The following is a 230,686-nucleotide window of genomic DNA, read 5'->3' on the forward strand; positions in this document are numbered from 1 at the left end:
GCTCCGGCAGGCCATGGTCCACTACCGCGCCCTGTTCGAGGAGTTGCTCGAGGCCCCCGGCACCTCGACCCCGGACCCCTCGGTCAACGGCGACCGGCACTCCCGGCGGACCGAGACCGCCGACCGGGACGCCACGATTCCCGCCGACCGAGACGCCCGGCACCCGGACTCCACCCAGCCCGAGACCATCGACGACGCCGAGCGAGCCCCGCGACGCGACCCCCAAGGACGGTGACCCGAATGAACGACCGATTCAGCACGGACAAGGACCGGCTGGTCCACAAGGCGGACGAGGACGACCTGAACACGCCGCGCCACGGCGAGGAGGTCGCCCCCGAGTTCCGGGAGCCGCACCACGGTGACGCCGGCCGCACGGAGGCCTCGTCCCTCGACCCGGACACCGGGACGCGCGACCCGCTGATCAGTGACCGCGACGACGTCCTCGTCGTCGAATCGAGCGACGACCGGCACACCGCCGTCGAATCGGACACCTCGTTCGACGACGACCGGCGCGACGTGGCGAACGACGGCGTGCCGGGTGACTTCGACGGTGACGGCAGGAACGACAGCCCGTTCGCCCACGCGCAGCCCTCCGCCACCACCCCGGGTACGCCGGTGACCGGCGCGTACGACTCCCCGGTCGCCTCCGATCTCCCCGGAAGCACCGCGGACCGGCCGGACGACGTGCTCGACGAGAGCACGGGCTTCACCGACGCCGAGCGGACCGACCAGACGCCCGCCACCACCGCGCCCACCACGGCCGGAGCCCTGTTCGACCAGGACGCCGACGACGTACGGCGGCGCTGGCAGGAGGTCCAGGCCGGTTTCGTGGACGATCCGCGTGACGCGGTGGAACGGGCCGACTCCCTCCTCGACGAGGTCACGGGTTCCCTCAGGAACGCGCTGGAGACCCGGGCCACCGAGCTCCAGGGGCGTTGGAAGAACACCGAGAAGAACGACACCGAAGATCTCCGGACCGCTCTGCGTGATTACCGCGCGACCTTGGAGCAGCTCCTGAACATCTCCGCCGGGACGAGGTGACCCATGCTCGCAATCGCCGCCGCCGTCGTTTTCGGCCTTGGATTCCTGCTCGATCTGATCAACACCAGACTCGGCCCGATCAGCGGGACAGGCTTCCTGCTTCTCGGACTCCTGCTCCTGGCGCTGCACCAGGCCGGGATCGGCTCGGCCGGTCCGCGGACCGGCGGGGGTGGAGGCGGCTGGCGCCGTAGGCGCTAGACCCTCCGCTCACCGGCTGCCCCGCACCGGGGAAAGTCTGCTCCGAGAATCGGGAACACGGTCGCCGAAGGAGCCGAAGGAAAGGGCCCCGTCCACATGGACGGGGCCCTTTCGACTGTCCTGATCTTCGTCGGCTGCGGGGGAAGCCCCCCGACGGCCTCCAGGGCATGCGGAAACCGGCGTCGAGGGCGCTGGGACGCGCCTCGCGCCGGCGAAGGAAGGGAGGTGCGGGAAAAGCCGGTGGGCGGCGTACGTGGCCACGTACGCCGCCCACCGGCTTTCCAGGGCCTCCGAGCACCTCCCCGGAGAAAATCAGACCTTGAAGGACATCGTGATGAACGTGCCCGAGGCCCCGGTCTCGAACTTGATGTCGGAGCTGACCATCCGGGCCACCCACAACCCCATGCCGCTGGTCGCCTGCGGGCCGGGAGGCGTCTCGCCCGGAGCGGGTCCCGGGTCCCACTGGCCCTCGTCGTGGATCTCCACGAGGAGGGTCCGGCCGACCGTCCACATCCGCAACACCGCCTTGGCGGTGGTGTGACCGTGGATGACCGCGTTGGTGGCGACCTCGTTCAGTGCCACCAGGAAGTCGGAGAGGTTCTCCTGGGACATGCCACTCCGCACGGCCTGGGCGGCGGCGAAGTCGCGGACGTCGGGGAGATCGGGAAGGCAGAAGGCGAGTTCGGCGACGGCGGCGCCTGCGGGGATCATCCGGGAACGGCCGCCACTCGCCGTGAAACGAGCGGGACGAACACCGTCCTCGTTCACCCGAGATCCGCCTCCCCTGTTCCCGTTCGCCGTTGTCCTCAGCATCCGGGATCCATTCAAACGCACCTTACGCCACGTCCGTTGTCGCCGACTGGGGTGCCCTGCAACGGGCGGTCTATTCAGCATTCGGCGACAAGTTCCTCACGGAGCTGGTCAAGCACCTTCCGCAGGATACGGGACACGTGCATCTGGGAGATCCCGAATTCCGCCGCTATCTCGGCCTGGGTCATGTTGCCGAAGAAACGCAGCAGGAGGATGTTCTTCTCGCGCTCCGGCAACTTGTCGATCAGCGGCTTGACCGCCTCGCGGTCCACGAGCGTGCCCAGAGCGTCGTCCTCGTCGGGGATCACGTCGCCCAGCGCGCCCGCGTCGTCGTCGGCGCCGAGGGGGGCGTCCAGTGAGAGCGCGCTGTAGGCGGCGGAGGCGTCGAGGGTGAGCAGGACGTCCTCTTCCGAGATCTTCATCTTCGTGGCCAGCTCGGCGACCGTGGGGGCTCGGCCGAGGTCCTGGCTGAGGTCCGCGACCAGGCGGTTCAGCTCGGCCCTGCGCTCCTGGTAGACGCGGGGAACGCGGATGGCCCAGGTGCGGTCGCGGAAGTGGCGCTTGACCTCACCGGTCATGGTGACCACGGCGTAGCCGCGGAAGGGGTGCCCGAGGGTCGGGTCGAAGCCGTTGATGGCCTTCATGAGCCCCACGTACGCGGCCTGCAGGAGGTCCTCCATCGGCTCGCCGCGGTAGCGGTAACGGCGGGCGATCTCCATGGCGAGGTGGCGGTGCATCTCGACGATGCGCTCACGCAGGCGCTCGGCGCGGTATTCGGAGATCTCAGGCAGGGACATCTCGGCGAGGAGGTCCTCAGCGGTCATGTCGGTGATTTCGAGTGCCTGAACAGACATTGCTGCTCCCTGGTATTACTGTCGGGCGAGCCGACCACGGAAGCAACATCCGGGCAGACGGCATCGCCTCGACCAATTTTCGAGGCGAGGCCCTCTGCTGGACCTCTGGGTTCCAGTATTCCCCCGAATCCTGGAGTATTACTCGCCCCCAGGTAACAGTAAGGTTGCTAATCGAATGGCACGAGGAGGCCCTGAGTGACGGTGTCGGAGAACGGCGAGAGATCGGCAGCCCTGACTCTCACGTCGGCGCTGGTCAGTGGGATCAACGTGATCCGGGTGACGGGTCTGCTTGACGCGACGACGAGGGATCAGTTCGCCGACTACCTGGCGGCGGAGACCGGCGAGCACGGTCTCGACATGGCGCTGGATCTGAGCGGTGTGACCTTCATGGACTCGCGCGCGCTGGGACTCATCGTCCACCACTGGCAGGTCAGCACCACCGCGGGCGCCAAGTTCGCCCTCATCGGGGTGGAGTACGCGAAGACCAAGGTGATGTGGATCACAGGGCTGGCCCAGCGGCTGCCCCTGTACGACACGATCGACGAGGCGATCGCCGCCTTTGGATAGCCCCGTTTTCCGCACGTGCCGCCTCGTCGCGGGTCGGCCATGTCCGAGGAGGCGGGGCGGGTTACCGCCCGGGTTCGGGCAGGGGCACGTGCGGAAGGCGGAGCCGACCGGTGACGGCCCCCCGGTGCTCTCCTGACGATCCCGGGCCGGCCGCCGGCCGCCGGCCGCCGGCCGCCGGAAACCGCCCCCCACCGGGACCTCAGCCCTCTCTCTTCTTCGTCTCGCGGTTGCGCTGGTGCTCCTCGACCAGCAGCTTGGCCAGGTCCGCGACCTTCACCTGGTGGTGCTGCGAGATGCGGCGCAACTCGTCGAAGGCGGCCTCGGCCGAGCAGCCGCTGGACTTCATGATGATGCCCTTGGCCTGGTCGATGATCGCCCGGCCCGCGAGGGCCTCCTGCATCTGGGCCGCGTCGGTGCGTACCTCGTCGTAGTCCCACATGTTGGCGAGGGCCACACCCACCTGTTCGGCGAGCATGTCGGCGAGCGGAGGGACGTTCCTGGCCGCGAAGACGCCGGGACGCACCCCGTACATGCCGAGGACCAGGACGGCGTGCTCGATGACGATGGGCATCGCCAGGACCGAGCGGACGCCGCAGCGCACGGCCATGCCGGCGTAGGCGGGCCAGCGGGGCTCGTGCAGGACGTCCTGGACGATCACGTGGCGCCCGGTGGCGCGGGCCTCGGACGAGGGCCCCTCGCCGATCTCCCCCTCGCTGTCGAGCAGGACGATGAGCTCGCTGTGGGAAGCTGAGACGACCATCCGTTCCTGTCGCCAGAGCTCGGCGGAGCCGCCCGCGCAACCGGGCACGCCGCCTGCGAGAGTGGCTGTGAGACCGCGTAGCACGCTCTCACTCGACGTTTCCTCGCTCACCCTGCCGAGGGCGGCGAGGTCCCGGGCGAGAACGGGGGTGACCATGTCCATCTCGCGACTCCCCTCCCCTGTGTCGCTAACTTAACCACTATCCGACCGCGCATCGATTCGGCCCACCGGGTGGCGTACCGTCTACGACGGGACCAGCCCACTCCGGCCCCTGACGAGGACGAGCATTGACCGACGCCATTGGCCTTCAGACCCTGGAGCAGGCGCTGAACGCGCTGACCACCAGGATCTCCTCCCTGCGCGAGGCGAAGTCCGCCTACCCCGCCGACCCCCGGTCCACACTCGACGCGGCGCTGGCGGAGCTCGACACCGCCCGTGAGCTGCTGGACGCCTCGGTGCGCGAGCTGCGCAAGGCGCCCAAACGGTCGGGAGAGCGGGAGAGCGGGTCACAGCGGGAGCTCAAGCTGTTGCGGCAGGTGTTCCGCACCTTCCCCATCCCCGTGGTGGTGCTGGATGCCTCCGGGGTGGTGCGGCGGATCAGCGCCGAAACCTCCCGGATGCTCGGCAGCCCGGCGGGATACCTGATCGGCCGCTCGTTCCCGCTGTTCGTCGACGTCTCCCGGCGGGCGGCGTTCCGCTCGCACCTGACGGCGGTCCAGCAGGGCGGCCAGACCGCGACCCTCCAGACGCGGCTCGCCCACCAGGGCCGCGCGCACACGGTTCAGCTCGCCGTCACCCGGCTGACGATGCCGGGAGAGCCGCAGGAGATGGTCGCGGTCATGATCTTGCCGCTGGAGGCGCAGGTGGCGGGCCCGCCGCACGGCCCGGCCGACCGCTCGGACGCCACCCTGGTGATGGCCGCGGCGCGCCGGCAGGAGCTGCTGTCCAGGATGACCCGCCTGCTGCTCGACGAGGAGAGCCTGCGCCAGCCGGTGACCGTCACCAGGGCCGCCCGGCTGCTCGCCGCCGAGTGGGCCGACTGGGTGATCGCCGACGTGGTCCGCGACGGCATGCCCAAACGTGCCTGCGTGCTGGGCCCGAGCGACAAGCCGGTGGCCCAGCTGCTCCGCCTCGCCGAGGGGATGAACCCGCTGACCGCTCCGGCCGTCGCGCACGTGCTGACCGGCGGCTCCGGCGTGGTGCACGAGATGCTGGAGGACGACAGGCTGCTCGGTGACGTTCCCGGTGGCCCGCCGCTGCTGCGGGTGATGGGCGCCGCCTCGGTGCTGATCGTGCCGATCGGCGGCGAGAGCGGCGTGCTGGGAGCCCTCACCCTGGTGCGGCTGCGCGACCGCGAACCGTTCTCGCTCGCCGATCTGGGGCTGATGGAGGAGATCGGCGCCCACCTGGGGCTCGCGCTGCGCGCGCGGCGCAGCTTCCAGACCCGTTCCCGGGCGGCCGACGCGCTGCGGACCAGCGTGGTGCCCAGGAGCCTGCCGGACATCCCGGGATTCGAGGCCGCGGCCATCTACAACGCGGGTTCCAGCCCGGTCGGCGCCGAGTTCTACGACGTCTTCCGCGTCGGCGACGGATGGGGTTTCGCCCTCGGAGGGGCCGCGGGCAAGGGTGAGGAGGCCGCGTCGGTCAGCGCCATGGTCCGCAACGGCCTGCGCGTGCTCAGCGTCTGGGAGACCGACCCCGGCGAGGTGATGCGCAAGCTGAACCAGGCCCTGAACGCCCAGCACAACGGCATGTTCGTGATGGCGGTGACCGGGTTCATCAAGGCGCGCAGGATCAGGCTGGCCAGCGCGGGGCACCACCCGGCCGCGCTGCTGCTGCCCGACGGCGGGGTCCGGTTCACCGCGGGGGGTGGCGTTCCGCTGGGCATCGCTCCCGAGGCGGAGATGTTCACCGAGGAGCTCACCCTGGCCTCGGGCCAGACCCTGGTCTTCTACTCCGACGGCCTGGTCGCCTCGCAGAACGAGCTGGGTGAGTCCTACGGCGAGATCAGGCTGGCGGACGTGCTGGCGCGCTGCGTGGCGCAGTCCCCCGCCGAGATCGTCAAGACGGTGGAGGAGGACCGGCACGCGTTCTCCGGCGGGAGAGTCTGGGATGAGATCGTGATCCTCGCTCTTCGCGTCGTATGAGCCGGATAACCGGTCGAATTCGGTGCTGACAGCCGGGCGAACACCTCGACATCCCCTTGACCAGGAAGAACGCGGGAGCCGATCACACGTCCTGAGCTCCAGGGCCGAGGAGTCGCGGCAGCGCGGGACGTGTCGGGAGGCCCGGCTTCGCCTCAGGGGTTTGGCTTCTGCGCGGATCGGGGTATGGTTGACCTCATACAGACGTGTGCCTAAGACGCAGGCACCCCTGAAGGAATCACAGGCTTTTTATGCCTATCTCCTCCCAGAGGTGTGCCGTGAACATTGCATTCGTCTCCTCCGAGGCCCTCTCCTCCACCCAGGACGAGTCCGATCTCGCCGCCCAGCGCGCTCACCTGATGGCAGTGGCCCGTGAGCTCGGCCGCGAGCACAAGGTCACGATCTACACCCGTAGGAACTCCGACTCGGAGAAGGCCAGGGTTCGCGTGTCGCAGGGCGTCACGCTGGAGAACCTGACCGCCGGCCCCGCGCAGGACCTTCCGGAAGACAGCGTCCTGCCCTACCTGTCCGACCTCGGCGACCAGCTGATGCACCGCTGGGGACAGGACCGCCCGGACGTCATCCACGCGCACTCCTGGACCGGCGGGCTCGCCGCGATCGCCGGAGCGAACGGCCTCAACGTCCCGTTCACCCAGACCTTCAGCAGCGAGAACTCCCGCGACGCCAAGAAGGTCCGGCTGCAGCGGGCCATCGGGCGCCGGGCCAGCGCGGTGATCGCCGGGTGCGGTGACGAGGAGAGCTCGCTGATCCGGCTGGGCGTGCCGCGCCGCAACATCTCGGTCATCCCGTGCGGCGTCGACGTCGAGCGGTTCCGCCGCCAGGGTCCGGCCGCCACGCGCGGCACCCGCCCCCGCCTGCTGCACGTGGGTCCGCTCACGGCCGACAAGGGCGTGCACACCGCGCTCCGCGCGCTGGAGGGCATTCCCGAGGCCGAGCTGATCATCGCCGGTGGTCCCGCGTCCGTGGACCTGGAGCACGACGCCGAGGCGCACCGCATGATGCTGCTGGCCAAGGAGATCGGCGTCGACGACCGGATCACCGTTCTCGGGCACGTCCCGCACGCCTCGATCGCCAAGCTGATGCGCAGCGCCGACGTGGTGCTCTCCCTTCCCAGGGAGGCTCCGGCGGGCGTCGTGGCGCTGGAGGCCATGGCCTGCGGCGTCCCCGTCATCGCCTCGGCCGTGGGCGCCCACCTCGACTCCGTGGTGGACGGGGTGACCGGCCTGCTGGTGCCCGCCGACCGCCCGGCGCAGACCTCCCGTCTGACCCGCGAGCTGCTCGCCGACCCGACCCGCCGCACCGCGCTCGGCTTCGCCGGTGCCGACCGCGCCCGGTCCCGCTACTCGTGGGAGCGGATCAGCCAGGAGCTCGTCCACGTCTACGAGACCGCGCTCTCCGGCTCCGCCCGCTGACCGCGTCCGCCGCGCCGGCCGGGCACCGCGGGCCACACGGAACACGCTCCGAGACCGGGGATCCCTTCGAAGGGGTCCCCGGTCTTCGCGTGTCGGGCCCGTGTGCACAAGCGTGACCTACAGGGTGCCCTCGGTGGCGTTCGACGTGTCGTGTCGCGCTCGCGTGCACGGACATGACGGCTCACGGCGAGTACGTGCGACGTCTACGACCGGGCCACGCGACGGTGCAGGACGACGCCGAGGCCGCTGGCGGCCAGCAGGACGACCCCGGCCAGGACCAGGATCACCGCACCGCCCACGGCGCCGTCCGTCCAGTCCCAGACCGCCTCGGGGACCGCGAGCGTCAGCCCGGCCACGCCACTGACGATCAGCACCCAGGCGCGCCACCGCCGGTACAGGGCCAGGCAGGCGAGCGCGATCGCCGCGGTCAGCCAGTATCCCCAGGCGCCTCCGTCCCACAGGACGGGCCACTGACCGCCGAAGAGCGCGATCGCCGCCCCCATGCCCAGGCCGAGGTCGCGCGGGACGAGCACCCCGGCCAGGGCGGCCGTCAGGATGAGCAGGCCCAGCGCGACATAGGCCAGGCCCCAGCCCGCGCCCTCCCGCCCGGCGAGGACGTCCAGCAGGCCGGTCACCGTGACCAGGGCGAAACCGCCGCAGGCCAGCAGGCCGATCGCGGTGGGCAGCAGCGCGTAGGCCGTCGCCGCGACCACCAGCCCGGCCACCCCGGCGACGAGTCCCTCGTGGCGGTCGACCACCACCCCCGCGCACAGGGCCGCCGTGGCCGAGCCCAGCGCGGCGAGCGTGGCCGCGACCCTGCCCTGCACGGCGGCCGTCCTGCCGGTCGCCGACCGCGCCGCCGCGCCGAGCCCCACGGCCACCGCGAGCAGGAGGACCGTGACCACGGCGAGGACCGCGATCCTCGCCGGCTGGGTCATCCGGTCCCAGCCCAGGCCGACGAAGGCCGCGGCACCGGCCAGGACGAGTGCGCCGCCGACGTACGCGAGGATCTCGCTCCACCTGACCCGGTCGCCGGCCCCCGGCTCACGCAACGCCTCGCCGACGGCGCGGGCGACCGGCTCCACCTGCTCGGGGCGGAGCTCGCCGGACTCCACCAGGCCGGCCAGTGCTCGCCGTACGGCGTCAACGTCGTTCATGTGCGGAATCGTGGCACACCCTGACCCGGACGGCACCCCCCGAACCAGTGGGACGTATGCGAAAACGAAATACCCCTGTTACTGGAGTGCGATTGTTGCTTTGATGTCCCCATGTCGATTCGTGGCACGTTCCTGGGCGTCCTGGCCGCCGCCCTCGCCCTCTCCTCGCTGCCCGCGACGGGGGCGGCCGCGCGGACGGACCCGTCCACCCCGCGCGGGTGGGGCAGCCCGATCCTGGTGGAGAACTTCAACGGCACCCGCGTGGACGACCGCAAGTGGGTCGTCTACCACTCCCCCGGCGCCGAGACCAACCCGCGCACCGGACGGGCCTCGACCGTGGGCGGCGGCGTCCTGCGGCTCAAGGGCGGCTTCTACGGCGGCAGGGACCTGTCGGGGGGCATCGCGACCCGCGGCGCCCAGCGGTACGGGCGCTGGGAGGTGCGGCTGCGCGCCGAACGCGGCGCGGGCTACACCCCCGTGGCGCTGCTCTGGCCGTCCGACCAGGACGGCGGAGAGTACGCGGAGGTCGACTTCGCGGAGATCATCGATCCGAGCCGCAGGTCGGGCGGGATCTTCGTGCATCGCGGCGAGCGGCCGCAGGCCCAACGGCAGATGAGGGCCGACTTCACCCGGTGGCACACGGTCGCGGTCGACTGGCTGCCCGGACGGCTGACGTTCTGGCTGGACGGCAGGAAGGTGTGGGACTACCGGGGGCCGAACGTGCCGAGGAGCCGCTCCATGCACCTGACGCTCCAGAACGACGTGACGTGCAACCAGTGGTCGCCGTGCCGTAACGGCTCCACTCCTCCGACGGTCAGCATGTACGTGGACTGGGTGAAGATCTACCGGGCCCCTGTCTGACGGGACCCGGGGCTCAGAGCAGGTGGGCCGCCTTGAGTGCGAGGTGGACCAGCAGGCGGTCCTCACCGTCGGCGAGGTTCCTGCCGGTGAGCCGCTCCGCCTTGGCGAGCCGGTAGTAGAGCGTCTGGCGGTGCACGCCGAGCGCGCCGGCGGTCTCCTGGACGTGACCGGCGCGGTCGAGGTAGCTTTCCACGGTCCTGGCCAGCTCCGGGTCCTCGGCCAGCCCGGCGACCTCTTCCGCGAGCTCCCGCAGCCCCGCCGGTGACATGCGGGCGAGCAGCCGGTAGACGCCCAGTTTTGGCCAGGTGGCGACGGGCGCGAGCGCGGGCACCCGTCCGGCGACGCCCAGCGCGTGCACGGCCTCCCGCCAGCTTCGCCAGGCCTGAGCGGGCTCGTCCCTGGATGCACCGACGCCCACCACCGTTCCGTACATGCCCTGGATCCGGTCGGCCAGTTCCCCCGCCTGGCCCGCCGGGGCCAGGAGGGCGACCAGTGGCTCGCCCCGTACGGGAAACGCGGGGTCGGCGAGCACGGCGCGCGGGAGCGTCCAGAGGGCGGCGACCCGGTCCGGGGAGACGCGGGCGGCGATCGCCGCCACCGGGCCGCGCACGTCGTCCAGCCGTGTCAGTGCCCGGGAGCGTTCCTCGGCGTCGGAGGAGAACAGCTCCCGTAGGTTCGCACCCAGGTCCTGACGGCTGCGGGCCTCCTGGGCGAGGACGGTGGCGGCCCTGGAGACCAGGTCGCCGACCGAGGCGAGGGCCTCGTCACCGAGTGTGCCGTCGTCGAGGAGCCACAGGTAGCCGTAGGTCACCTCGTGGTGCCGCAACGGCACGCACACCCGCGCGAGGACTCCCAGGTCGGCGTCGGCGGGGATGCGTACGGGGCCGCGTGCCCCGGCGATGCCGTACCCCTCGAAGTAGGCGCGTACCTGGTCCGTCGCACGGCGTCGCAGAATGGACTCCTGGCGCACCACGTCGATGTCGCCGCTCTGCGCGGCGTAGGCCAGGAGCTGGAAGGCCCGGTCCTCCAGGGTGGCCGAGGCGCCGAGCCTGGTGGCGATCTCGTCTACCGTCTCCTGCAACACCCCACCATTGTCATACATGTGTATGAAAGCCCCGCCCGTCGATCGTGGCAGATGCACATGATGGCCGGGCGAGCGGAGGTTTTAGGCTGGAAACATGTTCGGTTCTCTCCTTCTCGGCGCGTCCCGGTCGCCGCTGGTACGGCGCGCGGTCTCCGGCGTACCGCTGACCCGCAAGGTCGTCGATCGTTTCGTCGCGGGCGAGACGCCTCGGGAGGCGGTCGAGGCGATCCGCGGGCTCGCCGCCTCCGGACTCGCCGTCACCGTCGACCACCTTGGCGAGGAGACGAGAGACTCCGCCGCCGCCGCCCAGACGGCCGGCGCGTACGTCACGCTGCTCGGCGCGCTGGGCGGGCTGGGGCTCGGTGACCGGGCCGAGGTGTCGGTGAAGCTCTCCGCGGTCGGCCAGGCGCTCGGCGCCGACGGCGACAAGATCGCCCTGGAGAACGCGCGGCGGATCTGCGAGGCGGCCGGCGACTGCGGGGCGAACGTCACCCTCGACATGGAGGACCACACCACGGTCGACTCCACGCTGGAGACCCTGCGGGCCCTGCGCCTGGACTTTCCCTCCACCGGTGTCGCCGTGCAGTCCTACCTTTTCCGCACCGAGGCCGACTGCCGCGACCTCGCGCACGAGGGATCGCGGGTGCGCCTGGTCAAGGGCGCCTACGCCGAGCCCGCCTCGGTGGCGCATCAGAGCAAGAACGAGGTCGACAAGGCCTACGTGCGCTGCCTGCGGATCCTCATGTCGGGGGCGGGCTACCCGATGGTGGCGACGCACGACGACCGGCTGATCTCGATCACCGAGACGCTCGCCGACCGGTTCTCCAAATCCCGCGGCGACTACGAGTACCAGATGCTCTACGGGATCAGGACCGACAAGCAGCTCGCCCTCGCCGGAGCGGGTCACACCGTGCGTGTCTACATCCCTTACGGAGACGACTGGTACGGCTACTTCATGCGCCGCCTGGCCGAGCGTCCGGCGAACATCGCCTTCTTCCTTCGTGCCCTTGGAGGCAACTAATGGATGCCATCTCCACCGTTCCCGCCCCGGTCAACGAGCCGGTGCTCGGCTACGCGCCCGGCAGCGCCGAGCGTACGGCGCTGGAGAACCGCGTCAAGGAGCTCGCCGGCGCCCAGCTGGACCTGACGATGACGATCGGCGGCGAGCAGCGGATGGGCGGCGGCGCCCCGATCGACGTGGTCCAGCCGCACAACCACGCCTCCGTGCTGGGCCGCATGGCGGACGCGAACGCCGACGACGTGCGCGCGGCGATCGACGCCTCGCTCGCGGCGGCGCCCGCGTGGCGGGCCCTGCCGTTCGACGAGCGTGCCGCGATCTTCCTGCGGGCCGCCGACCTGCTGGCCGGCCCCTACCGGCAGACGCTGAACGGCGCGACGATCCTGGGCCAGTCCAAGTCCGCGCAGCAGGCGGAGATCGACGCGGCCTGCGAGCTGATCGACTTCCTGCGCTTCAACGTGGACTTCGCGCGGCGGCTCCTCGCCGACCAGCCGGTCTCCTCGCCCGGCGTGTGGAACCGGATGGAGTACCGGCCGCTGGAGGGCTTCGTCCTGGCGATCACGCCGTTCAACTTCACCGCCATCGCGGCGAACCTGCCGTCGGCTCCCGCCCTGATGGGCAACGTCGTCGTCTGGAAGCCCTCCCCCACCCAGCAGTTCTCCGCGCACTTCACCATGCGCCTGCTTGAGGAGGCGGGGCTGCCGCCGGGTGTCATCAACATGGTGACCGGCAACGGCTCGGCCGTCTCCGAGGTCGCGACGACCCACCCCGAGCTGGCGGCCATCCACTTCACCGGCTCCACGCCCACCTTCCAGCACCTGTGGTCCACGGTCGGCGCGAACATCGCCTCCTACCGGTCCTATCCGCGCCTGGTCGGCGAGACCGGTGGCAAGGACTTCGTGCTCGCCCACCCCTCGGCCGACCCCGCGGCGCTCACCACGGCGCTGATCCGCGGCGCGTTCGAGTACCAGGGGCAGAAGTGCTCGGCCGCCTCCCGCGCGTACGTGCCGCGCTCGGTCTGGTCGGTGATCCGCGACGAGCTCGTGGGCACCGCCGAGTCGCTCACCGTCGGCGACGTGGCCGCGGACCTGTCGACCTTCATGGGCGCGGTCATCGACGAGCGGGCGTTCGCCAAGCACAGGGCCGCGATCGACCGGGCCCGCTCGCTCGACTCGATCAACGTGCTGACCGGGTCGTACGACGACTCGACCGGCTACTTCGTGAGGCCGACCATCCTGGAGTCGGCCGACCCCACCGACGAGATCTTCGTCAAGGAGTACTTCGGGCCGATCCTCGGTGTGCACGTCTACGACGACGCGGACTTCGACACGGTCCTGGACCAGATGGAGGGCGTCTCCCCGTACGCGCTGACCGGTTCGATCATGGCCCAGGACCGCTACGCGATCGCCTCGGCCTCGGAGCGGTTGCGCTTCGCGGCGGGCAACCTCTACATCAACGACAAGCCGACCGGCGCGGTCGTCGGCCAGCAGCCCTTCGGCGGAGGCCGGGCGTCGGGCACGAACGACAAGGCCGGGTCGATCCTCAACCTGACCCGCTGGGTGAGCGCCAGGACCGTCAAGGAGACCTTCGCCCCGCCGACCGACCACCGCTACCCGCACCAGGGCTGACCTTCCCCGGACGGTCGGCAGGAGCCCGACCTGACGACGGCTTCGACATGAGGCCGAGGGGTAAGGAAGGTCTGGGAGACAAGGGGCGAAGGCGCCTTGGGATACGGCCGATCCTTCGGTAAAGCGGATGATCGTGTCGCGGGGATGTAGGAGATGGAAGGGGCCGCGAGGTGAGTGAGCGCGTGTCGGCGGTGGCGTGGCGGTGAAGCCCTCTCCCGGCCCCGAACGGATGCTGGTGGAGTTGCTACGGGCCAGTCACCTGGCGGCTCTGGAGCAGATTCCGGGCCTGGTCGCGGAGCACGCCGTGTCCGCGGGCCTGGCCGAGGTGCTGATCTACCTGGCGGATCTGCAGTGCAACGTGCTTCGTCTGTTGACCGGTGAGGGGGCGAGCACGGAGGTCGGCGAGTTGCGCATCGACGCGACCCTGGCCGGGCGGGCCTTCCAGGAGGTGCGGATCCTGGTCGGCGTCGGCGAGGGCACCGAAAGGGACACTGACGAGGACACTGACGAGGACACCGACGGGCCGCAACGGTGGTGGGTGCCGCTGTTGAACGGCGTCGAACGCATGGGGGTGCTGCGCGTCGGCGTCGAGGCCGCCGCCGACGCGCAGATCCAGGACAACATGCGGGACCTGGCGTCGCTGGTGGCGCTGTTGCTGATCGACAAGCGTCCCTACAGTGACTCCTACGCCCGGCTGGTGCGTACCCGGCCGATGCACGTGGCCGCGGAGATGCAGTGGACGTTGATGCCGCCGCTGACCTTCGCCGATCAGCGGGTGACCATCGCCGCGGCGCTGGAGCCGGCCTACGAGGTCGGCGGGGACGCCTTCGACTACGCGCTGGCCGGCGAGGTGGCGTATCTGGGGATCTTCGACGCGATGGGACACGATGTCTCGGCGGGGCTGAGTGCCAACCTGGCGGTGGCCACCTGCCGTAACAGCCGCCGTCAGGGCACCGGCCTGGCGGCGACCAGCGAGGCCGTCGAGCAGGTCCTGATCACCGAGTTCGGTCAGGCCACCCGTTTCGTCACCGCGATCCTGGGTGATCTGAACACCCGCACCGGGGTGTTGTCCTGGGTCAACCGAGGTCATCATCCGCCGGTGGTGATCCGCGGCGGCCACTGGGTCGCCACGTTGGAATGCCCTCCGGCCACCCCGATGGGCCTGAACCTGGGCACGGAGATCGTGACGTGCCGTGAACAGCTGGAGCCCGGAGACCGGGTGGTGTTCTACAGCGACGGCATCACCGAGGCCCGCAACGCCGTCGGCGAGGAGTTCGGTCTGGACCGGTTCGTCGACTTCATCATCCGCCGCACCTCCGACGGCCTGCCCGTGCCCGAGACGCTGCGCCGCCTGATACGCGGCGTGCTGAACTACCACGACGGTCGCCTGCAGGACGACGTCACGGTACTGCTGGTGGAATGGCACGGCGACGCCCACGAGCGGCTGCACCTGTGAAAAGGAGAGCTCTTCCCCGGCCGTCGGACCACCGCCACCCGCACATGGGTCGATGTCGCACGGTCCGGTCTGCATCGGCCCGATCTCAAGAAGCGCGACTGTCTTCGAACAGGCCGCGAAAACGGTGACGCCTGGGTTTCGCATCCGAAACCCAGGCGTCACTCGTTTCCCGCTACGGCGGGGGCATCGCCCCCACCGCGGTGAGCCGTCCGTGTCCGGTCCGTACTCGACCGCAGGACGTGACTACACCGGGCAGGCGAGCGTGCTGGTGGCGCAGCAGCCGATGCTGATGAAGTGCTCCGTCCGCGGCTCGCGGCCGCCGACCAGCTCGTCCAGGTTGATCTCCCCTGCGGGGTGGACCAGGTCGGCGGTACGGGCCTGCGGGTTCTTCCACTGACGGATCAGCTCGTTCTCGGACATCACTTGTCTCCTTCGTCGAGATTCGTTGTGCGTGGGACACGGGGACCGGCCCGGCACGAGGCCGGGCCGGACGCCCTTGGTGACCGTTGGTGGCCGTGTCCGATGGTCCGTCGCGAACCACGTGGCAGAGGTCCGCGGTGCGGCGTTCGGTCACGACCTCGGGTCGGTTCCCGGCCTCCTAGCAGAGGTCCACGGTGCAGCACTTGTGCGAGATCACCGGAGGCCAGGTCTCCTGTGGCATGCCACCGATGACGCGTGCGAGGTGCTCGTCAAGGTCGATCTCGCCCGCGGGGTGGACCAGGCCGGCGGTACGGGCCTGCGGGTCCTTCCACTGACGGATCAGCTCGTCGCCGGACATCTCACGCCTCCTTCGCGCACGCGGCCGCGGGTCAGCAGTAGTAGCCGGTGGCGCAGCAGCCCCAGGAGGCGAGCCCCTCGGTGGCGGGCTCGCGGCCGCCGACCAGCTCGTCCAGACTGATCTCCCCGGCGGGGTGGACCAGGTCGGCGGAGCGGACCTGCGGGTTCTTCCACTGACGGATCAGCTCGTTGTCGGACATCTCACAACTCCTTGGTGTAGGCCGCAGGGATCAGCAGAAGATGCCGGTGGGGCAGCAGCCGTAGGAGATGGCGTACTCGGTCCGCGGCTCGCGGCCGCCGACCACCCGGGCGTCGTCCAGGGCGATCTCCCCGGCCGGGTGAGCCAGGTCGGCGGAGCGGACCTGCGGGTTCTTCCACTGACGGATCAGCTCGTTCTCGGACATGACGTCACTCCTTCATGGGATTCGATGTTCTGGAAAGCTCCGGCCGAACCGGCGCGGAGACGGGCCGAGGCCCCTTCGTGGTGAAGCGGGTCAGAAGTCTCCGCCGCACCAGATGCCGGTGGGGCAGCAGCCGTAGGAGATGATGTACTCGGTCCGCGGCTCGCGGCCGCCGACCACCCGGGCGTCGTCCAGGGCGATCTCCCCGGCCGGGTGAGCCAGGTCGGCGGAGCGGACCTGCGGGTTCTTCCACTGACGGATCAGCTCGTTCTCGGACATGACGTACTCTCCTTCTGGATCGAGATTTCGTGGTTCGGAATCGGTCCATGGGGCGCGTCGGCGGAACCCGGCGCGCCTCACGCGTTCAGTGCCCCCGCTCGCTGCCGGGGCGCCGCGTCGTGCGCGAACAGCTCTCGGTAGGTCCCCTCTCGTGCGACGAGGTCCTCGTGCGTGCCCCGCTCGACGATGCGACCACGGTCGAGCACGAGGATCTTGTGGGCGTCGCGGATCGCGCTCAGGCGGTGCGAGATGACGATCCGCGTGACCTCGAGCCGGGACAGCGCCGCGTCGACGCGGCGTTCTGTCTCGGGGTCGAGGTGGCTGGTGGCCTCGTCCAGGATGAGCAGGCGAGGCTTGTGGACGAGGGCGCGGGCCAGGGCGACCCGTTGGCGCTGCCCGGCCGACAGCGCGGCGCCGGCCTCTCCGACGAGGGTGCCGTACCCCATGGGCATGGCCTCCACGTCGTCGTGCAGTCCGGCGATGCGGGCGGCGCGCACCACCTCCTCCTCGGTGGCGTCCTCCCGTCCGAGGGTGAGGTTGTCCATGATCGTGCCGTTGAAGAGGTTGAGGTCCTGCAGCACGGCCCCGCAGCGGGAGCGCAGGTCGTGGACGTCGAGCTCGTCGAGTTCGTGCCCGTCGTGGCGCACCGTACCGGCGGTGGGGCGCAGCAGGCCGAGGACCAGCAGGGCGATGGTGCTCTTGCCGGAGCCGGTGCGGCCGACGATGCCGAGCTTGGCGCCGGGCGGGACGGTGAAGGTGAGGTCCTTGAGCACCGGCGGGGCGTCCGCCTGATAGTGGAAGACCAGTTCCTCGACCTCGATGCCACTGGCGGTGTTCTCGGGAAGACGCACGGGGCCGGTGGCCTCCTCGTCCGCGTCGACGATGTCGTAGACCCGCTCGATCTGGCTGCGCAGCATCGGGTAGCTCTGGCCCGCGCTGGCCAGTCCCTGAAGGGGGGCGAGCACGGCGAGGGCGACGGTGCTGGCGGCGAGCGCGGTGCCGATCGTCATGCCACCGTTCAGTACGAGCGCGAGCCCGGTCAGCAGCAGGAGCAGCGGGGCGGCGACGGTGAGGGCCTGGTGGAAGGCCTCCAGGCCGGCGGTGATCCGGCCGCGGACGACCAGGGCACCGCGATACGTCTCGAACAGCCGCACCCAGTGCTGCTCCGCCCGTCCCTCGACGCCGTTCGCCTTGACCGGGACCACGGCCTCCAGGGTTTCGGTGAGGTAGCTCTGCTCCTCGGCCTTCGCCGACAGCTCCCGCTGGTAGACGGCCGCGACCCGCGGGGAGACCCGTAGCACCAGCAGCACGTGGGCGGCGCCCAGGGTGAGGACGACGGGCACGTAGCCGGGGGCGAGGACGGCCAGGCCGATCAGGTAGCCCACCAGGAGCGCGGCGTCCAGCACGAGTATCAGCAGCCGTTGCGTGACGGTCTCTCGGGTGGTGGAGACGCTGCCGAGCCGGGCGAGCAGGTCTCCCCTGCGGCGCTGGATGAAGAACGACAGCGGCAGCCGCAGCATGTGGCGGATGAGCTGCCGTCCCAGCGTCGCCTCGGCGCGGACGCGCAGGGTGAGCACCGCCATCTCCCTCAGCAGGGTCGTCAGCCCGGCCAGGACGGTGGTGCCGAGCACCACCCCGGCGAAGAGCGGCAGGATGTCCGTCCGCTGGTCGGGAGCGAAGGTGTCGACGACCTGCTGGGTGGCGAGCGGCAGCACCAGGGCCAGCAGCTTCAGCACGGTCGCGCAGGCCAGCACGGCGGCGAGCAGGCTCCGGCTGCCCGGCATCGCCACGAAGTCCCGCAGGTAGCGGAGCATCAGCCACTCCCGCATGGGAGTGCGCCGCCGGACGAACTCGGGGCCGGGCGAGAGGTGGATCAGCACGCCGCCGAAGCGCCGGTCGAAGTCCTTCCTGCTCTGCCACTGGCGTCCGCCGCCCGGGTCGGCCAGGCGGACGCGCCGCGCGCCGACCTGTTCCACGACGACGAAGTGGTGGTCGGCGAGGTAGGCGATGACCGGCCGGTCGATGGGACCGAGGCTCTTCATCCGCTCGGTCCGCGCGTGCAGGCCCATGCGGGGGGCGGCGGCGATCAGGTGGGCGGCGGACACGCCGTCGCGTCCGATACCGAGCATTTCCCGGCATTCGGCGACCCGGGTGTCCCTGCCGTGGAAGCTGGCGATCATGGCCAGGCAGGCCGCGGCGCATTCGGTGGAGGTGAGCTGGTGTCGCAGCGGGACCCTGCTCATCGGCGCTCACCTCCGATGGGCGCGTCGAGCAGAAGCACGGACGGGACGTGCTCGGGCCGGGCGAGCCTGAGCAGGCCGTAGCCGATGCCGGCCAGCCCGTTCATCAGGCCGGGGGTGGGGGCGGCGCCGGGCGCGCCCCAGCGGGGGCCGCGGCGGGCCAGGTCGTCGAGGAGGTGGGCCGTGCGTGCCGTCAGCAGCTCGGCCGCCTCCGGCCGGTGGCGCAGCTGGATGAGCAGTTCGAGGTTGCCCAGCTCGCCATGGCAGAGGCTGTGGTTGGCCATCGGCCCGCGCTCCAGTTCGGCGGCGAGCGCGCGGTCGAGGTCCCGGTCGAGGTGCTCGGTCACCGGGCCGCCGACGCGCGACAGGCCGATGCCGGGTGCTCCGTGGCACCAGGCGTGGAGCATGTCGTCGCCGCCCTGTCCCTGCCGGTAGTCGGGCCAGCCCCGCAGGTCCGGCCGGTAGTGCTCGCTCTCGTAGGCGAAGGCGGCCAGGGCGGTGTCACGGGCGCGCGGGTCGCCGCCCGCCTCGGCGTAGCGGCGCAGCGCCCAGCCGATGCCGCCGGCCCCGTGGGAGAAGCCGGTCAGCGGCCGGTCGTCGCTCATGGGCGTGTGCCAGGCCACTCCGGCTCCGACGGGGGCCGCGGTGTCCAGCAGGCGTTCGGCGCACGCCTCCGCGGTGCGCCAGGCCGCGGGTGACCCGGTGGCCCGGTGGATCGCGAGCATCGTGGCCAGGGTCCCCGCGGCGCCGACGATGACGTCCAGTGCCTCGTCCTGGGCGGCCGCCTTCGCGCACAGCTCCACCAGGTCCTCGACCGGCCGCGCCAGCCCCGTGTCGTCCAGCAGGGCGGCCAGGTGGACCAGGGTGTACGCGACTCCGCCGAGGCCGGTGAAGGCGCCCATGACGCCTTCCTCCGGTGGGTCCTCGGCCAGCCCCGCGAGAGGGAGGGCCGCGCGTCGCGCCAGGTCGGCGTACCGTTCCTCACCGGTGACGGCGGCGCACTGCGCCAAGAACAGTGCCACGCCGGTGTAGCCGCCGTACAGGTCCCAGCTCAGCGGCCGCGGCATCCAGTACTTCTCCTCGACCAGCTCCAGCCCGAGCCAGTTGACGCGACCGCCGGGTTCCGAGGCACAGGTGTGGCGGTCGACGAGGTCGGCGACGTCCCGGGCGGCGGCGATCAGCCGGGCCTCGTCCGGCCTGTCGGCGGAGAGGGGGGCGAAGGCGGAGACGGAGGACGTCGTGCCGACGGCGAGGGCGGCGAGCCCGGAGCGGTCCCGGGTGACCATGGCGGCCCGGATGACCCACTCCTGACGGGCGCGATCGACACGGCCCATGCCGAGAACCTTGCGGACGGCGCGGCTCAGGCTGGCCTCGGGCAGGATGTCCGGGATGCGGACACCGCCCGAGGTCCACAGGTCGCGGCTGCCCGGCCGGGTGGTGAAGATCGGGATGTCGCCTGCCCAGAGGTCCTCCGCCTCATAGGCGATCAACCGCTCGCGGGTGCGGTCGCCGCGGGTGATCGCCCACAGGTGGTCGAGCACGCGGTCACGGTCGAGGCCGTGGCGGAGCACGTCCGGGTGGGTGGACTCCATCATCAGCTTGGCGTACGTGCGGGTCGCCCGCGGGACGACGCGAACCTCGTCGTCGGAGAACGTGGTCATCAGCCGGACCAGTGCGGGGGCGTCGGCCACGATGGCCTCGTAGCCGCGGCCGAACCCGGCCAGCAGGTCGTCGAGGTGGTCGGCGGGGTCGGCCGCGTCCTCGCCCAGGCGCGGGCGGTTGCGCACGCCGGGAAAGACCAGGTGTTCGCGGACCAGCCGCATCTCGTCGGTGCCCTGTCCGGTCCAGGTCGGCGTCTTCATCGGCAGCATGACGTCCTTGTCGCCGCCCATGCCGGACAGGTCGATCACGCCGTTCTCGCCCACCATCAGCTCGGGCAGCAGACCGCTGCGGCTCACCGACGACTCCAGGGCGAGCGCCGCGGGGTCCCCCATGAGGCGCTCGATCCCCGCCCCGGGCACCAGCGGGTGCAGCAGGGCCTCCAGGTCGACCAGCACGGGCTGGTCGCCGCAGGCGATCAGGTTCTCGCAGTGGAAATCGGCGCCGTCGAGAGCGTGCAGCATCGCGAGCAGCGCCCCGAGCCGGTGGTAGTAACGGGCGACCTCCTGGCGGTCCTGGCACGGCAGATGGGGCGCGAACTCCACCCAGCCGTACGGGCCGCGGTCCAGCACGGCCAGGCGGATGAGGTCCAAGCCCGCGACGCGCTCGTTGAGCCAGGCCAGGGCGTCGTTGAAGTGCCGGTGAACGGCCTGCGGGCGCGGCTTGTAGACCACCTGCGCACCCGTTTCGAAGGTCAGGACACTCACCGCGCGGCCGCCCTGGTGGGTGTCGCCGCCGCCCTCGACCGCCGTCAGCGGGCCGGGATCGACGCCGCCCAGCAGCGTCCGCACGATGCCGGGACGGTCCTCGGTGTAGCGGGCGAGCATCTCGCCCCGGCCGGCCGCGAACCGGTCGGCCGTCTGGGCGAGCAGCCTGGCCAGCACCGGGTACTCCTCGCACAGCGCGGCGAGCGCCTCGGGATGACGCCCGAACCATCGGACGAAGTCCGCGAACCGTTCCTCAGGCGTCGCCCCCTCAAGCCGCCGCGAGACGCGCATGACGTTGAGCTCCAGAACCAGCGTCCGCGACGCGAGCGCCGCGAGCCGCTGCCGGAGCTCGACGCCCCAGGCCGCGAGCAGGGCGTCCGCCCGAACGGCGGGGCCGCACGCGTTCAGCGCGTCGTCCAGGCGCCGCAGCGCGCCTTCGGCGAACGGCGTCATGATCGCCGCGAATCCCTCGTCGACGGGTATCCCGTCCGCGCGGGCGCCGGACTCGGCAGGCGCCGCGGCGATCGCCTCCTCGGCCTGTACGGCCCAGTCCGGGCGGGCGACACGGCCGGCCAGCACGGCGGGCTCCTCGTCCAGCAGCGAGGTCAGCTCGTCGACGGTGAGCCCGGCCGCGGCCAGCCGCCGGTCGAACTGTCCGCTCTCCAGCAGCCCGTGAGCGTTCCGCCACTCCCGTAGCCGCCAGCGCGCGGTCTCGCCGGCCGACTCCGGCGACCGGCCGGCGGGGATGTCTCCGCCGGTCCGGTCCAGCCGCTCGGCCAGCGTCAGTCCGCCGGCCCACCATGCCGCGCCGAGCTCGGGCGCCGCCCCCAGGGTGATTCCGTCTCCGCTCATGGCTGGCACTCTGCCGACGCGCGGCGTCCGCCACATGCGGGAGCCGCCCCCATATTCGCGCGGGCCCGCCGGGGGTGATGGGGGCATCGGTCACATCAGGTGGGGCGCATCGGCATTCGCGCGGGCTCGGACCGGGCGCTTGAGAGGACGTCAGGTGGAGCGGCGGCGGCGTTCGCGCGCTCGTACCGGGGCCACCTGAGGAGACGTCAGGTGGGGCGCAGCAACTCGGCCGCGTGCTCGTACAGGGCGGCCCGGTCGGGCAGGCCCGTTTTCTGCAGCAGGCTCGCGACGTGCTTCTCCACGGTGCGCGGCGAGATGAACAGCCGCTTGCCGATGTCGACGTTGCCACGCCGTTCGGCGAGCAGGGTGAGCACCTGATACTCCCGCACGCTGACGCCCTGGGCGCGCAGCCCGCTCGGCACCTGTTCCCGTCCGGTGCGGCGCTGCGCCACGGCCGCGCCGGCCCCGCGCAGCATCGCCCGGCAGGCCCCGGTGACCGCGGGGATGCCCGCCTGGTGGAAGTACTCCTCGGCGGTGCGCAGCCAGACCAGCGGCTCGCCCCAGCCGTCCGCCAGGGCGCCCTCGGCGACCAGCCGGAGCCCCAGGTGGTGGGCGAGGGGAAAGGGCCGGGCGGCCTCGGTGGCCCTGCCGAACGCGGCGAGCGCCCCCTCGGGGTCGCCCTGGCGGCCCAGCAGCACGGACCTGGCCAGGTGGAGGAAGGTGCGGTTCCAGGCCAGTTCGGCGGCCGAGGTGCTCTCCGCGGCGTCGCATTCGGTGGCGCCCGCCCGGTCGGCGAGTACGTCCATGAGCACGCGGAGTCCGTACCTGCCGGTGAGGTAGTAGATGGTGGGGTTGTCGTCCTCCCACTCCCGGGCCCTGATCAGCATCTCGCCGCAGAGGTCGCGGTCCTCCTCAAGGAGCGCGCACATCGCCTGGCACAGGCCGTAGACCACCGGCATGTGCAGGCTGCTTTCACCGCCCCACTCGCGGAACCGCTCCAGCACGCCCTCCATTTCCGCGCGTTTGGCCTGGTGGGCCGCGAGCGTGGCCTGGGCGAGCAGGAGATACTGGGTGTAGGCGGTGTGGCCGAGCCGGATGGTGGACTCGACGCACGGGACGGCGAGCCCGTGGGCCTCACCGTACTCGCCGCGCAGCACGCCCGTCATGACCAGGGACGCCTGGGTGGAGTGGACCAGACTGATCGCGCCCGCCTGTGCCGCCGCCCTGCCGACCTCCTCCAGCGGCTCCCGCTCGCCGGTGCGCAGGGCGTGGTTCACGGCCAGGCGCAACATCGCCCGCAGCTTCCACAGCTTCAGGCCGTGGGCGTCGGCGATGGACACCACCCGCGTCAGGCACCGGTCGGGCTCGTCGAACCCACGGGCCCTGGAGAACATCGCCATCCGCTCCCACGCCTGGCAGGCCACCTCGGGGAGCGGGACGCGTTCGGCGACCTCCACGGCTCGCCGTACGAGGGCCTCGGCCGCGGCCATCCGCTGCGGGCTCTGCTGGAGGACCCCGTGGTCGGGAACGATGAGCTGGGCCTCGATCACGTCGACGGCCGCCGTACGGGCCTCGTCCGGGTTGATCTGGAGGAGCCTGCGGAGCGCCGCGACGTGCGCCAGTCCGTCGGCGGTCCCGCCGATCTCGGCGGCGACCCAGGCCAGCTTGGTGCGCAGGTCCATCTCGTGCGGGATGGTCATCGCCAGGTCGCCGCTGATCGGGAGGTCCTTGGCGAGGGCGAAGGCGCGGTCGGCCTGCCCGCTCTCGGTCAGCGCGTGCAACAACCCCTGCAGGACGCGCGCCCGCAGGTCGGCGGGGGCGGATCCGAGCAGGGCGTAGGCGCGTTCGAGCAGCGTGACGGCGAGGTCGGCGGCACCGTCGTCCAGCAGGCGGCGGCCGGCGCCGGCGAGCAGGTCGGCCGCGCCCAGGGTGTCCCCGGCGGTCAGGCGCAGGGTGGCCGCGATCTGGCACCACTCGCCGGGCAGCCCGGGGTACAGCCGCTCCAGCGCGTCGGCGGCGCGGCGCGCGATCGACACCCGCTCGGCGGGGATGAGCGAGGAGCGCAGGGCTTCGGCCATCAGCGCGTGACGGAAGGCGTACCAGTCGCCGGCGGAGTCGTCCGGCGTGATGAGCCGCGCCCCCGTACCCGCGCGCAGGAACTCCATCACCTCGCGGTCGGCCAGGCCGGTGGCCTCCTGGATCATCGGGATCGGGAAGCGGGAGCCGAAGACCGCCGCCATGTGCAGCGACTCCCGGGCGGAGGAGCTCAGCTGGGCGGCGCGCAGCATGATGCTGCGCACCAGCGTGGTCGGCACGTCGATCGCGGGGTCGCCGTTCAGCCGCCACCGCCGCCCGTCGCGCTCCAGGGCGCCGACGTTCACCATGGCGGCGAGCAGTTCCTCGACGACGAACGGGACGCCCGCCGTATCGCGTTCCAGCCGGGTGAGAAGCTGCCGGGGCAGGTCGTCGGGCGAGGCCTCCAGGCAGGCGGCGGTGAGCCGGGCGAGTTGTTCCGGCGGCAGGGGCGCGAGCTCGACGAGGGTCGCGGTCCGCCGCTGGGCGCAGGCCTCGGCGACGGACCGTGCCGGTCCCGCGTGGCTGCGCAGGTTGGCCAGCAGGAAGGCGGGCACCCCGGCGAGGTTGTCGGCCAGGTACTCGACGACGGCGAGTGTGTCGGCGTCCGCGTCGTGCAGGTCCTCCAGGACGAGCAGGCAGCCACCGTCTCGCCCGATGACGGCGAGCAGCCGCAGGACCGCCTCCGCCAGCACCATCACCGACTCCAGATGGTCGGTGCCCCCCGCCCGGCGCCACTCCGGGACCAGCTTGGTGAGCGCCGGCAGGTAGGGCACCAGGGCCGGATCGTCCGGCGGCTCCTTGGTCCTGGTGTAGGAGAGCAGCGCCTCGCACAGCGGTTTGAACGGGATGTCCGCGCTGATGCCCCCGCCCCGTCCCCGCAACGCGATCATCCCTGTGTCGAACGCCTGGTACGCGCATTCCGCGGAAAGGCGGGACTTGCCTATTCCGGGATCGCCGAGCAGGAAAACCGCGCCACCCCGGCCGTCTCGCGCGGCGGCGAGGCGCCGGTCGAGTTGCTCGATTTCCCTTTCGCGTCCGACCAAAATGGGGGAGGTATATGACATGACGACAGGTTAACTGCCGCCATGTCACTAAAAATGCCTTTTAGCGAGCACTCAGGGAAACGGGAATGACGGTGTCGTCTCCGCTCGCGGCCATCACCGCGTGCGCCGCGGTGTCCGGCGAGCCGAACGCGATCGTCGTCCCCGCCGTCAGGCCGGCCAGCACGAGCGCACGGGTCACGGGGGACACGCCGGCCAGTCTGATCATGATCGATCCGGCCGGCGCGCCCAGCCGCTCCTGCCACGACGCGGCCGGCTCCTCGGCGGTCGAACGGTTCTCAGCGTCCTTCTCAGGGTCCATGGATCTCTCCTTCATCAGTGGGCCGCAACAGCAGCACCGACGGTGTCATCTCGGGAAGGGCCAGCCTGAGCAGACCGTGGCCGATGCCGGCCAGGCCGTCCAGCAGACCAGGGGTCGGCGCGTGGCGGGGAGTACCGCACCGCGCTCCGTAGGTGTCCAGCGAGGCCAGCAGCCTGCCGGCGTGGCGGTGCAGTGACCGCTGCGCCACGGGGTCGCCTCGCCGGGCGAGGGCGCTCAGCGTCTCCAGACGTCCCGCCTCGCCGTGACACAGACCGTGTCCCCCCAGCGGGACGTCGGAGATCGGGAACGCCGCCGGATCGCCGGGAAGGGCGGCGTCGGACAGGGCCAGGCGCACTCCCGCCCGGCCGTGGCACCAGGTGTCCTCCGCTGCCGCCGCCCGCGCGGCGGCATGGATGAGCAGACGAGCGCCGTCCACACTCTGCCCCTGCCTGGCGAGCGCCCACCCCACGCCCGCGGCGCCGAAGGCGAAACCCGGCGGCAGATCCGCCACAGAGGGCGCCGCGGCCGCCAGGCGTTCCGCGCACCCGGCCGCCACGCGGTCGGCCCCGGCCGTTCCCGTGCTGTGCCGGACGGCGAGCATCGCGGCCAGGCACCCGGCCAGGCCGTCGTGGACGTCCAGCGGCGACTCGTCGACGACCGCCGCGCCGGCCGCCTCCACCGCGGGCTCCACCCAGCTCGCCACCTCGGCGTCGCCGAGCAGGACCCCGAGCTGTGACAGGCCGTACGCGATGCCGCCGAGACCGCCGAATCCACCGCAGCCCACGGCTCGCAGCAGAGCCTCGTTCCCGGCGATCCGCTCCAGCAGCCGCGGCAGAGGCCGAACCGCCATCCAGGCGAAGTCCATGTAGCGGGAGATTCCGGTGGCTCGACTCGCCTGTGCCAGGAACAGCGCGACGCCGAGGTACCCGCTGGACAACCCTGCGCCCAACGGCATGATCGTCCACCGGCCGTCCTCCACCGGCTCCAGGCCCAGCCAGTTGACGGTACGGCCTTCGCGGTGCGCGGTCGCGCACAGGCGATCCGCGATGCCCCGCGCGGCGGCCACGAGCGCCGCACGATGGGGCACCGTGGCCGGCAGCGGCGCCTCGGACGGCTCGCCGGGATCATGCCGCCCGCCCGCGACCCGGGTCGCCATCGACGCCTCGATGATCCATTCCTGGTTCTCCCGGTCGGCGGCGCCCAGCCGGGCCAGCTTGGCGGCCACGACGTCCAGCCCGCTCTCCCGCGAACACCACGGCAGCGTCCTGCCCCCGCCACCGCGAATCTCCCGCTCGCCGGGGGACGTGCTGAAGTACGGGATGTCCCCCGCCCACAGGTCGGCCCGCTCGAACGGCACCGCGGCCGACCGCGCGGGGTCGCCGACCGACACGGCGTCCAGCAGGTCGAACACCTCGTCCCTGTCGGCGTCGGACCGCATCACGTCCGGATGCGTCGACTCGATCAACAGCTCGCCGTAGAAGCGGGTGGGCCGGAGCAGCACGCGGACCTCGACCTGGCCGAACCTCGCCAGCGGCCCGTGCAGCAGCTCGTCGCGTCCCGCCGCGACGGCGTCGTAGGCACGCCGGAAACCGGCCAGCAGATTCGGCAGGTGGTCGGCGGGGTCGGCGTCCACCCCGTTCAGGGTGGGACGATTGACCGCTCCGGCGAAACGGGTGACACCGCGCACCAGCCGCATCGTGTCCGTCCCCTCCTCCTCCCACCGGGGGGACAGGAACGGGTACACCCCGCCCTTGTCCCCGCCCAGGCCGGAGACGTCCAGCGCGCCCTGCTCGCCGACCATCATCTTCGGCAGCAGCGCGGTGCGCTGGACGGAGTCCCGCAGGGCGTGCAGCGCCGGGTCGGCGGACGCCTCCGCGGGCAGCGCCGCGTGGAACAGTGTCTCGACGTCGACCAGCACCGGCCGGTCCGCGCAGGCGACGAGGTTCTCGTAGTGCACGTCGATGGCGTTCAACGCGTACAGCAGGGCGAGCAGCGCACCGGCGCGCGTGTAGAACCGCTCCACCTCGGCCGCGTCCGCGCACGGCTCGGCCGGCACGAACTCGACCCAGCCGTAGCCCTCCCGCCGCACCACGCGCGGAACGCGCAGGCCGAGACCGGGGACTCGTTCGTTGAGCCAGTCGAGCACCTCGGCGAAGTGCGGGTACGCATGGACCGATCGCGGCCGGTAGACGACCTTCGCGCCGCCGGCCAGGGTCACCACGGTGACGGCGCGTCCCCCGAGATGGCTGTCGCCGACGGCGGAGAACTCCACCGGGCTCCCGGGGTCACTTCCCAGCAGTTCCCTCAGGTGCTCACGATCCGCTGCGAAGCGCGTCAGAAGTTCCAGCCCCGCCTCCACCGCCTGGTCGGCGGCCTGGCGCAGCAGGCGGGCGAGGACGGGATACTCCCCGAGCAGTTCGGCGAGCCCTTTTTCACCGCTCACCCGGCCCACGAAATCGGCGAACCGCTCGGTAGGCGTGTCTCCTGACAGCTCTCCCCTCGTCCTCCGCGCGTTCAGCTCGAACACCAGGACCCGGGAGGCGACCCGCGTGAGCCGGGCCGTCAGATCCTTCGCGAACCGTTCCCCGACCGAGGCGCCCCAGACCCCGCCCTCCAGTCGTGCCGTGCCGGCGGCCAGCCGCTCCACCGCCCGCCGGACGAACGGGAGCACCGCGTCCGACAGAGTCACCTCCCGGCCCGCCGGAACGCCGGACATGTCCACAACGGCCTCCGGCGCGCCTGCTCCGGCGACGGGACGCTCCACGCCGGGGGCGGCGAGGCGAGCCGCGTCGGAGGCGGTGGCCCGATTGGAGGGACGTGCCGCCGTCCGGGCTCGGGGCGGCACGGCGACGAACGGGCTCGCGGAGTTCACAGCCGTCAAGTATGACGACCACACTGAACCGCGATATGGGGGCAATGCCCCCATATTTCCGCGAACCCTCCATCCGCCGCCTCCGCACCGGGGACTCCACCCGGTCGACCACCGCTACCCAACCGCACGAAAGATGGCCCGGATCTTGGCCGGCATTCCAGCCAAAGAGACACCATGGACTCCATGGAGATCATCCCGATCAGCGAAGCGAAGGACCGGCTGACCGAGCTGGCCGACCGGGCCGCTCGCGAGCACGATCACTTCACGCTCACCCGGAACGGGCGACCCCATGTCGTCATCGTTTCCGTGGCCGAGTGGGAGTCCCTGCAGGAGACACTGGAGATTCTCGCCGACCCTGAAATGCGGGCCGACCTGGTCGAGGCCGCTGCCGCCGAGGCACGCGGCGACGTGACCACCGAGGAGGAGATGGCCGCCGTCATGGCCGCCCGCCTTGGCAAGGCGAGCGCGTGAGCGACCGATACACCGTCCTGCTGGATCCGCCTGCCCGCCGCGCACTCGCCTCGGGCCTGCCCGAGACCGTGGCGTCCGCAGCCTGGGAATTGATCACCGGCGCCATCGCACGCGAGCCCTGGCGTGTCGGCAAACCCCTCCAAGAGCCGCACGAAGGGCTGCATGTCGCTCGACGTGGAACGTATTGCGTGGTCTACCGCATCGACGAGGACAAGCGCACCGTGACGATCCAGACGATCAAACACCGCCGAGACGCCTACCGTCCATAAAGACGGACCGACCGCCGCCGGTACCGGTTGACCACCGGACGGCGGGTCACGGCCACACATGGGCCGATATCAGATCCATCAGTGAAAACGGGAACACCATGTTGGTGTCAACGAAGACCCGCGCCATCGGCGCACTCCCAGGACGGTCAGTTCGGAAGCATGTGCACGACTTCGCCGCCCAGCGGTGATGCCCGGGGCTCCGGTCGGAGACCCGGGCATCACCGTTCTGAGCCGCCTGTCACCGGAACCGGGGCCGTCACGTCGTGACGGACGGCCCCGGTTCCACGGCGCGGCCACGCAGGTCAGGGCCGCGTGGCGGCCGCGCCCGTTTCCTGCTCGCTCAGGGAGTGGGGGTCGGGGTCGGGGTTCCCTCCGTCACGGTGGGGGTCGGCTCTGGCGTGGGGGCGGGCGGCGGCTCCTCCGTGGGAGGCGGGGTCTCGGTGGGAGGCAGCGGGGACTCCGTCGGCGGGAACGGGGTATCCGTGGGAGGCGGGGTGGGAGGCAGCGGGGTTTCCACGGGCGGTGTGGGGGTCGCGACCGGCGGCGTGGGGCAGATGGCGGGCTTGTGCCACCTGCTGCCCGGCCGCCACTCGTTGATGGACCACCAGCCGCCACCGCGCCAGAACTTCTTGTGAGGCCGCGTCAGGCCGAAGACGTAGGCGGCCGTCGCCGTCTCGCCAGAGGTCGTCGCGGTCACCGAGACCCAGTCGCCCTGCCTGAGCACGTTGTCCCGTCGTCCCGAGAGGGACTTGGTGGTGTCGGCGATCGTGTACACCCGCTCGAAGCCGTCCTGGCTCTTGACGGTGATCGAGTCTTCCGCCAGAGCGGTCGCCTCGCCGGTCTGGGCGAACACGGTGAAGCCGCAGCCGTCCTTCGCCGGGAGGACGAACTCGCCGTGCAGCGTGCCGGGGAACGCCACCGGGGGTACCCGGGGCGGTGTCGTGGTGGTGGGAGTCGGTGTCGGCGTCGGTGTCTCGGTCGAGGGCGGGGGAATCGGTGTCGGGCTCAGCGGGGGTGTCTCGCTCACCGTCACACTGGGGGTCGGCGTCGGTGATTCCGTCGGTGCGGGCGGCGGCGATGCCGCTGACGCCGGGGAGGCCCCGACGCCGCCCGACGCCACCAGCACGACGGCGGTGGCGATGACCATCGGGCGGGGGATGCGCCGTGGTGGTCCGCCCGGTCCGCTCGACGACACCGCGTTGGGCCTGTCGGGATTTGTTAGCGTCACCTTGTCCTCCATCTGGTTTGATCCGGAACCAGCGGGGGCGTCGAAGTCGAAGGGGTGCTCTCACGCCCGCCGCCGAGACCGAGGACCACCGCCCGGTCGTGGTCCTCCGTCGAGGGGCGCGGGGAAGACTTCCCGCTTCCGGAGCAGCCATGCCGACGAAACAGGCGACGGGCCGTCGAAACCGAAACTTTCGCCAGCTCACCGCCACATTTCGCGAATTACAACAAATTTCCCTCAGGGCCTACAAACGTGCCTCGGGCCGTCTCGCGTGCCCTTCTCTGATCATCGCGAAGTGTGTGAACCGGGACGCGTCTCGGCGAGGACGGTTCAGGAGTAGGCGGCGACCATGCCGACGACGAGACCGGCGAGTGAGACGAGCGTGAGGACACAGCCGAGGACCACCGCGGCGCGCCTGCCGCGACGCACCTTGAGAACGTAGAGGAACACGTACGGCAGGAAGCCCAGCACGCCGACGCCGAGAAACGGCATGGTCAGCGCGGCGAGGACGCCCGAGGTGCCGGTCCGGACGGCACGGTCGCCCTCGGGGGTGAGCTGGGCGCGCCTGACGTCTCCCGCGGTGGAGTCGGGTGAGGCGTCGACCGGGATGGCGTCTCCGCCGCCGTCGGGCGCGAAGCTGCCCTTGCAGTCGTAACGGCCCCGGCCCAGTTCCTCGCACGAGACGACCGTGAGCGTGCCGGGAACGCCGACGGAGCCCGTCGCGAGCTTGAGGCCGGGCACCGCGAACACGAAGGGCAGCACACCCAGACCCGTCCAGAGGATCAACAGGATGGTCATGCCGATCTTCCCCGGTGTTCTTCCCGGACCGGGGGTCGGCACCGGCTGGAAGGCGTTCGCCACGTCCTCGAAGGCGTTACTCATGGGGGCAGGATGCGACACGCCACTTGCGAACCACCTGTTGGTGACTTGGGGTCAACGCTCACGATGCCGCCCCTGATCGAGGGCCTCAGGAGATGCCCCCGGCCGCCCTGGCCTCGGCCTCGGCGGCGTCCAGCTTCGCGGCCTCCTCGGGAGTGGGCGCGGTGCCGCCGAGGTGGCGGGGCTGCCACCAGACGCCCCGCGGGATCTCCGGGTAGCTCCGCTGCGCCGCATCGAGCATCTCGGACATGCGTTCGCGCAGGTCGGCGGTGACCTTGTCGTAGTCGTCACCGCGCTGGGGATGCATGGGCTCGCCGACCCGGATCGTGATCGGCACGTGCCGCTGGAGCAGTTTCCTGGGGTGGTCCTTGGTCCACAGCCGCTGGGTGCCCCACAGGGAGACGGGGATCATCGGCACCTTGGCGGCGACGGCCATCCGGACCGCGCCGTTCTTGATCTCCTTGACCGTGAAGGATCTGCTGATCGTGGCCTCGGCGAACACGCCGACGACCTCGCCGCTCCTGAGCGCCTTCAGCGCCGCGCCGAACGCGGCGGCCCCGGCCGCGCGGTCGACCGGGATGTGGTGCATGCCGCGCATCAGCGGCCCCGAGATCCGGTGGTCGAAGACCTCCTTCTTCGCCATGAAACGCACCAGGCGCCCGGCGGGCCGCGCGGCCCAGCCGGCGAAGATGAAGTCGAGATAGCTGATGTGATTGCTGACCAGCACGGCTCCGCCGGTCTTCGGGATGCGGTCGGCGCCCTCAACGCTGATCTTGAGGTCCAGCGCTCGGAACAAGGTCAACGCCGCCCCGATGACCGGGGGGTACACGATCTCAGCCATGGCTGAACCGTACCTCAGCCACCCCCTCCCCCCGACCTCCACGTCCTCCCCGGGCGCGCTCGTGCGGGGAGGGACCTCAGTGCCCCCGGAACGCCTCCTCCAGCCACCACGCCCCCCGTGCCCGGCTGACCCGGGCGTGGATCATCAGGGGCCGGTCGCGGGCCCCCTCCAGCCACCGGGCCACCGCGGTGAGATCGGCCCGGTCCCGTACGGTCACCGCCTCGCAGCCGAAGCCCCTGGCGACGGCGGCGATGTCGGCGGGCGGGAAGGTCACGGTGTCCAGGGGGTGCCCGTCCGGGCCGAAGTGGTGCACCTCCGCGCCGTAACCGTCGTCGTCGTACACGACGATCACCATCGGAAGGCCGAGCCGTACGACCGTCTCCAGTTCGGCGACGCCCATCAGGGCGCCCCCGTCGCCCAGCGCGGCCACCGGGAGCCGGTCAGGCTGGGCGAGGGCCGCGCCGATCGCGGTGGCGAGGCCGAGTCCGATCGACTGGAACGCCTGCGTGAAGCAGAATCCCCGCTCGTCAGGGACATCGAGGAACATCGACGGATATCCCATGAAATTTCCGGAGTCGATGGAGACGACGCGTTCCTCGGGAAGCAGGTCGTCCAGCTCGATGGTGAGCGTCCGTGGGTCGATCCTGCCGTCGCCGCTCTCGTCGACGTAGGGCACGTCCCGCCAGCGGTTCTCCCCCGCGATCCGCGCGGCCAGCTCCGTCGATCGGTAACCGGCTCCGTCACCGTCCGGGACGCTCTCACCGAGCAGGCGGACGGCGGCGCGCGCGGTGCGGGCGACGTCGCCGACCACCCCGAGATGGATGGGCCGGTGGGCGCCGAGCGCGGCGTCGTCCAGGTCGACCTGGACGACGGTGGTGTCGCGGCCGATCAGCGTGCCGTGGCGCATGGTCCACATGTTGAGCGCGCATCCCCAGCCCACGAGCACGTCGGCGTCGCGGATGAGCTCGGCCGTGAGCGGCGAGGCGAAGCCACCGCTCACGTCCAGGTCCCACGGACTGCCCCTGAACAGTCCCCTCGCCACGGCGGAGGTGGCGAGCAGTGCCCCGGTCCGCCCGGCGAGCTCCTCGATCTCGCGCCGGGCCCCGCGTGCGCCCCGCCCCGCGACGAAGACGGGACGGCGCGCCGCCGCGAGGATCTCCACCAGCCGGGCGACCTCTTCGTCTCCCGGCTCCGGTGCCGGGGTGCCCTCCCCGGCCTCCGGTGATCGAACCCTCTCTTCTGCCCCCGTCGGGACGATCCGCTCGGCTCCCCCTGCCTCGATGTCCGCGCCGTCCGCGAGGGCCGCCGCGACCTGCGCGCCCGCGGCGGGGACGGTCAGCCCCTGGACCTGCAACGGAAGGTTGAGCAGGACCGTACGACGCCCGTCGCGAGCGGTGCGGAACGCCTCGGCCGTGTCGGCGGCGGCGGTCTCCGCCGACCCGATCCGCAGCGGTACGGCACCCACGGCCTCCGCCAGCGCGGTCTGGTCGACGAAGAAGTTCGAGCGGGGCTCGCTCACCTCTCCGGCCAGCACGACGAGCGGGGTGCGGCTCTTGGCGGCCTCGGCGATGCCGGTCATCGCGTTGGTGAGTCCCGGCCCCTGGTGGACGCTGAGCACGGCGACCCCGCCGCTGAGGCGGGCGTAGGCGTCGGCCATGGTCGCCGCACCGCCCTCGTGGCGTGCGGCGACGTAGCGCACGCCGTGCGCGACCAGCGCGTTGGTCACGTGGAAGTTGCCGCTGCCCACCACCCCGAAGGCGGTGTCCACTCCGAGTGAGGCGAGGGTCCGTCCCACGACCTCGGCGACGTTCACCTCTCGACCAGGGCCAGCACGCGCAGCGGGCTGCCCGAGCCTCCGACGATGGGCAGCGGTGGCGCGACGACCACGGCGCCGGTCACCGGGAGCCGGTCGAGGTTGCGCAGCTGGGTCAGTCCGTACTTCCCCGCACCGAGCAGGAACGAGTGACACGGGAAGGCGGGGTCGAAGCCGTGCGCGGCGCCCGCGTCGGTGCCCACGGTCTCCACGCCCAGCCCGGCGATCGAGGTCTCCTCGGCCAGCCACCGGGCGCACTCGACCGAGACACCCGGCGTGTGCGGGCCCGTCTCGTTCGCGTTCAGGAAGCGCTCCTGGTCGTGGGAGTAGGCGTCCCAGCCGGTGCGGTAGAGCAGCCATCCCCCCTCGGGCAGCGGCCCGTTGACCTGCTCCCACTCCTTGACGTGCGCGATCTCCAGCAGGAAGTCGGGATCCTCGGCCGCCTCCGCGGCGAAGTCGAGCACCACGGCCGGGGCGATCAGCCGCTCGACCGGCACCCGCGAGACGTCCTCGCCGTCCTTGCCGGTGACCCAGTGAACGGGCGCGTCGAAATGGGTGCCGGTGTGCTCGCCGGTCACGATGTCGTTCCAGTACCACGCGGGGCCACGATCGTCGTAGTGGCTGATCTCCTTGAGCGTGAACGGGACGGTGTTGCCGAACGGCTCCGGCAGCCTCAGGATCGGCGTCTCCGACGACAGCGGCGCCGTCAGGTCGATCACCTCGATCCCGCCGCTCCGGATGCTCTCCACCAGGTTCCGCAACACCGACATGACGCCTCCAGGAGGGATGAGATCTGGGCAGATCCTCCTACACCGCCACCTCGGACCGCCAGCTTCGCGTACGCGCGCCGGACCTCCGGGATGCGTACCGGTCTGCTCGCCGCTTCGGGATTCGAGCCCGGGCGGGAGCGGGCCTCCACGGCCGGTGCTTGCCATCGCCTGCGAACAAGGCGAGGTTGGGAGTTGTGAAAAAGCTCATCAACGATGTCGAGTCAGTCGTTCCCGATGCGCTGCGCGGCCTCGCGGCGGCCCATCCCGGGCTCCGGGTGGACGTGGACAACCAGATCGTGTTCCGGGCCTCGGGGCCCCGCCCCGGCAAGGTGGGCCTGGTGTCCGGCGGTGGTTCGGGGCACGAACCACTGCACGCCGGATTCGTGGGGTACGGCATGCTCGACGCGGCCTGCGCCGGTGAGATCTTCACCTCTCCCGTACCCGACCAGATGATCGAGGCCACCACGGCGGTGGACGGCGGGGCGGGAGTCCTGCACATCGTGAAGAACTACACGGGCGACGTGCTGAACTTCCGGATGGCGGCCGAGCTGAGCGGCGAGGAGGGGGTGCGGGTGGAGAGCGTGCTGGTCGACGACGACGTGGCCGTACGCGACTCCCTCTACACGGCGGGGCGCAGGGGCACCGGCGCCACCCTGTTCGTCGAGAAGATCGCCGGGGCGCTCGCCGAGACCGGCGCGCCGCTGCCCGAGGTCGCGCGGGTGGCCAGGGAGGTCAACGCCCGCAGCCGTTCCTTCGGGGTCGCGCTGAGCCCCTGCACCACGCCCGCGGCGGGCAGGCCCACCTTCGACCTCTCCGACACCGAGATCGAGCTGGGCATCGGTATCCACGGCGAGCCCGGCCGGATGCGCTCGGCCATGCGCCCGGCCCGCGAACTGGTCCACCTCGCGATGGACGCGATCCACGAGGATCTGCCGATCTCCGGCGACACCCTCGTCATGGTGAACGGCATGGGCGGCACGCCGCTGATCGAGCTGTACATCGCCTACGCGGCCGTCGTGGAACACCTGGCGGAGAAGGGGGCGCGGGCGGCGCGCAACCTCGTCGGCAACTACGTGACGAGCCTCGACATGCAGGGGTTCTCGATCACGGTCTGCCGGTTGAACGAGGAGCTCACCCGGCTCTGGGACGCCCCCGTCGAGACCTCCGCCCTGCGCTGGGGCCGCTGATGACCGCTGACCGGGGGCCTGACCCGGACGCCGACACGGGCCCCGACACACCCACCGGAACAGAGGCCGACACGGATAGGGGGACGGACACCGGGGCACACACCGATACGAACACTGACACGATCACCGACACGAACCGAGCCGAGATGAGCACCGCGATGGACACCGCCTTTTTCGCCGCCTGGATCGAGGAGATCGCCAGGGTCGTCGCCGCGGGGAAGGAGTGGCTGACCGGTCTGGACGCCGCGATCGGCGACGCCGACCACGGGGCCAATCTCGACCGGGGGTTCACCGCGGTCACCGGGGCGCTCGCGGCCAAAGAACCCGATACCCCGGGATCGCTGCTGGTGCTGGTGGGCAACACCTTGATCCGCAAGGTCGGCGGGGCGTCCGGCCCCCTGTACGGCACGGCGTTCCGCGAGGCGGGCAGGACGCTGGGCGACACCCCCGAGGTGTCCGTCGCGCACCTCCACACCGCCCTGGAGGCCGGGCTCGCCGGGGTGCGGAAGCTGGGCTCGGCCGCCGAGGGCGACAAGACCATGGTGGACGCCCTCGCCCCGGCCGTACGGGCACTGGAGCAGGCGGTACGGGACGGCAAGGACCCGGCGGAGGCGATCGGCGCCGCGTCGGAGGCGGCACGCACCGGAGCCGAGGCGACGATCCCGATGCAGGCACGCAAGGGGCGGGCGAGCTATCTCGGGCCGCGCAGCGTGGGCCACCAGGACCCCGGCGCCGCCTCCACCGCGCTCGTCGTCTCCGCCCTGCACACGGTGGCGACGTCGTGGTAGGCATCGTCCTCATCTCGCACAGCGGCCCGCTGGCGGCCGAGGTGGCACTGCTCGCCTCGCAGATCGGCGGCGCGAACGTGCCGCTCGCCGCCGCGGGCGGCAGCGAGGACGGCGGTCTCGGGACCAGTCCCGACCTGGTGGCGGCGGCGATCGAGGAGGTGGACCGGGGGGACGGGGTGCTCCTCATCCCCGACCTGGGAAGCTCGGTGCTCACCGCCCGGCTCTTCGCCGACGAGCGCGTGGTGATCGCCGACGTGCCGTTCGTCGAGGGGACCATCTCGGCCGTCGTGTCGGCGGGCATCGGCTCCTCGCTGGACGTCGTGCTCGCGGCGGCCGAGGAGGCGCGGACCATCCGCAAGCTCTGACGCGGAAAACCCCGCCCTCCGCGGGGGAGAGCGGGGTCCGGCGTACCCGCGAGGCCGGACGGTGCGGGCCGAGGCTCCGGCGCATGACGCGGAGGTGCGGCGCGAGCCGAGGCCCGGCGTACACGCGGAGGTACGGCGCCGAAGCTCCGGCGCATGGCGCGCGGAGGCGAGGTCAGCGCGTGGCGAGCAGGCCCTCCAGCAGGCCGAGGACGGCCTGGATCGGAGGGGGCGTGGTCCCGAACTCCACGTCGGTCCCGCTGACGGAGTCCATCACGCTGACCGAGCTCTGCGGCAGACCCCAGCGTTCACCGCCGTCGTGACCCACGCCGACCTCGATACCGGCGAAGGTGACGTACTCCCAGTTCTTGAGGTCCCTCCTGAGCGCCTCGTGACCGCGTGCCGTGGCCCACTCGGCGACGGCCACGAGGATGCCGCCGAGCGTGTTCTCGCGCTCCTTCAGGTCTCCGGACTGGAGTTCCTCGATCTGACGGTCCAGCTCGGCGCGCTGGGCGAGGAGTGCGTTGAGGTCGCTCATGGGGGGCCTTTCGGGGAGGTGAGAGGTATGCGAGCGGGAGCGCCGGGCTCTTTTAGGAAGGTCGCGTGCGAAAGAACCGGGCCCGCACCTGGGCAGAACCCCGCCGCGATCCACGAGCTGCTGGAGGCTGCGCCGATCATCGGAGAGGACATTGCCGTCATGCGTCACATAATGGTGCCGTATGAGCCCACTCGGCGTCGATCTATCCGGTGGAATCCTCATGCTCAGAGACCTCGGGCATCGAGGTATACCCCTCGCGGCGACGTCGCGCCGATCAGGGTACGGCGTCCCGGGCGCGGGCGGTGAGGTCGAGATACTCCTCACGGCCCAGCGTACGGGCCTCGAAGCCGAGTCCGTACCGCGTGGCGAAGCGGTGCGCCTCCTCCGGCGGCCACGGTCCGGGCAGGTGGCGTACGGGCCTTCCCACACCGTCCATCACGAAGAGTCCGGACAGCCTCTCGTGAGAGTAGACCATCAGGCCGCCGACACAGCGGGATTCAGGCCCGATCTCCATGTCGTCGGGGACCATCCGCGAACCGAGCCGGACGCGCAGCGTCGTCCCGCCCCGGACCGAGAGGTACGGTCCGCCGGGCGGCCCGAGCGCGGCGCCGCGCCGGGTGCGCCAGGTGTGCCACGCCTGGCGCGCGGGTTTGAAGACGACGACCAGGGGGGCGAAGAAGACCGCCAGCCACTTGGCGTCCAGCAGGTCCAGCATCATCCCGCCCAGCGCGGACACCCCCCGCCACGCGAGCCAGCCACCCGCCGTGACGACGTAGGCCATCACGAACAACCCGGCCACCCCCGCGCCGGCCGCGACGGCCTTCTTGGCCCTGGACATCCGTGGGACCTCCAGGCCGGCGAGACGCGTCCATCCGGGAGCCCGCCTGCTCAGCGCGGCGCGCACCACACTCGACGATGTCTTCAGGGCGTCGTGCACGGGGAGTTTCCGCCCGGCCGCGAAGACGGCCACCTCGTGGACCGGCCAGTCGCCGGGAAGGTCGGCGAGCACCAGCCCGTCGGCGTCGAGCACGGCGAGCCCGGTGAGAGAGCGCCGCTCCTCCTTGCCGGAGACGATCACCCGGCGCTCGTACCGGTAGTGGTACAGGGAGGCGGGCGCGAGCCGCAGCGAGCGTCCGGCCGCCGGATCCTTCGCGACCAGCGTCGGGCCGTCCCAGCTGAGCGCGGTCGCCGGACAGGGGGTGCCCTCCAGCGCACCCTCGCGCGGCCTGATCTCGCCGGACACCTCGTCGTACGGCCGGAGCCTGAGCGCCACCTCCCCGGGAGAGTGGTCGCCACGCACCGGAAGCCCCGCGTGCTCCGTGGTGTGCCACCGCGGCGCCCGGTTCTCAAGGTCGGCGCGCCCCTCGAACTCCGTGGCGTAGCCCCGGTACTCGAAGGTCAACCCGGTGTCCTCGGCGAACTCCTCCACCAGGTGGCGATGTCTGGCTCCCGGGGAGTCGAGCACGACCCTTCCAGCGGTGTCGCGGACCGTGATCCCGTAGACGACCCCGCTCTCGCGGGGAAGGCGGTACAGGACCAGGTCGGCCGCGCGTTCCTCGCCGGTGAGCGGCAACCGGATCGGATAGCGGCCCGGCACGTCGACGACGAGACAGCCGTCGTCCACCCTCATCTCACACCCGCCTCCGGCGAGCACCCGCGTCGCGCCTATCGCTACCCCCGTCTCCCCCGCCCCGAAAATTCTCCTTTTTCCAGAAGCGACGGATAAAGCGAACATAAAGTTCCCGAACGGAGAGACGTCACCGGGCCGGAAAGCGCCTACTTGTAGCGGAAGTAGACGAAGAGGCGGCCGTGGTTCTTGGCGTCCTTGTCGATGCGGTGGTAGAGGGCCTTGATCTCCTTCTGTTCCAGGAAGCGCAGGACCTTCTTCTTCAGCTGGCCCGAGCCCTTGCCGGGGATGATCTCGACCTCGGTGGCCTTCTTCCTGATGGCCTCGTCGATGATGCCCCGCAGCGCCTTGTCGATCTCTCCACCCTTGTTGTAGAGGGGATGTAGATCAAGCTTGAGCTTCAACCGAGCCTCCCGTGTGTCAGGTGCGGCCAGTTTACGCGCGACGGAACATCCTCCTCGGGGTGGTCGTGTCCTCCCCCGGCCACGGGACACGCGGGCTTGGGGACACGAGGCACGCAGGCACGGAGGCGGCCGAACTGCGGAGGTATGCGAACACCGCCGAGTCTGCAAGCAAATTTGACCAATTCCGGGGATTATTGTGTCAATTTAATGATCTAGGCAAACAAATGACCTCTAGTTAGGCTCCCTGTCATGATCGGCCGCCCCTGCCGGGTGGCCGAGCACGTGTCACCCGACGGGGAGGGTCGGCGCCCTCCCCGGCATGCCGTGCCCCAGGCATGCCAGGTGGCCTCCCCTCCCTGCCGCGTGATCTGTTCATGCGTGCCTACAGGGAGGTCTCGTTGACCAGAAGGCCCTACTCACCGAGGATCAGACGCGTGGCGGTGCTCGCCGCCGGCGTCGGGCTCGTCGCGGCGATGGCGCCGCCGGCGAGCGCGGATCCCACCCCCACCCCCACGCCGTCCGCCAAATGGACGGCGACTCCCCTGACCGGGGGTGAGCCGATCCAGGGCGCGAAGTCCCCCACCGGCAAACTCGCCCAAAGTGATGAGGGGCTACTGAAGTCGACCTCGGCCGCCACGGTCAGCGTGATGGTCAAGCTCGACTACGACTCTTTCGCCGCCTATCAGGGTGGCCTCGCGGGACTTCCCGCGACGAGTCCAGCGAAGACCGGAAAGGCTCTTGACATCAAGAGCAACGACGCGAAGAAATACCAGCGACACATCGAGGACGTCGAGAACACCTTCCTCACCGAACTCGCCAGGAACGTGCCAGGCGCCAAGGCGGGCCAGAAGCTGCGGACCGTCTACGGCGGTATCGCGCTGCGCATTCCCGCCAACAAGGCGGCCTCGCTGCTGAAGCTGCCCGGCGTGGCGGCCGTCCAGGAGGACAAGCCCGAGCAGCTGCTCACCGACTCCAGCCCCGCGTTCATCGGAGCGCCCACGATCTACAACAAGCTGGGCGGCAGCTCCTCCTCGGGCAAGGGCGTCATCGTCGGCATCCTGGACTCCGGCGCCTGGCCCGAGCACCCCCAGTTCGCCGACCCCGGCACGTTGCCCGCCGCACCGGCGACCAAGGACGGCACGCCGCGCACCTGTAACTTCGGCGACAACCCGCTCACCCCGGCGGCCGACCCGTTCGTCTGCAACCGGAAGCTCATCGGTGGCGCCCCGTTCCTGGAGACCTACAACGCGAACGTCGGCGGTGAGACCTTCCCCGACAGCGCCCGCGACTCCAACGGCCACGGCACCCACACCGCGACGACCTCGGCGGGCGGGCCGGTGGCCGACGCGAACCCGCTCGGCATCAGCCGGGGCCCGATCCACGGCATCGCCCCGGCGGCGCACGTGTCGGTTTACAAGGTCTGCGGTGAGGCCGGCTGCTATCCCTCCGACTCCGCCCAGGCGGTCGGCCGGGCCATCCTCGACGGCGTCCGCGTGATCAACTTCTCGATCTCCGGCGGCACCTCCCCCTACAGCGACCCGGTGGAGCTGGCCTTCCTCGACGCGTACTCGGCGGGCGTCCTCGTCTCGGCCTCGGCGGGCAACGCCGGCCCCGGCGCGGCGACCGTCAACCACGTCAGCCCGTGGGTGACCACGGTGGCGGCCTCCACGCAGACCAGGACCTTCCAGTCGACGATCACGCTGTCGGGTTCCGGCGGCGCGACGGCCACGGTGAAGGGCGCCTCCATCACCCCGGGCATCGCCTCCGCGCTGCCGGTGGTGCGGGCCTCGGCCCCGCCGTACTCCAACGCGCTCTGCACCACGCCCGCACCTCCGGGTCTGTTCACCGGGAAGATCGTCCTTTGTGAGCGCGGCCCCGACCGTGTCCTTAAGGGCTTCAGCGTCCGGCAGGGCGGCGCGGCCGGCATGATCCTGTACAACTCCTCCCCGCTCGACGTGATGACGGACAACCACTGGCTCCCCACCGTCCACATCGACAAGCCCGAGGGGGACGCACTGCTGGCGTTCCTGTCGGCCAACCCCGGCGCGACGGCCTCGTTCACCCAGGGCACCAAGACCACCTGGCAGGGCGACGCGATCACCACCTTCTCCTCGCGCGGCCCCGGTGGCGACTTCCTCAAGCCGGACGTCACCGCTCCCGGCCTGCACATCCTGGCCGGGCAGACACCGGTGCTGGAGAGTCCGGCCGGTGGCCCGCAGGGCAACCTCTACCAGGCCATCTCGGGCACCTCGATGTCGTCGCCGCACGTCGCGGGCTCCGCGGCCCTGCTCTTCGCGCTGCATCCGACCTGGACTCCCGGCCAGGTGAAGTCCGCGCTGGAGACGACGGCGAAGACCTCGGTCACCAAGCAGGACCGCGTCACCCCGGCCGACCCGTTCGACACCGGCGGCGGGCGCGTCGACCTGACCAAGGCCGGCGACCCCGGCCTGACCCTGGACGAGACGGGCGAGAACTTCGCCGCCTCGGCCGACGACCCGCTGAACCGCATCGACCTGAACCTGCCGTCGGTGAACGCCCCGATCATGCCGGGTCTCATCACCGCCAAGCGGACGTTCACCAACGTCACGAACTCGACGCTCACCTTCACCGCGACGGGCACGACGGTGAACGGCGCGAACATCACGGTGCTGCCGCCGCTGTTCAGCGTGAAGGCGGGCAAGAGCGTCAAGCTCAGCGTGGTGATCACCGCGCCGGACCTGCCGGAGGGCCAGTACTTCGGCCAGGTGAACCTCAAGCAGGTGGGCGGCTCGCGCAACCTGCACCTGCCGGTCGCGTTCGTCCGCAAGCAGGGCGCCATCCCGGTGGAGCAGACCTGCGCACCGGCCACCATCCCGCGCAACACCGGCGAGTCCGCCTGCACGGTGACCGTGCGGAACGACACCCTTGAGAACGCCGAGGTCACGGCGCTCAGCACGCTGGACGGAAAGCTGCGGCTGAACTCGGTGACCGGCGCCACCAAGATCGGTACCCAGATCGCGACGACGAAGACCACCCTCGCGGCCAGGCAGCCGGACAGGCCGGGCATCGCCCCGGGCACCGGTCCCGCCCCGTACCTGCCGCTCGACGCCTTCGGCATCGCGCCGGTACCGATCGGCGACGAGCAGGCGATCAACTTCACCGTGCCCTCGTTCCGGTACGCGGGCCAGACCTACAACAGGATCGGCATCGTCTCCAACGGCTACACGATCGCCGGGGGAAGCTCGGGCTCGGCCGACGTCTCGTTCGAGCCGCAGACCCTGCCCGACCCCACGACCCCGAACAACGTGCTCGCCACCTACTGGACCGACCTGGACGGCACCGGCGCGCCCGGCATCTACGCCGGCACGCTGACCGACGGCGTCAACGACTGGCTCGTCATCGAATGGCGGGTCAACCTCTACGGCACGAGCAACCTCAAGGTCTTCCAGCAGTGGATCGGCCTGAACGGGACCGAGGACATCACCTACACCTACGACCCGGGCAACCTGCCCGGTGATCCTCCCGCCGGCTACGGCCTGACCGTGGGCGCCGAGAACGCCGACGGCACCGCGGGCGGCCAGATCACCGGCCCGCCGGCCACGGATCTCCGGGTGTCCAGCACGCCCGGCGCCCCCGGCGGCAGCCTGAGCTACACGATGAAAATCAAGGGCGTCAGCGCCGGGATCGGGACGGTGACGACGGGCACGTCGACACCGCAGGTCAAGGGGCTGACGATCGAGGTGGACAAGATAACCGTGCAGTAGCGAGAACGTGATGGGCCCGGCGTGTCGCGCCGGGCCCATCCGGGCTTCCTGGGAGGGTCGCGGCGGGCCGGGCTCACGGATCCAGGCTCGGAAAGGGCGGGTCGAGCTCACGAATCCAGGCTCGGGAAAACGGTCCCTCCGGGCGATACGGGCTCAGCGGGCCTCGCCTCGGGAACCCGGTCCCGAGGGCTCGAACTCAGGGGTCGAACCCTCGAAACCCGGGGTTCGGAGACCTCCGGCTCAGCGGTGGAGGTAGTCGACCAGGTGGGCCTTCTCGGTCTCCAGCGTCTCGATGGCGCTCTTGACCACGTCACCGATGCTCACGATCCCCGCCAGCCGGCCCGCGCTCACGACCGGCACGTGCCGGATACGGTGCGTGGTCATGGTATGGCGGAGTCCGTCGACGTTGTCGTCCGGCGAGCAGGTACGGACCTCGGCCGTCATGATGGAGGACACCGGGTCCTCCAGCACGGCGGCGCCCCGGTCGTGCAGTCGCCGCACCACGTCGCGCTCGGAGACGATGCCCGCGATGGACGAGCCGTCCTCGGACACCACCACGGCGCCGATGTTCTTCTCGGCCAGAACGGCCAGGAACGCGGCGACCGTCGAGTCCGGGCGGACGGTCGCCACCTCCGTGCCCTTGCCTTGAAGAATCGTACCGATCAGCATTGGCATCACCTCGGTTCAGCCTGGCGCGAGTATTCCTACCTTTGCCCTCTTGTGCCACACGCTAAGCACGCAGGAGAGCAAAGTATCGACTGTCAGGTGACGGGCAGCAACCGCACCGCGTCGAGGGCGAGGGTGAGCTCCACGATGTCGAGCGGGCGGGCGAGCGAGCGGCCGGTGAGCTGCTCGATTCGGCGGATGCGGTTGAAAACCGTGTTGCGGTGGCAGTACAGCCGCCCGGCGGCGCGCATGGCCGAGCCCTCGCATCGCAGCCACGCCTCCAGGGTCCCGAGGAGTACCTCCCTGTCGGCCGGGTCGAGAGCGAGGATGGGCCGTAATACGGCACCGCTGAGGTGACCCGCGAGTTCGGGCTGGCTGACCACCAGCGCGGCGGGCAGTCTGTCCTCCAGTCTGGCGATCTCCGGGCCTTCGCCCACGCAGGTCCGCAGGGCCAGTTCGGCGAGCCGCCTGGCGCGGCCCAGTTCGGCCAGTCCCTCGACGACCGGGCTGATCCCGGCGCATCCGGTGACGTACGGGCGAAGCTCTCCGGCGAGGTCGTCCATGTCCGCGTCGCGCAGCAACACGACCGACACCTCGTAGTCGGGGCGCATCCGCCACAGCAGCCGCATCACGCCCAAGGTGGTCGGCCGCGGGGTGTCGTTGCCGTGGTCGTGGCGGCCGGGCGGCCTGGTGATGACGACGGCGTACCGGCCCAGTTCGGGCAGGTCGAGCGCGGCGGCGGCGCTGCGGACGAGGCCGGCGTCGGCCCGGTCCTCAAGGAGCGCGTCGAGCAGGGCCTGGACCCTCTCGGCTGTGCGGCCGAACAACTCGGACTCCCGTCTTCGGTATGCCTCGGCGGCGGCGATCGCCTGCCGGTCGGTGGCGTGCCACACCTTCGTGGCGCTGCGGATCAGGACAGGCAGGCTGTCCGACTCCTCCTCGGTGACCACGTCGATGAGACCGTCCCACATCACCTGCGCGGAGAGCCGGTAGCTGCGCAGCAGGGAGTCCATGGGCAGTCCCTGCTCAGCCCTGCGCCGGGCGGTCCTCTCCGCCTGCGGCACGTCGCACCGTTCGGAGCGGGGCAGCAGGATGGCGCCGATACCGTCCCGCATCGCCTCGTAGACGCTCTGCCAGTGGTCGTCGGTGGGAACCATCCGCCGGTACGCCTCGTCGGTGTCACGGATCTTGGCGACGAGCTCGTCGGTGAGCTCGGGAAGTCTCAGCAACAGCCTGCGGGCGGCCAGGCGCATGACCCTGCGTACTTCGTCGTCCGTAACCGGCCGGGTCCCCATCTGGGGATCGTGACAGCAAAACACCTCGCCGAACAAGGTTCTGTTCTGTTTCGTGACCCGGGGTTGTGCACACGCACAACCGGGACCCGTCCCGCATGGGCGTCCGCCCCGACTTCACCCCGCCCTCTGGACGCCGGTGAAGCGTCTCGGTTGGGTGCGTTCATCGGCTGTCAGGAGGCACACATGGACGTGCACGCCCCTCGCCCTCCCGGGGACTCCGGGCTGGCCGTCAGGGATCTGGCGGTGGGCTACGGCCCGGTCCCGGCCCTGCGGGGTGTCTCGCTGAGCGTCCCGCGCGGTTCGGTCGTCGCGGTGCTCGGCGGCAACGGCGCGGGGAAGTCGACCCTGCTGCGCGCCGTTTCCGGCACCCTCGGCTTCCACCGGGGCGGCATCACCGCGGGCGAGGTCGGGTTCGGCGGCACACGGCTGTCCGGCGCCGCCACCTCGGCCATCGTGGCGGGGGGCGTCGTCCAGGTACCCGAGGGGCGCAAGGTCTTCGCGCGGATGACGGTCGAGGAGAACCTGCGGGCCGGCGCCCTCGGCGCACCCGACCGGCGGTCGGCGGCCGCGGCGAGGGAGAGGGTGCTCACGCTCTTCCCCGTGCTCGCCAGGCGCGCCGGACAACGCGCGGGCCTGCTGTCCGGCGGGGAGCAGCAGATGCTCGCCATCGGCCGCGCGCTGATGGCCAGGCCCAGGATGCTGCTGCTCGACGAGCCCACCCTCGGTCTCGCGCCGCTGATGGCCGCCAGGATCGCCGAGACCGTCCGCGAGATCAACGCCGACGGCACCACCGTGCTCCTGGTGGAGCAGAACGCCGCGATGGCCCTGTCCCTGGCCTCGTACGCCTACGTGCTGGAGGTCGGCGAGGTGGTGCTGTCGGGGCCGGCCGCGGAACTCGCCGCGAGCGACGAGGTGCGCCGTCGCTACCTTGGCATCGAGGACACCTCCCCGGTCGCGGCACGTGGGACGCGGAAGGCGGCTCGGCCCGCGCTGGCGAGGTGGTCGGTGTGAGCGACACATACCAACCGGATGGTACGGACCCTTCCATTCCCCGGCTCGACGTGCGTGACGTGACCGTGCGGTTCGCCGGGCTCACCGCGCTGGACGCGGTCGGCTTCACCGTCGAGCCCGGCAGCCTCCACGCGGTGATCGGGCCCAACGGGGCGGGAAAGTCGACCTTCTTCAACGTCCTGTCGGGCGTCTGCCGGGCCGCCTCGGGCAGCGTGCGGTTCGGCGACGCGGAACTGACCTCCCTGGCCCCGCACCGTGTCGCCGCCCTGGGCGTGGCGCGCACCTTCCAGAACATCGCCCTGTCGCCACGCCTGTCGGTAAGGGACAACCTCATGCTCGGCCGCCACCGGCTGACCCGCGCCGGGTTCCTCTCGGCCGGGTTGCGACTGCCGGCGGCCCGGCGCGAGGCGGCCGCGCACGGCGAACGGGTGACCGAGGTCGCCGCGTTCGTCGGGCTCTCCGAACGGCTGGCCACGCCCGCCGGACTGCTGCCGTACGGCGTGCAGAAGCGCGTGGAGCTGGCACGGGCCCTGTGCATGGAACCCCGGCTGCTGCTGCTGGACGAGCCGGTCGCCGGCATGAACGGCGGCGAGCGCCGCGACATGGCCGAGTTGATCGTCGCGGTACGGGAGAGCCTCGGCATCTCGATCCTGCTGGTCGAGCACGACATGGGGATCGTCATGCGGCTCGCCGACGCGGTGACGGTCCTGGACTTCGGCAGGCGCATCGCGGACGGGTCTCCCCGCGAGGTGCAGAACGATCCGGAGGTGGTCCGCGCCTACCTGGGCGCGGCGGTGGAAAGCACCGTGGTCGAAAGCGCGACCGCGGTGCTTCCCACCGCCGAGGACACCACCGAGAGAAACACGACCGTCGAGAACGCGAGCGCGGAGAACACGACGGGCAAGGACACGAACGCTGGAAGCGCGGCGGGCGGGGACGGGGAGGTCGCTCCGTGATCACTTTTCTCGAACTCCTGGTGAACGGGATCTCCGTCGGAGCCGTGTACGCGTTGATCGCCCTGGGCTTCGTCATCATCTTCAAGGCGACCGAGGTGGTGAACTTCGCGCACGCCTCGCTACTGCTGGTCGGCGGCTTCATCGTGGCCGGAACGCACCCGTCGGTGGGCTTCTGGACCGCCCTGCTGCTGGGCGTCGCCGGTGCGGCCGTCGTGGGCGCCCTCATCGAGTTCCTGGTCATCCGCAGGGCGAACACCGCCTCGCACAGCGTGCTGGCGATCGTGACGATCGGTGTCGACATCGTGCTGACGACCGAGCTGACCAGGCGGATCGGCACCGACGTGCTCGCCATGGGCGACCCTTGGCGCGACCGGGTGCTGCACCTGGGTGACGTCAGCGTCGCCCAGACCCGGGTGGTCGCACTGGCCGTCGCGGCGGCCCTGATCACCGCGTTCCTGCTGGCGTTCAAGCACACGAACTGGGGCATCGCCATGCGCGCCACCGCGGAGGACGCGGAGACCGCCGCGCTGATGGGCGTGCGGCGCGGGCGGGTCTCGATGGGAGCCTGGGCGGTCGCCGGGGCGCTCGCCGCCGTCGCGGCGCTCTTCCTGTGCGTCTTCCCGACCCCGGGGCTGGACCGCGGCACCGCCTTCGCGGCGATGAAGGCGTTCCCCGCGGCGATCCTGGGCGGCCTCGACTCCACCACGGGAGCGCTGGCCGGAGGACTGATCATCGGTGTCACCGAGGCCATGATGAGCGGCTACCAGAACGACCTCGCCTTCCTCGGCCGGGGCATCGGCGACGTCGCGCCGTTCCTCGTGATGATCGTGGTCCTGCTCATCCGCCCCGCGGGACTGTTCGGGACGAGGGAGCCGGCACGTGTCTAGGAAGATCATCCTTTCCTGCGCCGCACTGGTCGTGGTGGCGGTCGCCGTACCGTTCTACCTGGAGGGCTTCTGGCTGCAGACCGGGCTCTTCGCGATGTCGGCGGCGATCGGGGCGATCGGTGTCAACCTGCTGACCGGTGCCACCGGCCAGCTGTCCATGGGACACGCCTTCTTCCTCGCGGTCGGCGCGTACGCCTACGTCTACCTCGCCTCCGAGCCGGAGGGCGGCGCACACGCCCTCGGCGGCCTCGGCCTGCCCACGCCCGTGGCGGCGTTGCTCGCGGTGCTCGCGGCGGGCGTCGCGGGCGGCGTGTTCAGCCCCATCGCGGGACGCCTGAAAGGCGCCTACCTCGGCATCGCCACCCTCGCGCTGATCTTCGTCGGCCAGCACGTGCTCTTCAACGCCGAACCCGTGACGGGCGGGTACAACGGGCGCCCGGTACCACCGATGGAGCTGTTCGGGTTCGTGTTCGCCGACACCCCCGAACTGGTGGTCGCGCGAGTGCCCTTCGGTTCGCTGGAGCGGCTGTGGTTCCTGGGCCTGGTCCTGCTGACCGGCGCGGCGCTGTTCGCCCGAGGGGTACTGCGCGGCCGTCCTGGGAGGGCCATGAACACCATCCGCGACCATGAGATCGCGGCCGGGGTGATGGGCGTGCCCGTGGCCCGCTACCGCGCCGGGGTGTTCGTGCTCTCGTCGATGTACGGGGGGCTGGCCGGGGTCCTGCTCGCGCTGATCTTCCAGCGCACCGTGCCCGACTACTTCGGCCTGCTGCTCTCCCTCGACTACCTTGCGATGATCGTCATCGGTGGACTCGGCTCCGTCGCGGGCGCGGTGATCGGCGCGTTCTTCGTCTCGATGCTCCCCCAGCTGCTCAGCCGCTACAGCGACGCCCTGCCGCTGGTGGCCGAGCCGGGCTCCGGCGGAGTCTCGCCCGCGGAGGCGGCCCGCGTCCTGTACGGCGCCGCCGTCGTCGTCATCGTCCTCTTCCTGCCCGGCGGGCTGCTCGGCCTCGCCGGACGCCTGCGCCCGGCCGCCGGTCGGCGGCTCGCCCCCGCCCCCGCTTCCCCCGTCCCCGCTTCCTCCGCTCCCACTTCCCCGGCTCCCGCGGCGACGAAGGCCCCGCCATCGCCGCCGCCATCCCCCGACTCCCCCGACACAAGGAACTGATGACATGGGAATCCCAAGAACCCCGGTCCGAGGCGTCGCGGCGCTCGCCGCCCTGGCCGCCCTGTCCCTGACCGTCACCGCGTGCGCCAGTGAGAAGGCCACCGGGGGCGGCGGGGAGGCCTCCGCCCCCTCCGCCGTCGGGGGGGACGGTGTGAAGACGGGACCCGGCGTCACCGCCGACAAGATCACGATCGGCCTGATGACCGACCTCACCGGCCCGTACGCCTCGTTCGGCAAGAGCCTGACCCAGGCGCAGCAGCTGTACTTCGAGCAGGCGAACGCGGCCGGGGGCGTGTGCGGACGGCAGTTGGAGGCCCTGGTGCGCGACCACGGCTACGACGCGCAGAAGGCGGTCGCGGCCTACACCGAGATCGCCCCGAAGGTGGTGGCGCTCGCCCACGTCGTCGGCTCGCCCATGGTCAACGCGCTCAAGCAGCGCATCGAGACCGACCAGATGCTCACCCTCCCGCAGGCCTGGGCGACCGGGCTGCTCGGCAGCAGGGCCATCCAGGTCACCGGGACGACCTACGACATCGACATGATCAACGGGGTTGACTTCCTGACCAGGGAGAAGGGCCTCAAGTCCGGGGACAGAATCGGGCACCTGTACTTCGAGGGCGACTACGGTGAGAGCGCCCTCAACGGCTCCAAGTACGCCTCGGAGAAGCTCGGCCTCACGCTCGTGGAACAGAAGATCAAGGCCACCGACCAGGACATGAGCGCCCAGGTCGCCGCGTTCAAGGCGGAGGGCGTCAAGGCCGTCCTCGTCTCCGTCGGTCCGAGGCAGACCGCCTCGCTCGTCGGTGTCTCGCTCGCCAAGGGCATGGACGTGCCGTTCGTCGGCAGCAACTCGGCCTACTCCCCGCAACTGCTGCCCACTCCGGCCGGGCCCGCCCTGCTGAAGGACTTCTACTACATGACCGCCGGCACGCCGATCAGCTCAGAACTGCCCGCCCTGAAGAAGCTGGCCGCCGACTATACGGCGAAATATCCGGACACGGCCATCGACAGCGGCGTTCCTGCGGGTTACTCGGCGGCGGCGATCGTCGTCGACGCGCTCAAGAAGGCCTGCGAGGGCAAGGACCTGACCCGGGCGGCGGTGGTCGCCGCGCACCGCGGCCAGTCGGCCTGGGGCGAGGAGTTCGGCACGATCATGGACTTCACCACCTTCGACAGGCCCGCCTCGCTGCTGTCGTACGTGGCCAAGCCGGACAAGGCGGCCCTGGGCGGCGCGGTCGTCTTCGAGGAGGCCACGACGTCCGACCTGGCCAGGGAGTACCGGGTCCCGGTGGGCTGACCCACGGTCCCCTGTGCTCCCCCGTGTCCTCCGAGCGGCCCGGTACGCGCCGGGTGTGCGGGCCGCACCGCTCCGGGCTAGCGTGGGGGCGACCAGAGACCTCCGCTCCCGGGAACACGATGACCCAGAAGCTCAACACCGGCAGCCACGACCTGCCGGTCTCCGAGGCCCTCGCCGCGTTCATGAACACCGGCTGGGCCGACACGCACCGCGACGACCTGGCCCCGCTGCCGCAGGCCGCCTACACCGCCAAGCGGCGCGCCGCACTCGCCGCCCGCTTTCCCGGCGAGCGGCTGGTCGTCCCGTCCGGCACGCTCAAGGTCCGCAGCAACGACAGCGACTACCGGTTCCGGGCGCACAGCGCCTTCGCCTACCTCACCGGCGACCAGGAGCCCGACGACGTGCTGGTCGTCGAGCCCTCAGGGGAGGCCACGCTGTTCCTGCGCCCCCGCTCACCGAGATCGGCGCCGGGCGAGGCCGGGCAGGAGTTCTACCGCGACCGCCGCTACGGCGAGTTCTGGGTGGGCCGCCGCCCCGACCTGGCCGAGGCCGAAGCCCTGCACCAGATCGCCTGCGAGCCGATCGACAGGCTGGACAACGTGCTCGGCGGACCGGCGCGGGTGCTGCGCGGGGTGGACGCGTCCGTCGACGCGCGGGTCTCCCCCGGCGACGGCGACGAGGAGCTGGAGACGTTCCTGTCCGAGATGCGACTGATCAAGGACGAGTGGGAGGTCGCCGAGCTGCAGTTCTCGATCGACGCCACCACGCGCGGGTTCGAGGACGTGGTGCGGGCCCTGCCGGCCGCGCTGGGACACCGGCGCGGCGAACGCTATCTGGAGGGAGTCTTCGGCCTCCGCGCCCGCCTGGAGGGCAACGCGGTCGGCTACGACAGCATCGTGGCCTCCGGCGCCAACGCGTGCGTCCTGCACTGGATCCGCAACGACGGGCGGCTGGACGCGAACGAACTGCTGCTCCTCGACGCGGGTGTGGAGACCGACCACCTCTACACCGCCGACATCACCAGGACCCTCCCGCTTTCCGGGCGCTTCAGCCCGGTCCAGCGTCAGGTCTACGAGCTGGTGTACGAGGCCCAGGAGGCGGCGATCGCCACCCTGCGCCCCGGTGTGAGCTTTCGCGACTTCCACCGCGCGGCCATGAGGGTCATCGCGGAGGGACTGCACGACTGGGGTGTGCTGAAGATCGGCGCGGACGAGGCGATGGAGCCCGGTAGCGGCCTGTACCGCCGCTACACGCTGTGCAGCAGCGGTCACATGCTCGGCATGGACGTGCACGACTGCGCCAGGGCACGCTCGGAGGTCTACCTGGACGGTGTGCTGGAGGAGGGACAGGTGCTGACCGTCGAGCCCGGCCTCTACCTTCAACCGGACGACCTCACGCTTCCGCCGGAGCTTCGCGGTATCGGCGTGCGCATCGAGGACGACCTGATCATCACCTCCGACGGCGCCCGCCTCATGTCGGCCGGGCTGCCCCGCCACCCCGACGAGGTGGAGAGATGGATGGAGGATTCAGGCGTCACGAGTTGAGCGGCCGAGGGCGGCAGCCGGCGGCAGGGGGAAGGCCGCCGTGCCCTCGACCTCGGGCAGGGCGGCGATCTCTTCGCGGATCCGCCGCCCGCGCCATCCGCTCACCTGCGTTCCGTCACCTGCCCCATCGGCGGCGTGGCCGGTCCCGGCTGGTCACCGGGGTGGGGATCGCCGGTGGAAACCACAGGGGTTCCCTCACCTCGCCGCACAGCCACCACGAGCGAACGACGCCTTCTGAGGTAGATTCTGATCTATGACCGCGAAGCAAGCCCCGCCCGGCGAGCGGAGTGGTCGACTGGGGGGTGAACCCGTCGGAGTCGTGGTCACACGCGCGGTGAACGAAAGTGGTGAGCGGCCGGTGAAAGATCAGGAGCCTCGCTGGCTGTCCTCCGTCGAGCAGCGGGCATGGCGTGCCCACCTCGCCGCGCACAAGCTCCTGGAGCATCGCCTCGACCGTGAGTTCCAGCCCTTCGGGCTCTCGTTCAACGACTACGAGATCCTGGTGAACCTCTCGGAGACCCCCGGTCACCGCATGCGGATGAGCGATCTGGCGGAGGCCACGATCCAGTCCCGCAGCCGCCTGTCACACCAGATCTCCCGAATGGAGGCCGCCGGTCTGGTCACCAGGGAGACCTGCGCCGACGACAGGCGCGGCACCTTCGCCGTCCTCACCGAGCACGGCTGGGCCACCATCCAGAAGGTCGCGCCCCACCACGTGGCCGGCGTGCGCCGTCACTTCATCGACCTGCTCACCGACGACCAGCTGGTCGAGCTGGAAGCGGCGTACACGCCGGTGGTCAAACACCTCAAAAGCATCCGCTGACGCGAAACCGATACCGGTCGTTCCTCGTTAGTAGACCGGAAGGTCGTTACGATCCGCCCATGTCTGCTCGCCGGATCCTCATCACCGCGGTGATCGCCGCGTTATCCCTGGTCACCGCATGCAGTGGCGGCGGTGCCTCCGACGGCACGACAGCCCTTCCCAGCGGGGCGGATCTGGTCAAGAAGTCCGCGGAGGCGACACGCTCCGTGAAGTCCGCCACCTTCTCCCTGGAGACCGAGGGCACCCCGCCCGTACCGGTCAAGAAGGCCTCCGGTCGTCTCAGCGGGACCGGCGACGCGGACGGCACCCTCCAGATCGACGTACTGGGCAGTCTCCAGGAGATCAACTTCGTGCTGATCGGGGAGACCGTCCACTTCAAGGGCGTGACCGGTGGCTTCCAGCAGATGTCGCGGAGCCAGCTGGCGGCGATCTACGACCCGTCCGCCATCCTCAACCCGGAGAAGGGCGTCGTACAGCTACTGACCAACGCACTCGACGCGAAGACCCAGGCGGCGGAGAAGCTGGACGGCGTCGACACCTACCGGGTCTCGGCGACGCTCTCCCAGCAGGTGCTCGCCACGATGGTGCCCGGTCTCACGCAGAATGTCGACGCGGTGCTCTGGATCGACAAGGCCACCAACCGGCTTCTCAAGGCGGACCTGCCACTGACCGACGGCAAGGTGATCGTGGCCTTCGGCGACTACGACGTGCCGGTCCAGATCACCGCTCCGGCGGAGTGACGGTGACCCGCACGGTGATTCGCACGGTGACCCGCAGATGACCCACGCCGTCTCGGGCGACGCCCTCCCCACCCGGCGGCGAACCGCCCTCGGCGTCGGCGGCACCGCGGTGCTGCTCGCGGCCCTGGACGCCTACGTCGTGGTGACCGTCCTCGTCGACATCGCGAGGGACGTCGACGTTCCCCTCAACCACCTGGAGCGGGCCACCCCGATCGTCACCGGTTTCCTGCTCGGCTACATCGCGGCCATGCCGCTGCTCGGCCAGCTCTCCGACCGGTACGGCAGGCGCCCGCTCATCCACCTGTGCCTGGCGGGCTTCGCAGCGGGTTCGGTGATCACCGCACTGGGCGAGACCGTGCCCTGGCTCGTCGCGGGGCGGACCCTGCAGGGGGTCGCGGGCGGCGCGCTGCTGCCCATCACCATGGCCCTGATCGGGGACCTGTGGGAGGAGGACGAGCGTCCGGTGGCACTCGGCGCGGTGGGGTCGGCCCAGGAACTCGGCAGCGTGCTGGGTCCCCTGTACGGCGCTGCCCTCGCCGCCCTCGTCCCCGCCGGGCTCCAGATCGGCGGCGTGCAACTCGGCGGCTGGCGGTCGATCTTCTGGCTGAACGTCCCGCTGGTGGCCCTGGCGGCGGTGGCCGTGCAGCGGTCGGTGCCGCCGCCCTCCCGCGACAGGGAACCCGGGGCGGGAAAGCGCGTCGACGTGGTGGGCGGGCTGCTGCTCGCGCTCTCGCTCGGCCTGCTCGTGGCCGGTCTCTACAACCCCGACCCCGGCCGGTCGGTCCTCCCCCCGTGGGGCATGCCCATGATCGTCGCCGGGGTCGTGTCCGGCGCGGCGTTCGTCGCCTGGGAGTGGCGCTCCGCGACCCGGCTGATCGACATGACGGGGGTGCGGCGCGGCCCGTTCTTCGCCACGCTCGGGGTGAGCTTCCTGACCGGCGCCGCGCTGCTGGTCACCCTGGTCGACGTGCAGCTGTCGGCGCAGACACTGCTGGGGCTCGACAGCCTGGACGGCGCCCTGGTGCTGTCGCGCTTCCTCGTCGCGCTCTCGGTCGCCGCGCTGGTGGGCGGCGTGATGGCCCGCCGCTACGGCGAGCGCGCGGTGACGGTGCTCGGGCTCGCGGTGGCCACGGCCGGGTACGCGCGCATCGGCCAGTGGCCCCTGGACCTGGCCTCGGCCGGATACCGCACGGACGTCGACCTCGTCGTCGCCGGCCTGGGTCTCGGCCTGGTGATCGCACCGGTCTCCTCCGCGGTGCTGCGGGCCGTGCCCGCCGTCCAGCACGGGGTGGCCTCGGCGGCGGTGGTCGTGGCCCGGATGATGGGCATGCTGCTCGGCGTCGCCGCGCTGTCCGCGTGGGGCTTCCACCGCTTCCAGTCACTCACCGCCGACCTGGACACGCCGCTGCCCTTCGGGGTGGACCCCGTCGTGTACGCCGGGCGGCTCGCCGAGTACCAGGAAAAGGTGAAGGAGGCGCTGCACATCGAGTACAGCGAGATCTTCCTGATCACGGCCGTCCTGTGCGGGGTGGGCGCGCTGGTCGCGCTGCTCCTGCCCCGCGGGTCCCGGCGGGCCGACCGAGCCTGACCCGGACACCTCGCCAGGAAACGGGGCGGGCCGGAACCAACCCCGCGGGGGCGGTCAGGCGAAGTAGCGCAGCCACACGTACACCCACGCCATGAGCGTGCTCAGCACCGTCACCACGATCCCGTACTTGGTGAACTGCCAGAAGCTGATCGGGTGTCCCGTCCGCGCCGCGATGCCGATCGCGACCACGTTCGCGCTGGCCGCGACCGCCGTACCGTTGCCGCCGAAGTCGGCGCCCAGCGCGAACGCCCACCACAGCGCCTGCCCGGTCGCCGGGTCGGGGGCCTGCGCCACCATCCCCTCGACGACCGGTGCCATCGTCGCGACGTAGGGGATGTTGTCGAAGAACGCCCCCAGCACGCTGGAGCCGAACAGCAGCGACGTCGCCGCGAGGAAGTAGTCGTCACCGACCACGTTGATGGCCCACGTCCCGATCGTCGCGATCACACCGGTCTGGACCAGACCCGCGACCATCACGAACAGTCCCATGAAGAACACCAGCGTCGGCCACTCGACCTCCGCCAGCACCTCCGAGACCGACAGGCGCGATATCAGGAGCATCACCCCCGCTCCCACGAGGGCGACGATGGACGGCTCGATGTGCACCACCGCGTGCATCCCGAACCCCACCACCACCACGGCGAGCACCGCCAGGCACCGCACGAGCAGACGTGGATCGGTGATCGCCCGCTTCTCCTGCAGGGCCATCACCGCGGAGACGTGCTCGGGGTTGTACTGGAAGGAGCTCCTGAACAACACCTTGGTCAGCAGGACGAACGCGGCGAAGATGACGACCACGATGGGCGCCATGTGCACCAGGAAGTCATTGAACGTGAGCCCCGCCCGGCTGCCGATGATGATGTTGGGCGGGTCCCCGATGAGGGTGGCCGCGCCACCGATGTTGGAGGCGAGCACCTCCGCGATCAGGTAGGGCTGCGCCGGGATCCGCAGCCGGTCGCACACGACCACCGTGACCGGCGCCACCAGCATGATCGTGGTGACGTTGTCGAGGAAGGGCGAGGCGATCGCTGTGATCACCATCAGCATGACCATCAGCCGGTACGGATCGCCCTTGGACCGCTTGGCGGCCCAGATCGCCAGGTAGTCGAAGATCCCCGTCTGCTTGATGATCCCTACGATGATCATCATTCCGAGCAGCAGGAAGATGACGTTCCAGTCGATGCCCTCGTGCTCGGAGAAGAAGACCTCCGATCCCGGTATCAGCCCCAGGACCGCCATCACACCGGCGGCGATGAGGACCACCTTGACCTTGTTGGCCTTCTCGGTGGCGATGAAGAAGAACGCGATTAGAAAGATCGACAGGGCGAGCAGCGCGCTCAAGACTCACCCAGACCGAAGACCGCCAGGCTGGTGAGGAGCCGCTCCAGCGTGATCGCCCCGATCAGTGAGGCGTCTCGATCGACCACGGCCACGATCGGGCTGCGCGTCCTGGCCATCAGCGCGGCCACCTCGAGCAGGTTCGCCGTCGTGGAGACGGTCACCGGCCTGGCGGCATCGCGCGGCAGGCAGTCACCGACCGTGCGATTGCCCAGCTCCTGCCAGAACTGGTCCGCGTAGTCCTCGTCGATGGTCCTGGCGAGGGCGGGATCCTCCTGGTAGGAACCGGGCACGGCGAGCCGCAGCACCTGGGTGCCGGGGAGCACCACCTTGGGCCGCGAGAGGTCGTCCACGATGATGAGCCCCGGCAGGCGGCCGATCACCATGATCCTGACCGCCTTCGCGACGGAGTCACCCCTGGTGACCGTCGGAATGGTCACCGCGATGTCGCGCGCTTGCATGGCACCTTCCCGTCGGAGGAGGTGGCGTACCGCGGGCGGTGTGCTCACGAGGCCCCTCCTGTGCTCCCTGTGACCCCTGCGGCCTTCGTGGCCCTGGCGATGTCGGCCATCCGTCGTTCGAGGGCGGCGAGCCTGTCGTCCACCGACCGGCTGTGCAGGACCTGCGCGATCTGGTCGGCCTCGTCCTGCTCCAGCGCGATGGCCTGCGCCGGCTCGTCGCCCGCGCCGTACACCAGAAGCCGCCGCGGTCCGTCGCCCTCCACCATGACCGCGAGTCGCTGGCCGTCTCGGGTGGCGAAGTGAAACAGGGTTCCCGTACCGGGTACGGTCGTGCGGGTGATGTCCATATCGGCGATCACTTCCTTCCACTCGTGGTCGCCGTCACGACGCGAGTCGTTCCGCCCAGCGGATCAGGTCCTCGCGGCGCCGCACCTCGACGCGGGTGATCGCCACCAGTGCCACCTCGACGCCCCAGTGGCGGGCCTCGTCACCGGCCGCGCAGACGAGGTCGACCCGCTTGGACAGCCGGGACAGGTCGCGCCGCCCGACGTAGTCGCGGACCTCCGCCTCGACGGCGGCGAGTTTGGCGGCGTCCGGTGAGCCCGGGTAGGAGGCGCACGCCACGGGATCGGCGATGAAGGCTCGGGCGGCCGCGTTCACCGTGATCGTGACACCGTCGCGGGTGACGGCGTCCAGCCAGAGAATGCCGACATCGCTCGTACCCATAGCCCTCTCCCGTCTGCCGGTGCTCGCCGCCCTTTCATCCCATCGGTCCCACCTCTTCTCCGCCATTGGGGTCGGCACCCATCTGAGCAGGGGTGAAACATGTAGGGACGGCACAGGGGTATGGGAGACACCCCGGATGGACAGGCCCGTGCCGCAACGAGGAAGCTGGTCAGATGAGCGAACGCACCCACCGTCAAGCAGGGGCGCGCAGTCCGGGGCGCATCCTGTTCAGGCGGCTGTTCGCGATCAACGGGCTGGTCTTCACCGTCGGTACGCTGGTGCTCGCCCTCTCACCGGCCACCGTCTCCTCCCCGGTGCTCCTGACCGAGATCCCGGTGCTGACGGTCGGCCTGGCGGTGATCCTGACGGCGAACGCCCTGCTCCTGCGCACCAGTCTGGCACCGCTCGACGCGCTCACCGCCCTCATGCAGCGGGTGGACCTGCTGCACCCCCATAATCGGCTGCCCAGCGGCGGCAATCGTGACCTCGCCCACCTGATCGACACCTTCAACGCGATGCTGGACCGGCTGGAGGCCGAACGCAGCGCCAGCAGCGCCCACGCCCTCGCGGCTCAGGAGGGCGAGCGACGCCGCATCGCCCGCGAGCTGCACGACGAGATCGGCCAGAGCCTGACCGTGGTCCTGCTGAGCCTCAAACACGCCGCCAACCGAGCGCCCGAAGATCTGCGAGAGGACCTGCACGCGGTGCAGGAGAGCGTCCGCGCGAGCCTGGACGAGGTGGGGCAGGTCGCCCGCCGCCTGCGTCCCGGCGTCCTGGAAGACCTCGGCCTGCAGAGCGCCCTCAGCGCGCTGAGCAGCGACTTCTCCCAGAGCACCGGCGTTCCCGTGACACGCAGGGTCGAGGCGGACCTGCCCTCGCTGAGCGAGGACGTCGAGCTGGTCCTCTACCGCATCGCCCAGGAGGGCCTGACCAACGCGGCCAGGCACGCCAAGGCGTCCAGTGTCGAGCTGTCGCTCACCGTCCGGCCCGGCGTCCTGGAACTGCGCATCACCGACGACGGCCGCGGCGGCGTACGCCAGGACGGGGCGGGGATCCGCGGAATGCGGGAGCGCGCCCTGCTCATCGGCGCCCAGCTGACCGTGACCTCTCCGCAGGACGGCGGCACCGACGTCCGCCTCACCGTACCGGTCGCCGACACCGAACGGAGAGCCTCATGAGCACTGTGACCCCCGGGACCCCCGTGACCCCCGTGAGCGTCTCGAGCCCCACCAGGATCCTGCTCGCCGACGACCACGCCCTGGTGCGCCGCGGACTGCGGCTCATCCTGGACGCCGAGCCCGACCTCACGGTGGTGGCCGAGGCCGCCAACGGCGCCGAAGCGGTGGAGGCGGCCACTCCCGAGGGGGTCGACCTCGCCATCCTCGACATCGCGATGCCTCGCATGACCGGCCTGCAGGCGGCCCGCGAGATCTCACGGCGCGCCCCCGGCATCCGGCTGCTGATCCTGTCGATGTACGACAACGAGCAGTACTTCTTCGAGGCGCTCAAGGCGGGAGCCTCGGGCTACGTGCTGAAGTCGGTGGCCGACCGCGACCTGCTGGAGGCGTGCAGGGCGGCGATGCGCGGCGAGCCGTTCCTCTACCCGGGTGCCGTCACCGCCCTGATCCGGCACTACCTGCAGCGCGACAGGATGGGACAGAGCATGCCCGACAGCATCCTCACCCCACGCGAGGAGGAGATCGTCAAGCTGATCGCCGAGGGCAACTCCGCCAAGCAGGTCGCCGAGACCCTCTTCATCAGCGTGAAGACCGTCGACCGGCATCGCGCCAACATCCTGCAGAAGCTCGGCATGCGCGACCGGCTCGACCTCACCCGCTACGCCATCCGCGCCGGCCTGATCGAACCCTGACCCGCCACCCCCGCGGGCCTGATCGACACGAACAGCACGAACCTCGGCGGCGGGGAGGGTGCCACCCGCCTTCGATCGATCAGTCCTCTCCGCTTCGGCCAGACGAGAATCGCCGTCACACCGGAAACCTGGCTCACCCTCCTCGACCACGTACACGCCGATGATCTCGCTCCGCGGAAGCTGGGCGCCCCCGCCCTTTTCGCTGACCATCTCCTCATCGGCTTCGGCGGCGACCGCGTCACGATCCAGGACAGCGACACCCCGCCCACAACCACCGTCACCTACACACTCGGCGAATGGCACACGTTCCTCGACGGGGTGACCCACGACGACGAGTTCACCCTCCCCTGGCTCCTCGGCACCCCGATCGGCGCCTGACCCTCGGGAAACGACGAACGGCCCGGCGTGGGCCGGGCCGTTCGCGGTGAGGCTCTTACTTCTTCTGCCCCTGGCGCTTCTCGCGGATCTTCATGGTGACCTCGATGGGCGACCCGGCGAAGCCGAACTCCTCGCGGATCCGACGCTCGATGAAGCGGCGGTAGGTCTCCTCCAGGAAGCCCGAGGTGAACAGCACGAACTTCGGCGGCTCCGTCGACGCCTGCGTGGCGAAGAGGATCTTGGGCTGCTTGCCGCTGCGGACCGGGGGCGGGGTCGCCGCGACCAGGTCGGTCAGGAAGGCGTTGAGCCTGGCGGTGGGCACCCGGGTCGACCAGGAGTCGAGCGCCTTCTCGATCGCGGGGACGATCCGGTCGACGTGCCAGCCGTTCTTCGCGGAGATGTTGATCCGCAGCGCCCACGGCACGCGGACGAGCTGGCGGTCGATCTCCTTCTCCAGGTAGTAGCGGCGGTCCTCGTCCAGCAGGTCCCACTTGTTGAACGCCACGACCATGCACCGGCCGGACTCGATCACCAGGGAGATGATCCGCAGGTCCTGCTCGGTCAGCACCTCGCTCGCGTCGATGAGCACGACCGCGATCTCCGAGCGCTCCAGGGCCCCCCGGGTGCGCATGCTCGCGTAGAAGTCGGCGCCCTTGAGCTCACGATCGCGCCGCCTGATTCCGGCGGTGTCGACGAAGCGCCAGGTCTTGCCGCCGAGTTCGATCAGCTCGTCCACCGGGTCGCGGGTGGTGCCCGCCATCGGGTCGACGAGCACCCGCTCGGCACCCGCCAGCTTGTTCAGCAGCGAGGACTTGCCCACGTTGGGCTTGCCGACCAGGGCGACCCTGCGCGGACCGCGCTCGGGACCGAAGCGCTGCTCGGGCGTCTCGGGCAGCTTGTCGAGGATCACGTCCAGCAGGTCACCGCTGGAGCGGCCGTGCAGGGCCGAGACCGGCTGCGGCTCGCCCAGGCCGAGGGACCACAGCCCGGCGGCCTCCAGCTCCATCTGCTGGTTGTCGACCTTGTTGGCGGCGAGGATGACCGGCTTGCCCGATCCGCGCAGCACGTGGCCGACGATCTCGTCCGCGTCGGTCACGCCCACGACGGCGTCGACCACGAACAGGATCACATCGGCCAGCTCGGCCGCGACCTGGGCCTGCTCCGCGATCTTCAGCGCCATACCGGTCGCGTCGGGGTCCCAGCCTCCGGTGTCGACCACCGTGAACCGGCGCCCCCGCCATGTGGCGTCGTAGGTGACCCGGTCGCGTGTCACCCCCGGCACGTCCTCCACGACCGCCTCCCGGCGGCCGATGATCCGGTTGACCAGGGTGGACTTGCCCACGTTGGGGCGGCCCACCACGGCCACGACCGGCTGCGGGGAGGTGTCGGGCCCCGCCTCCCGCTGCGAGCTGTCATCGGTCCCTGAATCGGCGAGCTCCGCGTCGATCCAGCCGTTGTCGTCGTCGTATTCCCCGGTCACGCTTTTTCCTTAATCACACGCAGTATTTCGGCGATGACCTCTTCGAGGTTCAGCGCCGTGGTGTCGAGCTCGACGGCGTCGGCCGCCTTCGCCAGCGGGTCTGCCTTCCTGGTCGAGTCGAGGGTGTCGCGGCGGGCCATCGCGGCCCGCTGGGCGTCCACCGTGGTGCCGCTCAATTCCGCCGTGCGGCGCAGGGCCCTGGCGTCCGCGCTCGCGGTCAGGTAGATCTTGACCGCGGCGTCGGGCGCCACCACCGTGCCGATGTCACGGCCCTCGACGACGATGCCGCCCTCGCCGATGATCTCACGCTGCTCGGCCACCAGACGGCGCCGCACCTCGGGCACCGCGCTCACCGCCGAGACGGCCGCGGTCACCTCCGCGGTGCGGATCGGTGCGAGGGCGTCGACGCCGTCGACCGCGATCACCGGCGCGTCCGGGTCGGTGCCCAGCGTGAGAACCGGGTCGAGCGCCCTGGCGGCGATCGCCTCGGGATCGGCGAGGTCGACGCCCCGCTGGAGCATCCACCAGGTGATCGCCCTGTACATCGCGCCGGTATCGAGATAACGCAGCCCCAGGGCTCGCGCCACTCCTCGCGACGCGCTCGACTTGCCCGATCCCGAAGGACCATCCATGGCGACGACCAGTCCGGTCACGACGCGCCTCTCCCTTACAGCCCGCTTCAATTGTCCGTACGAGGCTACCGGGATGCGGGAAGGAACCGCGCATCGAACAGGGGCGCCCGCTCCGGAGATGAGCGGGCCTTACGGGACAGGCTCGCTCAGGACGCGGGATGCGCGAGGCCCACCCGGACATGAGCGGGTCTCACGCGAGATCCCCCGGAGGGCGGGGCGGGTTCGGCGGCGGGCTCCGCCGAACCCTTGACGGATCGTCGTGCGAACACCGCGTGATCACACAGGGGCGAGGATCACGGCAGGTGCCAGCCGTTGGCGCGCAGCGCCTCGGCCAGCGCCGTCACCGCCTCAGGCTGCACCCACAGGTCGGCGGCGCCCAGCGGCAGGCCGGGGGCGTGCTCAAGCCTGACGTCCTCGATGTTGACGCCCGCCTCCTTGGCCACCTGGAACAGCCGGGCGAGCTCGCCGGGACGGTCGCCGATGATGACCTGGACGACCGCGTAGGTGCGCGCGGGACCACCGTGCTTGCCGGGAATCCTGCCCGTACCCGTGACGCCCCGGTGCAGCAGATCGGTGACCCGGGTCATCGCGCCGGAATCGGCGGAGACCGCCGAGGCACGCAGAGAGGCCGCCGCGGCGGCGAGGTCGGCCGCGACAGCCTCCAGCACCTCGGCCACCGGCAGCGCGTTACCCGACAGGATCCCGGTCCAGAGCCTCGGGTCGCTCGCCGCGACGCGGGTGACGTCGCGCACCCCGGGGCCGGCCAGGCCGAGCGCGGTGACCGGCGCCTCCGCGAGGCGGGCGGCCACCGCCGAGGCGGCCACGTGGGGGGCGTGCGAGACGACCGCGACGGCCCTGTCGTGCTCCGCGGCGGCGATCCTGACCGCCTCGCCCCCGCACAGCTTGACCAGCCCGTGCAGGGCCTCCACGGCGTCCGGTGAGGTCTCCTCGGTCGGGCACAGCGCCCACGGGCGCCCGAGGAACAGGTCCGCGCGCGCCGCGGCGGGGCCGGAACGCTCACGTCCGGCGAGCGGGTGCCCGGCGACATAGGTCGTCAGGTCGCAGCCGAGGCTCGCGGCCTCCCTGATCGGGAGCGCCTTGACGCTCGCCACATCGGTGTAGAAACGGGCCGCTCCGGCGCTCTGCAGGGCGGCGAGCTGCCCGGCGACCGCCTGCGGCGGGACCGCGATGATCGCGATGTCCACGGTCACGCCCTCGGCCCACTCGACACCGGCGCCCAGCTCCCGCGCCAACCGCAGGGATCCCGCGTCGCGATCGGCCAGATGGACGGCCACGCCCTGCTCGCGCAGGGCCAGGGCGATCGAGGTGCCGATCAGGCCCGTACCGACGACCAGGACGCTTTCAAGGCCGCTCACGCGCGTTCCTCCGAGGTGACTCCTCCGCTCCCTGAAGGGAGCGGCTTCTCGCTTCCCTCAGTCGAGGTAGGCGACGGCCAAGCCCTGACCGTTCCAAACACAGGAACGGTAACAGGGAGGCGACTCACCTGCCGGGTAAACCTGGCAGTCCCCTCGCCAAGAACGACGGTGACGCACGAGGAATTCACTGGGCGATGTCCACGCGCAGGGCGACCGCGCCACGAAGGTAGACGTGCTGGATGTCCTGGCGGGGCCGGTCGACGTCGACGTGCGCCATCAGCCGCACCACGCGGGGCAGCGCGCCGGGAACGTCGATCTCGGAGGCGCAGATCAGCGGAACGTCGTGAAAACCGAGCTTGCGGGCGGCCAGAGCGGGAAACTCCGCGGTGAGATCGGGCGTGGCCGTGAAGATCACGCTGATCACGTCATCGGTGGTGAGCCTGTTGCGCCCCATCACCTCCGTCACCAACTCGGTGACGCCGGAGAGGATCTCGTCCCGGTCGTTGGCACCGACCTGGATCGCTCCTCGGATCGCCCGCATCATCGCCGCACCTCCACTTCACCGCGCCGGATCACCCTCAGGGTGATCCGGCGCGTCTCAATACATGTTTCAGGAAGGCTACAACCCGACGGCGGCGTAGAGCTCTCCGACTTCCGTGAGGGTCAGTGCCCGGACGGTGCCCGGCTTGAGGCGGCCGAGCTTGACCGGGCCGAACTCGATGCGTGCCAGGTCGATGACCGGGTGCCCGACCTCCTCCAGCATGCGCCGGACGATGTGCTTGCGCCCCTCGTGCAGCACGATCTCGACCAGGGCCTGCTGACCGTGCTCCTGAACCAGGGCGAAGGAGTCGGCCTTGGCCAGGCCGTCCTCCAGCTCGATGCCCTTCTTCAGGCGGCGGCCGAGGTCGCGCTCGATCCGGCCGGGAACCTTCGCCCAGTACTTCTTCTGGACACCGTAGCTCGGATGGGTGAGCCTGTTGGCCAGTTCTCCGTCGTTGGTGAGCAGGATGAGCCCCTCGGTCTCGGTGTCGAGGCGGCCCACGTGGAACAACCGCTCGGTGCGGTCGGCCACGAAGTCGGCCAGCGAGGGGCGGCCGTCCGGGTCGGACATGGTGCTGACGACGCCGATCGGCTTGTTGATCGCGAGGTAGACCAGGTCGGGCATGGTCGGCAGGCGCTTGCCGTCGACGTGGATGACCTGCCTGGTGGGATCGACCCGGGCGCCGAAGCGGCGGACCACCTGACCGTCGACCGTCACCCGGCCCTCGCCGATCATGTCCTCGCAGGCCCGGCGGCTGGCGACGCCCGCCTGGGCGAGCACCTTCTGCAGCCGGATGCCGTCGGGGACCTCGGTGGTGTCGCGCTCGTCGGTGTAGTCGCGGTCGTAGAAGTCGGAGTCGCGCTTGGGCTGGCGAGAGGTCTTGAACCGGTCGTTCGCGATCGTCCCCGGCCTGAGCGGCGCCTTCGCCTTGGGCGCGCGGCTGGCGGCCCGGTCCGAGGGTGCACGGCGCTCGCCGTACGCCTCGGCGCGGTTGCCGCCGATGGTCTGGATCTCGTCCCGGCGCCCGGTCCTGCCGAAGCGGCCACGGGAACCACCACCGGCGGGCGCGTCACCGCGACCACGGTCGGAGCCGGGCCTGCCACGCGAGCCGTCGCGCTCCGCGCGGAAGCCACCGCGGTCGTCACGGCGCGGGCCGTCGGAACGGTAACCGCCCTGGGAACCGCCGGAGGGCCGCTCGTACCGGCTCCGCGAACCGTCACGCTCCGCGCGGAAACCACCACGATCATCGCGGCGCGGAGCGTCGGAACGGTAACCACTCTGCGAACCGCCGCGGTCGTCGCGGCGGGGACCGTCGGAACGGTAACCGCCCTGGGAACCGCCCGAGGGCCGCTCGTACCGGCTCCGCGAACCGTCACGCTCCGCGCGGAAACCACCACGATCGTCACGACGCGGACCGTCGGAACGGTAACCGCCCTGCGAACCACCGAAGGACGAACCACCACGGTCATCACGGCGCGGGCCGTCGGAACGGTAACCACCGGAGGACGAGCCGCCACGATCGTCGCGACGCGGACCGTCTGAACGGTAGCCACCGGAGGGCGAGCCACCGCGATCGTCACGGCGCGGGCCTTCGGAGCGGTAACCGCCCCGCGAACCCCCCTGGGAGCCGCCGGAGGGCCGCTCGTACCGGCTCCGCGAACCGTCACGCTCCGCGCGGAAACCACCACGATCATCGCGGCGCGGAGCGTCGGAACGGTAACCACTCTGCGAACCGCCGCGGTCGTCGCGGCGCGGACCGTCGGAACGGTAACCGCCCTGGGAGCCTCCACGGGAGGAGCCGGAGGAGGATCCGCCTCGGGAGGACCCGCCCCTGAATCCACCGGACTGCGAGCCCCCACGGGGATTGCCACCGCGCGGGGCTCCGCCACGGCCTTGACCGCGTCCATCACCGGACGGGGTACTGCGCCTGTCGTTCACTACTTCTGCTCCTCTAGGGATTCCATGTCGTCGGGCAGGAAGGGCGCCAGTTCGGGAAGCTCACCGAGCTCCCGCAGGCCCATCCGCTCGAGAAAATACGAACTTGTCCGGTAGAGCACGGCTTGGCTCTCCGGTTCGGTGCCGGCCTCCTCGACCAGCCCTCTCGTCATCAGCGTGCGCATGACGCCGTCGCTGTTGACACCGCGGATGGCCGCCACCCGGGCCCGGCTCACCGGCTGCCGGTAGGCGACCACGGCCAGGGTCTCCAGAGCGGCCTGGGTGAGGCGCGTCTGCTGGCCGTCACGGACGAACCGCTCCACGAGCGGCGCGCACTCGGCCCGCGTGTAGAACCGCCAGCCGCCCGCGACCTCTCTCAGGTCAAAACCCCTCCCGGAAGCGGTGTATTCCGCCGAAAGCTCACGAATCGCCCGGCTGATCTCGTGGACGGGCCGCTCCAGAACCTGGGCGAGAGTCACCTCCGCGACGGGCTCGTCGACCACCAGCAGGATGGCCTCCAGCCCGGCGCGCAGGTCCGGCTCGGCACTCGGGCCGACCTCGGCCCGCGAACCGGGCTCTGCGCTCGGACCCGCCCCGGCATTCGAACCGGGCTCGCCGAACGGTCCGGCCTCAGCGCGCGAACCGGGCTCGGCTCGCGCCTCGGGGTCGGCGTACGGTCCGGCCCCGGCACGCGGACCGGCCTCGGGTGCCAGGTCAGTCATCGGCGGGCTCTTCCTTCTGGCTGTTCAGGGTCTCGTCGTAGTCGTCGGCCACGGCGACGTCGCCGTCGTCACTGCCGGTCCAGGTCACGTGCAACTCCCCGAGAGGCTCCACCTGCTCGAAGGAGACGGCGGCCTCCCGGTAGAGCTCCAGGACGGCCAGGAAACGCGCGACGACCTCGAAGGTGCCGGCGCAGTCGGAGGTGAGGGCCCGGAAAGTCGCCCGGCGCAACCGCCGCAGCCGCTCGACAAGGATAACCGCCTGCTCGCGGACATTGGCGAGCGGTTGGTAGATGTGGGCCACCGAGACCGACGGGGGCGCCTTGGGGGCGAAGGCCCGCCGGGCGATCTCCGCGAGGCGGTCGGGGCCGATGCCGAGGATCAACTCCGGCAGCAGGCTCGCGAACTCGGCCTCCATCGGCACCGTACGGGGGAAGCGCAGCGCCTCCTCGGCCATCCGGCCGGAGAAGACCTTCACGACCTCCTTGTAGGCCCGGTACTGCAGAAGGCGGGCGAACAGCAGGTCACGGGCCTCCAGGAGGGCGAGGTCCTCCTCGTCGTCGACCTCACCCGAGGGCAGCAGCCTCGCGGCCTTGAGATCGAGCAGGGTCGCCGCGACGAGCAGGAAGTGACTCGTCTGGTCCAGGTCCCACTCCGGGCCCCTCGCCCGAATGTAGGAGATGAACTCGTCGGTGACCTGGCTGAGCGAGACCTCGGTGATGTCCAGCTTGTGCTTGGAGATCAGGCCGAGCAGGAGGTCGAAGGGCCCCTCGAAGACCTCCAGATGCACCTTGAAGGTGCCATCGTCGGTCTTCGGCGGCTCGGTCATCCCTCCATTGTCCCGCACCCGGAGGCGAGATCACTGCTCCAGCGCGGCCCACCTGGCCAGGACTTCCCTCGCCAGCTCGCGGTAGGCGCTGGCGCCGAGCGAGGAGGAGTCGAAACTGGTGATGGGCTCACCGGCCACGGTGGCGTCGGGGAAGCGAACCGTCCGGTTGATCACCGTGTGGTAGACCTTGTCGTCGAACGCCTCGACGACCCGGGCCAGCACCTCGCGGCCGTGCAGGGTGCGCGCGTCGTACATGGTGGCGAGCAGGCCCTCGATGACCAGCTCGTCGTTGATGCGCTCCTGGACCTTGATGATGGTGTCCATGAGCAGCGCGACACCGCGCAACGCGAAGAACTCGCACTCCAGCGGCACCATGACGCCGTGCGCGCAGGCGAGCGCGTTGATCGTGAGCAGGCCCAGCGAGGGCTGGCAGTCGATCAGGCACACGTCGTACTCGGGCAGGAGGGGTTTGATCACCCTGCCGAGCACCTGCTCACGGGCGACCTCCGTGACGAGCTGGACCTCGGCGGCCGACAGGTCGATGTTGCTGGGCAGCAGGTCCATGCCCTCGACGCCGGTCTCCAGCAGCACGTCCCTTGCGGTGATCTGCCGCTCCATGAGGAGGTTGTAGACCGTCAGGTCGAGCTGGAGGGGGTTGATCCCGAGGCCGACCGAGAGGGCGCCCTGCGGGTCGAAGTCGACCAGCAGGACCTTGAGCCCGGCCTCCGCCAGCGCGGCGCCCAGGTTGATGGTGGTGGTCGTCTTGCCGACGCCGCCCTTCTGGTTGACCATGGCGACGACCCTCGCCGGCCCGTGCACCGTGCGCGGGGGCGGGTCGGGGAAGACCGGCCGGGGACGTCCGGTCGGGCCGAGGACTCCCCCACTGCGAGGGGTCCCGGCGGTCTTGGTGTCGCCCCAGGGATTCTCGGGGTTTGCCGGGGTCGCTCCCCGGATAGAACCGTCGGCGGTCACAGTCACCAGTCGAACCTCCCTGACGGCCTCTAACCGGACCGTCCGGACGGACACTATGGCGTCAACACGTATGCGGCAAGGCGGCACGCCCGGACATAAGCAAGGTCAATCCCGCGTGCGCGAATGCGCCGCGGCATAGACCTCGCGGAGCTTGTCGACCGTGACCTGCGTGTAGACCTGGGTGGTGGTCACCGAGGCGTGGCCGAGTAGTTCCTGAACCACCCTAACGTCCACACCCCCGTCAAGGAGGTGAGTTGCGAACGAATGTCGCAACATATGTGGCGACACTCCTTCGAGCCCGCCACGCTCGGCGGCGCCCTGAAGGACCTCCCAGGCGCCCTGGCGGGTGAGCCGCCCGCCCCTGGCGTTGAGGAAGAGCCCCGAGGTGCCCCGGCCGTGTGAGGCGATACGGGGCCGCGCGCGGGTGAGGTAGGCGCGCAGCGCCTCCTCCGCGAAGCCTCCCAGCGGCACCAGTCGGGTGCGTCCGCCCTTGCCGCGCAGGCACACCCGCCGGGCCTCGGCACCCAACTCGACGTCGTCGACGGCGAGCCCCACGGCCTCGGAGATACGCGCGCCGGTGCCGTACAGCAGTTCGAGCAGCGCCCGGTTACGCAGCGTGAGCGGGGCTCCGTCCGGTCCCGAGGCGGCGATCAGGCGCTCGACGTCGCGGACGCTGATCGCCTTGGGAAGCCGCCTGAGCTGGCGCGGCGAGCGCACCTCGTGGGCCGGGTCGTGCCGGCAGACTCCCCGGCTCAGCGCGAAGCGGTGCAGGCCGCGCACCGCGGAGACGGCCCGCGCCGCCGAGGCGGCGACGAGGGCCTGGTGCTCGCCGTCGCCTTCCCCGAGCGCCGCCACGAAGGCGGCGACATCACCCTCGGCGATCTGGCCGAAGGTGACGTGGCCGCGCTGCTTGAGATGTTCCACATATCGCAGGAGGTCACGGCGATAGGAGGCCAGGGTGTTGGCGGCCAGGCCCCGCTCCACGGCCAGGTGGGCGAGGTAACTGGAGAGGACGGCCTCCGTCTCGCTCAGAATGTCCTCCTGTCATGCCTCCGGTGCGTCGGCGGGCCGCAGTGAGGCGAATCCATCCGCCGAAGCGGCGTATGCGGCGAGAATACCGGTCACGGCTTGGGAATTGTGGATCATTCCCGCCATGGCACGCCGAACCGCGTCGGACAGGGGAATCCACACCACCGGCATGTCGGCCTCCTCATGCCGGTGGACGAAGTCGAGCTCCCCTTCGGGAATGGGGCTGACGTCCCTGGCGAGGAAGATCCGGGTGCGCTCGTCGCTCATTCCCGGCGAGACGAAGGTGTCGACCAGCGTGTGCCAGGTGTCCGCCCGGTAGCCCGCCTCCTCGGCGAGCTCGCGGGCCGCCCCGACCCGCAGGGGCTCGCCCTCGACGTCGCGCAGCCCCGCGGGCAGCTCCCACAGCAGCCGCCGTACGGGGTGGCGGTACTGGCGGATCAGCAGGACCCGGTCCCTGTCGTCGAGGGCCACGACGGCCACGGAGCCCGGGTGGAGGACGTAGTCGCGGTTGACGACCTCTCCGTCCGGCATCACGACCGCGTCGGTGACCCCGGTGATGACACGGGCACGGAAGTGCTCGGTGGAGGAGACGACCTTCCATTCCTCGGAGGCGTCCACGATCTCCAGATCGTCCCGCCCCTCCCCCACTTCCCGGTCCGTCGAGATGTCCTGTCTCCCGTCGACCTCGTGAGCCTTCCGGTCTTCCCCCGCACCCGCTCGCGAATCGCTCACTTTCCCCGCCCCGCCTTGGCGGCGGTGCCGCGGATGTCGGCGTACGTGAGGGCGGCACCGATCAGGCCCTTGAACAGCGGGTGCGCCCGGGTCGGCCGGGAACGGAACTCCGGGTGCGCCTGGGTGCCGATGAAGAAGGGATGGATGTCGGCGGGCAGCTCGGCGTACTCCACCAGGCGTCCGTCGGGCGAGAGGCCGGAGAAGACCATGCCGGCCTTCTCCAGCTGCTCGCGGTAGGAGTTGTTGACCTCGTAGCGGTGGCGGTGGCGCTCGTCCACCTTCGCCATGCCGTACAGCCGGCGGGCGAGCGTGTCCTCCCCGAGCCTGGCCGGGTAGAGGCCCAGCCTCATGGTGCCGCCCATGTCGCGCTCGCCGGAGACGACGTCCTCCTGGTCGGCCATGGTGGAGATGACCGGGTGGGTGGTCTCCGTGTCGAACTCGGTGCTTCCCGCGTCCTCGATGTCCGCCAGGTTGCGGGCGGCCTCGATGACCATGCACTGCATGCCGAGGCAGATGCCGAGCAGCGGGATCTTGTTCTCCCTGACGTGCCGGATCGCGCCGACCTTGCCCTCGATCCCGCGTACGCCGAAGCCGCCGGGGACCAGGACTCCGTCGACGCCGTCGAGCTCGCGGGCCGCGCCCTCGGGGGTCTCGCAGTCGTCGCTCTTCACCCAGCGGATGTTGACGCGGGCGTCGTTGGCGAAGCCGCCCGCGCGCAGCGCCTCGGTGACCGACAGGTAGGCGTCGGGCAGGTCGATGTACTTGCCGACGAGTGCGATCGTGACCTCGTTGGCCGGGCGGTGCACCCGGCGCAGGAGCTGCTCCCACTCCTTCCAGTCGACGTCCCTGAAGGGCAGGCCCAGGCGGCGCACCACGTAGGCGTCCAGGCCCTCGGAGTGCAGGACCTTGGGGATGTCGTAGATGCTGGCGGCGTCGATGGCGGAGACGACCGCGTCCTCGTCCACGTCGCACATCAGGCTGATCTTGCGCTTGAGCGAGTTGGTGATCGGCCGGTCGGAACGGCACACGATCGCGTCGGGCTGGATGCCGATGCTGCGCAGCGCGGCGACCGAGTGCTGGGTCGGCTTGGTCTTCAGCTCGCCGCTCGGCCCGATGTACGGCAGCAGCGAGACATGGAGGAAGAACACGTTGTCACGGCCGACCTCGTGGCGGACCTGACGGACGGCCTCCAGGAAGGGCAGCGACTCGATGTCGCCCACGGTGCCGCCGACCTCGGTGATGACCACGTCCACGTCGGGCCCGGCCATCGACCGGATGCGGTCCTTGATCTCGTTGGTGATGTGCGGGATGACCTGCACGGTGTCGCCGAGATACTCGCCGCGGCGCTCCTTGGCGATGACGTTGGAGTAGACCTGGCCGGTGGTCACGTTGGCCGAGCCGTGCAGCTCGGTATCGAGGAAGCGCTCGTAGTGGCCGACGTCGAGGTCGGTCTCCGCGCCGTCGTCGGTGACGAACACCTCACCGTGCTGGAACGGGTTCATGGTGCCGGGGTCGACGTTGAGGTAGGGGTCGAGTTTCTGCATGGTGACCCGCAGGCCGCGCAGCTTGAGAAGGCGCCCGAGGCTGGAGGCCGTCAGTCCCTTCCCGAGACTGGAGGCGACGCCGCCGGTGACGAACAGATGCTTGGTGTGTGCGGCGCTGCGCAAGAAGGCTCCCGTGGTCGTTACAGATCGTCGGCTCACCCTTGTGAATGGCCTACAGGTCCACGGGCTCTCAGAATATCAAACGGTGCAGGCGAACTGCCCGAACAACCCCCCACCCGCATTTTTCTCAAACCCAACCAAGCGGTAATTTGATCCGTTATGTCACTTCATGGTGTGGTAAGGCGGGCCATGGGCAGCCTCGTGCACCGACTCTGGGCGGCGGTTCGCGCGGCCGGCACCATCACCCCCGTCAGCCCCGCCGGATACCGCTTCAGGCGCCTCGGCGAGGGCGCCTGCCTGTCGTTCCCGCCCGGAGCCATCTTCGGCGAGGCCTGGATCGAGATCGGCGACCACACCCTGATCGGCGAGCGGGTCTCCATCTCCGCGGGGATGGGTCCCGGGGTGGACCTGGGCCCGGACTCGATCGTACGGATCGGCGGAAGCTGCTCCATCGGCAGGGGCAGCCACATCGTGGGCCACCAGTCGATCGACATCGGCGACGACGTCTTCACCGGCCCGTACGTCTACATCACCGACCAGAACCACGTCTACGACGACCCCGAGGCACCGATCGGCCGCCAGTGGCCGCGCAACAACCCGGTGTCCATCGGGTCGGGGTCGTGGCTGGGCACCGGCGCGATCATCCTGCCCGGCACCCGGATCGGCAGGCAGAGCGTGGTGGCGGGCGGGGCGGTGGTGCGTGGGGAGTTCCCCGACCACAGCGTGATCGCGGGCATCCCCGCCAAGGTGGTGCGCCACTACGTGCCCGGCCAGGGCTGGCTGCCGCCCCACCTGGACGCCGTGGAGACCGCGGAAACAGTGGACGCCGTGGAAACGGCGAGGACCGTGGAGGTCACGGAGGTCACGGAGGGCAGGGAGGGCAGGGAGGGCACAGAGGGCACGGAGGTCATGGACCTCGGGGCCTCGGGGGCGGCGGAGGGCATCGACACCGAGACCGGAGTGATACCCCGCGAGGGGACGGATCGGGATCGATCGACGGCCGGTAACCGTTGAAGGGGGAGAGAGACACTACGGAGGTGCGATGCTCGCGGCACTGACGGGCCTTGGACTCTCCACGGCGGCGGGGCTCAACGCCTACATCCCGCTGCTGGTGGTCGGCCTGCTCGCCAACTTCACCGACCAGGTACGGCTGCCGCAGGAGTTCGCCTGGCTGTCCAACGGCTGGGTGCTCGGGATCATCGGTGTGCTGCTCCTGGCGGAGTTCGTGCTCGACAAGGTCCCGGTGGTCGACAGCGTCAACGACATGATCCAGACCGTCGTCCGCCCCGCCTCGGGCGGCGTGGTCTTCAGCGCCACCGAGGCGGCAGCCCGGCTGGACGGCTCGACCTGGATGAGCCACAACCCCTGGCTCAGTTGGGTCCTGGGGATCGCGATCGCCCTGGCCGTGCACACCATGAAGGCGGTCACCAGGCCCGTGGTGAACACCACCACGGCCGGGGTGGGCGCCCCCGTGGCCAGCACGGTCGAGGACGCCGGATCACTGGGCATCGCCCTGGTGGCGATCTTCCTACCGGTCCTGGTCATCGTGATGGTGGCGGGACTGGCGCTGTTCGCCTGGTGGGCGACCCGCAGGATACGACGACGGCGGCGAACGGCCGTCCCGAGCCCACGATGAGACCGCGGCCCCGCGCCCGCGTCACGGGCCACACCGGACATCACGCCGCGATCCCCACCAGAGACGGTGCCATGGTGCCCTTCACGGTTGACGCCACGCCCTCCGCCGGGCCCGCGGCACCCCCGTCCGCGCCGACCGGCTCCGTGGGGTTCGAGCACCGCGCGAGGATCGCGGCGCGGGCTATGCTCGAAACATCCCGTCCAGTCCCCGCAGGGAGGTGGCTCCGATCGGCGATTTCCTCATCGTCCTGATGGTGATCCTGCTGTTCTTCCTTCTCCTGGGAGCGGCCGGGATCTACCTGCTGGTCAAGATCGGCAAGAAGGCCACGAAGAAGGCGAGGAGCGTCTCCACCCGGGTCGCCAGTCACGTGGCGGCGATGGGCACCGGCGACGCCGCGGAGACCGAGCGAATGCGCCTCGACCTGCGACGCGAGGTCTCCCTCACCCGCCAGGCCGTCGACCACGCGCTGCGCGACGGCTGGGGCCTGGGCGACCTGCCCCACCTCGTGGCCGAGATCGCGGTGCACGCCGAGCAACTCGACGCCCAGCTCGCCCACTACGCTCAGGAACGCCGGGTCTCGCCCTACATCGACCACACGGCGCTGGACCGCCTGCGCGAGCACCACGCCAAGCTGACCACCTCCTGCGCCAGGATCAGGGCCGACCTGCGCAACGACCAGATGGCGCACTCGGCCGGGAGCATCGACGCGATCCAGGGCCGCACCGACCTGGAGATCGAGGCGCGCCGCCGCGCCCCCGACCCCCTGGAACAGATCGACGAGCTCTACAACCGCACGATGGTCAACCGCGCCCACCCCGACGACTCCCGCTGACCATTCCGGCTGCCTGTGAGCGTGCTTCGGTAAGCGCGCTCACAGGCGACTTCCGGCGTGCGCGGGAGCGTTCGCCGTTTCCGGGGTTCCCGTTTCGCCCCTCACTGCGGCTCTCTCCGTGAGGGGACCACCACCGGGCAGATCGCCGGCGAAACCCGTCTCCCCTTGTGGTCACCGCATCTCGAACGACCCACTCGCCGCACACGGCGAGTGACAAAATAACTCCGCCAGGTAATGCTCTCGGGTGTCACCGAAGGGGTTCTGATGACAGCTGTTTTCCCCGAGTGGTTCTACCCGGGGCCGACAGGCGGGTGGACCGCCGACATGCTCGATCACCTTCCCTCCGACGCGCCCCGGCATGTCGAACTGATCGACGGGTCGCTCATCATGAGGCCTCCGCAAACCGTCTTCCATATGTTCGCCGTCAATCTGATGACCGACCAGCAACGCGGCATACGACCACCGGCTCATCTCATGATCGTTCGCGAGATGACCGTGACCCTGGGGACGAGACAGCGGCCCGAGCCCGACATCATGGTGGTGGCGAGCTCCGCCCTGACCAGCCTGAGAACGACCTCGTTCAAGCCTGAGGACGTGCACCTGGTGGTCGAGGTGGTCTCCCCCGAGTCGCTGGAGCGAGACCGCACCACCAAGCCGATCAAATACTCCGGCGCGGGGATCAGGCACCTGTGGCGCGTGGAGCAGGAGGACGACAAACCCGTCGTCTACACCTTCGAGCTGGAACCCTCCGTCAAGGCCTATGTCCCCACGGGTATTCACCGGGAGCGGTTGAAGACGGACATCGGCTTCGACGTCGACATCGATCTCGACCTCGGAAGGTTCATCGGCTCGGAAGGCTCGTGAATCAGGAGACTCCCGCCTCGCGCATGTCGCGCACCTCGCGCTTGAGCTCCTTGATCTCGTCGCGGAGCCGGGCGGCGACCTCGAACTGCAGGTCGGTGGCGGCCTGGTGCATCTGCTCGGTGAGCGACTCCATCAGCGCCTCCAGCTGAGCCCTGGGCATCTCTCCGGCGATCGCCCTGGCGTGCTGGCCGGCCTGCTTGACCGCGAAGCCCGGGACGGGGGCCTTGCCGCGCGACTGCTGACGGCCGCTGCCGCCGAGGAGCTGGGCGGTGTCGGCGTCCTCTCGGTTGAGCGAGTCGAGGATGTCGGCAATCTTCTTGCGGAGCGGCTGCGGGTCGATGCCGTTGGCCTCGTTGTAGGCGATCTGCTTGGCCCGGCGGCGGTTGGTCTCGTCGATCGCCCGCTCCATGGAGGGGGTGACCCGGTCGGCGTACATGTGCACCTGGCCGGAGACGTTTCTGGCCGCGCGGCCGATGGTCTGGATCAGGGAGGTCTCCGAGCGCAGGAAGCCCTCCTTGTCGGCGTCGAGGATGGCCACCAGCGAGACCTCGGGCAGGTCGAGGCCCTCGCGGAGCAGGTTGATGCCGACCAGCACGTCGAACTCGCCCATCCGCAGCTCGCGCAGCAGCTCGATACGGCGCAGGGTGTCGACCTCGCTGTGCAGGTAGCGGACCCGGATGCCGAGCTCCAGCAGGTAGTCGGTGAGGTCTTCCGACATCTTCTTGGTCAGCGTGGTGACCAGGACCCGCTCGTCCTTCTCCGTGCGGGTGCGGATCTCGTGGACCAGGTCGTCGATCTGCGACTTGGTCGGCTTCACGATCACCTCGGGGTCGATCAGCCCGGTCGGCCGGATGACCTGCTCGACCACGTCGCCCTTGGAACGGCCCAGCTCATAGGAGCCGGGAGTGGCCGACAGGTAGACCGTCTGTCCGATCCGCTCCAGGAACTCCTCCCACTTCAGCGGGCGGTTGTCCATCGCGGAGGGCAGGCGGAAGCCGTGGTCGACGAGCGTGCGCTTACGGGAGGCGTCTCCCTCGTACATCGCGCCGATCTGCGGGACGGTCTGGTGGGACTCGTCCAGGACCAGCATGAAGTCTTCGGGGAAGTAGTCGAGCAGGGTGTTGGGTGCGCTGCCCGGGGTGCGCCCGTCCATGTGGCGCGAGTAGTTCTCGATGCCGGAGCAGGTGCCGATCTGGCGCATCATCTCCAGGTCGTAGGTGGTGCGCATGCGCAGCCGCTGGGCCTCCAGGAGCTTGCCCTGGCGCTCCATCGTCTCCAGGGTCTCGGCGAGCTCGGCCTCGATGCCCCGGATCGCGCTCTCCATCCGCTCGGCGCCCGCGACGTAGTGGGAGGCGGGGAAGATGTAGAGCTCGGTGTCCTCGGTGATGACCTCGCCGGTGAGCGGGTGCATGGTCGCGAGCTTCTCGATCTCGTCGCCGAACATCTCGATCCGGACGGCGAGCTCCTCGTACTTGGGGATGATCTCGACGGTGTCGCCGCGCACCCGGAAGGTGCCCCGGGTGAAGGCCATGTCGTTGCGGGTGTACTGCATGTCGACCAGGCGGCGCAGCAGGGTGTCGCGGTCGATCTCCTGGCCGACCTTGAGCCTCACCATGCGGTCGACGTACTCCTGCGGGGTGCCCAGGCCGTAGATGCAGGAGACGGAGGCCACCACGACCGTGTCGCGGCGGGTCAGCAGCGAGTTGGTCGCCGAGTGGCGCAGCCGCTCGACCTCCTCGTTGATCGAGGAGTCCTTCTCGATGTAGGTGTCGCTCTGCGGGACGTACGCCTCGGGCTGGTAGTAGTCGTAGTAGGAGACGAAGTATTCGACCGCGTTGTTGGGCATCATCTCGCGCAGCTCGTTGGCGAACTGGGCGGCGAGCGTCTTGTTGGGCTGGATGACCAGGGTGGGCCGCTGGAGGCGCTCGATCAGCCAGGCGACGGTGGCGGTCTTGCCCGTGCCCGTGGCACCCAGCAGGACGTTGTCCCTGTCACCGGCCTTGACGCGCCGTTCGAGCTCGGCGATCGCGGCGGGCTGATCGCCCGAGGGGGTCATGTCGGTGACGACCTCGAAGGGTGCCACCTTGCGCTGCAAATCTGTTACCGGCCTCACCTGTCCCACTGTAGGCGGCGTGACCGACAATTCTTCCTCACAGGTCCACGTACGAGTGGGCAGGTGTCAACCGCGTGGCAAGCGATCCGCAAGTGGGGTCCCCTTTACTGTCCCGCGTGCCAACGATCACAAAGCGTGATATATCGAGCTCTCGACGTATCCCGAACCTGGAGGTGTGATGTCCCGCCCAAGAGAAGCCATGCAGTACGCGAGAGCCGCGGCGCAAGCCATAGGACAGGGGGGCGACGTACGCCAGATGGTCGGGCAGGCCGTGGGGCAGTACGCCGGCCAGTCCGCGGGGCAGTACGCCGGGCAGGTGGCAGAGCAGGTCACCGGACAGGGGCAGGCCAGGGGCACCAGGTCCGCCGGTGACGGGAGCTTCTCCCTCGACCCCTCCGACTTCATGGCCGCCCGTGATCAGGGTTCCTCCATGGGCACGATCATCGAGGCCCGCAGCGCCGCCCTCAACGAGGCCGGGGAGATCGTCAACCAGAGCTTCAGCGGCAGGGGCCCCGCCGGGGAGCCGGTCCACGTCATCTCCCCCGTGGTCATCCCCAAGAGCACCACCGCCAGGGTGGTCGTCCCGCTCGTCGTGCTGGCCGGGCTCGGTCTGGTCGGGCTCGTCGCCACCGGGCTGCCCGACGCCTTCCGCGTGCTGTTCGGCCCGCACTACTGGGCCGTGCTGGTGCTGGCCGCGGCGTTCCTGTGGTGGCGCAGGAGCGTGGTCATGGTGCCCGAGGGGTGCAAGGCCCTGATCACGAAGTTCGGCAAGCTCGTGACCATCGCCGAGCCCGGCCGGGTGACGCTGTTCAACCCGTGGAAGCGGGTCAGCTACATCGTCAACACCACCCGCGAGTATCCCTTCAACGCCCCCATCCGCGAGGCTCCCACCCAGCAGGGCGTCAAGGCGAGCGTCGACCTGTTCCTGCAGTTCCGGATCGAGAATCCCGCCGAGTTCATCTTCGTGCTCGGCTCGGTGAGCGGTTTCCAGGCCAAGCTGCAGAACGCCGTCAGCGAGGTCACCCGTTCCCTCATCTACGCCCAGCGCGCCGAGGAGATCTACGACCTGGTGGGCGAGAGCACCATGGGCATGCTGGACAACCTCAACCAGCAGTTCATGCCCGCCGTGCGGCTCACCGACGTCAACATCACGCACGCCGAGCCCTCCAGCCAAGAGTACCGGATGGACCTCGCCGCCCCCGAGATGATCAGGGTGGCGAAGGAGGCGTACACCTACGAGTACGAGCTGCAGCTGCGCAAGGAGCAGAACGAGGGCGACCTGATCAGGGAGCTCGCCGGGCTGCAGGAGCAGCTGTCGGCCATCCACGCCGAGATCGCCGGGCACCAGGCCAGGATCGACACCGCGTTGGAGCGTGCCTCCCACCAGGCCAAGGCCCAGGGCGGCCAGCGGCTGGTGGAGGCGGAGTCCATCGCGAAGGCGAACGCGGCGCTGCTGGAGGCCCAGGCGCTGGACATCCGCTCGCTGAGCGCCGCCGAGGCGCCGGAGATCCTCGACTACCGCTTCCAGCAGGACCTGCTCGACAAGCTGGAGTCCGTCGCCTCGCACCTGCCCCGCCTGGTGCAGGTCGGCGACACCGTCGACATCGACCTGCTCACCCTCGCCAGGCAGCTGGTCGGCAACCCCGAGGCCCAGCTGTTCTCCCAGGCGGACATGGCCGCGATCAGGGCACGGATGATCGAGATCGGCGACCGTGTCGAGAGGCGCGGGGCGGAGATCAGCTCCCTTCTCAACCCGCCCGCCGACACCACCGTCCCCATTCCCGTCCCCGTCGCGGGACGCGTCGCGCAGGAAGATGAGGTCTGATGAGCGGCAGAGAGTTCTCCAAGATCAAGGAATCCCTCGCCTCCTGGTCGGAGATCCGCCAGCTGCTGCGCGGCGGCGAGTCCGGCCAGCTGGTCCCCGTGGTGATCCCCAAGGACCGCCGCGGCTTCGCCTGGGTGACGCTCCTCTTCTTCTCCCTGTACCTCGCCGGTACGGCGGCGTTCGCCGGAGGGGCACTCTCCTTCCTGGCCGCGATCGGAGCGGTGTTCTCGCTGATCGCGGCGCTGGTGTGGCTGTGGCGCCGGGCGATCATCGAGATCGAGGAGGGCACCACGGGCGTGCGCAGCCGGTGGGGCGCCATCGTCGGCACGCTGCCCCCCGGGCGCCACTACCTGTGGCTGCCGTGGGACCGGGTGGACGCGGTGGTCGACACCTCCACCGAGATTCCCTACTCCGCGCCGATCGTGGCCTGCCCGACGGCGGAGAACGTCCCGCTCAAGTCGATCGAGTTCTTCCTGAAGTTCCGCATCGTCGACCCGGTGGCCTTCGTCCGTACGATCGGCGCCGGCAACTTCGACCTGGTGCTCAGCAGCGCCGTACAGGACGCCATCCGCCAGCGCAGCCGCCGGGTGAACACCGAGCGCGCCTACGACCTGCGCGGCTCCGACGTCGGCGACATGCAGGAGCTCCTCACCCGCCAGCTCGGCCGGTACGGCGTGCGCATCACCGGCGCCAACATCCCCGACGTGCAGCTGCCCGACCAGTACCAGCAGCACCTCGCCACCCGCGAGAAGGTCGCCAAGGAGCTGTCGGCGTTCGAGCGCGAGTGGGAGCTCACCCGCAAGCGCAGGATCGACACCCTCCTGATGGAGATCGAACGTTCCAAAAAGACGCGGGACGCGCGTATCGTCGAGGTCAGAGCCGCCGCCAACACCGCGCGTAAGGACGTCGCCCGCATGCTGGAGGAGCACGAGACCGAGGCGCAGCGGGTGCGCTGGGAGATCGAGGCGAAGGGCCGGGCCGAGCTCACCTCCGCCGAGAACGAGGCGAAGGGGCTGCGCAGGCTCGCCGACTCCTACCGCGACAACCGCGCGGTGCTCCAGTACGAGCTGGCCCGCCGCAGGCTCGACGTGGGCGCCAAACTCGCCGACAGCGCCCCGCGCCCCGTCGTCGTCCGCACCTCCGGCGCCTCCGGCGACCCCTCCGTCCTGTCCACCATGCTTCTGGCCCAGATCCTGCCCGAGCTGAGCAGCGGCAACGGCCAGACCAAGCCACAGAGTCAAACCCCCTGATGAGAAATTCTCCAGACCCCAGGAGTCCAGATGGTGTTCCGTAAGCTGATGGCCGCGTTCGGCGCCGGTGTCGAGGTCGACACCGTGCTGCAGAACTCGCACGTGCGGCCCGGCGAGGTCCTGCGCGGGCAGGTCAACTTCCGCGGAGGCGGCTCCGACTACAAGGTGGAGGGCATCTTCATCGACTTCACCGCCGTGGTCGAGGTCGAGAGCGGCGACAACGAGTACAAGTCGACGTACAGCTTCCTGCGCCAGCAGATCACCGGGCCGTTCCACCTCGCCGCGGGCGCCCCGCAGTCGGCCCCCTTCCAGATCCAGGTCCCCTGGGAGACCCCGATCAGCGCCGTCGGCGGCCACCCGCTGCACGGTATGAAGCTCGGCGTCTCCACCGAGCTCGCCCTCGCCGGCGCGCTCGACAAGGGGGACCTCGACCCGCTGTTCGTCAACCCGCTGCCCGCCCAGGACCACCTGCTCGGCGCGCTGGACCGGATGGGCTTCCGCTTCAAGAAGGCCGACCTGGAGCGGGGCACCCTGCACGGCTCGCGGATGCCGTTCTTCCAGGAGATCGAGTACTACGCCGGCGGCGAGTACCACCGTCACTTCAACGAGCTTGAGCTCACCTTCATCTCCGGCCCCCAGTCGATGGACGTCATCCTGGAGGCCGACAAGCGCGGCGGCTTCCTGTCCTCCAGCCACGATACCTACAGCCGCTTCACCGTCCACTACAACGACCACCCCGGCCAGGTCGAACAGTCCCTGCGCGCCGGCCTGCAGGCCATGGCCCAGCGGCGCGGCTGGTTCTAGCCTCCTTCGCGCACGTGCGGGTGTGCCCCGGTCCGCCGGAGCACACCCGTTTCGCATGTTCGTACGGAACGCGTGGGGGCGTTTCGTACGGAGCGCGGGAAGCGCCGAGCCGCGACGTCGTCCCACCTGGCGTAGGGTTCCCGCCAAAGCCCGGCCGACGGCCGGGGCCGGGACGAAGGGCGGTCGGGTGGGCGCGGGTGACGGCGACGAGACGGTGGCCGCCGCACGGGCGGGCGACGAGTCCGCGTTCACCGCGCTCGTCGAGCGTCACCGGGGTGAGCTGCGCGTGCACTGCTACCGGATGCTGGGCTCGTTCGACGAGGCGGAGGACCTGGTGCAGGAGACGTTCCTGCGCGCCTGGAAGAGCCTCGGCGGTTTCGAGGGGCGCTCGACGCTTCGGACCTGGCTGTACCGGATCGCGACGAACGCGTGCCTCGACGCCCTCGACGGCCGGGCCCACCGGGTGCTCCCCCGCCACCTGGCCGGGCCGTCGGATCCGAGCGCCGCACTCTCGCCCCCGGCCGACATCGCGTGGCTGCAGCCGTACCCCGACCGGCTCTGGGAGCCGGTCGCGCCCAGCGAGGCCGAGCCGGACTCCGTGGCCGTCACCCGGGAGACGATCGAGCTGGCGTTCCTCGCCGCGCTCCAGCACCTGCCGCCCCGGCAGCGGGCGGCGCTGATCCTGCGCGACGTGCTCGACTGGCCCGCCAAGCGGGTCGCGGCGCTGTTGGAGGGCAGTGTGGCCTCGGTGAACAGCGCGCTGCAACGGGCCAGGGCGACGCTCAAGGAGCACCTGCCGGAACGCCGCCTGGACTGGGCGCCGTCGGCCGAGCCCACCGAGCGGGAGCGGGCGGTGCTGCGACGCTACATGGACGCGATGGAACGCGCCGACCTCACCGCGATCGCCGACCTGCTCGCCGAGGACGTACGGACGGAGATGCCGCCGTGGCCCACGTGGTTCAGGGGTCGTGACGCGGTCGTGGCGGCACTGGCGGCGAGCTGGGACGAAGGCTCGCCCGAATACGTGGGCCGGTTCCGGATGCTCCCCGTCCGGGCCAACCGGCAACCGGCCGTGGCGACCTACGTACGAGGTCTCGGCGAGCCCGCCCACCGCGCCTTCGGGATCTCCGTACTGCGGATCGAGGACGACTGGATCGCGGAGATCGTCGCCTTCCACGACCTCGGCCTGTTCGCGACGTTCGCCCTGCCCACGACGCTCTCTCCAGAACACCGATGAGTTTTCGCGCGATCCACCGTCTCAGAACGGGTCAACCAAAACCGATCCTGACGGAGGCACCTCATGGGCAAGACGCTGTATTCGGTCACCATGTCGCTGGACGGCTTCATCACCGGTCCTGGCGGTGACATGTCCTGGCTGACCGAGCACCTCGGCCCCAACCCGACGGTCGACAGGCTCATCGGTGAGATCGGCGCGCTTCTCATCGGCAACCGCACCTTCGGCGGCGACGACCCCCACCGGGGTACGGACAGCGAGGGCAAGGCGTTCGGCGGAGGGTGGAGCGGACCCCAGTTCGTGCTCACCCACCACATCCCGGACACGCCGGTACCGGGGATCACCTTCGTCGACGACCTCGGCGGTGGCGTCACCGCGGCCAAGGCCGCCGCGGGTGAGAAGTACGTCAACATCCTCGGCGCCGACATCGCCCGGCAGTGCCTTGAAGCGGGGATGCTGGACGAGATCCTCGTGTTCGTCGCGCCCGTCCTGCTGGGCGACGGTGTCCGGCTGTTCGACCACCCTGGCGGGACCAACATCAGGCTGGAGCGTATCGAGCTGACCCACGTGCCGCACGCGACGAGCATCCGGTTCCGCGTCGTCGGCTGAGCCGTCCCCGGTGGCGGGACGTTCGGTAATCACCCCACCGACGTCCTGCCACCTCGGAGGCACCGTCGCCGGAGCAGGAACCGCAGGATGGGCAAGGTGAGCGAACCGAGGCGGACGGCGACGCAATCATCGCAGCGGGCGCCCTCTTCCATCCCCTGCACATCACCCGGAAATAACAGACCGCGATCAGTCGACGATCAGCCCGTACCCTGATCATCGAATCCAAGGGAAAGAACTTCGGTGTGGACGATTCCCCTCCCTTCTTCGAAGGCCCATTCGACAGCGACGAGGCTGCTGACGCCATCGCGGAACTGGAGTGCGAAGACGACGTCGCCGCGACGATGGCCGAGTCACTTGACATGTTCCTGCGCGAGAACGAGGAGTACACCGAAGAGGGAGCGGTGGATGAGGCGCTGGCGTTCACGTGTCTGATCGCCGCCCGGATCTCCGGCATCGCCCCCGACGAGGCCGCCCATCACTGGCTGGACCGCACTCCCTTCGTCGTCTCCAACGAGCTACACCGACTGGCCGTCGCCGCGTTCGCTCTGGCCACCCGTTCGCGGGACAACTGGCTCGGCGAAGTCCGGACCGGGGACTGGCAGGTGTTCCTGGAGCACCTGGAGCCCTACCGTAAGGCTCTCCACGGGGAGCCACAGGACCCGCCCGCCCCGTTCGTGCCGGACTTCTCCGGTCAGAAGAGGCGGTGGTTGCAGGCGTACTGGAGCATCGGCGACCGAAGTCTGCCGCACGACGCCACCTACACGGACGTGGCGGAACGCCTCGTCCTGGCCGTCAACGAGGCATCGGCCTGGCTCGCGTGGTGGCGTCCCGCCGGACTGCAGAAGCTCACTGTTTTCGGGGAGCTCACGCCGGGCGCGTACACGGAGCGAATCTCTCGCGGCCGTACCACGGCCGAAGCCTGGATCGGCTTCGGCCACTCTCACGAGGGTTTCGGAGAATCCGTCACCCAGCAGGTCTTCGACGATGTCCACCAGGCTCTGGCCGCCACAGGTCGCCACCTCGGCCTCGACCTCGTCCCTTCGCTCCCCACTCTGGCCGAGTGACTCCACGTCCTCGTCCACCGGCCGGGATAAGCCACAAATCAACCAATAAAATGGCGACATATGCCCTAATGTCGGTGACTATGAAGATCCGCATGATCATGGCGATGGCCGTCGCCTTCATTCTGCTTTTCCCCGGTACGGCCACCGCCTTCGCATATCCGGTCGAGGACGCCCCGCTCCTGACCGGCAACCCCCTTTACTCCGCCGGCAAGCTCCCCGCCGCGAGTTGCGCGAGGAAACCCGCCAAGGGCAAGAGCCTCGCCTCAGTGAAGAGGCACGTCAAAGCGCTCATCACCTGCATGAACGACACCTGGCGCCCTCACCTGAAGAAGGCCCACTTCTCGTTCGTGCCACCCAGGCTGGAGATAACCGGGGCTCCTCTGCACACGAAGTACGAACGCTACTGTTTCGGGGCCAAGATGGATCCCGCCAAGTCGGAGGCCGTCACCTGCTTCGGAGGCGACTTCTCCGTGCACATTCGCCCTGACTGGATCAAAGCATCCGACGATCTTCCGATCCTCGCGGAGCTGAGCTCCGTCTACGGCGAGTACGTGCAGAGCATGGTCGACATCAGGGAGGGCTACAACGCCTTGCACGCCGACGGCGACGACGAGATCCAGGAGCAGCTCCGCCGCTACAGCCTCCAGGCGAAGTGCCTGGGCGGAGTGACCGCGAGGAGTGTGTGGTCCGCCCTCGGCTACCCCGCCAAGGACGCCCGTCGCCTGCTGGACCTCGCCAAGGCCGAGGCCGACCCCAAGGGCAAGGCCCGTTACTTCGGCAAGAGCGCCAATCTCGTCCACTGGACCAAGCGGGGCTATTCCACCGCCAACCCCGGATCCTGCAAGACCTGGACCGCTCCCTCCGCCAAGGTCTCGTAGCCGACTTCCTGGACTCTCTGGGGTTCCGAGGTTTCCGCCATCACGGCGGCGTCCCCAGAACGACGGCTGACAGACGGCGGCGTGGGTCGATGGGCGGGCGGTCATTCGAGGTGACCGCCCGCGAGGTCTTACGGTTTTACGGCCAGGCCACCGTAGGCCCACGCGTGGCCGCCGCCGGGAATCGGTTCTTGGTATTCGTCCTCGTCCGGTCGCCAGGTGACCACTTCGACGAGCCCTGGAGCCGCCATCGTCCAGCCTTGGAAGAATTCCGTCACCTGCGCGTGGCTTCGCGGAACCATGGGCGCCGCACCTTTGTCGAAGGGCTTGGTGAACTGCTCTTCCGGTCCCTTCGGTGCGAAGTCGAGCGTGACGTGCGACAACAGCAGTTGGCTGCCCGAGGGGACGGCGGCCTTGTATCGCTCGACCAGCTCGTGGGGCTTTTCTTCCTCGGTGATGAAGTGCAGGACACCGGCCAAGATGAGCGCCACCGGCCGGGTGAAGTCGATGACTTCGGTGACCTCGGGATGCGACAGGATCCCATCCGGATCCCGCAGATCCGCCTCGATCACCGTGGTCATACCTTCTTCGCTGCTCGCCAGCAGAGCGCGCCCATGCACCAGGACGATGGGATCGTTGTCCACATACGCCACGCGAGCTGCTGGATTGACCTGCTGGGCGATCTCATGGGTGTTCCCCTGCGTGGGGATGCCGGTGCCGATGTCCAGAAACTGGGTGATTTTGGCGTCGGCGGCCAGATGGCGTACGCCTCGGCCGAGAAACGCCCGATGGGCGCGTACCCCTTCCCGCGTGCCGGGCGAGAGTTTGACGAGCTGCTCCCCCACCTCGCGGTCGGCGGCGAAGTGGTCTTTGCCGCCCAGGAGATAGTCATATACGCGTGCCGGATGAGGGATCGTCGGGTCGATTCGTGCGCCGGGCGCATTGGCATCGGCCGCCTGCGCACTTAATCGGTTGATGGAATCGGCCATTGATGCTCCTCGAAGATGTGCCTGTATCGACGCGGCCGTCGATACAGAACGCGACATCGCACACTGTAGCCCGTTACCAGCCAGTTCGCCGCTTATGCGGATCAGCTGATGGCCTGCGTCGATGCTCATGACTAATGGGTGGGGCGACCCGATGAACCTATCTCTGGCGCATACAGCTCATATCCACATCAAGCTCTCAAAAAATGCCATCCTCCGCAATTCGATTGAACCATTTCATTGTTCGCGAGGTACGGCGCGTGACCATTGAAACGGTTTCGTCTCCGGTGAAGGCGTGCTCTCGCCGCCGGGCCGGGGTTCACCCCGTCAGACCGTCGCAGGTGATCGACGGGGTGGCCGCCGTGCCGTGAGCGATGAAGCCGAAGGTGGTCGAGGCTCCCGCCGCGAGGGAACCGTTGTAGTCGACGTTGCGGACGGTCACGTTGGAGCCGGATACGGTGTGCTCGCCGCTCCACAGGCTGCTGATGCTCTGCCCGCCCGGCCAGGTCCACCGCACGGTCCACCCGTTGATCGGCGCGCTGCCCGCGCTCACCGTCACCGTCGACTGGAAGCCACCCGGCCAGACGTTGTTCGTCCGCATCGTCGCCGAGCACTCGCCGGTCCGGGGGGTCGGTGTGGATTTCGGGGTCGGGGTGGGGTTCGGGCTCGCGGCGTTGAGCGCGTCCAGGACGGCGTTGTAGGCCGGCTTCTTGTCGCTGCCGCTGAACAGCAGCGGGGTGTCACTCGAACGCCAGGAGTCCTGGTCGCGCACACCCCACACGGTGATACCGGTGCAGCGCGCCACGGCCAGACAGCCGTTGACCACGTTGGCATAGGTCTGAGCGGGGGCACCCTGGATGTCCAACTCGGTGATCTGCACGTCCACACCCAGGGCGGCGAAGCTGGAGATGGTGGTGCGGAAATTGCTGTTGTACGGGCTGCCGCTGTTGAAGTGGGCCTGCAGGCCGACGCAGTCGATCGGCACACCGCGCGCCTTGAAGTCGCGGACCATGTTGTAGACGGCCTGGGTCTTGGCCCAGCTCCAGTTGTCGATGTTGTAGTCGTTGTAGCAGAGCTTGGCGGCCGGGTCGGCGGCGCGCGCGGTGCGGAAGGCGACCTCGATCCAGTCGTTGCCGGTGCGCTGGAAGTTGGAGTCGCGCCGGCCGCCGGAGTTGCCGTCGGCGAAGGCCTCGTTCACCACATCCCAGGCGTAGATCTTGCCCTTGTAGTGGTTCATCACACCGTTGATGTGGTCGATCATCGCCTGACGAAGGCTGCTACCAGAGAGCGACTGCATCCAGACCGGCTGGCCGGGGTGCCAGAGCAGGGTGTGCCCGCGCACCCGCTTGCCGTTCTGCACCGCCCAGTCGTGGATGCGATCGCCACCGGTGAAGGTGAACTGGCCCCGCCTCGGCTCGGTGGCGTCGATCTTCATCTCGTTCTCGGCCGTGATCATGTCGAACTCACGGTTCGCGATCGTGGTGTACGCCAAGTCGCCGAGCTTGCCGGCACTGATCGCGGTGCCGAAGTAGCGACCGCTCTGCTGGGCCGCAGCGGCCAGCGTGGACGCGGCGGCATCGGCCGGGAGCGGCATCGTCTGCGCGGAGACGATGCCGAGGATTCCGACAGCTGTGGCCAGCAGCGCACGTCGCAGGCCACGGGAACGTCCGCGGGTTCGGGAAGGGGGTAACGCGTGCGAACTCATGCCTGAGCCTCCATGGCTGGACCGACGATGCGGAAGGTCGCGGGAGCGTTCGCGTGTACGGTGTCTCGGCCCCGGTCGCCGTGTCCATCGGCGACCGGGGCCGAATTCTCACTCTCGCTCCCTTGGGGATCAGCGGTCGGCGGTGCGGGTAAGCGGGTCAGAAGTTCTTGGTGCGGACCGTCCAGGGGGCCCTCGCCGCCAATCCCGAAGGGCTGAGGATGTAGGCGCGTGCCGTGGCGTTGTCGTTGAGGGTCATGTCCAGGAACTGGACCACCGCGGTCATGCCCTCGTTCATCTGCGCGCCGGTGATGAACCCGACGTGACCGGCCTGCGGATGCTCGGCCAGCACGGAAGGGACCCGTGCGAGGTCGTAGTTGGCCCGGCTGTTGTCGTAGGCGATGTCGGAGGGTCCGCCGTGCATGAACATCGCCGGGGTGTGCAGCTTGGACAGTTCCGAACGCGGATACCCGAACGAGCCGTCCGCGAAGAGTCCACTGTCCAGCGAGACGACACTCTTGACCCGCTGGTCCTGGGCGGCGATCAGCGCCTCCAGTCCTCCGCAGGAGTGGCCGGCCGTGGCGACCTTGGACAGGTCGAGGCGCTGGTAGAGCGGTGAGCCGGTACGGGCGTTCTCCCGTTCGGCCCAGCCGATGCCGTCGGTCAGCAGCGACGGGATCGGAGACCCGCTCGCCACCCCGTTCGGCGAGTTGTCGACCGACGCGGTGTTCACCACGACGATTCCGCGGGCCGCGATGAACGTCAGCGCTCGGACAACCTCGCTCCCGTTGGTGTGGGCGCACGCCCCGTTACCGAAGAGCAGCACGGGCATGGCATGCCCGAGGGCCGCCGGATTCGTCGGTCTGTACACGGTGTAGCGGTTGGTGCCGTACGCCCCCTCCCGCGTGACCGGGAAGTTGTTCTCGATGAGCGGCCGGTTGGAAGGATCGGGAGTCGGCGTGGGGGTCGGCGTCGGTGTGGGGGTCGGTGTGGGGGTCGGCGTCGGAGAGGGAGAAGGAGCGGGCGTCGGGGTGGGCGAGACGATGACCCCGGTACAGGGCACGCCGTTCAAGGCGAAACTGGACGGCACCGGGTTGGAGCCGTTCCAGCTTCCGTTGAACCCGAAGCTCGTGCTGCCTCCACTGGGGATGCTGCCGTTGTAGGGGGCGTTCGTCACCGTGACCTGCGCCCCGGACTGGGCAACGGTGCCGTTCCACAGCTGGGTGATGGTCTGCCCTGCGGGGAACGACCAGGTCAGCCTCCAGCCATTGATCGGGGCTCCGAGGTTGTCGACGTTCACACTCGCGCCGAAGCCGCCCTGCCACTGGTTGGTGATCGTGTAACCGACCCGGCATCCGGCCGCCGACGCCGACGCGATGTGCGCACCGGCCACACCGGCGCCGACCATCAGCAACGCTGCGGCAACGGCTGCCGACGGCCTTAACCGCAGACGGAGGGAAGCGAGGTGTGGCATCGATCATTCCATTCTCGAGGTATGGCGTTCCGCAGGACGAAAGCGCCTTCGCGGAACCTTGGCTGGTGACCCACCACGGGCGGTGGCCGAGGCTTCGCCGCTCGCCTGCGGGCCGCCCGACGACCGGAGTGGCGGGCTGTTCCACGCGGTACGGGGGTTCCCTGGCCCGGCCAGAGGGCGAGGCCATGCGTCGTCGCGATGAACGGTCACCCCGGCCTGCTGTGGTGACCGGGCGAGGGGACGGGAGCCAACGCTCCCGTCCCCTCGCCGCCGGTGACCGGGTCAGGCGGTGGTGCAGGTATTGCCGTTGAGGGTGAAGGAACTGGGTTTGGAAGTGTTGCCGCTGTGGGTGGCCTGGAAGCCGATCTCAAGGCTGGCCCCGGGGGCCAGGGCGGCGTTGTAGCCGACGTTGGTCGCGTTCACGGTGCCGGTGGTGGGACTGTAGGTGGCGTTCCAGCCGCTGGTGATGGCCTGGCCCGAAGGCAGGGTGAAGCTCAGGGACCAGCCGTTCAACGCCGTCGAGCCGGTGTTGGTGATGCTGATGGCGGTGGTGAAACCGTTGTTCCAGCTGTTCATCGTGTACGCCACCCGGCAGGCCCCTGTCCCAGGTGTGGGGCTTGGTGACGGGCTTGGGGTGGCGCTCGGCGACGGACTTGGTGAGGGAGTGGTGGTGGAGGAGAACTGCGTGAAGAACTTCCACACCTCTGCCGGCACCCATGTCCTGGAGCCGCTGTCACCGGGGGCGCCGTCCTGCGGGGCGGCGATGTGACCTTCGTCGAAGGCGGCCCAGGCGACCGGGTAACCCGCCCGGCACCCGGAGTAGGTGGTGACGCGGTGCGTCAGACTGCCCTGGCTGGGCTCGGGAGGGTTCTGCGCGGTGCATCCGTTGTTGCGGACGAACGTGTCCCGCAGAGACCGGCCGCTGCCGACACCGAGGACCGAGTCCCTGATCCCGTGGATTCCGAGGTAGGCGATGGGCTGGGTGCCTCCGCTACAGCCGCTGAGCAACCCGCCGGACTGCACCGCGACGGCGCGGAAGACGGTGGGACGGGAACACGCCAGCGAGTAGGACATCGCCCCGCCGTAGCTGAACCCCAGCGCGAAACGCTGGGAGGTGTCGACGCACAGATCGGCTTCGAGCTGCCGGAGAATGTTGTCGACTAGGGCGACATCCTCGCCACCGGAGTTGGCCCATCCGTTGTTGAGGCCCTGGGGGGCGACGAAGATGGCGCTGTTGTTGGCCAGCCTCTGCAACCCGTAGTACGCCCATACGTCGCGCTGGACGGTCTGCCCGGTCGCCACATCGGTGGCGGTGCCGCCCAGCCAGTGGAACCCGAAGATCAGCCGGTAGGGACGGTTGTTGTCGTAGCCGTCGGGAATCCGCAGGATGTAGGAACGGTTCTTGCCGTTGTTCTGGATCGAGTAGGTGCCGCTGCGCAGGGTCGGCGCCTTGCCGCACCCGGCGGTCGGGGCCATCGCGGCCAGGCTGCCGGACGAGGTGGTGCCGGCGCTATGGCTCAGCGCCGCATGAACTTGAGTCAGGACGAGGAGCGCCGCGATGCCGGCAGCGGCGAAAATGGACTGAGTTCGTGAGATCACGTTGCCTTCTCTGGAGTTGGTCTCGACGACGTGGCTGGGAACCCTCACTCCTTCCTCTCGGACCAGGCACGGGAGTGCCGATGGGGGCACACCAGGGTCTGCGCGCAGGCCGTCGCCGGCCTGTGGTGGGGGGTTCAGCCCGGCGGACCGAATCGGCCGTCGAACCTTTACCGCATGTTTCTCGCACACGGCGGCAATCGTCGGAGAAAACAGCGCCGACATCATGATTCGGCATGCGCCATCGGCAAATCGGCGCACCAGCCGATCACAGTCCTGGCTATATCTCCAAAGTAAGGTCGGTAATTGTTAGCGCTAGCATTTCAGCGCGTCGGATTGCGCGTTACGGTAGGCGCGGGAAAGCCGGGCTGTCAAGCAAGAGGGCGGGGTTCATGCGTGGATCCGGCCGACAGGGTGAAACTTTCATCGCGAGGCGCCGACAGGTGGCCCCGACCAACAATGAGAACGCAGGTCGTGGCGTTGAAGCACTACGAATCGCTATCTCGACGGATATACTCATGTTGACAGGCTCAACATTATTGGATGCACTCCGCAAAACTATCTTTCATGAGGACGACTGCGAGAGCGGATTGACCGGTAAAGCATCGGCGATAACAATCGAGATGATTGCCCGCCCCTACCTACTCCGCAGCCCGTCCTGGCAAGCCCCAGTTACGCACCTCTCGTAGATTAAGGTTCGGTTGCCTCAGAGCAGGCGTGTCATTCTCTTCGAACGGGGAGAACCAACACTGAAAAAGAGAATGAACGGCGTTGTTGAGTTCAGCGGCGGAAGCGGGGGGACCATCTTGATCCGGGCCGTAGTCACTCCCTAACCACCAGCAACAAATAGGGCGACCAGACGGAAACCTCCATAACTCGAAAGCCAACCAGCGGGATCAGTGCTTCGTGAATCACAAGGTTGATAACAAATGTGATCACCCTACATTTTCAATGGATTGTCACCCATCGTAACGACGATGTACGCCAAGAAGATTACGGAACACACCATCCATCCGATGGCAGCATTCCTCCACTCCCGTTTCCCTGTTGCCGCGATTCCAATAAATATCCAGGCAACAGGAAGCGCCCACACCACTATATATCTGCCGGAAGAAATCCCGAAAATCAAAACCGAAATAAAGCTGCAAATGATATAGGACATCACTGCAGCCAGCATTCCAATAATAACATGCACAGCAATCGTAACTTTTGATTCCACAACATAAGCCCTTTCTTGAGAATCTCCGAAATAGTGACTACTCGGTTCCCGTATTTAAGACAGTCCACATTGTCCTGCTAGGTCGCAAGCCGCCTGCCTCCCACACTCTGACCATCCACCAACTTACCGCGAGCGGATCAGCCGTGGCATCGGCCGGCTTGGACCATGCCCCCGGTACAGCCTCTGCTCCTCAGGACCTTCAAAAGAGAGAACATAGGCTGCACCGGGGGCACAGGGCTGGCAAATCGCCCTTAGCGTCTGCTAGAGATCATAAGGCATCCGCACTGCGATGTTTCGAGCGAATTTCGCCCACATATCGTGACGGATCGGATCAACGAGAAGAAGAGATTTCCATGGCTCGCTTTGAATTCCCTCCACGTTTCCCCAGGCGGTCACTCGAAGCCACAGATACTTGCCCACCCCCGTTGCTTTCCTGTCCGTTCCATTTAGTACAGAGAACCTGATAAGAGATCCTGTTGGCTCGAAATGCTCTTCGAGGGCTTCGAATGTAAAGTGGTCACTAGCTACGCCAACCACCTTAATGGGGAAGGTATCAAACAACCCCAACAGTGGAATATCCTCGAGTTCGCACACCTGTCCCACCCTTATAACCTTCGCGCATCCCCCCAAAGGAAAGACCGTAGAGAAGTTTCTTGTGATCCACGATACGGATTCCTTCGGCGTGACGCCTGGGCGGTAGGCGATATAGAAGTTATAGATATAAAATAGCTGATTTCCTGCACTTGAACAAGAAGCCGATTCCAAGGTCGCACCAGCTGACCGCGCAACTCCCTCAGAACCGCACGTACTGCCCTGGTCGTCGAAGAAATCATTCGAGTCTTGATATTCGGGAAGAGGAACCGTGATTATTTCGACACCACAGTTAGGGCTGAGCACAAAGATGCTTATGGTCGGAGGTATGGGCTCGACGAAACCTCCTGAGCCCGACGTAGCGGTGACTGCAGAGGGCGCTTTCTCAGTGCCACGGGATGCTGAAGTCATACTTGTGGCGTCAATAGCCCACTTGCGAGTGACTTTGACATTAACGTAGACAGTGCCGTCAGCATCAGCATAGACGACGGGATCGTCCAATGTGACAGTGGAAGCGGTGAGGGTCTTACCCTTTTCATGCATGAGGTCGCGCAGGGCCAGCAGCTTGACATTAAGGAGAGACAGAGAGGGAGTATTAGGATCGGACGGCGCCACGCCTGGAGCCTCCCAGATCGTGGCCGCTCTCCCTTCTAAAACTGCATCTTGCGCAGCGAAGTAATGTGCGACTCGATCAAGGTAGATCTGGCGGCCTGAACCTTCCGTCTCTGCCTCAGACCGAGCAGTGTCCGTCGCATCCCCAAAAGGCTGACCACTCAGCGGAGAGACGCAGGACCTGCTCGCTGCGCCCTGACTGGGTGGAGGTATCACCCGGGTAGTGAAACTGACGGCTTCCCATTCGCTAACTCCGTGGACAGTCTTGGACCGCACTTTGACGGTGTAGGAAGCGATGCCTGCAGCCAGACCAGCGATAGCTGCCCACGGACTGGTGACGAACAACTCCTTCACCTGAGTGCCGCCCGCATCAAATACACGCACGTCGTAACCGTCTAGCATTGCCACGCTGCCGTTAGATCGCGGTAGTCCCCAGCTGACGATCGCGCTGGCATCTCCGCCCGAGGCAGTCAGGTTAAGCACCTCACTGGGCGGCCCCGCTGGCAGGTAGGTCAGCGCCAAGGATGGTTGTTCAGCTGCCATCGGCTCACCAAAGGTGATGACCTCATCCTTATTGGAAGCAAGCAACAGCCACTGATACTCGCTACCAACAATATCGGTCTGGGCAGTACTGATCGGCAAAGAATAAGGCTGTCTGCCTTCCTCAACGTCGCTAGGCAGATCTGATCCCTTCGACTCGGCGGTAACCGGACTCTTCAACGGAGTGACGGTAATGACCGTGTCCGCCGGGCAGGCCCCGGCAGGGCAGATCGGGGTACCGAGTTTAAGGATGCCCTCCGACACACCCGCGCCATCGGGAAGCTCATCGAGTCTGAACCCGATTACCGCTGCCATCTTGTCGACACCGGTGCCGCCGATGCGCATGACGGTCGAATCGGTCACCGTACAGGGCGAACCGTCACAGGCCGTCGGATCGAGCCTGGCGGTCTTAATGACGAAGTTGTCCTTGAGCAGGGTCAGGTGGTTGACGGTTTCGGCCGGAGGCTCCGTTGGGGTGCCCGGGGTGGTGAAGCTCACCGCAGCCGTCTTAGCGGTGCAGATTTCCTCCACGCCTTCATCCTGAGCGGTCGGTGCGATACCTTCCCTGGCCGGAGGAGCGGCGTTCGGCTTCGAGGCTGTAGATGCCTGGGCGCCGAGGGTGTAGAACGTCCACTGGTAAGGCGCCATGGTGTTGCCGGCGAGATTCTTGGCGCCGGTCACCTTGGCTACATATCGCCCCTCTTCTGGCAGGTAGACAGGGTCAAGAGTCAGGATTTTGCCGGTCGCATCCATCCGCACCGGGCCGTCTATCGTGATGGGAGGGAAGTCAGGATGGTAGCCGATGACCTCGATCTGGGCGCCTGTCACTCTCTCGCTAAACGTCACCACCAGATCGGTATAAGGGGTGACTTCCCTCGCACCATTGACCGGAGCGGTCCTCACTACCGTGGGAGGGGTTGCATTTCCCGTCGGGGTGGGAGTCGGAGTCACGCTCGAGGTCGGGGTCGGGTTGGGGGTCGGAGTCACGCTCGGGGTCGGGTTGGGATCTGGACCGGGTGACGTGCCTCCTCCGACGACGCAGGCCTGCATCTGCCACTTGTAGGTGCGACCGGCCTGGACCGTGTTCTCCGCCACCTGGAACGACGCGCGCTCACCGCCGTTGACCGACCTCGCGCCCAGAGGGCTCGATCCGATCGGCGTGCCGGCGTTGTCGTACAGGAAGTACTTGGCGGTGACCGGTCCGCCCGAGGGGCGGTTGACCATGCCTGACAGGATCGGCCTGGTGGGGTCGGCCATACCGGTCTCGGCGTCCGTGGGAACGTAAGGCGCGTCGGTGGTGATGCGGTAGTACGGACTCTCGCTGCAGGTGATGGGGGTGGCCCCGTTGATGCAGGCCCTGACGGAGAACTTGAAGCTGTCGACGTTGCTGACGTCGTAGGTGATGGACGCGGCCTGGCCGGAGGGCAGGTTGGCGTTGGTGGGCGGGGTGAGGTTGAGCATCCACTGGATCTCGGTGGGGCTCAGAGCGCGGTCATAGGCACGGATCTCGTCATAGGCGGCCTTGACCGAGGAGTAGGCGACGCCGCCGCGCCTGCCGTCGCCGAGTTCGAAGGACCGGTCGGCCCGCCACGGAGTGACGGTGTAGTCGGCTTCCGCGGCCTGGACACCGTTGACGTACAGGCGGATCTTCTTGGCGGTGGCGTCGTAGACACCGGCCAGGTGGGTCCAGGTGCCGATCGACGCCGTCGTGGAGGACTTGATCTCCGTCACCGGGCTGGTGGCGGTGTTGTTGTGGTACATCTGCATGTTCCACTTGCGAGCGGTGGAGTCGTAGCCGACGCTGAAGGCGCTGTTGACGGTTCCGTTCTGGCTGATCAGCGGGATCGTCGAGGTTCCAACATCCAGCCTGACCCAACCTGCCGCGGAGAAGCTCTTGTCCGTCCGCAGCACCGGACCCGCAGTTGAGGCATGAGAAGGAATTCCGGCGGTGCCGTTGAGAAGGAGTGCCTTGCCGTCCTTGCCGTCGATCCACGAGTAGCGTCCGTCGACGAAGGTCAGAATGTTGCCCTTACCGCTTGAGTCGATGCCTCCGGTGCCGTCGGTGAAGCTCCATTTGCCGACCTCGCCACCACCGGTGGTCCAGGAGGGAAGCGGTGCGGTGGACTCGACCACGGAGACGTAGTAGTCGATGTTCCTTCCGTCGACGGAGGTGGACTTGTAGCCGACCTTGGCCGAACTCTTGCGTACGATCGCGTGGTCGCCGTCCATCGAGTCGACCGACTCGGCGGTGACCGTGGGGATCTCGGGCGGCAGGATGTACTGAGTGATCAGCTTGGGCGGGGTGGCACCGGTACCGGTCATCTCCGCAGAGTGGAAGACCGCCGAGTAGCCGCTGTAGCGATCGACGTTCTCGGTGGGGCCCTCAAGCCCAACGCCGTAGTTGGGCTGGCCGGCGGCCCAGTCCTTGACCCAGTTGGTGATCGGCCAGGTCATCACGCCGGGGGTGAGGACATTCGTGGTCGGGCACGGGGTGGCCACGAAGTCGAGACTGGAAGGTTTGTTGGACCAGGTCATCCTGCCCGGTGTCCAGCCGGTGTTGATCCGGGTGGCGTACACCCTGCCGTTGCCGCGCTGGTGACAGGCAGGTGACTCGGTGCGCCACAACTGCATGGTGGAGGAGATGATGGGCTTGTTGGCCAGGCTGGCGACGTCGAACGTCAGATACGAGCGCCAGTAGTTGACCGCGTCCACTCCGTTACAACTGGAGTAAACGGCGCCGATCTTCAGCAGCGTGGCGCCCGGCTGGTCGTTTGTCTTACAGTCCGCACCGCTGGAGAGCAGGGTGTCGGTTTTAACAGTCAGGGTGGAGGTGGGGTCCACCACGACGGGATAGACAGTGGCGGGGTCGGCCAACCAGTCGGCGTCCGGTTTGAGGACTAGCGTCCGTTTACCGTCCTCCTCGATGACGGAGGTGGCGATCGGGGCGTTACGCGGAGCCTCGCCGGCCTTGGGATCCCGCGTGCCGACGCCGGTGCTGTCCCACATCACCGGTTTCGGCGCCTGGGCGACGACCTTCTTGTCCTTGCCTTCGGTGAGCTCCAGACCGCCTCGCTTGGACACGGCGAGGGTCAGCTCCTGAGACTCCACCGGGATGCGGATCTCCAGCGCCTTCTTGGGACGCTCACGCAGTACGACGTCATGCTGAAAGCCGGTGGGCAGGGCGGTGACGACCAGGTCGGCCGCAGGTCCGGCGGCGTCCGGGTAGGTGGCGACGTTGCCCTTCACCACAGGACGGGGCAGCTTTCCGTCCCAGGAGAGGCTGAGGCTCTGGTCCGTATCACGCTTCATCACCGCGAACGGAGCGTCGGTCCCGCCGAGGGAGAAGGCGAGGTCGGCCTTGGCCACCTTGGGCTTGAGGACGCCGTCCTGCTCCACCAGCGTGGTGTCGATCCACGTCCAGCGGCCGTTGTCATCTCTGACCTGCGCGGGACCCGAATACGACTCCGTTTTCAGGCTGCCGTCCGGGAAGGCCCAGGTTCGCGAGGTCTCGGTGAAGGCTCCGATGGCTTCGATCGGCTTGTTCTGTTTTCTCGCCTCCGCGACCGCCGCGCGCAGCGGGGCATCGGGGTCTTTCGGGAGAGGGAACGGCGTCTGGGGTGGCGCCAAGGGGGCAGGGCTGGGGTCGGCGGCCTGTGCGGGCAGGACGCCGCCCGACACCAGAAGCGAGGCGGCCAGGGCCGAGACGGTCACGATCGTGGTCGTGACCCGTCTGTTCGGTCTGCGCCGCCGGGGCGGCGCGAAGGGACGGTTCGGTAAGGGAAACCCCACCGGTGCCTCCATTGTGAAAGGGAGAATGACCGGCCGGGCGAGAAAAACGGGAGAGCCCGGCCGAAGATGATCTCGACAAGCATCCCGGCCGGTGCTGTTGATCTTGTCTGGCAAAATGTCGCGATCTTGGTCGAACTCGGACTTCGCCCGCTCAACAGCAAGAGCCGGGGCCTCCGGCATCCCTCGCAGAGCATCGCCAAACGTTCCACCCCTGGATCACGCATCCACACCCGATGGGAAAGATCCTCTTGAAGCGATGATCGACCAACGGATCAGGGCGAGCCTTGAGATCGCAGGGCACTTGGAGCGCCATCCCACGGCTCGCGATACAGGAATACCTCTGCAGTATTTATTCAGAGCGCCGCCAGCCGTTTGGCAACAGCATCCGCCTCGGGAATTCCCATAGGGGCAAAAACAGCAAGGGCTTTCTCTAGATGGATCTTGAATTCTTCCTTTTTACCCAAGGCTTTCATGGCTTCGGCAATTCCCTTGTGAGCGTACCCTTGGAAGTAGACATACTTCAAATCCATGGCCAACTGCAGGGCGGCCCGAGAGCTCTTCACCGCCTCGCTCGGATTTCCACTGGCAAGAAGAGCATTGCTCAGATCGCAAAGAATTTCACATTCGAGCTCCCGGTCGCGTACTTCCCTTACCTGAGTGAGAGCCCTCTCATGATATTCGATCGCCTTGGCGTGAAGCCCGCTCCGCCCGTGATCCCTGCCGAGATTATTGATGGCATCAGCTTCAAGGCGAGCATTTTTCATCTCTCGCCCGACCCGAAGGGCTTCCGTATGACATTTCAAAGCCTCATCGATCCGACCGAGTCGTAAATAGGCTTCCCCTTGATACAAGAGAATGTAAGCATCTTTATGCCGACCATCCTCTTTTCGTACATAGGAGCGGCACTCCTGAAGGCTTTCAACAGCCTCCTCAAGCCGCCCTAGCTGCAGGTTGGCTATTGCCAGATGGTACAGCGCACCTTGCCCGTCAGGACGTTCGCCGAGCGCACGCTCGATCGCGAGAGACTGCTGGCAGATTTTAATCGCCTCGCCTGGCCGCCCCGTACGGATAAGACCGTATCCGATGTCGCGCAACGCCTTTGCCTCACCTCTGCGGTCCCCTGTCGCACGTCGCAAAGAGAGAGCCCGTTGCTGTAGCTCTAGATAGTCATCGTATTTTCCAACAAAAATATATGCGTATCCCAGGGCACCCAGTACTTCAGCTTCAGCATGCAGATCATCAAGTTCTCGGGTTGCGATAAGACTGATCCGATGAGTAGCGATCCAATCGTCTATACGATCGTTCAGATAGAAAAAACGAGACAGGGTTCGAGCCATCTTCCAAGCATGGTCACGCCAGCCTTGAACAGCGCAGTAAGAAATCATCGAGACAAGCGACGGGTATTCCTCCTCCAACCAGAAGGCAGCCGCCTCGGGCCGACCGAATATCTTCTTAAAGCTGTATTCGGCTGGAACGTCTGTCAGCATACTGATCCGACCTGGGTCGAAGAGGTTCATAGCCTCGTCAGCCATGTACAAATACCAGTCGAAGAGACGCGACAACGCGTCACGCCGGTCAACCACTCGATCGTCAAGTTCGCTACGATCACGCGCGTAGACCCGCACCAGATCGTGCATAGTCAGCCGTCCCCCGTCCCCGCGCTGGATCAGGTGAGCGGCCACGAGCCTGTCGATCGCGGCTTGCCCCTCGCCGGAGGACAGACTCGCCAGCGCCAGAACAGCGTCGACACCGATGTCAGACCCAGGGTGAAAGCCCATCAGCCGAAAGACTTTTCGCGCGGTTTCGGGCAATGCTCGGTAGGAAAGCTCGAAAGCGGCGCTGACTCCAGTGTGTGGATCCTCTCCGATATCCAAGACGACGAGTGGGTTCTCATTTCGGAGCCTTGCCACGAAGTCGGCGATGGACAGGCTCGGCTGTCCTGCGAGATGAGCCGCCGCCAGGCGGAGTGCCAAAGGCAGGTGACCACAGAGCTCAGCCAGCTGGGACAGGGCCTCGATTTCTCCACGGGTCTGCTCGGTTCCCAGGATTTCGACGAGTAGGCCTCGTGCCTCATCGGCCGAGAGGACACCGAGAGTAATATTGCGGACATCATGGGTAACCCAGAGCCCTCGTAAGGAGTCACGACTGGTGATGACCACTTTGCACGAAGGTGAACCGGGGAGCAGCGGACGGACCTGATCAGGACTCGCCGCGTTGTCGAGAATGATGAGAACTCGCCTGTCGGCCAGGATCGACCTGTAGAGGGTCTCTCGTTCGTCCGCCTCCTGCGGAATCTCCTCCACCGCCATACCAAGCCCGCGCAGGAGACGATGCAAAGCCTGCGCCGCCTCCACAGGCTGCCCCTGCGAATAACCGCGAAGGTTCATGTACAACTGCCCGTCTGGAAACAGCCCCGCCACCCGGTGTCCCCAGTGTGTCGCGAGCGCGGTCTTCCCGATCCCCGCCGTACCGGCGATGGAGGTGATCACCGTGGCTTGGATACCGCCTTCGCCCCTGGATAACATCAGGTCCAGTTGCCGCAGATCATCCTTCCTACCGGTGAACCGGGCGATGTCGGAGGGCAACTGGCGGGGAATTGGCATCGAGCGTGGAACAACAGCCACTTCAAGGTTCCGTGGCTCCGGATCGAGCGACGGGTCGGCCGAAAGAATCGCCTGATGAAGTCTGGCCAGATCCTCTCCCGGTTCTAGCCCTAACTCGCTCCGGAAGTACCGATGCGCGATCCGGTATTCCTCCAACGCCTCCGCTACTCGCCCCTCACGGTAGAGGGCGAGCATTAGCTGACCACGGAACCTTTCGTGCAGCGGATTTTCGGCAACGAATCGTCTTAGCTCACCGATGAGTTCGGAGTTCCCGCCCAAGGCGAGATCGGCGTCTATCCGCTCGGCGAGAGTGACGATCCGCCGTTCTTCCAACGCGGGACCTTCGGTCATCTGAAACTCGGGGTGAGTACCAGCGAGCGCTGGACCACGCCAGAGCATCAGGGCTTCACGGAACCGCTCCGCCGCCCGTACGACATCGCCCGCCGACAGGGCTGTTCGCGCCAGGTCCACTTCACTGTCGAAGACATCAAGGTCCGAGGAGCCGGCAGGAATCTGCAACGCGTATCCCGTAGGGGAACTCGCGATAACAGCGGCATCACCCAACAGGCGGCGCAGAGACCATAGATGGTTGTGGAGCAGTCGTCGACCGGAAGCGGGAACAGCGCTCCCCCATAGCGCGACCAGCAGTCGATCGTGGGAGACGACGCGGTTCGCGTTCAACACCAAGACTGCCAGCAGGGTTCGCTGTTTCTGTCCAACGACTGACACGAATCGTTCGTCACGCCAGATACCCACCGGTCCGAGTACGCGAAACTCCATGTCTCTCCAGGTTTCTTCGATACGTATCAAAACACTAGGAAATTATGCCGCACTGTTCTAGTCCATGCACATACAGTCACACCCGTTCGGGTCTGCCGCGATACACAGATATAGGGTGCCAAGCCATGCAAGATCAAGATATTTACAAGAAATGAGATGATGAAACCTCTCCCAGATACCCGCGAAGCTCTTTTCGCTGCTTCATAAAGATCGGAGAGTGTTCAGGTGAGCACCGCTGAATGCGATGCTCGATCAAGGTTCCGCTACATGGACCACTCGTCGATGTCGTGGCGAAACCGAAGGGGCGATCTGTCGCCCCGACGGCTCAGGCAGTGAGCAGCAGGGCCGCCACGGTGGCCGGGACGGCCACCGCGACCAGTGCGGTCCCCGCCAGCAGGAAGGTGCGTATCGGCACCCGCACTCCCCTGCGGCGGCACCACTCGAACCAGAGCAGGGTGGCGAGGGAGGCCCACGGGGTGATCACCGCGCCGACGTTGGTGCCGATGAGCAGGGCGAACAGCGCCTCCCGGTCACCGACGGGGATGACCTGCTCCACCGCGGTGTAGGCGGGCAGGTTGTTGATCAGGTTGGACAGTACCGCGCCGACGGCCGCCACTCCGTAGGCCCCGTCACCCGCGTGGGTTCCGATCAGGGTGCCCATCACCGAGGCCAGGCCGTGCCGGCTCAGCGTGGGCACCACCAGGAACAGGCCCACCACGAAGACGAGCAGCTGCCAGGGGAACAGGGCGAAGGTGAGCTTGGCGCGGTCCCGCCAGGTGAAGGCGGCGATCATCAGGGCCGCCCCGGCCAGGGCGGCGAACTGGATCGGCAGTTCCAGGAGGATCGCGGCGACGAACAGTACGCAGACCCCGGCCGCGACTGCGAACAGCACCCGATCCGCGACCGGCTCGGGGATCGGCGGGGCGTAGCGTTCGGCGCCGCGCCGGCCTCGGCGCCAGAAGAACACCCACAGGAAGAGCATGGTGATCGCGATCGCGACGAGCTGGGGGATCCAGAGCCTTCCCGCGAACTCGCGGGTGGACATCTCCACCCGTCCCAGGACCAGCAGGTTCGTCAGGTTCGAGACCGGCAGCAGCAGGCTGGCGGTGTTGGCCAGCCAGAGGGTCGTCATGGCCAGCGGCAGTGCGGCGATCCCGGTCCTGGCCGCGAGGGCGAGCATCACGGGCGTCAGTAGTACCGCGGTGGTGTCCAGGTTCAGGAAGATCGTGACCAGCGACGCGAAGGCCGTGCAGAGCAGGAAGAGCACGGCGTACCCACCGCCGCCCAGCATCGCCAGCCGGGTCGCGATCACGTCGAAGAGCCCGGCCTCCTTGACGAGGTCGGCGAGGACGACCACCGCGGCGAGGAAGAGCAGGATGGGGGCGATCCGCTCCATCTGGCTCTCGGCCTCCCGCAGGGGAAGCAGGCCGGTCGCGACGAACAGGAGTCCGAGGCCCAGCAGCGCGAGCCGGATCCAGCCCAGGAGGGTCAGTCGTCGCAGCACATCGGAAATGATCGCACGCCTCACCTGGGCGGATCGCTCCAGGAGGGGGGACCGGGCTCAGTCGGTGGCGCGGGCCTTCAGGTCGGACCAGAGGCCGTCCATCCGGGCCTCCAGCTCCTCCAGGGTGCCCTCGTTCGGCACCACGATGTCGGCGATCTCCAGCCGCTCCTCGCGGGTCGCCTGGGCCGCGAGCCTCGCCCTCGCGTCCTGCTCGCTCATGCCGCGCAGCTCGACCAGCCGGGCGAGGCGCACCTCGTCGGAGGCGTCGACGACGATCACCACCTCGTACATGGGGGCGAGCTTGTTCTCCGCCAGCAGCGGCACGTCGTAGATCACGATGCTGCCGGGGGCCGTCTGCTCCTGCAGCTCGGCGACCCGCGCGCCGACGAGAGGGTGGACGATGGCGTTGAGCGAGGCGAGCTTCTCGGAGTCGGAGAAGACGATCGAGCCGAGCTTCTCCCGGTCGAGCGAGCCGTCCTCGCGCAGGATGCCCGTGCCGAAGACCCCGGTCACGCGCGCCAGCCCGGGGGTTCCCGGCTCGACCACCTCTCTGGCGATCTTGTCGGCGTCGATGATCACGGCGCCACGGGCGCCCAGCCTCCGGGAGACCTCGCTCTTGCCCGATCCGATGCCACCGGTAAGCCCCACCATCAACATGATCCGCAGCATACGCCGTATCGGCCGTGCTCCGGCGTGGTCGGCTCGGAAGCCGGAATCATGCCTCTCGGCGCCGGAGGTCACGCCTGCCGCCCTTCAGACGCAGAACGTCCCACGGGGATCGATTCGCGTACGGAGACGCTCCTGGGTGCCCTCAGAGCTCCCTGCGCATGTGCACCAGGGTGAGGTGGTCGGTCATCCGTTCCCTGCGCGTCTCGCGGTAGCCGTGGCGGCGGTAGAGACGCAGGTTGCCCTCCGACAGGTGGCCGGTGAACAGGTCGAAGGCGAGTGCCGTGGCGACCTCCTCGTGCAGGGCTACCAGCAGGGCTTCGCCGATGCCCTCGCCCTGCCGGTCCGGGGCGACCACCAGGCGGCCGACCAGGCAGGTCGTGCCGGACATCCGGCCGCGGACCGCGCCCACGATCCGCGCTCCGTCACGGGCGACGAGCACGGTGGCCGTCTCGACGGCCTGACGGACCTGGGCGATCGACTCCACGAGCGGCGCGATGAACGGGTCGCCGTAGAGCTGGGCCTCGCTCACGTAGGCGGCGCGCTGCACGGTCAGGATCTCGCCCGCGTCCTCGGGCTCCGCCCACTCGATCATGGTCACGGCGCCACCCTAGCGGCCGGGCGAGAGCCCCCGGCAGGGGAGGCACTCCGGGAACGCGGAAAGGGCCCCGCCGGAGCGGGGCCCTTCCTTCGATCTTCTACCGCGTTGTCAGCGCCGTCGGCACCGGGTCAGCTCTGGCCGCCCGCGAGCTTCTCGCGCAGGGCCGCGAGAGCCTCGTCGGAGGCGAGGGCGCCCGCCGCCGGAGCGGAGGAGCCGCTGCTGCCGCTGGTGGAGGCACCGGTGGAACCCGAGGACGGGGTCTCGCCGGAGTAGGACGTGGGGGCCGCCTCGCCCGCCTCGGCCTCGGCCTTGCGGGCCTCCTCGACCTGCTTCTTGTGAGCCTCGAAGCGGGTCTGAGCCTCGGCGTACTGCCGCTCCCACTCCTCGCGCTGCTTGTCGAAGCCTTCGAGCCACTCGCCGGTCTCGGAGTCGAAACCCTCGGGGTAGATGTAGTTGCCCGAGTCGTCGTAGGTCGCCGCCATGCCGTACAGCGTGGGGTCGAACTCGACGTCGGCGCCGATCGCACCCTCGTTCGCCTGCTTGAGCGAGAGCGAGATCCGGCGGCGCTCAAGGTCGATGTCGATGATCTTCACGAAGATCTCGTCGCCGACCTGGACGACCTGCTCGGGGATCTCGACGTGGCGCTCGGCCAGCTCGGAGATGTGGACCAGGCCCTCGATGCCCTCCTCGACGCGGACGAACGCACCGAACGGCACCAGCTTGGTGACGCGGCCCGGAACGACCTGACCGATCTGGTGGGTGCGGGCGAACTGCTGCCAGGGGTCTTCCTGCGTCGCCTTGAGCGACAGGGAGACGCGCTCGCGCTCCATGTCGACGTCGAGCACCTCGACGGTGACCTCCTGGCCGACCTCGACGACCTCGGAGGGGTGGTCGATGTGCTTCCAGGAGAGCTCGGAGACGTGGACCAGACCGTCGACGCCGCCGAGGTCGACGAACGCACCGAAGTTGACGATCGAGGAGACGACGCCCTTGCGGACCTGACCCTTCTGCAGGGTGTTGAGGAACGTCTGGCGAACCTCGGACTGGGTCTGCTCAAGCCAGGCGCGGCGGGAGAGAACCACGTTGTTGCGGTTCTTGTCGAGCTCGATGATCTTCGCTTCGAGCTCGCGGCCCACGTACGGCTGGAGGTCGCGGACGCGCCGCATCTCGACCAGGGACGCCGGCAGGAAGCCGCGCAGGCCGATGTCGAGGATGAGACCACCCTTGACGACCTCGATGACCGTGCCGGTGACGATGCCGTCCTCGTCCTTGATCTTCTCGATCGTGCCCCAGGCCCGCTCGTACTGAGCGCGCTTCTTGGACAGGATCAGGCGGCCTTCCTTGTCTTCCTTCTGGAGAACAAGGGCCTCGACGTGCTCGCCAACCTCGACGACATCCGCCGGGTCGACATCGTGCTTGATCGAGAGCTCTCGCGAGGGGATGACACCCTCGGTCTTGTAGCCGATGTCGAGCAAAACTTCGTCTCGATCGACCTTGACGACGGTGCCCTCGACGATGTCGCCGTCGTTGAAGTACTTGATGGTCAGGTCGATCGCTGCGAGGAACTCTTCCTCGGAGCCGATGTCGTTGACCGCTACCTGCGGGGTGCTCGAGGTGGCCTCAGTGCTGCTCGTCATGTGTGGAGTTGCTCCGAACGCGGACAGATGTCGATGTGGCGAACGCGCGGCAGGCTTCTTACCGTCAGCCGAAGAAAAAGTATCGGCGTGATCGAGCGCGAGCCCACTCCGTCCGAGACACGCGCGAGCCCACAACGCAGCGATCAGCATATGAGACCAGACGGGTATGGTCAATCCAACGACTCTACGCGCCCACGTGCCGGAAGGATAACGATCTCGCTCAATAAGCGTTGATCTTCTTCCTCTGGTCCGCCCTGATACTACCCCGAAGCCTGTCCGGGATGGAGATGCGTTCGGGGTCGCCGTCGGCCGTGTAACGCTCGCCGGGATGCTTGTCCAACCACCCGAGCCAGTAGTCCGAGCACCACTTGCGGCACTCCCCCTTCCTGCCGTTGCTCTGGATCCGCTGGATCGCGCGCCGGTCGTGGCCCTTGACGAACGGCGAGACCGACGGTTCGGCGCCGGCCAGGAAGACGCCCTTGAACCGATAGGAAACGTCACGCCATTTTCCCGACTGCACGGTAGATCTTTTGCGGGGCATCGCGCCGAACGGCAGCGCCATCGTCTCCGAGGGGGGCACGCCGAGCCTCTTCAGCAGCCGCTCGACCCTGGCGAGTTGCTCAACGATCTTCTTCTTGGGCAGGCTCGGCAGGTGGGGGTGGCTCCAGGTGTGGTTGGCCACCTCGAAGCCCCGCGAGACCAGCCACTGCACGGCCCGCTCCTGGTCCTTCTCCTCGCGCAGGCCGAACGGGTGCTGGTTGACCCAGAAGGTGGCGACGGGCCGGAAGCCGGGATACTTCACGGCGACCTGGTAGATGATGCCGACCGCGGTGTCCTTGACCGGGGTGCCGTCCGCCTCGAGGGCGAAATGGCTGGGATGGCCGTCGTCGAAGGTGAGCACGACCGGATACTTGCCCGCGGGGATGTCCATCCTGCCGGTGGCGAACTCCCGGGCGGTGACCGGCACGTAGCCGTCCCTGGCGAGCCTCTCCAGCTCCTTGCGTACCTGGGCGGGGGTGCGGTCGATCGACGCCAGCCGCTTGCGGGTGATCCGGTGGTACATCAGGATCGGGACCGCTCCGGCCTCGTTCGCCTTCACCTGCCGCGCGAACTCAGCCGAGGCGGTGATCGGCGGCGGCAGCTCGGCCGAGGGCAGGTCGGGTGTCGGCGAGGGGGACGCGGAGGAGGTCGGGGGCGGGCCGCTCACCGCCACTCCCTGCCGGGGGGCGCCGGGCGGCGCCGAGGCGGACGGGAGGACCAGGAGCCCTATCAGCGCCACCGCGACGACCAGTACGTTGGCCATCATGATGATCTTCGTCAGGGGGGTCGTACTCCGCACTGAACTCCCGTGCCCGTCGAGCTTTTCGGCTTGGATCACCACCTTAGAACAGGCTTCGGACAGGCCTGGCCGATCGGTGGGCCCGACGGACGGGAGATGATCGCCAGGGCCCGGCGTCCTCCCAGGTGGGACCGGTGAGGCTCTCGACGGTCGGCGTCCTCACAAGTTCGTGAGAGAGCCTGTGGGACGGTGGCCGCCGAACGGGCCGGGGCCGTCGGCGCCCGAGGTCTCCACAGGCGCGGCCGAGAGCCGGTCGGACGGCGTCCACCGGATGGGCACCGGGCACCGTCGGCGCCCGGCGTCCTCCCAGATGCGGCCGAGAGCCGGTCGGACGGCGTCCACCGGATGGGCACCGGGCACCGTCGGCGCCCGGCGTCCTCCCAGATGCGGCCGAGAGCCGGTTGGAGCGGCGCCGACCGTCCTCGGGAGTCCGGGGCTCCCCAGAGGCCGTCGGTGCGCGCCGACCGTCCTCTGGAGCCGCCCCGGGGGCTCGTCAGTGGCCGGCGTCCTCCCAGGTGCGGCCGACGCCCACCGAGACGGCGAGCGGGACGCGCAGGGAGTATGCGGCGTTCATCCGGTCGGTGACCAGCTCCCGCAGGGTCTCCAGCTCGCCGGGGGCCACCTCGAACACGAGTTCGTCGTGGACCTGCAGCAGCATCCGGGAGCCGAGGGCCGCCTCCTTCAGCGCGCTCTGCACGTTGAGCATCGCGACCTTGATGATGTCGGCGGCCGACCCCTGGATGGGCGCGTTGAGCGCCATCCGCTCGGCGATCTCGCGGCGCTGGCGGTTGTCGCTGTTGAGGTCGGGCAGGTAGCGGCGGCGGCCGAGGATGGTCTCGGTGTACCCGTCGTTCCTGGCCTGCGCGACGATCGCGTTGAGGAAGTCGCGGACGCCGCCGAACTCCTCGAAGTATTCCTCCTTGAGCGCCCGCGCCTCGGAGACCGGGATGTTGAGCTGCTCGGAGAGCCCGAAGTCGGACAGGCCGTAGGCGAGGCCGTAGTTCATCGCCTTGATCTTGGCCCGCATCTCCCCGGTGACCTTCTCCGGCTCGACGTCGAAGACCCTCGCCGCGGTGGCCATGTGGAAGTCGTGCCCGGACTCGAAGGAGGCGATGAGCGCCTCGTCACCGGACAGGTGGGCCATGACGCGCAGCTCGATCTGGCTGTAGTCGGCGGTGAGCAGGGTCTCGAAGCCCTTGCCGACCACGAAGCCCTGCCGGATGCGGCGGCCCTCCGCGGTGCGGATCGGGATGTTCTGCAGGTTGGGCTTCTCCGAGCTGAGCCGGCCGGTGACGGCCACGATCTGGTTGAACGTGGTGTGGATGCGGCCGTCGTCGGCGATCTCCTTGATCAGGCCCTCGACCGTGACCTTCAGCTTGGCCTGGTCGCGGTGGCGCAGCATGATCGTCGGTAGCTCGTGCTCGGTCTGGGCGGCGAGCCAGGCCAGCGCGGAGGCGTCGGTGGTGTAACCCGTCTTGGTCTTCTTCGTCTTGGGCAAATTGAGCTTGACGAACAGGATCTCCTGGAGCTGCTTGGGCGAGCCCAGGTTGAACTGCTCGCCGCCCACGGACGCGTGCGCCGCCTCGACCGCCTGCTTGACCGCGGCGCCGAACTCGGCCTCCAGGCCGCTGAGCTGCTCCCTGTCGGCGGCGATGCCGACCCGCTCCAGCTCGGCCAGCACGGTGACGAGCGGCAGCTCCACGTCGCGCATGAGGTGGGTGCCGCCCAACGGCTCCAGGAACGTCTCCAGCGCGTCGGCGAGCTCGCCGACCGCGAGCGCCCGCAGGGCGAGGTCGCGGGCGCCGTCGTCGTCCTGGTCGTCGAAGAGGCTCGCCTGGCCGCCGTTGTCGGTCTCACCGCGCAGCTCGCGGCGCAGGTAGACCCGCACGAGGTCTTCCAGCGGGAACGAGCGCTGCCCCGGCATCGCCAGGTAGGCCGCGAGCGCGGTGTCGCAGGTGAGGCCGCGCAGCTCCATGCCCTGCGCCCACAGCGCGAGCATCGGGCCCTTGGCGTCGTGCACGGCCTTGGGCTTCGACGGGTCGGCGAGCCACTCGCGCAGGGCCGCCTCGTCGGCCTCGGTCAGCGTGGTCGGGTCGATGAACGCGGCGCCGGAACCGCCCGGGGCCGCCTTCCCCTCCCCCGCGCCGGCTCCCGCTCCGGCCGCCGCGACGGCGATGCTGTCGACGCGACCGGTGCCGCTGCCGTACGTGCCCTTGAAGGCGAGGCCGGCGCGGCCCTCGGGCAGCGCGCGCAGCCACGGGGCCACCTCGTCGGGGCCCAGGGTGACGACCTCGACCTCGAAGCCCTCTTCGGCCTCGGCCTCGGGCGAGCCGATCGTCTTGAACACCCGGTCGCGGATCTCGCCGCGGAACTCCAGCGTGTCGAGGATCTTGTTGATCTCGTCGCGGTCGGCCGTGCCGATCTCCAGGCTGGTGACCTCGCGCTCCAGCGGCACGTCGCGGATCAGCTGGGTGAGGCGCCGGTTCATCAGCACCTGGTCGAGGTGGTCGCGGAGCTTGTCGCCGACCTTGCCCTTGACCTCGTCGACGCGGTTGACCAGCTCCTCCAGCGAGCCGAACTCGCGGATCCACTTGGCCGCGGTCTTCTCGCCCACGCCGGGGATGTTCTTCAGGTTGTCGCTGGAGTCGCCGCGGATGGCCGCGAAGTCGGGATACTGGGCCGGGGTGAGCTCGTACTTCTCCAGCACCGCCTCGGGGGTGAAGCGGGTCATGTTGCTGATGCCGACGCGGGTCATCAGCACGGTGATCCGCTCGTCGACGAGCTGCAGCGCGTCGCGGTCGCCGGTGACGACGAGCACGTTCATGCCCTGCTCGGCCGCGCGGGTGGCGAGGGTGGCGATCAGGTCGTCGGCCTCGTATCCGGCGAGCGACAGGTGCGGCACGCCCATCGCGTCGAGCACCTCGTGGATCAGGCTCATCTGGCTGCGGAAACTGTCGGGGCTCGCGCTCCGGTTCGCCTTGTAGTCGGCGTATTCCTCGTGGCGGAACGTCGGCTCGGAGCGATCGAAGCAGACCGCCATGTGGGTCGGCCGCTCGTCGCGGAGCACGTTGACCAGCATCGAGGTGAAACCGTAGACCGCGTTGGTCGTCTGGCCCGTGGTGGTGGAGAAATTCTCCTCCGGCAGGGCATAGAACGCCCGATAGGCCAGTGAATGCCCATCCAGCAGCAGGAGACACGGTCGAGTGGGGGTCGCTTCGCTCTTCGGCACAAAGAAAGCCTAGTCTCCTGGTGCGACAGAAAACCTGGCCTCGCACGACAGGAGACTTCCCTTTGACCGTGACAGACCCCGAGGAAGCCGCTCGGCGGATCGAGGAGGCGCTCGGCGCCTCGTACAAGAACACGCTGGTGGAGCTGATGGGCATCGTCATCACCGAGGCCGATGCCGAGCGGGTGGTGGGCACGATGCCGGTCAAGGGCAACATCCAACCCTACGGCCTGCTGCACGGCGGTGCCTCGTGCGTGTTGGCGGAGACCCTCGGGTCGACGGGAGCGACCCTCCACGCGGGTCCCGGGCGGATCGCGATGGGTATCGAGATCAACGCCACCCACCACCGCGCGGCCACGTCAGGGCTGGTCACCGGGGTCGCCACCCGGATCCACGGCGGCCGTACGCTCGCCACCTACGACGTCGAGATCCTCGACGAGCAGGGCCGCAGGGTGTGCACCTCACGCCTCACGTGCATGCTCCGCGACGCCTGAGGCGTCCGAATCGCACCCGATCACGTCCGCCGATCACCCGATCACATCTCGTCCTCGATCATATTCCGACCGCCTTTTTGCCTTCCTCGCGCAACCGGTCCGCTACGGTGGGTGACGGTGATGCCCGTGGGGAGGCCGAGTAGAAAACGTACGGGGTCGGGGAAGCTCCGTATGGCGCCAAAGGTCTCCCCCGGGCTCGCCGGGTCCACACGCCCTGGGGTTCGCGGGCCTGCCGTGCGGCCCGCGCCGGGCGGGCGCGGGCCGTACGGGGGCGGTCCTGGCCGCCGACGCGCGTCAGATGTCGGTGTGCGTCGGGTCGAGCACGCGGCGCAGGAAGGTCTTCGTACGCTCGTGCTGAGGGGCGCCGATCACCTGCTCGGGGCTGCCGTCCTCCACGATCACGCCGCCGTCCATGAACACGACCCGGTCGGCCACGTCGCGCGCGAACGCCATCTCGTGGGTGACCACGAGCATGGTCATCCCCTCCTCGGCGAGTTTGCGCATGACCGTGAGCACGTCTCCGACGAGCTCGGGGTCGAGCGCCGAGGTGGGCTCGTCGAAGAGCATCAGCGCCGGGCTCATCGCGAGTGCCCTCGCGATGGCCACGCGCTGCTGCTGTCCGCCGGAGAGCTGGGCGGGGAAGGCGTCGCACTTCTCGCCGATGCCGACCTTCTCCAGGTTCTCCCTCGCGATCCGCTCGGCCTCCGCCCTGCCCCGCTTCAGCACCCGGCGCTGCGAGATCATCACGTTCTGCAGGACGGTCATGTGCGGGAACAGGTTGAACTGCTGGAAGACCATGCCGACGCCCCGGCGGGCGGCGTCGATGTCGACGTCGCGGTCGGTCAGCTCCACGCCGTGGACGACGACCTTGCCCGACGTGGGTTGTTCCAGGAGGTTCACGCAGCGCAGCAGCGTGGACTTGCCCGACCCCGAGGGGCCGATCACGCAGACCACCTGGCCGGGTTCGACGGCGAAGTCGATGCCCCGCAGGACTTCGTTCTTGCCGAAGTACTTGTGCAGGTCACGGATCTCGACCGCGTGGTTCGCCGGGGCCTCCGAGGTTTCCGGATTCGCTGAGCTCACTGTCACCGTCCCCTCGCCTGTCGCCTCTCCAGCCGGGACGCGAGGTAGCCCAGCGGGATGGTGACCAGTAGATACGTCACGCCTACGACCAGGATGGGCGTGGCGTTGGCATAGGTCGAGGCCGTGTCGTTGCCGAACTTGGTGAGCTCGACGTAGTCGCCGGAGACGCCGAGGAACAACACCAGCGAGGAGTCCTTGAGCAGGGACACGAACTGGTTGGTCGTCGGCGGGATGACGATGCGAACGGCCTGCGGGATGACGATGGAGACCATGGCCCGCGTGTACGACATGCCCAGCGAGCGCGCCGCCTCCATCTGCCCCTTGGGCACCGCCTGGAGTCCGGCGCGGAGCGTCTCGGCCATGTAGGCCGAGCCGACGATCGTCAGGCCCAGGATGCCCTGGCCGTACGTGCCGCCGGGCACCTCGAAGCCGGTGATGGCGAGCGGCAGGAACAGGATGAGCAGGAAGATCAGCAGCGCGGGCAGGCCCCGGAAGATCTCGATGTAGGCGACCGCGATCCACCGGTAGGGACGCACCGACGACAGCCGCATCAGCGCGAGTACCAGGCCGAGCAGGAAGGCGAAGACGAAACCGCCGACCGAGTAGATGATCGTGTTCTTCAGCGCGACCGTGAACAGGTCGGGAAGCGTCTGCTCGGCGACGTCGAGCTTGGTGAAGTTCTCACCGAGCTTGCCCCACTCGATGCGCAGGGCGAGGAAAACCGCCACGGCCACCAGTACGACGTACTGGACGGCTCTGCTGATCTGCTGCCTCTTGCGGGGACTGAGCCCGCTCCTGCCGGGGGCGCCCCCGGCAGGAGCGGGCTCTGTCGTCTTTGGCTGGTCGGTCATCGATTAACCGAGCTCGCCGGGCTTCTTACCGAACCACTTGACGAAGATCTGCTCGTAGGTGCCGTCGGCCTTGGCCTCGGTGATCGAGTCGTTGATCGCCTTGAGCAGGATCGGGTCGGCGTTCTTCTTCAGGCCGACGCCGTACTGCTCGCCGGTGTCGAGGCTGGCGACCAGCTCGAACTTGTCGGCGATCTCGGGCTTCTTCAGCCAGGTCAGGACGACCGGGAGGTCCTGGACGATCACGTCGACCTGGCCGGACTGCAGGCCGAGCAGCTCCTTGGGAGAGTCGGCGAACTCCTTGGGGTCGAAGCCCTTCCCCTTGACGTAGTCGAGGCCCGTGGTCGAGGCCTGGGCGCCGAGCTTGAGGTTCTTCGCCTTCACGTCGTCGAGGGTCGTGACGCCGGTCCCCTTCTTGGCCAGCAGAGCCTGCGTGGCGTCGAAGTAGGGCACGGAGAAGTCGATGTTGGCCTTGCGCTCCTCGGTGATCGTCATACCGGCGGCGGCGACGTCACACTTGTTGGTGGCCATCGCCGCACCGCTCTTGATGACGGCGAAGTCGATGTCGACGATCTCCTGCGTCAGGCCGAGCTTCTTGGCCGCGAGGTCGACGATGTCGACGTCGAAGCCGACGACCTTGTCGCCCTCCTTGAACTGGAAGGGCTCGTACGGAAGGTTGGTGCAGGTGGTCAACTTGCCGGGAGTGACGAGCTTGGGGCCCTCCGCGGCCGCGGGAGCACTTGCCGAGGCACCATCGCTTGGGCTGGCGGTGGTGGACGTGCCACCGCCGCAGGCCGAAAGGCCGAGCGCACCGGCGACGACCATGGCACCCACCGCCATCGCACGACGGGAAACAAAACTCAGGCCCACGAAGGCCTCCTTACGGTCAATGTCGCTTCTTGTATGGATACCTCAGTGCAGGTCATGCTTCATCACCTGCATAATCATGCAGATCACCACTACGACACAATTCGGACAACAACCGTGGTCAAGGGTTTCTGGTCGATACCCTGCCCCCGCGCGGATCCGGGCGCCGGTACTTGCCCGATCGTCAACCGTGATCCGGGGAGCCGTTGAACCAGAGGATCTACCTCGACTACCTTGCCGGATGTGCGTGATCCCCTGAAACCGATCGCCGGTGCCGCCCTCGCCGCCCTCCTCCTGTCCGGCCTGTCCGGCTGCTCGGGAGCGCCCCAGGCGAGTCCCGCCTCCCCCCAGGCCACGCCCACCCCGACCTACGAGCTCCCGCCGCGCCCGGTGCGGCCGGGTGAGAGTGCCGTCAAGGCCGCGCCGGTCACCGACGGTGACACCCGGTTCCAGGTGATCGGCCTGCAGAAGGGCCTGAGCGGCTTCTTCGGCAGCCACGCCGAGTGGCAGGCGAAGGGGCAGTACGTGGTCGTGCGGATCCTCGTGGAGAACCCCGGCCGCACCAACTCCCGCTTCGACGCCAAGCGGCAGAAGCTCGTCGCCGCCGACGGCGCCACCTACACGGTCGACAGGTTCGCGCAGGCCATCAAGCGGCAGCCCGACGAGCTCCCGCTCGGCGCCCAGGTCAGGATCGAGCTGGACCTCTGGTACGACATCCCCAAGGAGGCGAAGGTCTCCGCGATCCGGCTGTTCGGCGACCCGCCTCTCGGCGTGGGCGGCAGCACCGACGGTGTGCAGGTGCCGCTGCCCTGAGCCGGCCCCCCCACCATCCCGGCGCCGCGCGGAGCGGCCCAGGGGGCCTGTGTGGCCCAGGGGCCCGTGCGAAGGGGCCTTCAAGCCCGAGACGCCCTGACGTTCTCCCCGCGGCTCCCCGACGGGCTTCCCGCGGGGAGCCGTGGACTTCCCGCGGGCTTCCCGTGGGCAGGGGAGGCTCCCCGGCTGCTCCTCGCCGTGCTCACACGAACGGGCCCGCCGCGCGGAGTGCGCGACGGGCCCGTCAGGTGCCCTCAGGCCCGGGTGGGCCGTGGAATCACGGCCTCAGGGCAGCTTTTCCTTGCTCTCCTTGGGAGCGGGAGCCGGAGCCGAGGCCGCCGGAGCGGCCTGTGCCTGCGCCTCCGCCTCCAGGTCGATCTCCGCGCCGCCCCCCAGGTAGGCGGCCTGCACGGCGGGGTCGTTGAGCAGCTCGTCCGCGGGCGCGCTCTTGACCACCTTCCCGGTCTCCAGGACGTAGGCGCGGTGGGCCAGCTTCAGCGCCTGCTGGGCGTTCTGCTCCACCAGCAGCACCGTGGTGCCCCGGCGGTTGATCTCCTCGATGATCTCGAAGATCTGCTGCACCAGCAGTGGCGCCAGGCCCATCGACGGCTCGTCGAGCAGCAGCACCTTGGGCTTGGCCATCAGCGCGCGGCCGATGGCGAGCATCTGCTGCTCGCCGCCGGACATCGTGCCACCCATCTGGTTTCTGCGCTCGGCCAGGCGGGGGAACAGCTCGTAGACCTCGGCCAGGTCGGCGCTGAAGTCTCCGGAGCGGGTGTAGGCGCCCATGAGCAGGTTGTCGTGCACCGTCATGCCGGGGAACACTCCCCGGCCTTCCGGCGACTGCCCCAGACCCGCGATGACCCGCTGGTGGCCGGGCATCTTGCTGATGTCCTTGCCGTCGAAGACGATGCTCCCCGACGTCAGGCCGCGCAGGCCCGAGATCGTCTTCAGGGTCGTGGTCTTGCCCGCCCCGTTCGCCCCGATGAGCGTGACGATCTCGCCCTCGTTCACCTCGACCGAGATGCCCTTGAGCGCCTCGATCTTGCCGTAGTGGACACGGATGTCCTTGACCTCAAGAAGCATCGGCGGGAGCTCCCAAATACGCCTCGACGACCCGGGGGTCGGTCCGCACCTCGTCCGGCAGGCCATCGGCGATCTTCTGGCCGAAGTCCAGCACCGCGATGCGGTCGCTGATGCCCATGATGAGGCTCATGTCGTGCTCGATGATCAGAATCGTCCGGCCCGCGTCGCGGATGTCCCGGATCAGCTGCTGCAGCGCCACCTTCTCCGCCGGGTTCATACCGGCGGCGGGCTCGTCGAGCAGCAGCAGCTTCGGGTTGGTCGCGAGCGCGCGGGCGATCTCCAGGCGGCGCTGGTCACCGTAGGGCAGGTTCTTGGCGTGCTCGTTGGCGCGGTGCGAGATGCCGACGAAGTCGAGCAGCTCCATCGCGAGCCTGCGCCCGTCCCTCTCGGCCCTGCGGTGCCAGGGAAGCCCCAGCGCCACGCTGACCATGCCCGACTTGTGGTGCGCGTCCGCGCCCACCATCACGTTCTCGATCGCCGTCATGTTGTGGAACAGCCGGATGTTCTGGAACGTGCGGGCGATGCCCCGCTTGGTGATCTTGAACCGCTTGATGCCGCTGATCTTCTCGTCCAGGAAGCGGACCTCGCCCTCGGTCGGCTGGTAGACGCCGGTCACCACGTTGAAGACCGTGGTCTTTCCCGCGCCGTTCGGGCCGATGAGAGCGAAGATCTCTCCCTCGTTGACGGTGAGGTTCACCTCGCGCAGTGCCGTGACACCGCCGAACCGCATGACGAGGCCCCTCAACTCCAGCATGGCGCGACCAGCGCGTTCCACCTGGACCGCCTCGGAGTCCTTACCTTCCGGATTCACCTCGGCCGGATTCACCTCGGTGCTCACTTGGAAGCCACCTCCTCACCGTGCGACTCGGGCCCGGGAACCTCGGCGCCGAGCGTACCCATCCCGCCTGACCCCTCTTTCAGCTCCGCCTTGCGTTGGCGCGATGGCAGCAGACCCTCCGGACGGAAGATCATCAGCGCCACGAGCACCGCACCGAAGATCAGCATGCGGTATTCCTGCAGGCCGCGGAACCGCTCGGGCAGCCACGCCACCACGAAGGCCCCCAGCATGACACCCGGCAGGTTGCCCGCGCCGCCCATGACCACCGCGGCCAGGATCGTCGCCGACAGCAGGAACTGGAAGTCGTTCGGGTTGATCGAGATGGCCTTCGCCGCCCACAGCACGCCCATCAGGCCACCGATGGAGGCACCGATGGCGAAGGCGAGCATCTTGAAGCGGAACGTCGGCACGCCCATGACCTCGGCCGCGTCCTCGTCCTCACGAATAGCCGCCCAGGCACGACCGACCCGGCTCTTCTCCCAGCGCTTCACCAGGATGATCACAATGACGGCGAGCGCGACCAGCAGGTAGTAATAGGGCCGCGGGTCCAGCACGCCGTACTTGAATGGATCGACCCCGAACACCTCGGAGAAGTTGAAGCCCAGGAAGTGGAAGTCCTCGACGCTCGGCGGGTGCGGGATGCCGCGGATGCCGTTCGGGCCGCCGATCTCGTCGGTGTTGCGGGCGGTGATGCGAATGATCTCACCGAAGCCCAGCGTGACGATCGCCAGATAGTCACCGCGCAACCGCAGCGTCGGAGCGCCCAGGGTGAGGCCCGACAGGGCGCAGATCCCGATGCCGACCAGCATGATGAGCCAGAAGTTCCAGCCCAGTCTGGTGCCGAGCAGCGCCATCGCGTAGCCGCCGACCGCGTAGAACGCGACGAAGCCCAGGTCGAGCAGGCCCGCCTGGCCGACCACCACGTTCAGGCCGATCGCCAGGACCACGTACGTCCCGATCGGGAAGAACAGGATGCTCGCCCAGTCGGTGTAGGGCGACATGAAGGGGGCGAGGCTCTCCGAGGGCAGCAGCAGCGCCGCGACGATCAGGAGCACATAGAGGATCCAGCGCTGCCAGCCAGGTGTGGTCTGCCAGCGATCGTGCATGACGTCACCGAAGCGGCCGAGACCCGTACGGAAACTTGCCAGGGGATTCTTCTGGTTCATGCGCGCGCCTGCTGGAGTGATTCACCGAGGATACCGGTGGGGCGGAACATCAGGACCAAGATGAGGATGGTGAAGGAGATCACGTGTTTCCAGTCGGAGCCGAAGAAGATGGCTCCGTAGTTCTCCACCAGCCCGAGCGTGATTCCGCCGACCAGAGCGCCTCGCAGGTTACCGATACCGCCCAGGACCGCCGCGGTGAACGCCTTGATACCGAAGAGGAATCCGACGTAGTAGTGCGTGTTCTCGTATGAGATCAGGTAGAGCGCTCCCGCCACACCGGCCATGCTGCCACCGACGAGGAAGGTCATCCGCACGACCCTGTTGATGTCGACACCCATCAGGACGGCCGCCTCGGGGTTCTGCGCGGTGGCGCGGATACCCCGGCCGATCTTCGTCCGGTTCACCAGGGCGTCCAGCGCGATCATCATGCCGATGGCGGCGACGATGACGAAGACCTGGTCGACCCGGACCGTGTGGCCGAAGATCGAGAAAAGCTCGGTCCGCTCCATGATGCGGGGCAGGGCCATCTGGATCCTGCCCTGCTCGGGACGGTTGAAGACGTTCGGGATCACCAGGAGCGCGAACAGCTCCTGCAGGAAGATCGAGGCGCCGATCGCCGAGATCAGCGCCGCCAGCCGGGAGGCGCCGCGCTTGCGCAGCGGCCGGTAGGCGATGCGCTCCAGCCCCACCGCGACGGTCGCCGAGGCGATCATGCCGGCCAGGATCATCGCGACGACGAGGCCGACCAGCGCGATGCCCGTGAGGGGAGAGTTGATGCCGAACACGAACGGTACGAGCATCGCACCGAAGGTCCCGATCATGAAGACTTCGGAATGCGCAAAGTTGATCAGCCGCAGCACGCCGTACACCATCGTGTAGCCGAGCGCGATCAGGGCATAGATCGATCCGAAGGAGAGGCCGTCGATCGTCGCCGGCCAGAACAGATTGATGAAGTCATTGAGCACTAGGGTTTACCACTTCTAGCGGGGGTCGCCTGCACGTCCGGGTAGCACACCGCCTCCAGCGGAATCTCGTGGATTCGGCGGAATCCCGTGGACTCTGCGGAATCTCGTGGATTCAGCGGAATCCCGCGGATTCTCTGGAGGCGCGAGAGGAGCGGGAACGCATTCGCGGCGTTCCCGCTCCCCGCGCGTCGGCTACCTAAATCTCCTTCAGCGCTCGACTAGCCCAGCTTGGCCTCGTTGGCCTTGCCCAGCAGGCCGATGGCACCGTCCTTGACCTGGTAGATGTAGATGTCCTTCGCCGAGACCTCACCGTTGGCCTCGAACTTGACCTGCTTCGAGACACCCGCGAAGTCCACCGTGGCGATGAACTCGTTGATCTTGTCGGAAGTGACGTTGCCCGCCTTGATCGCCTCGACGAAGACCGTCGCGGCGTCGTAGCCCTCGGCCGCGTAGATGGCCGGGTCGGCGCTGTAGGCGGCCTTGTAGGCGTCGGCGAAGCCCTTCACCTTCTCGTCGGTGACGTCCGGGGTGGCGATGTAGCAGGGGCAGCCAACGAGGGCACCCTCGGCGTTGTCGGCACCGGCACCGTCGATCAGGCCCTTGTCCAGCGAACCGTCACCGGAGAGGAACTTCGCGGTCACGCCCTTGTCGCGGAGCTGCTTGAGCAGGTTGCCGCCCGCGGCGTAGTAACCACCGAAGAAGATCGCTTCGGGCTTGGACGCCGCGACCTTGTTCACCACGGAGGAGAAGTCGCTCTCGGCCGGGTCGAGCGAGTCGGTCTCGGGCTTCACGCCCTTGGCCTCGAGCTCGGCCTTGACGGCGTCGGCGAGCGGCTTGCCGTACTCGGACTTGTCGTCGATCACGAAGACCTTCTTCGCGGCGACGCCTTCCGCGATGAAGGCGCCGATGCCGGGGCCCTGGACGCTGTCGCTCGGCAGCACGCGGTGCCAGAACTTCCAGCCGTTCGTCGACAGCGCGGCGTTGGTGGCGGAGGCCGAGACGCTCGGCAGCTTCGCCTCCTCCAGCACCGGAGCCACCTGGGCGGACTCACCGGAGAACGCGGGGCCGATCATCGCGACGATCTTGTCGGTCTTGATGGCCTGCTGAGCCAGGGCGACGGCCTTCGACGGGTCCGCCTGGCTGTCATATTCAACCAGCTCGATCTTCACAGCCGGGTTGGTCTTGTTGTACTCGTCAATGGCGAGCTTCGCACCGTTCCTGGGGGGAATGACGATGCCGGCGTTTGCGCCGGTCAGGTCTCCCATGAAGCCAATCTTGACGGTACCGGGGGCGGCAGCACTGGAGCCACCCTCAGCCGGCGTGGCCTCCGTACCACCGCTGCCACAGGCAGCGAGACCGAGGGTGAGCGCCACACCGGCGGCAAGCACTCCACCGAGGCGTGCAGTCTTAAGCCGCAAGGTTGCCTTCCTTTCGCCCGGTCCCTCGTCAGGACCGAGTTCACAGATACCCTTCCCTGGCGGGTGGCCAGGGGTTGTGTCGGTTAGTACAACTAGCGGATGTCACGGGTCGATACAGGACGGCCCACCGTTACCGCTTCGTTATTACACCGATCCTTTTCGGCTATCAGACACAAAAGCCGTGGTCACTGGCGACCTCACGGCTTCCGCGGGGGGCCGTCCCGGCCGTCCGGAGGCCCTCCGGCGCCCCTGAGGCGCGTCCTGCGGCCACCCGACGACCCTCTACCCCAAAAAGGGTCAAAACGCCCGATCAGGCCTCAGGGGCCTGCGTCTCGGGCTCCGTTCCGTCGGTCACCACGATCTGCGCCACCTGTCGCATGCTCAGCCTGCGATCCATCGACGCCTTCTGGATCCATCGGAACGCCTGCGGCTCGCTCCACCCGTGGCGCTCCATCAGCAGCCCCTTGGCCCGCTCCACCAGCTTGCGCGTCTCCAGCCGCTCCGAGAGCGTCCCGACCTCCCGCTCCAGCGCGGCGATCTCCTGATGCCTGCTCACCGCCATCTCGATCGCCGGAACCAGGTCCGACTTGGTGAACGGCTTCACGAGGTACGCCATCGCTCCGGCGTCCCTCGCCCGCTCGACCAGGTCACGCTGGGAGAAGGCGGTGAGGATGAGACACGGCGCGATCCGCTGCGACACGATCTGCTCGGCCGCCGAGATCCCGTCCAGGATGGGCATCTTCACATCCAGGATCACCAGATCCGGCCGCTGCTCCATCGCCAGCTTGACCGCGGACTCCCCGTCTCCGGCCTCCGCGACGACCGCATACCCCTCCTCCTCCAGCATCTCCTTGAGGTCGAGGCGGATCAACGCCTCGTCTTCCGCGATCACCACTCGCCGCTGCGTACTCACGAGCAAGAGAGTACCGACGTCCGCTAGATTGAGACCACGCCGGTGCCCGAGAGTGATCTACTTCTAGGTAAGCTCTTCACTGGTACGTAAGATCCGGACAAAAACGGAAAAATGCCCCGATAGACCAATCGGCAGAGTCGATGGACTCAAAATCCATTCAGTGTGGGTTCGAATCCCACTCGGGGCACCATGTTCGACTCGGCCGTCCGAGGTCGGCCGATGCGGACTTCTCCCGCGCGGCGTCGAGACGCCGGAAAACCACCTGGGGTGGTGACCCCGCCCGTCTCCCGTGAAAACCCCGGAGCCCTCCTCCGGGCGAGTGGGCGAGCCGGCACTCCCGCCCGCCCCCGCGAAAACCGTCGGCCCCGCCCTCCGTCCACCTTCGCGGACCGGCACTCCGAGGCCCGAGGCGTCTGGAGGGACCGGCGACTTCGGCTTCCCAGGCACGAATGCGGGCTCCGTGGGCGGAGTAGGTTGCTCGCAAGTCGTGCGAGACGGCGTAACGGGAGGTGGCGGCATGGAAGCTGCGAGGAACGGCCGGGCCGGGCAAGGTGAACTCGGCGTCGGGTTCGGTGCCGGGCGGGTGCGTCTTCCGGAGCGGGTGAGGCTCAGCGGGCACGGGGTGGTGCTGCGGGAGTGGGAGGACGGCGACCTGACGGCGATGGTGAAGCTGTTCGACGACCCGCAGGTGGCGTACTGGACGCCGCTCGCCTCTCCGTTCGACTTCGAGGCGGCGCGCGCCTATCTGGAGCGTGCCAGGCAGCGGCGGGCGTCCGGGGAGCGGATACAACTGGCGATCACCGTGGACGGAGGCGAGCCGGCCGGCGAGGTGCTGCTGATGATGAGCGGGCTCGGTCTGGACGTCGCGGAGATCGGTTACAGCCTGGGAGCCGCCTACCGAGGGCGAGGGCTCGCCTCGGAGGCGGTACGGGTGATGACGGAGTTCGCCAGGAGGACGGTGCGTGTCTCACGGCTGCTGCTGGAGATCGAGGACGCCAACGCGGCGAGCGTGGCGGTGGCCCGTGCTGCGGGGTACCGCCTCACCGACGCGCCACCGGTCCCCACGGAGGAAAAGGGACGATCAATCATGTTGCGGACATGGGAGTACGAGGAGCCCCAGACTCGCGGATGAGTCGTGTGTGTTGTTGATCTCGACTCGGTCAGACAGATATGTATGAATGTCATTAATCACGAGGAAAGGTAAGCGGTCTGGAGAGATCCGACGCGCTCCCCGGCCGCGGAGCCCGTCTCAGCCCCACCCCCCGAAAGTGAGCCACGTTGACGTCCTCGCCTGGCCAATCCCTGAGCAGCACCCAGCTTTCCGACGCCAAGCGAGCACTACTGGAGAAACGGCTGCGCCGTCGCGCGCCGGACCCGGTGTTCACAATCCCTCGTCGCCCCCCGGGGCGGGGGGCGCCGCTGTCCTTCGGGCAGGAGCGGCTGTGGTTCATGGACCAGTTCGCTCCCGGCACCGCCGCGTACACGATCCCGATGACGTTGCGGTTGACGGGGCCGCTGGACGTCGCGGCGCTGGAGCGGGCGATCGCGGCGGTGGTCGCCAGGCACGAGAGCCTGCGGACGCGTTTCCCCCCCGACGAGGACGGGCGCCCGACCGCGGTGGTGGAGGAGCGGGTCGAGGTACCGCTGGAGAGGGCCGAGGCGAACGGCGAACGGTCCGCGATACGGCTGGTGAGCGACGCGGCCGCGCTGCCGTTCGACCTGGCGCGGGGGCCGCTGCTGCGGACGCTGCTGGTACGGGTGGGCGGCGGGAACGCCGACCCCCCTGGCGCTCCGGACGCGGCGAAAGCCGGGAAGCCGGGAGAAGACGGGATCGCGGAGGACACCGCGGGCGCCGAGGATCACGTGCTGCTGGTGGCGCTGCACCACATCTGCGGTGACGGCTGGTCCACCGACATCCTCGCCGAGGAGCTGGGGGCCTGCTACGCGGGGACGGAGCTTCCCGAGCCGCCGTTGCAGTACGGCGACTACGCGCTGTGGCAGCGGGAACGGCCGGTCTCCGAGGCCGCCCTGTCCTACTGGCGGTCGCGGCTCGCCGGGGTGGTGCCGCTGGAGCTTCCGCTGGACGGGCGACGTCGGGGCGAGCAGACGTTCGCGGGGGCCTCGCACGGTTTCACGCTGGGACCGGAACTGGTGGAAGGGCTGACGCGGCTGGCACGGGAGTCCGGCGCGACCCTGTACATGGTTCTGCTCGCGGCCTACCAGGTGCTGCTCGGCCGGTACGCGCGCCAGGACGACTTCGCGATCGGCTCCCCGGTGGGCGGGCGCCCCCGGCGGGAGCTGGAGAGCGTGATCGGCATGTTCGTGAACGTGCTCGCGATGCGCGCGGACCTGTCGGGCGACCCGGGGTTCCTGGAGCTGCTGGAGAGGGTCAGGCGGACCACGACGGAGGCGTACGAGCACCAGGAACTGCCGTTCGAGCAGCTGGTCGGGGAGCTGGGCATCGAGCGGGACGTGAGCAGGTCTCCGGTGTTCCAGGCGGTGTTCGCGCTGCAGAGTTACGGGCGCAGGGAGGGGACGCGCTGGCCGGGGTTGTCGGTGGAGCCCTTCGACTTCGAGGCGAGGGCGACGCGTTTCGACCTGGAGCTGTTCCTGAGCGAGCAGCCGGACGGGATGGGCGGGCTCTTCGTCTACAACCGCGACCTGTTCGACGCGGCCACGATCGAGGGGATGGCCGCGCAGCTGGAGACGCTGCTGGGAGCGGTGACGACCACTCCGGCGGCGCGGATCTCGGAGCTGGACGTCCTTCCCGCCGAGGAGCGGGACCGGGTGCTGGCGTGCGCGGCGGGTCCCGGGGAGCCGTACCCGGACGGGGCGACGCTGGGCGGGATGTTCGAGGCGCAGGTGGCCAGGACGCCGGGGGCGGTGGCGCTGGAGTTCGAGGACGAACGCCTGACGTACGCGCAGCTGGAGGCGCGGGCCAACCGGCTCGCACACCGGCTGCGCGGGCTGGGGGTGGGGCCAGGCTCGCTGGTGGCGGTGTGCGCGGAGCGGTCGGTCGAGCTGGTGGTGGCGCTGCTGGGGGTGGTGAAGGCCGGGGGGGCGTACGTGCCGCTGGATCCGGAGTATCCGCCCGAGCGGCTGGCGTTCATGCTGGCCGACGCGGCGGTGCCGGTGCTGCTCGCGCAGCGGGCGGTGCTCGACGTAATCCCCGAGGATCCGGGGGGCGCGCCTCCCGCCGGCTCGGTGGACACCCTCGCGGATGCGGAGGCCGCGAGGATGCCCCGGGACGGCGGGATGACGACGGTCGTCCTGGACGATCCGCTGGACGGGCCGGACACGCCCGTGGAGCCGTCGGCGACCTCGGCCGACGCGGCGTACATGATCTACACCTCGGGGTCGACGGGACGGCCCAAGGGGGTGCCCAACACGCACGGGGGCATCCGCAACCGGCTGGGCTGGATGCAGGACGTCTACGGGCTGACCGGCGACGACGCGGTGGTGCAGAAGACCCCGGCGGGTTTCGACGTGTCGGTGTGGGAGTTCTTCTGGCCGCTGGTGACGGGCGCGCGGCTGGTGCTGGCCCGTCCCGGCGGGCACAGGGACGCGGCGTACCTGCGGGACCTGATCGTGGACCGCGGGGTGACGACGGCGCATTTCGTCCCCTCGATGCTCGCGGCGTTCCTGGAGGAGGAGGGCGTCGAGGCGTGCGGGTCGCTGCGCCGGGTGGTGTGCAGCGGCGAGGAGCTCACGGCGCACGTGGCCGAACGCTTCTTCGCACGGCTGCCGGGGACGGGGCTGTACAACCTGTACGGGCCGACGGAGGCGGCGATCGACGTGAGCCTGTGGCGGTGCCGCCCGGGTGACGCGACGGTGCCGATCGGGCACCCGGTGCGGAACACCTCGCTGTACGTGCTGGACCGCCACCTGCGGCCGGTGCCCTTCGGGGTTCCCGGTGAGCTGCACATCGGCGGGACGCAGGTGGCGGTGGGCTATCACGCCCGGCCCGGCCTGACGGCCGAGCGGTTCGTGCCCGACCCGTTCGGGACGGCGGGGGCACGCCTGTACCGGACGGGCGACCTCGTGCGGCTCCGCCGCGACGGCGCGATCGAGTTCCTGGGGCGGATCGACCACCAGGTGAAGATCCGCGGGCAGCGGATCGAGCTGGGCGAGATCGAGACGGTGCTGCGCGGGCTCGCGGGGGTGCGCGAGGCGGTGGTGACGGTGCGGGAGGACGGCGCGCCGGGCGACAGGCGGCTGGTCGCGTACGTGGTGCCCACCGTCGCGACGGCCGGCACGACAGGGGACGATCCGGCGAGGGCGGAACCGAGCGGGACCGCAACCGACAGGACGGCGACAAACGGGACGGCGCCGGGCGAGACAGGAACGAGCGGGACCGCGCCGGGCGGAGCAGCACCGGGCGGGACAGCACTGAGCGGGACGGTGCTGGACGGGGCGGTGCTGGACGGGGCGGAGTTGCGGCGGGCGTTGAAGGTGACGCTGCCCGAGCACATGGTGCCCTCGGCGTTCGTGGTGCTGGACGCGCTGCCGCTGAGCCCGAACGGCAAGCTGGATCGCGGAGCGCTGCCCGCGCCGGAGCGGCGGGCTGCCGAGGCGGCGGGAGCAGGTGCCGAGCCGCGGACGCCGGTGGAACGGGCGATCGCCGACATCTGGCGTGAACTGCTCCACGTGGAGTCGGTCGGCGCCGACGGTGACTTCTTCGAGTTGGGCGGTCACTCGCTCGTCGCGATCCAGGCGGTGGCGCGGATGCGCAAGGCGCTGCCGGTGGTCGGCGGGCGCGCGGTCGGAGTGATGGACCTGTTCAAGCATCCGACGGTGCGCGAACTGGCGGCCCTGGTGGAGCGGCCCGCGGGTCCCGCGGGGCCGCGCAGCCTGCTGTACGAGCTGACCAGGCCGGGACCCGCGCTGATGACGTACGTGTGCATACCGTACGGCGGCGGCAGTCCGCTGATCTTCCAGCCGCTCGCCGACGCGCTTCCCGACGGGTGCTCGCTGCACGCGCTCGCCTTCCCCGGGCACGACCCCGGGTTGCCCGACGAGGAGACCAGGCCGATCGACGAGGTCGCGGACCTGTGCGTGACCGAGATCCTGCAGAACGTCGAGGGCCCCCTCGCCCTGTACGGGCACTGCGGCATCGGCGGCGCGCTCGTGGTGGAGGTGGCGCGGCGGCTGGAGGAGCGGGGCCGCGCGCTGGAGGCGGTGTACATCGGGGCGATCTTCCCGTTCGCCAAGCCCAGGGGCAGGATCGCCGGGCCGCTGGCGCGGCTGACGCGCTACGACCGGTTGCGCGGCGACCGGGTGTACGAGAACCGGATGAGGTCGATGGGCACCGACATCTCGGGGCTGGACGACGAGCAGATCCGGTTCATGGTGCGCAACCAGCGGCGTGACACCCTCATCGCGGAGGAGATCTTCACGCGAGTGCTGGCCGAACGGGTGGAGCGGCTGCGGGCACCGGTGATCTCGGTGGTGGGCGAGCAGGACCCGACGACCGACTACTACCAGGAGCGTTACCGGGAGTGGCACTTCCTGAGTGACACCACGGCGCTGGTGATCCTGGACGAGGCGGGCCACTATTTCCTGAAATATCGTGCTGCGGAGCTGTCGGAGATCCTCACCAACACCCACATCGCGATGGGGTACGGCGCGGCCGGCACGCTCGACCGGCCCTCGCGGGGCCCCGGGGCCGGCTGGTGGGTCGAGGAGGTCTCCGTCCTGTCCCCCGCCCCGGATCCGGAGAAGGACGCCGCCGCGCCCGGGGAACCGTCCGCCACGAAGGAGGAGATCACCGCTCCCAGGGAGGCATCCGCTCCCGATCGACCAGCCGTACAGGAGAGACCGCCCGCGCGAGAGAAACCGGCCGCGCGGGGGAATCCGGCCGGGACCACGGCGCGGGGCGGGACGCGGATGAAGGCGCCGCCGCCGAGCCTGCGGCGGTTCCTGGTGGTGGCGGGGTTCCAGCTGGTGTCGATGGTGGGCACCGCGGTCACCGACTTCGCGATCCCGGTGTGGATCTACCTGACCACCGGGTCACTGGTGGACTTCGCCCTGTTCGTCGCGTTGTCGATCATGCCGGGAGTGGTGATCGCGCCGCTCGCGGGGGCGATCGTCGACCGGTCGAGCCGTCGCTCGATGATGATCCTCGGCAACTGCATGGCCGGGGGCACCCAGCTCGTCCTGGGCGCCCTGTTCTGGACGGGCACGCTGGAGATCTGGCACATCTACCCGCTCACCGCGTGCCTGTCGATCGCGCTGATCTTCCAGCGGCTCGGCTTCACCACCGCGCTCCCCCAACTCGTCCCCAAGGAGTACATGGGGCACGCGGCCGGGGTGGTGCAGATGGTGATCGGCACCGCGCAGTTCGCCGCACCGCTGCTGGCCGTCGCGCTGCTGTCCGGCATCGGCCTGGGCGGCATCCTCGTCGTCGACGTGGCGAGTTTCCTCCTGGTGCTGGGCGCCCTGCTGCTCATCCGCTTCCCCGACACGATGGCGCACTCGCCCAGGGAACCGCTCTCGAAGGAGATCGCGCAGGGGTTGCGGATGTCGATCGGCAACCGCCACCTGCGGGCGGCGATGATCTACTTCGCCTCGCTCAACGTGATGCTCGCGGCGCTGCTGCTCTCGATAACCCCGCTGGTGCTGTCGTTCTCCACGCTGACCGTCGCCGGGCAGATCTCCTTCGTCGGCGGCCTGGGCGGGGCGCTGGGCGGCATGGTGATCGCGCTGTGGGGCGGGCCGAAGCGGCGGCGGATGCGCGGGGTGATGCTGGCGACGCTGGGACTCTCGGTCTTCGCGGTGATCACCGGGTTGCGGCCCTCGGCGTGGGTGGTGGGCATCGGGGCGTTCGGCCTGTGGGGCTGCCTGTCGATCGTGAACGGCACCTTCCTGACGATCATCCACACGAAGGTGCCCCAGCGTTTCCACGGCCGCGTGCAGTCCCTCAACCAGATGGTGTCGTGGTCGACGCTGCCGATCGGCATGGCGGTGGTCGCGCCGCTGGGCGAGCGACTGCTCAACCCGCTGCTGGTGCCCGGCGGCGCGCTCGCGCCGACGGTCGGCTCGGTGATCGGCGTCGGGCCCGGCCGTGGCGTGGCGCTCATGTACATCGTGCTGGGCCTGGGCATCGCGGTGCACGTGCTGATCTCGATGCGCACGCGGGTGCTGTCGACGTTCGACGACGAGATGCCGGACGCCCCTGCGGACGACCTGGTCGGCGCCCAGATCCTGCGGGAGCGGGCGGGCAACCGGGTGAGCGTGGCCTGGACCGCCCCCGCGTTCGCCAAGGCGATCACCATGCCGCTGTCGCCGGAACGCGCACAGGTGCTGCTGCGCACCCCGTATCCGGACGCGGAGGTGCGGGAGGTCGTGCTGCGGACCGGCGGGGAGATCAGCGCGGTGTACGAGGTGAGGTGCGCCGACCGCGACCTCATCGTGAAGATCTACCCCGATGTGCTGACGGCGCGGCTGCACAAGGAGGTGCACGTCTACGAGCTGCTGCGCGGCAGCGGCGCCTCCTGTCCCGAGATGGTGCACTGGGACGTCTCGCGACGCGACCTGCCGCACGCGTACGCGGTGATGACGAAGGTGCCCGGCCGCCCGCTGTCGGAGGTCTCCGGCGGGCTCTCGGCTGCGGAGATCGCGGGTCTGTACCGGGAGATGGGCCGCACGCTGCGGGCGATGCACGGGGTTCGGGTGGAGAGGTTCGGGCCGATCGACGGGCCGCAGGAGAGCTCCAACGAGGCGTACGTGGGCGGGCAGCTGGACCTGAGGCTCGCGCAGTTCGTCGAGTTCGGCGGGGATCCCGAGCTGCACGCGGAGCTGAGCGCCCACGTGCGGCGCGACCGCCACCTCCTGGCGCGCTGCGACGCGCCCGTGCTGTGCCATAACGACTTCCACGAGCGCAACGTCATGGTCGCCGGGAGCGAAGGCCCCGGTAGCCCGCTGCGGATGACGGGGGTCATCGACATGGAGAACGCGCTGGGCGGCGACCCGCTGATGGACCTGGCGCGGACCGACTACTTCGCGGTCAGGGGTGACGCGGAGCGTCGGCGGTACCTGCTTGAGGGGTACGGCGACCTGCCCGGCGACTGGCCGGAGCGCCTCGCGTTCTACCGGCTCTGCCACGCCCTGGAGCAGTGGCACTGGCTGGCCACCCTGGGCGAGACCGCCGCCCTGCCCGTGATCGCGGAACAGCTTCGTGAGTGTCTCAAGGAGAAGGTGTGACAGACGTCTTTCCCGCCTCGTTCGCCCAGGAGCGGATCTGGTTCCTGCACGAGCTCCTGCCGGACCTGGCCGTGTACAACATCCCCGTCCGACTGGAGGCGACCGACCTGCGGCCGGTGGACCCCGATCTCCTGGAGCGGGCTCTGGCGGTGCTCGCGAACAGGCACGAGTCGATGCGGACGTCGTTCGAGCTGCGCGACGAGCAGGTCGTGCAGACGATCGCGGACCGGGTGCCGGTCTCGGTGGCCAGGACCGATCTTTCCGGGCTGCCCCCGCGGGAGGCGGCCGAGGAGTTCGAGCGGGTCGCGGCGCGGGAGGCGCGCGCGCCGTTCCGGCTGGACGAGGCCCCGCTCTGGCGGGTGCGGCTGGTGACGATGGGCGGCGAGGAGTGCCGGCTGCTGCTCGTCCTGCACCACACGATCTTCGACGCCTGGTCGTCGACCATCCTGTGGCGGGAGCTGGTGGAGGTCTACCAGGCGCTGCGCGAGGACCGCGACCCCAAGCTGCCCGAGCTGGCGATCCAGTACGCCGACTACGCGGTCTGGCAGCGCGACCGGCTGGGCGGCGGCGAACTGGACGGCGACCTGGCCTACTGGCGGGAGCGGCTGCGCGGCAGCGTACCGCTGGAGCTGCCGTCCGACCGGCCGCGCCCCGCGGAGATGAGATACACCGGCTCGGTGCTGGACTTCGCGGTGCCGGAGGAGCTCACCGAGCGGGTGGGCGCGCTGGCGAGAGGGCGGAACACCACGCCGTTCACGGTGCTGCTCACGGCGTTCTCGGTGTTGCTGGCGCGCTGGAGCGGGCGCGATGACGTCGTGGTGGGCTCCCCCGTCGCCGGGCGGGAGTTGCCGGAGCTGGACGCGCTGGTCGGCATGTTCGTCAACACGCTGCCGCTCCGTACCGACCTGGGCGGCGACCCCGCGTTCGACGAGGCGCTGGACCGGGTCCGCACGACCGTGCTCGAGGCGTTCGACCACCAGAACGTGCCGTTCGCGAAGCTCGTGGAGGCGGTGAGCCCGCCCCGCGACCCTGGCAGGACGCCGCTGTTCCAGGTGGGGTTCAACCAGATCGCGGTGGACGCGCGCGGCCGGTACGGCAACGGCACCTCCAAGGCCGATCTCACCATGGAGCTCCACAATCCGGACGGCAGGCTGGAGGGCTGGGTCGAGTACAGCACGGACCTGTTCGACGAGGACACGATCCGCCGCCTGGTGTCGGCGTACCTGACGCTGCTCGGCGCGGCCGTCGACGACCCGGGGCTGCCGATCTCCCGGCTGCCGCTGCTGGACGGGGCCGAGCGTGCCCGTCTGCTGTCCTCCTGGCACGGCCCCGAGGCCGCCTACCCGCAGCGCTGCCTGCACGAGCTGATCGCCGAGCGGGCGCGGCGGACGCCGGACGCCCCCGCGGTCGTCTCCTCGGAGGGGACGCTCACCTACGGGCGGCTTGAGGAGCGGGCGAACGCGCTGGCCCGGCGGCTGCGCGAGCGCGGGGTGGGGGCGGAGAGCCCGGTCGCCGTGTGCCTGCCGAGGAGCGCCGAGCTGATCGTGGCGCTGCTCGCGGTGTTGAAGACCGGCGGCTGCTACGTGCCGCTCGACCCGGAGTATCCGAAGGAGCGGCTGGGGCTCATGCTGGCCGACTCGGGGACCCGTCTGCTGCTGACCCGCGCGACGCTGGTGGAGCGGCTGCCGTCCAACCATCCCCCGGCGATCCTGCTCGACGCGATGCCCTCGGGCGGAACGTCCGAGTTCGTCCCCGACCCCGTCTCCCCGGACTCGCCCGCCTACGTGATCTACACCTCGGGGTCGACGGGGGTGCCCAAGGGGGTGGTGGTACCGCATCGCGGGGTGGTGAACCTGGTCACCGCCCTGGGGTTCACCGAGCGGGAGCGGATGCTGCTGCTCACCTCGCTGTCGTTCGACATCGCCGCGCTGGAGATCTTCGGCCCGCTCACGGCGGGCGGCGCGGTGGTCCTCGCTCCCCCGTACGGCACGGGCCGGCTGGGCGAGCTGGTGGCGGAGGCGGGGGTGACGACGGTGCAGGCGCCGCCGTCGGTGCTGGAGGAGATCCTGGAACGGCTGCCCGCGGGGCTGCCGCGCGTGTTCAGCGGCGGGGAGCCCCTCCCGGTGTCGCTCGCCGGGCGGATCCACCGGGTCACCGACGAGCTGTGGAACCTCTACGGGCCGACGGAGACGACGATCTGGTCGTTCGCGCACCGGGTGCCGAAGGGCACGGAGTCGATGTCGATCGGCATGCCGGTCGCGGGCACCACCGCGTACGTGCTGGACGAGGCGATGGAGCCGGTGCCCTCCGGTGTGGTGGGGGAGCTGTTCCTGGGCGGCGACGGGGTCGCCCGCGGCTACCGGGGGCGGCCGGGGCTGACCGCCGAGCGGTTCGTCCCCGACCCGTTCGGCCGGGGTGGGCGTCTCTACCGGACGGGCGACCTCGTGCGGCGGCTGCCCGACGGCACCCTGGAGTTCCTCGGACGCGCGGACGACCAGGTGAAGGTACGGGGGGTGCGGATCGAGCTGGGCGAGGTGGAGGCGGCGCTGGCGGCCCACCCGGGGGTGCGCCGGGCGGTCGCCGCGGTCAGGGACGACGCCCCCGGCGGCCGGGCGCTGGTCGCGTACCTGGACATGGACACGGACGCCGAGACGGACGCGGGCACCGGGGTGAGCCCGGCCGCGGGCGCCGGGAGGGGCGCGGAGGCGACGGCCGGGGAGCTCAGGGCGTTCCTGGCGACGCGGCTGCCCGCCACGATGGTGCCGAGCCTCTTCGTGCCGGTACGGGATTTCCCGAAGCTGCCCAACGGCAAGCTCGACCGCGCCTCGCTGCCCTCCCCCGTCTCCGAGGAGGTCCCGGCGGCACCCACGAGACCGGGCACGGCGAGCGAGGAGCTGGTGCACGAGATCTGGTGCGAGGTGCTGGGCAGGAGCGGCATCGGGATCGACGACGACTTCTTCGACGTCGGCGGGCACTCGCTGCTCGGTACCAAGGTCGTCGCCAGGATCTGCTCGACGGTGGGCGTCGACCTGCCGCTCAACGCCCTGTTCACCACGCGCTCGGTCCGCGGGCTCGCGCTGGTGGTCGAGGAGTGCCTGGCCGCCGAGATCGACCGGCTCACGGACGAGGAGGCCGAGCGGATCGCCGAGGAGTACGACCACAATGACGGCGGGGTGAACTAGGACCGAAATAGGCATTTAGGACACTTGCTCTTGGTAGCCTCCGGCCACGTCCGGTGTCCACGGAGTGAGACGCTTCACGACGCACGGAAGCGGTAGGTCACCTTCCGTTCACCGGATCGCCACCAACTGCGGCGATCCCGGAGCGTCACGGCGCTCGAAGATCTTCCCCTACGGCCGAAACCGGCATTACGCCACACGTTTAACTTTCAATCCTTGACTGTCCGATGACGCAAATAATAGGAATGACCTGGCTTATTGCTTGTGAATACTTGGCAGGGCAAAAACCCTGTTTGGGGCTATGGGGGGTGGATGCTCGAAGCGATGCGGGGGGACTCGTCGTCCGCCTCTTTGCCCGGTCCGTCATTCACCTCACCGGCTCCCGCGCCCGTCGCCTGGACGACCGGGCCACCCCACATCGCCCCGGACGCGCTGCTGTGCGACCTGATCGTCGCCCAGGCGGCGCGTACGCCCTCCGCGCCGGCGATCCGCCAGTGGGACGTCGGCCTCACCTACCGCGACCTGGTCGACGCCGCCACCACGCTCGCGCTGCGATTACGTGCCCTCGGGGTGGGCCCTGAGGATCGGGTCGGGCTCTGCGCCCGGCGCACACCGCTGATGACCGTCGCCGCCCTCGGCATCATGATGGCGGGCGGCGCGTACGTCCCTCTCGACCCCGCGCATCCACGCCGGCGACTCGACGAGGTCCTCGACGACGCGGGCATCGCGGTCGTCGTGGCCGACGGCCACGGCCGCGCGATGCTGGACGGATGCGGGCGCCCCCTGGTCGAGCCGGACACGGGCGTCGCGGCCGTGTCCGAAATTACTTCCGGAACCGCCTCTAGGCCCTCTGCCGTAACGGGGACGGGAAGCGGCGAGAACGTCGGCGGCGGTCCTGCGCTGCCGGGGAACGCCGCCTATGTTCTGTACACGTCCGGATCGACCGGGCGGCCCAAGGGCGTGGTGGTGAGCCACGCCTCCGCGGTCGCGTTCGCCTCCGCCGCGACGGCCCACTTCGGCCTGGACGGCACATGCCGGTCGATCGCGTTCTCCGCGCTCGGCTTCGACGTCTCGGTGCTCGACATGCTCGCGCCGCTCACCGTGGGCGGCTGCGTGCAGCTGGTGCCGGACGAGGACAGGACCGACCCGGCGCGGCTGCAGCGGTTCCTGGAGGCGCACGACGTCACCTGGGGGTTCATCCCGCCCGCACTGCTGCCGCTGGTCGACCCGGCCCGGCTGCCGCACCTGCGCGACCTGATCACGGCCGGGGAGCCGCCGGGTCCCGAGCAGGTGGCCCGCTGGTCGGCGCACACCCGTTTCCACAACTGGTACGGCCCCACGGAGACGACCGTCTGCGTGGTCGGCACCGAGCTGTCGGGGACCTGGGAGCGTTCGCTGCCGATCGGGCACCCCCTGCGCGGCTGCCGGGCGCACGTCTTGGACGAGGACATGCGCGAGTGTCCCGTCGGCGTCCCCGGCGAGCTGTACATCGGCGGGCCTCAGGTGAGCCGCGGCTACCTGGGCCTGCCCGGCATGACGGCCGAGAGGTTCGTACCCGACCCCTTCGAGTCCGCGCCCGGCGCGCGGCTCTACCGCACCGGCGACCACGTCGCCTGGCAGGCGGACGGCCGGATCGCCTTCATGGGGCGGCTGGACCGGCAGGTGAAGATCCAGGGACAGCGGGTCGAGATCGGCGAGGTCGAGTCGGTGGTGCGGGCGCACCCAGAGGTGACGCAGGCGGTGGTCGACGCCCCGGGCGAGCTGGTCGCCTACGTCGCGCCGCTGGACGCTCCCGGGCTCGCGGCCCTGCGGGTGCACTGCGCGGGCCGGCTGCCGATCTACATGTTGCCCACCCGCGTGGTGCACGTGCCCGCCCTGCCGCTGAACTCCTCGGGCAAGGTCGACCTCGCCGCCCTGCGCGACCTCGCCGGGCAATCCTCAGGCACCTCCCGGAACACCACCCGCGACCGGGACGGGGACACCGCAGGGGGCACGGCCGGCAACACGGCTCGGGGTACGACCGGCGGCGCGGCCGGACTCTCGGGGCTCTCGGGGCTGGCGGCGATCTGGGCGCGGGTGCTCGACGCGCCTCCCCCCGGCCCCGACGACGACTTCTTCGAGCGCGGCGGGCACTCGTTGCGGGCGATGCGCCTGGTGTCGGCCATCAGGGCGGAACTCGGCAGGGACGTCTCGGTCGAGGACGTCTACACGGCCCGCACCTACGGCGCCCTCTCGTCCGGTGTCGAGAACGCCCCCCTCTCCGACGTCGAGAACATCCTCTCGTCCGGCGTCCAGAACGCCGGCGCGCGGGACGCCGCGCCGGCGGGAGAGACCCCGCCTGCGAAGACTTCGGCGAGCTCGGGGGGCTCGGCGCCCCCCACGCTGTCGCCCGCGCAACGACGCATGTGGTTCGTGGAGCGGCTCGCCCCCGACACCCCCGCCCACAACATCGCGATGGCCGAGCGCCTACGCGGCCCGCTGGACCACGGCGCGCTGCGCAGCGCCCTGGAGTCGGTGGTGGCGAGGCATGAGACGCTGCGCTGGCGGATCACCTCCCGCGACGGCGTGCCCCACGTGTCGGTCGTCCCGCCGGGCGAGGTGCCGCTCCCGCTCGACGACCTCTCGGCGCTCGCCCGTCCCGAGGCCGCTTCGGAGACGACTCCGGGGAGCACGTCGAAACCGGCTTCGGAGAGCGAGCCGGAAGCGGTTCCGGAGACCACGCTGAAGACCGCTCCGGAGAGCACACCGGAGGCGGCTCTGGAGACCGCACTGCAGAAGGCTCTTGAAACGATTCTGGAGACGGAGGCGCGGACGCGGTTCGACCTGGCGCGCGATCCGCTGCTGCGAGCCAGGCTGATCCGGCTGGCCGACGACGACCACGTGCTCGCGGTGACCGCGCATCACATCGTCTTCGACGGCTGGTCCCAGGACGTCTTCTACCGTGACCTGAGCGCCGCCTACCGAGGTGACCTCCAAGGGCCGGCGGGTGCGTCCTTCGCCGACTACGCGCGCTGGGCGAGGGAGCGGTCGGACGGCGACGGGGTCGACTGGTGGCGTGAGCACCTGAAGGACGCCCCGATGGTGCTCGACCTGCCCAGGGACACCCCGCGCCCTCCCGTCCAGACTTTTTTTGGAGCGCTCCGGACAGCGGAGATTGACAACGAGACCGCAGATCGCGTCAGGCGGCTCGCGGTCCGGCTGGGGGTCACCCCGTACCCGGTGCTGCTCGCCGCCTTCGCGCAGCTGCTCTCCAGGCTGTCCGGGCAGCGGGACCTGCTCGTCGGCACCCCGTACGCCGACCGGGGGCACGTCGCGTTCGAGTCGCTGATCGGCATGTGCGTGCGGATGCTGCCGCTACGGCTGCGTCAGGACCCCGAGGTCTCGTTCGAGGAGCACGTGAGGCGCTGCCGCGACGAGCTCGCCGAGGTCGTCTCCCACGGGGACGTACCGCTGGAGCGCGTCGTGGAGGCGCTGCGCGTCCCGCGCGACCTGGGACGCAACCCGGTGACGCAGGTGCTGTTCAACATGTACAACTTCGCCGAGGCCAAGCTGGACCTGCCCGGGTGCGTGACCGAACCGCTGCCCGCCGGGCTGCCTGGCGCGCTGTTCGACCTGACGATGTACGTCAGCGAGCGCGGCGACGGATACGCCCTGCAGCTCGTCTACAACCCCGACCTGTTCTCCGCCGCCAGGATGGACGCCCTGCTGGCCGGTTACGCGCACCTGCTGGGCGACCTGCTCGCCGACCCGGGGCAGGCGGCGCGCGAGGCCCGGCTCACCCCGGGAGAACCTGCCGCCGCGCTGCCGGTCTGGGACGGTCCCGGGCCGCTGGACACCCTGCACGGCGACGTCGTGGTGGAGGGAGCGGGGCGGAGCCTGGGACACGCGGACCTCACCGCGCTGCGCCACCGTACGACCTCGGCGCTGCGCGCGGCCGGGGTGGAACCCGGCCAGGCGGTCGCGGTGCTCGCCGCGCGGGTTCCCGAGCTTCCCGGGCTGCTGCTGGGGGTGCTGGCCACCGGGGCCCGCTGGGTGATCCTCGACCCGGCGCACCCGGCTCCGGTGCTGGCCCGCCAGGCCGCCGCCGCCGGCGCCGTGGCGGCACTGCGCTGTCCGGGCGCGCCCCCTCTGCCGGGTCTTCCGGAGATCGCGCTCCCGGAGACCTCGCCGCCGGGAACCACGCCGCACCCCGAGCGGGGCTATCTCTCGCTCACCTCGGGGACCACCGGCGACCCCAAGCCGGTGGTGACCGGTGAGGGGCCGCTCGCCCACTTCGTCGCCTGGTACGCGGCGACCTTCGCGGTGACCCCCGCCGATCGCTTCGCCCTGCTGTCGGGCCTGGCGCACGACCCCGCGCTGCGCGACGTGTTCGTACCGCTCGCCACCGGCGCCTGGCTGTGCGTGCCGGAGGGCGAACTGCTGCGCGACCCCGTCCGGCTGGTCGCGTGGCTGCGCGAACACCGCGTCACCGTGGCGCACCTCACCCCGCAGCTGGCCAGGATGCTCTGCGGGACCGGCGCGGTGCTGCCCGAGGTGCGGCTGGTGGCGACCGGCGGCGACCGGCTCACCCACGCCGACGCCGCGCGGCTGCGCCGCCTCGTCCCCGCCGCCCGGCTGGTGGCCTTCTACGGCACCACCGAGACCCCGCAGGCCCACGCCTGGTACGAGATCCCCTCCGGGGTGCGTGAGAGCGCCGAACCCGTCCCCGCCGGACACGGCATCGAGGGCAGCGAGCTGGTCGTGACCGCCGAGCACGGCGGCCGGGCCGGGGTGGGTGAGCTGGGCGAGGTGGTCGTCCGCAGCGCCAACCTGGCGAACGGCTATCTCGACGCCGAACTCACCCGGCTCCGCTTCACCGGTGACGCCTTCGCCACCGGCGACCTCGGCCGCCTCAACCCCGACGGGACCGTGACGATCGCCGGACGGCGCGACGACCAGGTGAAGATCCGCGGCTTCCGGGTGGAGCTGGGCGAGGTGGAGGCGGCCCTGTCGGCCCACCCCGAGGTCCGCGCCGCCGTCGCGGTGGCCGACCGGGACGAGCGGCGCGAGACGGTGCTGCACGCCTACGCGGTGCCGCGCAGGCCGGGTCCGGCCCCGCCGGGGCTGCTCGACCACCTGCGCGCGGTGCTGCCCGAGCACGCGGTGCCCGCCGAGGTGTTCGTGGTTCCCGCGCTCCCGCTCACCCCCAACGGCAAGGTCGACCGCGCCGCGCTGCGCCGGCCCGTGTCCCGGCCGGGAGGCGAGGCGGGCGGGGAGGTGTCCGGCCCGACCGAGCGGGCCGTGGCCGAGGTGTGGCGGGCCGTGCTCGGCGTGCCTCGGGTGGGGGCGGCCGACAACTTCTTCGAGATCGGCGGCCACTCGCTCGCGATCGCCGCCGTCCAGGCCCGCCTGGGCAAGGCCCTCGGCAGGGAGATCCCGATCGTGGACCTGTTCCGCCACCCGACCATCCGCGCCCTCGCCGCGCACCTCGACGGCGCAGGCCCCACCGCCGGCCTCGACCGCGCCGCACGGCGGCTCGCCGTACGGCGAGACCGCCTCAAGGACCGCTCAAGGAAGCCGAGCTGACAACCGCACGATCCCCCGTATCCGACCTCGAACCGACGTCCGCCCCCCTCCGGCCCTCGCGGCCGGACCGGCCCCCGTCCCCCCGCCCTCTTCCGCGACCGGGGCGGCGCCCCGACCGGCGACCGCACGACGTCCCGCACCGCGAACCGAGCCACGAACCGACCGCTGACCCGACCGGCGCCCCGGCAGACCGTCGAGCCGGTGACCGAACCGGCGACCCCGCCGGAGACCGAGTTGATGCCCGTCCAACCCCCCGCGCCGGAGCCGACCGCGACCGGCAAGGAAGAAAGGGACCCCCGCATGGCCGAGGAGCCCACCGTCGAACCGATCGCGATCATCGGCCTTTCGTGCCGGGTGCCCGGAGCCGGGGACGCCAGGCAGTTCTGGCGCAACCTCGCCGACGGCGTCGAGTCGCTGACGCACTTCACCCGTGAGGAACAGCGCGCGCTCGGCGTGCCCGACCACGTTCTCGACGACCCCGACTTCGTACCGGCCGCGATGATGCTCGACGACCACCAGGGGTTCGACGCCGCGTTCTTCGGCATGTCGATCAGGGAGGCGGAGATCCGGGACCCGCAGCACCGGCTCTTCCTCGAACTGTCGCACACCGCCCTGGAGGACGCGGGCTACGACCCGTTCAGGTATCCGGGCGAGATCGGCGTCTACGCCGGTTCCGGCTCGGACTTCTACCAGTGGATCAACATCAGGAGCAACGCGCAGGCCCACGCGAACGCGGGCTGGCTCGCCGTCATGGTCGGCAACCACGTCGACTACTGCGCCACGCTGTCGTCGTACAAACTGGACCTGCGCGGCCCGAGCTACACCCTGCACACCGCGTGCTCGACCTCGCTGGTCGCGATCCACGTCGCCGCCGAGGCCCTGCGCAACGGCGAGTGCGACATGGCCCTGGCGGGCAGCGCGATGCTCGACCTGCCGCAGGGCCAGGGATATGTGTACGACGAGGACGGCATCGTCTCCCCCGACGGCCACTGCCGGGCCTTCGACGCCAAGGCGGCCGGGACGATCTGGGGCAGCGGCGGCGGTGTGATCGTGCTGAAGCGGCTGTCCGAGGCGATCGAGGACGGCGACAACGTCCGGGCCGTCATCCTGGGCAACGCGATCAACAACGACGGCGCGGGCAAGGTCGGGTTCTCCGCGCCCAGCATGGACGGCCAGGCCGCGGTGATCGCCCAGGCGCTCGGGGTGGGCGGGGTCGACCCGCGCACGGTCACCTACGTCGAGGCGCACGGCACGGGCACCGCGCTGGGCGACCCGATCGAGGTCGCGGCGCTGAGCAGCGTGTTCGGCCAGGACACCGACGACACCCAGTGGTGCGGCATCGGCTCGGTCAAGAGCAACATCGGACACCTGGGCCAGTCGGCGGGCATCGCGAGCATCATCAAGGCGGTGCTCGCCCTGGAGAACGGCCTGATCCCGCCCACGCTGCACTACGAGAGCCCCAACCCGAAGATCGACTTCCCCAGGAGCCCGTTCTACGTGACGGGGACGCCCACCAAGTGGGAGCGCAACGGCTTCCCCCGGCGCGCGGGCGTCAGCTCGTTCGGCATCGGCGGCACCAACGCGCACATCGTGCTGGAGGAGGCTCCGGCACCGGTCCGCGAGGAGCGTGACCCCCGCCCGGCGCACCTGCTGCGGCTGTCGGGCAGGACCGACACCGCGCTCGCCGCCGCCGCCGAGCGCCTCGCCGCGCACCTGGAGACCCACCCCGGCGTCGACCTGGCCGATGTCGCCCACACCCTGCGGGTGGGGCGCAGGGAACTGTCGCGCAGGAGCGCGGTGGTCGCCTCCGACCTCGCCGACGCGATCGCCGCGCTCCGCGACCCCAAGCGGACGATCTCCGGTGCCGCCTCCCGGCGCACCCCGAGCATCGCGTTCCTGTTCTCGGGGCAGGGGTCGCAGTACGCGGGCATGGGCGCCGAGCTGTACCGCACCGAGGAGGTCTTCAGGGACGCGGTCGACGAGTGCGCCGAGATCCTGCGGCCCGTGCTGGGCGAGGACCTGCGTGAGCTGATCTTCGCCACCGGCGAGGAGGCCGGCGAGCGGCTGCGGCGGACGGCGCTGACCCAGCCCGCCCTGTTCACCGTGGAGTACGCCCTGGCCGCGCTCTGGCGCTCGCTGGGCGTCGAGCCCGCCGGGATGATCGGCCACAGCATCGGCGAGTACGTCGCGGCGACCGTGGCCGGGGTCTTCAGCCTGCCGGACGCGTTGCGGCTGGTGGCCGCGAGGGGACGCCTGGTGCAGAGCATGCCCGCCGGAGCGATGCTCGCCGTGCAGCTCGCACCGGACGAGATCGGGCCGCTGCTGCCCGACGACGTGTCGGTGGCGACCGTCAACGGCCCCGGGACGTGTGTGGTCGCCGGTCCTGGTGCCTCGATCGCCGAGCTGGCGGACATGCTGGAGGAGGAGGGCATCGGCCGGATGGAGCTGCGTACCTCGCACGCCTTCCACTCCTCGATGATGGACCCGATCCTGGGTGAGTTCCGCGCGCTGGTCGCCGGTGTCGAGCGGTCGGCGCCGAGCCTGCCGTTCCTGTCGAACGTGACCGGCACCTGGATCACCGCGGCCGAGGCGACGGACCCGTCGTACTGGGCCCGGCACATGCGCGAGCCGGTGCTGTTCGGCGACTGCGTGACGGCCCTGCTCGCCGAGGGCGACTGGATCATGATCGAGTGCGGCCCCGGCAAGCAGCTGGCGGGGCTCGCCAGGGCACAGACCCCGCCGGGCGCGGTCGCGCCGCTGCCCTCCCTGCCCGGCCCCAAGGACGTCGGCGGCGACGTGGGCGTGCTGTCGGCCGCGTACGGCACCCTGTGGGTGAACGGTGTCGCGCTGGAGGCGTTCGGCGAGGAGGGGCACCGGGTCTCGCTGCCGACCTACCCGTGGGAGCGCCGGCGCGCCTGGATCGACCCCGACCCGCACGGGGCGTTCGTCGGCGGCGTGGCCAACCACGCGCCGGTCGAGGAGGACCTGCCGCTGGACCGCTGGTTCAGCGTGCCGGTGTGGCGGCAGGTCCCGCCGGGGCCGGCGCCCCTGTCGCCGATCACCCGCGCCCTGGTCTTCGCCGACGACGGCTCGGCCGCCCTGGTGGACGCGCTGCGCGCGACGGGAGCCGAGGTGGTCGAGGTGAGGCCGGGCGACGGGTTCTCCGCGGAGCGCCCCGACGGCGTCTACACCGTCCGCCCCGCCGAGCGCGCCGACTACGACGCGCTGCTGGCGGCCGTGGGCGAGGTGCCGGGGCGGGTGGTCCACGCGTGGACCGTCGGCGATGAGCCGGCCGCCGGCGCCGAGGCGACCTGGCGGGCGCAGGACCGCGGCTTCTTCAGCGTGCTCGCGCTGGTGCAGGCGCTGACCTCGGCGCAGCCCGCCGACTCCACCGGCGGGGTGGAGCTGACCCTGCTCACCTCGGGGGCACAGGACGTCACCGGCGGCGACCTGCTCCGCCCCGAGCACGCGACCCTCGCCGGTTTCCCCCGGGTGGTGCCGCTGGAGACGCCGTGGCTGCGGGTGCGCCACATCGACGTCGAGGGAGGCGACTGGATCAGGCACGCCGCCGCGGAGCTGGGCAGGAGGCCGGAACCGGACGAGGCGGGACTGCTGCCCACCGTGAGCATCAGGGGCGGCCGCCGCTGGCTGCAGCACTACGAGCAGCTGGAGGTGCCCGCGGCCGGGACGTCCTCGCCGGAGGCGGCCGAGGCGGTCGGCGGGCGGCAGGGTCCTCGGGACGGGCAGGTCTACCTGATCACCGGCGGCCTGGGCGGCATCGGCGTCTCGCTCGCCGAGGACCTCGCCGCGCGGGCCCGGGTACGGCTGGTCCTGCTGTCCAGGACCGGACTGCCCGACCGGGCGGAGTGGGACGCGCACGAGACCGGCCGCGCGGGCCGGGCGATCGCCGCGATCCGCAGGATGGAGGAGGCGGGGGCAGAGGTCCTGGTGCTCGCCGCCGACGTCACCTCCCCCGCCGACATGCGCAGGGTGCGGGAGGAGACGATCGCCGGGTTCGGCCGGGTGGACGTGATCGTGCACGCCGCGGGACTGCCCGGCGGCGGCATGGCCGAGATCAAGGAGCGGGCCGCCGCCGAAGAGGTGCTCGCGCCCAAGGTGGTCGGCACGCTCGCGCTGCGCGAGGCCTTCGGCGACCTCGACCTGGAGGCCGTCGTGCTCTGCTCGTCGATCACCGCGGTCGCGGGCGGCTTCGGCCAGGTCGACTACTGCGCGGCCAACAACTTCCTCGACGCGCACGCCAGGGGCGAGCACGGCTGGGGCGCGGCCACGGTCGTCTCCGCCAACTGGGGCAAGTGGCTCGAGGTCGGCATGGCGGCCGAGGTCGCCGCGCCCGCCGGGTTCGTGGCGCTGCAGCGCGGCGACCGGATCAGGGCGGTAGACCACCCCGTGCTGTCCGCCTGGCACGAGGCCGACGGCGAAGGGCTCGGCTGGGCCGGGGGCAGCCTCTCCCCCGACACCCACTGGGCGCTCGACGGGCACCGCATCTCCGGGGTGCCGGTGCTGCCCGGCACCGGCCACCTGGAGCTGGCCCGCTGCGCCGGAGAGGTGGTGCTGCCCGGCACCGGCGCCATCGAGTTGCGCGACGTGGTGTTCGTCGAACCGCTCTCGGTGGCCGACGGCGCCTCCGCCGAGATACGCGTGACGTTCAGCACCGAGACGGACGGCGCCGACTTCCAGGTGCGCAGCGTCATCGGCGGCGAGCAGCGCACCCACGCGCGCGGCACCGCGGTCAAGGTCGACGCCGGGTCCGCCGTGCACGCCGACGTGGCGGCGATCATCGACCGCTGCACCCTCGCGTCCGACGAGCAGGGCGGGGTGCCGCTGTCCGGGCTGCTCACGCTCGGCCCCCACTGGGGTCACATGCAGAAGTGGTACATCGGCCAGAACGAGGCCCTGGGACTGTTCGATCTGCCCGAGGAGCTGTCCGAGGACCTGGACGGCTGGGGCCTGCACCCGGCACTGCTCGACAGCGCCACCTCCTTCACCTGGGTCGACGTCGTCGGCCACTACCTGCCGCTCGGCTACGGCCGCATCACCGTCAGGGACCGGCTGCCCGGCAGGTTCTGGAGCCACATGCGCTTCCGCGACAGCGGCACCGACGAGGTGCTCGCGGTCGACGTGACGCTCATCGACTCCGAAGGCACGATCGTCACCGAGATCTCCGACTACGTGCTGCGCCGCATCAACACCGACGCCGTGGTGGCCGGGGTGACGGCCGACGCCGGAGCCCAGCGGGCCGGCACCGTCGCCGCCCCCGACTCCGGCGGTCAGGTTACGACGGCCGCCGGAGGACCCGACGCCGTCGGCATCCGCCCCGCCGAGGGCGCCGAGGCGTTCCACCGGCTGCTCGCCACCCCGCTCGGCGCGCAGGTGGTGATCGCCGCGACCCCGATCGCCGCCTACCTGGCCGGTGTCGGGTCGGTCACCCAGGAGACGGTCGAGACGGAGCTGGACCCTGCCGCCGTGTCGGACCGTCCCCGTACCGGCGCGGCGACCGACGACTACGTGGCGCCGCGCGGTGAGGTCGAGGCCGCCATCGCCCGGCTGTGGAGCGAGGTGCTCGGCGGCGAGCGCATCGGCGTCGACGACGACTTCTTCGAGCTCGGCGGCAACTCGCTCATCGCCGTGCAGCTCATCGCCCTCATCCGCAAGGAGCTCGGCGTGCGGCTGCCGATGCGCAGCCTCTTCGAGGAGCCCACGGTGGCCGGGGTCACCTCGCTGATCGAGCAGGCCCGTGCCACCACGCCGGCGGCGGAGACCGCCCCGGCCGCGAACCAGTCCACCCAGTCCACGATCCCCCGTCTCCCCCGCAGGAGTGAGCAGCAGTGACCGAATCCCTTCCCGACACCAAGGTCGTCCTCAACGACGAGGAGCAGTACTCCATCTGGCCCTCGGGCCGCGACAATCCGGACGGCTGGCACGACGCGGGCTTCACCGGCACCAAGGACGAATGCCTGGCCCACATCGAGCAGGTCTGGACCGACATGCGTCCGCGCAGCCTGCGCGAGGCGATGAACGCGGGAGGGGCGGGATGACCGAATAGGGGGCGGACGTCTTCCCGTCCTCCTCCGGGTTCCGGGCGGGAACGAACGTGGTTCCCGCCCGCTTCGAACCCGAGTCCGCCGTCCACGACATCGGCGTGCTCATACCGACGAGCGCGCCGACCGGTCGATCCGCACCGGTCGGCGCGCATCTCGGATGTCGCGCTTCCCCCGGTGGTCCGGGCATCGGCCCTCGCGAACACGAGGGCGGCGCGGCCTCAGTACACGTCGCGCACATAGCGTCTGCTCGCGGCGAGCTGTTTGACGTAGAGGGCGGCCTCGTCGTCGCCGAGGCCACCGTGGGTGACGGCGATCTCGCGCAGGGTCCGGTCGACGTCCTTGGCCATCCGGCTGGCGTCGCCGCAGACGTACAGGTGGGCGCCGTCCTGAAGCCAGGACCAGAGCCGGCCGCCGTGCTCGCGCATGCGGTCCTGGACGTAGACCTTGGCGCGCTGGTCGCGGGAGAAGGCGAGGTCCAGCCGGGTGAGAAGCCCGTCGCGGTACGAGGCGTCGAGTTCGTCGCGGTAGTAGAAGTCGGTGGAGCGGCGTTGCTCGCCGAAGAAGAGCCAGTTGCGGCCGGAGTGCCCCAGTGCCCGGCGCTCGTCCAGGAAACCGAGAAAGGGCGCGACGCCCGTACCCGGGCCGATCATTATCATCGACGCGGCCGGATCCGCGGGAGGGCGGAAGTGCCTGTTGCGCTGGACGAAGACGGGCACCGGGGTGTGCTCAGGGCTGTCCGCGAGGAAGGACGAGCACACCCCTCTGCGCTCCGTACCCCGCGGGTTCTCGAACCGGACGACCGAGACCGTCAGGCTCACCCGGTCGGGGTCGACGAGCGGGCTGGAGGAGATGGAGTACAGGCGCGGCTTCAGGCGCTTGAGTACGTCCGCCCACTCCTGGGCGGTGGCCCGGACGGGAAGCTCACCGACCACGTCGACGGCCTGGCGGCCCCACGTCCACTTCGCCAGCTCGCCCCCGTTGCCCGGGCGCAGGAACCGGGTGAGGTCGCGGTCGCGGGTACGGTCGGCGACGAACCTGAGCAGGCCGGGGGTGATCCTGGTGATCTCCAGCCGGCTCCGCAGGGCCTCACCGAACGGGAGGGGGCCGACGTCGGGGATCTCGACGGTGTCCGTGGGATCGAGGCCGGTCACGACGAGCCATTCCGCGACCAGGTCGGCGCCGTTGACCGGCAGCACCCCGAGCGCGTCGCCGGCCTGGTAGGTCAGCTCGCCGCCGGTGTCGAAGGTGAACCGCCGCACCTCCTTGGCCGACCCCGGCAGGCTGAGCAGCCGGTTACCGGCCAGGGGCGCGCCGAACGGCGCGGCCCTGCCGGACCCCGTCGACGACTCGGTGCCCGAGGGCACCGCGGGCGTCGCCCCGAGACCCGAAGGCGTCGGCTCAGGCCCGGACGACGTCGAACCGAGGGCTGACATCGGACCGGGACCTGACATGCGTCCCGGACCTGACATCGGATCGGAGTCCGGCATCGGACCGGAGGCCGAGGGAGACGGATCGAGTCCCGGAGGTGTCGATCCGTGGCCCGAGAGGGCCGGATCGGAAGGTGAGAGCGTCGCTTCCGGCCCCGCGCGCGTGGGCTCGGGCGCCGAACTCGCCGGGGAGGAGGCGGAAGGTGTCGTCGGGGAGGGGACGGAAGGTTCGGCGAGGGCGGTGAGCAACCGCTCAAGCCAGCCGAGGGCTCGCGAATGGTCGTCGGGCTCGCAGTCCACCCGGGGTGCCAGGCGCTGGGCACCCAGCTCCTCAAGGCGCTGGTCGAGCCGCCGGCCGTGGCCGCAGAAGTCGTCGTAGCTGGAGTCGCCGAAGGCGAGTACGGCGTAGCGCACGCCGTCGAGCCGGGGCGCACCGGACCCGATGAGGGCCTCCCAGAACCCGACGCCGTTGTCGGGGGCCTCGCCGTCACCGAAGGTGCTGGAGATGACGAGCAGGTCCGCGCCACGGGGGATGCTGTCCGGAGCGCAGTCGGCCATGCTGATCAGCCGGGGGGCGCGCCCCGCGCCGGTCAGCCTGTCGGCGCTGGCGACGGCGAACTCCTCGGCGTTCCCGGTCTGGGAGGCCCACAGGACGACGATGTCGCGCGTCGGCGACACCGGATCGCCGCTCGCTCGTCCGGGTGGCGGCGCGAGGGTCCGGGAGAACATCCCGGCCAGCACCCCGTTGATCCACAGGGCGTGGGCGGGATCGACGGGGGCGTGGTCCGGCAGGACCGGCACGAGCGTACCCGCGGACGCCGAACCGTCGTGAGCGGACCCCGCTCCCTCCATGGCGAACGCCGCGCCGTCGAGCGCCGACAGGAAACCGGCCATGTAGCGGCGCTCGTGGTCGGCGAGCACCGGCGGCGTCAGGTCGGCCACCCCGAGCAGACCGGCCAGCGCGGCGATCCGGGCGGGCCGGGAACTCTCCGGTGCGGTTCCGGGGTGTCCCTGGACCGCTGAGAACGCTGATGCCCCCGCGTAGCCCGGAACCGCAGGGAACGTAGGAAGCACGGTCGTCCCGGCGTGCTCGGTGACGGCAGGGGATCCCACCGTCCCCGCGTGCCCGGAACCCGAGGAGGCCCCGCGCTCGGGAGCCGCGGGGGACTCCGCGGAGGCGACCCTGGTGAGGGAGACCGCGCACACCTTGAGCTCGGGCTGGAACGAGATGGGATCGACGGCGTCGCTGGTGACCGCGTTGACGCTGAGATACTCGCCGAACAGGTCGTTCCAGTGGAACGGCGCGAAGCAGTTGCCCGGCATGACCCGGTCGGTCAGGCGGGCGGGCAGCACGGCCCTGCCGCGCCGGGAGGCGATCTCCACCAGGTCGCCCTCGCCGATCCCCTGCTCGGCGGCGTCGCGCGGGTTGATCTCGACGAAGGGCCCGGGGTTGAGCTTGTTGAGCTTGGCGACCCTTCCCGTCTTGGTCAGGGTGTGCCACTGGTGCTGCAGCCTGCCGGTGTTGAGGAGGAACGGGTAGGCGTCGTCGGGCAGCTCGGCGGCGGGCAGGTGCGGGCGGGGCAGGAAGGCGGCCCTGCCGCTCGGGGTGGCGAAGGCGAGACGCGGGCGGCTGCCGTCGGGCCGGGTCAGCGTCGCCTGGCTGGTGCCGTCGTTGAGATAGCGGACGGGGTTGCGCGCACCGCCGTCGGGTGCGCTCGGCCACTGGACGGGGGTCTCGCGCAGCCGCTCGTAGGTGACGCCCCGCAGGTCGTAGCCGGTTTTGGGATTCCACGCCCGCTTGATCTCCTCGAACACCTCCTCCGCGCAGGTGTAGGAGAAGGCGTCCTCGAAGCCCATCTCGCAGGCGACGCGGGCGATGATCTGCCAGTCGGGCAGCGCCTGTCCCGGCGGTTCCACGGCCTGCCGCAGCAGGGTGAGGTTCCGCTCGGAGTTGACCATCACGCCTTCTGTCTCGGCCCACATGGCCGCGGGCAGGACCACGTCGGCGTAGGCGTTGGTCTCGGTGGCGGCGAAGACGTCCTGGGTGACGACGAACTCGGCGGCCTCCAGGCCCGCGATGACGGTCCTGCGGTTGGCGACACTGGCGACCGGGTTGGTGCAGATGATCCAGCACGCCTTGATCTCACCCTCGGCCATACGGGAGAACATCTCCACGGTTCCCTGGCCGACCTCGGTGCGCAGCGTGCCGGACGGCAGGTTCCACAGCTCCTCGGTGAAACGGCGGTCCTCCTCCACCAGCACCGAGCGCTGGCCCGGCAGGCCCGGCCCCATGTAGCCCATCTCGCGTCCGCCCATCGCGTTGGGCTGACCGGTCAGGGAGAACGGACCGCTGCCGGGGCGGCAGATCGCGCCGGTGGCGAGGTGCAGGTTGCACAGCGCGTTGGTGTTCCAGGTGCCGTGCGTGCTCTGGTTGAGCCCCATCGTCCAGCAGCTCATCCACTCCCCCGCCGCGCCGATCCACTCGGCCGCCCGGCGCAGGTCGTCCTCGGGGATACCGGTGAGGCCGGCGACCGTCTCGGGGGGATAGTCCCGCAGGAAGTCCGGCATCGCCTCCCATCCCTCGGTGTGCCGCTCGACGAACTCGTGGTCGACGTGGCCGCCCTCGACCAGCAGATGGAGCAGCCCGTTGAGCAGGGCGAGGTCGGTGCCCGGCCTGATCCGCAGGAACAGGTCGGCCTTGTCGGCGGTGGCGGTACGGCGGGGATCGACCACGATGAGCTTGGCACCGGCCTTGACCCGCTCCATCATCCGCAGGAACAGGATCGGATGGCAGTCGGCCATGTTCGCGCCGATCACGAAGAACAGGTCGGCGCGGTCGAAGTCCTCATAGGAGCCCGGCGGCCCGTCCGACCCCAGCGACAGCTTGTAGCCGCTGCCCGCGCTGGCCATGCACAGCCGGGAGTTCGACTCGATCTGGTTGGTGCCGACGAAGCCCTTGGCGAGCTTGTTGACCAGATACTGCGCCTCCAGCGTCATCTGGCCGGACACGTAGAACGACAGGGCGTCCGGCCCGTGCTCGTCCAGGATCCGCCGCAGCCCGCGAGCGGTCTCGCCGATCGCCGCGTCCACGCTCGTCGGCCTGGGCTCGGCGCCCCGGTCCGGCCTGATCAGCCCGCTTTCCAGGCGGCCGGGGGCGGCGAGCATGTCCGCGGTGGTCGCCCCCTTGGTGCACAGCCGACCGGCGTTGGCCGGGTGACTCTTGTCACCGGAGGCCTTGACGACCCGGCGCCGCCCGTCCACCTCCAGGACGATCCCGCAGCCGACACCGCAGTACGAGCAGACCGTCTTCACTTTCTCTGACGCCGCCATAGGTCCCTTCTCCCTGAGCAGGGGCCCGTGACGCCCTCCGCCGAACAGCGGGGACACCAAAGTCGCATCGGGCGGATCCAACGACGGAAACATAAGAAACAGGCGTTACGTAGATGTCACATCTGTCCGCGTCCGCCTGTTACATCCACATCACCGCCGATCTCCCCCGGCCACGCGACGCCGACGGTGAACCGGCCGGGGCGAGAAGGGCATCGGCTACAAAAGCCTCTTCAGACCGCCTTGGCCCTACCGACCGGCCAGCGAATTCCTCAGGGGTACGGCCGTCTCGCCTTGATGGCCGGAGAAGCTCAGGACCTCTTCGCGAACTGCCGGGATCGTACGGAACACAGGTCGTACGATCCCGGCGGATCCGATGGGAACTCAGGTGACCAGGTCGGCGACGAGTTCCAGTTGTTCCAGGCGGAGGCGGAGGGTCGGGGTGACCAGGCCGACGACGAGGGAGGTGGCGCCCGCCTCGCGGTAGGCGGCGACCCGTTCGCGGAGCTTGCCGGGCGGCCCGCACATCGTCATCGCGTCGACCAGGCCGTCGGGGAGCAGCGACATCGCCTCGCCCTGACGCCCGCCCAGGAACGCCTCCTGGACCGCCTCGGCCTCCTTCTCGAAGCCGAGGGAGCGGGCCAGACGGTTGTAGAAGTTGGTACGGCGCGAGCCCATGCCGCCCAGATAGAGGGCGAGCATCGGCCGCATCATGTCGAAGGCGAGTTCCTCGTCGTCGTCGACGAGGGTGAGGATCATCGGGGCGACGTCGAAGCCGTCCAGGGTACGCCCCGCCCGCGCCGCGCCGGCGCGCAGCTGGGCCGTGCGCTCGGCGAGGTGCTCGGGCGGGAAGTGGATCGCGAGCCAGCCGTCGGCCAGCTCCCCGGCGAGCGCGGTCGTCTGCGGGCCCATCGCGCCGAGATAGACGGGAAGGTGCTTCTGGATTGGGGAGACGCCCAGGGACAGTTCCTTGCCCTGCCCGCCGGGAAGCGGCAGCGTCACGGTCTCGCCCGAGTAGCTCACCGGGCGTCCGGCCAGGGCGAGACGCAGCACCGACAGGTAGTCGCGGGCGCGGGCCACCGGCCGGTCGAACCGCTCCCCGTGCCAGCCCTCCACGACCTGCGGCCCCGACACGCCGACGCCCAGCCGGGCCCGGCCGCCGGAGATCTGGTCGACGGTGGCGGCCGTCATCGCCGCCACCACGGGCTTGCGACCCGACATCTGCAGCACGCCGGTGCCCAGCGCGATCCGCTCGGTCTGGCCCGCGATCCACGCCATCAGGCTCGCGGGGTCGGTGCCGTAGGTCTCGGCGGCCCACACCGACTCGTAGCCCAGCCTCTCGGCCTCGCGGACCAGGGTGAGGTGGTCGGCGGGACCGAGCCCGGCACCGCCCCAGTAGCTCATGCTGTAACCGAGACGCATCCGATCTCCTCTGCGATGACGGTGGCGAGCAGGTCGGGGGTCTCCTCCGCCAGCCAGTGTGAGGCGTCGAGCTCGCGCATCGACGGCCGAAAGACGCTCTGCCTGCGCCAGCCGAGCAGCCCGCCGCGCGACATGGAGCCGTCGCGGCTGCCGTACAGGACGGTGACGGGTACGGGCAGCGGCGGCCCCTGCCGGTGCCGGTATCGGGCGAGCATCCCGAAGTCGGCGCGGAGTGCGGGTTCGAGGATCGGCCTGAGCACCTCGCGCTCGGCCACCTCCGCCGGAACCCCGCCCAGCTCGATCAGCTGGTCCCAGAACAGCCACGACGGCAGGAAGGGCAGTCTGCGCAGCAGGAGCGTGACGTCCGGCGCGGCGAAGGACCCCACGAGCAGCCGCTGGGGCCACCGCCCTCCCGGCTCGGCCGCTGGATCCGGTCCGGCGGACTCCGGTGGCGGACCTTCTGCGCGTACGGCGGGCCCGGGCGACTCCGGAGGTACAGACCCGGATGACCCCGGGCTCACGGTCTCGGATGACCCTGGGGGTACGGGTCCGGACGGCTCGGAGGCCGGGGTGAGTTCGGTGAGGCGACGGCAGACCAGGTAGGCCAGCAGCGCGCCGCTGCAGTAGCCGAACAGCGCGTACGGCTCGCGGGCGTTCGTCAGCAGGTCGCGGGCCAGGACGTCGACCAGCGCGTCCAGGTCCTCGACGGGCGGTTCCGCCAGTCTGGCCTGGCGGCCGGGGAGGTTCACCGACCACACGTCGACCTCGTCGGGGAAACGCCCGGCCAGGTCGGTGAGCGAGGCGGGACCGCTGCCCGCGTTGGGGAAGGTGTACAGGCGGATCCGGCCCCCCTGCCGCTCCCCCACCGGTACGAACCACGGCGCGGTCATCGGGGTCCTTCCGGCATGGGGACATCGGGCGCGGGGTCCGGGGAGGCCGGGAGCCGTACGACGGGGATGGAGGTCACGAACCCGTCCCTTCCTGGATGAACGCGGCCAGCTCGGCCGGAGTGGGATGGTCGAAGACCGCGCGGACGTTGATCGCCCGGCCCGCGAGCTCCTCCAGCGGGGCGATCAGCCGTACGGCGAGCACCGAGTGCCCCCCGTTGAGGAAGAAGTTGTCGTGCTCACCGAGTCCCGGGCGGCGCAGTGCCTCCCGCCATAGCCGCAGCACCCCCTCGGCGAGTTCCGAGCTCGCCGGGGCACCGGGGGCGGACGGGGAGGCGTCCTCGGGGACGGTGAGCCCCCGATAGTCGATCTTGCCGTTCGCGGTCGTCGGGAACTCGCCGGCCAGGACGATCCCCGAGGGGACCGCGTAGTCCGGCAGCCGCGTCCCCGCGTACCTCCACAGCTCCTCCCGCAGCGCGGCCTCGGTCTCCCCGTCGGGCGGGTCCGTGGGCTGCACGAACGCCACCAGCCGCTCGTCGTGGACGATGACGGCCGCGACCTTGACGGCGTCGTGGTGGTGCAGCACCGCCTCGATCTCGCCCAGCTCGATGCGGTGTCCGCGCAGCTTGATCTGGCGGTCGTCGCGGCCAAGCAGTTCCAGGGTCGCGTCATGCCTGAGCCTGGCCATGTCCCCTGTCCGGTAGAAGCGCCCGTGGCGGGGATGTTCTCCGAACCGCTCCGCGGTCAGCTCAGGACGGTTGACGTACCCTGCGCTCACCCCGTCGCCCGCCACGCACAGCTCGCCGGGCACGCCCGGCGGGGCCTCGCGTCCGTCGGCGCCCCTGACGAAGATCCGGGTGTTGGCGAGCGGCACCCCGATCGGTACCGGATCGGCCGGGGGGCCGAGGATCTCGGCGGCGGTGGACCAGATGGTCGTCTCGGTCGGCCCGTAGACGTTGAACAACCGGCAGCCCAGGCCCAGCAGGTCCGTGGCGAGCGCGGCCGGCATGGGCTCTCCGCCACAGAGCACGACGCGCCCGGCCAGCTCGTCGCGCGCCTCGGGGGCGATGAGCCGCCACGCCGTCGGGGTGGCCTGCACGACGCGTACGTCCCGTGCCGCGATGAGTTCCAGGAACCTGCGCGGCTGCAGCTGGTCGTCGTCGGAGGCGACGACCAGGGTGCCGCCGACGGTGAGCGGGAGCATCAGCTCCAGGGCCGAGATGTCGAAGGAGGTCGTGGTGGACCACAGCACCGCGTCGGCCGCGCCCGCTCCCAGCCGGTCGGCGAAGTCGAGGACGAGGTTGGCCAGGTTGCCGTGGGTGACGGCCACTCCCTTGGGTCTGCCGGTGGACCCCGAGGTGTAGATCACGTAGGCGATCGACTCCCCGGAGATCGTCGCGGAGACCTCGGCCGCGTCCAGCGGTCTTCGCGGCCCCTGATCCGCCTCGGCGCCGGACGCGGGGGCCTGCGGCATGGGGAGCACAGGCGTCTCCCCCGCCCAGGGAGCCTCGGAGTCGGCGACGACCAGGCGGGCACCGCAGTCCTCCACCTGGTAGGCCAGGCGCAGCTCGGGCTGGCGCGGGTCCAGCGGCAGGTAGGCGGCTCCGGCCGCCCAGACACCGAGCACGGCGGCGACCATCTCCGCCGAACGGCTCAGGCCGAGCGCCACGATGTCGCCGGGGCCCGCGCCGCGCGCGACGAGGGTGTCCCGCACGGAGGCCGCCCAGTCGAGCAGTTCGCCGTAGGTGACCTCCCGGTCGCCGTCACGGATCGCCGTCACGGTGCGAGGCTCGCGGGTGGCCTCCGGATCGCCGTCGCCGATGACCGCCTGGTCACCGCTCCCGCGAACGACCCCGGGCAGACCGTCACCGATGACCGTCCCCGCACCGCTCCCGCGCACACCCTCGGGCAGACCGTCACGGATCGCCGCCCCGGCGCCGCTCTCGCGGCCGACCTGCCCGTCGCCGGTTTCGAGGCTCCCGGTGCGGGTGACGATCCGCTCCAGCAGCGTGGCCGGTCCTTCCCAGGTCCGCGCGGTGTCGTTGAGCCGGTCGAGCAGGCGCCGGTCGTCCGCCGAGAGGGAGTCCAGCTCCCGCTGGGGCCGGTGCGCGTCCTTCGCGGCCCGCCGCAGCAGCGCGGTCATCCGCGCGACGAACGCGGCGATCTCGGCCTCGTCGTGGACCTCCGTGCTGTGCCAGACCCTGAGCGTGAGCCTGCCGGGCTCCTGCACCGCGATGCACTGCAGGTCCAGGCGGCTGCGGTCGAACAGGTCCTCGACGTACTCGGGGACGGAGCCCAGGATGCTCACCTGGTCGTCGGTCCACGGCCGGTAGTTGAACATGTGCCGGAACAGCGGCACCCTCCAGTCGCCGGTGCCGTGCCCGCGCTCGACCAGCACCGCCTCCACCGAGGCGTCCGCGTGCTCGACGCCCTCGAAGAAGACGTCCTCGACCCGTCTGACCAGGGCCGCGAACCCCTCCTCCGAATCAGCGCGCACCCGGATCGGCAGGGTGCTGACGCCGTAGCCGACATGGCCGCGCATCGCGGCCGTCCTGGTGGTGACCGGCATCGCGGCCACCAGTTCGGGACCGGCGCCGTGCGCGCGCAGGGTGAGCATGAACGCGGCGGCGAGCACGATGTTGTCGGTGGTGCGCAGGCCGGTGCGCAGCGTGTCGAGCGCCCGGCGCGTGTCCGCGTCCACCTCCCAGGAGCAGGTGTGCCCGGCGAAGGTGGGCCGGGCGGGCGACGGCCTGCTGCCGGGGAGCACCATCGCGGCCGGGTCGACGTCCCTGAGCTTGTCGAGCCAGTAGTCCAGCGACTCCCGGGAGGCCGCTTTGGGCTCCAGCATGGGCGCGGTGCCCGCGAGCGCGGCGGGGAGCGGCTCCTGACTCGTCTGCGCGTCGTAGAAACCGCCCAGTTCCTCGACGAGGAACTGCATCGAGGTGGCGTCGATCACGATGTGGTGCGCGACCAGGCAGACCACGCTCCCGCCGCCGTCGGGCAGCGCGAAGTGCCCGGCCCGAAAGAGCAGGTCACGGCCCAGGTCGAAGGGTTCGTCCAGGAACCTCTGCAGGTCGGCGACGAGCGTCTCCGGCGTGGTCTCGCCGTTCACCAGCTTGATCTGCGCGTCCTTCGGGGCGGTGAGGTGCCGTACGGGCGCGCCGTCCACCTCGGGAAACCGCAGGCGCAGCGCCGGGTGCCGCTTGAGCAGGCGGTTCACCGCGATCTGCAGCGGGAGCCTGCGCAGCGGCTGCCGGGTCCTGAACGCCACCGCCAGGTTGGACACCCCGCTCGACCCGGCGAGCTGCTCCAGCACCCAGAACGAGTACGGGACCGCCTCGGGCCTGCGCAGCGGCTCCGCGGGCTCCGGCAGGCCCTCGGGGAGCCGCGACGCGCTCTCGCGTTCCCGCGCCTCGGGAGCCGGCGACGCATTCTCGCGTTCCCGCACTTCGGGAGCCGGTACGGGAACGGGTGTCACCTCGGCGGGGCGGTGCCCGCCGGGGACGGGCAGTCGCTGCAGAGGGTGGTCGGGGTCGAGCGCGACCCAGTCCACCGGACAGCCGAGCGTCCACAGCCGGGCGAGCGCCGTGAGCAGACCCCGGCGGTCGTCCCCGCAGCGGATCGTCTCCTCGCCCGGTGATATTCCCGCCGCCGCACCGAGCAGGAGGGACGGCGCGCCGTGCGCGCCACCGGCCTTCGGTCCCGCTGCCGGCTCGGACGAGGCCTCCGGCCCCGCGACCGTCCCGCGACGGGCCTCCACCTCGTGGAAGGCATGTCCCGACACCCGCTCCGGCGCCGCGCCGGAGGCGGCCACCCGGGCGATCGCCTCGTCCAGTTCGAGCGTTCCCGAGAAGGCGGCGGCGGTGAATTCTCCGACCCCCTCCCCCGTGCACCCTCCGGGGGTGACACCCCAGCCGGTCAGGGTGGCCGCCAGGGAGTAGGTGACCGCGAACGTCACCGGGTCGTCGTCGCGCTCCCCGGCGAGCCAGGCGTCGCAGAAGTCGACGCCGTGCCGCTCGAAAGCCTCCAGGCAGACGTCCATCGTCTCGCTGAACAGCCGCTCGACCCCGTACAGCGAGGCCCCCAGCCGACCGGCGCCGCCGGCGGGGAAGACGAACCGCACGCCCGTCCAGGCCGCGTCGCGGGAAGGCGGCTCGTGCCCGGCCGTTTCCTCGGCGGAGGCCGTCCGCGCGGCGACGAGGGCGGCGGACGCCTCGGCGGGGGTGGTGGCGACGATCGCGCCCCGTACGGGATGCGGGGTGCGGCCCCGTTGGAGGACGGCCACGGCGTCGGCGAACCGGTCGGGGGCGAGGGTGGCGAAGAATCCCGCCAGGCCTTCCCGTACGGCGTCGGCCTCCTGCCGGTGCCGTCCCGACCAGGCGACGACGCGGGGCCGGCGGTCCGCGGGGAGGTGGACCGGCGGGAAGCCGTCCTGCACCGTCAACGGATCACGCGGACGCGCGGTCGGTCCGCCTGTCGGCGATCGGCCACCGGGCCCGCTGCGGGCGGGACCGGTGCCGGGCCGGGAAGCGGTCATCGGGCCGGTCGCTGTGCCGGCGCCCCGGTCGGTCACCCGGGCGGTCGTCGCGTCGGCGCCCCGGTCGGTCACCGGGGTGGTCGCCGTGTCGACGACCGCGTCGAGAGCCGGGTCGGCTGCCGGGTCGGTCGCCGTCTCGATCACGGCGCGTACGAGGTCGCCGTCGAGAAGGGCGTCGTCCAGGCGCCTGAGCGCGATCGCGGTTCCCCGTTCCGCGACGGCGCCGAGGCTCGGCCCCGAGACGGTGATCGCGAGGTCGCAGATCCCCAGGGCGAGGGCGAGGCAGGCGGCCTCGGCCGTGTCGTGGACGGCGAGCGCGCCCGGCGGGCGCGCGGGGTCGTATCCGGCGTTCTCCATCGTGGCCTCGACGACCTCGATCGGGACGGGACCGGGAGAGAGCGGGGCACGCGGGCCCATACCGATCACCGCGATCGGCGCGGTCCTCGTCACCGAGACGACCCGCCGTCCCTGCGGATACGGGCGCGCACATCCCTGCGGCTGCCTCCCGTGGGGCGCGGGCGCGCGGGTTCGCTCCTGACGGGTTCCTGCGCGCCCGCGACGAGGCGGCTGAGCGCCCGTACGTTCGGCCGGGCGAACATCGCGGTGACCGGGATGTCGATACCGAGCGCCCCGGTGATGTCCGCGTGCAGCTCGACCAGCGCCATCGAGTTGAGCCCGGCTTCGAAGAAGTTCTCGTCGGGGTCGACCGTCCGGCCCAGGCGGGCCTCGATCATTCCCGCGACCGTGTCGGCGGCCGACACCCGCTGCCCCGGGCGACCCGGTTGGCCTGGAGGCCGCCCCTCGTCCTCCTCGTGTTGCCGCTCCGCTCCCACCGGCCGACTGCCCTGGATCATCCGGCGCCTTTCGTGAAATTTGTCTGGTTCACCGGGCAGCCCCTTTTCGGGCATGCCGTGCACCGATCTTCTGACACCTATTCGGACACGACAAGGGCGTATTTTTCGGCTTTTTGGATCGCCGAACGCGTGGAAGACCCCGGAAACGCGTACGGCCACCGCCGAAGCGGTGGCCGTACGCGTTTTCGCGGATCGGGTGAGGATCAGGCGGGGTTGGAGACCGCCGCCCCGATGGTGTGCACGCGCAGGGCGTTGGTGGAGCCGGCGGTGCCGGGAGGCGAACCGGCGACGATGACGACCTTGTCGCCCTTCTCCAGACGGGAGTTGGCGAGCAGCGAGGCCTCCACCTGACGGACCATGTCGTCGGTGTGGTGGACGAACGGCACCTCGAAGGTCTCCACACCCCAGGTCAGCGCGAGCTGGTTGCGGACGTGGCGGGCGGAGGTGAACGCGAGCAGCGGGATCGGCGAGCGGTAGCGGGCCAGACGGCGGGCCGTCTCACCGGACATGGTGAACGCCACCAGCGCCTTGGCGCCGACGATCGCCCCGACCTCCGCCGCGGCACGGGCGATCGCGCCACCGGTGGTCTCGGGCAGCCGGTCGAGGCTGTGCGTGGCCTGCAGGGAGCTCTTCTCCGCGGTCGTGGCGATGCGGCTCATCGTCTCGACGACCTCGATGGGGTAGTTGCCGACCGAGGTCTCCCCGGAGAGCATGACCGCGTCGGCGCCGTCCATGACGGCGTAGGCGACGTCGGAGGCCTCGGCGCGGGTGGGACGCGGAGAGGTGATCATCGAGTCCAGCATCTGGGTGGCGACGATGACCGGGCGGGCCTTCTCGCGGCAGAGCTCGATGGCGCGCCTCTGGACGATGGGCACCTCCTCCAGCGGCAGCTCGACACCGAGGTCACCGCGGGCGACCATGATGCCGTCGAAGGCCTCGATGATCTCCGGGAGCCGCTCCACGGCCTGCGGCTTCTCGATCTTGGCGAGCAGCGGGAGGCGGATGCCCTCCTGCTCCATGATGTTGCGCACCACGTCGGCGTCGGAGGGACGCCTGACGAAGGAGAGGGCGACCAGGTCGAAGCCGGCGCGCAGCGCCCAGCGCAGGTCGGTCTCGTCCTTGTCGGTCAGGACGGGGGCGCTGACGTTCACGCCGGGGAGGTTGAGGCCCTTGTTGTCGGAGATCATGCCACCGACGACCACGCGGGTCGTGACGCGCTGGCCGTCGACCCGGGTCACCTCCAGCCGGACGCGGCCGTCGTCGACCAGGATGCTGTCGCCGGGGCTGACGTCCTTGGGAAGCCCCAGATAGGACGTGGAGACCTGGTCACGGTCGCCGGGGACCTCCTCGGTGGTGATCGTGAAGACGTCACCGAAGCCGAGACGGACGGGACCTTCCTCGAACTTACCGACCCGGATCTTGGGGCCTTGGAGGTCGGCCAGCAGACCTACGCCACGCCCGAGCTCGGCGGCCGCCTCCCTCAACCTGTCGTAAACCTCCCTGTGCAGCTCGTGGCTGCCGTGGCTGAGGTTGAAACGGGCCACGTCCATCCCGGCCGCGATGAGTTCGCGGAGGCGTTCGGGAGATGAGGTGGCGGGGCCGAGAGTGCAGACGATTTTCGCGCGACGAGTCACGGATCCCACCCTAATTGGTACAGACCACTTGGTCGCGACGTTAGCCGTAGCGCCGATGAAAAAATCGGTGACACAAAGCCACCCCGCATGAACGGCAGGTTACGAATCGTCCCTCGCGCTCACTCCTGGGGTCAGCCGTCCCAGGAGTGCGGGGCACCCGCGAACGTGCCCCCAGCCTGGTCGGCCGTCGGAACACCGGACCGATCACGACTTCCGAGCGGTCACCGCGCCTCCGCGTCGGCCGTCCGGAGTTTCGAGACGGTCACCGCGCCCCCGCCTCGGCAACGGAGGCTTCGGGCCCGGCGCCGGAACCCCGGACCGGCAGGCGGAATCCCCGGTCAGTCGCGGACGATCTCCTCCACGACCAGACCGGCGCCGATGCCCAGCAGCCAGACGTCCTTGGCGATGGCGATGCCCTGCTGTGAGGGGCGCAGGCTGCCTTCCTCCCGCAGTCCCGGCGTCTTGAGGTAGAGGCCGAGCAGCCCTCCGGCGAAGGCGGTCAGCGCGGCCCCCGCCAGCAGCGGCGGCACCACGGGGACCAGCAGGGCGGTACCGAGGGTGATCTCCGCCGTGGAGAGCAGTCTCGTGAACTTCACCGAGTCCATGTCCTTGAGGAACGGGTAGGTCCCGGAGGCCATCCCGTGTAATCCCTTCGCGCTCTCCTCCCCCGCGGTCCTCTTGGTCAGTCCCGAATTCAGAATGATCAAACCGGCGGCGATCCGGGGCGGAAGCTGGTGCGGACGCGACAGGAACCTCATTTGAGTCCTTTCTGCGTGGAGAACCCGCCTTCAGGCGCGAGGAGGAAACCGATGATCCTCACGGTGACAAGAGCGACGGGATGGAACCGGAGTCGTTCTTCTTCCCCCTTTCGTCCCCTTCACCCGTCTGTTGACCGTCTCTTGGGGAGATCCGGCCTGTGCCCGGGATGACGTTTCCGCCGACGCCGAACCGCGAGGCGACCACCCTCGCCCCGTCTCAGCCCCTGGTGAGGGGCCGAGACGGGGTGGACACATTGGGCGCCCCCGCGCCGTCAGGGAGGCCGTCAGGGAGCGAGCGGCTCGGCCTTGGCGGCGTTCTCGGCGCTGATGAGGCCGCGGCCGTAGAAGCCGTTGCGCTTCTTGGGACCCTCGCACTTGTGGACCTCGTCCACGAACGCGAGGTCGATCTTGTAGGCGTACCCGCGCGGTGAGGGGCAGGCCTTCTTGGTGGCCGTGGAGTACAGCTGGCGCTGGACGTCCGCAGGGGGCATCGCGAGGCCGCCCTTGCCGGGTTTGCCGAACCGGCTGATCAGAATGGCGGCGACACCGGTGGCGTGCGGTGCGGCCATGGAGGTGCCGACGAGGTACTGGTAGTAGGCGCAGGTGCCGCCCTCGCACTCCCGGATGATCGAGTCGGACTTCGGCGCGCCGTCGGCGGTGAGTTGTCCCTTGGCCTTGAGCGCGTTCTCCGGCGCGGCGGCCAGAATGCCCTTGGTGGGGTCGTACGTGCTGCCACCGTCGAACTCGTCCCCGCCGGGGGCCGCGAGGTCGGCCTGCTCGACGCCGTAGTCGGAGTAGTACGCCTTGCGCCCGGTCGGCCCCACCGAGGTGACCGAGATCACACCCTTGGACTCGGCGGGAACGTTGAGGCAGGAGTTGTCGACCTTGCGGGTGTGCTCGCTGCCCTTGGGATAGTTGGGGCTGCTCTCGTCCTTGCCCGGCTTGCCGAGGTCGGTGGCGCCGTTGCCGATGGCGCTGATGAGGGTGACCCCGCGCTTGCGCGCGTAGTCGAGGGCGCGCTGCATGCCGGTGATGATGCCGCGCTGCTCCAGCTGCTCCGCCTTGGAGTCGGCCGGGTTGGCCTTGCAGTTGAACAGCCACGGGTCGACGTAGAAGCTCATGTTGACCACGTCGATCCCGGCGTCGGCGGCGTAGGTGAGCGCCTCGACGCTGGGCTTGAGGAAGAACAGGCCCGAGTCGCGACCGGCGCGCAGGTTCACCAGGGACACCTGGGGGGCCACCCCGGCGATGCCCAGGCCGTTGATCGGTGAGGCGATGGTGCTGGCCACGTGGGTGCCGTGGCCGTCGTCGTCCCAGTCCACCGGGTCCTTGCAGTCCTTGAACTCGCAGGGACCGTCGAGGACGTTGCCGTTGGGGTCCTTGGGCCGGTCGGTCACGAAGTTGCGGCTCAGGGCGCGGTTGAAGTTGGGGGCGATGTCGGGGTGCTTGCCGTCGATGCCGGTGTCGATGACGCCGACCAGCACCCGCTTGTCACCGGGTTCGGTGGCGTAGGAGCCCTCCGCGGTGGCGCCGATCATCTTCATGTCCCACTGCCGCCCGGCGAGCGGCTCCGGCGTGTCGGCGGAGCGGCGGGTGCCCGCCTGCCCGAGTGCCTCGGCGGAGGGGAAGGCGAGCGGGGTCCCCACGCCGGAGACGGTCCCAGGGGCGGCCTTGGCGCTGTAGGTCCCGGAGGTGGCCCCGGTGCCGGAGGTCCCGGCACCGGAGAGCCCGGCTTCTGAGGCGGACCCGCTCGCGGAGGCCCCGGCCGCGGGTGCGGCGGCGCGGAGCGCACTGGCGAAGCCGATCCTGCGGTCGGAGGAGACTCCCTCGACGGCGTCGCTGCCGGCCAGGCTCTCCACGAAGCCCGCGCCGGGACCGTCCGCGAGGACGTAGCCGATCCTGGTGTCGGTCGACAGGACGGTGCCGCCGCTCGCGTCGATCGCGTCGATCGCCCGGTCGCGGGCGCCGTCCGCGTAGAAGACCAGGTACTCGCGGGTCTGGCCCGCGCCGGTCGTGGCCTCGCCGCCCAGGGCTCCCGCCGTGAGGGTCGCCGCCAGGGCGAGCGCCGTCGCCGCGCCCGTCAGGCTTCTGGTCCCGCGATTCATCAATCCTCCGCACCTGACCCGATCAAGAAATTTATCTGACCCGATCAAGAAATTTATCTTTCAGGCATATGTACGCCAAAGCAATTCGAAACCCCGCTCTGCGCATTTTTCCCTGAAGCAGTCGGTAAGACATCCGGAATGCCGAACTGTCGGGGGGTGCCGAAGACCAACCGTGGCCTGACCAAACCAGTGATGGAGCACATGAAGCGGCCCTGACATGCATGAACCGGCCCGGGTACTCATGGATCAACCATGACATACCCAGACCGGTCATGACATGTCAGACCAGCTTCCACTCAGACCAGCGGCCGCGCCGTCGGCGGGATCGCCACCGGAAGGGCCGTTTGGCCCGTGAGGTAGCGGTCGGCGGCCGAGGCCGCGGAGCGGCCCTCGGCGATCGCCCACACGATCAGCGACTGTCCACGGCCCATGTCCCCGGCGACGAAGACGCCGTCGACCGACGACATGTAGCCCTTGTCCCTCGCGACGTTGCCCCTGGCGTCGTAGAACTCGCCGCCGGCGACCTCGGCGAGCTCGGTGAGCAGGCCCTTCTTCTCCGGGCCGACGAAGCCCATCGACAGCGTGACCAGCTCGGCCGGGATCTCCCGCTCGGAGCCGGGCACCGGCTTGAACCCGGCAGCGGGCCCCTCCACCTCGACCAGGCGCAACGCCCTGACGTTGCCCTCGGCGTCGCCGACGAACTCGGTGGTGGAGACCGCGTAGACCCGGGCGCCGTCACCGTCGGCCAGCTCCTCGTGGGCACTCTCCATCTTGAACAGGATGGGGAACGTGGGCCACGGCTGGCTGCCCGGACGGCTCGCCGGAGGCTGGGGCATGATCTCCAGCTGGGTGACCGAGGCGGCCCCCTGCCGGATCGCGGTGCCGATGCAGTCGGCACCGGTGTCGCCGCCGCCGATCACGACGACGTGCTTGCCCTCGGCACTGATCGGCGAGACCGGGAAGTCGCCCTCCTGGACCTTGTTGGAGGGCGGCAGGTACTCCATCGCCTGGTAGACGCCCTTCAGGTCGCGCCCGGCGACGGGCAGGTCCCGCCACTGGGTCGCGCCACCGGCCAGGACGATCGCGTCGAACTCCTCGCGCAACTGCGCCGCCGTGATGTCCACGCCGACGTTGACGCCGGTACGGAACTCGGTCCCCTCGGCCCGCATCTGGTCGAGACGGCGGTCGATGTGCCGCTTCTCCATCTTGAACTCGGGGATGCCGTAGCGGAGCAGGCCACCGATCCGGTCGGCCCGCTCGAACACGACCACGTCGTGCCCCGCCCTGGTGAGCTGCTGGGCTGCGGCCAGGCCCGCGGGGCCCGAGCCGACGACCGCGACGCGCTTGCCGGTCTTGGTGGCGGCGGGCTGGGGGGTGACCCAGCCCTCGTCGAAGGCGCGGTCGATGATCTCGACCTCGACCCGCTTGATCGCGACCGGGTCGGAGTTGATGCCGAGCACGCACGCCGCCTCACACGGAGCCGGGCACAGGCGTCCGGTGAACTCGGGGAAGTTGTTCGTGGCGTGCAGGCGCTCGATCGCCTCCTGCCAGTCGTCCCGGTAGACCAGGTCGTTCCACTCGGGGATCAGGTTGCCCAGCGGGCAGCCGTTGTGGCAGAACGGGATGCCGCAGTCCATGCAGCGCGCGGCCTGCCTGGTCAGCGCGGGCTTGGGGAAGTCCTCGTAGACCTCGCGCCAGTCGCGGATGCGCACGTCCACCGGGCGGCGCGCCGGCAGCTCGCGTCCGTGAGCGAGGAAACCCTTGGGGTCAGCCATCGGTCGTACCTCCCTTATCCCTGAAAAGCCTGAAATGACTGGAAAAACCGAACGGAATGAGTGATCGCGAACATCGGCGTCACCCCTGGACCGCGGCGGTCATGACGGCCTCGTCGATGTCGCGGCCCTCCAGCCGGGCGGACTCGGCGGCCAGCAGGACCCGCTTGTAGTCCGTCGGCATGATCTTGCTGAAGCGGGACGGGTCCCAGTCGGCGAGGAGTGCCTTCGCCACCGTGGAGCCCGTCTCGGCGAGGTGGGCCTCGACGATCTCGCGCAGCGCCTCGGAGTCGGCCTCTCCCAGCTCCTCGATCTCGACCATCTCCCGGTTGACCCGTTCGGCGTCGAGGTCGAGCAGGTAGGCGACGCCGCCCGACATGCCCGCCGCGAAGTTGCGGCCGGTCGGGCCGAGGACGACCACCTTGCCGCCGGTCATGTACTCGCAGCCGTGGTCGCCGACACCCTCGACCACCGCGGTGGCACCGGAGTTGCGGACACAGAACCGCTCCCCCACGACGCCGCGGATGAAGGCCTCGCCGGAGGTCGCGCCGTACAGGCCGACGTTTCCGGCGATGATGTGCCCGTCGAGCGGGGCCGCGTCGTACGGCTGGACCGAGATCCGGCCGCCGGACAGGCCCTTGCCCACGTAGTCGTTGGCGTCGCCGGTCAGCCTCAGCGTGATGCCCCTGGGCAGGAAGGCGCCGAAGGAGTTGCCCGCCGAGCCGGTGAAACGCACGTCGATGGTGTTGTCGGGCAGGCCCGCTCCGCCGTACCGCTTGGTCACCTCGTGGCCGAGCATGGTGCCGACCGTACGGTTGACGTTGCGGATGGGCAGGTCGAGCGTGACCCTGGAACCACCCTTGAGCGCGCCCTCGGCGAGCTGGATCAGCGTGTTGTCCAGCGCCTTGGCGAGCCCGTGGTCCTGCTCCACGGTACGGCGCAGCGAGGCGCCCTCGGGCAGCTCCGGCTGGTGCAGGATCGGCGCCAGGTCCAGTCCCGAGGCCTTCCAGTGGTTCTCGGCCGGGGTGGTGTCCAGCAGCTCGGCATGGCCGACGGCCTCGTCGATGCTGCGGAAACCCAGCGCGGCGAGATACTCGCGGATCTCCTCGGCGACGAACTCGAAGAAGTTGACCACGAACTCGGGCTTGCCGGTGAACCGCTTGCGCAGCTCGGGGTTCTGGGTGGCCACGCCGACCGGGCAGGTGTCCAGGTGGCAGACGCGCATCATCACGCAGCCGGAGACGACCAGCGGCGCGGTCGCGAAGCCGAACTCCTCGGCGCCGAGCAGCATGGCGATGATCACGTCGCGGCCGGTCTTGAGCTGGCCGTCCACCTGCACGACGATGCGGTCGCGCAGGCCGTTGAGCAGCAGCGTCTGCTGGGTCTCGGCCAGGCCCAGCTCCCAGGGGGAGCCCGCGTGCTTGAGCGAGGTGAGCGGGGAGGCGCCGGTGCCGCCGTCGTGACCGGAGATGAGCACGACGTCCGCGTGGGCCTTGGACACGCCCGCCGCGACCGTTCCGACCCCGACCTCGGCCACGAGCTTGACGTGCACGCGGGCGGCCGGGTTCGCGTTCTTCAGGTCGTGGATGAGCTGGGCGAGGTCCTCGATCGAGTAGATGTCGTGGTGCGGAGGCGGCGAGATGAGACCGACGCCCGGGGTGGAGTGCCGGGTCTTGGCGACCCACGGGTAGACCTTGTGGCCGGGCAGCTGACCGCCCTCACCGGGCTTGGCGCCCTGGGCCATCTTGATCTGCACGTCGTCGGCGTTGACCAGATACTCGGAGGTCACGCCGAACCGGCCGGAGGCCACCTGCTTGATGGCCGAACGGCGCACCGGGTCGTGCAGCCGCTCCGGGTCCTCGCCGCCCTCACCGGTGTTGGACTTGCCGCCCAGCCGGTTCATCGCGATGGCGAGCGTCTCGTGCGCCTCCATCGAGATGGAGCCGTACGACATCGCGCCGGTGGAGAACCGCTTGACGATCTCGCTGACCGGCTCGACCTCGTCGATCGGCACCGGCTCGCGGACGCCCTCCCGCAGCTTGAACATGCCGCGCAGCGTCATCAGCTTCTCCGCCTGGGAGTCCACCAGGCCGGTGTACTCCTTGAAGATCTCGTAGCGGCGCGAGCGGGTGGCGTGCTGCAGCTTGAAGACGGTCTCGGGGTTGAACAGGTGCGGCTCGCCCTCGCGACGCCACTGGTACTCGCCGCCGACCTCCAGGCGGCGGTGGGCGTTCTCGGCCCTGGGGTAGGCGCGCAGGTGACGCTGCGCGGCCTCCTCGGCCAGGACGTCGAAGCCGACGCCGCCCAGCCGGGACGTGGTCCCGGTGAAGCAGGCGTCCACGACCTCCTGGCTCAGCCCGAGCGCCTCGAAGATCTGCGCCCCGGTGTAGGAGGCGACCGTGGAGACCCCCATCTTGGACATGACCTTCAGCACGCCCTTGCCGTACGCCTTGATGAGGTTGCGCACGGCCTTGTGCTTGTCGATCTTCAGGACGCCGGAGTCGACCATGTCCTCGACGGTTTCGATGGCGAGGTACGGGTTGACCGCGCCCGCCCCGTAGCCGACGAGCAGCGCCATGTGGTGCGCCTCGCGCGCCTCGCCGGTCTCGATGACCAGACCGATCTTGGTGCGGGTCTTCTCGGCGATCAGGTGGTGGTGGACGGCACCGGTGAGCAACAGCGAGGGGATCGGCGCCAGGACGTCGGAGGAGCCGCGGTCGGACAGCACGATGATCCGCGCCCCGCCCTCGATCACCGAGGAGACCTCGGCGCGGATCTCCTCGATGCGGCGCAGCAGCGCCTCGCCGCCACCCGCGACCTCGTACAGGCCCGAGACCACGTGCGGGTGGAAGCCCGGCAGCGCGCCCTCGTCGTTGATGTGGATGATCTTCGCGAGCTCGTCGTTGTCGAGCACCGGGTAGGGCAGCACGAGCTGGCGACAGGAGGCGGGACCCGGGGCGAGCAGGTTGCCCTCGGGGCCGATGGTGCTGGCCAGGGAGGTGACGAGCTCCTCGCGGATCGCGTCCAGCGGCGGGTTGGTGACCTGCGCGAACAGCTGGCTGAAGTAGTCGAACAGCAGCCGGGGCTTCTCGCTGAGCACGGCGACCGGGGTGTCGGTGCCCATCGAGCCGATCGGCTCGATGCCCGTCCTCGCCATCGGCCCCAGGATGATCCGCAGCTCCTCCTCGGTGTAGCCGAAGGTCTGCTGCCGCTTGATCAGCGTCTCGTGCGACAGGCCCTCGGGCGAGCGGGCGGGCAGCTCCTCGAAGCGGACCAGACCGGCGTGCAGCCAGTCGGCGTACGGCAGCTCCGCCGCCAGCTCGGCCTTGATCTCGTCGTCTTCGATGATCTTGCCGAGCGCGGTGTCGACCAGGAACATCTTGCCGGGCTGCAGGCGGCCCTTGCGGACCACGTCCTCGGGGGCGATGTCCAGCACGCCCGCCTCGGAGGCGAGCACGACCAGGCCGTCCGCGGTGACCCAGAACCGTCCGGGGCGCAGGCCGTTGCGGTCGAGCACCGCGCCGACCAGGGTTCCGTCGGAGAAGGTGATCGAGGCCGGGCCGTCCCAGGCCTCCATCATCGTGGAGTGGAACTCGTAGAACGCCCGCCGCGCGGGGTCCATCTCGGTGTGGCTCTCCCACGCCTCGGGGATCATCATCAGCACCGCGTGCGGCAGGCTGCGTCCCGCGAGGTGGATGAGCTCCAGCGTCTCGTCGAAGGAGGCGGTGTCGGAACCGGCCGGGTCACAGATCGGGAAGAGCCGCGACAGGTCGCCCGGCAGGTTCGCCGTCTCCAGCATGGCCTCGCGGGCGCGCATCCAGTTGCGGTTGCCCTTGACCGTGTTGATCTCACCGTTGTGGGCGACGTAGCGGTACGGGTGCGCGAGCGGCCAGGAGGGGAAGGTGTTGGTGGAGAAACGCGAGTGGACCAGCGCGATCGCGGTCTCGTAGCGCTCGTCGCTCAGGTCGGGGAAGAACTGCTCGACCTGCAGCGGGGTGAGCATGCCCTTGTAGACGATCGTCCGGGAGCTCAGCGAGGGGAAGTAGACCTTCGCCTCGTGCTCGGCCCGCTTGCGCAGGCAGAAGGCGAGCCGGTCCAGCTCAAGACCGCTCTCACCGTCGGGGGACGCCACGAACAGCTGGCCGAAGAACGGCATCACCGCGCGGGCGCTCGGCCCGGGAAGGTCGGGGGTGGTGGGAACGTCGCGCCAGCCGAGGACCGTGAGGCCCTCCTCCGCGGCGATCTCCTCGATCAGTCGCACGGCGGCCTCACGGGCCCGCTCCTCGGCGGGCAGGAAGGCCATACCGGCGGCGTAGGAGCCGGCCGTGGGCAGGGGGAAGTCCGCCACCACGCGGAAGAAGACGTCGGGGATCTGCGTCAGGATCCCGGCCCCGTCGCCGGTGTCCGGTTCGCTACCCTGGGCCCCCCGGTGATCAAGGTTGCACAGCGCGGTCAAGGCCTTCGCGACGATGCCGTGGCTACGGCGACCGGCAACGTCCGCGACCATGGCGACACCACAGGCGTCGTGCTCGTGCGAGGGGTGGTACAGGCCCTGAGGCTCGGGAAAGCCGAGGTGGGCAGCAGGCATTGAATCCCTCCCGTCGTCTTGCTTCTCTCGAACAAGCAAGGGACGACGTTGGCCCTGCTGCGTGGTGGGTAGAGATTACCGTACCCTGCCGGATACCTGCCTACCCGGTGAGATCCCGCCGAATTAGTGCGGGTTCGCCCGGTTCATTAAACACACCGCGATGGCACAACATTCCAGGTCCTGGCCCTAGGGTGGCCCAATGGAACCGACCGATCCCACCGGCCTGGGCGCCTCCACCGGTCTGACAGGCAGCGGCACTTCAGATGTCTCCGGCGTTTCCGGCACCCCCGGCGCCTCCGCCGGGGCCGGCGACCGAACGGTGGCCGGGACGGGAGCCGGAACCGAGAGCGGGGCCGGGCGTGGGTCCCGGACGGGAGCCGGGGCCGGAACCGGGGCCGGGGCCGGGCGTGGAGCCGGCACCGAAGGAGAGGACGAGAACGGCGGTGGAGTCGAGGCTTTCGTCGCACGGGCGGGTGTCGACGGCAGGCGCCTGAGGAACGCGCTGACCGCCCTGGGCGGCGGTCGCTGGTGGACACTCGCCGATCTGGTCAGGGAGACCGCGACGTCGCGGCGGACCATCGAGGCGCTGCTGCGCGAGGTGGACGGCGAACTGGAGCGATCGGGCGACCGCTTCAGGCTCCCGGCCCCTCCCGCCTGGTCGGCCCCGGCACGGGAGGAGGACGCCCCCTCACCGGACGGACCGCGAGCGAGCACCCTCGCACCGGCGGACCCGGTCGCCCACCTGCTCCCCGACCGCGCCGACCTGGTCACGCGCATGGACGAGTTGATCGCCAAGGCGCCCCGGGGCCGCCACACGCTGGACCACGTCGCCGCGACCGGCGAGACCGTGGTCAGGCGGGCGCTGCTGCTGGACGCCCGCTTCTGGCTGGACGGCGCCCGGCTGCTGTGCGTGGGCGACCACGATCTGACCTCGCTGGCCACGGCGATGCTGCACCCGGGCGTCGAGGTGACCGTCGTCGACGTCGACGAGCGCATCCTCGCCTACATCGCCGGTGAGGCCGACCGGCTCGGTCTGGCCGTACGGACCCGCTGGGCCGACCTGCGCCTGGGGCTGCCCGCCTCCGCGCGGTCCTGGGCCGACCTGGCGATCACCGACCCTCCCTACACCCCCGAGGGTGTCGGGCTGTTCGTCGCCCGTTGCGCGGAAGGGCTGCGCGACCACGAGCAGGGCCGGATCATGCTGGCGTACGGCGCCAGCGAGCGCACCCCCGCGCTCGCCCTCAAGGTTCAGCAGGCCCTGTCGCAGCTCAACCTCGTCAACGAGGCGATCTACCCCGACTTCAACCGCTACTTCGGCGCCGAGGCCATCGGTTCGGCCGCCGACTTGTACGTCCTGCGCCCCACCACGAAGACCTGGCCCGCCGCGGCCGCCCGCACCGAGACGTCCGGCACCGCCATCTACACGCAGGGGCCCCAGTCGGTGGAGTCGGCGAGCTCCCCCGCCGCCTCGGCCGCCGGTTTCGGCGAGGGGTTCGTCCCGGAGGTGCTGGTGGGCGAGTGGCCCCGCGACGTGCTGCCCAAGGCCCCCAGGGCGCGCCTGACGACCTGGCTGGCCAAGCCCTACGCCAGCGACCCGGCCAGGGTGGCGATCTCCGTACCCGCCGGTCTGGAGGCCGCGCTGCCCCGGCTGCTGCTGGCCACCCGCGCCAGGGAGGTCCGGGTCACCCTGGCGGCGGCCCCGAAGGACCTCCCCCGCGACCTTCTCGCCCCCGTCTACGACCTCACCGCCGAGGGAGCGTCCGTGCGCGCCGTACGGGTGGCACCGCCCGCCGGAGACAGCAAGAGCGCCACAAACGCGAACGGCGCGGACGAGAACGACACGGCCCGGATCCTGCGCCGCGTTCTGGACAACGCGCACGGCAGGCTCGCCAACACCTGGCGCGAGGCCCTGATCAAGGCCAGGGGCGACCTGACGAAGAGGCAGGCGAGGGCGATCGTCGCCACCGTGGCCCCGTGGGCGGGCGACGTCACCGTCCTCGAACTGCCCGCCCACCGGCTGCTGGAGCTCAGGGCCGCGGTGGAGAGCTCCCTCAGCGCACCAGCCGACGCTGGATGACCAGGCCGAGGCCGTCCATCGCGACCTGCGGATAGGTGAGATCCACCCTGCCCTCGCCGTCCTCGCCGCTCTCCCCCGCGCCTGCCCGGGCGGTGCTCCCGCCGGCGACGGGGGCGACCCAGCTCACCGTGACGTAGTGCCCGAGGCCGCGGACCTGGGCCCAGCTGCGCGAGCCGTCGAAACCGTCGGGCGTGTCGGGAGCGGGCCTGACGAAGCCGTCGCCGCCGTCGCCCTTGAGCGCCGCCACGAGCCTGTCGGCGGCGGCGGAGTCGGCGAGGTTGAAAATCAGGAACTGGCCGGAGACCGCGCCGTCCTCGGTCTCGTAGCGAGCGCGCAGCACCTGCGTGCACCCGCCGAGCGCGTCCTGCGCGCTCCCCCAGACCGCCTCCGCGCAGTCGGCGAGGGTCTCGGTGGCCTTGAGTGCGAGCTTGGTCGTGCCCGCCGACACCGAGGGGGCGGGGAACATCTCGGCGACGGTGAGCGGCTCGGGGTCGAGGTCGCGGGTCGCGATGGGCGCGTAGTGGGCCGTACCCGGCTCCGCGCGCAGGACGGCGGCGCGCGGGACGGGCTCGTCGCCCAGCCACAGGAAGGCCCCCACCCCGGCGACCCCGGCCAGCACGACGATGATGATCCACTTACGCATGAGGAAAAAGCTTACTTCGACATCCTCCCCGCCCTCGAAGAACCCGGATTCCCGCCCGAAAAACGAACCCGGAAACTACTTGCTCGGGGCGGGCGCCGGGGAGACGGCGACGATGCGGCGGAAGATCGCCTTTTCCGTGGCGCGGACCGCGAGGGAGAGCGAGACGAAGTCGTCCCTCGCGCCGGGCTCTGCTCCGTCGGCCCTGCCGATCCAGACCAGGCCCGCGTAGTGCCCCATCGCGTGGCCGCTCGCCTCGGTGTGGCCGTCGGCGGGAAAGGCGGCCCTGGGCGCCTGGACCGGCCGGACCCAGCCGCCCCGGTGCAGGGTGGTCAGCGTGTTCACCAAGGTGTCGGAGGAGGCGGTGTCGCGGAGGTTGAACAGGGTGTACTGGGCGACGTAGCGGTTGTCGGCGCTGGTGTACAGGCCCCTGGCCACCTGGGTGCATCCGCCCTGGGCGAGCAGGTCGGTGAGCTCCTGGCCCCAGACCGCCGCCGCGCAGGCGCTCTCCAGCCGAGGGCTGCCCGCCAGCCTCAGCGTGGTCCTGCCCTCGCTGAGGGTCTTGGGGAAGAGGTCCTTGGCCGTGAGCGGTTTGGGGTCCGCCTTGCTCTCCGCGATCGGCGCGAACACCTTGGAGGAGGGCCATCCCCGGTAGACGTCGGGGCGGGGTTCGGTCCCGATGACCGAGGCGGTGGCCCGTTCGGGCTCGAAGTCGTTGCCGATCGCGGAGATCGCGAGGGTGAGGACGAGCGCGGCGACCAGCACGCCCGCGATGGATCCGAACACCACCAGCAACCGCTGCTGGGTCGGGGTCAGCCCCCACTCCTCCAGCTGGGGGATGCTCCAGGTCTGCGCCTTGCTGGGAGTGCGGCGGCGCTTGCGCCCTCCTGGGGCGGGGGGCGGGGTCGAGGTCGGGGCGGTCACAGTCCGGTTCCTCCCAGGAGGGTGCCCAGGGCGAAGGTCAGGCCGGCGGCGACCGCACCGACGAAGAGCTGGCGCAGCCCGCTGTACCACCAGCTGCGCGCGGTGACCCGGGAGACCAGCGCGCCCGCGCCGAACAGTGCCAGGCAGGAGACCACCGCCGACGTCACCAGGCTGGTGACGCCGAGCAGGTACGGCAGAAGGGGCAGGAGCGCCCCCACCGCGAACGACAGGAACGAGGAGAGCGCGGCGATCCTGGGCGAGGGAAGGTCGTGGACGGTGACGCCCAGTTCGGCCTCGGTGTGCACCTCGAGCGCCCTTTCCGGGTCCACCGAGATCTGCCGCGCCACCTCTGCGGCCACGGCGGGATCGACGCCCCGCTCCTCGTAGAGCTTGGCGAGCTCCTCCAGCTCGGCCTCGGGGTTGCGTTCGAGCTCTCGGCGCTCGACGGCGATCTCGGCCAGGGCGAGCTCCCGCTGGCTCGCCACCGAGACGTACTCGCCACCGGCCATGGAGAACGCGCCGGCGGCCAGCCCCGCGATGCCCGCCAGCAGGATGACCTTGGTTCCCGCGGCGCCACCGGCGACACCGGCGATCAGCGCGAAGTTGGAGACGAGGCCGTCCATCGCGCCGAACACCGACGGCCTCAGCCAGCCGCCGTTGACGTCGCGATGCCGGTGGTGCATCTCGGCACGCCTCCCCGAGGCGTCCGGACTCATCGCGATCCCCCGGGCGGCGATCCCCAGGGCCCGGCACCGAAAGGAGGGCGCGGGCCACCGGTCTCGGCCCCGGAATCAGAACGCGCCGGTGTGCCGGACGATCCGGCGGCGCGTCCGAGATCCCGGGACCTCGACCGTGGGAGAGGCGTCAACGTCGTTCTTTCTCGCCCTCGGGAGCGGCCTTCGTCACGGCCTCCTCCTGGAGCTCGCCTTTCTTCGCACCGGAAACGAGCTCCTCGGGAACGCTCGCGCCCGAGGCCGTGCCGACGGCGCTCTCCGGGTCCGCGCTCTCCGAAGCGGTGCCGTCAGAGGCGGGCACGCTCGTGGCGGCGTCCGAGGCCTCGGAGGAAACCTCGGAAACCGCCGAAGCCGGCTCCGCCTCGACCTCGGTGTCTCCGCCCCGGCCGCTCTCCTCGGGATCGGCCTGGTCCGACGGATGAGCCGGATCGACCGCCCCCCCGTCCTCGCTCAAGCCCTCGGCCACCAACGTCGCCGAGGCCGGACGCGCCTCGTCGTCCCGCCGGGCCGCACGGTCGTTCGCGGCCTCGTCGGCCTGGTCGGAGGGGTGAGCCGGATCGACGGGATCCGCCGCGCCGCCCCCCGCGTCCGACGCGACCAGGGTGACGGCCTCGGCCTTCGCCGAGTCCGTGCCGTCGGTGCCGTCGGTGCTCTCGCCCTCACCCGGCGTGGCGACACCGCCCTCAAGGTCGGTGTCGGGGTCGGTCGCCGACCTCACCCGCTCCTCGTCGGTCTTGTTCCTGGTGTACCAGAAGTAGGCCATCGCCCCGATGAACAGGATGATCGAGGTCCACTGGTTGAGCCGCAGGCCGAGGATGTGGTGGGCGGCGTCGACCCGCAGGCCCTCGATCCAGAAGCGGCCCACGGTGTAGCCGGCGACGTAGAGAGCGAACAGGCGGCCGTGGCGGATCACGTACTTGCGGCCGATCCAGATGAGGACCAGCGCGAGACCCAGGTCCCAGATCGACTCGTACAGGAACGCGGGGTGGTAGGTGTCCACGCCCGGCACCGTGCCCGGCCGGTCGGGGTCGATCTCCAGACCCCACGGCAGGTCGGTGGGGCCGCCGAACAGCTCCTGGTTGAAGTAGTTGCCCCAGCGGCCGATGGCCTGGGCCACCGCGATGCCGGGGGCGACGGTGTCGGCTACCGCGGTCAGGGAGATGCCCCGGCCGCGGCAGCCCAGCCAGACGCCCACGCCACCGAGCGCGACGGCGCCCCAGATGCCCAGGCCGCCGTTCCAGATGTACAGCGCCTCGATCGGCTCATTGGGCGCGTCCGGCCCGAAATAGAGCTGCCAGTCGGTGATGACGTGGTAGAGGCGTCCACCGACCAGGCCGAACGGCACGGCCCAGACGGCGAGATCCACGATGGTTCCAGGGACACCGCCGCGGGCGCGCCAGCGGCGCTCGCCGATGACGACCGCGACGATGACGCCGAGCACGATGCACAGTGCGTAGGCCCGGATGGGGACCACGCCGAAGAGATGCCAGACCCCCTGGGAGGGGCTGGGAATCGAGGCGAGGGGCATGTCAGGTGACGTTACCGTGTCCCGGGCTACTTGGCGGCATCAAGGACGGCCTGACGTAGCTCGGCCGGTTTGAAAGCCACGCCGGTGTCCATCTCGGTGCCGTTGAGCTTCAGCGTCGGGGTGCCCGTGAGCTTCTGGGTCTCCAGGACCTTGGTGCTGTAGGCGAGGTGCTCGGGAGCCTTCTCCTGGCTGGTCACGCACTTGTCGAAGCCGGGATCGGTCACCCCGGCGTCCTTGCCCCAGGCGATCAGGTCAGGGATCTTGAAGCCTTCCACGGTCTCCGAGGGCTGTGCGTCGAACAGCTTGTCGTGGAACCTGCTCCAGGCGACGCCTCCGGGAATGCAGCGGGAGGCCGCCCCGGCCCGCACGGAGTTACCCCGGGTGATGCCCTTGTTGGTCTGCTCCTGGAAGATCGTGATCGGGTGGTAGACCACCTTCGCCTTGCCCTCGGCCGCCAGGTTCTTGATCGTGGGACCGCTGGTCTCCTCCAGCGCCCTGCAGGCGGGGCACTGGAAGTCCTCGAAGACGTCCAGGACCGGCGACTCCACTCCCGCCTTGGCCATGACCACCGAGCCGTCGGAGGCGACGGTGATCGGCGCGAGGTTGGCGCCGACCTGCTCGGACCTGCTGCTCTGCGCGGCGAACCACCAGCCCGCCCCGACGGCGGCGACCGCGAGCACGGCGGCCGTCGTGATGGTCGCTATGCGCTTGCGCCTCTCCTTCAGCATCTGCTCCTGGCGCTGTGCCTTGATCCGATCACGCGCCGACTGGTCCCGCGCGGCCTTGCCCATCAGTCAGTCTCCTTTTCCTGGTGCTCCTCCTCGTCGTCGCTTTCAAGGTCGTCGTACGGCTCCCGCCCGGGGGTGAGCCCCAGGGCGGAGTCCAGCGCGAAGCGACCCGGAGGGAACCAGGCGACGATCACACCGAGTCCGAAGAGACCGAAGTCGCGCAGGATGTCGATGAGGTAGTCGGGCTCCACCCCGGCCGCCAGCTGACCGCCGCCGCCGAAGCAGCCGCAGTCGATGCGCAGCCCGCGCGCCCACGCCGAGGCGATCCCGATGACGAACGCCAGCATGAGCAGTGCCGAGATGACACCCGCCGCCCGGGTGAGCAGCCCGACGACCAGCAACACCCCCACGACGATCTCCAGGATCGGCAGGCCGTAGCCGACCACCGTGGCGAGCGATTTTGGGAGCAGTTCGTATGCCTCGACCGCCTGAACCGAGAGCACCGGGGTGCCGATCTTGCCCCAACCCGCGACGATCAGCACACCCGCGAGCACCAGCCGCGAGACGGTCGTTACCCAGGGTAGCGCCGAAATCACGATACGCGACCTATTGGGCGCGGGCTTCTCAGAGGTCACGAGCATCATTCTCCTACTCCCACGCCCTGGGCACGGATGTCTCCGGCGAACGCAAGGTATCCGAAGGAAAGCTCACCACGAGCTGGATAAGCGTCGAATAAGCGTGTTCGAAAGGCATGCTTCAGGGCGCGGTCCCGGTGGAAGGGGGACCGCACCCTGCGGGAGAGACCTCAGCCCCGGACGCCCGCCGCCAGCTCGGCGCCCAGCTCGCGGACGGACGCGAGAGCCGAGTTCTCGTCGGGGGCGTCCAGGACGCGGCGGATGAACGCCGAGCCCACGATGACGCCGTCGGCGTAACCCGCGACCTCCGCGGCCTGCCGTCCGGTGCCGACGCCCAGGCCGACGCAGACCGGCAGGGAGGTGTGCGGGCGGGTGCGCTCGACCAGGCCCTGCGCGGCCTCGCCGACCGAGTCGCGGGCGCCGGTGACGCCCATCAGCGACGCCGCGTAGACGAAACCGGTGCAGCTGTCGACGACGGCCTTGATGCGGGCCTCGGTGGAGCTGGGCGCGACCAGGAAGACCGTGTCGATCCCGGCCCCCGCACTGGCCTCGCGCCAGGGGCCGGCCTCCTCGGGGGTGAGGTCGGGCGTGATGGTGCCCACCCCGCCCGCGTTCGCCAGGTCCCTGGCGAAGCGGTCGGCACCGTAGCGGTCGATCGGGTTCCAGTACGTCATGACCAGGGTGGCGGCACCGGTGGCGGCCACACCCTCGACCGTGCGGAGCACGTCGGCGATACGGGTGCCGTTGGTCAGCGCCCGGTGGACGGCGTCCTGGATCGTCGGACCGTCCATCAGGGGGTCCGAGTAGGGCAGGCCGATCTCGATCACGTCGCAGCCCGCCTCCACCATGGCGGTGGCGACGGCGATCGCACCGTCCTTGCTGGGGAACCCGGCGGGCAGGTATCCGATGAGGGCGGCGCGGTCGTCCGCCTTAGCCTTGGCGAACACCGTCTGAAGAGTCGTCATCGTTGCTTCCGTTGCGGTTCGTCCCCTTCGGCCCGCCAGAGGGGAGGCAAGTCGGCCGTGAGAGGGGTGTCAGAGGTTGAAGTACTTCATCGCGGTGCTCATGTCCTTGTCGCCCCTGCCGGAGAGGTTGACCAGGATCGTCGCCCCGGGTCCCATCTCGCGCCCCAGCTTGAGCGCTCCGGCGAGCGCGTGCGAGGACTCGATGGCGGGGATGATGCCCTCGGTGCGGGCGAGCAGGGAGAAGGCGTCCATCGCCTCGGCGTCGGTGATGCCGTGGTAGGTGGCGCGACCGCTGTCCTTGAGCCAGGCGTGCTCGGGGCCGACGCCCGGATAGTCGAGCCCGGCCGAGATCGAGTGCGACTCGACCGTCTGGCCCTCCTCGTCCTGCAGCACGTAGGTGCGCGAGCCGTGCAGCACGCCGACCGAGCCCGCGGTGAGGGTGAGGGCGTGCTCGCCGCTCTCCAGACCCCGGCCGCCCGCCTCGTAACCGTGCAGCTGGACGTCCTGGTCGTCGAGGAAGGCGTGGAAGATGCCGATGGCGTTCGATCCCCCGCCGACGGCCGCGGCGACCGCGTCGGGCAGCCTGCCGGTGAGCTCCAGCGTCTGGCGGCGAGCCTCGACGCCGATGATGCGCGCGAAGTCGCGGACGATCTCCGGGAACGGGTGCGGGCCCGCGATGGTGCCGAAGAGGTAGTGGGTGCGGTCGACGTTGGCGACCCAGTCGCGGAACGCCTCGTTGATGGCGTCCTTGAGGGTCTGGCTGCCGTTGGTGACCGGGACGACGGTGGCGCCGAGCAGCTTCATTCGGGCGACGTTGAGCGCCTGGCGCTCGCAGTCGACGGCCCCCATGTAGATCACGCACTCCAGGCCCATCAGGGCGGCGGCGGTCGCGGTGGCGACGCCGTGCTGTCCGGCACCGGTCTCGGCGATCACCCGCGTCTTGCCCAGGCGCTTGGTCAGCAGGGCCTGGCCGAGCACGTTGTTGATCTTGTGGGCGCCGGTGTGGGTCAGGTCCTCGCGCTTGAGGATGATCCGGGCGCCACCCGCCTGCTCCGCGAAGCGGGGGACCTCGGTCAGCGTGGTCGGCCGCCCGGCGTAGGTGCGCAGCAGGTGGTCGAACTCCCGCAGGAACGCCACGTCGTTCTTCGCCTTGTCGTACTCCGCCGCGACCTCGTCCAGCGCGGGGATGAGCGCCTCGGGCACGTAGCGCCCGCCGAAGATCCCGAACTTGCCGTGGATGTCCGGGTCGTTCCCGTGGGCGGCGTTACCGGCGAGGTCGGCGGTGGTGATGACGGTTCCCTCGTGCGTTGTCACTGGCTTACTGCCCCTCGGGTCGGGATGCGGGATGGGCACCGGCGGTGACCAGGTCGACCACGGCGGCGCGCGGGTCCTTGCCGGTCACCAGGCTCTCGCCGACCAGGACGGCGTCGGCTCCCGCCCTGGCGTAGGCGAGCAGGTCGTGGGGACCGCGCACACCCGACTCGGCGATCTTGATGACGCCCTCGGGGATCTTGGGAGCCAGCTTGGTGAACACCTCTCGGTCGACCTCAAGGGTCTTGAGGTTCCGCGCGTTGATACCGATGATCTTGGCTCCGGCGACGAGCGCCCGGTCGAGCTCCTCCTCGGTGTGCACCTCGACCAGCGGGGCGAGCCCGATCGACTCGGCCCGCTCGATGAGCGAGACCAGCGCGTTCTGGTCGAGCGCCGCGACGATCAGCAGCGCCAGGTCGGCGCCGTAGGCGCGGGCCTCCCAGAGCTGGTACGAGGTGACGATGAAGTCCTTGCGCAGCACCGGGATGTCGACGACGGCGCGCACGGCGGCCAGGTCGTCGAGGCTGCCGCCGAAGCGGTGCCGCTCGGTGAGCACGCTGATGACGTGGGCGCCACCCGACTCGTAGTCACCGGCCAGCGCGGCGGGGTCGGCGATCGCGGCCAGCGCGCCCTTGGACGGACTGGAACGCTTGACCTCGGCGATCACCGCCACCTGGTCGCCACCCAGTGCCGCGTACGCGTCACGGGGGGCCGGCGCCCGCCCGGCCCGCTCCTTGAGCTCGGCCAGCGTCACCCTTTCCTGGCGCTCGGCCAGATCGGCGCGGACTCCTTCGAGGATTTCCTCAAGCACGCTCACTTGCCCTCCTCGCGAAGCTCAGGGGCCGGGTTCGCGAACGCCGCCGTATCCGTGGTTCGTTCGCTCCGCTCGCTCACGAGTAAGGCCCCTCCCGGTCGACTGCCCTTGTTCCGCCGATGCTATCGGCCCGGCCGGGGTCGCCCCGCCACGGGGTGAGACCTATCGGTGACTATGGGGCCAGGAATTCCCCAAAAGGAAGATTTCGCACTATCCAAAACACAACCATCAAAGCGAGCAATAACCACACGTAGACCGGGCGTATGGATTTCCATCCGGGCCCGCCACCGGATTTTCCGGCCGATCCGCCCACCGACCAGGCACGCAGCGCCCACCGGCCCCAGAGCAGGACCAGCACCGGGACCATGAGCACGACGAGCGGGTTGAGCCCCAGGGCCGCCACGGGGTCCCCGTGGGCGAGCGCGTACACCGTTCGCAGGCCTCCGCAACCGGGGCAGTAGAGGCCGGTGAGCAGCAGGAACGGGCAGGGCGGGTAGTGGCCCGGCTCGTTGGGGTCCACCGCGCCCACGAACGCGACCGCCGCGCCGGCGGCCAGCGCTGTGCCGAGCGGCGCCAGCACGGCCACGGCACGCGAACCCGCGATCCTCCCCGTCACCACGGTCCTTCAGCACCCTTCACCGCTGGTCACCCCCACCGGCCACCCTACTTACCCACTCACGCGCCCCTCACCGGCGGCGCGAGCGTCGGCGTCAGTAGCCCGTGGCGCCACCGAGGATCAGGGCACCGGCTCCGATCACCCAGATGAACACCAGCGCCGCCAGCCAGGACAGGATGCCGAAATAGGACAGGACCAGGCCCGCGACGGCCATGCCCCGCCCCTCCTCGCCCGTCCGCCTGATCTGCCCCAGCGAGATGTGCCCCAGCACCGCGCCCACGATCGAGGGGAGTCCGCAGATGAACAGCCCGGCGATGCCCATGATCAGCGCGGCGATGGCCATGCCGTTGTTGCCCCGCGGCGGCGGCGCGCCGTACCCCCCGTAACCGCCACCGGGCGCACCGTACCCTCCGGAACCGTAACCGCCCGAAGAGCCATAACCACCCGAGGAGCCGTAGCCGCCGCCCTTCGGGGGCGGGCCATAGCCACCCTGATCGCCGTAGCTCATGAATGACTCCCCATTATCCGAGTTACAGGCGAAATCCTAGCGAAAACACTCCCAGGAGGAGACGATCCGTTCACGCTCGCGAGCGCGTTGTGAGCAAGTCGTGGCCGGGGGCACACCCGCCCCGGACGGCGGGAGGGCACCGAAACGACATGAGAAGATCCCCGCGCCGGGAACACCGGGAACACGGCGGGAACCGCGGACGCCGTGCGAACGCGCGGAACCCGCCGTCCGCCCAAGGGCTCGCGAAGGTCAGTGTTCGCGGGGGTCGGGACCGGTCGTCGGGTCGACGCCCTCGTCGAGGGCGTCCCACAACTCCCGCTCGCTGGGGGCACCACCGCGTGCGGCGGCAGTACCGCCCGCGGGGCCGGCCCCCTGCCGGTCGTACCGGCCGGACATGCCCGGCCAGCGCCCGCCGCGCACGATCGCCGCCACTCCCCCGGCGACCAGCAGAAGCCCTCCCGCGGAGGCGAGGATCGGCCAGACGACGGCCGAGGCGACCTGCGGGGTGGAGCCGACGGAGAGCGGCGCCTGCTCGGCGGAGATCCGCAGCGCGGCGCTCGCGCCGCCTCCCCACCAGGAACCGGCGATCATCCCGGCCCCGCCGAGCGCCATCACCGCTCCGACGAGCCCGCGCCACACGCCTTTCGTCGCGAGGACGGCGACCACCGCGGCGAGCGCCGCCCAGGCCCCGGGGCCGAGGGCGGGGACCAGTTCGGCGGCGGAGACCGCGACCTCGCGGGTGCCGTACGTCACGGTGAACCAGTCGCGTCCCGCGGCGAGGAGCACGAGCGCGGCACCGGCCACGCACACCGCGAGCCAGGTCCACAGCTCCCGCCTCGCCGTCACGCCCGGGTCACCGTCAGCTCGTCGGCGTCGAAGCAGGTCCGGTCGCCGGTGTGGCAGGCGGCGCCCACCTGGTCGACCTTGAGCAGGACGGTGTCGCCGTCGCAGTCGAGCGCGGCGGACTTGACGTGCTGGACGTGGCCGGAGGTGTCGCCCTTCACCCAGTAGGCTCCCCGGCTGCGCGACCAGTAGGTGGCCCTGCCCGTGGTGAGCGTGCGATGCAGCGCCTCGTCGTCCATCCAGGCGAGCATGAGCACCTCGCCGGTGTCGTACTGCTGGACGACGGCGGGAACCAGCCCGTCGGCGGTGCGCTTCAGCCGGGCCGCGATGGCGGGGTCAAGGGACATGCGGCAATTGTGCCGCAACAGGGGAGAGGGGTGGCCTCCGGCCTGGCCACGTGGGCGGGCAGGACGAGCACGGCACCGCCGGCGCCGGAGGGCCGAGCCGCGGGCGAAGACGTCCGGGCGGCTCGACCCGGCACCGACATGGAAACGGGGGCGGTCGTCGTCTCAGTGGCCGCGGTCGTCGTCGAGGACGTCGGCGGCATGGACGACGATCTTGGGGTCGGGGACGCCGACGACCTCGTGGTCCTTGTTCTCGTACTCGAACAGGCTCAGCAGGTGGCGCATCGCCTCGATCCTGGCCCGCTTCTTGTCATTGCTCTTGATCACCGTCCACGGGGCCTCCTCCGTGTCGGTGTTGACGAACATGTCCTCCTTGGCGGCGGTGTAGTCCTCCCACTTGTCGAGCGACTCCAGGTCCATCGGCGACAGCTTCCACTGCCGTACCGGGTCGACCTGGCGGATCACGAACCGGGTGCGCTGCTCGGAGCGCGAGACCGAGAACCAGAACTTCACCAGGTGGATGCCGTCACGGACGAGCATCCGCTCGAACTCCGGGGCCTGTTCCAGGAACTCCAGATACTCCTCGGGGGTGCAGAAGCGCATCACCCGCTCGACCCCGGCGCGGTTGTACCAGGAACGGTCGAAGAAGACCATCTCTCCGGCGGCGGGCAGATGGGAGATGTAGCGCTGGAAGTACCACTGGGTGCTCTCGCGCTCGCTCGGCTTCTCCAGCGCCACCACGTTCGCGCCCCGGGGGTTGAGGTGCTCCATGAACCGCTTGATCGTGCCGCCCTTGCCCGCGGCGTCACGTCCCTCGAAGAGGACGACCAGACGTCCCCCGGTGTCCTTGATCCAGTACTGGAGCTTGAGCAGCTCGATCTGGAGCAGCCGCTTGATCCGGTCGTACTCCGCCCGCTCCATCCGCCTGTCGTAGGGATACTTCTCCCGCCAGGTGTCGACCGGGCTGCCGTCCTGGCGGACCAGGACGGGGTCGTCGTCGTCATCGTCGTTGACCCGCAGGTCCGCCAGCTCGTCGAGCAGGTCGCTGCGTTCCAGGGCCGCGTGAATGTTCACCACGGGAAACCGGCCGTCCGGCAGCTCCCCGCCAACCAACTCCGCCATCGGTCCCTTCCCTCGGGCGGACGTGGGGCCCGCCTCCGCCCTGCTTCTACCGCGCCCTGAGCTGGATAGTCCTTCCCGAACGCCCCTTTTTCTCCGAGGCGATCCACCTCGACAAAAACCTACTAAACAAGTAGGTCTTGACGGGATTGTGAACGTGTGTTGAAGTGATGCCGTGAGCCCATGGCTCCGGTCGGCGACAGGCGAGCGCGTCGCCTCCGCCGCACCCACCCATGCCCACATCACCGCCCGCCTCGCGCGGAGCACGCCCCCGCCCCACCCGGTACGACCAGCCAGAAAGGCCTCAGCCATGCCCGTCGAACTTCCAGACGCCGACGGCGGTGAGACGCACGACTCCCCCGCGGCCGTCGCGAAGGCCCCACCGTCGGCGGGCGGCCGGGGGCGCACGCCTCTCGGGTACGCGTGGAGCCGGGCGCGTCTCGTCCCCGCGTCCGCCCCCGGCGGGTCCGTCGCGATCCGATCCGCCGCTCCCCCCGCCGACGGAACCCCGGGCGGCAGGGCGGACGCCGAGGCCGGCGAGCCCTCCCTGAAGGTGGTCGCCACCCGCCACCCCGGGCGGTGGGTGGCGGCCCTGGGCGTCGCGGTGCTGCTCGCCATGGCCGTCAGCGCGCTTCTCACCAATCCCGCCTGGGAGTGGGAGGTGGTCGGGGAGTACCTGTTCGCGCCCTCCGTGCTGCGGGCGGTCGTGTTCACGCTGGAGCTGACCGCGCTGGGAATCGTCTTCGGTTTCCTGCTCGGCACGGTCCTGGCGCTCATGCGGCTGTCGGGAAACCCGCTGCTCAACTCGGTCGCCTGGGGCTACATCGCCCTGTTCCGATCGGTGCCGCTGATCCTGCAGTTGCTGTTCTGGTACAACCTCGCCCTGCTGTACCCGAGGATCTCCTTCGGCGTGCCGTTCGGCCCGGCCTTCTTCGACATCGGGACGATGGACCTGATCGGCCCGGTCACCGCCGCCGCGCTCGGCCTCGCCCTGCACCAGGCCGCCTACGCCGCCGAGATCGTCCGGGCGGGGCTGCTCTCGGTGGACCACGGCCAGCGGGAGGCCGCCTCCGCGCTGGGCATCCCCAGGAGCAGGCAGCTGTTCCGGATCATCCTGCCGCAGGCCATGCGGTCGATCGTGCCGACCGCGGGCAACGAGGTCATCGGCCTGGTCAAGGGCACCTCGGTCGTCTACATCATGGCCCTGCCCGAGCTCTCCTACCAGGTCCAGGTGATCTACAACCGCAACGGCAGGGTGATCGCCCTGCTGCTGGTGGCGACCGTCTGGTATCTCGCCATGACCTCCGTGATGTCCCTCGCGCAGCACTACATCGAGCGGCACTACGGCAGGGGCCGCGCATGAGCGCCGCGATGGTCGAACTGCGGGGGGTGCGCAAGAGCTTCGGGTCGCTGGAGGTGCTGCGCGGCGTCGACCTGCGGGTCGCGCCGGGCGAGGTCACGGTGATCCTGGGGCCCTCGGGGTCGGGGAAGTCCACGCTTCTGCGTACCGTCAACCACCTGGAGAAGGTGGACAGCGGGTCGGTGAGCGTCGACGGCGAACTGGTCGGCTACCGCAGGTCCGGGGACAGGCTGTACGAGCTGCCCGAGCGCGAGATCCTCCGGCAACGGACCCGGATCGGCTTCGTCTTCCAGAACTTCAACCTCTTCCCGCACCTGACCGTGCACCAGAACGTCACCGAGGCGCCCCTGTCGGCCCAGCGCAGGCCGAAGACGGAGGTGGACGCGCTGGCGACCCGGCTGCTCGAGCGGGTCGGGCTCTCCGACAAGGCGCACTCCTACCCCCGCAAACTCTCCGGCGGCCAGCAGCAGCGGGTGGCCATCGCCCGCGCCCTCGCCCTGGAGCCCAAGGTCATCCTCTTCGACGAGCCGACGTCCGCGCTCGACCCCGAGCTCGTCGGCGAGGTGCTCGACGTGGTGAAGGGCCTCGCCGGGAGCGGCACCACCATGATCGTCGTCACCCACGAGGTCGGCTTCGCCCGCGAGATCGCCGACACCGTCGTCTTCATGGACGAGGGCCGGATCGTCGAGCGGGGCACCCCCGCCGAGGTGCTGGAGGCCCCCCGGCACGAGCGCACCCGCCTCTTCCTCAGCAAGGTCCTCTGACCCCCTCATGCAGCCCCGTCCCCACCACCCGATCCCAGCAAGGACCGACATGTCGCCCATATCGAGACTCGCCCCAGTCGTCGCCGCCCTGCCTCTCCTGCTCGCCGCCGCCTGCGGCGGTGCCGAGACCTCGTCCGGCACGACGGACAGGACCGTGTCCTCGGCGTCCTCGGCGTCCTCGGCGTCCTCGGCAGCTCCGGCCGCCGCCGCCCCCTCGGAGACCGGTGGCGCGAAGATCAACACCTCTCCCGAGCAGAACCGCGTCCGCGCCGACAAGGTCGAGGAGATCGCCGCCAAGGTCCCCGAGGCGATCCGCGCCAAGGGCTCGCTCACCGCCGGGTTCAACGGCGAGGGCTCGCCGCCCCTGGTGTTCCTGGCCGACGACGACACCACCCTGATCGGCGTGGAGACCGACCTCGCCCACCTGATCTCCGATGTGCTGGGCCTGCCGCTGAAGGAGGAGAACACCTCATGGGAGAACCTGTTCCTCGCGGTCAAGTCGGGCAAGTATGACCTGGTGCTCAACAACGTCACGGTGACGGAGGAGCGCAAGGACATCTACGACTTCGCCACCTACCGGGTCGACCAGCTCGCCTGGCAGGTGGGCAAGGACAGCCCGATCACCAAGATCGAGAAGGCCGCCGACATCGCCGGACTGAACGTCTCCGTCGGATCCGGCACCAACCAGGAGAAGATCCTGCTGGAGTGGGACGCGCAGAACCAGAAGGCCGGGCTCAAGGCCGCGAACATCCAGTACTACCAGAAGTACGGCGACGTCCTGCTCGCGCTGAAGTCCGGCCGCGTCCAGGCCTACCTCGGCCCGAACCCCTCCATCGCCTACCAGGTCGCGGTGGGCGGTGACAGCAGGATCGTCGGGACGCTCTCCGGCGGCGGATCGGTCGAGGGCCTGATCGCGGTGATGACCCTGAAGGGCAACGGCCTGGTCGAGCCGGTCAGCGAGGCGATCGACACGCTCATCGAGAACGGCAAGTACGCCGAGGTGCTCAAGCGGTGGGGCCTGGACAACGAGGCGCTCACCGCCTCGAAGATCAACCCGCCCGGCCTGCCGAGGCAGCCGAAGTGACGATCGACTCCGCGGGGCCCTCCGCCCCGTACACGAAACACGCCCCACCGGCACCGAGCGGGCACGCCACCGACGGGCACCTCAGGATCGCCCCCTTCGAAGTACGGCACGTCGCCGTCCGCGACCCGGCGGTCAGACCGCTCCTGGAGGACCTGCACGCCGAGTACACCGGCCGATACGGTCCCAACGACGAGATCAACCGCTATCCCGACGAGCGGTTCACCCCGGAACACGGCGGCGCGTTCCTCATCCTCGTCGAGCGCGGGCGGACCGTCGCCGGAGGCGCGTTCTTCCGTCACGACGAGGAGACCGCCGAGTTCAAACGGATCTGGACCCACCCCGGTCACCGCAGACGCGGCCTGGGGGTCGCCGTCGTACGGGAACTGGAGCGGGAGGCCGCACGGCAGGGCTACCGCCGGATCTACCTGACCACGGGGCCCCGGCAGCCCGAGGCGGCCGGGCTGTATCTCTCGACCGGATACAGCCCGCTCTACGACCTGGCCGCCGACCCCGAGACGGTCGGCCCCCACCCCTTCGAGAAGATCATCGAAGGATCGGCCCGAGACGCCGGTCGATCGGCGTCACGCGCGGAAACCTAGGAGCGAGCCGAGGAGACCCAGGAGGCGTGCAGGTCGGCGTAGACACCGGGCTCGCGGACCAGCTCGGCGTGCGGGCCGCGCTGCACGATCCGCCCCTTGTCGAAGACGAACACCTCGTCCGCCGCCTCGGCGGTGGAGAGCCGGTGGGCGATGGAGACGGCGGTACGGCCCCGCGTGGCGCCCTCCAGGGCGCGGGCCAGCCGCACCTCCGTCGCCGGGTCCACCGCGGAGGTGGCCTCGTCGAGCAGCAGCAGGTCGGGGTCGGCCAGGTAGGCGCGGGCGAGCGCGACGAGCTGGCGTTCGCCCGCCGACAGCGACTCACCACGCTGGCCGACCCTGGTCGACAGGCCCGCGGGCAGCCCCTCCAGCCAGTCGGCGAGCCCCAGCTCGGTCATGGCGAGCCGGATCTCCTCCTCGGTCGCCGAGGGGCGGCCGAAACCGATGTTCTCCCCCAGGGTGCCGTCGAACAGGAACCCGTCCTGCGGCACCATCACGATGCGGCTGCGCAGCGAGGAGAAGCGGACGTCGCGCAGGTCGTGGCCGTCGATCGTGATCCGCCCGGAGACCGGGTCCATCAGGCGGGTGAGCAGCTTGGCGAAGGTCGTCTTGCCGGAGCCGGTCTCCCCCACCACCGCGATCCGCGAGCGCGGCGGGATCCGCGCCGAGACCCCGTGCAGCACCGGCGCCCCTCCGGGATAGGAGAACCCCACGTCCTCGAAGGAGACCGAGATGGGACCGCGCGGCAGCTCGACACCGTCCTGGCCCGGGTCCGCGACGTCGGCGGGGGTGTCGAGCACGCCGAGGATGCGCCGCCATCCGGCCACGGCGTTCTGCGCCTCGTTGAGCACCTCGGTGGCGACCTGCATCGGCGAGACGAACAGCGTGATGAGGAACAGGAAGGCGACCAGGCGCCCCTCGGTGATGTCGCCCGCCAGCCCGAGCCGCACCCCGACCAGCACCACCGCGGCCAGCGCGACGGCGGCGACGATCTCGGTCAGCGGGAACACGGTCGCGACGATCCGCTGGGTGCGGGCCTGCGCCGCCTTGTTGGCGTCGATCGCGACGTCGAGCCGCTCCGCCGTACGGGCCTCCGAGCCGTGTGCCCTGATCACGGCCGCGCCCACGACCGACTCGCTCACGGCCGAGAGCATGTCGCCGGTGCGCTCGCGGACCCGCGTGTAGGCGCCGGAGAGCCAGCGCTGGAAGCGCGGCAGGACGACCATGAGCGGCAGGAAGCACGCCCACACCACCAGGGCGAGCTGCCAGGAGTAGACGAACATCAGCCCGGTGGCGACCAGGAGCTGCCCCAGGGCGATGATGATCATCAGCCCGCCCCACTGCATGAACACGCTGATCTGGTCGACGTCGCCGGTGACCCGCGAGACGAGGGCGCCGCGGCGCTCGGTGTTCTGGGTGAGCACCGACAGGTCGTGCACGTGCCGGAAGCCGCGCACCCTGAGCGTGGCGAGAGAGGACTCGGTCGCCTTGTAGAGGCGCACGTTCATCAGGTACGCGCACAGCGCGGTGAACGCCACAGCCGCGGCGCACAGCAGCACGGCGGTGCGGATGTAGGCCACGTCCGGGGCCGCTCCCTCGAGCCCCCTGTCGATGGTCTGCTGGACGGCGATCGGCACGATGATCTTGCCGGCCGTGGCGACCACGGCGAGCGCGAGCGTCCCGGCCAGCCCCTTGCGGAACTCCGGCGTGAGCGACAGGCCGTGCCTGACGGTGGCCAGCCCCGAGCGCTCGACCCCCTGGAACGAGCTCACCGGCACCGTCCTCCCAGCAGGCCCCGGCCCCGCTCGCCCCGCGTCGGCCCGGCGGGACGCTCCCTGAGCCGGTAGTGCTTCCTCACGCGCTGACCTCTTCCTCTCGCTCGGCGTCGAGCGCCTCCCGCTCGGCGCCCTGGCGTTCGTAGGCGGTGACCAGGTTGCGGTAGCCCTCGCAGCGGGCGAGCAGCTCCGCGTGGCCGCCCCGGTCGACGACCCGGCCGTGGTCGAGGTAGACGACCTCGTCGGCCAGGGCGATGGTCGCCATCCGGTAGGCGATGACGACCACGGTGGAGACCTGGGCCGCGTCCCGCAGCCCGTACAGGATCCTCGCCTCGACCTGCGGGTCGACGCTGGAGGTGGCGTCGTCGAGCACGAGCAGCCGCGGGCGGCGCACCAGCGCGCGGGCCAGGGCGATCCGCTGGCGCTGGCCGCCCGACAGGCTGGTGCCGCGCTCGCCGACCCGGGTGTCCAGCCCCGAGGGCAGCGCGCTGACGAACCCCTCGGCCTGCGCCAGGCGCAGCGCCGCCCAGACCTCCTCGTCGCCGACCTCCAGGCCGAGGGTGACGTTGCCGCGTACGGTGTCGTCGAACAGGAACGTCTGCTGCGGCACCAGCGCCACCGCGTCGCTCACCCCGTTCCTGGCGACGTCGCGCAGATCCGTGCCGTCCACGAGCACCACGCCCTCCGCCGGGTCGACCAGGCGGACGAGGGTCTGGGCGAGTGTCGACTTGCCGGACCCGGTGGGGCCGACCAGGGCGACGGTGCGGCCGGAGGCGACCTCCAGGCTCACGTCGCGTAGGACGGGGAACTCCCCGTCGCCGTAGGCGTAGCCGAGGCCGCGGACCTCCAGCCTGGCCGGTTCCGTGCTGGGCAGCTCGACGGCGCCGTGCTCCATGGAACCGGTGGCCTCGAGCACGGCCTGGATCCGCTCGTAGCCGACGACGGCGCGGGGCAGCTCGGCGAGTACCCAGCCCAGCGCGCGGATCGGGAAGGCCAGCAGGGTGAACAGGTAGGCGACCTGGACGAGCACCCCGGAGCCGATCGCGCCGCTCTCCAGCCGCATCGCGCCGATCAGCAGCACGGCGAGCACGCCGAGGGTGGGCAGCGCCTCAAGCAGCGGGTCGAACAGGCCGCGGACCCGGCCCACGGCGATGTTGGCGTCGCGCAACTCCTCGGCCTTGGCCAGGAACCTCGCGGTCTCCTCGTCCTCGCGGCCGAGGGTCTTGACGACCAGGGCGCCGTCGAAGCTCTCGTGGGCGATCTCGCTGACCTCGGCGCGCAACTGCTGCGCGCGGGTGGCGAGCGGGTTCAGTCTGCGCTGGTAGATCAGGTTGAGCACGGCGATCGCGGGAAAGACCAGGAAACCGACGAGGGCGAGGATCGGATCGGTGATCACCATGGCGACGGCGGCGGTGACCAGCATCACGACCACGCCGACCGCCATCGGCAGCGGGGCGAGCGGCGCCCAGGCGGCCTCCACATCGGACCCGGCGTTGGACAGCAGCTGCCCGGTCGGGTGCCTGTGGTGCCAGGCCAGGGGAAGCCTCAGATACTGGCGGGTGACGTCCCGGCGGGAGCGTGCCTGCATCCGATACTGCATGACCCCGGCGAAATACCGCCGTCCCGCCACACCCAGCGCCTTGATCAGGGACGCCCCCATGATCAGGAGCGCGCCGACGGCGAGGGTGCCCGTCGTGATCTGCCCGTCCCTGAAGGCGGGGAGCACGACATGGTCGGTGGCCCAGCCCAGCGCCCACGCCGAGGCGACGGTCATCACGCCGTACAGGGCACTGGACAGCACCGCGGCGGAGAAGATCGGCTTCTCCGCCCGAACCGCCACCCCCAGGACCCCGAGTCCCTTACGCATGACTGCGCCGGTCATCTTGCTCGCCACGCGGGGGATGTCCTTTCGACGGGGGAACGTTGCTACCTAAGTCCCTATCACTGTGGATCAAGCGGTTATTCCCGAACCACCTTCGGCAATGTCACGCCCACCCCTCTGATCGCCCGCCCAACGACGTTGTCAGGACCACACATGCACTACGCCCGCACCGAACGAGCCGCGCTCAGCGACCTGTTCACCCGGCTCGGCCCGGACGCTCCCACCCTCTGTGAGGGCTGGACCACCTTCGACCTCGCCGCCCACCTCGTCGTCCGCGAACGCCGCCCCGACGCCGCCGGAGGAATCCTCCTCAAGCCGCTGGCCGGGCACACCGCCAGGGTGCAGGAGTCCATGAAGACCAGGAAGGGGTACGCGGGCCTCGTCGAGCTCGTACGCTCCGGCCCCGGGGGCCCCTACCGCCTGCCCGGCCTGGACGAGGCGGCCAACACCACGGAGTTCTTCGTCCACCACGAGGACGTACGGCGGGCACAGCGGGTCTGGGAGCCGCGGGAGCTGCCCGCCGAGTTGGAGGAGCGGTTCTGGAAGCAGATCCACCGGGGCGCCCGGCTGTTCCTGCGCCGCGCCCCCGTCAAGGTCGTCCTGCACCGCGTCGGCGGCGGCACGGCCGTCGGCGGCGCCAAGGAGGGGCCCCAGGTCGAGGTGACGGGCACGGCCGGGGAGCTGCTGCTGTTCTGCTTCGGGCGCCAGTCCCACGCCAAGGTGACCGTGAACGGTGACGACGAGGCGGTGGCCCGGCTGATGGACGCCTCCCTGGGCGTCTGAGGGAAACGTGGAGCCGATCACCGGGCGGGCAAAGACGCTCCCCGGGATCGGCGTACGAGCGGCGCCGATCTAGCCCTACCGGTATACCTGGCAGTGAAGATTGGACAGGAGCGCCTCGCGACCCCACGATGGCGAGTGTGACCTATGCCAAACTCCCGACCAGACCACGGTTTGCTTCCGCGGGACGGGTATGATCATCGAAAATCCGGGAGCCACCCGGGCCGCAGATGCCAATGATCGATAAAATTCGGGTATATACGGCTGGGATTGGAACTGCCAGGAGGCCCCCATGCAGGTAAAGAAGATCCTCACCTACCTCGCGGTAGCTTTCGTGGTCTTCTATCTGTTCACCAAGCCCGCCGAGGCGGCGAGCGCGGTCAACGGAGTCTTCGACGGGATCATCAGGGGAGCAGACCAATTGGCTCTGTTCTTCACCCGCGTGCTCACCTAACCACCCGGCGGGTCCCCTCCCGCCCCTAACCGCGCCACCCGCGTTCCCGTCTGATCCACAGGGGAGCGCACACCCCCCGCCTCGAAAGTCATGCCGTCGGCCCCGCCGATCCCGGAAACGTATCGCGACGGTCGCCGGAAACCGCCCGCCCCCACGAGGTCCCCCTCGCACCCCGCCGCCCGAAGCCGCGCGGCCCCACCGTACAGAGTGGTACGGAACCAGGGTGGTGCCCGTACGACGAACGTCCTGACCCGATCATGGGTGACCACGGAAGACATCACGGCACTCCCTTGATGATCTTTCCTGCACCCTGGGTGGGAAATCCGTTTCTCGTACGGGGGATCGTTTCATGCACGGCAGGCAGAGGTTCCCCGGGCTCGGGGCGATCATCGCGGGAGCCGTCACGTGCGGCGTGCTGGCGACCCCGGGAGTCGCCTTCGCGACCCCGACACCGGACCCCATGCCGGCACCCCCCTCCCCCCAGATCACCGTCCGAGCCCCCGCCACCGAAGCTCCGAGCGGCACGGAAGCGCAGGGAAGCCCGGCAGGCATAGAGGCGTCGGAGAGCTCAGGGAGCACGAAAGGCCCCTCCTCCCTCTCGCCCCACCCCCTCCTCGGCCACTTCGGCACCGCCGTCGACCGGCCGCTGACAGGAAGGATCACCCTGGCCAACCCGACCGGCGAGAGGCTCTCCTTCAAGGTGACCAGCCCCACCCTGCTTCCCGCCGGGATCACGCTCGACGCCGACGGCCTGCTCGGCGGCACCTCCCGGATACCGGGCACCTGGACGGTCCCGGTCGAGGCCTGCGTTCCCTCCGGCGGGTGCACCGCCGGCACGGTGACGATCACCGTCACCTGCCGCTGCGCCGACTCACCCCCCGCACCCCTCCCCCCGTCGAGCTCCCCCTGCTCCGACAACGGCACCGCCGACGTACTCACCACATAACCGCGGACCGTAACCCCACGACCTCCCCGGAGCATCCCGGAGGCTCTCCCTCCCCAGAGGACGTATCGCGCAGGAGGCATAGGAGATCACCAGACGATGACCACTCCTCACACGCTCGGCGCCGCGGCCCTTCGCGCCATCGAACGCGCCGACACCGAGGGCGTCGAACTCATCCGCTTCCTGTACGCCGACCACGGCGGCGTGATCAGGGGCAAGGCCACCTCCCGCCCCCGGCTCGCCGAGCGGCTCCACACCGGCATCGGCCACACCGTGGGGATGATGGCGATGAACATGCTCGACGAACTCCAGGACGTCGAGGGCCTCGGCCCCGTCGGGGAGGTCCGCCTCGTCCCCGACCCTGCCACGTTCGTCCACCTGCCCTACGCTCCCGGCAGCGCGGCCATGCTGGCGGACCTGCGCCAGGTCGACGGCTCCTCCTGGCCCGTCTGCCCGCGCACCTTCCTGCGCGAGGCCGTCGCCACCCTGGCCGCCGAGGGCCACACCCTCGTCGCCGCCTACGAACCCGAGTTCACCCTCGGCCGCCGCGTACCCGACCCCGAGGGCGGCCCGGATCGCCTCATCCCCGCCGACGACAGCCTGTGTTACTCCACCGTCGGCTTCAACCAGCTCCACGACTACACGATGGCCCTGGTCCACGCCCTGGAAAGACAAGGGCTGCGGCCCGAGCACTACCATCCCGAACTCGGCCACGGCCAGCACGAACTGTCGATCCGTCACGCCCCCGCCCTCCAGACCGCCGACAACCACGTCATCTACCGCGAGACGGTGAGAGGCGTCGCCACCCGCATGTCGATGTGGGCCTCCCTCGCCCCCAAACCCCTCGCCGACCAGCCCGGCAACGGCGCCCACCTCCACCTCTCCCTCTGGGACACCGCACTCCGCGCCAACACCTTCGCCGACCCCTCCGACCGCTACGGCATGTCGGCCACCGCCTATCACTTCATCGGCGGCCTGATCACCCACCTCCCCGCACTCACCGCCCTCACCTGCGGCTCGGTGAACAGCTTCCGGCGCCTGACCCCGAGATCGTGGTCGAGCGCGTACGCCTGCTACGGCATGGACAACCGCGAGGCGGCGGTGCGAATCTGCTCCCCCACGGGCCGCGACACCTCGGCCTCCGCCAACCTGGAGCTCAAGCCCTCCGACTCCTCGGCCAACCCCTACCTGTCGCTGGGCGCCGTCATCCACGCGGGCCTGGACGGCATCCGCCGCGGCCTCGACCCCGGCGACCCCGTCAACGTCGACCCCGCGACCCTCCCCTCCGGACGCGTCTCCCGCCTCCCCGCCTCCCTGGACGAGGCCCTGGACGCCCTGGAGTCCGACGACGTCCTCATGAACGCCCTCGGCCCCCTCCGCTCCTCCGCCTACCTGGCCGTCAAGCGCTCAGAGGCCAGAACCTTCGCCGCCCACGACGCCACCTTCGAACTGTTCCACCACTTCCGCGTCTTCTGACCCCTTTCAGGTCATCAGGTGATCAGCGAGGATTCCAACAAGAATCCGATCACCGAGCTCACCTCCAAAGGCAAAACGAATGCGCTCCTTTCCGCAGCGGCGCTTCAGCTACGGCGAGCGCCCAGGAAACCTCTCCGCACGAAGGCTTCAGCGCGGGAAAGCACCCTGGGCGGCCGGAAACGGAGCGACTACGGCCCGCACCCTCATGCGACGGAACCGCCGTGCGCGGAGGCGGGCCGGTGTTCCGGGCGGCTTATAAAAAAGCGCAACCCCGCGCGCCCGAGCAGGCCGGAGGCCTGAAGAACCAGACCCTCACCACGACGGCCGCCCGGAGCACCGGCCCGCCGCAGCGCGAACCCCGCGTACCGGCACAGGTCGGACGTAAACAGCCCTCCCAACCGCACCGGTTCGTTGACAAGGGCGAACCTCAGCACAGGAAGTCCCGACGTGCGGAAACCGCACCGTAGGACACGCCCAACCGCGAAACAGACAGCACGCACCCAACCGCGAAGCACCGCAGGAACCGCCCCCCAGCCTCACCCCCTGGCGGTGAACACGATCTCCACTCTCCGGTTCTTCGCCCGGTTCTCCTCCAGCGCCCGCCCCTGGACGACGTTGGGCACCCGGGGCCGCCTCTCGCCGAAGCCCTCGACCTGGAAGGTCACGCCCGTGAGTGTCCCCTGGAGTGCCTGCCGTACGGCCTGCGCCCGCCGAAGCGAGAGCGCGGCGTTGTAGGCGTCGTCGCCCTGGTCGTCGGTGTGTCCCTCGATCCCGACCGTCCCGCCCGCGGAGTCGGCCCGGACCTTCGCGGCGACCTGTCCCAGCCGTTGCTTCGCCCTCGAAGTCAGCACGGCCTTGTCGAGCGCGAACAGCACGTCGCTGGTGAGCGCCACGGTGACCTTCTCGCCCTGTCGCGATTCGCTCTCGGCGCCGTCGAGGGACTCCACCTCGGCGACGACGTCCTCGACGACCGCGACGACGTCCTCCACCTCGGCCACGGCGTCGTCGCCCGGATCCGCCCACGCGGCCGGTACGAAGCCCAGGACCAGGGCGAGCCCGAGTATCAGGGTCGTGAGGCGCTCAGGAGATCGGGACATCGGTGAACACACCCAGCACCTTGAGGTCCACATTGATCTTCGTGACGTCCGGCGGCGGGGCGGCGAACGTGGCGTGCAGGGGCAGCACCTCGCCGGCCTCGGTGAACACGTCGTAATCGGAGCACAGGCACTTGGCCCGGGGATACTTCCCGGTGCGCGCGACGACGTACCGCTTGCCGTTGACCGGGTCGACGAGGCTGATCCCGGCCACGGTCAGGCCGAGACCGCCCGGGGTGTCGCCCATGTCGCTGTTCATCTGCCACCGGTCGTCGCTGTTGTTGGTGACCTTCCAGGTCAGCGTGGACAGCCGGCCCTGGCGCTTGAGACCGGTGATCTCCACCGTCAGGTCCGCGCCGCTCGCCTTGACCTCCCTGCGGGCGATCACCCTCTCCTGCTCCGCGGGCGCGGGCTCACCGGGATCGCCGGTCGCCGTGGCCTCCGTGGCGTCAGCCGCACTCGTCGCCCGCCCCTCCTGCGAGTCCTGCGAGCCCCGCGACTCCTGCGAGACCGGCTGCCTTTCCTCGCCGCCGCCCCCCTGCTGCCCAGGAAGCATCCCGCAGCCGCTCAGCATCGCGGCCGTCACCGCCACGACCGCCACCGGCGTGGTCCCTCTTCGCATCCCGTACCGCCTCCGCCCGTTGTGGATCACATCGAGCCCGACCGTAGGAGATCCGCCTTCAGAAACCGTATAGCGCGCTATACGCGCAGGCCACGGCGCCGCGACACCTCACAGGCGAGCTCTTCGGCCTCGGCGAGGCCGTCCCTGTCGCCGAGAGCGTCAAACTCTCCCACAGCATCCGATACAGCACCAACCGCCCCATCCACCTCATCAAGATCTAAAAGCGCCGCCGCCAGAGTGAGCAGCGCCCGCCCGGCACCCCGGCGGTCCCCGTACTCGCGGAACGTCCCCAGCGCCTCCTCCACACCCCCGCGGGCGATGTCGGGCCGCCCCTCCGCCAGGGCCACCCTCGCCAGGAGCACCAGCCCCGCGGCCTCGGGGAGCCGGTCCCCCAGACGCCTGACCAGACCGAGACCGCGTTCGGCCCGCTCGCGCGCCTCGGCCACGCGCCGCCGCTCCAGGTGAAGCCCCGCGAGGTCGAGCGAGACGGCCGCCTCGCCGCGTGGATCGCCCAGTTCCCGGTAGACGGCGAGACTCTCGCGCAGCAGATCCTCGGCCTGCCGCGCCCCGCCCAGGGCACGCAGCGCATCGGCCCTGCCGCGCCGATCCCCCGCCGCCGAGAACGCGGCCAGACAGGCGATGAAACAGGCCTCCGCCTCCGGACGCCGCCCCTGGGCGAGACGTACCAGGCCGAGCCGGTGGCGGGTGCGGGCCACCTCGTGCGCCTCGGTGAGCGGAAGCGCCCGTCCGAGGGCATCGGCCGCCTCCTCCAGACGGCCCTCCGTACGGCGAAGGTCGGCCAGGGATCGCAGCAGCAGCGCCTCACCGTGGCGGTGGCCCGCGCGCCGGGCGGCCCGCAGGCCGAGTTCCACGACCGTGTTCCAGTCCTCGCGGTACGCGCCCAGCTCGAAGAACGGGGTCAGGTAGAAGGCGAGCCGCCAGGTCGCCTCGTCCAGGCCGGCCCGCTGGAGGTCGGCGACGGCCGCGACCAGGAACCCGCGCTCGGCGGCCAGCCAGCGGGCCGACTCCCGCAGCCGCGCGGTGTCCAGGTCCGCGGCCTGCTCCGCTGTACGGGCGACGGTCTGGCCGGACCCCGGCTCGGCGGGCAGCAGCAGCGTCCTCGCCCGCCGAGCGCGGTCGAGGATCTCCCCGCCGGCCGCGGCGAGGACCCGGGCGGGCGCTCCCTCCTCGGCCTCCAGGCGCTCGGTGGCATAAAGCCTGGTCAGGTCATGGAAGTCGTACCTCTCCTGACCGCTCGCGTCGAGCCCGCGCGAGCGCAGCAGACCCGCCTCGGCCAGTGCCTCCAGCAACCGCTCGGCGGGCGCCCCGAGAACGGCGGTGGCCGCCCACGGGGCGACGTGGGGCGCGGACAGCGCGCCGAGGCGGCGCAGCAGCAGGCGTTCGCGATCCGAGAGCGCGCGGTAGCCGAACGCCAGACTGCCGCGTACGGCCAGATCTCCCGCGCTGAGTTCGTCGAGGCGGCCACGCTCGTCCTCAAGGCGTCCGGCCAGATGCTCCAGCGTCCAGCCGGGCCGCCGTGCGAGCCTGGCCCCGGCGATCCTGAGCGCCAGCGGCAGTCCGCCGCACAACACCGCGATCCGCGCGGCCGCCCGTGGCTCGGCCCGCACCCGTCGTTCCCCCACCACCCGCGCGAGCATCTCCATGGACTCGTCGGTGTCGAACACGCCGAGTTCGAAGGCGCGCGCCGCCTCCAGGCCGGACAGCGGCGAGCGGCTGGTCACCAGCGTCAGGCAGCCGGGCCCCGAGGGCAGCAGCGGGCGCACCTGAGCGGCGTCGGCCGCGTCGTCCAGCACCACCAGCAGCCGCCGCCCGCTCACCAGGCTGCGGTACAGGCGCGTCCGCTCGGCCAGGTGAGCGGGAACCGCACCCTCGGGGCAGCCGAGTGAGCGCAGCAGGTCCTCCAGCACCGCGCCCGGCGTCCTGGCCCCGAGCGAGGCGTACAACCGTCCGCCGGGGAAGTCGAGCCCGCCGGCCGCGTGGACCGCCACCGCGGACTTGCCCGCCCCCGCGGGCCCGTGCAGCACCAGGTGGACGGGCGCGCTCCCCGCGGCGGGCACGGACCGGCGGATCCGGTCCAGGACGCGCTGGCGCCCGGTGAAGTCGGCGATGTCCGGCGGCGTCTCGTTCGGCACGACCCGCAAGGGGACACCCCCCGCCTTGTCAGGCACGATCTCGTTGGGCACGACCCGCACAGGGACACCCCCCGCCGTCTCATCAGGCACGATCTCGTTCGGCACGACCCGCACAGGAACACCTCCCGCCGACTCGCCAGGCACGATCCGCGCGAGGGCGTCCCCCCTCAGCACGCGCTCGTGTGCCCGGTTCAGCTCGGGACCCGGCTCAAGGCCGAGCTCTTCGACGAGCAGCCGCCGCGCCTCCCGGTAGGCGCTCAGCGCCTCCGACCGGCGCCCCGCCTGGCCGAGCGCGAGGACGAGCTGTGCCCAGGCCCGCTCCCGCAGGGGGTGCGAGGTCACGAGCGCGCGCAGTTCCCCCGTCACCTCCGCGCCACGGCCGAGCGCCACGTCCAGCTCGACGCGCTCTTCGAGCACGGTGAGCCGCAGTTCCTCCAGCGGTAGGGCGTACGCCCGCCGCAGTTCGGCCGAGTCGACGTCGGCCAGCGCGGGTCCCCGCCACAGGGCCAGGGCGGCACGCAGCTCGCCGGCCGCCTCCGCGCTCATGCCCGCGTCCCTGGCCCGCCGGCCCGCGGCCACCAGCCGCTCGAACCTGTGCGCGTCCACCTGCTCGGGGTCGGCGTCGAGGAGGTAGCCACCGGGCACGGTGCGGATCCCGTCGATGAGCTTGCGCAGCGCGCTCACGTACACCCGCAGCACCGGTTCCGCCGAGGCGGGCGGCTCCTCTCCCCACACCTCGGCGACCAGCCGCCCGACGGTCAGTGTCCGTCCCGGCCTCAGCAGCAGGGCGGCCAGAAGCGCGCGGTGCTTGGCGGGGCCGGGCGTCAGGTCACGCTCGCCCTCGACGACCCGCAGTGCTCCCAGCACCCCGAACCGCACGCTCACCCCTCCGCCGGGCGTACCTCGAACGACTGGAACCCGACCCGGACGGGTGTGGCCGTGTCCGGTGCCGCGTGGACGCCGACGGCTCCGGGGCCGTAGGGGTCCTGGGCGTCCTCGGTCTCCCCGACCGGCTCCTCGTTGAGCCACATGCCGAGGACGACCCGCTCGCCCTGCTGCGCGCATCGGGCGACGACCCGGTTGTCAGCGGATTTCCTCATCCGTACGGGTCCGTGCAGGACGACGCCCCGCCCGTCGTGCCGCTTGGTGATCGATGCCTCGCCCGAGGCGGTGACCGTGAACTCGTAGCGGTCTCCGGTATCGGCGTCGCCGCGACACCACACGCCGAACTCCCCTGAGCCTTCCCGTAGCCGCATCCTGGAGCTGACCACGACACCCCCGGCGGAACCCTCGGAGAAGGGGGCGGACTTCCACAGCCGCCATCCGGGATTGGCGGTCAGCAGGTAGACCCCGCCGTCCAGCTCGGTGCTGCCGCCGTTGGACGCGCCGACGGCCCACGACTCGGCGAAATCGGCACGGTACGGCGACGTGGGCGCGCCTGAACCGGCGTACAGCGTCACCCCGCTCACCAGGACCGCCACGAGCATGGCGACAGCCGCCCAGGGCCACCGCCGTCTTCTCGCGACCGTGACACCGGACCGTACGGGCTCCCCGGCCACAGCCGCTTCCCCGGACAGCGCCGATCCCCCCGGCGCACCCGGCCCCCCGACCACGGCCGGTTCCCCTGACGCGCCCGGCCTCCTGACCACGCCCGGTTCCCCTGACGCGCCCGGCCTCCTGACCACGCCCGGTTCCCCGGGCGCGCCCGATCCTCCCGTTGCACCCGGCTTCCCGGCCGTGCCCGGCCTCGCGGCCACCGCCGAGCCCTCCCGCAGCCCCGCTCCCCCAGGCGCGACCGGCCCCCCGCCCGCCCAGGCGCGCTCGACGACCTGACTCGCCGTCGCCGGGGTCGGCCGGCCGCCGACCAGCTCGTCCAGCAGCCGCTGGGCGCTCGGCCGCCGCGCGGGGTCCTTCGCCATCGCCCTCTCGACGACGGCGCGCACGCTCTCGTCGAGACCTTCGAGGTTCGGCCCGTCGCTGACGATCCGGTAGAGGACCTCGGACGGCGAGCCGCCGCCGAACGGCAACCGTCCCGTACCGGCGAACGCGATCACCCCGCCCCACGCGTACACGTCGGCCGCCGGCGTGAGCGGCTCGCCGCGCACCTGCTCGGGCGCCATGAACGCGGGGGTGCCCAGGATCGCCTGGCTGGCCAGGCTCTCGGTGTCGACGAGTTGCGCGATACCGAAGTCGATCACGCGCGGGCCGAGGGGCGAGAGCAGCACGTTCGACGGTTTCAGATCGCGGTGGATCACCCCGGCCCCGTGGATCGCGTGGAGGGCGGTGGCGATGCCGACCGCGAGCGCCTCCAGGTTGGCGCCGGTGAGCGGCCCCTGCTCGCGTACGGCCTGCGCCAGGTCGGGTCCCCTGACGTACTCGGTGACGAGGTAGGCGACGCCGTCCTCGACCCCGGCGTCGAGCACCGGGGCGGTGCAGAACCTCGCCACCCTGCGCGCCGCCGCCACTTCGCGGTCGAAGCGCCGCCGGAAGGCGGGGTCGCGGGCCAGGTGCGGATGGATCACCTTCACCGCGGCCAGGCTCCCCGCCGGGGTCGCGGCGAGGTGCACCACGCCCATGCCACCCCGGCCCAGCTCACGTCTGAGCGCGTAGCCGCCGATCATGTTCACCGGAGTCACCCTATGCCGTCAAATTCACGCACACCGGCATTTTGTACACCAAAGAACTCGGCTACCGGCTCCCTTCCGCGAGCCACGGCGAATCGGAACGACGTCAGCGGACCGGATGCCCCGCCACCCTCAGCGTCTCCTTGACATCGCCGATCTTGAGCTGCCCGAAGTGGAACACCGACGCCGCCAGCACCGCGTCCGCCCCCGCCTCGACCGCGGGCGGGAAGTCCTCGACGGCACCGGCCCCGCCGCTCGCGATGATCGGAACCGACACCTCGGCCCGTACGGCCCGGATCAGCTCCAGGTCGTAGCCGTGACGCGTGCCGTCACCGTCCATGGAGTTGAGCAGGATCTCCCCCACCCCGAGCTCCTCGCCCCGCCGGGCCCACTCCACCGCGTCGATGCCGGTGCCCCGGCGTCCGCCGTGCGTGGTCACCTCGAAACCGGACGGCGTCGGCGGGCCGTCGACGATCCTGCGGGCGTCCACCGACAGCACGATGCACTGCGCCCCGTAGCGCCGCGACGCCTCGGTCAGCAGCTCGGGCCTCGCGAGAGCAGCCGTGTTCAGGCTCACCTTGTCGGCTCCGGCCCGCAGCAGCCTGTCGACGTCCTCGACCGCGCGCACCCCTCCGCCCACGGTGAGCGGGATGAACACCTGCTCGGCCGTCCGGCTGACCACGTCGTACATCGTCGACCGGTCGGAACTGGAGGCCGTGATGTCCAGGAACGTCAGCTCGTCGGCCCCCTCCGCGTCGTAGCGACGGGCCAGCTCCACCGGGTCGCCCGCGTCGCGGAGGTTCTCGAAGTTGACGCCCTTGACCACCCGCCCGGCGTCCACGTCCAGGCAGGGGATCACTCGTACCGCGACAGTCATCGCGTTCCTTTCAGCGCGGAGACCCCCGCTTTGAGGTGCGGGAAGAAAGTCATCTGCGGCCCCCTCACGAACTCGCGGCGGCGACGGCGGCGAGGGCGTCTTCGAGGGTGAACTCCTGCGCGTACAGCGCCTTGCCCACGATGACCCCCTCGACACCGATCGGGACGAGTGAGGCCAGCGCGCGCAGGTCGTCCAGGGACGAGACGCCGCCGCTCGCGACCACCGGCGCGTCGGTGCGGGAGCAGACCTCACGGAGCAGGTCGAGGTTGGGGCCGCGCAGCGTGCCGTCCTTGGTGACGTCGGTGACGACGTAGCGGGAGCAGCCGTCCTTCTCCAGCCGGGCCAGCACCTCCCACAGGTCGCCGCCCTCCTGGGTCCAGCCCCGGGCGGCCAGCGTGGTCCCCCGCACGTCAAGGCCGATCGCGACCCGGTCACCGTACTCAGAAATGATCTTGGAACACCAGGCGGGGTTCTCCAGCGCCGCGGTGCCGATGTTCACCCGGCGGCAGCCGGTGGCCAGCGCGAGCTCCAGCGAGGCGTCGTCGCGGATGCCGCCGGACATCTCCACCTTCACGTCGAGCGCGCCGACCACGGTGGCGAGCAGCTCGCGGTTGCTGCCCCGGCCGAACGCCGCGTCCAGGTCGACCAGATGGATCCACTCGGCACCGGCCTCCTGCCAGGCGAGCGCCGCGGACAGGGGATCGCCGTACGACGTCTCGGTGCCGGCCGCACCCTGGACCAGGCGGACCGCCTGACCGTCGGCGACGTCCACGGCGGGGAGCAGCTCAAGCGTCATCTGTTCAAGACCTCCGGTCGAAGACAAGGGTGATGAGAAGCGGTAGCAACAACAAAGAGAGGACAAGCGCCCCGAACCGGGCCGCCCACGAGGACCACAACAACCAGACGATCACCTGGACGATCAGGAACAGCACCGCCGCGACACCGTTCTGCGTCCGGCGGCGGCGGGCCATGATGCCGCCCTGGGACACGATGCGCACGGGCCTGCCCGGCAGCAGCGCGACCACCCTGCCGACCCGCTCGCGCCGCCGCGCCAGGCGGGCCTCCCGCTCGGCGCGCAGAGCCGCCTGGCGTGCCTGCTCGGCCTCCCGCTCGGCTCTGCGCCTGGCCCGCTCCTTGCTCATCGAGAACTCACCGGACGCTCACGGGAGGGTCCCGAGCCAGTTCGTGAGCAGCTGAGCACCGGCGTCGCCCGACTTCTCCGGGTGGAACTGGGTGGCCGCGAGCGGGCCGTTCTCCACCGCCGCGACGAACGGCACACCGTGCTCGGCCCAGGTGACCAGCGGATCGGGGAAACCCGGTCCCGCCTCCAGCTCCCAGGAGCGCACGCCGTAGGAGTGCACGAAGTAGAAGCGCGTCTGGGCGTCGAGCCCGGCGAACAGCGCGGTCTCGGCGGGCGCCTTGACCGTGTTCCAGCCCATGTGCGGCAGGACCGGAGCGTCCAGACGCTCCACCGTGCCCGGCCACTCCCCGCACCCCTCGGAGGTGACGCCGTGCTCGACGCCCGTCTCGAAGAGGATCTGCATGCCGACACAGATGCCGAGGACCGGCCGCCCCGCCGACAGGCGTCGGCCGATGATCCGCTCACCCCGCACGGCGCGCAGCCCCGTCATGCACGCGGCGAACGCCCCCACCCCCGGCACGACGAGGCCGTCGGCCTCCAGCGCCGCCTCGTAGTCGGCCGTCACCGTGACCTCCGCCCCGACCCTGGCCAGCGCGCGCTCCGCGGAACGGAGGTTGCCCGAGCCGTAGTCGAGAACGGTCACCTTCTTCTTCACCACCAGAGCACCGCCGCCGTGGTCGCCAGGGCCGCGAGGGCGGCGAGCAGCACCGCGCCCTTCTTCAGACCCTGTTTGAGGAATGAGACGATCCCGCCGACGAGGAAGAGGGCCACGAAGGCCATCGCGACGGCCGTCCAGTTACCGGTCACCGGCGCCTCCCCCTCCCCCCGCGAGAAACCCCGCGAGAACCTCCGCGAGAGAAGGTCACAGCACGCCCTTCGTACTGGGCACCCCGGTGGCGCGCGGGTCGCGCTCGGAGGCCGCCCGCAACGCCCTGGCCAACGCCTTGAACTGCGCCTCCACGATGTGGTGGGCGTTGCGGCCGTACGGGACACGCACGTGCAGGCAGATCGCGGCCTGGGCGACGAACGACTCCAGGATGTGCCTGGTCATCGTCGTGTCGTACTCCGCACCGATCATGGGCGCCATGCCCTCGGGCTCGCTGTGCACGAGGTAGGGGCGTCCCGACAGGTCGACCGTGACCTCCGCGAGCGACTCGTCCAGCGGGCAGGAGGCGTTGCCGAACCTCCGCAGGCCCGACTTGTCGCCCAGCGCCTCGCGGAACGCCGCCCCCAGCGCGAGCGAGGTGTCCTCGATCGTGTGGTGGGCGTCGATGTGCAGGTCGCCCTCGGTCTTCACGGTCAGGTCGAACAGCCCGTGCTTGCCGAGCTGGTTCAGCATGTGGTCGAAGAACCCGACACCGGTGGACACCTCGACGTTCCCGGTGCCGTCGAGGTCGACCTCGACCAGCACCGAGGTCTCCTTGGTGACACGCTCGACGCGACCGCGACGCGGTGCGGCCACGACACCGTCAGTGATGCTGCTCACAGGATCTCCTCCAGGGCGGCGCGGAACGCCGCCATCTCCTCAGGGGTACCGATCGAAACTCTCAGCCATCCGGGCGGGCCCACCTCGCGGATCAGCACACCGCGCTCCAGCATGCCCCGCCACACCGCGTGCCGGTCCTCGAAGAGCCCGAACAGCACGAAGTTGGCGTCCGAGTCGGCGACCGTCAGCCCCCGGCCGCGCAACCACTCCACCGTGTCGTCCCGCTCGGCCCGCAGCGCGTCGACCGCGCCGAGCAGCTCGGCGCTGTGGGCGAGCGCGACCCGCGCCGCCGTCTGGGTGAGCGTGGACAGGTGGTACGGCAGTCGGACCAGCAGCAACGCCTCGATCACCGCCGGGTGGGCCGCCAGGTAGCCGAGCCGGGTCCCGGCCATGGCGAACGCCTTGGACATCGTCCGCGTGACGATCAGCCGGGGATTGTCCGGCAGCAGCGTCAGCGCCGACGGGGTGCCGGCGCGGGCGAACTCGAAGTAGGCCTCGTCCACCACCACCATGCCCGGCGCCGCCGCCACGATCGCGGCGATCACCGCCGGGTCCAGGGCGGTGCCGGTCGGGTTGTTGGGCGAGGTCAGGAAGACGACGTCCGGCCGGTGCTCCTCGATCGCGGCCACGGCCTTGCCCGGGTCGATCCCGAAGTCGTCCTCACGCGCCCCGGAGATCCACTCGGTGGAGGCCCCGGTGGTGATGATCGGGTGCATCGAGTAGGAGGGCTCGAAGCCCATCGCGACCCGGCCGTGGCCGCCGAAGGCCTGCAGGATCTGCTGGAGCACCTCGTTGGAGCCGTTGGCCGCCCAGACCTGCTCCACGGCCAGGCCGTGCCCCAGGTACGAGGCCAGATCCCCGCGCAGGGCGAGCGCGTCGCGGTCGGGGTAGCGGTTGAGCTCGCCCGCCTGGGCGCGTACGGCCTCGGCCAGGTCGGCGACGAGGGACGCGGAGGGCCCGTACGGGTTCTCGTTGGTGTTGAGCCTGACCGGGACGTCGATCTGGGGGGCACCGTACGGCGTGCGCCCCCGAAGGTCGTCGCGGATCGGCAGGTCTTCAAGCCTCACGCCGGGATCTCCCAGTCGAATCGTGCGCGGATCGCCGCGCGCCCTGTGAGCACGGGCCGGGAGGTCCTCACGAGGGCACCTCCCAGTCGAATCGTGCGCGGATCGCCGCGCCATGCGCCGGGAGGTCCTCGGTGTCGGCCAGCACGCACACGTGGGCGGCGGCACCGGCGAGGGCCTCGCGGCTGTAGTCCACGACGTGGATGCCGCGCAGGAACGTCTGCACCGACAACCCCGAAGAGTGGCAGGCACAGCCCCCGGTGGGCAGCACGTGGTTGGAACCGGCCATGTAGTCGCCGAGCGAGACCGGCGCGTAGGAGCCGACGAAGATCGCCCCCGCGTTGCGCACCCGGGCGGCGAGCTCGTGCGCCCCGGCGGCGTGGATCTCCAGGTGCTCGGCGGCGTAGGCGTCGACGACGCGCAGCCCGGCCTCCATGTCGTCGACGAGCAGGATGCCCGACTGACGTCCCGACAGGGCCTCGGTGATCCGTTCGGCGTGCTTGGTCGCGGCGACCTGGCGGGGCAGCTCCCGCTCGACGCCTTCCGCCAGCTCCACCGAGTCGGTGACGAGCACGGCGGCGGCGATCGTGTCGTGCTCGGCCTGGCTGATCAGGTCGGCGGCGACGTGCACCGGGTCGGCCGTGGAGTCGGCGAGGATCGCGATCTCGGTGGGACCGGCCTCGGAGTCGATGCCGATGCGCCCCTTGAGCAGGCGTTTGGCGGCGGCCACCCAGATGTTGCCGGGGCCGGTGACCATGGTGACCGGCGGGCACTCCTCGGTGCCGTACGCGAACATCGCCACCGCCGAGGCGCCGCCGGCCGCGTAGACCTCGTCCACGCCGAGCAGCGCGCACGCCGCCAGGATGGCCGGGTGCGGCAGCCCGCCGAACTCGCGCTGCGCGGGCGAGGAGACCGCGAGGGAGGGCACCCCCGCCTCCTGGGCGGGAACGACGTTCATCACCACGCTGGAGGGATAGACCGCCCGGCCGCCGGGGACGTACAGCCCCACGCGGTCGACGGGCACCCAGCGCTCCGTGACGGTGCCGCCGGGCACGACCTGGGTGGTGACGTCGGCGCGCCGCTGGTCGCGGTGGACGAGGCGGGCGCGGCGGATCGACTCCTCCAGCGCCGCCCGCACCTTCGGGTCGAGCCCTTCCAGTGCCCCGGCGATCGCCTCGGCGGGCACCCGGGTGGACTCCATCTCGACGCCGTCGAACCTGGCGGTCAGCTCGCGCACGGCGACCGCCCCGCGATGGCGTACGTCCTCGCAGATGGGCCGTACCTTCTCCAGGGCGGCTTCGACGTCGAGGTCGGCGCGGGGCAGCACGTCGCGAAGGTCCTCCGGCAGAGGGCCTCGCAGGTCGGTACGCGAAATCACCCGTTCAGTCTACGGAGGTCCGCCACCCGATATCGTCCTGTCCATTATCCGGACGGCGCCTTTACTATGTAGATTTTAACCAGCCGCTACGCTTCCCCCGTGAGCAAGAGCAAGAACAAGGGCGGCCAGGGGACCCCCGCGACGGTGGCCCTCACCCAGGCCAAGGTCGATTTCACCCTGCACCCCTACGAGCACGACGCCGGCGCGCAGACCTACGGCGAGGAGGCGGCCGACGCCCTCGGGGTGCCGTACGAGCGGATCTTCAAAACCCTCGTGGCCGAGGTGGAGAGCGGGCTCGCCGTCGCGGTGGTGCCGGTGGCGGGCAAACTCGACCTCAAGGCGTTCGCGGCGGCGATGAGAAGCAAGCGGGCCACGATGGCCGACGCGGCGAAGGTCGAGCGGGTCACCGGCTACGTGGTCGGCGGCATCAGCCCCCTCGGGCAGCGCAAACGCCTGCCCACGGTGGTCGACGCCTCCGCGCTCGGCTTCGCGACGATCTACTTCTCCGCCGGGCGGCGCGGGCTGCAGATCGAGACCGACCCCTCGGAGCTGGTACGGCTCACCCAGGCGGTCACCGCCCCCATCGGCAAGGCCGACTGAGGCTCTCCCGGGGTCGCGCGGGACATGGCGTGCGGGAGACGGTTCGGCGCCGTCGCCCTGGTGGCTCTCCCGAGGTCGCGCGGAACGGGCCCAAAAGACGGGCCTGTAAGACAGGCCCGCTCCCCCTGGCGGGTCCTGTCGAAGGTTGCCGACGCGACACGCGGCGACGTTCGGCCAGACTCGGACGGGAAGACAGACACCTGACCGGGGACATCGGGGGCACGATGCACTACCTGACCGCTACCGAGATGATCGAGCTGCTGCGCACCGGGCAGATCAGCGCGGTCGAACTGCTCGACGCGCACCTGCGGCGGATCGAGGAGGTCAACCCGAAGGTCAACGCGATCGTCACGCTGGTGGCCGAGCGTGCCAGGCGGGAGGCCGAGGAGGCCGACAGGGACCTGGCCCGCGGCCGGTGGCGGGGGCCGCTGCACGGCCTGCCGGTCGCGCACAAGGACCTCGCCGACACCGCGGGGATCCGCACCACCTACGGCTCGCCGATCTTCGCCGACCACGTCCCCGTCGCCGACGCGCCGATCGTGCGGCGGATGCGCGAGGCCGGGGCGATCACGATCGGCAAGACCAACACCCCGGAGTTCGGCACCGGCTCGCACACCGTGAACGAGATCTTCGGCGCCACCCGCAACCCGTACGACCTGTCGAGGTCGGCCGGGGGCAGCAGCGGCGGGGCCGCGGCGGCGCTGGCGACCGGCATGGTGGCGCTCGCCGACGGCTCCGACATGGGCGGTTCGCTGCGCAACCCGGCCTCCTTCTGCAACGTGGCCGGGCTGCGGCCCACCCCCGGGCGGGTCCCCTCCCCGTCACCCGTCGCGGCCTGGTTCACCCTCGGCGTGCCGGGACCGATGGCCCGCACCGCGCAGGACCTGGCGCTGCTGATGAGCGCGGTGGCGGGGTTCGACGCCGCCTCCCCCTTCTCGATCACCGAGAGCGGCTCCGTCTTCGCCGGGCCGCTGGACCTCGACCTGACAGGGGTGCGCATCGCCTGGAGCCCCGACCTGGGCGGGCTGCCGGTCGACGCGGAGACGGCGAAGGTCACCGCGGACGCCCCGGCCGCGCTCGCGGAGCTGGGCGCGCGGGTGGAACGGGTGGATCTGAACCTGTCGGCCGCCGAGGACGCCTTCCGGATCTACCGGGCGTGGTACTACGCGCTCTCCTTCGGAAACCTGCCGCAGGAGAGCCTGGGGGCGAACACGCGCTGGAACGTGGAGCGGGGCCGGGAGGTGACCGGCGCCGACCTGGCCCGCGCCGAGCGGCTGCGCAGCGGGCTCTACCGGCGGATGAACTCCTTCTTCGACACCTACGACTTCCTGATCGCGCCGGTGAGCCAGGTGCCGCCGTTCCCGGTGGACGCCCCCCACGTCTCGGAGATCAACGGGGAGGCGCTGCCCGACTATCTGGCGTGGATGCGCTCGGCCTACTGGATCAGCGTGCTGCACGCCCCCGCGGCGTCGGTGCCGTGCGGGTTCACCTCCGGCGGGCTGCCGGTGGGCGTGCAGATCGTCGGGCGCCCGTTCGCCGACATGGCGGTGCTGCGGCTCGCCCACGCGTTCGAGCGCGCCACCGGCCACGGCTCGCACCGGCCGCCGCTCTGACGCCTCTCACCGGGCCTTACCGGCCGCTGATGTCGTACGACGACAGCGGCCCGTAGGGGTCGTCCCCGCCGAACGGCCGGCGCAGCGGGGAGTCGCGGTAGCCCGCGATGCCCTCCAGCGCGAAGAAGAGACCGGCGGCCAGCGTCGGCCACGCGAACAGCACCCCCCTGGCGGTCAGCTTCAGCGGCCCCGCGACCAGCGACGCGGACACCCCCGAGGCGGTCACGCTCACGGCGCCGAGGTTGACCGCCTCCCCCACCACCAGCGCCAGGTGCGCGCCGAGCAGGCCGCCGGCCGCCAGGCCCACCACCACCGGCAGCGGGCGGCCCCCGCGCGACACGCTGTAGCCGATCGCCCCGCAGGCGAGGCCGAACGCACCGGTGATCACCGCGAACCAGCCGTCCGCGGCGATCAGCGCCTGCGTGGAGGGATCGGCGAGCAGCGGCCCCCTGCCCGTCACGACGTACGGGGGGCGCGGCGCGGCCAGCGACCACAGGACCCCGGCGACGACCCCGATCAGCGCGAGCACCAGCACTGTGATCGCGAAATCACGTACGCCTCGCACCATGGTTCCCTCACCCTCTGTGCAGATGTGCCCGATGTTACATACCTATCGGCCCGGTGCCATCCGAGGCTTCGACCGAATCCCGTTACTCTGGCGGAGTGAACGAAGAGGTATGGCTGATCGAACCCTCCGGGCCGCTGCGCGGTGACGTCGAGGTCCGCGGTTCCAAGAACGGCGTCTCCAAGCACATGGTCGCCGCGATGCTGGGGAGCGGTGAGAGCACGATCCAGAACGCCCCGGACGTGGGCGAGGTGGGGATCACCGCGCAGATGCTGAGGGCGCTCGGCATCGACGTGGAGATCAGCGCCGGCGAGATCTCCGTCGCTCCCGGCAAGCAGATCAACCCGCACGTTCCCGCGGCGTTCACCGGCCTCAACAGGATCCCGATCCTGATGCTCGGCCCCCTGCTGCACCTGGCGGGCGAGGCGTTCGTGCCGCTGGTCGGCGGCGACCCGATCGGCCGCCGGCCCGTCGACTTCCACGTCGAGGCGCTGCGGGCGATGGGCGCCGAGGTCGAGGTGAGCGACACCGGGGTCTACGCCAAGGCCAAGAGGTTGCGCGGCACCCGGATCGAACTGCCCTACCCCAGCGTCGGAGCCACCGAGACGATCCTGATGTCCGCGGTGCTCGCCGAGGGCAAGACCGTGCTGAAGGGCGCGGCGATGGAGCCCGAGGTGGTGGAGCTCGCCCTGTTCCTGCAGCGCATGGGCGCGCGCATCGAACTCAGTCCCGACCGGCGCATCGTGATCGAGGGTGTGGAGAGCCTGCACGGCGCCTCCACCTGGCTCAACGGCGACCGCATCGAGGCGTTCTCCTACCTGGCCGCCGGTCTGATCACGGGCGGGCAGGTGCGGGTGCACGGCTGCCCGCAGGACCGGCTGGTCACCGCGATCACCACCCTGGCCAGGATGGGCGCCGAGGTCGACATCACCGACGACTACCTGTCGGCGTCCGCGCCGAACGGGCTGCGGGCCGCGGCGGTGCAGACCGACACGCACCCGGGGTTCATGACCGACTGGCAGACGCCCCTGATGGTGCTGTTCACCCAGGCCCAGGGCATGTCGGTGCTGCACGAGACGGTGTTCGAGAACCGCCTGGTCTACGTGCCCGCCCTGCAGAAGATGGGCTGCGAGATCGAGGTGTTCGACGTCTGCCTCGGTGGTCCCGCCTGCCGCTACCACGACACCAACGCCAAGCACTCGGCGGTCGTGCGCGGCGTCTCCAGGCTGAGCGGCGCCGACGTGACACTGCCCGACATCCGGGCCGGGTTCTCGGCGGTGCTCGCCGCCGCGGCCGCCGAGGGCACCTCCACCCTGCGCGGGGTGCACCATATCGAGCGGGGCTACCACCGGCCGTTCGAGCAGTTCGCCTCACTCGGGCTGAAGATCAGTCGAGAAAAGGTGCAGGACGGGTAAGGATTGGCAATCAGGCGTTTATAGGTGATCACCTGGTCGCACGTTACTATGCGTGACATCGCGCCCAGAGGTGAGACGCGGGCCCGGCGCGTGCCTGCTCGGACTGGTGGTCTGCGGGGTGTTCGGCGGGCTGCTCGCCGCCATGGCCGCGCTGCCACTGGTCGGCACGGCCGGACTCACCGCCAACGGCGTCGCGAGGACCCTCACCGACCTGCCTCCGAGCCCTCGGGAGAACCCGCTCTCCCAGCGCACCGTGCTGCTGGACAAGAACGGCAAGCGGTTCGCCCAGTTCTACACGGAGAACCGGACGGTGGTGACGCTCGCCCAGGTCGCCCCCGTGATGCGTGACGCGATCGTGGCGATCGAGGACGCGCGCTTCTACGAGCACGCGGGCCTGGACGTCAAGGGCACCCTGCGCGCCCTGATCACCAACACCAGGGCGGGCGGGGTGCGGCAGGGCGGGTCCTCGCTCACCCAGCAGCTCGTGAAGAACATCCTGGTCGAGAACGCCGAGAGCGACACCGAACGCGCCCGTGCCCGCGCGCCCAGCATCCAGCGCAAGATCACCGAGCTGCGGTACGCGCTGGCGATGGAGAAGAAGTACAGCAAGGCCGAGATCCTGGAGCGCTACCTCAACATCGCCTACTTCGGCGCGGGCGCCTTCGGGGTGGAGGCCGCCGCCCAGCGGTTCTTCTCCGTCCCGGCCGCCCGGCTCACCCTGCCCCAGGCCGCGGCGCTGGCCGGGGCGGTCCGCGCGCCGTACACCACCGACCCCTCGCTGGACGCCGGGCGCAGGCAGCGGCTGCGCGAACGCAGGGACCTCGTCCTGGACCGGATGGCCCAGCTGTCGTACGTCACCCCGGCGCGGGCCGAGGCCGCCAAGAGGCGCCCGCTCGCCATCCGGCTCAAACCCGAGCCCGGCGGCTGTGACGGGAGCGCCTATCCCTACTTCTGTCTCTACGTGCACCGGGAACTGCTCACCAACCCGGCCTTCGGCCACACCCGCGCCGAGCGGGAACGCCGCCTGGCCAAGGGTGGCCTCGTGCTGCGCACCACCCTGTCGCCGAAGGCGCAGCGGGCCGCGGAGCGCGCCATCACCGCGCGGGTCGACAGGAAGGACACCGAGGTCGCGGCCGAGGCGATGGTCCAGCCGGGCACCGGGCGGATCCGGGCCATGGCGGCGAGCAAGAGGTACGGCCCCAACCCCGGCAACGCCGCCAACTCCAAGAACGGCCCCAACACCACCTACAACCTGTCCGCCGACACGGCGCACGGCGGCGGCCAGGGCTTCCAGGCGGGCTCGACGTTCAAGGTGTTCACCCTCGCGACCGCGCTCACCCAGGGCTGGCGGTTCGACCAGGGTTTCATGACGCCCGGCAGTTTCGTCCCCGACAGCGGTTTCACCGACTGCCGAGGACGCGAGGTCAACGATCCCGGCGCGGAGATCTTCAACGCGAGCGGCGAGGGCAAGGGGGGCCCGCAGAGCCTGTCCACCGGCACCTGGAAGTCGGTGAACATCTTCTACATGATGCTGGAGCAGCGGGTGGGCCTGTGCCCGGTCGTCACGACGGCCAAGGCCCTGGGCATCGTCCGCGCCGACGGCGCCCCGCTGCGGGAGGTGCCGACCTTCACCCTCGGCGTGAACGAGATGGACCCGGTGACCGTGGCCGCCGCGTTCGCCGCGTTCGGGGCTCGGGGCCGCTACTGCCGCCCGACGGCGATCGTCGAGATCGTCGAGCGGGACGGCAGGCGTTTCAAGATCCCGCCCAGCTGCGCGCGGGCGATCGAGCCCGCCGTCGCCGACGCGGTCAACCACCTGCTGTCCGGGGTGTTCACCAAGGGGACGATGACCGGTCAGAGCATCGGCCGTCCCGCCGCGGGCAAGACGGGCACCAACAACGGCTACACGTCGGCCTGGTTCGCCGGCTACACCCCCGACCTGGCCGCGGCGGTCAGCGTGGGCGACATCCGGGGTTCCTACCGCTACCCGCTCACCGACGTCGAGATCGGCGGCGAGTACTTCGGCTCGGTCCAGGGCGCCTCCCTGCCGGGGCCGATCTGGGTCTCGTCGATGTCGGCGGCCCTCGACGGTACGCGCGAGACCCACTTCCGCCGTCCCGACATGAGCCGTTTCGGCGGTGGGTTCACCCCCGGCATGGAGGAGGCCCTCGCCAGGGAGCGCGAGGAGGAGGGCGTTGACGGCGCTGACGGCGAGGGCCGTCGCGGCGCCAGAGGGGACCGCGACGCCCGGGGAGAGGGCGGACGCCGCTTCCGCGAGGAGGGCCGTTACCGGCGGGAGCGTGGGTACCGTCAGGAGCGGCGGTACCGCGAGAACGACGCGCACCGCCGGTACCGCACCCCCCACCGGCTCGACCGCCCGCGCTGACCGCGATCGGCTCCCGTCCCGTCGGCGCCCGTGGCCGACAGGTCGGTGCTCCACCCGGCGAGCCGGCCTCTGACCGGCGGACAAGCATCTCGATCGGCGGACGGCCGCCCGGCAGACCGGCTGTCTCCGAGATGAACTCCCCGTCCGGACAGCGGGCCATTGGCTCGCCACATGACACGGGGCGGGGGGGGGGGGGCCGGCCCCCCCCCCCCCCCCGCCCCTCCGTCTCCAGCCGGTCCTGATCACGCTCACCCGACGAGGGTGTGCGCCTTCCCCGTGAGTGTCAGGTACACCCGGTCCGGATCGGTGTCATGTCCGTCAGCGCCGCAGGGTGAGCAGGCCGGGGCGGTAGGGCAGCAGGCCGTAGTCGCCGCCGGAGCTGGGGCTGCGGCCCTGGTAGAGCAGCTGCAGGTTGCAGGGGTCGATGGTCATGGTCTGGTCGGCGCTGGTGCGCAGCAGCTCACCGTGGCTGATGTCGTTGGTCCAGGTGGCGCCGCTGTTGGCCTTGCCCGCGAAGGGGTTGCTCTCGGTCGCGGCCTGCGGGGTCCAGTTGCCGCCGAGGCTGGTGGCGGTGAAGGACCGGAAGTAGCGGCCCTGCGAGCCGATCGCCTCGACGATCATGAGGTAGCGGTTCTCGTTCTGGATCTTGTAGACCTGGACGGCCTCGAACAGGTTGTTCGTGGTGTCGGTCATGATGGTCGTGTAGTTCGTGCCGAAGCTGCCGGGGAAGTTGCCGATGGGCATGCTGGCCCGGTAGATCCTGCCGTTGTCGCCGGCGAAGAACAGGTACATGTTCTGGCCGTCACCGATGAGCGCCTGGTCGATGGGGCCGGTGCCGGAGTTGGAGATGCTGCCGGAGAACAGCGTCTGGGGTGCCGACCAGCCGTTGGGGTTGGTGGGGTCGGTCGAGGTGCGGTAGGAGAACGCCGGACCGCCCCACTGGTAGGCGAGCACCCAGATGTTCTTCGGCGCGAAGTAGAACAGCGACGGTGCGACGGTGGCGTTGTTCATCGCGTTCTGGCTGGCCGAGGCCATCTCCGAGTAGTTGGTGAACAGGCTGAAGTTCATCGAACCCCACCTGGTGCCGGTGTCGTGGGTGGTGGCGTAGACGAGCTGCTTGCCGTTGTAGGGGGCGACGGTGAAGTCCTTCAGCGAGACCCAGCCCGACCTCGGGTTCGCGAGCACGCCCGAGGAGGTCCAGCGGTACGTCGAGGGAAGGGTGCAGTTACCGGGCGTCGGCGTCGGCGTCGGCGTGGGAGTCGGCGTGACCGTGGGGGTGGGCGTGGGGGTGGGGTCGGGGTTTCCGGGGTTCCCGGTGCAGGCCACGCCGTTCAGGGAGAACGAGGTGGGCGACGGGTTGCTGCCGCTGTACGAGCCGTTGAACCCGAAGGAGGTGCTGCCTCCCGTGGGGATGGCGGCGTTGTAGGCGGCATTGGTCGCGGTCACCGCGGAACCGGACTGCGCGGAGGTGGCGTTCCACATCTGGGTGACCTGCTGACCGCCCCCGAAGGACCAGGTCAGCCGCCAGCCGTTGACCGGGTCACCCAGGTTGTTGATCGTGACGTTGGCACCGAAGCCCCCCGGCCACGACGAGCTGACGGTGTAGTCGACCCGGCAGGCGACGGCCGCCTGCGCGGGCTGCGTGGCCAGTAGGCCGGCCGCCGCCATCAGGATCGGGATCGTGACGATCGCCAGGCCTCGGCGCATGGCCGATCGGGACGGTGCCGTCGGTGTGACGGCGGAGCGGCGCGGTGTCCGCGTTCGCCAGGGCAGGCGCATGTGCGTGCTCCTCATCTTCTCGTCCAGCCGCTGTCAGGGACTGGTGTGGGCGCACCCGGGTGTCGGCCCGGACGTATACGGGGTCACGGTTTTTGTTAGCGTTAACAAGAAATCCGTCGGCGGACTACTCGTTTCTCCGGCGAGAGGGGGTGGTGCGCGGAGCCAATACGATGCGGCCGATCCGCGTCAAGGCACGCCCCCTCGCCCATTCCCCCGCGCTCTCGTCCCCGTGTGCCTTCATCTGCCCTTACGGGCACCCGACCGCACCGCGCGAGATCGGCTCTGTGATGAAACGTTCACACGGTCACACCGGCTGGATCCCGCCCTCAGGCCCCCGGGCAGGCGGGGCCGAGCGGTTGCGGCACCGTCAGTCGTGCCAGCCGCCGGCGTCGAGGATGTCCTGCCAGGTGGTGTAGGGGACCTCGGGATGCCGCTGGTGCAGGATCTCGCCGGGCAGGGTCATGGGCGGCGCCTTTCGCGGATCGGCGAGGCCCTGCGCGATGATGGCGTCGGTCAGGGCACGGGCGCCGCCGTGGCGAGGGTAGACGGCGTGCACGCGGTCGGCGTATCCGGCGGGCAGATCGCCGGGGCCGCGGAGCAGGTCGATGCCGATGCCGTTCTGCGCGATCGCGATCTCCGGCGGGCGGCGGCGGGCGAACACCGGCGAGTCGTGGAGACCTTTGGAGGTGTGCAGGGCGATGCCGTCCCAGACGGTGTCGACGCGGGCGTCGGTGATGCCGTGCTGCTCCAGGAATCGGGCGGCGAAGTCGGCGCCGTCGACTTCGAAGCGCCGGCCGGTGTCGGCGTGTGTGGTCAGGCCCATGTCGTGCAGCACGCAGATGAGGAACATCACCTCGGCGTCGTAGTCGCGGCCCGGCAGGCGGCCGGCCCGGGCAGCGGCCGCCCGGCCGAACAGGAAGCTGCGCAGGCTGTGGTTACGCAGGTACGGCTGCTGGGCGTCCGTCACCAGCTGCCTGGCCGCCTTGGCGACGCGGGTGGCGGGAAAGGACAGGTCGGCGTGCCCGCTTTCGGCCGCGGCAGGCGTGCCGATCGCGAGGGCCGCCGCGCCGGCCAGGCCGGCTCCCAGCACGGTACGGCGGTCAGGGGATGGGCTCACGTGGTCTCCTTCGAGGTTGTCGGCGTATGGGTGGCGCGAAAGCCCCGGCGGTAGGCGGTCGGCGTGGTGCCCAGGACCTTCAGGAACGTCCTGCGCATCGTTTCGTCGGATCCCAGACCGCACCTGCGGGCGATCGACGCCACGCCGTCGGCCGTGGTCTCCAGCAGGGCCTGTGCGGCCTCCACCCGGATCCGCTCGACGTACTGGCCGGGGGTGAGCCCGATTTCGCGGCGGAACAACCGGGTCAGATGGCGCTCGCTGACCCTGACCTGGGCCGCCATCGAGGCAAGGGTGTGCTCTGCCGCCGGTTCGGCGGCGATCGCGTCCAGGAGGCGGCGCAGCGACGTGTGACGGGTCGTGGGGAGGGCCCCGCGCACGCTGAACTGCGACTGGCCGCCCGGCCGCTGCAAAAACACGACCATGTACTTGGCCACCACGCGCGCGAGATCCGGTCCATGATCCTCTTCGACGAGGGCCAGCGCCAGATCGATGCCGGCGGTGACGCCCGCCGAGGTCACGACCGGTCCGTCACGCACGAAGATGGCGTCCGGCTCCACGCTCACCCCCGGGAACCGAGACCCCAGCTCGGCGCAGACGGCCCAGTGCGTGGTGGCCCGCCGCCCGTCGAGCAGTCCGGCCTCGGCCAGCAGGAGCGCACCCGTGCACACCGACGCCACCCGACGCGCGCGAGTGCCGATGTCACGCAGCAGGTCCAGGAACACCTCGCCGGAGCGATCGCCGTCCAGCGGCGCGTACCCCGGCACCAGCAGCGTGTCGATCGGCCCGTCGATCTCGCCCAGAGCCAGGTCGGCCCCCAGCGGCACACCGACATCCGTGCGCACCGGCCGCCCGTCGACGGACGCGTGCCGGATGCGGTAACCGCGGGACCCGTGCAAGATCTGCACCGGCCCCGCCACGTCCAGCAACACCACACCGTCGTAGAGGGCAACCACCAGGTCTTTCACGGCGTCGATTCTGGCGGCCTCGCCGAAAGGTCCACAAGGACAGCTATCCCACAGATCCGGACATGCGGCGCTCGGCTCGTCGTTCGGGACGCCCTCCTCGAGCGGGACCATCGTCCTGATCGACGGCACCCTGCCCATCGCCGGTCGCCGTGACCGCCCCCGCAAACGGCCCGACGCCCTTCAGGCCCCCAGGCAGGCGGGGCCGAGCAGTTGCTTCAGGTCGCCCATCAGGGCCGGGGACGGCGACACCCGCAGGCGGTCGTCGAGGCGCACGATGGTGGTCTTCGGGCCGTTGTGGACCTGCAGATGCACCTCGGTGGTGCCGGGGTGCGCGGTCAGCACCTCCTTGAGGCGGCCGACCACCGGAGGGGTGCAGCGGGCCAGGGCGAGACTGACGGCCAGCGGGCCACCGGCCTCGCGGGTCAGGTCGGGAGCCGTCACCTCCATGGCGATGATCTTCCCGACGTCCTCACGCTTGTCCAGGCGCCCCTTGACGAACACGATCGCGTCCTCGGCGAGCACCGTCGCGCAGAGCTGGTACGCCGAGGGGAAGATCATCACCTCGATGGCGCCCTCCAGGTCCTCCAGCTGGGTGAGGACCCAGGTGTCACCCTTCTTGGTGACCTTGCGCTGCAGGCCGCTCAGGATGCCGCCGACGGTGACGACCTGACCGTCCGGCCGGTGCTCGTCCTGCAGCGAGGCGATCGAGCAGTCGGCCCCGGAGGCGAGGATGTGCTCCACGCCGAAGAGCGGGTGGTCGGAGACGTACAGACCGAGCATCTCCCGTTCGAACTGCAGCAGGGTGTTCTTGTCCCACTCCCCCAGCGGGATCTGCACGTCGAAGGTCTGGTCCTCGGCGCCCTCGATGGCGCCGAACAGGGAGTCCTGCCCCTGGGCCTCGTTCTTCTTGATCCCGATGATGCTGTCGACGGCCTGCTCGTGGACCATCACCAGGCCCTTGCGCACGTGCCCGAAGGAGTCGAAGGCGCCGGCCTTGATCAGCGACTCGATGACCCGCTTGTTGCAGACCACCATGGGGACCTTGCGCAGAAAGTCCTTGAAGTCGGCGAAACGGCTCTTCTCCCGGCGTGCGGCGATGATCCCGTCGACCACGTTGCCTCCGACGTTACGGATCGCCGACAGGCCGAACCGGACGTCGGTGCCACGCGGGGTGAAGTCGAAGTCGGAGTCGTTGACGTCCGGCGGCAGCACCTTGATGCCCATGCGACGGCACTCGTTGAGGTAGAGGGCCGACTTGTCCTTGTCGTCCTTGACCGAGGTGAGCAGCCCCGCCATGTACTCGGCCGGGTAGTTGGCCTTGAGGTAGGCGGTCCAGTAGGAGACCAGGCCGTAGGCGGCGCTGTGCGCCTTGTTGAAGGCGTAGTCGGAGAAGGGCAGCAGGATGTCCCAGAGCGTCTTGATCGCGGCCGCGGAGTAGCCGTTGTCCTTCATGCCCTGCTCGAACGACTCGAACTGCTTGTCCAGCTCGGCCTTCTTCTTCTTGCCCATCGCCCGGCGCAGCAGGTCGGCCTTGCCGAGCGAGAACCCGGCGACCTTCTGCGCGATGGCCATGACCTGCTCCTGGTAGACGATCAGGCCGTACGTCGTGCCGAGGATCTCCTGCAGCGACTCCTCGAACTCCGGGTGGATCGGGACGATGTCCTGCTGGCCGTTCTTGCGCAGCGCGTAGTTGGTGTGGGAGTTGGCGCCCATCGGACCCGGCCGGTACAGGGCGCCGACGGCGGAGATGTCCTCGAAGTTGTCGGGCTTCATCAGCCGCAGCAGCGACCGCATGCCGCCGCCGTCCAGCTGGAACACCCCCAGGGTGTCGCCCCTGCCGAGCAGCTCGTACGTCTTGCGGTCGTCCAACGGCAGCTTGAGCAGGTCGATGGCCTCGCCGGTGTTGGCCTCGATCATCTTCAGGCAGTCGTCGATGATCGTGAGGTTGCGCAGGCCCAGGAAGTCCATCTTCAGCAGGCCGAGCGTCTCGCAGGTCGGGTAGTCGAACTGCGTGATGATCACACCGTCGGAGTCGCGGCGCATGATCGGGATGTAGTCGGTCAGCACCTCCGCCGACATGATGACCCCGGCGGCATGCACGCCGGTCTGCCGGATCAGGCCCTCCAGGCCCCTGCCCAGGTCCATCGCCGACTTGACGTCGACGTCCTCCTCGTACAGCCTGCGCAGCTCACCGGCCTCGTTGTAGCGCGGGTGGCTGGAGTCGAAGATGCCCGACAGCGGGATGTCCTTGCCCATCACCGCGGGCGGGAACGCCTTGGAGACCTTGTCGCCCAGCGCGTACGGATGCCCGAGGACGCGGGCCGCGTCCTTGATGGCGGCCTTCGCCTTGATGGTGCCGAAGGTGGCGATCATGGCGACCTTGTCGGCACCGTACTTCTCCGTCACGTAGCGGATCACGTCGCCGCGCCTGCGCTCGTCGAAGTCGATGTCGACATCGGGCATGGAGACACGGTCGGGGTTGAGGAACCGCTCGAAGATCAGCCCGTGCGGCAGCGGGTCGAGGTCGGTGATGCCCAGCGCGTACGCGGCCAGCGAACCCGCGGCCGAGCCTCGCCCGGGGCCGACGCGGATGCCGTTGTTCTTGGCCCACATGATGAAGTCGGCGACCACGAGGAAGTAGGAGGGGAACCCCATCTGCAGGATGACGTTCATCTCGAACTCGATCTGCGCGCGGTGCTCCTCGTCGACGCCCTCGGGGAAGCGCCGCTCCATGCCCGACCAGATCTCCTTGCGGAACCAGCTCTCCTCGGTCTCCCCCTCGGGCAGCGGGAAGGTGGGCATCAGGTTCTTGAAACCGAACATGCCGCTCGGGTCGACCTTCTCGGCGACCAGCAGGGTGTTGCGGCAGCCCTCGGCCCACAGGTCCGAGGAGTCGACGGCGCGCATCTCGTCGGCGTTCTTGATGTAGTAACCGCTGCCGTCGAAGCGGAAGCGGTCGGGGTCGGACAGCTGCTTGCCGGTCTGGATGCACAGGAGCGCGTCGTGCGAGGTCGCGTCGGACTCGTAGGTGTAGTGGGAGTCGTTGGTGACCAGCGGCGGGATGTCCAGCTCACGCGAGATGCGGGTCAGGCCGTCGCGGACCCGGCGCTCGATGTCGAGCCCGTGGTCCATGATCTCCAGGTAGTAGTTGTCCTTGCCGAACAGGTCCTGGAACCTCGCCGCCGCCGCGACCGCCTCGTCGTACTGGCCCAGGCGCAGGCGGGTCTGCACCTCGCCCGACGGGCAGCCGGTGGTGGCCATCAGGCCCTCGGCGTGCTCGGCGAGGATCTCGGCGTCCATCCGGGCCCACTTACGGACGAATCCCTCGGTGTAGGCGCGCGAGGAGAGCTTCATCAGGTTGCTCAGGCCCTTGGCGTTCTTCGCCCAGATGGTCATATGGGTGTAGTAACCACCCGCGGAGACGTCGTCGCGCTTCTGGTGCGGCTCGCCCCACAGCACCGGCTTCTTCTGGTGCCGGGAGGCGGGGGCGACGTAGGCCTCGATGCCGATGATCGGCTTGATCCCGGCCCCGGTCGCCTGCTTGTAGAAGTCGTAGGCCCCGTGCATGTTGCCGTGGTCGGTGATCGCGATGGCGGGCATGCCCAGATCGCCGACCTGTTTGAACATCTGCTTCAAACGGGCGGCCCCATCCAGCATGGAGTATTCCGTGTGAACGTGCAGATGCACAAACGAGTCTGACATGCGGCCCCGTCCTCCCCCTAGTCGCACCGTCGGCGGGGAAAGCGTATCCAAATCCGAGTTCCGGAAGTGACTCATGCGCTTTGAGTCGTCTCTCCTCCCGACGCCCCGGCCCTCCCGAGGCACCCCGATCCTTCGCGGCGCCCCGGTCTTTCGCGGCGCCTCAGTCCTTCACCGCGCCTCAGTCTTTCACCGCACCTCGGAGCGGCCGAGGCGCCCGGGTCGTCGGCGTTCTTCTCACCTTCGGTCGCGAGGCGCGGCCCGGCGCTCCTCGGCGAGGTGGAGGCCCGCCTCGATCACGGCGTTCATGATGGGGGCGAGCCTGGTCTCGCCCAGTACGGGGGCACGGCGGGCCATCTCGGCGACCAGGCGGCGCTCGCGGTCGGGGTCGCGACCGGCGAAACCTCCGACGGGCTTGAGGCGCTGGATGGTCCCGGCCAGTTCGGCGCGGCGCTCCAGGAGGACGGCGAGGGCGGCGTCGACACGGTCGATGGCCTCGCGGGCGGCGGGCACCGAGTCGGGGCTCTCCCTGCGGATGAGGGCTCCGACGATCTTCACGGCCTCGTGCGCCGCCAGCGCGTCCCGATCGCTCGCGGAGGGGTCCAGAAGGAGTCCGTCGGCACCCGCGGCGATCGCGGCGGCGGCCAGCACGGGGTCGGTGCCGAGACCGGCCAGGACGGGACGCCCCGACCTCTCACGTGCGGTGAGCATCAGGGCCAGGTCGGGAGCGGCGACGCCCAGGGGGCCACGGCCGCCCTCGCAGAGCACGATCCCTTCGTTGCCCTCGGCCGCGCAGTGACCGGCGACCTCCAGCCACTCCTCCAGCGTCGCGGAGGGGTCGCGCTGGAGAAGCATCGGCAGGCCGAGCCCGGCGGTGGCGCGCACCAGCCCGGAGTCCCGCATCCAGGCCGCGCCGACCACCGTGCCGTCGGCCCTCTCGGCGATCAGCGGAAGATCTCCCTCGCAGGAGGGCTCCACCAGGACGGGCCCCGCCCCCTGGGCGCGGGCCACGGACTCCTCCGCCCCGTGGGCGGAGACTCCCCCGCGGTGGTCCCGCAGGCTGATCCAGCGGGCGTCCGCGCCCGGTCCGCCGATCACCACGGCCGGCCCCGCGCCCACCGTGAGCGTGCCCAGCCGTACCGTTGCGCGTTCCGTGTGCGCGGCGCGCTGTGCGGTGGACGACATGAGGCTCCCCTGGTTCGGCCGACGCGCGTCCCGCGAGCCGGCGGCCGTTCGAGAAGGGACTTCTGAAAGAGAAAGAGGCAGAGACCTCATGTCCCCGCCTCGTGCCGGCTCAGGCCGGCCGCTAGTTCCCGACTGTCACGGCAGGCTCTCCTGAGCCGGCACGGTGAACGCGAAGTGGCAGGTCATGGGCTCAACCTTAGGTCATCTTCCCGGCATCCGCCACGTACTGGACAGCGCATCTCAAGGCGTGGACTTTTCTGCGGCGTGTGAGTCGATCACTTTACTGGGCTATGAGAGTATTCGGGGGTTCAGAAGGAGGTAGCCGGTTGATGGCCGAAGCACAGCCCGCGGGACGGCGAGTCGCCTCCCGATACCAGCTGCTCGAAGCCATCGGCCGAGGTGGCATGGGCATCGTCTGGCGTGCCCACGACGAGCTCCTCGACCGTGAGGTCGCGATCAAGGAGGTCCGCTACGCCGACATGCTCGGCGAGGACAACCAGGAGGACTTCAACCGGCGCACCAAGCGCGAGGCTCGCGCCGCAGGGCGCCTGACGCACCCGAACGTGGTCGTCGTCCACGACGTCGTCGAGGAGGACGGGCGTCCCTGGATCGTCATGCAGCTGGTGGAGTCGCGTTCCCTCGGCAAGGTGATGCGCCAGGACGGGCCGCTGCCGCCTCGACGGGTCGCGGAGATCGGTCTCAAGCTGCTCGAGGCGTTGCGCGCCGCCCACGCCCAGGGAGTGCTGCACCGCGACGTCAAGCCGGAGAACGTGCTGCTCGCCGACGACGGCCGGGTGGTGCTGACCGACTTCGGCATCGCCACGCTCGAGGCCGAGACCGCCCTCACCATGACCGGCATCGCGGGCACGCCCGCGTTCATCCCGCCGGAGCGCATCAAGGGCGGCGCCGCGCAGCGCGAGTCCGATCTGTGGTCGCTCGGCGCGACCCTGTACGCCGCCGTCGAGGGCAAGCCGCCGCACGACAGGGGCGGGGCGCTGCCGACCATGCACGCGATCCTGAACGACGAGCCCGAGCCTCCGGTGCACGCCGGGCCGCTCGCCCCCGTCCTGGAAGGGCTGCTCCGCAAGGATCCGGCGCTGCGCATGCCCTACAAGGAGGCCGAGCGGCTGCTGCGCCGGGTGGCCGAGGGCGACCGGGTCCGGCCTCCCAGGACCGCCGTCATGCCGGCCGTGAACGCGGGGGACGACACCGATCCAGGGGCCCGCTTCCAGCCGGGTGCCGTCCCCGAGACGGGCGCCAAGCTGGACTCCGTACCCTCGGAACCCTCGGGTTCCAAGGAGGAGGCGTCCGCCCCGCCCGCGCGCGGCGAGGAGCCGCGGAAGCCTCCGTCCAAGAACCCGTCCAAGAACCCGGCCAGGACGCCCGCAGAAGCCGTACGGCCGACGCCCACCCCCGCCCCCGACGTTCCCCCGTCCGCTCCGGCGGCCGGTTCCGCGGAGAAGGCGAAGGCGGCGCCGAAGAAGACCGCGCAGGGCGGGCAGGCCGCCGAGGCCCCTGCGGACTCCCCCGGCCCGGACGCCGGAGCGGGTGCGCGGGCTCCCGAGGCGGGAGCGGCCTCGAAGGCGAAGCGTCCCACCGGCAAGGCCGCCCCCGCTCCCCCGGTGTCCTCCGCCGCCGAGGCCGCGTCCGAGGGTGCGCCCCCGATCCTGGCCAGGTTCGCCCCGAAACCGAAGCCCGCCGTCGGCGCGAAGACCGAACCCACCCCCGGGCCCGAACCCGCCCCGCCCTCCGCGCCTGTCACCGGGGCCACACCCGCCGACGAGGCCGCGCCTCCGATCCTGGCCAGGTTCGCCCCCAAGCCGAAGCCCGCCGTCGGCGCGAAGACCGAACCCACCCCCGGGCCCGAACCGACGCAGAAGACCGAACCCACCCCGGCGTCCGCGGCGGCCGCCGAGGCCGCGCCTCCGATCCTGGCCAGGTTCGCCCCCAAGCCGAGACCCACCATCGGCCAGAAAACCGAACCCACCCCCAAGCCCGAGGCCGATGTCACGCGGGTACGCGAGACGAAACCGGGCACGGCCCCCTCCGAGCCCGCCCTCCCCGCCGGGAGCAGGTCCACCGGCCCCGAGGCGAGCCGCGAGGGCGCCCCGCCGGTCGCGGAGCCGGGAGCCGAGGGCCGCAAACCCGTCTCGCGCCCCAACCCCTTCCCGCCCGTGGGGCGCGAGCCCGGCACCGAACAGATGCCCGCCTCCGCCTCCGCCTCCAAGGCCGAGCCCGCTCCGCGAGAGGAGCCCGCTGCCTACGGGGGCCATGGCGACGGGGGCGACACACTCATCTCCCGCGGTTCCGGCGTCTCCCCGGTGAAGCGAGGGCTGCTCGTGCTCGTGCCCGCGCTGCTGATCGTCGGCGGGATCGCCGGCTGGCTCGGCCTGCGCAGTGGCGACGGCGACGAGACCCCGCAGGCCAAGCCGATCGATCCGAGCGCGTCCAGCGCGTCGGAGGCCCCCAGCGGCGGCGCCGAGACGACCCCTGAGGGCTCGCCGAGTCCTGAGACGTCGCCGTCCGAAGATCCTTCGACGTCCCCCTCCTCCAGCCCGAGTCCCACCAAGACGGAGAAGAAGTCCCCTCTTCCCTCCGGCTGGCGGATGCACAAGGACGGCAACGGCTTCTCGATCGGCCTGCCCAAGGGGTGGGCCGTGGACCGGCGGCCGGGACAGCAGGTGTGGTTCCGCGGACCCGACCGGGTGAGCTACGTGATGGTCGAGTACGTCGACAAGGCGGGCCCCGACCCCAAGCAGGACTGGCTCGACTACGAACCGTCCGTCCGAAGCCGGTTCAACGGCTACGACCGGATCCGGATCGCGAACGTCAAGTACATGGTGAAGGCCGCCGACTGGGAGTTCACCTGGAACACCAGCTCGGGCAAGGCTCGCGTGATCAACCGGGGGTTCGTCACCAAGGGCGGCCGGGGGTACGCGATTTACTGGCATACCCTGGCCAAGGACTGGAAGAAGAACATGCACCTCTTCGAGGGGTTCACCGCGACCTTCTCCTCCAAAAAGTGAGCGGGAGCCCCACCGCCTGCGGTGAGTGATTCTGGGAGGGCGGGGGATGGCGGAAAGCAGGGTGGCGGGCCGCTACAGGCTGCTCGAACACATCGGCGAGGGCGGCATGGGCATCGTCTGGCGTGCCCACGACGAGCTCCTCGACCGGGTGGTGGCCGTCAAGGAGGTCCGCTACCGGGGGGTCGACGAGGCCGCGCGCACCGACCTGAACCGGCGGACCATCCGCGAGGCGAGGACCGCGGGGCGCCTCGACCATCCCTCCGTGATCATCGTGCACGACGTCGTCGAGGAGGACGGGCGGCCCTGGATCGTCATGCAGCTGGTCCGGTCCCGGTCGCTGGGTGAGATCGTCCGTTCGGGCGGACCGCTCCCGCCGGAGCGGGTCGCCTCGGTCGGGCTGCACGTGCTGGGCGCGCTGCGGGCCGCGCACGCCGCGGGGGTGCTGCACCGCGACGTCAAGCCGGAGAACGTGCTGCTCGCCGACGACGGCCGGGTGGTGCTGACCGATTTCGGCATCGCCTCCATGACGCAGGAGACCGGCATCACCCGTACGGGCGCGATGGTCGGCACCCCCGCCTTCCTGCCTCCCGAGCGGCTGCACGGGATGCCCGCCACCCCCGAGTCGGACCTGTGGTCGCTGGGGGCGACGCTGTACGCCGCGCTGGAGGGCCGCCCACCGTTCGAGCGGGCCACGGCCGCCGCCACCATGATGGCGGTCCTGCACGGCGAACCGAGTCCCATGAGCCATTCCGGCCCCCTGTCGGCGGCGATCCTCGGCCTCCTGGCGAGGGATCCCGCCGCCCGGATGGTCCCCGACCAGGCCGAGGCCCTGCTCGGCCGCGCCGCCGCCGCCGGCTCCCCGGCCTCCCCCGGGCCGCTCTCCGGGCAGGCGCCGCACTCCGGGCAGCGGGCGTACGGCTCGCCCGGCTTCCAGACCGACCCGCCGCGCACCGGCCCGTCACCGCTTCAGGACGCGTGGCGGCCGACGTACGGGAATTCCCCTGGCGGTTTCGGGCAGCCTCGCCACCCGTCCGCGCCCCCGCCCCCCGAGCACTTCCCCCCGGTGGCCCGCACCCACCCCGAGCACTCCCCGTACCCGGCGGGGGGCCCTCAGCCCGAGCAGTCCCGCCCTCCGGCGGCCCATACCCGGCCCGAGCAGCCGCCGTACGCGCAGCCCTACACACATCCCGGCCACTCCTCGTCCGTGCCCTCCGAGCCGTATACGCACCCCGAGCCGTACACACACCCCGACCAGTCCTCATACACACACCCCGAGCAACCTCGGCACGCGCGTCCCGAGCAGCAGGCGTACGGCTCGGAGCCCTGGACGAGGCGGGAGCAGCCCACCGACACGGGGGCCGCGCCCGCGCGGCGGACCGGGGCGCGACGCCTGGCCCTCCTGGCCGGGGTGCCCGCGCTCGCGGTGACGGTCGGGGTCGGCGCGTGGCTGGTCCTGAGGAATCCCGGTACCCCGGTCGACACGGGCGGCCGGGCCGGCGTCACGGCCCCGATCACCGACCCCACCCCCGCCGCGTCGCCCGAGGCGACCCCCACCCGGGATGCGACCCCGACGGCGACGCCGCGTCCGTCCAGGATCATCCCCTCGGGCTGGCGGCTGCACCGCGACCCGATGGGATTCTCCATCGCGGTGCCCGGAAACTGGCAGGTCAAGCGGTTCTCCGGCCGTGACCGGGTGGAGTTCCGTGCCCCCGGCGCGAGCGACAGCTTCCTGTGGATCGAGTCGACCGAGGACCCGGAGAAGGACCCGGAGAGGCACTGGGAGAAGGTGGAGCGGGCCGGGGTCGCCGAGAACGTCTGGCCGGGCTACCGGCGGGTCGGTATCACCGCGCTGACGTACCAGGGGGTGCCGGCCGCCGACTGGGAGTTCACCTACCTCAAGAACGGGGTCCGCACCCGCGTCCTGGACCGGGGATTTCGCACCCGCGACGGCAAACCGTACGCGATCTACTGGGAGAGCCCGGACGCCAGGCGGTCCGGATCGCTCTTCGCCGCGTTCACCAACACCTTCCGGCCATGAGCGGCCCGGAGAGCGCGCGCTTCTGGCGCACCCCGGCCCTGCCCGGGGTGGACCTCCTCAAGGCCAGGTACGTGACCCACCGCTTCCCGCCGCACGCGCACGAGAGCTACGCGATCGCGCTGGTTCTGTCCGGAGTGGAGGAGTTCGCCTACCGGGGCACCGTCCACCGCGTGGGGCCGGGCAGCCTGAGCATGCTCAACCCCGACGAGGTGCATGACGGCCACGCGGGCGTCCCCGGCGGCTGGTCCTACCGGGTGCTGTATCCCTCGGTCGAGTTCGTCTCCGGGATCGCCGCCGAGCTGATGGCCGGGCACGGCACCCCCTGCTTCCCCGAGACCGTCACCTACCACCGGCCCACCGTCGCGCTGCTGCGGGCCGCGCACGACGCCGCGGAGGGTGGTGACGACCTCGCCTCCTCGACGCTGGCCCGCACGGCCTTCGCCGCCCTGCTCAGCCACCACGCCGCCCGCCGCCCTCCGGAGGCGCCGCGCTGGAACGACGACCCGGCGGTGCGCCGGGCCCGGGAGATCCTGCACGAGCGGCTCGTCGATCCGCCCACGATCGAGGACCTGGCGCGGGCGGTGGGCACCGGGCCCTTCGCCCTGATCCGGGCTTTCAAGGCCGCGACGGGACTGCCGCCGCACGCCTATCTGAACACGCTGAGGATCATCCGGGCCCGGCGGCTGCTCCAGGCGGGCACACCCCCCGCCCAGGTCGCCGGGGACGTGGGATTCACCGACCAGGCCCACCTGAGCAGGCATTTCAAGCGGACGGTGGGCGTGCCACCGGCCGCGTACCAGCGCGCAGGAACGTACAAGACCGGAACGTGACCCGAACCTAGGCTCGCCTCCCATGGAAACAACCACTCGTTCCTCCGCGATCAGGGACGGACTGGGCGTGGGGATCGCCGTCGGACTGTCAGGGGTGGCCTTCGGCGCCGCGGCGGTCACCGCGGGGCTCAGCGTCGCGCAGGCGTGCGTGCTGAGCCTGTTCGCCTTCACCGGCGCCTCGCAGTTCGCCCTGGTCGGCGTCGTCGCGGGCGGCGGCAACCTGGTCGCGGGCACGGCCGGTGCGATGCTGCTCGGCGCCCGCAACAGCCTGTACGGCCTGCGCATGGCCGGGGTGCTCGGCGTCCGGGGATGGCGCAGGCCGCTGACGGCCCAGGGAGTGATCGACGAGACGACGGCGGTCGCCCTCGCCCAGCCGGACGAGGAGTCGGCCAGGACGGCGTTCTTCGTCACCTTCGTCAGCCTCTACCTGACCTGGAACGCCACCACCCTCCTCGGCGCGCTGGGCACCTCGTGGGTGGCCGACCCCTCGGCGTTCGGCCTGGACGTCGTCGGTCCCGCGGCCTTCCTCGCCATTTTGTGGCCCCGGCTCACCGGGAGCGGCGCCGAGGCCCGCGCGCTGCGCCTGATCGCGTGCGGCGGCGCGGCGGTCGCGCTGGCCGCGACCCCTTTCACCCCGCCGGGCGTGCCCGTGCTGCTCGCGTCCGTGGCCGTGCTCGCGGTGATCCTGAGGAGACCCAAGTGACCATCTGGTGGGCCGTCGTCATCACCTGCGCCGCCTGTTACGCGCTCAAGCTCGCCGGGCTGTCGGCACCGCGCCGCGTCCTCGACCACCCGGGGGTGCAGCGTTTCGCGACGCTCGTCCCGGTGGCCCTGCTGGCGGCGTTGATCGCGGTGCAGACCTTCGGCGAGGGGCAGGCGCTGCACCTCGACTGGCCGCGCACCGCGGGGATGTGCGCCGCCGTCGTGGCGCTGCTGCTGCGCGCCCCGTTCCTGGTGGTCCTCGCCGCGGCCGCCCTCGTCACCGCCGCGCTGCGCCACGTCCTGAGCTGAGGTCGAGGTCGCCCGTGCCGCGCGGGAACCGTACCCGGAAGGTGGCGCCGGCGCCGGGGCGGGAGGTCACCGTGGCGTCGCCGCCGTGCGCGGCGGCGACGGCGGCGACGATGGAGAGCCCGAGGCCCGCGCCCCCCTGGCGGGCGCCGTCGCGGGGATGACCGGCCCGGTGGAAACGCTCGAAGACCAGGGCGCCCTGCTCCTCGGTGAGGCCGGGTCCCTCGTCGGCCACCTCGACCACGGCGTACTCGTCGTCCGTCCGGATCCTGACGACCGCCGCCGTCCCCTCGGGGGTGTGGTTGAGCACGTTGGCCAGTAGGTTGCCGACGATCTGGCGGATCCTGGCGGCGTCGCCCGGCACCTCGACACGGCCCTCGCACTCCAGTGAGAGCGGCCTGAGCGGTTCGATGGCGAGGGTGTCGGCGACCGCGTCGGCGGCGAGCTCGGTGAGCTCCACCGGGACGCGCTCCAGAGGGCGGCCCTGGTCGAGGCGGGCCAGCAGCAGCATCTCGTCGACCAGGGAGCCCATCCGGGTCGCCTCGGCCTCGATCCTGCGCATCGCCTTGGCCAGGTCCTCCGGCCGGGTGTCCGCGCCGCGCCGGAACAGCTCGGCGTAACCGCGGATGGAGGCGATCGGGGTGCGCAGCTCGTGGGAGGCGTCGGCGACGAAGCGGCGCAGCCGGTCCTCCGACGCCTCCCTCTCGCGGAACGCCTCCTCGATCTGGGCGAGCATCTGGTTGAGCGCGTGGCCGAGGCGGCCCACCTCCCCGGTGATGGGCGCCGCCTCGATGCGGCGATCCAGGTTGCCTTCGCCGATCGCCGCCGCGGTCTCGACGATGCGGTCCAGCGGGCGCAGTCCCCGGCGGATCAGGTGGGTGGCGAGCAGGGTCAGGCAGACGAGCGCGAACGCCGAGGAGCCGATCATGACGAGGGCGACGCGTTCGACCAGATCGTCGGAGGCGGCCATGAGCGCCTCGGGGGTGGGCAGGACGAGCAGCCTGGCGCCGCCGTGACCACGCCAGTCCTGCAGTGCGCCGAACGTCGCCCCCGCCGCCATCCCGAGCGCGAGCGCGACCAGGCCCACGACGGTGAGCACGAGGCGGGTCCGCAGCGACATCAGTCCTCCCTCGGCAGGCGCAGGACGTATCCCACCCTGGGCACGGTGTGGATGAGCGGAGGATGCGACGCGTCGACCTTGCGGCGCAGGTAGCTGATGTAGGTCTGCACGACCCCGTCGTTGCCGCCGAAGTCGTACTCCCACACGTGGTCGAGGATCTGCCGTTTGGAGACGACCTTGCCGGCGTTGGCCGCCAGGAAGCGCAGTAGCTTGAACTCCGTCGGGGTGAGGTCGACGCGCCGGCCGTCGCGCCACACCTCGTGGGCGTCCTCCTCGATGACGAGGTCGGCGAAGGTCACCCTGCTCTCCTCGGCGCCGGCCCGCCTGGTCCTGCGCAGCACGGCGCGGATCCTCGCGATCAGCTCCTCCAGGCTGAACGGTTTGGTGACGTAGTCGTCACCTCCCACGGTGAGCCCGCCGATCTTGTCCTCCGTGGCGTCGAGGGCGGTGAGGAAGACCACGGGCACCTCGGAGCCCTTCGACCTGATCCGGTGGCAGACCTCGGTGCCGAGCACGTCAGGCAGCATCACGTCCAGGACGATCAGGTCGGGACCGAAGGTCTCGGCCAGCGACACCGCCGCGGCCCCCGTCCCCGCGATCGCCGTCTCGAACCCCTCGTAGCGAAGCGCGGTTGCGACGAGGTCGGCGAGGTAGGGCTCGTCGTCTACGACCAGTATTCGGTTCACCCGACAAGTTTCACTCGGAAGATCTTGAAAAGACCATAGAAAACTCTGTGAAGAGTGATTCACATGCCGCTCTAAGGGCGGGCACACAACCATTGAAGATCATTTTGTTGCACTGGAGGCCATGGAGAGAATCTCGGTTTTCGTACTGCGGCGCAAGGGACTGGTCGCCCTGCTGACCGTGCTGGGATTCCTGGTGGGCCTGGGCGCGACGCCGATCGCGATCCAGCGGCTCTCCGAGGAGTATTCGCATCCCGGAATGCCCGCCTTCGAGGCCAACCAGGAAATAGTCAGAATCTATGGGAATGGTGGATATCAGCGGCCATTTGTTCCAGTTGTCGTGCTTCCTGAGGGAATGCGGGCCGAAGACAACAGGGAGATCCTCGGTCGCGCCTTCGCCGCCGTCTCCGCCGAACTGCCCAAGGCCCGCGTGGTCTCCTACGCGAGCACCGGCGATCCCCGGCTGATCGGCACCGACGGCCGGACCACCTTCGGACTCGTCTTCCCCGGCACCTACTCCGACGGCAGCCCTCCGGGCGGGGGCCTCGGGGAGACACCGGACGAGAGCCCGGTCATCGTCAAGGCGATGATCCCGGTGCTGCCGGCGGGCACGAGCGTGCACGTGACGGGCCTGGACGCCCTCGCGCCGAGCGTGGACGCGGGCGGGGTGGACGTGCCCACCAAGATCGGTGTCGGCGTGCTCGCCGCGGTGGTGGTCCTGCTGCTGGTGTTCCGCTCGGCACTAGCCTTCGTACCGCTCCTCATCTCGGTCCTGTCCGTCTTCCTGTCGTTCGTCGTGATCCTGCTGCTCACGCTGGTGATGACCGTGCACGACGTGGCCCTCACCACGATGCCCCTGCTCGGCCTGGGCATCGCGATCGACTACTCGCTGCTGCTGGTGGCCCGCTGGCGTGAGGAGCGGGCGAACGGGCACCGCGGCGACGAGGCCGTGCACCGGGCCATGGCGGGCGCGGGACGGGCGGTGCTGTTCAGCGGCGCGGCGGTCGCGGTCGGCCTGGTGACCATGGTGGTGCTGCCGGTGCCGTTCCTGCGCAGCCTCGGCCTCGCCGGGATGATCATCGCGGCGACGAGCGTGGCCACCACACTCACCGTGCTGCCGGTGCTGCTCGCCCTGACCGGCCGGCGACTCGACCGCAGGCGCACCCGCGCGGGCCGGGACGGGGCTCCCTTCCAGCGCGAGGCGCGAGCCGGACGGGCCTGGTCGGCGTGGGCCCGCGGCGTGGTGCGGATGCGCCTGCTCGCCGCCCTGCTCACCGGCGGGTTGCTGACGGCGCTGACGGTGACCGCGCTGAGCGTCAACCTCGGCCTGCCCGCGAGCGGGAACCTGCTGACCACCGGCCCCGGCGCCGAAGGACTCTCCGCGCTGCGCCAGGCGGGCGTCCCCGCGGGCTCGATCACCCCGTTCGACGTCCTGGTGAGCGGTGACCCCGCCCAGGCCGCCGAACGGATCAGGAACGTGGAGGGCGTGTCCACGGTGCTCGCCCCCGACGACCCGTCCTGGCGCCGCGAGGGCACCGCCGTCATCACCGTGCTTCCGATCTCGGAGAACGGCACCGAGGCCGGCGAGGCGACCATCACCCGGGTGCGCGAGGCGGTGCCGGTCACCGCGCGCGTCGGCGGCAACGCGGCGCAGAGCATGGACTTCCAGGAGCACGCCTACGGGGCGTTTCCCTGGATGCTCGGCCTGATCGCGCTGGTCACCTTCGTCATGCTGGCGCGGGCGTTCCGCTCGCTGCTGCTGCCGCTGAAGGCGATCGCGCTCAACCTGCTCTCGCTGGGCGCGGTGATCGGCGCGATGGTGGTGCTGTGGCAGTTCGGCTGGGGAACCAGGGAACTGCTGGACATCCAGCCGACCGGCTCGATCGGCGAGTTCGTGCCGCTCGTCATCTTCGCCTTCCTGTACGGCCTGAGCATGGACTACGAGGTGTTCATCCTGGCCAGGATGCGCGAGGAGTACGACAGGTCCGGCAGCACGGAGCAGGCGGTGATCGAGGGGGTGGGCCGCACCGGCCGGCTGGTCACCTCGGCGGCGCTGATCCTGTTCGTCTCCTTCGCGGCGCTCGCCATGACCCCCGAGCTGGACGTGAAGGTGTTCGCGAGCGGTCTGGCCCTCGGCGTCTTCCTGGACGCCACCCTCATCCGCGGCGTCCTGGTCCCGGCCGTGGTCGCGATGATGGGCCGGTGGAACTGGTGGCTGCCCGTCTGGGCCGCCCGGATCCTGCGGGTGGAGCCCTCGCCGTTGAGGTGGGAGAACCCCGAGCCCACCCGAATCCCGGAACCTGTCTAGGACCCGCCTCCGGACCTGCGGCCCCGGACCACAGGTCCGGGGTGAGGGCCCGGGAGCGGGTCGACCGGGGGTGAGTGAGAGTCGGCCGGGGCCGGGGTCACCGGATCACCCCGAGAGCCGCGGATCGAGGCCGCCGGGCATAACGTTCCGGACTCGCGCCGGACGAGGGTCGGCCGGGGCCGGGGCCGGGGTCACCGGACAACGAAACGGCCACCGGCTGTGAAGCCGGTGGCCGTCCACGCTTCCCTTTCACGGACCTCGGGGAGGGTTCGTCCCGAGCCGTCAGACAGCGGTCAGCACCGCCGCGGAGTTGAAGCCGCCGGAGCCTCGGGCCACGACCAGCGCGGACGAGAGTCCTTCCACCCCCCTGGGCTCGGTGACCAGGTCCACGCCCTCGGGAGCGACGGTGCCGACGGTCG

At 70.2% G+C, this 230,686-nt stretch carries 176 protein-coding genes and 1 tRNA gene (2 of these 177 only partly in view); 67 read left to right on the top strand and 110 right to left on the bottom strand.

Translation table 11 applies throughout. From position 1 onward, the window contains the following. The 3 genes in view from ACFY3D_RS00370 to ACFY3D_RS00380 are tightly spaced (at most 5 nt apart) and all read left to right on the top strand, a layout consistent with a single transcriptional unit that may run on beyond the window. Window positions 1-235: the 3' end of a hypothetical protein gene (locus ACFY3D_RS00370; RefSeq protein ID WP_389972997.1), read on the top strand. 473 nt of this gene lie to the left of the window's left edge; the window shows 235 of its 708 coding nt (coding positions 474-708); its start codon lies off the left edge, out of view; the stop codon is at window positions 233-235. Between the two features lie 5 nt (window positions 236-240). After that, window positions 241-1,041: a hypothetical protein gene (locus ACFY3D_RS00375; protein WP_389973000.1), complete on the top strand. Its 801-nt coding sequence runs from the start codon at window positions 241-243 to the stop codon at window positions 1,039-1,041. A 3-nt stretch (window positions 1,042-1,044) separates the two neighbouring features. Further along, a complete protein-coding gene (locus ACFY3D_RS00380) occupies window positions 1,045-1,239 on the top strand; it encodes a hypothetical protein (protein WP_350947031.1) in 195 nt (64 codons plus the stop codon). 312 nt (window positions 1,240-1,551) lie between these two features. Here the strand turns inward: ACFY3D_RS00380 and ACFY3D_RS00385 are convergent, their stop codons facing one another. Continuing rightward, window positions 1,552-1,950: an ATP-binding protein gene (locus ACFY3D_RS00385; protein ID WP_389973003.1), complete on the bottom strand. Its 399-nt coding sequence runs from the start codon at window positions 1,948-1,950 to the stop codon at window positions 1,552-1,554. Between the two features lie 176 nt (window positions 1,951-2,126). Beyond that, window positions 2,127-2,903 (bottom strand): SigB/SigF/SigG family RNA polymerase sigma factor, encoded by a 777-nt coding sequence (locus tag ACFY3D_RS00390; RefSeq protein ID WP_350947029.1) that lies wholly within the window; start codon window positions 2,901-2,903, stop codon window positions 2,127-2,129. 195 nt (window positions 2,904-3,098) lie between these two features. Here ACFY3D_RS00390 and ACFY3D_RS00395 point away from each other — a divergent pair, with 195 nt between their 5' ends. Then, window positions 3,099-3,470, top strand: coding sequence for an STAS domain-containing protein (locus ACFY3D_RS00395; protein WP_350947028.1), 372 nt, complete (start codon window positions 3,099-3,101; stop codon window positions 3,468-3,470). A 199-nt stretch (window positions 3,471-3,669) separates the two neighbouring features. Here the strand turns inward: ACFY3D_RS00395 and ACFY3D_RS00400 are convergent, their stop codons facing one another. Beyond that, window positions 3,670-4,392: an ANTAR domain-containing response regulator gene (locus ACFY3D_RS00400; RefSeq protein WP_389973006.1), complete on the bottom strand. Its 723-nt coding sequence runs from the start codon at window positions 4,390-4,392 to the stop codon at window positions 3,670-3,672. A 125-nt stretch (window positions 4,393-4,517) separates the two neighbouring features. On the opposite strand from ACFY3D_RS00400, the gene ACFY3D_RS00405 reads away from it, so the two are divergent. Further along, a complete protein-coding gene (locus ACFY3D_RS00405) occupies window positions 4,518-6,377 on the top strand; it encodes a SpoIIE family protein phosphatase (protein WP_389973009.1) in 1,860 nt (619 codons plus the stop codon). A gap of 275 nt (window positions 6,378-6,652) precedes the next feature. Then, on the top strand, window positions 6,653-7,807 hold the full coding sequence (locus ACFY3D_RS00410; protein WP_389973012.1) for a glycosyltransferase: 1,155 nt from the start codon (window positions 6,653-6,655) through the stop codon (window positions 7,805-7,807). Window positions 7,808-8,010: 203 nt separating this feature from the next. Here the strand turns inward: ACFY3D_RS00410 and ACFY3D_RS00415 are convergent, their stop codons facing one another. Continuing rightward, on the bottom strand, window positions 8,011-8,964 hold the full coding sequence (locus tag ACFY3D_RS00415; RefSeq protein ID WP_389973015.1) for a hypothetical protein: 954 nt from the start codon (window positions 8,962-8,964) through the stop codon (window positions 8,011-8,013). A gap of 111 nt (window positions 8,965-9,075) precedes the next feature. Here ACFY3D_RS00415 and ACFY3D_RS00420 point away from each other — a divergent pair, with 111 nt between their 5' ends. Next, a complete protein-coding gene (locus ACFY3D_RS00420; RefSeq protein WP_389973018.1) occupies window positions 9,076-9,825 on the top strand; it encodes a glycoside hydrolase family 16 protein in 750 nt (249 codons plus the stop codon). Window positions 9,826-9,838: 13 nt separating this feature from the next. On the opposite strand, the gene ACFY3D_RS00425 is transcribed toward ACFY3D_RS00420, so the two are convergent. After that, window positions 9,839-10,909 (bottom strand): PucR family transcriptional regulator, encoded by a 1,071-nt coding sequence (locus ACFY3D_RS00425; protein WP_389973021.1) that lies wholly within the window; start codon window positions 10,907-10,909, stop codon window positions 9,839-9,841. 94 nt (window positions 10,910-11,003) lie between these two features. Here ACFY3D_RS00425 and ACFY3D_RS00430 point away from each other — a divergent pair, with 94 nt between their 5' ends. The 3 genes from ACFY3D_RS00430 to ACFY3D_RS00440 all read left to right on the top strand — a co-directional run bounded on the left by ACFY3D_RS00430 (window position 11,004) and on the right by ACFY3D_RS00440 (window position 15,011). After that, a complete protein-coding gene (locus tag ACFY3D_RS00430; protein ID WP_389973024.1) occupies window positions 11,004-11,930 on the top strand; it encodes a proline dehydrogenase family protein in 927 nt (308 codons plus the stop codon). Continuing rightward, window positions 11,930-13,555 (top strand): L-glutamate gamma-semialdehyde dehydrogenase, encoded by a 1,626-nt coding sequence (gene pruA / locus ACFY3D_RS00435; RefSeq protein ID WP_389973027.1) that lies wholly within the window; start codon window positions 11,930-11,932, stop codon window positions 13,553-13,555. Before ACFY3D_RS00430 ends, pruA begins: the two co-directional genes overlap by 1 nt. A gap of 229 nt (window positions 13,556-13,784) precedes the next feature. Next, a complete protein-coding gene (locus ACFY3D_RS00440) occupies window positions 13,785-15,011 on the top strand; it encodes a PP2C family protein-serine/threonine phosphatase (RefSeq protein ID WP_389974309.1) in 1,227 nt (408 codons plus the stop codon). A 243-nt stretch (window positions 15,012-15,254) separates the two neighbouring features. On the opposite strand, the gene ACFY3D_RS00445 is transcribed toward ACFY3D_RS00440, so the two are convergent. The 10 genes from ACFY3D_RS00445 to ACFY3D_RS00490 form a co-directional block, all read right to left on the bottom strand. Next, on the bottom strand, window positions 15,255-15,431 hold the full coding sequence (locus ACFY3D_RS00445; protein ID WP_389973030.1) for a hypothetical protein: 177 nt from the start codon (window positions 15,429-15,431) through the stop codon (window positions 15,255-15,257). Window positions 15,432-15,609: 178 nt separating this feature from the next. Next, entirely contained in the window at window positions 15,610-15,789 is a 180-nt protein-coding gene (locus tag ACFY3D_RS00450) for a hypothetical protein (RefSeq protein ID WP_389973033.1), read from the bottom strand. Between the two features lie 31 nt (window positions 15,790-15,820). After that, window positions 15,821-15,988, bottom strand: coding sequence for a hypothetical protein (locus tag ACFY3D_RS00455; protein ID WP_389973036.1), 168 nt, complete (start codon window positions 15,986-15,988; stop codon window positions 15,821-15,823). A gap of 30 nt (window positions 15,989-16,018) precedes the next feature. Then, on the bottom strand, window positions 16,019-16,192 hold the full coding sequence (locus ACFY3D_RS00460; RefSeq protein WP_362922499.1) for a hypothetical protein: 174 nt from the start codon (window positions 16,190-16,192) through the stop codon (window positions 16,019-16,021). Between the two features lie 90 nt (window positions 16,193-16,282). After that, window positions 16,283-16,468 carry a hypothetical protein gene (locus tag ACFY3D_RS00465; RefSeq protein ID WP_362895117.1) on the bottom strand — a complete coding sequence of 62 codons (186 nt, stop codon included), beginning with the start codon at window positions 16,466-16,468 and terminating at the stop codon, window positions 16,283-16,285. A 77-nt stretch (window positions 16,469-16,545) separates the two neighbouring features. Beyond that, entirely contained in the window at window positions 16,546-18,711 is a 2,166-nt protein-coding gene (locus ACFY3D_RS00470; RefSeq protein WP_389973040.1) for a peptidase domain-containing ABC transporter, read from the bottom strand. Continuing rightward, window positions 18,708-21,926: a type 2 lanthipeptide synthetase LanM family protein gene (locus ACFY3D_RS00475; RefSeq protein ID WP_389973043.1), complete on the bottom strand. Its 3,219-nt coding sequence runs from the start codon at window positions 21,924-21,926 to the stop codon at window positions 18,708-18,710. Before ACFY3D_RS00475 ends, ACFY3D_RS00470 begins: the two co-directional genes overlap by 4 nt. Window positions 21,927-22,132: 206 nt before the next feature. Then, window positions 22,133-25,066 carry a helix-turn-helix transcriptional regulator gene (locus tag ACFY3D_RS00480; protein ID WP_389973046.1) on the bottom strand — a complete coding sequence of 978 codons (2,934 nt, stop codon included), beginning with the start codon at window positions 25,064-25,066 and terminating at the stop codon, window positions 22,133-22,135. A 40-nt stretch (window positions 25,067-25,106) separates the two neighbouring features. Next, on the bottom strand, window positions 25,107-25,364 hold the full coding sequence (locus ACFY3D_RS00485) for a hypothetical protein (protein WP_389973049.1): 258 nt from the start codon (window positions 25,362-25,364) through the stop codon (window positions 25,107-25,109). Continuing rightward, entirely contained in the window at window positions 25,354-28,236 is a 2,883-nt protein-coding gene (locus tag ACFY3D_RS00490; RefSeq protein ID WP_389973052.1) for a type 2 lanthipeptide synthetase LanM family protein, read from the bottom strand. The genes ACFY3D_RS00485 and ACFY3D_RS00490 overlap by 11 nt, the downstream gene beginning before the upstream one ends. Window positions 28,237-28,410: 174 nt before the next feature. On the opposite strand from ACFY3D_RS00490, the gene ACFY3D_RS00495 reads away from it, so the two are divergent. Beyond that, window positions 28,411-28,707 (top strand): type II toxin-antitoxin system Phd/YefM family antitoxin, encoded by a 297-nt coding sequence (locus tag ACFY3D_RS00495; protein WP_389973055.1) that lies wholly within the window; start codon window positions 28,411-28,413, stop codon window positions 28,705-28,707. Continuing rightward, window positions 28,704-28,976: a type II toxin-antitoxin system RelE/ParE family toxin gene (locus tag ACFY3D_RS00500; protein ID WP_389973058.1), complete on the top strand. Its 273-nt coding sequence runs from the start codon at window positions 28,704-28,706 to the stop codon at window positions 28,974-28,976. Before ACFY3D_RS00495 ends, ACFY3D_RS00500 begins: the two co-directional genes overlap by 4 nt. 340 nt (window positions 28,977-29,316) lie before the next feature. On the opposite strand, the gene ACFY3D_RS00505 is transcribed toward ACFY3D_RS00500, so the two are convergent. The 5 genes from ACFY3D_RS00505 to ACFY3D_RS00525 form a co-directional block, all read right to left on the bottom strand. Beyond that, the gene (locus ACFY3D_RS00505) at window positions 29,317-30,204 is read right to left on the bottom strand and encodes a hypothetical protein (protein WP_389973061.1); all 888 of its coding nucleotides are present in this window, start codon (window positions 30,202-30,204) and stop codon (window positions 29,317-29,319) included. A 327-nt stretch (window positions 30,205-30,531) separates the two neighbouring features. After that, on the bottom strand, window positions 30,532-31,083 hold the full coding sequence (locus ACFY3D_RS00510) for a hypothetical protein (RefSeq protein ID WP_389973064.1): 552 nt from the start codon (window positions 31,081-31,083) through the stop codon (window positions 30,532-30,534). An 85-nt stretch (window positions 31,084-31,168) separates the two neighbouring features. Continuing rightward, the gene (locus tag ACFY3D_RS00515; RefSeq protein WP_389973067.1) at window positions 31,169-31,921 is read right to left on the bottom strand and encodes a lysophospholipid acyltransferase family protein; all 753 of its coding nucleotides are present in this window, start codon (window positions 31,919-31,921) and stop codon (window positions 31,169-31,171) included. Window positions 31,922-31,997: 76 nt separating this feature from the next. After that, complete coding sequence (locus tag ACFY3D_RS00520; protein ID WP_389973070.1) at window positions 31,998-33,734, bottom strand: thiamine pyrophosphate-binding protein; 1,737 nt, start codon at window positions 33,732-33,734, stop codon at window positions 31,998-32,000. After that, the gene (locus tag ACFY3D_RS00525) at window positions 33,731-34,504 is read right to left on the bottom strand and encodes a cyclase family protein (RefSeq protein WP_389973073.1); all 774 of its coding nucleotides are present in this window, start codon (window positions 34,502-34,504) and stop codon (window positions 33,731-33,733) included. The genes ACFY3D_RS00520 and ACFY3D_RS00525 overlap by 4 nt, the downstream gene beginning before the upstream one ends. Before the next feature lie 194 nt (window positions 34,505-34,698). Here ACFY3D_RS00525 and dhaK point away from each other — a divergent pair, with 194 nt between their 5' ends. The 3 genes from dhaK to ACFY3D_RS00540 all read left to right on the top strand — a co-directional run bounded on the left by dhaK (window position 34,699) and on the right by ACFY3D_RS00540 (window position 36,844). Beyond that, the gene (dhaK, locus tag ACFY3D_RS00530) at window positions 34,699-35,691 is read left to right on the top strand and encodes a dihydroxyacetone kinase subunit DhaK (protein ID WP_389973076.1); all 993 of its coding nucleotides are present in this window, start codon (window positions 34,699-34,701) and stop codon (window positions 35,689-35,691) included. Window positions 35,692-35,849: 158 nt separating this feature from the next. Then, window positions 35,850-36,479 carry a dihydroxyacetone kinase subunit DhaL gene (dhaL, locus tag ACFY3D_RS00535; protein ID WP_389973079.1) on the top strand — a complete coding sequence of 210 codons (630 nt, stop codon included), beginning with the start codon at window positions 35,850-35,852 and terminating at the stop codon, window positions 36,477-36,479. Beyond that, window positions 36,473-36,844 carry a PTS-dependent dihydroxyacetone kinase phosphotransferase subunit DhaM gene (locus tag ACFY3D_RS00540; protein WP_389973082.1) on the top strand — a complete coding sequence of 124 codons (372 nt, stop codon included), beginning with the start codon at window positions 36,473-36,475 and terminating at the stop codon, window positions 36,842-36,844. Before dhaL ends, ACFY3D_RS00540 begins: the two co-directional genes overlap by 7 nt. A gap of 172 nt (window positions 36,845-37,016) precedes the next feature. On the opposite strand, the gene ACFY3D_RS00545 is transcribed toward ACFY3D_RS00540, so the two are convergent. The 3 genes from ACFY3D_RS00545 to ACFY3D_RS00555 all read right to left on the bottom strand — a co-directional run bounded on the left by ACFY3D_RS00545 (window position 37,017) and on the right by ACFY3D_RS00555 (window position 39,410). Further along, window positions 37,017-37,379 (bottom strand): hypothetical protein, encoded by a 363-nt coding sequence (locus ACFY3D_RS00545; RefSeq protein WP_350948259.1) that lies wholly within the window; start codon window positions 37,377-37,379, stop codon window positions 37,017-37,019. A 274-nt stretch (window positions 37,380-37,653) separates the two neighbouring features. Beyond that, window positions 37,654-39,009 (bottom strand): hypothetical protein, encoded by a 1,356-nt coding sequence (locus ACFY3D_RS00550; RefSeq protein WP_389973085.1) that lies wholly within the window; start codon window positions 39,007-39,009, stop codon window positions 37,654-37,656. Between the two features lie 146 nt (window positions 39,010-39,155). Next, window positions 39,156-39,410 carry a Smr/MutS family protein gene (locus ACFY3D_RS00555; RefSeq protein WP_329093428.1) on the bottom strand — a complete coding sequence of 85 codons (255 nt, stop codon included), beginning with the start codon at window positions 39,408-39,410 and terminating at the stop codon, window positions 39,156-39,158. A gap of 398 nt (window positions 39,411-39,808) precedes the next feature. Here ACFY3D_RS00555 and ACFY3D_RS00560 point away from each other — a divergent pair, with 398 nt between their 5' ends. Then, window positions 39,809-43,153, top strand: a complete 3,345-nt coding sequence (locus tag ACFY3D_RS00560) for a S8 family serine peptidase (protein ID WP_389973087.1) — start codon at window positions 39,809-39,811, stop codon at window positions 43,151-43,153. A 240-nt stretch (window positions 43,154-43,393) separates the two neighbouring features. Here ACFY3D_RS00560 and ACFY3D_RS00565 read toward each other — a convergent pair whose 3' ends face one another. After that, a complete protein-coding gene (locus ACFY3D_RS00565; protein WP_389973090.1) occupies window positions 43,394-43,822 on the bottom strand; it encodes a CBS domain-containing protein in 429 nt (142 codons plus the stop codon). A 92-nt stretch (window positions 43,823-43,914) separates the two neighbouring features. Beyond that, complete coding sequence (locus ACFY3D_RS00570; RefSeq protein WP_389973094.1) at window positions 43,915-45,114, bottom strand: PucR family transcriptional regulator; 1,200 nt, start codon at window positions 45,112-45,114, stop codon at window positions 43,915-43,917. A gap of 183 nt (window positions 45,115-45,297) precedes the next feature. On the opposite strand from ACFY3D_RS00570, the gene ACFY3D_RS00575 reads away from it, so the two are divergent. The 6 genes from ACFY3D_RS00575 to ACFY3D_RS00600 all read left to right on the top strand — a co-directional run bounded on the left by ACFY3D_RS00575 (window position 45,298) and on the right by ACFY3D_RS00600 (window position 51,977). Continuing rightward, entirely contained in the window at window positions 45,298-46,125 is an 828-nt protein-coding gene (locus ACFY3D_RS00575) for an ABC transporter ATP-binding protein (protein WP_389973096.1), read from the top strand. Continuing rightward, window positions 46,122-47,081 (top strand): ABC transporter ATP-binding protein, encoded by a 960-nt coding sequence (locus tag ACFY3D_RS00580; protein ID WP_389973099.1) that lies wholly within the window; start codon window positions 46,122-46,124, stop codon window positions 47,079-47,081. Before ACFY3D_RS00575 ends, ACFY3D_RS00580 begins: the two co-directional genes overlap by 4 nt. Beyond that, window positions 47,078-47,968 (top strand): branched-chain amino acid ABC transporter permease, encoded by an 891-nt coding sequence (locus tag ACFY3D_RS00585; RefSeq protein ID WP_362766613.1) that lies wholly within the window; start codon window positions 47,078-47,080, stop codon window positions 47,966-47,968. Before ACFY3D_RS00580 ends, ACFY3D_RS00585 begins: the two co-directional genes overlap by 4 nt. After that, window positions 47,961-49,136, top strand: coding sequence for a branched-chain amino acid ABC transporter permease (locus ACFY3D_RS00590; RefSeq protein ID WP_389973102.1), 1,176 nt, complete (start codon window positions 47,961-47,963; stop codon window positions 49,134-49,136). Before ACFY3D_RS00585 ends, ACFY3D_RS00590 begins: the two co-directional genes overlap by 8 nt. Window positions 49,137-49,140: 4 nt before the next feature. Then, window positions 49,141-50,433, top strand: coding sequence for an ABC transporter substrate-binding protein (locus ACFY3D_RS00595; protein ID WP_389973105.1), 1,293 nt, complete (start codon window positions 49,141-49,143; stop codon window positions 50,431-50,433). Between the two features lie 119 nt (window positions 50,434-50,552). Next, on the top strand, window positions 50,553-51,977 hold the full coding sequence (locus ACFY3D_RS00600) for an aminopeptidase P family protein (protein WP_389973108.1): 1,425 nt from the start codon (window positions 50,553-50,555) through the stop codon (window positions 51,975-51,977). On the opposite strand, the gene ACFY3D_RS00605 is transcribed toward ACFY3D_RS00600, so the two are convergent. After that, window positions 51,960-52,082 (bottom strand): hypothetical protein, encoded by a 123-nt coding sequence (locus ACFY3D_RS00605; RefSeq protein WP_389973111.1) that lies wholly within the window; start codon window positions 52,080-52,082, stop codon window positions 51,960-51,962. The two genes, ACFY3D_RS00600 and ACFY3D_RS00605, sit on opposite strands and share 18 nt — an antisense overlap. A gap of 253 nt (window positions 52,083-52,335) precedes the next feature. Here ACFY3D_RS00605 and ACFY3D_RS00610 point away from each other — a divergent pair, with 253 nt between their 5' ends. Genes ACFY3D_RS00610 through ACFY3D_RS00620 form a run of 3 tightly spaced genes read left to right on the top strand, consistent with a single transcriptional unit; the run spans window position 52,336 to window position 55,128 of the window. Beyond that, complete coding sequence (locus tag ACFY3D_RS00610) at window positions 52,336-52,800, top strand: MarR family transcriptional regulator (RefSeq protein ID WP_362895167.1); 465 nt, start codon at window positions 52,336-52,338, stop codon at window positions 52,798-52,800. A gap of 59 nt (window positions 52,801-52,859) precedes the next feature. Further along, on the top strand, window positions 52,860-53,540 hold the full coding sequence (locus tag ACFY3D_RS00615) for an LppX_LprAFG lipoprotein (protein WP_389973115.1): 681 nt from the start codon (window positions 52,860-52,862) through the stop codon (window positions 53,538-53,540). 37 nt (window positions 53,541-53,577) lie between these two features. After that, window positions 53,578-55,128: an MFS transporter gene (locus ACFY3D_RS00620; protein ID WP_389973118.1), complete on the top strand. Its 1,551-nt coding sequence runs from the start codon at window positions 53,578-53,580 to the stop codon at window positions 55,126-55,128. A 54-nt stretch (window positions 55,129-55,182) separates the two neighbouring features. On the opposite strand, the gene ACFY3D_RS00625 is transcribed toward ACFY3D_RS00620, so the two are convergent. From ACFY3D_RS00625 to ACFY3D_RS00640, 4 genes are read right to left on the bottom strand one after another with little or no spacing between them, the layout of a single operon-like run. Beyond that, window positions 55,183-56,469, bottom strand: coding sequence for an SLC13 family permease (locus tag ACFY3D_RS00625; RefSeq protein ID WP_389973121.1), 1,287 nt, complete (start codon window positions 56,467-56,469; stop codon window positions 55,183-55,185). Next, window positions 56,466-56,927, bottom strand: coding sequence for a CBS domain-containing protein (locus ACFY3D_RS00630; RefSeq protein ID WP_389973124.1), 462 nt, complete (start codon window positions 56,925-56,927; stop codon window positions 56,466-56,468). The genes ACFY3D_RS00625 and ACFY3D_RS00630 overlap by 4 nt, the downstream gene beginning before the upstream one ends. A 44-nt stretch (window positions 56,928-56,971) precedes the next feature. After that, a complete protein-coding gene (locus ACFY3D_RS00635) occupies window positions 56,972-57,274 on the bottom strand; it encodes a hypothetical protein (RefSeq protein ID WP_350948244.1) in 303 nt (100 codons plus the stop codon). A gap of 34 nt (window positions 57,275-57,308) precedes the next feature. After that, the gene (locus ACFY3D_RS00640) at window positions 57,309-57,653 is read right to left on the bottom strand and encodes a hypothetical protein (protein ID WP_362895176.1); all 345 of its coding nucleotides are present in this window, start codon (window positions 57,651-57,653) and stop codon (window positions 57,309-57,311) included. 173 nt (window positions 57,654-57,826) lie between these two features. Between ACFY3D_RS00640 and ACFY3D_RS00645 the strand changes: the two genes are divergently transcribed. Both ACFY3D_RS00645 and ACFY3D_RS00650 read left to right on the top strand, forming a co-directional pair. Beyond that, window positions 57,827-58,831: a histidine kinase gene (locus tag ACFY3D_RS00645; protein ID WP_389973128.1), complete on the top strand. Its 1,005-nt coding sequence runs from the start codon at window positions 57,827-57,829 to the stop codon at window positions 58,829-58,831. Continuing rightward, window positions 58,828-59,523, top strand: coding sequence for a response regulator transcription factor (locus ACFY3D_RS00650; protein ID WP_350948241.1), 696 nt, complete (start codon window positions 58,828-58,830; stop codon window positions 59,521-59,523). The genes ACFY3D_RS00645 and ACFY3D_RS00650 overlap by 4 nt, the downstream gene beginning before the upstream one ends. A gap of 433 nt (window positions 59,524-59,956) precedes the next feature. Here ACFY3D_RS00650 and der read toward each other — a convergent pair whose 3' ends face one another. From der to ACFY3D_RS00705, 11 genes are all read right to left on the bottom strand, one after another. Next, window positions 59,957-61,381 carry a ribosome biogenesis GTPase Der gene (gene der, locus ACFY3D_RS00655; protein ID WP_389973131.1) on the bottom strand — a complete coding sequence of 475 codons (1,425 nt, stop codon included), beginning with the start codon at window positions 61,379-61,381 and terminating at the stop codon, window positions 59,957-59,959. After that, on the bottom strand, window positions 61,378-62,034 hold the full coding sequence (cmk, locus tag ACFY3D_RS00660; protein WP_362895179.1) for a (d)CMP kinase: 657 nt from the start codon (window positions 62,032-62,034) through the stop codon (window positions 61,378-61,380). The genes der and cmk overlap by 4 nt, the downstream gene beginning before the upstream one ends. A gap of 272 nt (window positions 62,035-62,306) precedes the next feature. Beyond that, entirely contained in the window at window positions 62,307-63,389 is a 1,083-nt protein-coding gene (locus ACFY3D_RS00665; protein WP_389973134.1) for a prephenate dehydrogenase, read from the bottom strand. Window positions 63,390-63,573: 184 nt separating this feature from the next. Beyond that, entirely contained in the window at window positions 63,574-63,933 is a 360-nt protein-coding gene (aroH, locus tag ACFY3D_RS00670) for a chorismate mutase (protein ID WP_350948236.1), read from the bottom strand. 75 nt (window positions 63,934-64,008) lie between these two features. After that, entirely contained in the window at window positions 64,009-65,868 is a 1,860-nt protein-coding gene (locus ACFY3D_RS00675; RefSeq protein ID WP_389973137.1) for a pseudouridine synthase, read from the bottom strand. Next, window positions 65,868-66,587 carry an SMC-Scp complex subunit ScpB gene (gene scpB, locus ACFY3D_RS00680; RefSeq protein WP_389973140.1) on the bottom strand — a complete coding sequence of 240 codons (720 nt, stop codon included), beginning with the start codon at window positions 66,585-66,587 and terminating at the stop codon, window positions 65,868-65,870. Before scpB ends, ACFY3D_RS00675 begins: the two co-directional genes overlap by 1 nt. Continuing rightward, window positions 66,580-67,413 carry a segregation/condensation protein A gene (locus ACFY3D_RS00685; RefSeq protein WP_350948233.1) on the bottom strand — a complete coding sequence of 278 codons (834 nt, stop codon included), beginning with the start codon at window positions 67,411-67,413 and terminating at the stop codon, window positions 66,580-66,582. Before ACFY3D_RS00685 ends, scpB begins: the two co-directional genes overlap by 8 nt. Window positions 67,414-67,443: 30 nt before the next feature. Then, window positions 67,444-68,391 (bottom strand): ParA family protein, encoded by a 948-nt coding sequence (locus tag ACFY3D_RS00690; protein ID WP_350948232.1) that lies wholly within the window; start codon window positions 68,389-68,391, stop codon window positions 67,444-67,446. A 99-nt stretch (window positions 68,392-68,490) separates the two neighbouring features. Beyond that, window positions 68,491-69,417: a tyrosine recombinase gene (locus ACFY3D_RS00695; protein WP_389974312.1), complete on the bottom strand. Its 927-nt coding sequence runs from the start codon at window positions 69,415-69,417 to the stop codon at window positions 68,491-68,493. Between the two features lie 12 nt (window positions 69,418-69,429). Beyond that, a complete protein-coding gene (locus ACFY3D_RS00700; protein WP_389974315.1) occupies window positions 69,430-70,062 on the bottom strand; it encodes an NUDIX domain-containing protein in 633 nt (210 codons plus the stop codon). Window positions 70,063-70,142: 80 nt separating this feature from the next. Next, window positions 70,143-71,813, bottom strand: a complete 1,671-nt coding sequence (locus ACFY3D_RS00705; protein WP_389973143.1) for a CTP synthase — start codon at window positions 71,811-71,813, stop codon at window positions 70,143-70,145. A gap of 186 nt (window positions 71,814-71,999) precedes the next feature. Between ACFY3D_RS00705 and ACFY3D_RS00710 the strand changes: the two genes are divergently transcribed. The 4 genes from ACFY3D_RS00710 (at window position 72,000) to ACFY3D_RS00725 (ending at window position 75,142) form a co-directional block, all read left to right on the top strand. Then, window positions 72,000-72,824 (top strand): acyltransferase, encoded by an 825-nt coding sequence (locus ACFY3D_RS00710; RefSeq protein WP_389973146.1) that lies wholly within the window; start codon window positions 72,000-72,002, stop codon window positions 72,822-72,824. A gap of 28 nt (window positions 72,825-72,852) precedes the next feature. Then, a complete protein-coding gene (locus ACFY3D_RS00715; RefSeq protein ID WP_350948229.1) occupies window positions 72,853-73,446 on the top strand; it encodes a DUF4126 domain-containing protein in 594 nt (197 codons plus the stop codon). A 217-nt stretch (window positions 73,447-73,663) separates the two neighbouring features. Beyond that, window positions 73,664-74,278 carry a hypothetical protein gene (locus tag ACFY3D_RS00720; RefSeq protein ID WP_389973149.1) on the top strand — a complete coding sequence of 205 codons (615 nt, stop codon included), beginning with the start codon at window positions 73,664-73,666 and terminating at the stop codon, window positions 74,276-74,278. A 264-nt stretch (window positions 74,279-74,542) separates the two neighbouring features. Then, window positions 74,543-75,142 carry a Uma2 family endonuclease gene (locus ACFY3D_RS00725; RefSeq protein ID WP_389973152.1) on the top strand — a complete coding sequence of 200 codons (600 nt, stop codon included), beginning with the start codon at window positions 74,543-74,545 and terminating at the stop codon, window positions 75,140-75,142. 1 nt (window position 75,143) lies between these two features. Here ACFY3D_RS00725 and uvrB read toward each other — a convergent pair whose 3' ends face one another. Continuing rightward, window positions 75,144-77,255, bottom strand: coding sequence for an excinuclease ABC subunit UvrB (gene uvrB, locus ACFY3D_RS00730; RefSeq protein WP_362895200.1), 2,112 nt, complete (start codon window positions 77,253-77,255; stop codon window positions 75,144-75,146). Window positions 77,256-77,454: 199 nt separating this feature from the next. On the opposite strand from uvrB, the gene ACFY3D_RS00735 reads away from it, so the two are divergent. The 7 genes from ACFY3D_RS00735 to ACFY3D_RS00765 all read left to right on the top strand — a co-directional run bounded on the left by ACFY3D_RS00735 (window position 77,455) and on the right by ACFY3D_RS00765 (window position 84,919). After that, window positions 77,455-79,080: an SPFH domain-containing protein gene (locus ACFY3D_RS00735; protein WP_389973155.1), complete on the top strand. Its 1,626-nt coding sequence runs from the start codon at window positions 77,455-77,457 to the stop codon at window positions 79,078-79,080. Continuing rightward, entirely contained in the window at window positions 79,080-80,330 is a 1,251-nt protein-coding gene (locus ACFY3D_RS00740) for an SPFH domain-containing protein (RefSeq protein ID WP_350948224.1), read from the top strand. The genes ACFY3D_RS00735 and ACFY3D_RS00740 overlap by 1 nt, the downstream gene beginning before the upstream one ends. A gap of 30 nt (window positions 80,331-80,360) precedes the next feature. Then, window positions 80,361-81,134 carry a sporulation protein gene (locus ACFY3D_RS00745; protein ID WP_362506650.1) on the top strand — a complete coding sequence of 258 codons (774 nt, stop codon included), beginning with the start codon at window positions 80,361-80,363 and terminating at the stop codon, window positions 81,132-81,134. 55 nt (window positions 81,135-81,189) lie between these two features. After that, window positions 81,190-82,371, top strand: coding sequence for a sigma-70 family RNA polymerase sigma factor (locus ACFY3D_RS00750; RefSeq protein ID WP_389973159.1), 1,182 nt, complete (start codon window positions 81,190-81,192; stop codon window positions 82,369-82,371). Window positions 82,372-82,434: 63 nt separating this feature from the next. Beyond that, a complete protein-coding gene (locus tag ACFY3D_RS00755; protein ID WP_389973161.1) occupies window positions 82,435-82,977 on the top strand; it encodes a dihydrofolate reductase family protein in 543 nt (180 codons plus the stop codon). Between the two features lie 242 nt (window positions 82,978-83,219). After that, window positions 83,220-84,041 (top strand): DUF4259 domain-containing protein, encoded by an 822-nt coding sequence (locus ACFY3D_RS00760; RefSeq protein ID WP_389973164.1) that lies wholly within the window; start codon window positions 83,220-83,222, stop codon window positions 84,039-84,041. A gap of 80 nt (window positions 84,042-84,121) precedes the next feature. Beyond that, on the top strand, window positions 84,122-84,919 hold the full coding sequence (locus ACFY3D_RS00765) for a hypothetical protein (RefSeq protein ID WP_389973167.1): 798 nt from the start codon (window positions 84,122-84,124) through the stop codon (window positions 84,917-84,919). A 128-nt stretch (window positions 84,920-85,047) separates the two neighbouring features. Here ACFY3D_RS00765 and ACFY3D_RS00770 read toward each other — a convergent pair whose 3' ends face one another. The 4 genes from ACFY3D_RS00770 to ACFY3D_RS00785 all read right to left on the bottom strand — a co-directional run bounded on the left by ACFY3D_RS00770 (window position 85,048) and on the right by ACFY3D_RS00785 (window position 90,677). Further along, window positions 85,048-86,034: an SAM-dependent methyltransferase gene (locus ACFY3D_RS00770; RefSeq protein WP_389973170.1), complete on the bottom strand. Its 987-nt coding sequence runs from the start codon at window positions 86,032-86,034 to the stop codon at window positions 85,048-85,050. A gap of 187 nt (window positions 86,035-86,221) precedes the next feature. Continuing rightward, the gene (locus ACFY3D_RS00775) at window positions 86,222-87,607 is read right to left on the bottom strand and encodes an endo-1,4-beta-xylanase (protein WP_389973173.1); all 1,386 of its coding nucleotides are present in this window, start codon (window positions 87,605-87,607) and stop codon (window positions 86,222-86,224) included. A gap of 157 nt (window positions 87,608-87,764) precedes the next feature. Then, window positions 87,765-89,078: a cellulose binding domain-containing protein gene (locus tag ACFY3D_RS00780; protein WP_389973176.1), complete on the bottom strand. Its 1,314-nt coding sequence runs from the start codon at window positions 89,076-89,078 to the stop codon at window positions 87,765-87,767. Window positions 89,079-89,360: 282 nt separating this feature from the next. After that, window positions 89,361-90,677: a cellulose binding domain-containing protein gene (locus ACFY3D_RS00785; protein WP_389973179.1), complete on the bottom strand. Its 1,317-nt coding sequence runs from the start codon at window positions 90,675-90,677 to the stop codon at window positions 89,361-89,363. A gap of 974 nt (window positions 90,678-91,651) precedes the next feature. Here ACFY3D_RS00785 and ACFY3D_RS00790 point away from each other — a divergent pair. Beyond that, the gene (locus ACFY3D_RS00790) at window positions 91,652-91,831 is read left to right on the top strand and encodes a hypothetical protein (protein ID WP_389973182.1); all 180 of its coding nucleotides are present in this window, start codon (window positions 91,652-91,654) and stop codon (window positions 91,829-91,831) included. Between the two features lie 323 nt (window positions 91,832-92,154). Here ACFY3D_RS00790 and ACFY3D_RS00795 read toward each other — a convergent pair whose 3' ends face one another. From ACFY3D_RS00795 to polA, 8 genes are all read right to left on the bottom strand, one after another. Continuing rightward, a complete protein-coding gene (locus tag ACFY3D_RS00795) occupies window positions 92,155-97,605 on the bottom strand; it encodes a LamG-like jellyroll fold domain-containing protein (RefSeq protein WP_389973186.1) in 5,451 nt (1,816 codons plus the stop codon). Between the two features lie 173 nt (window positions 97,606-97,778). Continuing rightward, window positions 97,779-100,838 (bottom strand): BTAD domain-containing putative transcriptional regulator, encoded by a 3,060-nt coding sequence (locus ACFY3D_RS00800; RefSeq protein WP_389973189.1) that lies wholly within the window; start codon window positions 100,836-100,838, stop codon window positions 97,779-97,781. Between the two features lie 295 nt (window positions 100,839-101,133). Then, a complete protein-coding gene (locus ACFY3D_RS00805; RefSeq protein WP_389973193.1) occupies window positions 101,134-102,312 on the bottom strand; it encodes an SLC13 family permease in 1,179 nt (392 codons plus the stop codon). Between the two features lie 57 nt (window positions 102,313-102,369). Next, window positions 102,370-102,969 (bottom strand): dephospho-CoA kinase, encoded by a 600-nt coding sequence (coaE, locus tag ACFY3D_RS00810; RefSeq protein WP_362895244.1) that lies wholly within the window; start codon window positions 102,967-102,969, stop codon window positions 102,370-102,372. Window positions 102,970-103,123: 154 nt separating this feature from the next. Beyond that, window positions 103,124-103,573: a GNAT family N-acetyltransferase gene (locus ACFY3D_RS00815; protein ID WP_389974318.1), complete on the bottom strand. Its 450-nt coding sequence runs from the start codon at window positions 103,571-103,573 to the stop codon at window positions 103,124-103,126. 134 nt (window positions 103,574-103,707) lie between these two features. Next, a complete protein-coding gene (gene rpsA, locus ACFY3D_RS00820; protein ID WP_350948203.1) occupies window positions 103,708-105,216 on the bottom strand; it encodes a 30S ribosomal protein S1 in 1,509 nt (502 codons plus the stop codon). Window positions 105,217-105,436: 220 nt separating this feature from the next. Further along, entirely contained in the window at window positions 105,437-106,555 is a 1,119-nt protein-coding gene (locus ACFY3D_RS00825) for a polysaccharide deacetylase family protein (protein WP_389973196.1), read from the bottom strand. A 493-nt stretch (window positions 106,556-107,048) separates the two neighbouring features. Continuing rightward, a complete protein-coding gene (gene polA / locus ACFY3D_RS00830) occupies window positions 107,049-109,784 on the bottom strand; it encodes a DNA polymerase I (RefSeq protein ID WP_389973199.1) in 2,736 nt (911 codons plus the stop codon). Between the two features lie 68 nt (window positions 109,785-109,852). Here polA and ACFY3D_RS00835 point away from each other — a divergent pair, with 68 nt between their 5' ends. Next, window positions 109,853-110,275 carry a hotdog fold thioesterase gene (locus tag ACFY3D_RS00835; protein ID WP_389974321.1) on the top strand — a complete coding sequence of 141 codons (423 nt, stop codon included), beginning with the start codon at window positions 109,853-109,855 and terminating at the stop codon, window positions 110,273-110,275. A 294-nt stretch (window positions 110,276-110,569) separates the two neighbouring features. On the opposite strand, the gene ACFY3D_RS00840 is transcribed toward ACFY3D_RS00835, so the two are convergent. From ACFY3D_RS00840 to ACFY3D_RS00850, 3 genes are read right to left on the bottom strand one after another with little or no spacing between them, the layout of a single operon-like run. Next, complete coding sequence (locus ACFY3D_RS00840) at window positions 110,570-111,358, bottom strand: amino acid ABC transporter ATP-binding protein (RefSeq protein WP_389973203.1); 789 nt, start codon at window positions 111,356-111,358, stop codon at window positions 110,570-110,572. A gap of 2 nt (window positions 111,359-111,360) precedes the next feature. Beyond that, a complete protein-coding gene (locus ACFY3D_RS00845) occupies window positions 111,361-112,209 on the bottom strand; it encodes an amino acid ABC transporter permease (RefSeq protein WP_389973206.1) in 849 nt (282 codons plus the stop codon). Window positions 112,210-112,212: 3 nt separating this feature from the next. Beyond that, complete coding sequence (locus tag ACFY3D_RS00850) at window positions 112,213-113,046, bottom strand: ABC transporter substrate-binding protein (protein ID WP_362895254.1); 834 nt, start codon at window positions 113,044-113,046, stop codon at window positions 112,213-112,215. Window positions 113,047-113,316: 270 nt separating this feature from the next. Here ACFY3D_RS00850 and ACFY3D_RS00855 point away from each other — a divergent pair, with 270 nt between their 5' ends. Then, entirely contained in the window at window positions 113,317-113,886 is a 570-nt protein-coding gene (locus tag ACFY3D_RS00855) for a DUF4352 domain-containing protein (protein WP_389973209.1), read from the top strand. Window positions 113,887-114,171: 285 nt separating this feature from the next. Here the strand turns inward: ACFY3D_RS00855 and ACFY3D_RS00860 are convergent, their stop codons facing one another. From ACFY3D_RS00860 to ACFY3D_RS00885, 6 genes are all read right to left on the bottom strand, one after another. Beyond that, window positions 114,172-114,972, bottom strand: a complete 801-nt coding sequence (locus ACFY3D_RS00860; protein ID WP_389973212.1) for an ABC transporter ATP-binding protein — start codon at window positions 114,970-114,972, stop codon at window positions 114,172-114,174. Further along, window positions 114,962-115,726: an ABC transporter ATP-binding protein gene (locus ACFY3D_RS00865; RefSeq protein WP_389974324.1), complete on the bottom strand. Its 765-nt coding sequence runs from the start codon at window positions 115,724-115,726 to the stop codon at window positions 114,962-114,964. The genes ACFY3D_RS00860 and ACFY3D_RS00865 overlap by 11 nt, the downstream gene beginning before the upstream one ends. Window positions 115,727-115,806: 80 nt before the next feature. Then, the gene (locus ACFY3D_RS00870) at window positions 115,807-116,976 is read right to left on the bottom strand and encodes a branched-chain amino acid ABC transporter permease (protein WP_389973215.1); all 1,170 of its coding nucleotides are present in this window, start codon (window positions 116,974-116,976) and stop codon (window positions 115,807-115,809) included. Beyond that, window positions 116,973-117,941: a branched-chain amino acid ABC transporter permease gene (locus ACFY3D_RS00875; protein ID WP_350948194.1), complete on the bottom strand. Its 969-nt coding sequence runs from the start codon at window positions 117,939-117,941 to the stop codon at window positions 116,973-116,975. Before ACFY3D_RS00875 ends, ACFY3D_RS00870 begins: the two co-directional genes overlap by 4 nt. A gap of 218 nt (window positions 117,942-118,159) precedes the next feature. Then, on the bottom strand, window positions 118,160-119,329 hold the full coding sequence (locus ACFY3D_RS00880; protein ID WP_362895820.1) for a branched-chain amino acid ABC transporter substrate-binding protein: 1,170 nt from the start codon (window positions 119,327-119,329) through the stop codon (window positions 118,160-118,162). 340 nt (window positions 119,330-119,669) lie between these two features. Further along, window positions 119,670-120,272 (bottom strand): response regulator, encoded by a 603-nt coding sequence (locus tag ACFY3D_RS00885; protein ID WP_362895261.1) that lies wholly within the window; start codon window positions 120,270-120,272, stop codon window positions 119,670-119,672. 113 nt (window positions 120,273-120,385) lie between these two features. On the opposite strand from ACFY3D_RS00885, the gene ACFY3D_RS00890 reads away from it, so the two are divergent. The 7 genes from ACFY3D_RS00890 (at window position 120,386) to ACFY3D_RS00920 (ending at window position 143,274) form a co-directional block, all read left to right on the top strand. After that, window positions 120,386-120,462, top strand: a tRNA-Leu gene (locus ACFY3D_RS00890). 327 nt (window positions 120,463-120,789) lie between these two features. Then, entirely contained in the window at window positions 120,790-121,404 is a 615-nt protein-coding gene (locus ACFY3D_RS00895; protein ID WP_389973218.1) for a GNAT family N-acetyltransferase, read from the top strand. A 245-nt stretch (window positions 121,405-121,649) separates the two neighbouring features. Then, complete coding sequence (locus tag ACFY3D_RS00900) at window positions 121,650-128,474, top strand: amino acid adenylation domain-containing protein (protein ID WP_389974327.1); 6,825 nt, start codon at window positions 121,650-121,652, stop codon at window positions 128,472-128,474. Beyond that, window positions 128,471-131,656, top strand: coding sequence for an amino acid adenylation domain-containing protein (locus tag ACFY3D_RS00905; RefSeq protein ID WP_389973221.1), 3,186 nt, complete (start codon window positions 128,471-128,473; stop codon window positions 131,654-131,656). Before ACFY3D_RS00900 ends, ACFY3D_RS00905 begins: the two co-directional genes overlap by 4 nt. A gap of 348 nt (window positions 131,657-132,004) precedes the next feature. Then, window positions 132,005-137,218: an amino acid adenylation domain-containing protein gene (locus ACFY3D_RS00910; protein ID WP_389973224.1), complete on the top strand. Its 5,214-nt coding sequence runs from the start codon at window positions 132,005-132,007 to the stop codon at window positions 137,216-137,218. 201 nt (window positions 137,219-137,419) lie between these two features. Further along, the gene (locus ACFY3D_RS00915) at window positions 137,420-143,068 is read left to right on the top strand and encodes an SDR family NAD(P)-dependent oxidoreductase (protein WP_389973227.1); all 5,649 of its coding nucleotides are present in this window, start codon (window positions 137,420-137,422) and stop codon (window positions 143,066-143,068) included. After that, window positions 143,065-143,274, top strand: coding sequence for an MbtH family NRPS accessory protein (locus tag ACFY3D_RS00920; protein ID WP_350948187.1), 210 nt, complete (start codon window positions 143,065-143,067; stop codon window positions 143,272-143,274). Before ACFY3D_RS00915 ends, ACFY3D_RS00920 begins: the two co-directional genes overlap by 4 nt. A 224-nt stretch (window positions 143,275-143,498) precedes the next feature. Here ACFY3D_RS00920 and ACFY3D_RS00925 read toward each other — a convergent pair whose 3' ends face one another. The 10 genes from ACFY3D_RS00925 to gltB all read right to left on the bottom strand — a co-directional run bounded on the left by ACFY3D_RS00925 (window position 143,499) and on the right by gltB (window position 166,591). Then, window positions 143,499-148,037: a molybdopterin-dependent oxidoreductase gene (locus tag ACFY3D_RS00925; protein WP_389973230.1), complete on the bottom strand. Its 4,539-nt coding sequence runs from the start codon at window positions 148,035-148,037 to the stop codon at window positions 143,499-143,501. 381 nt (window positions 148,038-148,418) lie between these two features. After that, entirely contained in the window at window positions 148,419-149,456 is a 1,038-nt protein-coding gene (locus ACFY3D_RS00930; protein WP_389973233.1) for an LLM class F420-dependent oxidoreductase, read from the bottom strand. Beyond that, entirely contained in the window at window positions 149,435-150,346 is a 912-nt protein-coding gene (locus ACFY3D_RS00935) for a thioesterase domain-containing protein (RefSeq protein ID WP_389973236.1), read from the bottom strand. The genes ACFY3D_RS00930 and ACFY3D_RS00935 overlap by 22 nt, the downstream gene beginning before the upstream one ends. Window positions 150,347-150,419: 73 nt before the next feature. Beyond that, window positions 150,420-155,330: an amino acid adenylation domain-containing protein gene (locus tag ACFY3D_RS00940; RefSeq protein ID WP_389973239.1), complete on the bottom strand. Its 4,911-nt coding sequence runs from the start codon at window positions 155,328-155,330 to the stop codon at window positions 150,420-150,422. After that, on the bottom strand, window positions 155,327-155,734 hold the full coding sequence (locus ACFY3D_RS00945; RefSeq protein WP_362895285.1) for an acyl carrier protein: 408 nt from the start codon (window positions 155,732-155,734) through the stop codon (window positions 155,327-155,329). Before ACFY3D_RS00945 ends, ACFY3D_RS00940 begins: the two co-directional genes overlap by 4 nt. A gap of 203 nt (window positions 155,735-155,937) precedes the next feature. Beyond that, on the bottom strand, window positions 155,938-157,368 hold the full coding sequence (pyk, locus tag ACFY3D_RS00950) for a pyruvate kinase (RefSeq protein ID WP_350948176.1): 1,431 nt from the start codon (window positions 157,366-157,368) through the stop codon (window positions 155,938-155,940). Between the two features lie 338 nt (window positions 157,369-157,706). Further along, entirely contained in the window at window positions 157,707-158,126 is a 420-nt protein-coding gene (locus tag ACFY3D_RS00955) for a hypothetical protein (RefSeq protein WP_389973242.1), read from the bottom strand. Window positions 158,127-158,410: 284 nt separating this feature from the next. Then, entirely contained in the window at window positions 158,411-160,231 is a 1,821-nt protein-coding gene (locus tag ACFY3D_RS00960) for a S8 family serine peptidase (protein ID WP_389973245.1), read from the bottom strand. A 296-nt stretch (window positions 160,232-160,527) separates the two neighbouring features. Beyond that, the gene (locus ACFY3D_RS00965; RefSeq protein ID WP_389973248.1) at window positions 160,528-162,006 is read right to left on the bottom strand and encodes a glutamate synthase subunit beta; all 1,479 of its coding nucleotides are present in this window, start codon (window positions 162,004-162,006) and stop codon (window positions 160,528-160,530) included. Window positions 162,007-162,085: 79 nt separating this feature from the next. Further along, the gene (gene gltB / locus ACFY3D_RS00970; RefSeq protein ID WP_389973251.1) at window positions 162,086-166,591 is read right to left on the bottom strand and encodes a glutamate synthase large subunit; all 4,506 of its coding nucleotides are present in this window, start codon (window positions 166,589-166,591) and stop codon (window positions 162,086-162,088) included. A gap of 199 nt (window positions 166,592-166,790) precedes the next feature. On the opposite strand from gltB, the gene ACFY3D_RS00975 reads away from it, so the two are divergent. Further along, window positions 166,791-168,668 (top strand): bis-aminopropyl spermidine synthase family protein, encoded by a 1,878-nt coding sequence (locus tag ACFY3D_RS00975; protein WP_389973254.1) that lies wholly within the window; start codon window positions 166,791-166,793, stop codon window positions 168,666-168,668. Here the strand turns inward: ACFY3D_RS00975 and ACFY3D_RS00980 are convergent. From ACFY3D_RS00980 to ppk2, 14 genes are all read right to left on the bottom strand, one after another. Continuing rightward, window positions 168,643-169,311, bottom strand: a complete 669-nt coding sequence (locus ACFY3D_RS00980; RefSeq protein ID WP_389973257.1) for a hypothetical protein — start codon at window positions 169,309-169,311, stop codon at window positions 168,643-168,645. The two genes, ACFY3D_RS00975 and ACFY3D_RS00980, sit on opposite strands and share 26 nt — an antisense overlap. A 75-nt stretch (window positions 169,312-169,386) precedes the next feature. After that, window positions 169,387-170,232, bottom strand: coding sequence for a hypothetical protein (locus tag ACFY3D_RS00985; protein WP_389973260.1), 846 nt, complete (start codon window positions 170,230-170,232; stop codon window positions 169,387-169,389). Further along, window positions 170,229-170,948, bottom strand: coding sequence for a VIT1/CCC1 transporter family protein (locus ACFY3D_RS00990; protein WP_389973263.1), 720 nt, complete (start codon window positions 170,946-170,948; stop codon window positions 170,229-170,231). The genes ACFY3D_RS00985 and ACFY3D_RS00990 overlap by 4 nt, the downstream gene beginning before the upstream one ends. A 148-nt stretch (window positions 170,949-171,096) precedes the next feature. Continuing rightward, the gene (gene lgt / locus ACFY3D_RS00995; RefSeq protein WP_389973266.1) at window positions 171,097-172,494 is read right to left on the bottom strand and encodes a prolipoprotein diacylglyceryl transferase; all 1,398 of its coding nucleotides are present in this window, start codon (window positions 172,492-172,494) and stop codon (window positions 171,097-171,099) included. Window positions 172,495-172,520: 26 nt separating this feature from the next. Further along, complete coding sequence (locus tag ACFY3D_RS01000; RefSeq protein WP_389973269.1) at window positions 172,521-173,285, bottom strand: DsbA family protein; 765 nt, start codon at window positions 173,283-173,285, stop codon at window positions 172,521-172,523. Beyond that, window positions 173,285-173,818 (bottom strand): MauE/DoxX family redox-associated membrane protein, encoded by a 534-nt coding sequence (locus ACFY3D_RS01005; protein WP_350948165.1) that lies wholly within the window; start codon window positions 173,816-173,818, stop codon window positions 173,285-173,287. Before ACFY3D_RS01005 ends, ACFY3D_RS01000 begins: the two co-directional genes overlap by 1 nt. Before the next feature lie 209 nt (window positions 173,819-174,027). After that, on the bottom strand, window positions 174,028-174,822 hold the full coding sequence (trpA, locus tag ACFY3D_RS01010) for a tryptophan synthase subunit alpha (protein ID WP_350948164.1): 795 nt from the start codon (window positions 174,820-174,822) through the stop codon (window positions 174,028-174,030). A 69-nt stretch (window positions 174,823-174,891) separates the two neighbouring features. Further along, window positions 174,892-176,112, bottom strand: a complete 1,221-nt coding sequence (gene trpB, locus ACFY3D_RS01015; RefSeq protein WP_389974330.1) for a tryptophan synthase subunit beta — start codon at window positions 176,110-176,112, stop codon at window positions 174,892-174,894. A gap of 28 nt (window positions 176,113-176,140) precedes the next feature. Continuing rightward, on the bottom strand, window positions 176,141-176,950 hold the full coding sequence (gene trpC / locus ACFY3D_RS01020) for an indole-3-glycerol phosphate synthase TrpC (protein ID WP_389768802.1): 810 nt from the start codon (window positions 176,948-176,950) through the stop codon (window positions 176,141-176,143). Between the two features lie 169 nt (window positions 176,951-177,119). Next, window positions 177,120-177,533, bottom strand: a complete 414-nt coding sequence (locus ACFY3D_RS01025) for a DUF2752 domain-containing protein (RefSeq protein WP_389973272.1) — start codon at window positions 177,531-177,533, stop codon at window positions 177,120-177,122. A 124-nt stretch (window positions 177,534-177,657) separates the two neighbouring features. Next, window positions 177,658-178,071, bottom strand: a complete 414-nt coding sequence (locus ACFY3D_RS01030; RefSeq protein WP_362895309.1) for a DUF4190 domain-containing protein — start codon at window positions 178,069-178,071, stop codon at window positions 177,658-177,660. A 249-nt stretch (window positions 178,072-178,320) separates the two neighbouring features. Then, on the bottom strand, window positions 178,321-178,917 hold the full coding sequence (locus ACFY3D_RS01035; RefSeq protein WP_389973275.1) for a Trp biosynthesis-associated membrane protein: 597 nt from the start codon (window positions 178,915-178,917) through the stop codon (window positions 178,321-178,323). After that, the gene (gene hisI / locus ACFY3D_RS01040; protein ID WP_362895313.1) at window positions 178,914-179,261 is read right to left on the bottom strand and encodes a phosphoribosyl-AMP cyclohydrolase; all 348 of its coding nucleotides are present in this window, start codon (window positions 179,259-179,261) and stop codon (window positions 178,914-178,916) included. Before hisI ends, ACFY3D_RS01035 begins: the two co-directional genes overlap by 4 nt. Before the next feature lie 162 nt (window positions 179,262-179,423). Further along, the gene (gene ppk2 / locus ACFY3D_RS01045; protein WP_389973278.1) at window positions 179,424-180,380 is read right to left on the bottom strand and encodes a polyphosphate kinase 2; all 957 of its coding nucleotides are present in this window, start codon (window positions 180,378-180,380) and stop codon (window positions 179,424-179,426) included. A gap of 307 nt (window positions 180,381-180,687) precedes the next feature. On the opposite strand from ppk2, the gene ACFY3D_RS01050 reads away from it, so the two are divergent. The 4 genes from ACFY3D_RS01050 to ACFY3D_RS01065 are packed head-to-tail and all read left to right on the top strand — an operon-like array spanning window position 180,688 to window position 184,184. Continuing rightward, window positions 180,688-181,740: an amino acid ABC transporter permease gene (locus ACFY3D_RS01050; protein ID WP_389973281.1), complete on the top strand. Its 1,053-nt coding sequence runs from the start codon at window positions 180,688-180,690 to the stop codon at window positions 181,738-181,740. Beyond that, window positions 181,737-182,501, top strand: a complete 765-nt coding sequence (locus tag ACFY3D_RS01055) for an amino acid ABC transporter ATP-binding protein (protein ID WP_389973284.1) — start codon at window positions 181,737-181,739, stop codon at window positions 182,499-182,501. Before ACFY3D_RS01050 ends, ACFY3D_RS01055 begins: the two co-directional genes overlap by 4 nt. Window positions 182,502-182,550: 49 nt before the next feature. Next, on the top strand, window positions 182,551-183,585 hold the full coding sequence (locus tag ACFY3D_RS01060; protein WP_389973287.1) for an ABC transporter substrate-binding protein: 1,035 nt from the start codon (window positions 182,551-182,553) through the stop codon (window positions 183,583-183,585). After that, the gene (locus ACFY3D_RS01065; protein ID WP_389973290.1) at window positions 183,582-184,184 is read left to right on the top strand and encodes a GNAT family N-acetyltransferase; all 603 of its coding nucleotides are present in this window, start codon (window positions 183,582-183,584) and stop codon (window positions 184,182-184,184) included. Before ACFY3D_RS01060 ends, ACFY3D_RS01065 begins: the two co-directional genes overlap by 4 nt. Here ACFY3D_RS01065 and ACFY3D_RS01070 read toward each other — a convergent pair. Next, a complete protein-coding gene (locus ACFY3D_RS01070) occupies window positions 184,181-185,953 on the bottom strand; it encodes an ABC transporter ATP-binding protein (protein ID WP_389973293.1) in 1,773 nt (590 codons plus the stop codon). The genes ACFY3D_RS01065 and ACFY3D_RS01070 overlap by 4 nt on opposite strands. Window positions 185,954-186,035: 82 nt before the next feature. Continuing rightward, window positions 186,036-187,838 (bottom strand): ABC transporter ATP-binding protein, encoded by a 1,803-nt coding sequence (locus ACFY3D_RS01075; RefSeq protein ID WP_389974333.1) that lies wholly within the window; start codon window positions 187,836-187,838, stop codon window positions 186,036-186,038. A gap of 153 nt (window positions 187,839-187,991) precedes the next feature. On the opposite strand from ACFY3D_RS01075, the gene ACFY3D_RS01080 reads away from it, so the two are divergent. The 4 genes from ACFY3D_RS01080 (at window position 187,992) to ACFY3D_RS01095 (ending at window position 191,491) form a co-directional block, all read left to right on the top strand. Continuing rightward, window positions 187,992-188,621 carry a TIGR03085 family metal-binding protein gene (locus ACFY3D_RS01080; protein ID WP_389973296.1) on the top strand — a complete coding sequence of 210 codons (630 nt, stop codon included), beginning with the start codon at window positions 187,992-187,994 and terminating at the stop codon, window positions 188,619-188,621. 289 nt (window positions 188,622-188,910) lie between these two features. Then, window positions 188,911-189,072 carry a hypothetical protein gene (locus ACFY3D_RS01085; RefSeq protein WP_344744406.1) on the top strand — a complete coding sequence of 54 codons (162 nt, stop codon included), beginning with the start codon at window positions 188,911-188,913 and terminating at the stop codon, window positions 189,070-189,072. Window positions 189,073-189,421: 349 nt separating this feature from the next. Beyond that, the gene (locus ACFY3D_RS01090; RefSeq protein ID WP_389973299.1) at window positions 189,422-190,018 is read left to right on the top strand and encodes a putative Ig domain-containing protein; all 597 of its coding nucleotides are present in this window, start codon (window positions 189,422-189,424) and stop codon (window positions 190,016-190,018) included. A 96-nt stretch (window positions 190,019-190,114) separates the two neighbouring features. Continuing rightward, the gene (locus tag ACFY3D_RS01095; protein WP_389973302.1) at window positions 190,115-191,491 is read left to right on the top strand and encodes a glutamine synthetase family protein; all 1,377 of its coding nucleotides are present in this window, start codon (window positions 190,115-190,117) and stop codon (window positions 191,489-191,491) included. Between the two features lie 536 nt (window positions 191,492-192,027). Here the strand turns inward: ACFY3D_RS01095 and ACFY3D_RS01100 are convergent. The 12 genes from ACFY3D_RS01100 to hisD all read right to left on the bottom strand — a co-directional run bounded on the left by ACFY3D_RS01100 (window position 192,028) and on the right by hisD (window position 203,930). Further along, window positions 192,028-192,588 (bottom strand): OmpA family protein, encoded by a 561-nt coding sequence (locus ACFY3D_RS01100; protein ID WP_389973305.1) that lies wholly within the window; start codon window positions 192,586-192,588, stop codon window positions 192,028-192,030. Beyond that, entirely contained in the window at window positions 192,572-193,207 is a 636-nt protein-coding gene (locus ACFY3D_RS01105) for a hypothetical protein (RefSeq protein WP_389973308.1), read from the bottom strand. Before ACFY3D_RS01105 ends, ACFY3D_RS01100 begins: the two co-directional genes overlap by 17 nt. 77 nt (window positions 193,208-193,284) lie before the next feature. Then, a complete protein-coding gene (locus tag ACFY3D_RS01110; protein WP_389973311.1) occupies window positions 193,285-196,245 on the bottom strand; it encodes a BTAD domain-containing putative transcriptional regulator in 2,961 nt (986 codons plus the stop codon). Continuing rightward, entirely contained in the window at window positions 196,242-197,981 is a 1,740-nt protein-coding gene (locus ACFY3D_RS01115; protein ID WP_389974336.1) for a protein kinase, read from the bottom strand. The genes ACFY3D_RS01110 and ACFY3D_RS01115 overlap by 4 nt, the downstream gene beginning before the upstream one ends. Before the next feature lie 109 nt (window positions 197,982-198,090). Further along, complete coding sequence (gene hisF / locus ACFY3D_RS01120; protein ID WP_350950337.1) at window positions 198,091-198,861, bottom strand: imidazole glycerol phosphate synthase subunit HisF; 771 nt, start codon at window positions 198,859-198,861, stop codon at window positions 198,091-198,093. 64 nt (window positions 198,862-198,925) lie between these two features. Then, the gene (priA, locus tag ACFY3D_RS01125) at window positions 198,926-199,657 is read right to left on the bottom strand and encodes a bifunctional 1-(5-phosphoribosyl)-5-((5-phosphoribosylamino)methylideneamino)imidazole-4-carboxamide isomerase/phosphoribosylanthranilate isomerase PriA (RefSeq protein WP_362506854.1); all 732 of its coding nucleotides are present in this window, start codon (window positions 199,655-199,657) and stop codon (window positions 198,926-198,928) included. 4 nt (window positions 199,658-199,661) lie between these two features. Then, complete coding sequence (locus ACFY3D_RS01130) at window positions 199,662-200,003, bottom strand: hypothetical protein (RefSeq protein WP_350950339.1); 342 nt, start codon at window positions 200,001-200,003, stop codon at window positions 199,662-199,664. A gap of 18 nt (window positions 200,004-200,021) precedes the next feature. After that, window positions 200,022-200,657, bottom strand: coding sequence for an imidazole glycerol phosphate synthase subunit HisH (gene hisH, locus ACFY3D_RS01135; RefSeq protein WP_389974339.1), 636 nt, complete (start codon window positions 200,655-200,657; stop codon window positions 200,022-200,024). Then, a complete protein-coding gene (locus tag ACFY3D_RS01140) occupies window positions 200,654-200,809 on the bottom strand; it encodes a hypothetical protein (RefSeq protein ID WP_362895348.1) in 156 nt (51 codons plus the stop codon). Before ACFY3D_RS01140 ends, hisH begins: the two co-directional genes overlap by 4 nt. Window positions 200,810-200,864: 55 nt before the next feature. Further along, window positions 200,865-201,479, bottom strand: coding sequence for an imidazoleglycerol-phosphate dehydratase HisB (gene hisB, locus ACFY3D_RS01145; RefSeq protein ID WP_386211821.1), 615 nt, complete (start codon window positions 201,477-201,479; stop codon window positions 200,865-200,867). Between the two features lie 5 nt (window positions 201,480-201,484). Continuing rightward, window positions 201,485-202,555, bottom strand: a complete 1,071-nt coding sequence (locus ACFY3D_RS01150; RefSeq protein WP_389973315.1) for a histidinol-phosphate transaminase — start codon at window positions 202,553-202,555, stop codon at window positions 201,485-201,487. Between the two features lie 67 nt (window positions 202,556-202,622). After that, window positions 202,623-203,930, bottom strand: coding sequence for a histidinol dehydrogenase (hisD, locus tag ACFY3D_RS01155; RefSeq protein WP_389973318.1), 1,308 nt, complete (start codon window positions 203,928-203,930; stop codon window positions 202,623-202,625). A gap of 99 nt (window positions 203,931-204,029) precedes the next feature. On the opposite strand from hisD, the gene ybaK reads away from it, so the two are divergent. Next, entirely contained in the window at window positions 204,030-204,530 is a 501-nt protein-coding gene (ybaK, locus tag ACFY3D_RS01160) for a Cys-tRNA(Pro) deacylase (protein WP_362895354.1), read from the top strand. 224 nt (window positions 204,531-204,754) lie between these two features. Next, entirely contained in the window at window positions 204,755-206,143 is a 1,389-nt protein-coding gene (locus ACFY3D_RS01165; protein ID WP_350950344.1) for an amidase, read from the top strand. 16 nt (window positions 206,144-206,159) lie between these two features. On the opposite strand, the gene ACFY3D_RS01170 is transcribed toward ACFY3D_RS01165, so the two are convergent. After that, the gene (locus ACFY3D_RS01170) at window positions 206,160-206,711 is read right to left on the bottom strand and encodes a hypothetical protein (RefSeq protein ID WP_389973323.1); all 552 of its coding nucleotides are present in this window, start codon (window positions 206,709-206,711) and stop codon (window positions 206,160-206,162) included. A 95-nt stretch (window positions 206,712-206,806) separates the two neighbouring features. Here ACFY3D_RS01170 and murA point away from each other — a divergent pair, with 95 nt between their 5' ends. Together murA and ACFY3D_RS01180 are read left to right on the top strand one after the other, a co-directional pair. Further along, on the top strand, window positions 206,807-208,123 hold the full coding sequence (gene murA / locus ACFY3D_RS01175; protein ID WP_350950346.1) for a UDP-N-acetylglucosamine 1-carboxyvinyltransferase: 1,317 nt from the start codon (window positions 206,807-206,809) through the stop codon (window positions 208,121-208,123). A gap of 52 nt (window positions 208,124-208,175) precedes the next feature. Next, window positions 208,176-210,509 (top strand): transglycosylase domain-containing protein, encoded by a 2,334-nt coding sequence (locus ACFY3D_RS01180; RefSeq protein WP_389973326.1) that lies wholly within the window; start codon window positions 208,176-208,178, stop codon window positions 210,507-210,509. Between the two features lie 318 nt (window positions 210,510-210,827). Here ACFY3D_RS01180 and ACFY3D_RS01185 read toward each other — a convergent pair whose 3' ends face one another. From ACFY3D_RS01185 to ACFY3D_RS01205, 5 genes are all read right to left on the bottom strand, one after another. Beyond that, on the bottom strand, window positions 210,828-212,216 hold the full coding sequence (locus tag ACFY3D_RS01185) for a non-reducing end alpha-L-arabinofuranosidase family hydrolase (RefSeq protein WP_389973329.1): 1,389 nt from the start codon (window positions 212,214-212,216) through the stop codon (window positions 210,828-210,830). A gap of 439 nt (window positions 212,217-212,655) precedes the next feature. Then, window positions 212,656-213,405, bottom strand: coding sequence for an HD domain-containing protein (locus tag ACFY3D_RS01190; protein ID WP_362895397.1), 750 nt, complete (start codon window positions 213,403-213,405; stop codon window positions 212,656-212,658). Then, complete coding sequence (locus ACFY3D_RS01195; RefSeq protein ID WP_389973332.1) at window positions 213,402-214,370, bottom strand: GlxA family transcriptional regulator; 969 nt, start codon at window positions 214,368-214,370, stop codon at window positions 213,402-213,404. The genes ACFY3D_RS01190 and ACFY3D_RS01195 overlap by 4 nt, the downstream gene beginning before the upstream one ends. Before the next feature lie 180 nt (window positions 214,371-214,550). Then, window positions 214,551-218,072, bottom strand: a complete 3,522-nt coding sequence (gene dnaE, locus ACFY3D_RS01200) for a DNA polymerase III subunit alpha (RefSeq protein ID WP_389973335.1) — start codon at window positions 218,070-218,072, stop codon at window positions 214,551-214,553. A gap of 234 nt (window positions 218,073-218,306) precedes the next feature. Continuing rightward, the gene (locus ACFY3D_RS01205; protein WP_389973338.1) at window positions 218,307-219,254 is read right to left on the bottom strand and encodes a chorismate mutase; all 948 of its coding nucleotides are present in this window, start codon (window positions 219,252-219,254) and stop codon (window positions 218,307-218,309) included. Between the two features lie 329 nt (window positions 219,255-219,583). On the opposite strand from ACFY3D_RS01205, the gene ACFY3D_RS01210 reads away from it, so the two are divergent. The 5 genes from ACFY3D_RS01210 to ACFY3D_RS01230 are packed head-to-tail and all read left to right on the top strand — an operon-like array spanning window position 219,584 to window position 226,159. Continuing rightward, a complete protein-coding gene (locus ACFY3D_RS01210) occupies window positions 219,584-222,280 on the top strand; it encodes a protein kinase (protein WP_389973341.1) in 2,697 nt (898 codons plus the stop codon). A 46-nt stretch (window positions 222,281-222,326) separates the two neighbouring features. Further along, entirely contained in the window at window positions 222,327-224,318 is a 1,992-nt protein-coding gene (locus tag ACFY3D_RS01215; RefSeq protein ID WP_389973344.1) for a protein kinase, read from the top strand. After that, complete coding sequence (locus ACFY3D_RS01220; protein WP_389973347.1) at window positions 224,315-225,148, top strand: AraC family ligand binding domain-containing protein; 834 nt, start codon at window positions 224,315-224,317, stop codon at window positions 225,146-225,148. Before ACFY3D_RS01215 ends, ACFY3D_RS01220 begins: the two co-directional genes overlap by 4 nt. Window positions 225,149-225,170: 22 nt before the next feature. Beyond that, window positions 225,171-225,851, top strand: a complete 681-nt coding sequence (locus ACFY3D_RS01225) for an AzlC family ABC transporter permease (protein ID WP_350948134.1) — start codon at window positions 225,171-225,173, stop codon at window positions 225,849-225,851. After that, a complete protein-coding gene (locus tag ACFY3D_RS01230; RefSeq protein WP_362895421.1) occupies window positions 225,848-226,159 on the top strand; it encodes an AzlD domain-containing protein in 312 nt (103 codons plus the stop codon). The genes ACFY3D_RS01225 and ACFY3D_RS01230 overlap by 4 nt, the downstream gene beginning before the upstream one ends. Here the strand turns inward: ACFY3D_RS01230 and ACFY3D_RS01235 are convergent. Further along, window positions 226,128-227,276 carry a sensor histidine kinase gene (locus tag ACFY3D_RS01235; protein ID WP_389973350.1) on the bottom strand — a complete coding sequence of 383 codons (1,149 nt, stop codon included), beginning with the start codon at window positions 227,274-227,276 and terminating at the stop codon, window positions 226,128-226,130. The two genes, ACFY3D_RS01230 and ACFY3D_RS01235, sit on opposite strands and share 32 nt — an antisense overlap. Next, window positions 227,276-227,962: a response regulator transcription factor gene (locus tag ACFY3D_RS01240; RefSeq protein ID WP_389973353.1), complete on the bottom strand. Its 687-nt coding sequence runs from the start codon at window positions 227,960-227,962 to the stop codon at window positions 227,276-227,278. Before ACFY3D_RS01240 ends, ACFY3D_RS01235 begins: the two co-directional genes overlap by 1 nt. A 121-nt stretch (window positions 227,963-228,083) precedes the next feature. On the opposite strand from ACFY3D_RS01240, the gene ACFY3D_RS01245 reads away from it, so the two are divergent. Then, entirely contained in the window at window positions 228,084-230,267 is a 2,184-nt protein-coding gene (locus ACFY3D_RS01245; protein WP_389973356.1) for an MMPL family transporter, read from the top strand. Window positions 230,268-230,549: 282 nt separating this feature from the next. Here the strand turns inward: ACFY3D_RS01245 and ACFY3D_RS01250 are convergent, their stop codons facing one another. Then, window positions 230,550-230,686, bottom strand: the end of a protein-coding gene (locus tag ACFY3D_RS01250) for a beta-ketoacyl synthase N-terminal-like domain-containing protein (protein ID WP_389973359.1). The gene runs 1,084 nt beyond the window's last position; the window shows 137 of its 1,221 coding nt (coding positions 1,085-1,221); the start codon falls outside the window, past its right edge — the gene reads right to left on this strand; it ends in the stop codon at window positions 230,550-230,552.

It is taken from the genome of Streptosporangium sp. NPDC000509 (assembly GCF_042898365.1).
GTDB lineage: Bacteria > Actinomycetota > Actinomycetes > Streptosporangiales > Streptosporangiaceae > Streptosporangium.

What these genes read in the sequence shown, in the direction of transcription:
- ACFY3D_RS00735 (WP_389973155.1), top strand. Translation starts at nt 77,455, where the DNA reads ATGCAGTACGCGAGAGCCGCGGCGCAAGCCATAGGACAGGGGGGCGAC.
- ACFY3D_RS00870 (WP_389973215.1), bottom strand. Translation starts at nt 116,976, where the DNA reads ATGAACCAGAAGAATCCCCTGGCAAGTTTCCGTACGGGTCTCGGCCGC.
- ACFY3D_RS01245 (WP_389973356.1), top strand. Translation starts at nt 228,084, where the DNA reads ATGGAGAGAATCTCGGTTTTCGTACTGCGGCGCAAGGGACTGGTCGCC.
- ACFY3D_RS01090 (WP_389973299.1), top strand. Translation starts at nt 189,422, where the DNA reads ATGCACGGCAGGCAGAGGTTCCCCGGGCTCGGGGCGATCATCGCGGGA.
- ACFY3D_RS01130 (WP_350950339.1), bottom strand. Translation starts at nt 200,003, where the DNA reads ATGAGCAAGGAGCGGGCCAGGCGCAGAGCCGAGCGGGAGGCCGAGCAG.
- ACFY3D_RS00620 (WP_389973118.1), top strand. Translation starts at nt 53,578, where the DNA reads ATGACCCACGCCGTCTCGGGCGACGCCCTCCCCACCCGGCGGCGAACC.
- ACFY3D_RS00480 (WP_389973046.1), bottom strand. Translation starts at nt 25,066, where the DNA reads ATGTCATATACCTCCCCCATTTTGGTCGGACGCGAAAGGGAAATCGAG.
- ACFY3D_RS00565 (WP_389973090.1), bottom strand. Translation starts at nt 43,822, where the DNA reads ATGCTGATCGGTACGATTCTTCAAGGCAAGGGCACGGAGGTGGCGACC.
- ACFY3D_RS00445 (WP_389973030.1), bottom strand. Translation starts at nt 15,431, where the DNA reads ATGTCCGAGAACGAGCTGATCCGTCAGTGGAAGAACCCGCAGGCCCGT.
- ACFY3D_RS00975 (WP_389973254.1), top strand. Translation starts at nt 166,791, where the DNA reads ATGGAACCGACCGATCCCACCGGCCTGGGCGCCTCCACCGGTCTGACA.
- ACFY3D_RS01165 (WP_350950344.1), top strand. Translation starts at nt 204,755, where the DNA reads ATGCACTACCTGACCGCTACCGAGATGATCGAGCTGCTGCGCACCGGG.
- ACFY3D_RS00515 (WP_389973067.1), bottom strand. Translation starts at nt 31,921, where the DNA reads ATGGCTGAGATCGTGTACCCCCCGGTCATCGGGGCGGCGTTGACCTTG.
- scpB (WP_389973140.1), bottom strand. Translation starts at nt 66,587, where the DNA reads ATGACTGACCTGGCACCCGAGGCCGGTCCGCGTGCCGGGGCCGGACCG.
- ACFY3D_RS00390 (WP_350947029.1), bottom strand. Translation starts at nt 2,903, where the DNA reads ATGTCTGTTCAGGCACTCGAAATCACCGACATGACCGCTGAGGACCTC.
- ACFY3D_RS00780 (WP_389973176.1), bottom strand. Translation starts at nt 89,078, where the DNA reads ATGCCACACCTCGCTTCCCTCCGTCTGCGGTTAAGGCCGTCGGCAGCC.
- ACFY3D_RS00710 (WP_389973146.1), top strand. Translation starts at nt 72,000, where the DNA reads ATGGGCAGCCTCGTGCACCGACTCTGGGCGGCGGTTCGCGCGGCCGGC.
- ACFY3D_RS01215 (WP_389973344.1), top strand. Translation starts at nt 222,327, where the DNA reads ATGGCGGAAAGCAGGGTGGCGGGCCGCTACAGGCTGCTCGAACACATC.
- ACFY3D_RS00385 (WP_389973003.1), bottom strand. Translation starts at nt 1,950, where the DNA reads ATGATCCCCGCAGGCGCCGCCGTCGCCGAACTCGCCTTCTGCCTTCCC.
- ppk2 (WP_389973278.1), bottom strand. Translation starts at nt 180,380, where the DNA reads ATGGCGGAGTTGGTTGGCGGGGAGCTGCCGGACGGCCGGTTTCCCGTG.
- ACFY3D_RS00935 (WP_389973236.1), bottom strand. Translation starts at nt 150,346, where the DNA reads ATGACCGCGCCGTGGTTCGTACCGGTGGGGGAGCGGCAGGGGGGCCGG.
- ACFY3D_RS00635 (WP_350948244.1), bottom strand. Translation starts at nt 57,274, where the DNA reads ATGGACATCACCCGCACGACCGTACCCGGTACGGGAACCCTGTTTCAC.
- ACFY3D_RS00415 (WP_389973015.1), bottom strand. Translation starts at nt 8,964, where the DNA reads ATGAACGACGTTGACGCCGTACGGCGAGCACTGGCCGGCCTGGTGGAG.
- ACFY3D_RS00640 (WP_362895176.1), bottom strand. Translation starts at nt 57,653, where the DNA reads ATGGGTACGAGCGATGTCGGCATTCTCTGGCTGGACGCCGTCACCCGC.
- ACFY3D_RS00715 (WP_350948229.1), top strand. Translation starts at nt 72,853, where the DNA reads ATGCTCGCGGCACTGACGGGCCTTGGACTCTCCACGGCGGCGGGGCTC.
- ACFY3D_RS00740 (WP_350948224.1), top strand. Translation starts at nt 79,080, where the DNA reads ATGAGCGGCAGAGAGTTCTCCAAGATCAAGGAATCCCTCGCCTCCTGG.
- gltB (WP_389973251.1), bottom strand. Translation starts at nt 166,591, where the DNA reads ATGCCTGCTGCCCACCTCGGCTTTCCCGAGCCTCAGGGCCTGTACCAC.
- trpA (WP_350948164.1), bottom strand. Translation starts at nt 174,822, where the DNA reads ATGACGACTCTTCAGACGGTGTTCGCCAAGGCTAAGGCGGACGACCGC.
- ACFY3D_RS00550 (WP_389973085.1), bottom strand. Translation starts at nt 39,009, where the DNA reads ATGAGGGTGGACGACGGCTGTCTCGTCGTCGACGTGCCGGGCCGCTAT.
- ACFY3D_RS00455 (WP_389973036.1), bottom strand. Translation starts at nt 15,988, where the DNA reads ATGTCCGACAACGAGCTGATCCGTCAGTGGAAGAACCCGCAGGTCCGC.
- ACFY3D_RS01185 (WP_389973329.1), bottom strand. Translation starts at nt 212,216, where the DNA reads ATGCGCCGAGGCCTGGCGATCGTCACGATCCCGATCCTGATGGCGGCG.
- dhaL (WP_389973079.1), top strand. Translation starts at nt 35,850, where the DNA reads ATGGACACCGCCTTTTTCGCCGCCTGGATCGAGGAGATCGCCAGGGTC.
- ACFY3D_RS00845 (WP_389973206.1), bottom strand. Translation starts at nt 112,209, where the DNA reads ATGACCGACCAGCCAAAGACGACAGAGCCCGCTCCTGCCGGGGGCGCC.
- ACFY3D_RS00615 (WP_389973115.1), top strand. Translation starts at nt 52,860, where the DNA reads ATGTCTGCTCGCCGGATCCTCATCACCGCGGTGATCGCCGCGTTATCC.
- ACFY3D_RS01055 (WP_389973284.1), top strand. Translation starts at nt 181,737, where the DNA reads ATGAGCGCCGCGATGGTCGAACTGCGGGGGGTGCGCAAGAGCTTCGGG.
- ACFY3D_RS00850 (WP_362895254.1), bottom strand. Translation starts at nt 113,046, where the DNA reads ATGGCGGTGGGTGCCATGGTCGTCGCCGGTGCGCTCGGCCTTTCGGCC.
- ACFY3D_RS00685 (WP_350948233.1), bottom strand. Translation starts at nt 67,413, where the DNA reads ATGACCGAGCCGCCGAAGACCGACGATGGCACCTTCAAGGTGCATCTG.
- ACFY3D_RS00945 (WP_362895285.1), bottom strand. Translation starts at nt 155,734, where the DNA reads ATGATCCAGGGCAGTCGGCCGGTGGGAGCGGAGCGGCAACACGAGGAG.
- ACFY3D_RS00765 (WP_389973167.1), top strand. Translation starts at nt 84,122, where the DNA reads ATGAAGATCCGCATGATCATGGCGATGGCCGTCGCCTTCATTCTGCTT.
- ACFY3D_RS00895 (WP_389973218.1), top strand. Translation starts at nt 120,790, where the DNA reads ATGGAAGCTGCGAGGAACGGCCGGGCCGGGCAAGGTGAACTCGGCGTC.
- ACFY3D_RS00570 (WP_389973094.1), bottom strand. Translation starts at nt 45,114, where the DNA reads ATGGGGACCCGGCCGGTTACGGACGACGAAGTACGCAGGGTCATGCGC.
- ACFY3D_RS01050 (WP_389973281.1), top strand. Translation starts at nt 180,688, where the DNA reads ATGCCCGTCGAACTTCCAGACGCCGACGGCGGTGAGACGCACGACTCC.
- ACFY3D_RS00440 (WP_389974309.1), top strand. Translation starts at nt 13,785, where the DNA reads ATGCTGGTGGAGTTGCTACGGGCCAGTCACCTGGCGGCTCTGGAGCAG.
- ACFY3D_RS00990 (WP_389973263.1), bottom strand. Translation starts at nt 170,948, where the DNA reads ATGAGTCCGGACGCCTCGGGGAGGCGTGCCGAGATGCACCACCGGCAT.
- ACFY3D_RS01075 (WP_389974333.1), bottom strand. Translation starts at nt 187,838, where the DNA reads ATGACCGGCGCAGTCATGCGTAAGGGACTCGGGGTCCTGGGGGTGGCG.
- ACFY3D_RS01170 (WP_389973323.1), bottom strand. Translation starts at nt 206,711, where the DNA reads ATGGTGCGAGGCGTACGTGATTTCGCGATCACAGTGCTGGTGCTCGCG.
- ACFY3D_RS00645 (WP_389973128.1), top strand. Translation starts at nt 57,827, where the DNA reads ATGAGCGAACGCACCCACCGTCAAGCAGGGGCGCGCAGTCCGGGGCGC.
- coaE (WP_362895244.1), bottom strand. Translation starts at nt 102,969, where the DNA reads ATGTTGATGGTGGGGCTTACCGGTGGCATCGGATCGGGCAAGAGCGAG.
- ACFY3D_RS00960 (WP_389973245.1), bottom strand. Translation starts at nt 160,231, where the DNA reads ATGAATCGCGGGACCAGAAGCCTGACGGGCGCGGCGACGGCGCTCGCC.
- ACFY3D_RS00860 (WP_389973212.1), bottom strand. Translation starts at nt 114,972, where the DNA reads ATGCTTCTTGAGGTCAAGGACATCCGTGTCCACTACGGCAAGATCGAG.
- aroH (WP_350948236.1), bottom strand. Translation starts at nt 63,933, where the DNA reads ATGATGCGGGCGATCCGAGGAGCGATCCAGGTCGGTGCCAACGACCGG.
- ACFY3D_RS01235 (WP_389973350.1), bottom strand. Translation starts at nt 227,276, where the DNA reads ATGTCGCTGCGGACCCGCCTCGTGCTCACCGTCGTGGGCCTGGTCGCG.
- ACFY3D_RS00600 (WP_389973108.1), top strand. Translation starts at nt 50,553, where the DNA reads ATGACCCAGAAGCTCAACACCGGCAGCCACGACCTGCCGGTCTCCGAG.
- hisF (WP_350950337.1), bottom strand. Translation starts at nt 198,861, where the DNA reads ATGACTGTCGCGGTACGAGTGATCCCCTGCCTGGACGTGGACGCCGGG.
- ACFY3D_RS00495 (WP_389973055.1), top strand. Translation starts at nt 28,411, where the DNA reads ATGGACTCCATGGAGATCATCCCGATCAGCGAAGCGAAGGACCGGCTG.
- ACFY3D_RS01105 (WP_389973308.1), bottom strand. Translation starts at nt 193,207, where the DNA reads ATGCGAAGAGGGACCACGCCGGTGGCGGTCGTGGCGGTGACGGCCGCG.
- ACFY3D_RS01030 (WP_362895309.1), bottom strand. Translation starts at nt 178,071, where the DNA reads ATGAGCTACGGCGATCAGGGTGGCTATGGCCCGCCCCCGAAGGGCGGC.
- ACFY3D_RS00865 (WP_389974324.1), bottom strand. Translation starts at nt 115,726, where the DNA reads ATGCTGGAGTTGAGGGGCCTCGTCATGCGGTTCGGCGGTGTCACGGCA.
- ACFY3D_RS00630 (WP_389973124.1), bottom strand. Translation starts at nt 56,927, where the DNA reads ATGCAAGCGCGCGACATCGCGGTGACCATTCCGACGGTCACCAGGGGT.
- ACFY3D_RS00725 (WP_389973152.1), top strand. Translation starts at nt 74,543, where the DNA reads ATGACAGCTGTTTTCCCCGAGTGGTTCTACCCGGGGCCGACAGGCGGG.
- ACFY3D_RS00465 (WP_362895117.1), bottom strand. Translation starts at nt 16,468, where the DNA reads ATGTCCGAGAACGAGCTGATCCGTCAGTGGAAGAACCCGCAGGTCCGC.
- ACFY3D_RS00485 (WP_389973049.1), bottom strand. Translation starts at nt 25,364, where the DNA reads ATGGACCCTGAGAAGGACGCTGAGAACCGTTCGACCGCCGAGGAGCCG.
- ACFY3D_RS00795 (WP_389973186.1), bottom strand. Translation starts at nt 97,605, where the DNA reads ATGCCGGAGGCCCCGGCTCTTGCTGTTGAGCGGGCGAAGTCCGAGTTC.
- ACFY3D_RS00430 (WP_389973024.1), top strand. Translation starts at nt 11,004, where the DNA reads ATGTTCGGTTCTCTCCTTCTCGGCGCGTCCCGGTCGCCGCTGGTACGG.
- ACFY3D_RS00815 (WP_389974318.1), bottom strand. Translation starts at nt 103,573, where the DNA reads ATGATCGAGTGGGCGGAGCCCGAGGACGCGGGCGAGATCCTGACCGTG.
- ACFY3D_RS00925 (WP_389973230.1), bottom strand. Translation starts at nt 148,037, where the DNA reads ATGGCGGCGTCAGAGAAAGTGAAGACGGTCTGCTCGTACTGCGGTGTC.
- ACFY3D_RS00400 (WP_389973006.1), bottom strand. Translation starts at nt 4,392, where the DNA reads ATGGACATGGTCACCCCCGTTCTCGCCCGGGACCTCGCCGCCCTCGGC.
- ACFY3D_RS01000 (WP_389973269.1), bottom strand. Translation starts at nt 173,285, where the DNA reads ATGGGCAAGGCCGCGCGGGACCAGTCGGCGCGTGATCGGATCAAGGCA.
- ACFY3D_RS01080 (WP_389973296.1), top strand. Translation starts at nt 187,992, where the DNA reads ATGCACTACGCCCGCACCGAACGAGCCGCGCTCAGCGACCTGTTCACC.
- ACFY3D_RS01100 (WP_389973305.1), bottom strand. Translation starts at nt 192,588, where the DNA reads ATGTCCCGATCTCCTGAGCGCCTCACGACCCTGATACTCGGGCTCGCC.
- ACFY3D_RS00775 (WP_389973173.1), bottom strand. Translation starts at nt 87,607, where the DNA reads ATGAGTTCGCACGCGTTACCCCCTTCCCGAACCCGCGGACGTTCCCGT.
- ACFY3D_RS00450 (WP_389973033.1), bottom strand. Translation starts at nt 15,789, where the DNA reads ATGTCCGGCGACGAGCTGATCCGTCAGTGGAAGGACCCGCAGGCCCGT.
- ACFY3D_RS00475 (WP_389973043.1), bottom strand. Translation starts at nt 21,926, where the DNA reads ATGAGCGGAGACGGAATCACCCTGGGGGCGGCGCCCGAGCTCGGCGCG.
- ACFY3D_RS01060 (WP_389973287.1), top strand. Translation starts at nt 182,551, where the DNA reads ATGTCGCCCATATCGAGACTCGCCCCAGTCGTCGCCGCCCTGCCTCTC.
- ACFY3D_RS00755 (WP_389973161.1), top strand. Translation starts at nt 82,435, where the DNA reads ATGGGCAAGACGCTGTATTCGGTCACCATGTCGCTGGACGGCTTCATC.
- priA (WP_362506854.1), bottom strand. Translation starts at nt 199,657, where the DNA reads ATGACGCTTGAGCTGCTCCCCGCCGTGGACGTCGCCGACGGTCAGGCG.
- ACFY3D_RS00525 (WP_389973073.1), bottom strand. Translation starts at nt 34,504, where the DNA reads ATGTCGGTGTTGCGGAACCTGGTGGAGAGCATCCGGAGCGGCGGGATC.
- ACFY3D_RS01115 (WP_389974336.1), bottom strand. Translation starts at nt 197,981, where the DNA reads ATGATCGGCGGCTACGCGCTCAGACGTGAGCTGGGCCGGGGTGGCATG.
- ACFY3D_RS00980 (WP_389973257.1), bottom strand. Translation starts at nt 169,311, where the DNA reads ATGCGTAAGTGGATCATCATCGTCGTGCTGGCCGGGGTCGCCGGGGTG.
- ACFY3D_RS00375 (WP_389973000.1), top strand. Translation starts at nt 241, where the DNA reads ATGAACGACCGATTCAGCACGGACAAGGACCGGCTGGTCCACAAGGCG.
- pruA (WP_389973027.1), top strand. Translation starts at nt 11,930, where the DNA reads ATGGATGCCATCTCCACCGTTCCCGCCCCGGTCAACGAGCCGGTGCTC.
- ACFY3D_RS01095 (WP_389973302.1), top strand. Translation starts at nt 190,115, where the DNA reads ATGACCACTCCTCACACGCTCGGCGCCGCGGCCCTTCGCGCCATCGAA.
- ACFY3D_RS00470 (WP_389973040.1), bottom strand. Translation starts at nt 18,711, where the DNA reads ATGAGCAGGGTCCCGCTGCGACACCAGCTCACCTCCACCGAATGCGCC.
- ACFY3D_RS00790 (WP_389973182.1), top strand. Translation starts at nt 91,652, where the DNA reads ATGTACGCCAAGAAGATTACGGAACACACCATCCATCCGATGGCAGCA.
- dnaE (WP_389973335.1), bottom strand. Translation starts at nt 218,072, where the DNA reads ATGTCAGACTCGTTTGTGCATCTGCACGTTCACACGGAATACTCCATG.
- ACFY3D_RS00420 (WP_389973018.1), top strand. Translation starts at nt 9,076, where the DNA reads ATGTCGATTCGTGGCACGTTCCTGGGCGTCCTGGCCGCCGCCCTCGCC.
- ACFY3D_RS01085 (WP_344744406.1), top strand. Translation starts at nt 188,911, where the DNA reads ATGCAGGTAAAGAAGATCCTCACCTACCTCGCGGTAGCTTTCGTGGTC.
- hisI (WP_362895313.1), bottom strand. Translation starts at nt 179,261, where the DNA reads ATGTCCCTTGACCCCGCCATCGCGGCCCGGCTGAAGCGCACCGCCGAC.
- ACFY3D_RS00460 (WP_362922499.1), bottom strand. Translation starts at nt 16,192, where the DNA reads ATGTCCGAGAACGAGCTGATCCGTCAGTGGAAGAACCCGCAGGTCCGC.
- ACFY3D_RS00380 (WP_350947031.1), top strand. Translation starts at nt 1,045, where the DNA reads ATGCTCGCAATCGCCGCCGCCGTCGTTTTCGGCCTTGGATTCCTGCTC.
- ACFY3D_RS00750 (WP_389973159.1), top strand. Translation starts at nt 81,190, where the DNA reads ATGTTCGTACGGAACGCGTGGGGGCGTTTCGTACGGAGCGCGGGAAGC.
- ACFY3D_RS00510 (WP_389973064.1), bottom strand. Translation starts at nt 31,083, where the DNA reads ATGAGTAACGCCTTCGAGGACGTGGCGAACGCCTTCCAGCCGGTGCCG.
- ACFY3D_RS01220 (WP_389973347.1), top strand. Translation starts at nt 224,315, where the DNA reads ATGAGCGGCCCGGAGAGCGCGCGCTTCTGGCGCACCCCGGCCCTGCCC.
- lgt (WP_389973266.1), bottom strand. Translation starts at nt 172,494, where the DNA reads ATGCCCCTCGCCTCGATTCCCAGCCCCTCCCAGGGGGTCTGGCATCTC.
- ACFY3D_RS01205 (WP_389973338.1), bottom strand. Translation starts at nt 219,254, where the DNA reads ATGTCGTCCACCGCACAGCGCGCCGCGCACACGGAACGCGCAACGGTA.
- ACFY3D_RS00650 (WP_350948241.1), top strand. Translation starts at nt 58,828, where the DNA reads ATGAGCACTGTGACCCCCGGGACCCCCGTGACCCCCGTGAGCGTCTCG.
- ACFY3D_RS00545 (WP_350948259.1), bottom strand. Translation starts at nt 37,379, where the DNA reads ATGAGCGACCTCAACGCACTCCTCGCCCAGCGCGCCGAGCTGGACCGT.
- ACFY3D_RS00575 (WP_389973096.1), top strand. Translation starts at nt 45,298, where the DNA reads ATGGACGTGCACGCCCCTCGCCCTCCCGGGGACTCCGGGCTGGCCGTC.
- ACFY3D_RS01225 (WP_350948134.1), top strand. Translation starts at nt 225,171, where the DNA reads ATGGAAACAACCACTCGTTCCTCCGCGATCAGGGACGGACTGGGCGTG.
- ACFY3D_RS00745 (WP_362506650.1), top strand. Translation starts at nt 80,361, where the DNA reads ATGGTGTTCCGTAAGCTGATGGCCGCGTTCGGCGCCGGTGTCGAGGTC.
- ACFY3D_RS00930 (WP_389973233.1), bottom strand. Translation starts at nt 149,456, where the DNA reads ATGCGTCTCGGTTACAGCATGAGCTACTGGGGCGGTGCCGGGCTCGGT.
- ACFY3D_RS00955 (WP_389973242.1), bottom strand. Translation starts at nt 158,126, where the DNA reads ATGAGGTTCCTGTCGCGTCCGCACCAGCTTCCGCCCCGGATCGCCGCC.
- ACFY3D_RS00595 (WP_389973105.1), top strand. Translation starts at nt 49,141, where the DNA reads ATGGGAATCCCAAGAACCCCGGTCCGAGGCGTCGCGGCGCTCGCCGCC.
- ACFY3D_RS00965 (WP_389973248.1), bottom strand. Translation starts at nt 162,006, where the DNA reads ATGGCTGACCCCAAGGGTTTCCTCGCTCACGGACGCGAGCTGCCGGCG.
- rpsA (WP_350948203.1), bottom strand. Translation starts at nt 105,216, where the DNA reads ATGACGAGCAGCACTGAGGCCACCTCGAGCACCCCGCAGGTAGCGGTC.
- ACFY3D_RS01210 (WP_389973341.1), top strand. Translation starts at nt 219,584, where the DNA reads ATGGCCGAAGCACAGCCCGCGGGACGGCGAGTCGCCTCCCGATACCAG.
- ACFY3D_RS00770 (WP_389973170.1), bottom strand. Translation starts at nt 86,034, where the DNA reads ATGAGCATCGACGCAGGCCATCAGCTGATCCGCATAAGCGGCGAACTG.